Origin of the sequence: Rhodanobacter sp. FW102-FHT14D06, from assembly GCF_043950705.1 — a bacterium.
In the GTDB taxonomy this organism is placed as follows: Bacteria; Pseudomonadota; Gammaproteobacteria; order Xanthomonadales; family Rhodanobacteraceae; genus Rhodanobacter.
Genome location: NZ_CP170722.1, coordinates 443,276 through 668,489 on the forward strand (window position 1 = coordinate 443,276; position 225,214 = coordinate 668,489).

The window sequence follows — 225,214 nt, forward strand, 5'->3', positions numbered from 1 at the left end:
ATCGAACGAGCGCTGCGCCAGGGCCTGGCCAACGTCGCTTTCCAGGAACAGGACGTCGAACGCCTGCTGGGCCAGCTGCACGCCTACTATCGCCAGCAGCTGGGCGAAACGACCGCGTCGGAAACGCCGGACGTCGCCGCCGCAGCCGAGGAGGACGTCGCGATGCTGGCGATCCCGGACAGCATCCAGCCGGTCATCGACCGCCAGACGGCACCCGCGGACATCCTGGAAGAAGAGGAAGAGCTGGCCGAGGTGCCGCCGGACAGCCCGGAGTGGTACCAGGTGCAGGCGCTGCAACCGGGCAACTGGCTGGAGTTCACGCTCGACGACGAGGCTCCGGCACGCGCCAAGCTGTCGTGGATCAGCCCGATGAGCGGCCGCTACCTGTTCGTCAACCGCCGCGGCCTGAAGGTCGCCGATTACGCCCCGCGCGAGCTGGCTGGCCTGTTTGCGGACGGCAAGGCGCGCGTGCTGGCAGCCAACGCACTGTTCGATCGCGCGATGACCGCGATCGTCGGCAAGCTCAGCCAGGCCGGCGACGACACGCCCGCCAGCGGCACCGCTCCCACGGACACCGAATGACCGCCACGCCCCGTTTCGCACCGCCCGCTGCCGCCCAGATCGCCGCTGATGTCGAACGCGCCCTGACCGAGGATCTCGGCCAGGGCGATGCCACCGCCGCCCTGCTCCCTGCCGATGCGCGGGCACAGGCCCGGCTTACCTGCCGCGACGCCGCCGTGATTGCCGGCAGCGCCTGGTTCGACGCCTGCTTCCGGCGGCTGGACCCTTCGGTGCAGATCGACTGGCGGGTAAGCGACGGCGACCAGGTCGCCCCCGGCACGCTGCTCTGCAGCCTGTCCGGACACGCCCGCTCGCTGGTTACCGCCGAGCGTACGGCACTCAACTTCCTGCAACTGCTCTCGGCCACCGCCACTACCACCGCTCGCCATGTCGCCGCGGTAGCCGGCACCGCCGTGCGCGTGCTCGACACCCGCAAGACCGTGCCCGGCCTGCGCGTCGCGCAGAAATATGCCGTGCGCTGCGGCGGCGGCCACAACCAGCGCATGGGCCTGTACGACGCGATCCTGGTCAAGGAGAACCACATCATCGCCGCCGGCGGCATCGCCGCGGCGGTGTCGGCTGCGCGCCGGCTGCACCCCGACCTGCCGCTGGAGGTGGAAGTGGAGAACCTCGACGAGCTCGAACAGGCCCTGCAAGCCGGCGTGGACCGCATCATGCTCGACAACTTCGAGCTGGAGCAGATGCGCGAGGCCGTGGCGCACACGGCCGGCCGCGTGCCGCTGGAGATTTCCGGCAACGTCGACCTGCAGACCATCGGCGACTTTGCCCGCACCGGCGTGGATTTCATCTCGGTCGGCGCACTGACCAAACACGTGCACGCGATCGACCTCTCGCTGCGCCTGCAATTGCTCTGACCCTGGCTTGCGCGGGCGCCGGCGCGCCCACACACTGGGTGCATGTCCGATTTCTCCGCCCTCGTCCTGCTGCTGGTGCTCGGCGCCGCCGTGGGGCTGTGGCTGAAGCTCAGCGTGGCGCGCGAACGCGCGGTGCGGATCGCGCGACAACAGTGCCATTTGCACGGCCTGCAATTGCTGGACGAGACGGTGGGCATGCGTGCACTGCGCCTGCGCCGGGTCAACGGCCTGCGCCGGGTCGAGCGGGGTTACGGCTTCGAAGTCAGCATCGACGGGCACGATCGCGAGCCGGGCCGGCTGTGGATGATCGGCGACGCGCTGACCGGCCTGAGCCTGCCGGTGGTCGAGCCGCTGGCAGTCGCAAGCACGCCCGAAGACGGATTTGCAGCCTCGTCGGGGAAGGTCGTGGCATTGCGTCCGCGGCGGGCCGATCGACAGCCCTGAAACGGCAGCCGCCCGACGGGGCGGCAACGGGTTACTTCACCACGCGCAGATGCGGCGTCGCGCGCTTGGGCTTGTCGCCCCCCTCATCGGCTGCAGGGGCGGGGCCGTCCGGCGGCGGCTCGTTCGGCGGAGTGTCGCCGCCCTCGCCTTCGGCCGGAAACATCATGCCCTGGCCGTTCTCCTGCGCATACAGAGCCAGCACGGCCTGCACCGGAATCTGGATCGCCTGGCTGACCCCGGAGAAACGCGCCTGGAAGCTGATCCATTCGTTGCCGAGGTCGAGGTTGGCCACCGCGCGGGTAGCCAGGTTGAGCACTACCTGGCCGTTCTGGATCACCTGTGGCGGCACCCGCACGCCGGCCACGCCGGCATCGACCAGCACGTAAGGGGTCAGGTTGTTGTCGGAAATCCAGTCGTAGATCGCCCGCAGCAGGTACGGGCGATTCGAGCTCATGGCGATGGCGTCATGCTTGCTCATGGACCGGCCGCATGGCCTTTTCCTCGTCGGTCATGCTGCGTGCAAAACCCTGGCTGTGGAACAGGCGCTCGCCGTAATCGACGATCGACTTGCCCTCGCGGCCCAGATCCACGCCGAGCCAGGGCAGCCGCCAGATCACCGGCGCCACCAGGCAATCGGCCAGGCTCATCTCGGGGTTGAGGAAGAACCGCGAGGCCTTGAACAGCGGCACAGTGGAGAGCAGGTGTTCGCGCAACCGCTTGCGTGCCGCATCCGCCGGACGGCCGCCTGCGCGGATCTTGTCCACCTCGGGCAACCAGTCCTTCTCGATCCGCACGGCCGCCACGCGCAGGCGCGCGCGCGATTGCGGGTCGATCGGCATCAGCGGCGGGTGCGGGTAGCGCTCGTCGATGTATTCGCACACCACCGCGGTATCGAACAACGTCAGGTCGCGGTCGATCAGGGTCGGCGTGCTGCCGTACGGGTTGAGATCGAGCAGGTCCTGCGGTGGCCGGGCGTGGTCCACCAGCACCCGTTCGTAGCTGACCCCCTTGGCGGCCAGCACCAGTCGGGCACGATGGCACTGGATGTCATCGGCCGTGGTGTACAGCGTCAATGCGTTACGCAAGCGGGGGTTTTGAACCATGCGCGATTTCCCCATCGGTGAGACAGACGCGGCGGCCCGTGGCCGCCGCGTCCGCAGTGCCTTGCGGCTCAGTGGACGTCTTTCCAGTATTCCTTCTTGAGCAGCGCCGCCAGGAAGGTGAACAGGGCCAGGAACAGCAGCACCCAGATACCGTAATGGTGGCGTTGCAGCGCCGCCGGCTCGGAGACGTATTGCAGGAAGCTGGTCAGGTCACGGGTGGCCTGCTGGAACTGCGCCGGGGTCATCTTGCCCGGGTGCGACAGCACCAGCTTCTCCACGCCCGCGGCTTCGCCATCCTTCGCCGGCTTCATCTGCGCGGTCTGCATGCCCTGCAGCTCCCACAGCGGGAACGGCATGGCGGCATTGGGCAAGGTGGTGTTGTTCCAGCCGATCGGGCTCTTCGGGTCGAGGTAGAAGGTGTTGAGGTAGGTGTAGACCCAGTCGGCGCCCTTGGCATCCACTTCCAGCGAGAGATCCGGCGGAGCCTTGCCGAACCACGTGCCGGCCAGCGCTGCCGGCATGTGCGAGACCACCGGCTCCTGGAACTTGGCGCCGGTGAAGTTGAGGTTCTTCATCACCTCGTCTCCGGTCAGGCCCAGGTCCTCGGCCATGCGCGAATAGCGCACGTACTTCAGCGAGTGGCAGCCGACGCAATAGTTGAAGAACAGCCGCGCGCCGCGTTGCAGCGAAGCCTGGTCGCGCACGTCGGCGCCGGACTTCATCAACTCGACCTTGGCGCTCTCGGCTGCGTGCGCCGGCAGCGTGCCGACGAACAGGCCGAGTGCCAGCGCGATACCGGAAAGAAAATGCTTCATCGTCGTTGGCAGCTTAGTCATGCGTGGTCACCCGATCCGGAACCGGCTTGGTCGTCTCCCAGCCGAAATAGGTATAGGCCCAGAGGAAAACGAAGAAACCGAAATACAGCAGCGTCATCAGCCGTCCGAACAGGTTCTCCCAGAACGTGAGGTCGACATTGCCGAACCACGCCGGGATGACCTCCGCCGTGACGCCTGCACCGACCGCACCGAGCCCGAAGAACGACAGCACGAAGACCGTCAGCGCCACCTTGTAGCCGGTGCCGCGGTAACGGATCGACTTGACCTTGCCGCGATCGAGCCAAGGCATCGCGAACAGCACCGCGATCGCGCTGAACATCGCCAGCACGCCCCACACGGCCGAGCCGAGGAAGGACGGAATCATGCGCACGATCGCGTAGAACGGAGTGAAGTACCACACCGGCTTGATCTCCGGCGGAGTCAGCAGGTTGTTGGCCGGGATCGCGTTGTCATGCTCCAGGAACCAGCCGCCGAACGTCGGCGCGAAGAAGATGATGAACGCGGCGATCAGCAGGAAGAAGCCCACACCCACCAGATCCTTCACCGTGTAATACGGATGGAACGGGATGCCGTCGGCGGGCTTGAGCGCATCCCAGCGGTTGCCCTTGGGACCCTTCTTGATCTCCACGCCGTCCGGGTTGTTCGAGCCGACCTCGTGCAGCGCGGCGATGTGCAGCACCACCAGCAGCAGCAGCACCAGCGGCAGCGCGATCACGTGCAGCGCGAAGAAGCGGTTGAGCGTGGCATCGCCGGGCAGGAAGTCGCCCATGATCCACTGCTCCAGCCCCGAACCGATGTAGGGCAGCGTGCCGAACAGCGAGATGATCACCTTGGCGCCCCAGAACGACATGTTGCCCCACGGCAGCACGTAGCCCATGAAGGCCTCGGCCATCAGCACCAGGAAGATCAGCATGCCGAGCAGCCAGACCAGCTCGCGCGGCTTCTTGTACGAGCCGTACATCAGGCCGCGGAACATGTGCAGGAACACCACCACGAAGAACAGCGAGGCGCCGGTGGAGTGCATGTAGCGGATCAGCCAGCCCCACTCCACGTCACGCATGATGTACTGCACCGAGTCGAAGGCTCCCGCCGCGCTCGGGGTGTAGTTCATGGTGAGGAAGATGCCGGTGACGATCTGGTTGACCAGCACCAGCAGAGCCAGCGAACCGAAGTAGTACCAGAGGTTGAAGTTCTTCGGCGCGTAGTACTCGGTCATGTGGGCGCGGTACATCGGCATCATGCCGGGGGCGCGCTCGTTGACCCAGTCGCCGATGTTGCTGAATACGTTGGCCATCAGCCAGCCTCCTTCGGATCAACGCCAATCTGCACGGTGGTGTCGTCCACGAAGTGGTACGGCGGAACCTGCATGTTCTTCGGCGCCGGCACGTTCTTGTAGACCCGGCCCGCGATGTCGTAGCGCGAGTGGTGGCAGGGGCAGTAGTAGCCGCCTTTCCAGTTCGGGTCGAACGGCTCGGGCTTGATCTCGCCGTAGAAGTCCGGCACGCAGCCCAGGTGGGTGCAGATGCCGACCATCACCAGCCACTCGGGCTTGATCGAGCGCGTCTCGTTCTGCGCGTACTTGGGCTGCTGCTCGACCTCGGACTTGGGATCGACCAGCAGCGGGTCTTCTTTCGGCAACTGCGCCAGCTGGGCCGGCGTGCGGTTGACGATGAAGACCGGCAGGCTGCGCCAGGCCACGATCAGCTGCTGGCCCTTCTCGATCTTCTTGAGCGACTGGGTAACCGGAGCGCCGGCGGCCTTGGCCCGCGCGCTGGGCTCCCACGACTTGATGAAGGGCACTGCCGCCGAGACGACCCCGATGCCACCCACCACTGCGGTGGTTGCGGTCAGGAATCGGCGGCGGCCGTGGTCGACGACTTCGTTCGCCATCAGGCTCTCCGGTACTTGCAAGGTCATGCCAGGACGGGGTTTCAGGCCCCGCAAAAATCGCGTTAGTGTAGCGTCAGGGGCCGCGCCGTACAATAAACCGGATGCCTGCCGGACTCTGCCCGGTGCCTCCCCCGCCACGACTCGCCGGAACGTTCTCCCCGACATGAAACATGCCGCCGGCACCCTTCTGTTCATTGCCCGCTTCGTCATCCTTGGCCTGGCGCTGGCCTTCGTGATCGGCCTGTTCTGGCCCGGCAGCGGCGAGCGCCTGCGCGCGCGCCTGGGGCTCGCTCCGGCGGCGGTCGCGCCGACCCGGCACGAGCAGGCGGGCGCGGCGCCGGTATCGTACGCCGACGCCGTGGCCGCCGCGGCACCGTCGGTGGTGAACATCTATGCCAACAAGATCGTCACCGAGCAAGCGCTGCGCATGTACGACAACCCGGTGCTGCAGCAGTTGTTCGGCGGCCAGCCGACGACCTACCAGCATCGCGAGCAGACGCTGGGCTCGGGCGTGATCGTCAGCGCCCGCGGCAACGACTACGTGCTGACCAACAACCACGTGATCGCCAACGCTGCCGATATCCAGGTGCTGCTGTACGACGGCCGCATCGCCAAGGCGCGGCTGGTCGGTTCCGACCGCGAGACCGACCTGGCCGTGCTCAAGATCGACGCCAGCAACCTGCCGGTGATCCACATGGCCGACCCCAGCCAGTTGCGCCCCGGCGACGTGGTGCTGGCGATCGGCAACCCGTTCGGCCTCAACCAGACCGTGACGATGGGCATCGTCAGCGCGATCGGGCGGCAGTTGAACAGTTCCAGCGCCGAGGACTTCATCCAGACCGATGCGGCCATCAACCTGGGCAACTCCGGCGGCGCGCTGGTCAACACGCAGGGGCAGCTGGTCGGCATCAATACCCTGCTGATCGGCAAGGGTCAGGCCGCCAACGCGGAGGGCATCGGTTTCGCGATCCCGGTGGCCACCGCCACCAAGGTGCTCGATCAATTGATCACCACCGGCCACGTGGTGCGCGGCTGGCTCGGTGCCGACTACGCCTTCGTGCCGGTGGCGGCGGACAGCGGCCTGCCCGCTGCCGCGCGCGGCGCACAGGTCATCGCGGTGTACTCCGGCGGTCCGGCCGCGCAGGCGGGGATCAAGCCGCGCGACATCCTGCTGCGCATCGGCAACGACGACATCATGGGCCCGGCCGACCTGCGCCGCCGCGAGGCCACGCTCAAGCCCGGCAGCCAGGTGCAGATCTCCGGCCTGCGTGACGGCACGCCGTTCCAGGTCACGGTCACGCTGGCACAGCGCCCGCCGATGGACGGCAGTCTCTCCAGCCAGCCCTGAGCGGGTCGCCGCGGCGGGCGGGCCTCAGCCCGGCCCGCGCGAAGCCAGCGGCGGATGGATCGCCGCGCCGTAACGCTTGCGCAGGGTTTCCACCCGCTCCACGTAGACCTGGGTCTCCGCATACGGCGGCACGCCCTTGTAGCGCTGCACCGCCCCCGGCCCGGCGTTGTAGGCCGCTGCAGCCAGCCGCTCGCTGCCGTCGAAATCGCGCAGCAACAGGCTCAGGTAGCGGGCGCCGCCGCGGATGTTCTGGGCGGAATTGAAGGCATCGAGCACGCCCATGTCGCTGGCCGTGCCGGGCATCAGCTGCATCAGCCCCTGGGCGCCCTTGAGCGACAGCGCACGCGGGTTGAACGCACTCTCGGCATGGATGATCGCGCGCAGAAACGCCTCGTCGACGCCGTACTCGATGCTGGCCGCGCGGATCGTGTCGGCATACGCGTCGAGGTTCAGCGCCACGCGATCCCAGCGGATCGTCGAATGCAGGTTGCAGGCCACGCAGGTGGAGATGTAGCTGAACAGCATGGTCACCGCGCGGCCCTTGCCGCCGGCGGGACGCAGGTTGGTGTATTCCACGCTGCCGTCGGCGCGCACGATGCGATAGACCGCCCCGCGCAGCACGCGGTCGCCGGCGTCGGCCACCTTGGGCGCGACCGGCGCGGCGTCGGCATGGGCTTCGCGATACTGCCACTGGCCCGGCGTGCCGGCCGCCCTGGCCGCCAGCGGCAACTTCGCCGTGCTGACCGCCGAACTGCTCACCGCGGCCAGCGACTCGCGCTCTACCCGCGCCGTCTCGCGTGTCTGTGCGGTGCTCAGCGCGCCGCCTTGCACGCGCGCCAGCGACACCGGTCGGGCGCCATCGGCCGCAAGGCTCTGCGCCGTGGTGACCACCTGGCCGCTGACCCCGGTCAACGATGCGCGCGCGACCGGCGCGGCCCGGCGCGTCGCCTTCGGGTCGGCGTAGCTGCTGATTGCGCGGCAGCCGTGATACCCCGCCCGCTCGCTGCTGTACACGGTTTCGCCGCTGCTGCCGGTGCACTGGTACAAGGTGCCGGCGCGGGCCGCCGTGGCCAACAGGCAGGCAGCCAGCAGCGCGACCCCGACAAGGATCGAACGCAAGGGGAAACCGCGAACAGGCCGATCGACGCGTCCCCCGTGACTGGCGGCACCGGACATGGGCGCAGTGTGCCGCCACGCGCGGCCAGCGCCAAGTGCGCAAGTCTCATTCCACGACCGTGGCCAAGGCGGCGCCGCAAACTCCGTGGCGGCCGCAAGTGCTTGATCTGGCAGGCACACGGGCCGCGCAGTACACTGCGCGGTTCCGCGGATCGCGCATCCGCCCTGGAATCACGGTACCCACGCGATGAGCGGCAAGCTTTTCATCAAGACCCACGGCTGCCAGATGAACGAGTACGACTCGGCCAAGATGGCCGACGTGCTGAAGGCCTCGCACGGGCTGGAGCTGACCCAGGACGAGTCCGAGGCGGACGTGATCCTGATCAACACCTGCTCGATCCGCGAAAAGGCGCAGGAAAAGGTCTTCAGCCAGCTTGGTCGCTGGAAGCAGCACAAGCAGGACGGCCGCCAGGTGGTGATTGGCGTCGGCGGCTGCGTGGCAAGTCAGGAAGGCGCGGCGATCGTCAAGCGCGCGCCGTACGTGGATCTGGTGTTCGGCCCGCAGACCCTGCACCGCCTGCCCCAGCTGATCGAGGCGCAACGCGCCACCGGCAAGCCGCAGGTGGACATCAGCTTCCCCGAGATCGAGAAGTTCGACTGCCTGCCCGAGCCGCGCGCCGAAGGCCCGACCGCCTTCGTCTCGATCATGGAAGGCTGCTCGAAATACTGCAGCTACTGCGTGGTGCCGTACACCCGCGGCACCGAGATCAGCCGTCCGTTCGACGACGTGCTGGTGGAAGTGGCCAAGCTCGCCGCCCAGGGCGTGCGCGAGGTGAACCTGCTCGGCCAGAACGTCAATGCGTACCGCGGCCCCACCTTCGACGGCGGCGTCGCCGACCTCGCCGTGCTGATCCATGCGATCGCGCAGATCGACGGCATCGGTCGCATCCGCTTCACCACCTCGCATCCGCTGGAGTTCTCCGACTCGCTGATCGAGGCCTACGCCAACGTGCCGCAGCTGGCCAACTACCTGCACCTGCCGGTGCAGGCCGGTTCCGACCGCATCCTTTCGGCGATGAAGCGCGGCTACACCGCGCTGGAGTTCAAGCAGAAGATCCGCAAGCTGCGCGCGGTGCGACCGGACATCTGCGTGTCCACCGACATCATCGTCGGCTTCCCCGGCGAGAGCGACGAGGATTTCGAGAAGACCATGAAGCTGGTCGACGACGTCGGCTTCGACCAGAGCTTCACCTTCATCTTCTCCGCGCGTCCCGGCACGCCGGCGGCGAACCTCGCCGATGACACGCCGATGGCGGTCAAGCACGAGCGCCTCGCGCGCCTGCAGGCCGCGATCAACGCGAACGCCAGGAAGATCAACGAGGCGATGGTCGGCTCCGTGCAGCGCGTGCTGGTGGAAAAGCCCAGCACCCGCAATCCGGACGAACTCAGCGGCCGCACCGAGAACATGCGCTACGTGAACTTCGCCGGCGACGCCCGCATGATCGGCCAGTTCGTCGACGTGGTGATCACCGATGCGATGAGCAATTCGCTGCGGGGGCGGGTGAAAACGTCCGACGACGCGGCCGCACTGGCGTCGTGAGCGAGCTGGTGATCCGGGAAATCGGCGCGGACGAGTTCGCTCGCGTGTGGCCGTTCTTCCAGGCGATCGCCGCTGGCGGCGAGACCTATACCTACCCGCGCGACATCAGCCTCGAACAGGCCCGCTCCATGTGGACCACGCCGCCGGCACGCTGCTTCGTGGCCGAACGCGACGGCCAGGCGCTGGGCTGTTACCGGCTGGCGCCCAACCAGATGGGGCCGGGTGACCACGTGGCCAACGGCAGCTACATGGTGGCGCCGCAAGCGCGCCGCCAGGGCGTGGCGTCGGCCTTGTGCGAGCACTCGCTGGAACAGGCGCGCCGAGCCGGCTTCCGCGCCATGCAGTTCAATGCCGTCGTCGCCAGCAATACCACCGCCGTGCGGCTGTGGCAGCGCCACGGCTTCCGCATCGTCGGCCAGGTGCCCGGTGCGTTCCGCCACGCCCAGCTCGGCCCCACCGATCTGTACGTGATGCACCGCATGCTGTGAGCGCGAGGCGGCACGCGGAGCGGCGGGTCAGTCCAGTCGCTTGCGGAAGCGCAATATCGCCAGCGCCATCATCGCCAGCGTGAACACCGCCAGCGCCAGCACGTCGAGCCACATCTCCCACAAGCCCGCGCCGCGCAGCATCACGCCACGGATCAGGCGCAGGAAATGGGTCAGCGGCAAGACCTCCGCGAGCCACTGCACCAGCTTCGGCATGCCGGCGAACGGGAACATGAAGCCCGACAGCAGGATCGACGGCAGGAACACGAAGAACGTCATCTGCATCGCCTGGAACTGCGACTGCGCACGCGTCGAGATCAGCAGGCCCAATGCAAGGTTGGCGAGGATCAGCAGGCCCGACGCCAAGTACACGTCGAGCACGCTGCCCAGGATCGGCACCGCGAACAGCCACGTGCCGAGCGCCAGGATCACGCTGGTCTGCACCAGGCCGATCGCCACGTACGGCAGCACCTTGCCGATCATGAGCTCCGAGCTGGTCAGCGGCGTGGCGATCAGCAGCTCCATGTTGCCGCGCTCGCGTTCGCGCACGATCGCGATGGCGGTGAACAGCACCATCGTCATGGTCAGGATCACGCCGATGAGCCCGGGCACGATGTTGACCGCCGAGCGCCGCTGCGGGTTGTAGAAGGCGACCATGCTGATCCGCCCGCCGACCGGCGTGCTGGTGGCCGGCGCACGCATGTCGGGTGCGGCGCTGTCGATCGGCACCTGCATCAGTTGCGCGGCGGCGGCCTGCACCGCCGTATCGCTGCCGTCGACCAGGATCTGCGCCACCGCCCGGCCGTCGATGCGGCGGCGCTCGAAATCCGGCGGCACCACGATGCCGATGCCGACCTGCCCGCGGCGGATCATCGCCATCAGCTCCTGCGGCGTGTCCGCCCGCGCCACCGGCGCCACCACGCCGGTGGCGAGCATGTCCATCACCAATGCGCGCGAACCGGCGGTGTTCGCCTGGTCGACGATGCCCGCGTCGAGTCCGCGCAGGTTGGTGTTGATCGCGTAGCCGAACAGCACCAGCTGGATCACCGGGATGCCCACTACCATCGCCAGCGTGATGCGGTCGCGGCGCAGCTGGCGCAGCTCCTTGACCACGATCGCCCACAGCCGCCGCCCGTTCATGCGGCGCGCTCCGCGTCGCGGCGCGTGGCGGCGACGAACACGTCTTCGAGATTCGGCGGCGTCGCCGTCAGCGCGGCCTGGTGCCCCGTCGTCGCCAGCGCCTTGTCCATGTCCGGCGTGGCGCCGTCGGCGTCGGTCAGCACGCGCAGGATGTTGCCGACCTGGGCCACGCCGAGCACGCCCGCCACGCCGGCGAGCGCGCGCTGGGCGGCCCGCGGGTCGTCCGTTTCGACGGTGAAGGTGCGCCCTTCCAGTTGCGCGGTCAGCTCGCGCGGCGTGCCGTCGGCAACCAGTGCGCCGCGGTCGAGGATGGCCAACCGGTGGCAGCGTTCGGCCTCGTCCATCAGGTGGGTGGAGACCAGCAGCGTGGTGCCGGCATCGGCCAGCTCGAAGAGTTTTTCCCAGAAATCGCGGCGCGATTCCGGGTCGACCGCGCTGGTCGGCTCGTCGAGGAACAGCAATTGCGGCTCGTGCAGCACCGCACAGGCCAGCGCCAGGCGCTGCTTCTGGCCACCACTGAGGGTGCCGGCCAGTTGCCGCTGGCGATCGCCGAAGTGGTATTGCTCGATCAGCTCGTCGACGCGGCGTTTCGTCTTCGTCTTCGGCACGCCCTGGATGGCGGCGAGGAACTCCAGGTTCTCGCGCACGCCGAGGTCCTCGAACAGCGAGAACTTCTGTGTCATGTAGCCGATGTGCGAACGCAATTCGTCGGCCTGCGCCGGAATCTTCAGGCCGAGCACCTCGATCTCGCCCTCGCTTGGCGTGAGCAAGCCGCACAGCATGCGGATGGTGGTGGACTTGCCCGAGCCGTTCGGCCCGAGGAAGCCGTAGACGCGCCGCGCCGGCACGTCGAGGTCGACGTGATCGACCGCCACCAGCTTGCCGAAGCGCCGGGTCAAACCGCGGGCGCGGATCGCCACGCCTTCGGCGCCGGCATTCATTTCGCCGGTCCGCGGAACTCGACGCGCACCGGCAGGCCGGCGGGCAGTTCCGCCGCGTCCGCACCCAGCGCGACTTCGGCGAGATAGCTGAGCCGCGCCGCGTCGTCGCCGATCAGTGCGTAGTACGGGGTGAAGTCCGGTTCGCTGCGGATCATGCGCAGCTTGCCGGCATAAGGTTTTTCGCGGTCGGCCACGAACACGTCGATGGCGTCGCCGACGTGCATGCCTGCGCGCTGCTGCACCGGCACGTAGATGCGCGCGTACGGCGCGTCACCGGCCAGCAGGATCGCCAGCGGCGCGCCGACCGGTGCCTGGTCGCCCAGCCGGTACGGCAGAGCGTCGATGCGCCCGGCGCGCGGCGCCACGACGGCCAGCTTGCCCAGCAGCACCTGCTGCGCGCTCACTTGCGCCTCCGCCGCCGCGACCGCGGCTTGCGCCTGGGCGAGCTGCTCCGGACGCGTGCCGTGCAACAACTCGTCGAGCGCTGCGCGTGCGGCCGATGTCTGACCCTCGGCGTTGCCCGCCGCGGCGCGGGCGCGGTCGAGATCGGCCGCGGCCACGTAACCATTGCCTTTCAGGGACGCCAGCCGCGCGTAATAAGCCCGCGCCTCGCGTGCCTGCGCCTGCACCGCGGCCAGATTCGCGCGAGCCTTGGCGATGTCCTCGCGGCGCGGCCCGGCCTGGAGTTCGGCCAGGAGTTCGCGTTGCTGCTCCAGCTGGGCCTGGGCCGCTGCGAGCTGGGCGCGGGTATGCGCGGGGTCCAGTTGCAGCAGCGGCTGGCCCGCCCTGACCTGCTCGCCCTCGCGCACGTCGATCGCCACGATGCGCTCGGCGGCCGGCGCCGGCAGCGTGATGCGGTCGAACTCGAGCGTACCCAGCGCCTGCGGCACCCGCTTGCTGCAACCAGCGGGAACGACGAGCACCAGCGCCGCCAGCGACTGGCAGATCACGGTCGTGAACTTCATGCGGGTTCTCCACGTTTCGTCGTGCCGACGCCCTGCCCCAGCAAGGCCAGCGTGTGTTGGAGCATGGTCTCGGGGCCGAGTGACTCGGCATCGAATGCGCGTCGCCAGATCGGCGCACCGGCAGCAGGGAACAGGGTCAGGCCGACCAGCGAGACGACCAGCAGGCGTGGGTCCAGCGCCGGGTTCAGCCGTCCATTTGCCTGCGCCGCGGCGAAGCGTTGCGCCAGCAGCTGCGGCACGCCCGGCACGGCGCGGTCGAACAGTACCTCACGCAGCGCACCGCCCTCGCACAGCACTTCGCGCACCCACAGCGGCGGCAGCCAGGGATGGCTTGCCACGACGTCGCTGATCCCGCGCACGAATGCTTCGGTCAACGCAACCGGGTCACCGCCGGCGTGCTCCAGCTGCGCGCGCAGCGGCGCCAGCGCCGGCAGCAGGCGCTCGTCGATCACGGCATGCAGCAGCCGCGCCTTGTCGCCGAAGTAGTAATGCAGCATCGCCGGGGTGACGCCCGCCTCGGTGGCGATTGCCCGCAACGAGGTGGCGGCGATGCCTGTGCGCGCGAACTGCCCCAACGCCGCATCCAGCAGATGCCGGCGCAGATCCTGGTCGTCGCCGCTGGGACGTCCGGCGCGGCGCGGCGGTTTTGCGCGTTTGCCTGAAATAGTCATGAGCCTAAATTAATTCATCATTTAATTATTTGCAAACCCACCAGCGCCGACCGCCACCGGCATGGTCCTTCCGGCGCCTGCGCGCTACGCTCGCGCCCCTATGAGCGAACTCAACCAGCGCGACTTCACCCTCGATCCCGACGACAACGCCCGCCTCGCCAACCTGTGCGGGCCGTTCGACGAACACCTGCGCCAGATCGAGCTGCGCCTCGGCGTGGAGATCAACCACCGCGGCAGCATCTTCCAGGTGATCGGCGAGAACCCGCCGGCGCGCGCCGCCGAAAATGTGCTGCGCGCGCTGTACGCCAGCACCGCCGGCGAGGCGCTGACCGGCGCGAAGATCAACCTGCATCTGGCCGAATCGGGCATCGACGCGATCACCGAGTCGGCCGCCGAAGGCGCCCAGGAAGTGGTCATCAAGGTCAAGCGCGGCGTGATCAAGGGCCGCGGCCCGAACCAGGCGCGCTACCTGCACGCCATCGCCAGCCACGACATCAACTTCGGCGTGGGCCCGGCCGGCACCGGCAAGACCTATCTCGCCGTGGCCAGCGCGGTCGAGGCGCTGGAAGCGAACCGGGTGCAGCGGCTGATCCTGGTGCGCCCGGCGGTGGAGGCCGGCGAGAAGCTGGGCTTCCTGCCCGGCGACCTCAGCCAGAAGGTCGACCCCTACCTGCGCCCGCTGTACGACGCGCTGTACGAGATGCTCGGCTTCGAGAAGGTGGCCAAGCTGATCGAGCGCAACGTGATCGAGATCGCGCCGCTGGCGTACATGCGCGGGCGCACCTTGAACGATTCCTACGTGATCCTCGACGAGGCGCAGAACACCACGGTCGAGCAGATGAAGATGTTCCTCACCCGGATCGGCTTCGGCACGGTGGCGGTGATCACCGGCGACGTCACCCAGGTCGACCTGCCGCGCAACACGCGCTCCGGATTGCGCCAGGCGATCGAAGTGCTGCGCGGCGTGGCCGGCATCAGCTTCACCTTCTTCACCTCGCGCGACGTGGTGCGCCATCCGCTGGTGGCCAAGATCGTGCGCGCCTACGAGGCGTTCGAGGAGGCAGGGAGTGGAGGATCGGAAAGCGCGAATGGACGAGAACCAACCCCGTCGCCTTGAACCACATCGCCACAAAGACGCCAGCCATGCCTCGCCCTGCTCCACCGACGCCCGATTCCCGATTCCCGACTCCCGCACGCGTCCACCTCGGCTACGCCGTGCCGCGGGCCGGCCTGCCCGCACCGGCCAGCTTCCGCCGCTGGGTCGAGGCGGCCTTGCGCGGAGCCAAACGGCGCAAGCCGGCCGAGCTTTCCATCCGCATCGTCGATGCCGCAGAGGGCCGTACGCTCAACCGCGACTACCGCGGCAAGGACTACGCCACCAACGTGCTGTCGTTCCCCGCCGAGCTGCCGCCCGGCGTGGTGCTGCCGCTGATCGGGGATCTGGCGATCTGCGCGCCGGTGGTGCTGCGCGAGGCCGCCGAACAGGGCAAATTGCCGCGCGACCACTGGGCCCATCTCACGGTACACGGCGTGCTGCACCTGCTCGGCTACGACCACATCGTGGAGACCGAGGCCGAGGCCATGGAAGCGCTGGAGACACGCATCCTGGCCGGCCTCGGCATCGCCGACCCGTACACCTGAATGCTGCAGGGCGGACCCGGCCCGCCGCCATTTCGCCGTATGACGATGACGGGCCGTGCCCGCCCTGCGCGGCCCCCGGGCGATCGCGCATACCGTGCGCCCCTGCCGGGCCGGGATGGATTTTTCCGCTAGAATCAAGCTTCCGCCCGCGTCCGGGCTGATTTTCAACGAGTGATGAACGACGACCCTGGCAGTACCAGCGGCCCGGCCCACCGCACCTGGTGGGACCGACTGGGCCACCTGTTTTCCGGCGAGCCGCGCAACCGCAACGAGTTGCTTGAGGAGTTGCGCGCCGCGCAGAGCAACGGCCTGCTCTCCGTCGACACCCTCACCATGGTCGAGGGGGCGATCAAGGTCACCGAGCTGGATGTCGACGACGTCATGGTGCCGCGCGCGCAGATCGTGATGCTCGCGGCGGACTCTTCCCTGTCCGACCTGCTGGCCACCGTGGTCGAATCCGGCCACTCGCGCTTCCCCGTGCACGGCGAGGACAAGGACGAGATCCTCGGCATCCTGCTGGCCAAGGATCTGCTGAAGTACTTCGGCGCGACCGAACACTTCGACATCCGCTCGATCCTGCGCCCGGCCGTGCTGATCCCCGAGTCGATGCGGCTCAACGTGCTGCTGGAGGAGTTCCGCCTCAGCCGCAACCACATGGCGCTGGTGGTCAATGAATACGGCGGCGTCGCCGGCCTGGTGACCATCGAGGACGTGCTGGAGGAGATCGTCGGCGAGATCGACGACGAGCACGACGACGAGGAAGAACCCGAGCTGATGCACGAACAGCCCGGCGGCGACTGGCTGGTGAGCGCGCTGACCCCGATCGAGGATTTCAACGAGCAGACCGGCGCCGGCTTCCCCGACGAGGAATACGACACCGTCGGCGGCATGGTCACCGCCGAATTCGGCCACCTGCCCGAGGTCGGCGAAGAAGTCGCGATGGGCGACTACCTGTTCCACGTCACCGCGGCGGACGACCGCCGCGTGCAGCAGTTCCGCGTGGTCCGGCAACCCGGCCTGCTGGCCTCCTGATCCGGCGCATGGACCCGCTCCGCCGAATCGCCGTCATGTTCGCCCTGCTCGTGCTCGCCGCACTGGCACCGGCGCACGCCGGCATCGCCGAGGCGCCCGGCACCGACCTCGAGGTGTCGCTGGTGACCTACGGCCCCGGCGACATCTACTGGGAGCGCTTCGGCCACGACGCCATCGAGGTGCGCGATCGCGTCTCGGGCGAGTCGGTCAATTTCAACTACGGCGTGTTCGACTTCGAGGAAAAGAACTTTCTCCTCAACTTCGCGCGCGGCCGCATGCATTACATGATGGACGCCGAAGCCAGCGCGCCGGAGGAGGCCTACTACGCCGAAGTCGGCCGCTCGGTGACACGCCAACGGCTGGCGCTGGACGCCGACCAGGCCGCCCGCCTGCGCGACGACCTGCTGTGGAACCTGCGCCCGCAGAACGCCGTCTACGACTACGACTACTACGCCGACAACTGCACCACCCGCGTGCGCGACGCCTTCGATCGCGCACTCGACGGCGCCGTGAAAAGCCAGTTGCAGGCGCGTGCTGGCGAATTCACCTATCGCCAGCAGACGGTGCGGCTGATGAGCGCGCAACCCTGGCTGATGCTGATGCTGGACCTGGGCCTGGGGCCCTACGCCGACCAGCCGTTGACGGCGTGGCAGGAGAGTTTCCTGCCCGCCGTCCTGCAAACGCAGTTGCGCCACGTGCGGGTCACCGGGCCGGGCGGCGACAGCCGACCGCTGGTAAAGGACGAGCGCGTGGTGTCGCCCAACCGCCTCGTTCCGCCGCCGGCCTCGCCGCCCGACCTGCGCATGCCATTGGGCGCGGCGGGCCTGCTGTTGGGTGCGTTGCTGCTGGCCACGCGGCTGTGGTGGCCGCTCGGCCATGCCCTGCTCGGCACGCTGTTCCTGCTGCTGGCCGGTCTTGTCGGCGTGGTGTTGCTGGGCCTGTGGACGCTGACCACGCACCACTCCGCCTGGGCCAACGCCAACCTGCTGCTGTTCAATCCGTTGGCGTGGCTGCTGCTGCCCACGCTGTGGCGCACGCGTCGCGGCTTCGCCGCCTCGCGCTTCGTCGACGGCCTGATCGTGCTGCAGTTGCTGGCCATGCTCGCCGCGCTCGCGCTGCACCTGCTGCCCGGCACGGTGCAGCAGAACCAGCCGTGGCTGCTGTTCGCGCTGCCGTGCTGGCTGGCGCTGGCGTGGGGCCTGCGCCGCAACCGCTGACCCCGCGCGCGTTGCCCCGCCACGACGGGCACGGCATCATGGGGCATGCTCCCGACCTCGCCATCGCCTGCTGCACTTGCGCCCGTTGCCGAACCGATGGTGGTCAACTGCATCGCCTACCAACGCGACGGCACGCGCCTCGGCGAAATCAGCCTGGACGCCATCAGCGACGTGCTGGCAGCGCCGGACACCTTCGTCTGGGTCGGCCTGCACGAGCCGGACGAGCCGCTGCTGGAAAAACTGCAGGAGGAGTTCTGCCTGCATGACCTGGCGATCGAGGACGCGCACACCGCCCACCAGCGCACCAAGATCGAGACCTACGGCGACTCCCTGTTCCTGGTGGTGCAGACCGCGCAGCTGATCGAGGCCGAGCTGAAGTTCGGCGAGACGCAGATCTTCCTCGGCGCGCGCTACCTGGTCACCGTGCGCCACGGTGCCTCGCTGTCGTACGCCCCGGCGCGGCGTGCCTGCGAGAACGTGCCCGAGCTGCTCGCCAACGGACCCAGCTATGGTCTCTACGGCGTGCTCGACCTGATCGTCGACAACCTGCTGCCGATCGTGCGCGACTTCCGCGAAGAGCTGGGCCTGCTCGAGCAGGACATCTTCGCCGAGACCTTCAAGCGCAGCACGGTGCACCGGCTCTACGACATGCAGCGCGACCTGATGACGCTTCGTCTGGCCGTGGCCCCGCTGCAGGACATCACCAGCCAGCTGGTGCGGCTGCACCAGGGTCTGATCCCCGACGAGCTGCGGCCCTACTTCCGCGACGTCTACGACCACGTGTTCCGCGTCAACGAATCGATCAGCGCAATGCGCGAAATGCTCACCGCCGCGATCAACGTCAACCTCTCGCTGGTCACCTTCGGCCAGAACGAGGTGATGAAGAAACTCGCCGGCTGGGCCGCCATGCTGGCCGCGCCGACCCTGCTCACCAGCTGGTACGGCATGAACTTCCAGCACATGCCCGAGCTGGGTCAGCCGTGGGCATACCCGGCGATCATCGTGGTGATGGCCGGCGTGGTGGGCGGCATCTACGCGGCCCTGAAGCGCAACAAGTGGCTGTGACGCCCGTTCGACCCCGCTGACGACCTGATCCGCGCCCGCCCGCACTGCCGCGGCGCCCCCTGCCGGGCCCTGTCCCGCCGTCCCGCTCCGGCGGCGATGTGGCGCGGGGCTAAAGATTTTCCCGCGCCGGCCGAACACGGTAGTACTCACCACAAAACCCCAGGGGATGCATCGACCCATGAAAACTCTGCTCATGACCACCGCTTTGTTGCTGGCGCCGATGGCGGTCCACGCCGAGTGCACCGTCAAGGATTTCGCCATCACCGAGTTCACCCCGTCGGCCGCCAGCGGCCTGGCCGGCAAGCTGAGCCTGCGCGGCCAGCTGGTGAACAGCTGCGCCACGCCGTCGGCGGCGCAGATCCGCATCGAGCTGAAGGACGACGCGGGCAACGTCCTGCAGTCCAAGCAGGCCTGGCCGGCCGGCACCTCCAACATCACCCCGGGCCAGTCGGTGTCGTTCGACCTCGGCCGCCTGTTCCATTACGAGCGCAACATCGCCAGCTTCACCGCTAGCGTGGTGAAGGTGCGCTCCTGGTAAACCTGCCGGTTTCCATCAACAGCAAAAAAGGCTCCCTCGGGAGCCTTTTTACTGTGTGAGTCCCGCAGGAGCGCGCTCGCGGGCGATGCTCTCTTGTCCGGATTGGGGATCAGGGCGGGGACTCGCAAAGGATCGCCCGCGAGCGGGCTCCTGCGGGAAATGCCGCGGGGGACAGGGCTCTCTTGAAGCTGATCCCTCGCCCCTCAATGCAACACAAACAGCTTGTCGAACCCCGCCACGCGCAGGGTGCCGCGCAGTTCGGTGCCGGCGTTGACGATGCGGATGTCCGCGTGGTCCGCGCCGGCGTGTTCGCGCAGCAGCAACAGCATGCCCAGCGCGGAGCTGTCCATGTGGGTGACTTCGGCCAGATCGATCAGGTAGCTGCGTGCCACGCGGCCGGCGCCGAGGCAGGCGTCGTGGAACTCGCGGTGGATGCTGAAATCGAAGCGCTCGCCCAGTTGCAGGCTGAGGCAATCGCTTTCGCTGTCGTGGTGAACAATCATGGCCAATCCTCAGAAAAGTTCGATTTCGCCGGCGTCCATGCTGCTTTGCAGGGCCGGGCCGCGCGAGCGCAGGCGCGCCTTTTCGCGTTGTACCGCGAGGCGTGAACGCACGCGCCGAGCGCGCTCGTCCAGCGCCTCGGCGTCCATCGACGCGCAGGCCAGCTCTTCGATGTCGCGGGTGCAATCGGCGGTGATTTCCTGCAGTTCCACCAGCCGCGCGCGGGTCTGCGTGATCAGCTGGCTCAGGATGTCCTCGAACTGCAGCGAGCGGATCGTGGTGGAGACGTCGCTGCCCAGGCCGCGGTTGATCTCCACCACCTGGTCGGCCACCGCGCTGGTGCGCGCGTCGCTCTCGGTGACGTGGGCCATCATCGCGTCGATGCCGCCCTTGGCCGACAGCGCCACGTTGAGATCCTGCGAGGCCATCGTGCCGACCAGGCCGCGCAGCTGCTCCATCGCTGCGCGCGCCCGTTCGACGTGGCTGCCGATCTGTTCGTTGAACTGGTTGGAGTTGCTGGCCAGGTTGCGGATCTCCCCGGCCACCACGGCAAAGCCGCGGCCGGATTCGCCCGCGCGCGCCGCCTCGATCGCGGCGTTGAGCGCCAGCAGGTTGGTTTCCTCGGCGATCGTGTTGACGTTCTTCAGCAGGCCGAACACCGCATCCATCTCCTTGGCCATGCCGTCGATGCGGTAGACGATGCGCAGGCTCTCGCGCGACATCTGCACGATCATGCCGACGAAGTGCTCCAGCAGGTCGCCGGTGCGGCTGGCGAAATCCTGGATCGACACGCCGCCGTCCTGCACCTCGATGATCTGCTTGAGCAGCGACTGCTGCAGCGCGGTCTTGTTGGAGAGGCCGTCGAAGCCGCCGCCGAGTTCGGAGACGGCATCGCGCAGCAGGCCCAGGCCCTGGTGCAGTTCGCGGCTGGCGTGGCCGAGTTCGTCGACCAGCGCGCCGCGCACGTCTTCCAGCGCCTCGCGCACCGGCCCGGCATGGATGGCCGGTACCGGTTCGGCGGCCGGTTCGGCGCGGTGGCAGGTCTCCACGATCCACACCACGGTCAGCAGCACCACCAGCAGCGGCGCCAGCCAGGCCGGATGCCACAGCAGCGACAGCCCAAGCGCCAGCGCGCTGGCGGCGACGCCGGCAAGCGGGCGTCCGGCAAGAAGGGAGGGCGTGAAAGTCATGATCGAATCCCCGGATCAGGCGCGCATGGCGCCGGCTAGCGGTTGGCGCGCCAGCGCCAGCAGGCGCGGCGCGATGTGGTCCAGCGGCAGCATTTCGCCGGCGGCACCGAGTTTCCAGGCAGCACCGGGCATGCCCCACACCACCGAACTGGCCTCGTCCTGCACCAGCGTGGCGGCACCGGCCTGGCGCAGTTCCAGCAGGCCGCGGGCGCCGTCGTCGCCCATGCCGGTCAACAGCACGGCAAGCGTAGCCGCGCCCGCGCTGGCGGCCAGCGAACGGAACAGCACGTCCACGCTGGGCTTGTGCCGGTTCACCGGCGGGCCGTCGTGCAGGCGGCAGACGTATTTCGCGCCGTCCCACATCGCCAGCAGGTGGTGGCTGCCGGGGGCGATGTAGGCATGGCCGGACTGGATCGGCTGGCCATCCTGCGCCTCGCACACGCGCATCGCCGAGCAGCGATCCATGCGCGCGGCGAACGGGCCGCTGAACGCAGCCGGGATGTGCTGGGTGACCAGGATCGGCGGCGCATCCGGCGGCATCGCCTCCAGCACCACGCGCACCGCCTCGGTGCCGCCGGTGGAGGCGCCGATGGCGATGATCGGACTGCCGCCGCGGCTGCCGGCGGTCTGTGCCCGCGGCAGCACGGCGTCGGCAGACAGGCGCGGCGCCACGTCCAGCTTGCGCACCGTGGTCCGCGCGCGCGGGCGGGTGCGCGCGGCGAGCTTCACCTTGTCGCAGATCTCCTGCGCGCATTCGCCGAAGCGGCTGGCCAGGTCGTGGTCGGGCTTGGCGAAGAAATCCACCGCGCCCATTTCCAGCGCGCGCAAGGTGACGTCGGCGCCTTCCACGGTCAGCGACGACACCATCACCACCGGCATCGGCCGCAGCCGCATCAGGTTTTCCAGGAAGGTGATGCCGTCCATGCGCGGCATCTCCACGTCAAGGGTCAGCACGTCGGGGTTGAGCTGCTTGATCTTCTCGCGGGCGATCAGCGGGTCGGCGGCAGCGCCGACCACCTCGATCTCCGGATCGCAGGCAAGCATCGTCGACATCAGCTTGCGCACCAATGCGGAATCGTCGATCACCAGAACGCGCACCCTTGTCATTGCCTGCTTCTCTGCCTTGTCTTGTCGAGGGTGGTGCGAAACGAGCCGCGAGCGCGGAGGCGGAAGCAGTGCGGCCACTTCCGGCCCCCGCCGCCGCCACTAGAACAGCTCCACCTCACCCTTTATCGGATCGTTTGCCAAACGCTTGAGGTAACCGCTCTCGCCGGCCACCAGCGCCACGTCGTCGCTGCGCCGGAGCAGGCGCACGCGGGCGCGGCCGCTGTGCGGGAAGAACTGCACCTGGCGCGGGAACACGTCTCCGAGATCCGACGCCACCAGCTCCAGGTTCTCCGCCGCGATGTAGCGGCGCACGAACTCGATGTTGCGCTGGCCCACGTCGCTCATGCGCGCCAGCACGCGGCCGCCGCCGAATACCTTCACGCGCAGGTCGGCGCGCTGGCCGCCGGCCTTGAGGATCGCGTTGATCAGCTGCTCCATCGCGTCCGAGCCGTAGCGGGCCGCGCGGCCCACGGTGGAGGACCAGTTGTCGCGCTCGCCGACCGGTTCGGGCAGCATGAAATGGTTCATGCCGCCGATGCCGCGGCGCACGTCGTGGATGCAGGCGGAGACGCACGAGCCCAGCACGGTGCTCAGCATTTCTTCCTGGTCGCTGACGTAGAACTCGCCGGGCAGCACCTTGACCGTCATGCAGCCCTGCGCCGGGTCCCAGAAGCGCCGCAGGTGCTCGAAGCCCGGCGGTGCCGCCGAAATCGCGGGCGCCTTGCGTCGATCGGCCAGCTGCACGTCCATCAACCGCGTTTCCGGTAGACCGTGCGGCCGATCAGTTCGAAATCCTCGCTGATGCCGTGCAGCGACTCGCTGTGGCCCAGGAACAGGTAGCCGCCGACCGGCAACAGTTCCGCGTAGCGACGGAACAGGCGCTGCTTGGTCGGCTGGTCGAAATAGATCACCACGTTGCGGCAGAAGATCGCGTCGAACGGGCCCTTCATCGGCCATTCGTGCAGCAGGTTCAACGGCTGGATCGTGACCAGCTCGCGCAGCGTCGGATGCACGCTGGCGAGGCCTTCGTACTCGCCCGAGCCGCGCAGCATCCAGCGGCGGCGATGGGCGTCGCTGATGCCGCCGAGGCGGTCCAGCGGATAGACGCCGCGGCGCGCGGTTTCCAGTGCCTGCGGCGAGAGGTCGGTGGCGAGGATCTTCGCGTCCACGCCGCTGGCGCCGTGCTGCTCGATCGCCTCGGCCAGCACCATCGCCAGCGCGTAGGGCTCCTCGCCGGTAGAGCAGCCCGCCGACCAGATGCGCAGCCGCTCGCCGCTGCGACGCTTGTCTTCCAGCCAGCGCGGCAGCAGCTCGGCAACCAGCAGGTCGTAGTGGTGCACCTCGCGGAAGAACGAGGTCACATTGGTGCTGATGACGCTGGCCAGTTCGCCCAGTTCGCTTTGCGGATCGCGCTGCAGCAGCTCGCAATAGCTGCTGAACTGCTGCAGGCCCAGCGCGCGCAGGCGACGGAACAGCCGCCCCTGCACCAGTTGCCGCTTGTGCTCGCCCAGCGAGATGCCGCAATGGGTGTAGACGAACTTGCGCAGGAACTCGAACTCGCTGTCGCCCAGGCGCGGACCGCCGGCGACCTCGGCGACGGGCATGTCGACCGTCGCGTTCATGCTCAGAACTCCTTCCACGCACCAGCCGCGGCGGCGTCCGCCTCGGCCATCGCGCGTGCCGGCTGCGCCTTGCGCACGGCGGCCAATACCGCGGCAGTCTCCACCGCGGCGGCGGCCGCGACCGGCGCCTTGGCCGGCGCCGCCTGGCCGCTGTCGGCGACCTGGAAGAACGCCACCTGACGTGCCAGTTCGTCGGCCTGCTCGTGCATCGCGCGGGCAGCGGCCGAGGCTTCCTCGACCAGCGCGGCGTTCTGCTGGGTCATTTCGTCCATCTGCATCACGGCGTTGTTGACCTGGTCGATGCCGGCGGACTGCTCATGGCTGGCCGCGGCGATCTCGGCCACGATGTCGGTGACTTTCTTCACGCTGTCGACGATCTCGGCCAGCGCCTTGCCTGACTGGTTGACCAACTCGGAACCGGTACGCACCTTTTCCTCGCTGTCGCTGATCAGGCCCTTGATCTCCTTTGCCGCGCCGGCGCTGCGCTGGGCCAGGCTGCGCACCTCGGTGGCCACCACGGCGAAGCCGCGGCCCTGCTCGCCGGCGCGCGCCGCTTCCACCGCCGCGTTGAGCGCCAGCAGGTTGGTCTGGAAGGCGATCTCCTGGATCAGCCCCACGATGTCGCCGATCTTGCGGCTGGAGGCGTCGATCTCGGTCATCGCCGCGATCGCCTTGCCGGCCACTTCACCGCCGCGTTCGGCCTGTTCGCGCGCACCACGGGCGAGCTGGTTGGCGTGGCTGGCGTTCTCCGCGTTCTGCTTCACGGTGGAGGTCATCTCCTCCATCGACGAGGCGGTTTCCTCCAGGCTGGAGGCCTGTTCCTGCGTGCGCTGGCTGAGGTCGTCGTTGCCGCGGGCGATCTGCTGCGCGGCCGTGCTCACCGCATCCGAGCCAAGCCGCACTTCGCCCACGATCTCGCTGAGGTGCTGGTCCATGTTGCGGAAGGCGAGCAGCAGGCGACCGAACTCGTCCTTGCGGTTCACGCGGATGTCATGGCCCAGTTTGCCCTCGCCGATCTGGTCGGCGATCTTCACCGCATGGTGCAAGGCGCCGGTGATCGAGCGGATCAGCCGCACCGCGACGAACAGCGCCAGCAGCAGGCCGGCGATCAGTGCCGCCAGCGTGGTGGTCTGCACGAAGCGGTAGCGCTTGACCTGCGACTGGTAGATGTCACGCACTTCGTCGCTCTGCGCGGTGACCAGCTTGTCCAGTGCGTCCTGGCGCATCATCAGCAACGGGCGCAGCTGCATGTCCATCATGTCGGCGGTGCCGGTGTCGCTGGAATTGAGGCCGTCGTAGATCTCCTTCAGCGCATCGCTGTAATCCCCCGTGGTGTCGTTGTAGTCCTTGTATTTCTTGGCGACCTCCGGGCTCAGATGAATGGCGGCCAGTTGCTTGTTGACCGCCGCGATATCCTTCTGGATCTGCTCGGACTCGGCGACCTTCTGTTTCACCTGGTTGGGCTTGTCGATCGCGCCGGCGGCCTCGCCCAGCACGATGAAATTCAGCAGCGACTTGGCGCGCAGCTGGCCCATCAGGCTGGCCGGCACCATCGCCTCCTCGTAACTCGTGCGCATGCCCTCGTTCTGCCAGGACATCACGCCCAGGCCGATCGCCGCACCGGCCACCAGCATCGCGCCGAGCAGCGCGAACACGCCGATCAGGCGCGCCTTGACGGTTAGGGTGGGCACCTTGGCGAAACGTGCCAGCACTTTCTTGATCTTCATGAGCATTCCCCGATTCAGGCGGCAACTTCGACTTCGCGGACATGCGGCAGCGCCGCGTCCAGGGTTTCCACGTCTTCCGGACGCATCAGCTTGTCCACGTCCAGCAGCATCACCATGCGTTCGACATGGGTGGCCAGACCTTTCAGGTAGCGGGTGTCCACGACGGCGCCCATGTCGGGCACCGGCTTGATCGCGGACGGGTCGATGTCGACCACGTCGGAAACGGCATCCACCACGATGCCGAACAACCGCTCGGCGACCGCCACGATGATCACCACCGTGCTGTCGCCATAGCTCTCGCGCTCCAGGCCGAAGCGCAGGCGCAGGTCCATGATCGGCACGATCGCGCCGCGCAGGTTGAGCACGCCGAGCAGGTGGTCGGGCGTCTGCGGGATGCGCGTCACGCGCGACCAGCCGCGGATCTCGCGCACCGACAGGATGTCGACGCCGTACTCCTCGCCCGCCAGGTTGAACGTCAGCTGCTGCACCGTCGGTGCCGCGCCATCGGTGTTCTCGTGCATGAGCCTGCTACCTCGTGATGGGCGATTGCGGTCGCCGTGCCGCCATCACCTGTGTCGGCACGGCGACAGGAAACTTGAGCGGAAAGCGGACGCGGCCGCTGCTGCCGCGCCGTGCGGAAGACGGGCGCGGTCCCGCCATCGGGCGGCCGCTGGCAGGCAAGCGCCCGGGGGGGGACCGCGAAACGGAGAATCAGAACTCGGTCCAGGCGCCGGCGGCCGCCGCGCGCCGCGGCGCCGGCTCGGCAGCACGAGCCACCGCCTTGCGCGGCAGCTCCACCACGCGTGCCGATTCCGGCGCCGCGACGGGCGCTTGCGCATCGGACGGTGCGCCGCCGAGCTGGAAGAATCTCATCTGCCGCTGCAGTTCCAGCGCCTGTTCCTGCATCGCCCGCGCGGCGGCGGCGGCCTCCTCGACCAGCGCCGCGTTCTGCTGGGTGACCTCGTCCATCTGCATCACGGCGCGGTTGACCTGGTCGATGCCGGCGGACTGCTCGTGGCTGGCCGCGGCGATCTCGGCAACGATGTCGGTGACTTTCTTGACGCTCTCCACGATGCCGGTCAGCGCCGCGCCGGACTGGTCGACCAGCGCGCTGCCGGCCTGCACCCGCTGCACGCTTTCGTTGATCAGCCCCTTGATCTCCTTCGCCGCCGCCGCGCTGCGCTGGGACAGGCTGCGCACCTCGCTGGCCACCACGGCGAAGCCACGGCCCTGCTCGCCGGCACGCGCGGCTTCCACCGCGGCGTTGAGCGACAGCAGGTTGGTCTGGAACGCGATCTCGTCGATCAGCCCCACGATGTCGGCGATCTTGCGGCTGGAGGCATTGATCTCGTCCATCGCCGCCACCGCCTGCGCGGCCACCTCGCCGCCGCGCTCGGCCTGCTCGCGCGCGCCGCTGGCAAGCTGGTTGGCGTAGCTGGCGTTCTCGGCGTTCTGCTTCACGGTGGAGGTCATCTCCTCCATCGAGGCGGCGGTTTCCTCCAGGCTGGAGGCCTGCTCCTGCGTGCGCTGGCTGAGGTCGTCGTTGCCCTTGGCGATCTGCTGCGCTGCGCTGCTCACCGCCTCCGAGCCATGTTGCACTTCGCCCACGATGCCGGTCAGCCGGTCGCGCATGCGGGCCAATTCGGCCAGCAGGCTGCCGGCGGCAAACGTCTTGCCACCGTCGTCCTTGACCAGGTCGCCGTTGGCGATGCGCGTGGCCATGGCCACCGCGAAACCCGGCTCGCCGCCGATGCTGCGACGGATGCTGCGCATCGACAGCCACACCAGCCCGATCACCAGCAATGCCAGCAATCCCGCCTTGCCCAGGTTCAGTGCGAGGGTCTGGCGGAACTGCGCATCGATGTCGTCGAAATAGGCGCCGGCGCCGAAGTGCATGCCCCACGGCTGATAGCGCTCGGAGTAGGTCACCTTGCCCACGATCTTCTTGCTGCTGGGCTTGAGCCAGTCGTAGTAGGTCAGCCCGCCGCCGTCCTTCATGTCGATGGCATGCATCGCCTGGAAGATCGCCTTGCCATTCTGGTCGGTCATGTCGCGCACGCTGGTGCCAAGCTTGTCCAGCATCACCGGGTGCGAGGTCAACGTGTAATTGTCGTCGAATGCGAAGACGTAGCCGGCACCCTTGTTCCATTGCATGTCGTGGATCTGGGCGAGCGCGCGCTTCTGCGCCTCCGCCTCGCTGAACTCGCCCTTGCCCGCGCGCTCGTGGAACGCGGCAGCCACCGACACGGCCGACTCGATCTGGCTGCGCAACAGGCTCTGGAGCCCGTCCATCTGACCGGCGCGATTTTGCAGCGCATTCATCACGGTGAGGCCGAACAGCCCCAGCACGACCACCGACACGACCAGCACCAGCCGTGCGTTCAGGCTGAGCCGATCAAAGAAACCGCGTATCGCCGACAACATCTCGAACACCTCGAAGAGAAGGCCCGCCGGCCACCATGACCGCGCGGGGCGGCGCGCAGAGGCGCCGTAACACTCGCCGGCGAACGCATCCGGGTTCGTCGTCGCCATTCTTGAAGGACGCTTGCAGGTGCCGTCGCGGCATGCACGTTCAGGCCGCCGCCTTGCCGCGCTGCCCCAACCGCACCACGCCACACACATCCACGATCAGCGCCACCGAACCATCACTGAGGATGGTGGCGCCCGAAATGCCCTGCACGCGCTGGTAATGCGCCTCCAGCGACTTCACCACCGCCTGTTGCTGGCCGAGCAGGTCGTCCACCAGCAGGCCCACGCGGCGACCCTCTTCCTCCACCACCACCACGATGCCGCGCTCGATCTCGGTGATCGCCGCGCTGCAGCCGAACGCGCGGTGCAGGCGCATGATCGGCAGGTACTCGTTGCGGAAATGGAATACCTCGCCGCCGCCGGCGATCTTGCGCACCATCTCCGGGCGCAGCCGCAGCGACTCGACGATGGAGATCAGCGGCACGATGTAGCGCTCCTCGCCCACCGCGGTGACCAGGCCGTCGATGATGGCCAGCGTGAGCGGCAGGGCGATGGTGAACACGCTGCCCTTGCCGCTCTGGCTGCGCACGCCGACGCTGCCGCCGAGGTCGCGCACGTTGCGTCGCACGACATCCATGCCCACGCCGCGGCCGGACAGGTCGGTGGCCTGCGCGGCGGTGGAGAAGCCCGGCTGGAAGATCAGCTCGGCCACTTCGGCATCGTCCACTTCCTGGCCGGGGCGGATCAGGCCGCGCTGCTCGGCCTTGGCCACGATGGCGGCGCGGTTGAGGCCGGCGCCGTCGTCGCTGATCTGCACCACGATGTTGCCGCCTTCGTGGTAGGCGTCCAGCCGCAAGGTGCCGGTTTCGTTCTTGCCGGCGGCGCGGCGCTGCTCCGGCGATTCCAGGCCGTGGTCGATCGCATTGCGCACCAGATGCACCAGCGGATCGCCGATCTTTTCCAGCACCGTCTTGTCCAGCTCGGTGTGCTCGCCGTGCAGTTCCAGCTTCACCTGCTTGCCGAGCTTGCGCTCGAGGTCGCGCACCAGCCGCGGGAAGCGGTTGAACACCGAACCGATCGGCAGCATGCGGATGCGCATCACGCTCTCCTGCAGCTCGCGCGTGTTGCGCTCCAGCTGCAGCAGGCCCTCGCGCAGGCGTTCGAGCTGCGACAGGTGGAAATGTTCGCCGATGTCGCTGAGCATCGACTGGGTGATCACCAGCTCGCCCATCATGTTGATCAGCGCATCGACCTTGTCGATGCCGACGCGGATCGAGCTGCCCTCGCTGCTCGCGGCCGCCGTTTCGCGGACCGGGCGCGGCGCGCTGGCGGGCGCGGGGCTGGCGGCGGGGGCGGCGACCGGTGGCGCGACGAGGGTCGGCGCGGGCGCAACGGGCGCAACAGACGCGGCGGCGATCGGCTCGATCGTCAGCTCGCAGTCGCCCTCGACCCAGTCGAACACCGCGGCCACGTCGGCGCGCGCCACGGCACCATGCAGGCGCAATTCCCAGCCCAGCCAGCACTGGCCCGGATCGAGTTCGGCCAGTTGCGTCGGCGCCGCGTCGACCACGAAGGCGCGGCACACGTCGAGCTGCCCCAGTTGCTGCAGTTCGCGGAACAGGCGCAGCGGGTCGTTGCCGGTCTGCAACAGGTGCGGCAAGGCCACGAAGCGGATCGCCCAGCTGTCCACGCTCGCTGCCGCGGGGGTCGTCGCGGCCGGCGCGGGAGCCGCTTCGCCGCTGACCAGGCGCACCAGTTCGCCGCGCAGCGCCTCGCTGTCGGCGTCGGCCGCGGGCAGGCCGTGGCTGGTGTGGTCGAGCATCGCGCGCAGGCAATCCACCGAGCGCAGCAGCAGGTCGATCAGTTCGCCGTCCACGCCGCGACGTTCGCTGCGCACTTCCTCCAGCAACGATTCGGCCACGTGGGTAAACGCAGCCACCTCGGCAAAGCCGAACGTGGCCGCGCCGCCCTTGATCGAGTGCGCGGCACGGAAGATGGTGTGCACCAGCTCATGGTCGGTCGAGCCCGAATCCAGCGCGAGCAACGCCGCTTCCATGGCGTCCAGCCCTTCCAGGCTTTCCTCGAAGAAGGTCTTGTGGAACTGGGTCAGGTCGACGGCGCCCATCGGTATTCCTTCAGCCGAGCACGCGCTTGACGGTGGCCAGCAGCTGTTCCGGGTCGAACGGCTTGACCAGCCAGCCGGTGGCGCCGGCGGCCTTGCCTTCCATTTTTTTCTCGGTGTGCGACTCGGTGGTCAGCATCAGGATCGGCACGCCCTTGTACGCATCCAGCGCGCGCAGCTGGCGCACCATCGCGATGCCATCCATCACCGGCATGTTGACGTCCGCCAGCACCAGCTCGAACGCGTTGCCGCGGGCGGCGTCCAGCGCCAGCTGGCCGTTCTCCGCTTCGGTCACCTCGTGGCCGGCGCCACGCAGGGTGAAGGCCACCATGCCCCGCATCGAGGCCGAATCGTCTACCGCGAGAATCTTTGCCATGCTGCCACCTCGTGTCAGGCCGACGTTGCCGTCGGCAGGTTCAATGACTGTTCCAGCCCGAGCAGGGCCGCGGCCTCGTGCAGGACCTCGTTGGTGCCGCGCCAGGCCAGCGCGCCGCCGTTGTGTTCCAGCTCGCGCCGGAACAGCACCAGCAACTGCAACGCCGCGGTGTCGACGCGCTCGAGCGCCTGCGCGTCGATCACGATGTCGCCGTGTTGCAGCACCTGCTGCAGTTGTTCCTTCAGCGCCATCTGCGCGGCCAGCCGGCAGTCCGCCGGCAGGCAGACCACCGCGGCCCCGTCGGCCGCCGCCGGTGGCTGCTTGTTCTTCGCTGCCCGCTTGCCGCCCATTTCGATGACTCCGTTCGCGCCGTTGTGCGCCGACGCCTGCTCTATCGGCCGCCGGGCGGTTCGCTTTAGGGAGTCTCGAATAACTGCCCTCTTGCCGTCATTCCCGCGAAAGCGGGAATGACGGCAGCCCGGGTTCTCCCGGGTTTCCCTGCCGGCGCCGGCAGGCGTCGCGCGCCCAAACGGCACGCTCAAGTATTCCCGCAAGCGGCCGATGACCTTCGCGACCGCCGCCTTTCCCATCCGCGCCAGGCGCAGGAACTTACGCTTGAACATTCCACCGATCAGCCTCGCCGCGCTTACCTGGGCTGGCGCCGCCTCCGGCACCACTGCCCAGAGCTGGCGCATCGGCACGGTGCTGGCGGCGCGCCCGCTGGGCGTGAACCCGCAGGGCCTGCTGGTGTTGCAGATCGGCGCGCTCACGGTGGAGGCGGACGTGTCGCACAGCCAACTGCCGGCACAGTTCCAGGTGCGTGTGCTGAGCCTGGGCGCGCAGCCGCAACTGGAGGTGCTCAGCCAGGCGGCCGACCCCACTTTCCAGCGCATGCTGCGCGAACGCCTGCCGCAGCAGAACGGCTACACGCCGCTGCTTTCCACGCTCTCCGCGCTGGCCCAGCGGCCGGCGCTGCGCCAATTGCCGGCCGACGTGCGCACCGCGCTGGCGGTGCTGGAGCAGGCGCTGCGCACGCCGGCGGAAATCACCCGCGGCGACGGCCTGCGCGAAGCGATCCGGCGCAGCGGCCTGTTCTTCGAATCACGACTGCTGCAACCGCGCCCCGGCCAGCCGATGCCGCCCGCCGACGACTGGAAAGGCGCCCTGCTGCGCCTGGCCAGCCTGCTCGACCGGCGCGCGCCGGCGCCGCCGCCATCGGATCGCGGCGACGCCGCGCCACCCTTGCTGCAGCGCGCACTGCAGTCGCAGCCGCGCCTGCCGCTGCCGTTGCCGGCGCTGACCGGCGATGACGACGTGGCCCAGTTGCTGCGCCGCCTGCACGGCGACGTGAAGGCCGCGCTGGCACGCATCGAAGTGGCGCAGCTCGATGCCAGCGCCCATCCCGCCTCGGCCTGGATCATCGAGGTGCCGCTGCTGGGCAAGGACGGCCACGACGTGCTGCAGATCAAGCTGGAGTTCGGCACCGACGGCGCCGAGGGCAGCAAGGGCTGGACACTGGGTTTCGCGCTGGACCTGCCCCCGCTGGGCCCGGTGCAGGGCGAGCTGCAATTGAACGAGCCGCGGCTGTCGGTGCGGCTGTGGGCCGAGCGCATCGAGACTGCGCAGAAACTGGAGCGCCAGTTCACCCCGCTGCGCCAGCGCCTGGCCGCCTGCGGCGTGCTGCTCGACCAGCTGAGCTGCCAGGTCGGCATACCGCACCCGCCAGGCAGCAGTGCCCTGTTGCTGAAGGCCACCGCATGAACGATCAGCCGCCACCGAAGCGGGTCAGCCTGCGCCTGGCCGGTGCCAGCGAGGAAACCGCGCCGATGTCGCCGCAGTCGCTGGAACTGCTGCTGGCCCGCGCCCGCGAGATGGGCGTGCCGCTGCACCACGACGCCCAGATCGCCGCCCTGCTGGCCACGTTGCGCCTGCGCGACGACATCCCCGTGCAGCTCTACGCCGCCGCCGCCTCGGTGCTGGCGACGATCTACGACGCGGCGGAGGAGTAGGCGCGAGGCGCGCCGGCCGACCCGGAAACGGCAGGAGCCCGCTTGCGGGCGATGCCTTTGGCCGGGAATCGGGAATCGCGAAAACAAAAGCATCGCCCGCAAGCGGGCTCCTGCGGGAGCGCGACACCGGCGCGCTGATTCCAGCCGATGTCAGGAACCGGCCGGATGCATCTGCATTACCAGCCGCGCCTCGTCGCGCGACAAGCCGCAGCGGCTCACCAGCTGGTCGAGGTCGGCGCCTTCGCGGGCCAGTTGCTGGGCCAGCTCGTAGGACTGGCGGGTGGGCGGCGGTTGCTGCTCGGCGTGGCGGATCTGCCGCTCGACGCGGCCGAGCGCGGCGACCAGCATCGAGGTCGGCACGTCGGTGACGCCGTGGGCGGTGTCATGCACGACCTGTTCGACGCGTTGCTGCAGCTGCAACGAGTGTTGCCACAGCCGGTACAGCACGGCGCACTGGACCAGCGCCAGCCCCAGCAGCACCCCCATCCCGATCTCAAGCCACATGGCCCGCTTCTCCCCCCAGTCGACACAACCGACATACATCAAGCAGGGCCACGAATCCACCCTGCCATGACAGCACGCCGGTGACCGGATCGTCGCGGCGGCTGGCGCGGCCCGGCGGCGGGGGTTCGATCTCGATGCCGTCGCTGTGCAGCAGCTCGCCGATCGCGCCCACGCGCAGGCCGACCAGGTGTTCGGCGTGGGCCAGCATCACGATGCGCACGCTGGCCGGATCGAGCGGCGCGCTCGCCACGCCCATGCGGCGCTGGCCATCGAGCACCGGCACGATGCGTCCGCGCAGGTGGCGCACGCCGAGCACGTCGGCGGCGGCGCCGGGCACGGGGGTGATGTCGCCGTCGCGGATCACCTCGTTCACCGCCTCCAGGGGCGCGGCATAGAGCTGCGCGCCGATGCGGAACGACAGCCAGTGCCCGGCGGCAGCGGCGGGTGCGCGGGCGGGCGCGTTCATGGGCAGGGTCCGGCAAGGTTGAACAGAGGCATGGCGCTCACCGATCCGGGCTGAGGTTGCGCGCGACCGGATGCGGCGCATCGGCCGGCACGGCGGGCGTGACCGCGGCAGGCAGCGAGTCGGCGGGATGGACGGCGATCACCGCGGGCACGACCGGCAGCAGGCCTGCCCCGCTGGCCGCAGCGGGTGCAGGCGCGGGTGCGGCAGCATTCGCGACAGGCGCCGCGGCCGGGCCGGCCAGCTCGCTCCATCGCTGCGCATCGAGCTGCTCGCGCGGCTCGCCCGTGCGCTCGTTCATCACCACCACCAGCACGCGACGGTTCTGGTTGCGGCCTTCGGCGGTGTCGTTGGTGGCCAGCGGACGCACCTCGCCCCAGCCGATGATGCCCAGCCGGTCGGGTGCCACGCCCGTCATCGCGAACAAGCGCGCCACGCTGGCCGCGCGCGCGGCGGAGAGCTCCCAGTTGGACGGATATTGGGCGGTGCTGATCGGCACGTTGTCGGTGAAGCCTTCCACGCGCAACGCGTTGGGGAAGCGGGCCAGGATGCCGGCCAGGTTCTCCAGCACCGCGTTGGCCGAGCTGGAAAGCTGTGCCACGCCGCTGGGGAACAGGATGTCGGTGCGGATCTCGATCTCCAGCCAGTTCGGCGTGTGGCGCACCACCACCAGCTTGCGGTCGATCAGCGGCTGCAGCGCCTTGCGTACCTGGTTCTCGATGTCGTGCATGCTTTGCGCGCCGCCGCGTCCCGGCGCCGGCGGGCGCTGCAGCGGCAACGGCAGCGTCACCGGGTTGCTGCGGTTGACGGAATGGCGGATCGGCACGGCCGCGGCCGGCTGGCGCTGGCCTTCAGACGCGGGCGGCGGCGCGATGACCTGGCTGTTGCCGTTGAAGGCCTGCAGCAGCGATTCGGACATCACGCGGAACTTGCCCTCGTTGACCACCGACACCGCGTACATCACCACGAAGAAGGCCAGCAGCAGGGTCATCAGATCGGCATAGGGGATCGCCCACGCCTCGTGGTTCTGGTGCTCTTCGTGGCGATGCCGCCTCACGCGACGTAACCCTGCAGGCGCGCTTCGATCTGGCGCGGGTTGTCGCCCTGGGCGATCGAGACCAGGCCTTCGACCAGGATCTCGCGCATCTGCGACTGCTTGCCCACCAGGCTCTTCAGCCTTGCGGCCATCGGCAGCATGAACAGGTTGGCCAGCGCCACGCCGTAGATCGTCGCCACGAAGGCCGCGGCGATGCCGTGGCCGAGCTTGCTCGGATCTGCCAGGTTCTGCATCACCGCCATCAGGCCCATCACCGCGCCGATGATGCCCAGCGTGGGCGAGTAGATGCCGGCGTTCTCGTAGACCTTGGCGCCGGCCAGGTCGATCGCCTCGCGCGTGTCCATGTCCACTTCCAGCACGCTGCGGATGGTGTCCGGCTCGCCGCCGTCGACCAGCAGTTGCAGTCCCTTGCTGACAAACGGGTCGCTCTCGGACTCGATCTGCGGCTCCAGCCCGAGCAGGCCCTGGCGGCGCGATATTTCGCTCCAGCCCACGATGCGGCTGATCAGGTCGCGCGGCTCGTGCCGCGGCGGCCGGTAGATCAGTTTCATCATCTTGAGCGCGTGTTTCATCACCGCGCCCTGGTTCTGCACCAGCAGCGCGGCCAGCGTGCCGAAGAACACAATCACGAACGCGGCCGGGTTCCACAGCGCTTCCACGGTGGAGCCCTTGAGCACGGTGCCCATCACGATCACCACGAAGCCCAGGATGGTGCCGATGATGCTGATTCTGTCCATGCGGTCAGACTTCCTTCTGCAGCGAGGCGGAACAGCTGTCGGCCGCGGCGACCAGGCCCGCCAGGTCCATCACCAGCGCCAGCCGTCCGTCGCCGGTGACGGTGGCGCCGGCGATGCCCGAGGCGTCGGCGAACAGCGGGCCGAGCGGCTTGACGATGACGTCCTCGCGCCCGCGCACCTCGTGCACCAGGCAGCCGAGGCGCTGGTGGCCGATGTGCAGCACCACCACGTGGCGGCCGGCACCGGCATCGGTGCCCACCCAGCGCGCGAGATCGGTCAGCGGCAGCGCGCGGCCGCGGTGCTCGGCGACCAGGCGGCCATCCAGCTCGCGATCCTGGCCGTCGGCCAGTTCGAACACTTCCTGCACGTTGCCCAGCGGCAGCGCCAGCAGGCGGTCGGCCACGCGCACCATCAGCACGCGCAGCACGGCGAGGGTCAGCGGCACGGTCAGTTCCAGCTCGCTGCCGTGGCCCAGCCGCGACTGCACGCGCAAGGTGCCGCCCAGCTCGGCCACGCGGGTCTTGACCACGTCCATGCCGACGCCGCGGCCGGAGATGTCCGACACCGCCGCGGCGGTGCTGAAGCCGGGGCGGAAGATCAGTTCATAGCACTCGGCGTCGCTCAGGCGGGCAGCCTGGGCATTGTCCAGCAGGCCCTTCTCGACCGCCTTGCGGCGCAGGATGTCCGGGTCCATGCCGTGGCCGTCGTCGCTGACCGCGATCACGATGCGCTCGCCGCGCTGACTGGCGGAAAGCACGATGCGGCCCTTGCGCGGCTTGCCGTTGCGCTCGCGTTCGTCCGGCATTTCCACGCCGTGGTCGAGTGCGTTGCGCAGCAGGTGGATCAGCGGGTCGGCCAGCGCTTCGACCAGGCTGCGGTCGAGGTCGGTGCCCTCGCCTTCCAGCACCAGTTCGACCTCCTTGCCGAGCTGGCGCGCGAGGTCGCGCACGATTCGCGGGAAGCGCTGGAACAGGCGTCCGACCGGCTGCATGCGCATGCCCATCGCCGCGCCCTGCAACGCGTCGGTGACGCGATCGAGTTCGCCGGCGGTGGTGGCCAGCGATTCGTCGCCGAGGCGCGCGGCCAGGCTGAGCAGGCGGTTGCGCAGCAGCACCAGTTCGCCGGCGTGGTTGACCAGCAGGTCGAGTCGCGCGGTGTCCACCCGCACCGAGTGATCCGCCGCCGCGGCCGGACGCGCCGGGGCGGCGTTCGCCGACGGCGCGGTCGTTGCGGGCGACGGTGCAGGTGAAGGTGAAGGTGCGGCAGGCTGGCCCGGCTTGCCGTGCAGGCTGTCGAGCAGGGCCTCGAACTCGTCGTCGTCGATGCCGGCCGGCGGCGCGGCGGGAAGCGGGGCCGGCGCGACGGTGCCGGGGGCGGCGGTGCCGTACAAGGTGTCCAGCAGCGCCTCGAATTCGTTGTCGTCGATGGCGCCGGCTTCGGCAGGCGCCGCGGCCGGCGGCGGCGCGGCCACCGGTGCCGGCGCCGCGGCGTGCGGCGTGAGCGCCTGCAGCAGGGCCGGCGGCGGCATCGCCATCGCGCCGCCGTCGCTCACCGCGGCCATCATGTCGTTGAGCAGGTCCAGCGCCTGCAGCAGGCCGTCCATGTGGGCGGCGTCCAGCGCGACCTTGCCGTTGCGCGCCTCGTTGAGCAGATCCTCGGCGTGGTGGCACAGCACCACCATCGGCTCCAGCGCGAGGAAACCGGCGCCGCCCTTGACGGTGTGGAACGCGCGAAACACGGCGTTGAGCAGCTCGCTGTCGCGCGGCGACGTCTCCAGCGCCACCAGTTGCTCGCCGAGCCGCTGCAGCAACTCCCCGGCCTCGACCAGGAAATCCTGGCGCAGCTCGAGGTCGAATGCCGTGTCCATCGAGGCCATGTCCTCAGAATCCGAATTCGCTGAGCAGGCGGTCGGCCTCCTCCTGGCTGGAGACCTTGGCCGCGCTGGCCGGCAGGTCGCTGCCTGCCAGCGCGCCGGTCAGGCGCACCAGTTCCAGCAGGGTCGACTCGACCGAGCCGATGAAGTTGTCGACCTTCTTGATGCGTTGCCCGGTGAGGTCCTGCCACGACTGCGCCACCACCAGTTCGGCCAGCCCTTCGCGGCAGCCCTCGGCGAACATCACCGATTCGCGCGCGAGCACCGCGGAGGGCTCGTTGTCCTGCGACCACTTGAGCATTTCGGCGGCGTTGATGGTCAGCGCCTCGGCCTGCGGGCGCATGCGCTCGGCGAAGTCGATGGTGCGGTGCGCGGCGTTGGCGCTCATCTCCAGCGCGTCCTGCAGGTACTGGCGCGCGTCGGCGACGTTGCCGGGGAAACCGTCCTGCGCCAGGTCGGTGCCCAGCCGGCGCACGGCGTCGTGCAGGTCGCGCGCGAGCTGGCCCAGCGCGCGGAACATGTGCTGCTCGCGCTGGCGCACGATGGCGTCCAGCGCCTGCTCGAACTCGGCGCCGTTCGGGCTGTTCAGCAGTTCGCGCAGTTCGGTCGGCAGGTCCTTGTCCATCGCCAGGGCGGGAGCGGCGGCGTTCATGCGGCCACCCCGCCGGCGGCGATGCGCTCGAAGATCTTGGTGAGTTTTTCCTTCAGCGTGACCGCGGTGAACGGCTTGACGATGTAGCCGTTCACGCCGGCCTGGGCGGCGGCGATGATCTGGTCGCGGTTGTTCTCGGCGGTGACCATCAGCACCGGCAGGCCCTTCAGCGACGCTTCCGCGCGGATCGCCTTGAGCAAGTCGATGCCGGTCATGTTGGGCATGTTCCAGTCGGTGACCACCAGGTCGAACGGCTGGCTGCGCAGCATCGCGATCGCGTTCTCGCCGTCGTCGGCCTCCTGGATCAGCGGGTTGCTGAAACCCAGCTCCACCAGCAGGTTCCTGACGATGCGCCGCATGGTGGAGAAGTCGTCCACCACCAGGATTTTCATGTTCTTGTCCAACGCTTCTCTCCACATGGGCCGTCAGGCGGCCCCTTGGTTTTGGTCCGTCCGGCCGCGGTCAGCCGCGCCAGCCGGAAAGTCGTGCGCGCAACCGGAGCACCGCCTGCCCGTGGATCTGGCAGACGCGGGACTCGCTCACGCCGAGCACCGCGCCGATCTCCTTCAGGTTCAACTCCTGTTCGTAGTACAGCGACATCACCAGCTGCTCGCGTTCGGGCAGGCCGCTGATCGCCTCGGCCAGGTCCTCGCGCATGCCCTCGCGCTCGATGTTCTCCGACGGCCCGAGGCTGCCCTCGTCGGCCACGTCCATCACGCCGCCCTCGTCGCCGTCGTCCGACCCGGTGAGGCTGAGCAGCCGCACGCAGGCGGCATCGGCCAGCACCTGGTGGTATTCCTCGGCGCTGATGCCCAGCCGCCGCATCACCTCCTTCTCGTCCGCCTCCGCACCCGTCTCGACCTCGATCTGGCGGATCACCTCCGCCACCTCGCGGGTCTTGCGATGGACCGAGCGCGGCGCCCAGTCGGTGCGTCGCAGCTCGTCCAGCATCGCGCCACGGATGCGGATGCCCGCATACGTTTCGAAGCTCGCCCCGCGGTTCTGGGCGAAATTGCGCGACGCTTCCAGCAAACCGATCATTCCCGACTGGATCAGGTCGCCCACGTCCACGCTGGCCGGCAACCGCCCCATCAGGTGATAGGCGATCCGCCGCACCAACGGTGCATGCCGGCGTACCAGTTCGTCGGCACTTTCGCGGGAAACCTGCAGATACTCCGAAGCCACACTCATCTCGGCACCCCATCAGCCGTTGCGTTCCGGCCGCCAAAGAAGGCAATCCGGTCGAACACTGCGCGGTCCGTCTCCGCCCACTTATCGACCAGTTCCGCCAATTTCTTGAATGCCAGCGCCGAATGGCTCGACGGCCACACGTCGACGACGGCACATTGCCTGCGGATGGCCTGGCGCAGACGCTCGTCGTGCGGCACCCATCCACTGAAATCGATCACCACGTCCAGGAAGCGGTCGCTGACCCGCGCCAGCTTCTGGTGCAGCGCGCGCGCATCGCCCTCGTTGCGCACCATGTTGGCCACCATGCGGATGCGCCGCACGCCGAAATCGCGGCTGAGCACCTTGGTCAGGCCGTAGGCGTCGGTCAGCGAGGCGGGCTCGTCGCACACCACCAGGATCACGTCCGAGGCGGCGGCGGCAAACATGGTCACGTTGTCGGACAGGCCGGCAGCGGTGTCCACCAGCAGGAATTCGGGCGGGCGCGCCAGTTCGTCGAACGCGCGGATGATCGCCGCGTGCTCGCCGTTGTCGAGCTGCGCCAGCCGGCGCGCACCGGAGCCGGCCGGCACCACCTGCAGGCCGCGCGCGGCGGGCAGCAGCAGTTCCTCCAGCGTGCACTCGCCGTCGAGCAGGTGGCCGATGTGGCGCGAGGGGGTGAGCCCGAGCATCACGTCGACGTTGGCCAGGCCCATGTCGGCGTCCAGCAGCATCACCTCGCGGCCGGCGATGGACAGTGCCATCGCCAGGTTCACCGCGACCGTGCTCTTGCCCACGCCACCCTTGCCGCCGGCCACCGCGATGGTGCGGCACGGCGGGCGTGCGGGCGCGCCGTTGCCGAACAGGTTGCTGGCCTGGTGACCCGGCGGCAGCGCGGCCGGCGGGGTCGCCGGGCCGGCGGCCATGCCCAGTGTCTGTTGCAGCCCGAAGGCCTGGTCCATTGCAGGTACTCCGCTCATGCGCTGGCTACCGCCAGTCCGAACCGATCGGCCATCAGGCTGTCGTCGGGAATGCCGGTCTTCAGCGATTGCGCCGCGCGGCACACCAGCACGCGCGCGTCGGCCACGCTGATGTCCTCCGGCACGCGCTGGCCGTCGGTGGTGTAGTCCAGTGCCAGCCGGCGCCGGATCAGCACCGACAGCGCGCCGCCCAGGTTGGGCGCTTCGTCGAGCTTGGTCAGGATGCAGGCCTGCGGCTGCAGCGGCAGGTAGGCGCGCACGGCGTCGTCCAGCGACTGTGCATGCGTGTTCGCCGCCAGCACCAGGGTGGCGCGCAGTTCATTGGCCTGGGCCAGGGTGTCCAGCTGCTGGTTGAGCCGCGGATCGTGGCTGGCCACGCCGGCGGTGTCGATCAGCACGGTGTGGCGATCGCGCAGCAGCTCCAGCACCTTGCGCAGGCTGTCGCCGTCGTAGGCCGGGTAGACGCGCACGCCGAGCAGGCGGCCGTAGTGTTCCAGCTGCGCGGCCGCGCCGATGCGGTAGTGGTCGGTGCTGACCAGGGCGACCTGGTCGGCGCCGTGGCGCATCACCGCGCGGGCGGCGAGCTTGGCGATGGTGGTGGTCTTGCCCACGCCGGTGGGACCGACCAGGGCGGTGACCATCGGCGCATCGTCGGCCAGCGCGCGGCCGCTCACCGCCAGGCGGCGGCTGAGCATGCCCAGCGGCAGGTAGCGTGCCTGCTCGGCATTGATCTGCTCGGGCAGGTCGTCGACCAGCAAACGCGCCACGTCGGGCTCGATGCCGATGCGGGTCATCTCGCGCAGCACCCGCGCGCGCAGCGGCTGGCGCCGCTCCAGGTCGTTCCAAGCGAGGCTGGACAACTGCACTTCCAGCATCTCGCGCATGCTGCCCAGCTCGTTGCGCAGGCGCGCCGTGTCCTGCGCGGCACGTTCCATCAGCGGCGCGGCCGCGGCACCCGCGGCGACCGGCGCGGCAGGCGTCGGCTCGACGCGCGGACGACGCGGCGGCGGCGGTGCCACCGCGGCACGAGGCGCGGGCGCCTCAGCGACCGGCGGCTGGCTGTTCGCCGCCGGCAACGGCGGTGGCGGCTCGGCCGGCGCACGCGCGCCCCCCTGGCGCGAAGCCTCGCGCATCAGCGCTTCGTCGTAATCCAGCGCCGCGATGATCTCGATGCCCTCGGCAATCCGCCGCGTCGACAGGATCACCGCCTCGTCGCCCTGTTCCTCGCGCACCTCGCGCATCGCCTGGCGCATGTCGGGGGCTACGTAACGTTTGATTTTCATCTTTGCTCCGCAAACGGGAATGGGAAATCAGGGGATGGGGAATGGGGAACGGTCGGATGACCGCGAGGTGTGGGGTTGTGCAGCTCTTGCTTTTTCCATTCCCGATTCCCTGACGCCGGTTCCCGGCCCTTACCTTCCCAACGCCTGTACCAAACGCACCCGACGGTTGTCGGGCACCTCGTTGTAGGCCAGTACGTGCAGGTTCTGTGCCACATGGCGGGTGAAGCGCGCGAGCCATGGCCGCAGCGGTGGCGCAACCAGCAATACCGCGGGTTCGCCGCTCATTTCCTGGCGTCGCGCGGCATCGGCCACGCTCTGCTGCAGGCGGTCCGCCAGGCCCGGTTCCACCGCGGCTCCGGCCACGCCGCCGCCGCCGGAAAGCGAGCCGAGCAGGATCTGTTCGAGCTCCGGCGCCAGCGTGATCACCGGCACCTCGGTACCCAGCCCGGTGATCTCCTGCACGATCTGCCGGCCCAGCGCGACGCGCACGGCGGCGGTCAGAACGCCGGGATCCTGACTCTGCCCGGCGTGCTCCGCCAAGGATTCGACGATGCTGCGCATGTTGCGGATCGGCACCCGCTCGGCCAGCAAGTTCTGCAGCACCTTGACCACCACGCCCAGCGACAGCCGCTTGGGCACCAGGTCCTCGACCAGCTTCGGCGCGTTGGCGGCGAGCCGGTCCAGCAGTTGCTGCACGTCCTGGTGGCTGAGCAGTTCGTGCGCGTGGCCCTGCAGGATGTGCGACAGATGCGTGGCGATCACCGTGGCCGGGTCGACCACGGTATAGCCGTAGCTTTGCGCCAGCTCGCGCTGGCCGCTCTCGATCCACACCGCCTCCAGCCCGAATGCCGGGTCCTGCGTGGCGATGCCCTGCAAGGTGCCGTGCACCTGGCCCGGATTGATCGCCATCAGGCGGTCGTTGTGCACCTCGGCCTCGCCCATCGGCACGCCCATCAGGGTGATGCGGTAGGTGTTGGGGCCGAGGTCCAAGTTGTCGCGGATATGCACCGCCGGCACCAGGAAACCGAGTTCCTGCGACAGCTTGCGGCGCACCGACTTGATCCGCCCCATCAGCTCGCCGCCCTGGTGGGTGTCGACCAGCGGGATCAGCCGGTAGCCCACTTCCAGGCCCAGCGGATCGACGCTGGCCACGTCCTCCCAGCCCAGCTCCAGCCGCTCGGTCGGTGCGGCCGCCACCGGTGCCTCGGCTACCGACTCGGCCAGCCGCTCGCGCGTCTCGCGCTCGCGCTTGAACAGCAGCCAGGCGATGCCGCCGCAGATGCCGCCCAGCAGCAGGAAGGCCACGTTCGGCATGCCCGGGATCACGCCCATCACGCCCAGCACCACCGCGGCCACCGCCAGCGCGCGCGGCTGGCCGAACACCTGGCCGATCACCTGCTTGCCCATGTCCTGCGATTTGGACACGCGCGTGACGATCACCGCCGCGGCCACCGACAGCAGCAGCGCCGGCACCTGGGCCACCAGGCCATCGCCGATGGTGAGCAAGGTGTAGGTGCGCGCCGCCTCGCTGGCGGACAGGCCGTGCTGCATCACGCCGACGAAGAACCCGCCGACGATGTTGATGAACAGGATCAGGATGCCGGCGGTGGCGTCGCCGCGCACGAACTTCGAGGCGCCGTCCATCGAGCCGTAGAAGTCCGCCTCCTCGCGCACTTCCTGGCGCCGCTCGCGCGCCTGCTCCTGGGTCAGCAGGCCGGCGTTGAGGTCGGCGTCGATCGCCATCTGCTTGCCGGGCATGGCGTCCAGGGTGAACCGCGCGGTCACCTCCGATACGCGGGTGGCGCCCTTGGTGATCACCACGAAGTTGATCACCACGATGATGGCGAACACCACCAGGCCCACGGCGAAATTGCCGCCGATGACGAACTCGCCGAATGCCTCGATCACCTTGCCGGCGGCGCCGGGGCCGTCGTGGCCGTGCAGCAGCACCACGCGGGTGGAGGCGATGTTGAGCGCCAGCCGCAGCAAGGTGGCCATCAGCACCACGGTGGGGAACGCGGCGAACTCCAGCGGCCGCATCACGTAGACCACGGCCAGCAAAATCACCAGCGACAAGGCGATGTTGAAGCTGAACAGGATATCCAGCAAAAACGGCGGCATCGGCAGCATCAGCATGCCCAGCATCGCCAGCACGATCACCGGCGCGCCAACACCCCGTCGCGCGAGGTGTCTGAAATTGCCCAGTACGTCTGCACCCGTCATCGTTTTGACTCGTCACGCATCGCGGTAGGGGCCCATCAGGTCAGGATCGACCTCGGGGTTGGGTGCGGCCGGCGGGCTCTCGCCCTGCGCCGCGGCTTGCTTGAGCTGGTAGACCCAGGCGAGCACCTGGGCCACCGCGACAAACAGCGAAGCGGGGATTTCGCGGCCCAGTTCAGTCGTTGCATACAAGGCGCGTGCCAACGGCGGCGCTTCCACCACCGGGATGCGGTGGCTGGCCGCCACCAGGCGAATCTGCGCGGCCAGCACGTCGACGCCCTTGGCGATCACCCGCGGCGCGCCCATGCGGCCATCGTCGTAGCGCAGCGCCACCGCGAAGTGGGTGGGATTGACCACCAGCACGTCGGCGCGGGGCAGGTCCTCCATCATGCGGCGGCGCGCCTGCGCCTGCTGCACCTGGCGGATGCGCCCCTTCATCTCGGGGTTGCCCTCGCTCTCCTTCATCTCGTCCTTGATCTCCTGCTTGGTCATGCGCAGGTTCTTGGCGTGGTCGAACTTCTGGTACAGCGCATCGATCGCACCGATCAGCGCCAGGATCACGCCGAACCACAACGCGGCACGCCCGAGCAGCCCGATCGACTGCGCGATGCCGGCCGCCACCGAGCCGCGCCCGGTGGCCTGCAGTTCGCCCTGCCAGTGCTGCAGCACCAGCGCCAGCACGCCACCGATGAACAGCAGCTTGAGCAGCGCCTTGCCCAGTTCCACCAGGCCGCGCAGCGCGAAGATCTTGCCCAGCCCCTTGATCGGGTCGAGCCGCTCGAACTTCGGTTGCAGCGCCTCGGTGCTGAAGTTCAGCCCGCCCAGCAGCAGCGGCCCGGCCAGCGCGGCCAGCAAGGTGGCGATGGCCACCGGCGCGAACAGCAGCAGCGCCTCGTGCATCGCCGCGTGCAGCGCACTGCCGGCCAGCGCGTCGGTGAACAACGCATCGCGCGAGTAGCCCAGGCCCAACGCAAAGATGCGCCGCGCATGCTCCAGGCCGCTCTGCCCGCTGCCCATCAGCGCCGCCACGCCGGCCAGCACCACCAGCGCGCCGGACAGGTCGCGCGATCGCGGAACCTCGCCCTTCTCGCGCGATTCGCGAAGTTTCTTTTCTGTCGGTTGTTCGGTTTTTTCCTGGTCGCTGTCGTCGGACATGGCGTCAGCTCCCCATCAATTCGCGCATCAGCGACCAGGCATCACCCTGCAACGCCTGGAACGCGCCGGGCAGGCTGCGCAGCGACAACCACAAGGCGATGAAGCCCAGCGACACGGTGATCGGAAAGCCCACCGCAAACAGGTTCATCGACGGCGCCGCGCGGCTGATCGCGGCAAAGCCGATGTTCACCACCAGCAGCGACGTCATCGCCGGCAAGGCCACCCGCACCGCACCGGCAAACAGCTCCGTGCCGAACGCCACCACCGCGTGCAACGCGTTGGCGCTGACCGCCGGCGTACCCGGCGGCAGGGCATGGAAGCTGTCGGCCAGCAGCGCGATCAACTGCAAATGGCCGTCCATCACCAGGAACAGCAAGGTCACCAGCAACAGGTAGAACTGGCTCAGCACGGTGGACTGCCCGGCACCCGGGCTGACCACCTGGGCAAAACCAAGGCTCATGCTCTGTGCCACCAGCTCGCCGCCGAACGACACCGCCTCGAACACCAGCTTCAGCACGAAACCCACCATCGCACCGATCACCACCTGCCCCGCCAGCGTGGCCACGCCCGCGCCGCTCAATGGATCGATCGTGGTCGGCGCCAGCGGTGCCAGCACCAGCGAGAGCACCACCACCACGCCCACGCGGATGCGCGCCGGGATCACCGTGGAGCTGAACACCGGCGCTACCAGGCACAGCCCGCTGACCCGCCCCAGCGACCAGAACAGGCTGCCCAGCCACGCCGGGAGCTGCGCCAGATCCAGCGCAGTCATCTGATCGCGCCCGGCAGGCTCTCGATCAGCTGCGTGGTGAACTGCACCAGCAGGCGCAGCATCCACGGCCCCGCCACCAGCGCCACCAGCGCCATCGCGATCAGCTTGGGGATGAAGCTGAGCGTCATCTCGTTGATCTGCGTCGCCGCCTGGATCACGCCGATGAGCAGGCCCACCGCCAGCGCGGTGAGCAGCAGCGGCGCGGCCACCAGCATCGCGACATAGAGCGCGTGCTGGCCGAGTTCCATGATGGATTCGGGGGTCATCGGGGCGAGGAGGGAGTGGGGAGGAGTGAGGAGTGAGAGAGGAGCATCGCCCGCGAGCGAGCTCCTGCCACGGCGAAAACGAAAGCAACAGGCGCGACGTTTTTGACCTGGCTGTTCTGAAGAGTGCGGGCCAGGATGGTCCGCTGCTCTACCCGGGGCCCCTGTGCGGCGGTGAGGGGCGGACGACAGGCCGCGCAGCGGGCATCGACATGGATGTCGATGCCTTTTCGCCAGGGCAGGCGACGGCATGGATGCCGGAGTGGAGGCAACGCATGGAGCGGTTGCCCGATGCCCTGTCGAAAAGCCCGGCCGACCCTCACGGACTTGACGGGCAGGATGCCCGGCAAGCGCCAAGTGGGGTGGCCTTTCTCTTTGGTTACTTTCTCTTTGGCCACGCAAAGAGAAAGTGACTCGGCTGCCGCAGGCAGACGAACGCTCTTGCCTTGGAATGCAGCAAACGCATCGCGCACAGGGTGCGCTCCTACAAAGTAGCCAGAGCCCACGGCGGTCGGCGAACACGCGCTCACGTGTAGAAGCTCCCCGCCAGCGTGCCCAGCAGCAGTGTCCAGCCATCCACCAGCACGAACAGCATGATCTTGAATGGCAGCGAGATGATCATCGGAGAGACCATCATCATGCCCATCGACATCAGCACGCTGGCCACCACCAGGTCGATGATGAGGAACGGGATGAACAGCAGGAAGCCCATCTGGAACGCGGTCTTCAGCTCGCTGGTGAGGAACGCCGGCATCGCCACCTTGAACGGCACGTCGGCCTTGCTGGCGTAGGGCTTCTCCTTGGCCAGGCGGGTGAACAGCTGAAGGTCGGCGTCGCGGGTCTGCTCGAGCATGAAATGCTTGAACGGTGCGGAGGCCGCCGGCAGTGCCTGCTCGGCGGTGATCTGGCCGTCCATGTAGGGCTTGATGCCGTCGTCGTAGGCGCGGGTGAGCACGGGCGACATCACGAACAGGGTGAGGAACAGCGCCAGCCCCAGCAGCACCTGGTTGGGCGGCGTGGACTGCGTGCCAAGCGCCTGGCGCAGGAAGCCGAGCACGATGATGATGCGGGTGAACGAGGTCATCATCAGCGCGATCGCCGGCAGCAGCGTCAGCGCCGTCATCAGCGCCAGCATCTGCAGCGACAGCGTCCAGCTCTGGCTGCCGTCGGCGGCCGGTTGCACGTTCACCAGCGGAATGCCCGGCGTGGCCGCCAGGGTGGCCAGCGGCAACAGCAGCAGCGCGCCGCCGATGATCCAGTGCCGCGCGCTCACGAGCGCACCTTCAGTCGCGCCAGCAAATCGCCGAACACGGGTTTGAGCGGCTCGTTCGATGCCGCCGGAACGATGTCGCGCGGCGCCTCGCCGTCGTAGACATGCAGGGTGCGCATGCCACCGGGGCCGGTGCCGATCAACAGCCGCTTGCCGTCCGCGTCCAGCAGCAGCAGGCGCTCGCGCGCGCCCACGGCGAACGATTCCACGCAGCGGATGCGCCGCCCGCCGCCGCCCGGCCGACGCTGCAACCGACGCGTGACCCAACCGGCGACGAGAATCATCGCGATGATCGCCACCAGGCTGACGATCACCCGCAACAGTTCGCCGCCCACGTTGATGTCGGCGGCGGGCAACGCTGCCGGCGCCAGGGCCGCGACAATCCGATTCCCGATTGACTCGCCGCATCGGCGGCTCGCCCTGCGGGCCATCGGCTGCGCCGATGTTCGCTCCGGCATCCTGCCTGCGCGATCCGGTTTCACTGTCCTGAGCCTGTCGAAGGGCGAATTCACGGCGCTGTCACCGCAACTTGCGCACGCGCTCGGCGGGGCTGATCACGTCGGTCAGGCGGATGCCGAACTTCTCGTTGATCACCACCACCTCGCCGTGCGCCACCAGGGTGCCGTTGACGAACACGTCCAGCGGCTCGCCGGCGGCGCGGTCCAGTTCCACCACCGAGCCCTGGTTGAGCTGCAGCAGGTTGCGGATGCTGATGCGGGTGCGACCGACTTCCATCGCGAGGGTCACCGGCACGTCGAGGATCATGTCGAGGTTGACGTCGCCGCCATCGGCCGCGGCCCCGTGCAGGGCATCGAATTGAACGCGCTCGCCGGCATCGGCGAAGGCATCTGCAGACTGGTTCATGAGAGGTTCTTCCGGGTGGAGGGATCGGTGGCTGCCTGTCGCTCGCGACGACCGGCCGGGACATGGAAACGCACGGCGTTGCGGCCGTTGGACTGGCCGTAGCGGCCGCGGAAAACCGGCACGTCCTCGGCATACACGGTGGTCAGCTCGGGCAGCTGCACGGGGATCACGTCGCCGGGGCGCAAGTGCAGGAACTGGCCCAGGCTCAGCTGCGCCTCCAGCAGCAGCGAGCTCACGTCGACCTCGGCGTCGAGCACTTCCTCGCGCAGCATCTCGGCGAAGCGGTCGTCGCCATCCATGCGGTCGCTCTGCACGCCGGCGTCGAGCAGGGTGCGGATCGGTTCGACCATCGCGTAGGGCATGGTCAGGTGGACTTCGCCGCCGCCGCCGTCCAGTTCGACGTGGAAGCGCGACACCACCACCGTCTCGGTGGGACTGACGATGTTGGCGAACTGCGGGTTGATCTCCGAGTTGAGGTACTCGAAGTTGAGCGCCAGCACCGGCGCCCACGCCTCGGCCATCGCGCCGAACAGTTCGGCGAGCATGATCTGGATCACGCGATTCTCGGTCGCAGTGAAGTCGCGGCCCTCGATGCGCGCGTGGAAGCGGCCGTCGCCGCCGAAGAAATTGTCGATCACGGTGAACACCAGGCGCGGCTCGAACACCACCAGCGCGTTGCCGCGCAGCGGCTTGATGCGCACCATGTTCAAGTTGCTGGGCAGCGCCAGGCCGTGCACGTACTCGGCGAACTTCACCATCTTCACGCCCAGCACCGAGACCTCGCAGGTCTTGCGCAGCACGCCGAACAGCGCGGTGCGGAAGAACCGCGCGAAGCGGTCGTTGACCATCTCCAGCGTGGGCAGGCGGCCGCGCACGATGCGGTCCTGCTGGGTAAAGTCGTAGCTGATCACCGCATCCGGCGGCAGCGGTTCGTCGCTGCCGGTGGCCACCGTGCCGCCGGTGACGCCATCCATCAGCGCATCGATTTCGTCCTGGGAAAGCAGGTCGCTCATGGCCGTGGCTCCCGCCTACTGGATCACGAAGCTGGTGAAATACAGCGCGTCGATGCCCGGCCGGCCGAGCCGCTTGCCGACCACCTTGCGCACTTCGGCCAGCGCGTCGGCCTGCAGCTTCTCGCGGCCGGCGGTCTCGCTGACCGTCTCGAACTTCTGGCTGCTGAACAGCGAAACCAGCCCGTCACGCAGGATCGGGTCGACGTCCTTGGCCACCGTGATGGCCTGCTGGTCGTGCGCCATCAGGGTCACGCCCACCTGCAGGTAACGCAGCGCATCGCCATCGCGCAGGGTGACCACGAACGCCGGGTCCATCGCCAGGAAAATCTCCGGCTTGTTCGCCTCCGCCTTCGCCTGCTTGTCCGACCCGGCGCGATGCGATTGCCAGTAGTAGCCGCCGCCGGCCAGCGCGACGAGCAGCACCGCCACGATTCCGATCAGCAAGGGCGAACGCCGGCTCGGTACCAGCTCTTCGTCTTCCACTACCTCGGGTGCTTCGTCGTCGCTCATGGAGAATCTCGTGTGGGGATCGGGGCTGCCGTCGCCGGCTTGCGAGATGGAAAGCAATCCGCGTGCCATCACAAATACATGTTTTTATTCATGCATTTGCGTTGGTTTCAGGCGTGGGCGGCGCTTTCTTGACGCGTGCCGGAGCGGTGGCGCGGCGCCATCCCGACAGCGCGCCCGCGGCGGGCGAATGACGTTCCTGCAAGACGCCATTCCCCACAGGTCGGGTGCCGCCCGCCGGCTCTTCTTCGCGCCGGGACGAGGAAGCGGCGGGCAGTGCCCGCTCCAGGCAGCACGCCTGTTCGCGGATCGGGGTTCAGGCGAAGGCGTCGACGAGCCCGAGCTGGGTCAGCGGGACGGTCTGGCCGGGGCCGGTGACTTCGTCGATGGCGGCGATCTCGTCGCCCTGTCCGCGATGGCCGGCCTGGCCGCCGCGATCGTGCTGGCCCACGTCGGCGTGGCCGAGCGACAAGCCGTGGCGGGCGAGCATCTGGTCGAGCTGGGGCAGAGCCTGCTGCACGGCGGTGACGGCGCCGGGATGCTGGGCCTGCAACACCACGTCGACACGGTTGTGCTGCACGCTGATCTTCAGGTCGAGCGAACCCAGCTCTTCCGGATGCAGGCGGATGCGCGCCTGCTTGACGTCATGGCCGACGAACCAGGCCAGCTGCTGGCCCAGCTCCTGCGCGAAGGCGTGTGCAGGGGCCACCGGCACCGGCGCGGCAGTCGGCGCCACTGTCGCCGCGGTGTGGGTGATGACGGGCGCCGCGCCGGGGGCAGGGTCGAGTCGCACCGTTTCGCGGGTGGCGTCCGGGTCGAGCTTCAGCAGTTCGGCGGCAGGGACGGTGGTGGTCGCGGCCATGACGGCGGGGTCGACGGCAGGCGTGGCGGGCGCGGCGTTTGCTCCGGCCTGGCCGAGCGCGGCAAGCCCGGTCTGTGCGGCGGCCAGCCGTGCCGTCGTGGCGTCGACGATGCCGGCCGCGACGCTGCCGGCAGGTGCGGCGGGATGGACTGGCGCGGGAGCGATCAAGGCGAGCATCGCTTCGACCAGGGCAGCGGCGCCCGTATCGGTGTCGTCGTCCTTGCCACCGGCGGGTTCGACGGTGGCCACGTCGGCAATCGCCTTGGGTGGTGGCGGTGGCGGCGCCGCGACCGGCAGCGTGGGAGCGGTGGCGTCGGCAGCCGGCGGCGGCGTGACAGCGTCGCGCGATGTATCCAGGCGAGCGGCGGCGGACGACAGCTGCGCGTCCGGCCCCTTCGGCGAGGGATCGTCGCGACGGTCGCGCCCCGGGTCCGGGCCGCGCTGCGGGCGCGCATCGTGCGCATCGCGGGCGGGGGAACCGCCCTGCCCGCGCGCGTCCTGCAGGCGCTGGTGGAACGGTGGCGTGCCCGGCGACTCCGGCGTACCCGTGTTCGCGGCCGTCTTCGCGGCGACCGTGGAAGCGGACAACGATCCGACGTGGGTGGCAGTCATGGCATGAAGGCTCCTGGCGGGACAACACGGCCGCGCGGAGACGCAGGCACGTGGCCGAGGCGGGATCGGCGATCGCGACGCATCACGGCCGCCGGTGCTGGAAACGTTCGTCGAGCTCGGCCTGCTCGCGGCGTTCCTCGGCGCGGCGCTCGTTCTCGACGTGATGGGCGACCACGCTGTCCAGCGCGCTCTCGCGGGCGTGGCTGTGGGTCCAGTCCGCGCGCACCAGCTCCAGCTGGCGCTGCTGGCGGGCGACCTCGGCCACCTGCTGGGTGATCGCCTGGTCGATGCGCTGCACGAAGGCCTGCCGGTTGAGCATGGCGCTGACGCTGGAGGCGGCGTCGCCGCCGTTGGCGTATTCGTCGCGATAGCGATGCAGTTCGCTCAGCTGGTGTTCGGCGCGCGCCAGTTGCTGCTGCTGCGCGGCGAAACGGGCCAGCGCATCCTCGCTGCGCTGGCGGGCCTGGTCCACGGCCGGCTGCAATCGTTCGGCGCGGGAACTCATTCATGCACCTGTTCGGCCAGCGCGGCCAGGCGTTCGATGGCCTGGTCGAGGGTGATCGGTTCGTCCACTTCCTGCTGCAGGAACGCACGCAGTTGCGGCCACATCTCGATGGCCTGGTCCACCTGCGGGTCGGAGCCCTTCTGGTAGGCGCCCACCGCGATCAGGTCGCGTTGCTGGCGATAGGCGGAATAGACCTGGCGGAAGCGCTGCGCGCTGCGCATGTGCTCGCGCGTGGCGACCGCCGGCATCACGCGACTGATCGAGGCCTCGATGTCGATGGCCGGGTAATGGCCGGCTTCGGCGAGGTCGCGCGAGAGCACGATATGACCGTCCAGGATCGCGCGCGCCGCATCGGCGATCGGGTCGTGGCGATAGTCGTCGCCCTCGGTGAGCACGGTGTAGAACGCGGTGATCGAACCCTTGCCGTCGGCATCGTTGCCGGCACGCTCGACCAGCGCCGGCATCATCGCGAACACCGACGGCGGATAACCCTTGGTCGCCGGTGGCTCGCCGATCGCCAGCGCGATCTCGCGCTGCGCCTGGGCGTAGCGGGTGAGCGAATCCATCAGCAGCAGCACGCGCTGGCCGCGGTCGCGGAACCACTCGGCGATCGCGGTGGCGTACTGCGCGCCGCGCAGGCGCTTGAGCGGCGGCGCGTCGGCCGGCGCGGCGACGATCACCGCGCGGCGGCGGCCTTCCTCGCCCAGCGTGTGTTCGACGAACTCCTTCACCTCGCGGCCGCGTTCGCCGATCAGCCCCACCACCACCACGTCGGCGTTGGTGTATTTGGTCATCATGCCGAGCAGGGTGGACTTGCCCACGCCGGAGCCGGCGAACAGGCCCAGGCGCTGGCCACGGCCGACGGTAAGCAGCGCATTGATCGCGCGCACGCCGGTGTCCAGCGGGGTGTCGATCGGCTTGCGCGCCATCGGGTTGATCGGCTCGGCCTTGAGCGCAGCCTGCTCGTCCGATTCCAGCGGACCGTGCCCGTCCAGCGGCACGCCGTCGGCGCCGATCACGCGGCCGAGCAGGCCCGCGCCCACCGGCAGGCCGCCGCTGCGCGCGCACGGGCGTACCCGCGCATTCGGCAGCACGCCGTGCATGTCGCCCACCGGCATCAGCAGCAGGCGCTCGTCGGCAAAGCCGACCACCTCGGTATCCAGCGTGGCGCCGTCGGCAGTGTCGACCAGGCAACGCGCGCCGAGCGCGGCCTCGCAACCCTCGGCCTCCAGGGTGAGGCCGACCACCCGGCGCAGGCTGCCCTCGACCACCAGCGTGCGCGCGGTCTCGGCGAGACTGCGCCGCCTTGCCAGCTTCTGCTGCCACGTCTGGCGGCGTGCGGCGATGGCGGATTCAGGCGTCATGGACGGGAACGAGGAGTGAGGAGTGAGTGGTGGGAAGTGAGAGGGGGTTGTCGCCATCGGATGGCGTCGGTGATCCTGCCGTCATCCCGGCGAAATCCGGGACCCAGCGCCTTTCCGGTGCTTCGGAGACGCTGGGTTCCAGCTTTCGCTGGAACGACGAAAGGGAGTTTCCGGCGGGGTGCGGGGGGCGGTGACGGGAGACAGGACTCATGCATCGCCCTCCCCTGCTGCAACAACCTCGTCACCGGCGTCGTCGCCGAGCACGGCATCGACCACCGCGGCCAGGCGGGCATCCACCCGCGCATCCAGCCGCGAGCGCTCGCTTTCCAGGCGGCAGTCGCCGCGTGCCAGGGCGGGATCGGCGAGCAGTTGCCAATGGCTTTCGACCGCGCCGAGGTCATGCAGCAGGGCCAGGTCGTCCGGGTGCACGTGCACGCGCAGCTCGCGCGCGGCGGCGGGCAGCGCGGTCGCAGCCTGGCGCACGGCTTGCACGATCAGCTCGGGGGAGAGTTTCAATTCGCGCACGATGACCCGGCGCGCGATCACCGTGGCCAGCCGCGCCAGTTCCTTCTCGACCTGTTCGTCGAGCGACTGCAGCGGACGGGCGACGGCGTCGCACAGCGCGGCGAGTCGGGCCAGCTGGTCGCGCACCTGTTGCTGGCCGGCAGCCAGCCCTTCGGCGTGGCCGCTGGTGAAACCTTCCGCCCGCGCCTGCTGGTGCAGCGCCTCCAGCTCGCGCACGGTCGGTTGCGGGGCCGGCGGATCGGTCGCGCGGCGATGCGGGTGATCGTTGCCGACCTCGGGCAGTTCCCAGCGCCGGAAGTCCTGTGCCGCGTGGTGGAACACGGCGACCATCAGACGAACTCATCCCCGCCGCCGGCGAGGCTGAGCTGGCCGGCGTCGGACAGCTTGCGGGCGATGCCGAGCACTTCCTTCTGCGCCGCGTCGACTTCGCTCAGGCGCACCGGGCCCTTCACTTCGAGGTCATCGCGCATCATGTCGGCGGCGCGCTTGGACATGTTGGCGAAGATCTTTTCGCGGATCTCCGGCTCGGCGCCCTTCAGCGCGGTGACCAGGGTGGCCGAGGGCACTTCGCGCAGCAGCACCTGCATGCCGCGGTCGTCCAGCTCCACCAGATCCTCGAACACGAACATCAGGTCTTCGATCTTCTCGCCCAGCGTTTCGTCCTGGCTGCGGATGGCCGACATCAGCTCGGCCTCGCGGCTGCCTTCCATCGCGTTGAGGATGTCGGCGGCAGCCTTCAGCCCGCCGACGCTGGCGGACTTGAGTTTCTTGGAGCCGCCGGAGAACTGGCGCTCCATGATTTCGTCCAGCTCGTTCAGCGCATGCGGCTGCACGCCGTCGAGCGTGGCGATGCGCATCACCGCGTCGGAACGCACGCGCGGCGGCAGGTAGCCGATCACCTCGGCGGCCTGGTCCGGTTCCAGGTGCGCCAGCACCAGCGCGATGATCTGCGGGTGCTCCTGGTTGATCATCTCGGCGATGGCGCGGCTTTCCATCCACTTGAGCGATTCCAGGCCCTTGCTGGAACGCCCGAGCAGGATGCGGTCGATCAGGCCGCCGGCCTTGGTCTCGCCCAGCGCGTTGACCAGGATCTTGCGGATGTATTCCTCGGTGCCCACGCCGAGCGAGGTCTGCCGCCCGATGTCCTCGTCTAGCTTGTCCAGCGCCTTGGTCACGTGTTCGCGGCTGACACTGGTCAGCGCGGCCATCGCGGTGCCGATGGTCTGCACGTCGCGGGCGCTGAGGTGCTTGAGCACCTCGGCGGCGTCCTGCTCGCCCAGGGTCAGCAGCAGGATCGCCGCACGCTGGGCACCGGTGATCGGCGCGTCATGTTGGTTAGTTGCCATCTTCGCTTACCCAGTTCCTCACGACCTGCGCCACTTGCCTGGAGTTTTCGCCGACCAGGCGGCGAGCCTGGCCGATGCGTTGTTCGTACTCGAGCGCGGGCGTGGCACCGGCAAGCCGCGCCGGTTGGCCATCGGCCTCCGGCTCATCGGCCACGCGTACCGAAATCTGCGGCCTCGGCGCGGGCAGCGCCTTGGCATTGGACGTGCCGCGCGTCACGCCGCGCAGCAGCGGGCGCAGCAGGCCGAACGCCACCAGCAAGGCGATCAGCACGCCGATGCCCTGCTTGATCAGATCCATCGCGCCGGGGCGCTCCCACAGCGGCGGCTCGGGCAGCGCCTCGGGCGCCACCGGTCGCTGGAACGGCTGGTTCACCACGCTCACGCTGTCGCCGCGCGCGGCGTCGAAGCCCACCGCGTTCTTGGTCAGTTCGGTCAGCCGCTCCAGCTCCTGCGCGGTGAACGGCACGCCGGCGGGAGCCGCACCGGCGGCGCTGCCGGCGGTGGCCGGCCCCTTGTCGGCGAGCTTGTTGTCCAGCACCACGGCCACGGTGAGCCGGGCCAGTCGCCCCGCCGGGTCGCTGATGTGGCTGATGGTGCGATCGAGTTCGAAGTTGCGCGTGGCGCTGCTGGACACGTCGCCGCTGGCCACCGTGGCGCTGGATGCGGCGGCGGACGGGTTCGCCTTGCCGGCATCGGGGTTGGCCGCGGTGGGCTGCGCCACCAGACTGGGCGGCTGGTTGCTCAGTGCGCCGGGGATGCCGCCGCCCGCGGCACCGCCGCCGCGCCGCTCGCTGCTGGTCTGCTCGCTGCGCAGCGCCGGGTGATCGTGGCCGTAGGTTTCGGTGGCCTTTTCCGACTGGCTGAAATCGAGATCCGCATACACCTGCGCGCGCACGCGGCCGGGGCCGACCAGCGGGGTGAGCAACTCCTCGATGCGCTGCGCGTAGGTGTTCTCGATGCGCGTGGCCATGCGCAGGCGATCGTCGCCGACGGCGGCCGGGCTGCTCGGATCGGTGGTCAGCAACTGGCCCTGCTGATCGACCACCGACACCTCCCGCGCGTCGAGCCCGGGCACGCTGGAGGCGACCAGGTGCACGATCGCGGCGACCTGGCCGGCATCGAGCTGGCGGCCGGGATAGAGCGTGACCAGCACCGAGGCGCTGGCTTCGCGGTTGTCGCGGATGAACGCCGACGGCTTGGCCATCGCCAGGTGCACGCGCGCGGCGCGCACCGACTGCAGGCCGCCGATGGTGGCGCTGAGATCGCTCTCCAGCATCTGCTGGTAGCGGGTGCGTTCGGCCAGGTCGCTCATGCCGAACGGCGAATCGGACGCCGGCATCACGCTGCTGGTGGCGCTGCCGCGCGGCAGGCCCTTGCTGGCCAGCTTCAGGCGCAGGCCGGCCAGGTCGGCGGCCGGTGCCATGATCGAGGAGCCGTCCGCACTCAACTGGAACGGCGTGTTGCCCGCCTGCAGCTCCTGCGCCACCGCGGCGGCGTCCTTCTGGTCGAGCCCGGCATACAGCAGGCCGTAGTTCGGCCCGCGCGACCACAGCACCACCGCCACGCCCAGCGCCACCGCCGCAGCGATCGCCACCAGCAGCAGCATCTGGCGCGCGGCCGGGCTGCGGGCGATCTGCTTGAAGGGGTCCGGTCGCGCCGCGTCGTTGTCGCGGGCTGCGATGGCGTTGTCGGCCATGGTGTTGCTCGTGTGGGGTAAGCGGGGTCAGCGAGGCGCCGGGATCAGACCGGCATGTTCATGATTTCCTTGTACGCATCGACCATCTTGTTGCGCACCTCGACCATCGTGCGCAGCGAGAGATCGGCCTTCTGCACCGCGATCATGGTGCGGCCCAGGTCCGCGCCCGGATCGCCGCGCTCGAAACTGGCGGCCATGCGACCGGCCTCCATCTGGCTGCGCCCCACCGCTGACACCGACTCCTTCAACACCGACGAAAAGTCCGGCTGTCCCGCCACCGGCACGACCTTGGCCACTGCCGCCGGCGCGCGCACCTGCGCCGTCATCTGGCGCATCTGTGAAAGCAGGTTGTTGACGTCGATCGTGCTCATCGCGGTGCGTCCTCATGACGTATTCCCGACGCGTGGCGGGTTTCTTGGGGGTGGTTGCAGGAGGCGTGCCAGTTGGTGCCGGGAATCGGGAATGGAGAATGGGGAGTCGACAAAGCGGAACGCAGCGGCCTTTGCACTTGCGATTCCCCGTTCCCCATTCGCGATTCCCGGCCGCCCTAGGCGGCCAGGCTGCTCTGCAGCCCGTACTTGCGCAGTTTTTCGACCAGGGTGGTGCGTTGCATGTGAAGCAGGCGGGCGGCGTGGGCGACGACGCCGCCAGTGGCGTCCAGTGCCTGGCGGATCAGGCCGACTTCGATGTCGGCCAGGTGATCCTTCAGGTCGAGGCCTTCTTCCGGCAGCAGGCGTTCGGATTCGCTGGCCGGTTGCAGCGCAATGCCGGCGATCGCGTGCTCTTCGCTCATCATCGCCAGCGCCGTGGCGCCGTGTTCGTCGCCGGCCAGCGAGGCGCCGCGGTATTTCGCCGGCAGGTCGCTGCTGCGCACTTCGCCGTGCGGGAACAGGATCGCCATGCGCTCGACCAGGTTGGACAGCTCGCGCACGTTGCCCGGCCAGGCGTAGGCACGCAGCGACTGCATCGCGCCGGTGCTGAAGCGCACCACGCCCAGGCCCCGGCGCGCGCCGCGCAGGTTGAACTCGGCGATCAGGGTGGTCAGGTCGTCCAGCCGCTCGCGCAGGGAGGGCAGCTCCAGCGGGAACACGCTGAGGCGGTAATAGAGATCCTCGCGGAAACGATCCTCGGCGATCGCCTGCTCCAGGTTGCGATGGGTGGCGGCGATGATCCGCACGTCGCAGTGCAGCGTCTTGTTGCCGCCGACGCGCTCGTAGGCGCGCTCCTGCAGCACGCGCAGCAACTTCACCTGCATCGGCAGGCTCATGTCGCCGATCTCGTCGAGGAACAGGGTGCCGCCCTCGGCCATCTCGAAGCGGCCCTTGCGCGCACTGATCGCGCCGGTGAAGGCGCCCTTCTCGTGGCCGAACAGCTCGCTTTCCAGCAGCTCGGGCGGGATCGCGCCGCAGTTGATCGCCACGAACGGCTTGCCGCGGCGCGGGGAATGTTCATGGATCGCGCGGGCGACCATCTCCTTGCCGGTGCCCGATTCGCCCAGCACCAGCACGTTGGAGTCGAACGGCGCCACCTGGCGGATCAGCCCGTTGACCCGCACCATCGGCGCGGAGTCGCCGACGAAGCGCAGCCCGCCGGAACGCCCGCCGAGCAGACGCGCATAGACATTGCGCAGCGCCTCGGTGAGCTTCTCGTAGCTGAGCGGGAAAGCCAGCGTGGCGGTGCGGCCGGCGAACGGGGATTTCGCCGCGCCCAGCCGCTGCGCCCAGGGCGAATCCTCGGCCAGCAACACCGGAATGTGCGCGGCGCTGGCGCCGAGCAGCGCGAACTGCCGCTCGGCTTCGGCCGTATCGTCGATGCCGCCGACGTAGACCGCGCGCCAGTCAGGGGTGGACTCGCTGGTGTCGGTGCACTGCGCGCCGTGCTGGGGGTGGTAGCCCAGGAAGTGGAGCGCCGACATCACGGCATTGACTCGCGCCGCATCGGATTCAATCACCAGGAAATCGAATTGCTGCATCTCTACTCTCCGTCTTGCATCGTTGGCGTACCCAACTTCCGGCATGGCCATTTTTTGTCACCGTCGGCAAGTCGTCGCCGGGCTGATGGACCGGTTGCAACAAGGAGGCCAGTTTCTGGCGCACGGGGCGCCGACAAAATGACGCAGATCGGCCACCCGCTCCGTGAAAATTTCCAGAGCCGGTTCGAGCTGTCGCATGTAAACGTTTGATGCCGCACGTTTGTGCCGGCATTCGTCTGCGATCGTGCGGGGTCGGCGGAGCTCGGCGGGGCGCGAAAACGCTGACGGCGCGTGAGGGTTTTCCTGCACGCGAGTTCTCAATAGTGTGAACTGGGTCTCGCGACGCCGACGGCGCATCCGCGCCCGCGGCGGCGGGGGTCGGCGAACTCAACCCGGAAGCTGGCGCGCTTCTGCCACTTTGCGTCGGTGATGACGAAAAACGAGGCGCTCAATTGCGTCACTTTGCGCGTCGCTCAGCGAGGTGAAAGCGACGAAGGTTCGACCATCGTCGAATTGCTTTTCGCGCAGCGCCGGCAACTCCAGCGGAAGGCTGCGGCAATGCTCGAAACGCAGGCCCAGCAGCACTGCGTCGCCCGGCAACGCGACGTCCGCAGCGAGCACCGCGCCACGTGCGTTGAAGCGCACCAGGCGCTGTGCCGGCAGCGTGCCGGGCGGCACCAGCAGGCGGTTGACGATGTCCACCAGCGCGGTGAGCTTGGCATCCATGCGGCGCATTTCCTGCACCAGCGGATTGTCGTCGTCGGGCGTCTCGACACGGCGTTCTTCCAGCGCCGCGATCGCCGCCAGCGCATTGCCGTTGCGCTCGGCCAGCGCCAGCGCCAGCGCCTGCGGCATCGGCCAGGCCAGCGGCTCGATCGCCACGTGCAGCAGTTCCTCGACGCTGACCCGCTGCTCGAACTCGTTCCAGCTGGCGTTGTTCATCGTGCGGCTCCCGGATATCGGCTGTCGGCCTTGGCGGCAAGGCCTGCATGGCGCGGGCCATCTGCCGTGCATGATGACATCGCCGGGCGATTCAGGCCTGCGCGTAGGCCGCGATGGCCTGGGCCCGGTCACGCTCGCGCTGCCACTGGTGGGCGAGCGCATCGCGTGCCGTCACCAGCAGGGCCTGCAGTTGGCGATCGCAGGCGAGGATCTGGCCGAGCTGGGCGTGGGTGGCCGCGTCGGGGTGGTGCTGGCGATGCACCAGCGGGGCGCGCGCTTCTTCCAGCTGCAGCAGTTGCTGCCAATCTTCCGCGCGCGCGGCGGCGAGCATCGCGCGGGTAATCACCAACGCGCTGGTCAACGCCGAGTTGTCCTCGAAAGTTGACGGCGACATGGTTCAGGCGCCTGCCACGCGACCGACGGGGGCGGTTGCCGGCGACGGGCCGATCTGCACCCAGCTGTCGCGCACCTGCTGCAACAGCCGGCTGACCTCGTCGATGATGCCGGCGTCGTCGCGCAGGTTGGCCTGCAGCAGGCGCCGGCTCATGTATTCGTAGAGCGAATCGAGGCGGTCGACCAGGGTCGGGTCGGCCTTGCGGTCGAGCGCATCGCGCAAGCCGCCGAGGATCTCGATGCAGCGGCTGATGGTTTCGCCCTTGGGCCCCGTCTCGCCGCGCATCATGTGCGCGCGGGCCTTGACCAGGCGCTCCAGTGCGCCATCCATCAACAACGTGATCAGGCCGTGCTTGTCGGCCGACTCCACGCCGCCGTGCGAACGAACCTGTTGGTAGGCGCCTGCGCCGTAACCGAATCCCATGATCGTCTCCTGCCCTTACTTCTTGTTGATGTTGTTCAACGCGTCGAACTGCTGCTGCAGGTAGCTGCTGGTGCTGTTGAGCTTGCTCATCAGCGTGTCCAGCGCGGTGAACTGCGCCTGGTAGCGCGCGGTGAGGTCGGCCATGCGGCTGTCCAGCGTGGCTTGCTGGTCCTTCAACGCGCTCAGCTGCTGGCTGATGCTGCTGGTGCGGCCGGCCAGCGTGCCGTTCGGACCGACCCACTGGTCGAGCTGGCCGTTCAACTGTGCGGCCAGGCCGGTATCGCCGCCGAACAGCTGGCTGGCGAGCTTGCCGCCGTCGCTCATCGCCTGGGTCAGCTTGCCGTTGTCCAGCTTCAGCGTGCCGTCCACCTGCAGCGAGATGCCCAGCGCGGCCAGCGAGGTGCCGTTGGCCACGCCGCCCACCAGCCGCGAGAGCGTGCTGTTGATGCCGTTGATGGTGGCGTCGCCGATCATGGCGCCGGCCGTGCCACTGGTAGCGTCGTACTTGGTGAGGTTCTGGTAGATCCCCACGAAACTGTTGTAGGTATTGACCAGGTTGCTCAGCGCGCTGCTGCCCTTGCTGGGGTCGTTGGCCACGGTCAGCGTGGTCTGGCCCGAAGCGACCAGGTTGAGGGTCAGGCCGTCGATGGCGCCGCTGACGCTGTTGCCGGCGCCGTGGCCGGCTACGCCGTCGATGCTGTACTGGGCATCCTGTGCGGCGGTGATGACGGTCAGCGCGTTGCCGCTGCCGGCGGCCGCGTCGTAGTCGAGTGCGGCCAGGCCGCCGTCGCCGCCGCTGCTGCTCACCACGAAACCGTTGGCCGCGCCGGTGCGGGTACCGCTGAGCACCAGGTGCGCGCCGTCGGTGCCGGTGACGATGGTGGCGCTGATGCCGGGGTTGTCGCTGGCCTTGTTGATGGCGTCGCGAACCTGGGCCAGCGAGTTGTTGCTGTCGGTGAGGTCCAGGCTCATCGACTGGCCATCCACCGCGAGGGTGAGCGTGCCGGTGCCCACCTTGGCGCTGCTGTCGGCGAACGCGCCGGAGGAGGCCTTGAGTGCGGTGGCCAGCTGGGTGACGTCGATCTTGTAGCTGCCGCTGACCGGGGAGCCGGAGGCCGTGGCACCGAGGACGTCGGTGTCGGCGGAGGTCACCGTGCGCGCGTTGAAGGCGCTGCCGTCGGTGATCGAGGCCATGGCCGATTGCAGCGCGGAGAGCGCGGCGCCGACCTGGCCCAGGCCGGACAACTGGGTGTTGGCCAGGGCGGCCTGGTTGGTGATCTGGTTCTGCTGCGGCGCCTTCTTGGCGGCCACCAGCTTGTCCACCAACGTGGCGACATCCAGGCCGGAACCCACGCCCATGGAGGTCAGCAAACCCGTGGTGGGTGTGGTCGAACCTACCGTGATAGCCATGGACGTCGATTCCTGTAATGAGGGAAACGGCCGCGGGCTGTCCGCGGCCGTTTCGGGTCAAGCAGTTACTGCAGGAGCTTCAACACGCTCTGCGTGGTGGCATTGGCCTGCGCCAGCACCGAGACGCCGGCCTGTTGCAGGATGTTGGCGCTGGACATGTTCGCGGTCTCCGCGGCGAAGTCGGCATCCTGGATCTGGCTGCGCGACGCGCTCAGGTTCTGCGAAATGGTCTGCAGGTTGGCGATGGTGGAGGTGAAGCGGTTCTGCACCGCGCCCAGGTCGCTGCGCATGGAGCTGATGGTGCCCAGCGCCGAGTCGATGCGGCTGATGGTGTCGTTGGCACCGGCCACCGACTTCACGTTGGCACTGGCCAGGTCGCCGCCAATGGCGTTCGTGGCGCTGAACCCGAGGACGCCGGTACCCTTGGCGCCGCCGACCGTGAGCGCTTCCTGCGAGGCCAGGTGCAGGACACCCGTCGTGGCATCGGCGTAGGCCGAAACACCGGCGATGCCCTTGGCGTTGATCGCGGCCGCCAGCGAAGCGGCGTCGTTGAACGTGCCGCTGAACGTCGTCACGGCACCCGAGCCCGCTTGCAGCGAGAAGTCGCTGCCGTCGGCGGCCAGCACCAGCGGGGTTGCGTCGCCGACGGCCACGCCGGTGACACCGGCGGTGACGGCGCCAACGGCCGCATTGGTGCCGGCAGTCACGGTCATTGCATCGGTGGTGGCCGTGTTCTGGGTGATCACCAGACCACCGGCAGAATCGGTGACCGTGTACTTGCCCGCCGCGTTGGAGTCTGCGTCCAACTGGCCCTGCACATCGGCGGCCATGGTCGCATAGGTGCCGCTGGCGTTGGCAGCTACGTTGACGGACACGCCCGCAAAGGTGAAGTCCGTGGCCGCCGTGGCTGAAGCAACGGTCACCGCAGCCGTACCGACAACGGCCGTCGTGGCCGAAGTGGCGACGAACACGCCCGTGGCGCTCGTGGCCGAGGCGATCTTGCCCACCTGCGACGCGCCCGCGCCCTGGCTCAGGTTGACCGAAATGGTCTCGCCGACGTTGGCACCGATCTGGAACGCGGCCGAACCGAAGCTGCCGTCCAGCACGTGGCGGCCGTTGAAGGTGGTCTGCTGCGAGATACGGGTGATCTCGGCGAGGCGCTGCTGCACTTCGGCGTCGAGCGCGGCGCGGTCGGAGTCGGAGTTGGTGGCGTTGGCGGACTGCACGGCCAGCGTGCGGATGCGCTGCATGTTGTTGGTCACCTCGTTCAGCGCCGACTCGGTGGTCTGCGCCAGCGAGATGCCGTCGTTGGCATTGCTGACGGCCTGGTTCAGGCCGTTGATCTGGGTGGTGAAACGGGTCGAGATGGCGAGGCCGGCGGCATCGTCCTTCGCGCTGTTGATGCGCATGCCCGAGGACAGGCGCTCGATCGCGGTGGCAAGTTTGCTCTGCGAGGCAGCCAGATTTTTCTGGGCATTCAGCGAGCTGATGTTGGTGTTGACGCTCATGACCATGGGAATTCTCCGAATCGAGTTGGTATGCCGACATTGGTCGGCTCAGACAATCCGGCGGGGATTCACCATTGAATGCATCCGCCTTGTGTGCTGTTTCGACCCGTCACACCAAAACTTGAGCCTTGTCAACGCAAATAATCGAAAAGTTTTGAGCCCTGGATCTTGGTGAACGTCTGCTGCGCGGCTTGCAGCGCGGTGGTCTGTGCACCGAGCTGGCTGATCGCGTCGTAGTAGTTCAGATCCTGCACGTCGGAGAGCGACGTCTTGTACTGCAAGGTGAGGTCGTCATTGAGCGCGCCCTGCTGATCCAGCGCGTTCATGCGCGCGCCGACCAGGCCGCGCGTGCGCGTGATGGAGTCGAGCGCCTGGTCGAGATTGGCGAACTCGGTATTGAGCGCGTTCTGCATGGGCGCGTCGCCGCCGTTGGGCGTGCGCAGCGTCTTGATGATGTTGTCCAGCGTGGTGAACACGTCCTGCTTGCCCGAGGCGCCGAGCGCGAAGCTGTCGCCGGCATCAGGCGTACCGCTGAAAGCGACCTGCGCACCGCGGAAGCTGACGCTGCCGCCCTTGGCCGGGTCGTAGCTGCCGCTGTCGAGCACGGCGCCGCCGGCATCGAGCACTTCGTACGCGTCGGCGGCGGTGAACACGATGCTGTAGGCACCGCCGTCCCATGCCGACGGACTGGCCGACGGATCGCTGACGCTGCTGGCGCCGGCCACCATCGAGCCGGTGTTGGCCGCCGCGGCGCTCACCGCGAAGGTGCCGTTGCCGGTGGGGATGTCCATGAACACCGCGCTGCCCGCGTCGCCGGTGGCCACCTGCAGGCCGGGACCGGCCGCGACCATGCGCTGGCCGTCATCGCCGAGGTAGCTGACCGAGTCGCCCGAGACGAACGGCTGCGTGCCGGTGCGGTTGCCGGCGAAGATGTATTCGCCCTGGCCGTCGGTGCTGTTGGCCTGGCCCAGCATCTGCCCGCGCAGTTGCGACAGTTCGGCGGCGATGTCGCCACGGCTGCCGTCGGTCTGGCTGCCGTTGGCCGCCTGCAGCAGCAGAGTGCGCACGCGCTGCAGCACGTTGCCGGTGTTGGACAGGGTCTGGTCTTCCAGGCCCAGCCGCGCGTTGGCCGAGGTGATGTTGCGCTGGTATTGCGCCGAGTCGGCGATCAGGTGCGACATGTCCAGCGCGCGCGCCGCGCCGACCGGATCGTCGGACGGCTGGTTGATCCGCTTGCCGGTGCTGAGCTGCGTGTTGAGATCGGACAGGTCGCTCTGCCGGTTCATCATGCTGCCGACGGACTGCTGCTGGATCCAGCTGGTGGAGACGCGCATGGTTAACTCCGCACCGCGCCGAGCAGCGCGTTGAAAATGCTGTTGGCCGTGCTGATGACCTGGGCCGAGGCCTGGTACGCCTGCTGGTAACGCACCAGGTTGGCGGCCTCCTCGTCCAGGTTCACGCCGGAGACGCTCTGCTGCGCGCCCATCGCCTGGTTGTAGACCGCGGTCTGCGTGGTCAGCTCGTCCTTGGCCAGCGCGCCGGCGCTGCCGACCTGACCGACCAGCTGGCTGTAGGCGCGACCGGTGCTGGTGACGCCGCCGTCGAGCACGCCGAGATTGGCGACCTTGCCCAGCATCAGCGCGTTGGCGTTGTCGCCCTGCGCGTTGCTGTTGGCCTTGAGGCTGAAGCTGTCGCCGGCCTGCGGCGCGCCATCGAGCTGCATGCTCCAGCCGTTGTGCACGATCGGCTGGCCGGCGGTGAAGGTCTGCGCCGGGCCGCCGTCGATGCTGTAGCTGGTGGCCGAGCTGAACACGATCGAGGAGGCGTTGAACAGCGCCGGGTCGCTGCCGTCGGCGATGCTGGCGCGTGCCGTGGCGGAGCCGGTGTTGCCGGCGCCGGCGGCGACCACGAACGGCGCGGCGGCGGCGATCCGGTCGGGCTGATCGACGGTCACGGCGAAGCTGGCCGCGGCATCGCGGCTGGGCTGCACGCGGAAGCTGTCACCCGCGCTGGCGCCGCCACCGACCACCAGGCTGAGGCCCGCGGCGGTGAACGGGTCCGCACTGGTGCCGCTGCCGCCGAGCGCCACGGCATTGCCGCTGGTATCGCGCATGCTCCAGGCCGTGCCGTCGAAACTCAGCACGTATTCCTTGGCGGGCAGGGCCCCGATGTCGGTGATGCTGGCGGCGACCGTGCCGCTGCCGGTGTTGGTCGAGGCGCCCTGCACCGTCGGCCCGGCGGCGGCGAAGAACTGGCCGCCGACGTCGCCGTGCAGATCCACGCCCTGCGCATGCTGCGCGTTGAACGCGCTGGCCATCGCCTGCGCCGCGCGGCCGAGCTGGATCTGCGCCGGGTCCAGCACATTGCTGCGGAAATCCAGCAGCGCGCCCAGCGCACCGCCGCCGATGCGCCCGCTGATCACGTTGCCGCTGCCGGCGCCCACCACTTCCACGCGGGTGGCGTCGTAGACGTTGGCGGCCGTACCCAGCGCATGCGCCTCGGTGCCGGTGACCAGCGCCTGGCCGTTGCCGGCGAACACGCTGATGGTGTTGTCGTTCTGCGGCACCACGCTGATGCCCACCTCGCCGGCCAGTTTCTTGACCAACGCATCGCGCTGGTCGAGCAGGTCGGCCGGAGGCATGCCTTCGGTGGAGGAGAACGAGCGGATCTTCTCGTTGAACTTGGCGATCGACTGCGTGTCGACATTGATCGCGTCGACGGTGTCGCCGATCTGCTGCTGGATCTGCCCGGACAGCTGGCTGAACTGCCCCGACAACGCACGGAACGTGGTCGCCAGGCCGCCGGCACGGGCCAGCAACACCTGGCGCGAGGCGGCATCCGACGGCGCATTGGCCATGTCCTGCACCGCGCCGTAGAAACCGTCCAGCGACGTCTGCAAGTTGCTGCTGCCGGCCAGCTGGTTGTTGAGCTGGGCGGTCAGGCCCGCCATCGTGCTGGCACGACCCTGGCCCGAGCTGGCCGACCACAGCGAGGCGTTGAGGAATTCGCTGTAGGCACGCTGCACCGCCACCGTATTGACGCCGGTGCCGACGTAGTAGCCCGCCTGGCCCTCGGGCAGGCGCGCGCCGAACGACACCACCTGGCGGCTGTAGCCGTCGGTGTTCACGTTGGCCACGTTGTGGCTGACCGTGCTGAGCCCGATCTGCGAGGCGAGCAGCCCGGACACGCCGGTCGAAAGCATGTCAGCCATGGAACATCCTCGACGCATGGCACACCGCCCGGATCGCGCGGTGCGTGGAAACGTTAACGGCCGGAGGAGGGATCACTTGAATGCCTCCGGCTGCTGCAGCGCCGCCAGCGCCTCGCGCATCTGCGCGCTGTTGGCGATCGCCGTGATCTTGGCCACGTATGCAGGGTCCGTCGCATACCCGCCATGCACCAACCCGCGCGCGAACGCGGCGATGTTCTCGCCCTGCCCCAGCGCCTGCTGGTAACGCGGGCTGTCGGCAATCAACTGCGCGTAGTCGGCGAACGAATCGGCCGGCGAATCGTAGGCGCGGAACGCGTCGCGCCGGCGCACCGCCACGCCGTTCTCGTACTCCAGCGTGGGCACGCTGACCTTGTCGCCATCCCAGCTGCTGCCGGCCTTGATGCCGAACAGGTTGAAACTGCTGCTGCCGTCGCTGCCCTTGGGCAGGTGCTTGCCCCAGCCGGTTTCCAGCGCGGCCTGCGCCAGCAGCGCGCGCACGGAAACGCCCAGCTTCTTCGCCGCCTCGGCGGCATGCGGCGCCAGGGCGCGCACGAAGTTCACCGGGTCGCCGCCGGGAAGCCAGTGGGCGGCGGTGTCGGCCACGTCCATCGCGCCGCGGGTCATGCGGTCGACCACGTGCTGCCACGGTGAGTCGTTGTCGGCGGTCGACGGCATGCCGATCGCGCTGGCTGCGTCGTCGCCGGCAACGGGCTCGTTGCCCAGCTGCAGCAACGCGCGCACGTGCGCGTTGCGCACATCGGCGACCGGCACCGCAAAAGGCTGCCGGGGCGCCGCGGCCGCAGCCGCCTCGCCCTTGCCGCCAAGCTGGCGCACCAGCATCTTCGCGATGCCCAGGCCGTTCTTGCCGTTGGCCAGGCTCAGCGAGAGCTGCTGGTCGAACAACTGGCGATAGGAGTCGACCTGCTCGCTGCCGGCGAGGTCGCTGCCCATGCCGGCGTTCGCCTCGCGCATGGACTTGAGCATCATCTGGGTGAAGATCGCCTCGAACTGCTTCGCCACCGCCGGCAGCGCGCTCTTGCCGCCGTCGCTGCGCGCCTGCGCACGCAGTTGCTGGAAGCCGGACAGTTCGGTCCAGGTGTCCAGCGCGGGGGAAGCGGGATTCAGCGGCGTCATGGCATCACCTCGCTCAGATCACCACCAGGTCGGCATGCAGCGCGCCGGCCTGCTTCAGCGCCTGCAGGATCGAGATCAGGTCGCTGGGCGTGGCGCCGACCTGGTTCACCGCGCGCACGATGGCGTCCAGGCTCACGCCCGGGCCGAACTTGAACATGTGCGCGCCTTCCTCGCTGACCTGCACGCTGCTGGACGGCACGATCGCCGTCTGGCCCTGGCTGAAGGGCGCCGGCTGGCTGACCTGCGGTTGTTCGCCGATGGTCACCTGGATCGCGCCGTGCGCCACCGCCGCGGCGGTGACGCGCACGTCCGAGCCGATGACCACGGTGCCGGTGCGCGAGTTGACGATGATCCGCGCCGGCGCATCGCCCGGCTGCACGTCGAGATTCTGGATCGCGCCCAGCCAGGCCACTTTCTGCGCCGGGTCCTGCGGGCCGCGCACCGAGACGGTGCCGCCGTCCACCGGCTGCGCGGTGCCGGCGCCATACGCGTGGTTGATCGCGGTGGCGATGCGCGTGGCGGTGGTGAAATCCGCCGTGTTGAGGTTGAGCATCAGGTCGCCGCCGCCGGCGAACGAGGAGGCCACCACGCGTTCCACCGAGGCGCCGTTGGGGATGCGTCCGCTGGCGGAAATGTTCACCTGCACGCTGGAGCCGCTCTTGCCCTGCGCGCTGATGCCGCCGACCACCACGCTGCCCTGCGCCACCGCGTAGACGTTGCCGTCGGCGCCGCGCAACGGCGCCATCAGCAACTGGCCGCCGCGGATGCTCTTGGCGTTGCCGATCGAGGCGACGGTGACGTCGATGGTCTGGCCCGGCTTGGCGAACGGCGGCAGGTCGGCCGTCACCATCACCGCCGCGGCGTTCTTCAACTGCGGCCGCGCATTGGCCGGCACGGTGATGCCGAACTGTTGCAGCATGTTCTCCAGGCTCTGCGTGGTGAACGGCGCCTGCGTAGTCTGGTCGCCCGAGCCGTCCAGGCCCACGACCAGGCCGTAGCCGATCAGCTGGTTGCTGCGCACGCCCTGCACCTGCACCAGGTCGCGGATCTTGTCGGCGTGGGCCGGGGCGATGAGCAGCAGGCACAGCGCGATGCCAGACACGAACCGCACACTGGCTCCCTCTCCCCTGCGGCGACCGAAGGGAGTCCCCTTGCGGGTGGAGGAGGGTTGGGGTGAGAGGACACGCTTGCGAAAGAGGTGGGCGAGGCGACACATGAAAGCAAAGGCGTTGCGTACGTGCGTGGATTTGCTCGCGACAATCCGCCCCTCATCCCAACCTTCTCCCCGAGGGGGAGAAGGGGCAAAGGTGCCGTGCGGGTTCGCACCCTCGTGCCTCCGCGCACCCGTCAAGCCAATGGACAAATGGGCGTTCATTCAAAAGGGCATCCACTTGGAATTGAAGAAGCGCGACAGCCAGCCGCGCGTGTTCGCGTCGGCGAGGGTGCCGCGACCGGTGTAGCTGATCCGTGCGTCGGCGACGCGGGTGGACGGCACCACGTTGTCCTGGCCGATGTCCTGCGGACGCACGATGCCGGCGATGCGCACCAGCTCCTGGCCCTGGTTGATGGTCAGCCACTTCTCGCCGCGCACGATCAGGTTGCCGTTGGACAGGCGCTGCGCCACGGTGACGGTGATCTGCCCGGTGAGCTGGTTGCTCTGGCTGCTCGAGCCGGCGCCGTCGAAGCTGCGCTCGCCGTCCAGGCCGATGTCGGCGACCTTGCCGCCGATCGCCAGCGCATGCCCGAGCACGGTGGGCGAGGCGAGCTTGGCCTTGTCGGTCTTGCTGGTGGTGGTGGTGGCCTTCTTGCTGGCCTGGGTGCTCTCCACCAGCGCGACGGTGAGGATGTCGCCCACGCGATGCGCGCGCGGATCGGCGAACAGCTCCATGTTCTGCTGGTCGTGGTAGATCGAGCCGTCGGCGGGCGTCGCAGCCATCTGCGGGGCGGGCGGCGAGGTCGGCGCCCACTGCGCGTCGTCGCGCGCGCCGGGGCCGCTGGCGCAGCCGGCCAGCAGGGCCAGCGCGCACAGGGCAAGGGGGAAACGGCAGGCAAGCATCACGTCGCGCCTCAGGTCTTGTTGGTGAGGAACTGCAGCATCGAGTCGGCGGCCGACACCGCCTTGGAATTCATCTCGTAGGTGCGCTGGGTCTCGATCATGTTGACCATCTGCTCCACCACGTTGACGTTGGAGGACTCCAGTGCGCCCTGCGCCAGCGTGCCCAGGCCGTTCAGGCCGGGCTGGCCGATCTGCGGGGAACCGCTGGAGGCGGTCTCGAGATAGAGGTTGTCCCCGTTCGGCTGCAGACCGGCGGGGTTGATGAAATCGGCCAGTTGCACGGTGCCGATCTGCTGGGTGGCGGCCTGGCCGGGCAGGCTCACGCTGACCGTGCCGTCGCTGCCGATGGTGATGCTCTGCGCATTGGGCGGAACGCTCAGCGCCGGATCCAGCGCGTAGCCGTTGGCGGTGACGATCTGCCCGTTCTGGTCCATGTGCAGCGAACCGTCACGGGTGTAGGCGATGCTGCCGTCGGGCATCGTCACCTGCAGGAAACCGCGGCCCTGGATCGCCAGATCCAGCGAGTTGCCGGTCTGTTCGATGTTGCCCTGGGTGAAAAGCTTCTCGCTGCCGACCACGCGCACGCCGGTACCCAGCATCAGGCCGGACGGCGCCTGGGTCTGCTCGGTGGTCTGCCCGCCGGGCTGACGCAGGTTCTGGTAGACCAGGTCCTGGAACGCGGCGCGCGCGCTCTTGTAGCCGGTGGTGTTGGCATTGGCGAGGTTGTTCGAGATGACGTCCATGCGCGTCTGCTGCGCATCGAGGCCGGTCTTGGCTACCCACAAGGATGAAAACATGTCGTTGGACTCCGTCTGGACGTCTGGATGTCTGTTTTGGCGAGGCCGGTCAGGTCATCTGCAGCAGGCGCGAAGCAGCCTGCGCGTTCTCGTCGGCGCTCTTGATCGAGCGGATCTGCAGCTCGTACTGGCGCGACAGCTGGATCATCTGCACCAGCGTCTGCGAAGGGTCGACGTTGCTCGACTCCAGCACGCCGGATTTCAGCGCCACCGCCGGGTCCGCCTGCGCGGTAGTGCCGTCGGCGAGGTGCATCAGGCCGTCGCTGCCCAGCGCGAGCTGGTCGACCGGCGGGTTGACCAGCTTGATCCGGCCTACCGCGGCGATGGTTTCCGGCGACTGGCCCATCGGCACCACCGACACGGTGCCGTCGGCGCCGATGTTCATCTGGCTGCTCTGCGGCACGCTGATCGGGCCGCCCTCGCCCAGCACCAGGTTGCCGCGCGCGTCGGTGAGCAGGCCGTCCGGCGTCAGCCGCAGTTCGCCGGCGCGGGTGTAGCCCTCGCTGCCGTCGGCGCCCTGCACCGCGATCCAGCCGGTGCCCTGCACGGCGACGTCCAGCGTGCGGCCGGTCTCGATCTGGCCGCCCTCGCGCAGATCCACACCCAGCCCGTGCGCCACGCCGTTGACCCGCGTGGCCAGCCCCGGCCCCTGGATCACCAGCGGCTGGAACGCCGACAGCTGCGCCTTGAAACCGACCGTGTCGGCATTGGCCAGGTTGTGCGCCACCTCGGACTGCGCCCGCATCATCTGCGTGGCGCCGGTCATGGCTACGTAAAGCGAACGATCCATGGGGACTTCCTTCAGGAGTGAGTGGAGAGGAGTGAGAAGAGAGAGAAAGCCGCCTTCTCTCACTCCTCACTCCTTGTTCCTCACTCCTCAGTTGCGGATGTTGATGATGGTCTGGGTCAGCTGGTTGTCGGTGGAGATCACCTGCGCATTCGCCTGGTAGTTGCGCTGCGCCTTGATCATGTTGACCAGCTGCGCGGTGAGGTCGGCGGTGTTGGAGGCCTCCAGCGCGCCGGCCTGCACGCTGCCGAAGGTGCCGTTGCCGGCCGCGCCCATCACCGGCGTGCCGGAGTCGTACGAGGCCGCCCAGTTGGTGTTGTCGAGCTGGCGCAGGCCTTGTTCGTTGCTGAACTGGGCGATCGCCAGCTGGCCCAGCGCGGTGCTCTGGCCGTTGGAATACTTCGCCTGCACCACGCCTTCGCGCGACACGTCGATGCTGGACAGGATGCCGGTGGGATAGCCGTCCTGGTTGATCGCGCTGGCGGCGTAGGCGTTGCCGAACTGGGTGGCCTTGGTCATGTCCAGGGTCAGCTGCATCGGGTCGGCACCCGGGCTCACCGCCGCGGCGGGGAACGCGAGCTGGCCGTTGGCAGGGGCAACCAGGCTGCCGTTGCTGCCGAAGGTCAGCGTCTGCGGCGTGCCGACCGCGGTGCCGTCGATGTAGAGGTTGGCGTTCCACACGTTGGCCGCCGCGTCCTTGACGAAATACACCACGCCGTTGTGGGTGGCGCCGAGCGAGTCGTAGGCGGTGAACGGCGTGGCCTGGTTGTAGCTGGACGGATCGTTCAGCGGGTCGAAGGCGGTGGCCGGTGGCGTGGCGTCGGAAGGCAGGTTCAAGGCCATCTGCACCGAGCTGGTGGCCTTGGCCGCGTTCTGCGCGGTGAACAGCTGCAGGTCGGTCATGGTGCTGGTGTCGAAGCCGCCGCCGGCCACCGGCGGGAACACCTGCAGGCGCTGGCCGTTGGCGTTCATCACGTAGCCGTTCTGGTCTTTCTGGAAGGCGCCGGCGCGGGTGTAGGAGTAGCCCTTGCCGTCGCGGATGGTGAAGAAGCCCTCGCCGCTCAGGGCGAAATCCAGGCTGTTGTTGGTGGTCTCCACGCTGCCGGCGGTGAACTGCTGCGCCACGTTGGTCAGCCGCACGCCGCTGCCGACCTGGCTGGAGCTCAAGTTGGGGCCGGCCGCGCTGAACAGCTCGGCGAACTGCGCGCGCGAGCCCTTGAAACCGGTGGTGCCGGTGTTGGCGATGTTGTTGGCCGTGACCTCGAGATCTTTCGAGGCGGCGTTCAGACCGCTCAGTGCAATGTTGAATGCCATCGGAGCATTTCCTCGTTCGGTTGCGACCCTTGAGGTCGTCAGTTGATCTGTGCGACCTGACTCAGCAGGACCCCGCCAAAACCATCCACGTCCAGATAGGTGCCGTCGGCGCCGGTCATGCCCACGCCGGTGACCTTGCCGCTGACGTAAGTCGCCACGGCGGTATTGCCCGCCTGCGCGGCCAGCCCGTAGGTGCCCGGCGCCAGCGCCTCGCCGTTGTCGCCGATGCCGTCCCAGTGGAAGCGCACCAGCCCGGCCGCGGGCTTGCCCAGGTCGATCGTGCGCAGCACGGTGCCGCTGGCGTCGGTGATCTTGACGAACACCTGGCCGCCGCCGTCGGGCACGTTGACCGCGCCGTCCATGCCGCTCGCGGCCAGCGTGCCGGCCTCGGCCGGCACCACCACATCGCGGCCGATCATCCCGCTCGCCTGCAGGATCTGGTTGCCCTGCAGCGACTTGCCGAGATCGTCGAACGAGGCCTGCAACGCCTGCGTCGCCGAGACCTGGCTGATCTGCGCGAGCTGGCTGACCATCTGCGATGAATCCATCGGCTTGGTCGGGTCCTGGTTGCGCATCTGCTGCACCAGCAGGCTCAGGAAGTCGGCCTGGCCCAGGGTTTTCTCCTTGCCCAGGCTGGCTGCCTTCGCCGCGCTGGCGGCATTGCCGATCGCCATGTCGCTCATGCGTGGTTCCTCGTGGCGGAGTGAAGGTGATTCATGTGCTGGCGCCTCACTTGCCCAGGTCCAGGGTCTTCTGCAGCAGCTGGCGCGCCGAGTTCATCACCTCGACGTTGTTCTGGTAGGAGCGCGAAGCGGAAATCATGTTGACCAGCTCGTCGACCGGATTGACGTTGCTCGCATAGACGTAGCCGTCGGCATCGGCCAGCGGGTTGCCCGGTTCGTAGCGGCGGGGAATCGCCGCCTGGCTCTCGGTGACGCCGAGCACCTGCACGCCGTCGCCGGGCGCGTTCGGATCGCTTGCGCCCTGCTGGTTGCGGACAGTCGCGAACAGCGGCTCGCGCGAGCGGTAGGCCGCTTCGGGCGAACTGGCCACGCTGTCGGCATTGGCCAGGTTGCTGGCCACCGTGTTGAGGCGGGTCGATTGCGCGGCCATGCCGGAGCCGGCCACGCTGAAGATGGAGAACATCGACATCAGCCCTGGCCTCCGTTGATCGCCATCCGCAACATGCGGATCTGCGCGGTGATGAACGACAGGCTGGCCTGGTAATGCACGCCGTTGGCGGCGAACGCGGCCTGCTCCACCTGCGCATCGACGGTGTTGCCGTCCATGCTGGGCTGGGTCGGCACGCGGTAGGCGAGCGCCTCGGCGCTGCGCCCGGCACCGGCGATCTGGCCCGGCGCATCGGTTTCCAGCGCCACGCCGTTCGCCGCGTCGCTGGCCGTGGCCAGCACCTTGCGGAAATCCACGTCGCGCGCCAGGTATCCGGGCGTGTCGGCGTTGGCCAGGTTGTTGGCCAGCACTTCGGTACGGCGCTGCCACAGGTCGAGCGCCTGGGTATGGATGCCGAACAGATTGGGGGTGGACGGGTTCATTGTTTCGCTCCGCATGCACTGCTGCACGGAAGCGAAAGGCAAATTGCATGCCACGGGCCGGGAAGCCTTGCGGCAGCTCGAATTCCGCGCATGTCGCGCGGCGCCGTCAGACAGATGCCGCGGCGAAAGACGGTTTGTTGACGCGGCCCCGGCGCCGCGCGCCCGGCGTCAGCCGGTTGCCGCCTGCGGCGCGGCGACGGGTTCGGGCAGCAACTCCATCACCGCCTGCGCCAGCTGGTCGGGGTGGAACTTCGCCACGAAGCGGTCGGCCTTGACCTCCTTCACCATGCCCTCGTTGAACATGCCGCTGAGCGAGCTGTGCAACAGCACCTTGATCCGGCGCAGCGTCGGGGCCTCGCGGATCGCGCGGGTCAGCGCATAGCCGTCCAGCCGCGGCATCTCGATGTCCGATACCACCAGTTCGATCGCCTGCGCCGGGTCGCCCGCGGCCAGCTCCAGCAGCCGCTCCAGCGCCTCGCGCCCGTCCTTGGCCACCACGCAATCGGTGCCCAGTTGCTTGAACAGGTTGACCAGCCGCCGCCGCGCGATGCCCGAATCGTCCACCACCATCACCCGCCGCGACGCCAGCGAACGATGGCTGGCCTCGCGCTGCAGCCCCGCCGACAGCTCGGCCGGCGGTGCGTCGATGCTGGCCAGCACGTGCTCCACGTCGACCACCGCCAGCAGCGCGCCATCGACCCGGGTCACCGCGTTCACCCGCGAACCGAACCCCAGCGCACTGGCCGGCGCTGCCATCGCGTCGCCCGCGCAATGCACCATGCGCTGCAGGTCGGCCACCAGGAAACCCTGCACCGAGCGGTTGAACTCGGTCACCATCAGGTGCGCCGATTCCACCTCGCGCAGCGGCGCGTAACCCAGCGCGGCAGCCAGATCGATCACCGGAATGGTCTGCCCGCGGTAATCGCAGCTGCCCGCGATCAACTCGTGCACGCCGTGCAGGCGCTCCATCGGCGGTCGGCGCAGCACCTCGCGCACCTTGAACACGTTGATGCCGAACAACTGCTGGTCGCCCAGCCGGAACAACAGCATCGCCACCCGGTTGTGCCCGGCCAGCCGCGTGTGCTGCTCCACTTTCTCCAGCAATGTGCCGGCCATGCGGCCTCCCTCGGCAAGCGCGGCCGCCACGCGACCGTCTGCTGCGCTATCGGCCGGGCATGCCCCGCCTTTAGCCGGCAAAGCCCGCCCCCAGTGGTGGGGTGATCACATCGCCGCACCCACTGGCATGCGGATTGCTTGCTCAAGCTTCGACACCTGTGGCCGATGCAGCAGCCATTCCATTCCTTTGCGAGTCGACGCCAGCACCATGAGCTTTCTTCTCAAACAGCACATTGCCGCCCTGGTGAAAGCCGCCGCCCAAGGGGACGACGCCGAGCTCGCCGTGCTGCGACACCGCCACCCGCGCACCGCCGCGGTACTGGCGCCGCTGCTGGCGCGCGCCGCCAGCCGGCCGCCGTCGGCGGTGGCGCTGCAGACCATGGAACAGCAAGGCCTCGTGCTCGGCGCCGCACAACAACTGGCGCGCGAGCAGACCGCACTGGACCAGGCCGCCGCCGAAAGCCGCGCCAGCGTCGATCGCTTGACGGATGGCAGCGCCGGGATCTCGACGGCCCTGCAGCAGTTGGGCGCCGACCTGGAGCAGGCCAGCCACGCCGGCAGCGTCGGCGCCGACGGCGTCAGCGAGCTGGACGGCCAGCTGCGCCTGCTGCGCAGCGCGCTCAGCGCAATGAACCGCAACCAGAGCAAGCTGGCCGAACAGGTCGCGCAGATACGCAAGCTGACCGGCGCCGTGCAGGAGATCGCCCATCAGACCAACCTGGTGGCGCTGAACGCCGCCATCGAGGCGGCCCGCGCCGGCGAGGCCGGGCGCGGCTTCGCGGTGGTGGCCGACGAGGTCAAGCAGCTGGCCGAGAAAACCGCGCTGACCACCACTGAAATCGAGACCGTCACCGTCTCCATCGGCGATTTCTCGCTGCAGCTCGATGGCGACGTCAACCACGGCCTGCAGCAGCTCAAGCGCGCCCAGGTCGGCGTGAGCCAGTGCAGCAACCAGCTGGGCGAAGGCAGCGCCACCCTGCGTACCGCCAGCGAACGCATCCGCAAGCTGCAACAGGGTCACGACGCGCAACACGCGCGCGCCACCACCGCGCAGGCGGCACTGGGCGCTTCGCAGCGACGCAGCAGCGAGGCGCGGCGCCAATCCGAATCGCTCCATCGCGCCGCCCTGCTGGCGCATCGCCTTGGCCTGGACTGGCTGGAAGGCGAAAGCGGCAACGACCCGGCCAGCCTCAGCCTGACCGTGCGCGAAGCGGCCATGAACCTGCGCCAGGCGATGAGCCTGGCCCTGCTCGAACCGGCCGCGCTGGACCGGCGCTGGTTCGACACCCACGCCCTGGTCAGCGGCGTGCAGCGGCTCGCCCGGCTGCGTCGCGGCGGCGACAACGGCGCCGCGCTCGGCGATGCCGGCACCCAACTGGGCGAACAGGGCCAGCGCTTCATCACCTTGCTCGGCGCCGGGCAACTCGACCAGGCCGGCGCCGTGGCACGCGAACTCGAAGCGGGCCAGGACGCCCTGCTCGCCCAGCTCGACGCCCTGCTGGCCGACGCATGACCCTGCGCGCCGCCCTCGCCGCCGTCGGGTTGGTCGCGTTGCTGGGCAGCGCCACCGCGCATGCCGCTGCCACGCAGTCGCTCGACAGCGTGCGCGCGGCAGCCGAACAGGCGATGCAAGATCGTTACAGCCGACCCGGCAGCCGCGTCGTGGTCAGCACCGAACCGCTGGACACGCGCCTGCAACTGGACGCATGCAGCGAGCCGCTGCGCGCGCTCGTTTCCGAACAGGCACAGCCGCGCTCGCGCATGACCGTGCCGGTGCAGTGCCCGCAGCCCGGCGGCTGGATCGTGCGCGTGCCGATCCAGTTGCAGGTGTTTCGCCAGGTGCTGGTAAGCAGCCGCGCGCTGCTGCGCGGCGACGGCATCGGCGCCGCCGACGTGCACGTCGAGCAACGCGACGTGACCCGCCTCGGCTACGGCTACCTGGACAACCTCGACCAGATCGCCGGCCGCACGCTTTCGCGCGCACTGGCGCGCGGCAGCGTGCTCAGTCCCGGCAGCCTGGGCGGGCGACGCATGGTGCGCGCGGGCGACCACGTGCAGGTGCTGGCGCAGCTCGAAGGCATCTCGGTGCGCGCCGAAGGCGTGGCGCTGGGCAGCGGCGACAACGGCGCCCGCCTGCGCGTGCGCAACGCGGCATCGGGGCGGGTGATCGACGCCATGGTCAGCGCGCCGGGCGTGGTGGTGGCCCTGCCATGAAACCGACACCCCTCATTCGAACCATGAAAATCAGTCACTTGCGCCACGGCGCGAGCGACGGTCGCGGCCCGGTCGATTTTTCGACGGGCTGCTAAAGTTTTCCGGACAGCGGCCGATTATCCAGTCACAGGGCACACTCCAGCGGGACGGGTTCAATGAACACGACGATTACCAACAACGGTTTGCCGAAGCTGCCGCAGGCCGGCAGCGGCACGGGCAGCGGCACCTCGGCCAATGCAGCCGCCGCGCCGGAGGCTTCGGTCGCGGCGCCACGCAACGCCGATCAGCTCAAGCTGACCGATTCGGCGCGGGCACTGCAGGAGGTCGCCCGGCTGGGCGACGCCTCGCCGATCGACGCCAAACGCGTCGAACAGGTGCGCCAGGCCATCGCCGACGGCAGCTACAAGATCGACGCCGGCAAGATCGCCGAACGCCTGCTGGCGATGGATCAGCAACTCGGCGGCACGGACAAGGCATGAGGCAGCCGCTGCAGTACGAACTGAACGATGCGCTCGCGTCCGTTCTGGACGAGATGCAGCAGCGTGCCGAGCAGTTGCAGACCACGCTGGAAGCCGAGCGTGCCGCGCTGGACATCGCCGACGCGGCAGCGCTGGACGCGGCGGGCAACCGCAAGCAGGCGCTGATGCAGCAACTGGAGCAACTCGACGCCGACCGTCGGCTGCTGCAGCGCCAGCAGCCGGTCAGCGACGCATCGCGCGAATCGCGCTGGGCGCAGATCCTGCAGGTGCTGCGCCACTGCCACGCGCTGAACCTGCGCAACGGCAGCCTGGTCAACCAGCGGCTGGCCCAGTTGCGCCAGGCGCTGGCCATCCTCACCGGCCACGCCGGCGAAGGCGAACTCTATGGCAGCGGCGGCGAACTGCACGGCAGCCTGCGCTCCAAATCGCTGGCCGCCGCATGAACGCGACATCCCACCCCTTCGCTGCCACCTGTCCCCGCAGGCGACACCCCCACTGACCACACGGCCGGCGCCGGCTGGCCCCGCACCGATGCGATGACCGACCATGAGCAATCTCCACGCCTCCCCCGTCGCCTCCCCGAACCACGCCAGCGCCGCCGAACAGCCCCCCGCCTCGGCACTCGTTCCGCTGGCCACGCCGCTGCCGGTGCTGCGCACGCCGATGCTCGACCGCGAGCGCAACCTGTTCGCCTATGAAATCGTCTTCCACTGCGAGCCGGGTGACGAGCAGAACCTGCTGCGCAGCGTGCTCTCCACCATCACCGACGGCGCGCTGACGCGGCTGGTGCGCGGCAACCGCGCCTTCCTCAACCTGCCCGCCGAACTGCTGCCCGAAGACTCCGACGTGCTGCTGCACCAGCCGCGCCTTGGCGTGGTGCTGCAACCTTCGGTGGCCGACGACGCGGCGCTGATGAAGCGCCTGCAGCAGATGGCCGAACGCGGCTGCCAGCTGCTGCTGGAAGCCGGCGACATCGACCCGGAAAGCAGCCGCCAGCTGCAGGCGCTGCTGCAGATCGTGCAACTGGTGCGGCTGGACGCCAGCCGGCTGACGCCGGAGACGCTGAAGGAGCGCACCGAGTACCTGTTCGCCCGCGGCATCCGCGTGGTCATCGGCCAGGTCAACGACCACCCCACCTACGAGCGCTGCCTGGAGCTGCAGGTGCAGGCGATCCAGGGACGGTTCCTGCTGATCCCGCAGCCCGTCGCCGTACCGGTGCTCACCGCCAACCGCATGAGCATCCTGCGGCTGATGGGCGCGCTGCAGGAAAAGAACCCCGGGCCGGTGGAACTGGGCAACATCATCCGCGACGACGCCGTGCTGAGCTACAAGCTGCTCAGCTGCGTGAACTCCGCCTATTTCGCCCTGCCGCGCCAGTTGAAGTCGGTGCAGCAGGCGGCGATCTTCTTCGGCGTCACGCGCATGCGCAACTGGATCGAGACGATGTCCCTGTGCGGCATGGACGACCACCCGCCCGAGCTGCTGCGCGCGGCGCTGATCCGTGCGCACATGTGCGAGAAATTCGCCGCCGGCAACTCGGCCATCTCGCCTGAAACCGCCTTCACCGTGGGCCTGTTCTCGCTGCTGGACACGCTGATGTGCGCACCGATGGATTTCCTGCTCAGCCATTTGCGGCTGGTGCCGGAAGTCAGCGACGCGCTGACCGACCGCAGCGGTCCGTACGGCACCCTGCTCAAGCAGATCATCGCCTGGGAAGCCGGCGAAATGACCAGCGGCATGGCCACGCCCCAGCGCATCATGAGCATGGCCTCGATCTACCTGGGCGCCACGCAGTGGGCCGACCAGGTGTTCGCCTCCGCCAACGGCAAGCAGGCCGCCTGACCGCACACCGGGCCACCGCCGGGGGCTTGTCACACACCCCCGCGCGACAAGCCCGCGCCCATCGCCGATAATGCGCACTCGTCGCGAATGCGCCGCGTCGGCCACTCCGCTTGCCGCAGATCAGCGACCCGACCCCGCGCGCATCGCACACTCCCCCGCCGTACCCGCGCGCTTTTCGCGCGGGCGCACAGGAATGAACCGATGAGCCGCACCATCCACTGCAGCAAGCTCCACGTCGACGCCGAAGGCCTCGACTTCGCACCCTGGCCCGGCCCCCTCGGCCAGCGCATCTATGCCGAGATCTCCAAGCCCGCGTGGCAGCAATGGCTGGCCCACCAGACCACCCTGATCAACGAATACCGGCTCAACCCGCTCGACGCGAAATCGCGCCAGTACCTGGGCGAGCAGATGGAGAAATTCCTGTTCGGCGGCGACGTCGACCATGCCGCCGGCTTCACCCCGCCGCCCTCCGCATCTTGACGATTCCGCACACTTTCGGTCTAATGCACGGCTCCACGCATCAACGGCAACCCACCCGGTTGTGCTTGATCGCCAGGTTCCCGGCCGGGTAGCTCAGTTGGTAGAGCAGGGGATTGAAAATCCCCGTGTCGGCGGTTCGATTCCGTCCCCGGCCACCATTAGAATCAACGACTTAGCCCGCTTTTCAGCGGGCTATTTTGTTTTGTGGCTCCGCCGTGACTCCCGCGGCTGGCCATGCCCACAAAGGGTCTCCCCGGCTCGGCCTTGATCGCCGTGCGCGTGGCTCCTTATCCTGCGGACATGATCAAACGCTCCGTCAAAGAGCTCAGCAGCGATCCCTTCCTGATCGATCTTGAACGCTACGGCGATCACAAGATTGCGTCACAAGGCCAAGCAGCGGGCTATCTCAACAAAAGCATCAGCACGCTCAGCGATTGGCGAAAGAAGGGGAAGCGTCCACCGGGCTGGATCGATGACGATGGCATCGGCTACCCAGTTGGCGAGTTGAAGCGCTACGTGCAGGAGCAACTTGCACGAACAGCATCTCCCGATGCCTCGACATCCGCAGCGACGCCGTCCCCACCCACGACTTCTACTGCTGCGGATGCCGATGGCGTCCCGCTGTCTGGCGAAGCGCTTGAGGCTTATGGGATGGACGAGCCGATGATGCGCGGAGGACGGCGCAAGAAGGTTGCTCACGCTACTTTCGCCGGCTTCCTGAGCACTGGGCTTCCGGACGATGAGTGGGTCTTCGTGGTGGTTCCCGAGCGTAGGCTTGGGAATATCCATCGACCTGTCGATCTGATCGCGTCCATGGACCTGCCCTGGGAGCAGGTTCGAGACGCGACTTGCGAGCAACTCACGCTCAGCCACTACCTTGACCGCATGGCGGAATTTTCGAGGCTGGCTGCCGATTACCTGGCGGGGCAAGCCCAAGCCAGCGAGCGAGCCGCACTGCTCGATCAAATCGCCCCGACGAGCAATGGGAAGGGGCGGGGTCGGGGATGATCTCTCGTCCGTGAAGTCTCCGTTCAACTCTATTCGGCTATGCGCGAACAGCGTTGGACGCAGCTCCCCTCAACTCACGGTTCTCTGCTTGCTCCAGCGGGTGGTGTAGCAGGGGCTGAGAATCCATTGCTGGATCGTCCAGCCCCTCTCACAATCGCTCACCAGTATCTGATCGGACGGAAATACTGGTTGGCTACAACGACGCCAACCAACCCGCCATGATGGCGTCCGCTTCCGCTCTAACCTTCTCCACAAGAGTGCTTCGCTTGTCGGCATCGTGCTCCCCATGCGCCTTCTCGACCGATCGAGCGAGCGCCAGGTGATCAGGGTTCTTAGGCTTGAACACGGGCAACCGCATGTGCTTGAAAATGTCACCCACTTGGATCGCCACATTGTGGCTTTCCACGAACTCCGCGACCGTCGCCGAGTTTAGAATGCCGCAGAGGTAGTGGGCCTCTTTCTTGTCGTCCAGGGCCACGAAGAAGATTTTGTGATCCGGCACGTAGGGGCGCTTTCCGACGAGCGGAACGTCTGCACTGCCCGCCACGGCAGCGCTGAACTTCCCTGACATTTCTGCCCAGATGACCTTCCAAGGCTTGAAGGTGAAGTCGCCCACATTGTAGATGGCGTAATACGGCGCTCCCATCGGCTCCATCCGACCCCGATAGGTGGAACGCATTTCGAGCAGTCGATCGGCTCCTTGATTGAAGCCGTTGAAGTAGGCTTTGGTGCGATTCAGCTCCGCGTATTCACGCCCTGCTTGCTGGAAGTCGCCCTTCTTGATGCCCTTGTTCGGAACGATGGCGAATAGCTCTTCCACGGGTTTTAGGTAGCAGGGCTTGAAGTCGGCCGCCCCCTTGATGAGCGGGTAAAGCCAATTGGGCTCGATCCACTGCTTGCGTGCTGGACCGATATCTTTCTTCCCGGCTTCGGGCCGAGACTGGATCCGAACTTGTTGTTTGGCTTCGCTGATTTCCAGCACCCTCACGAAATAGACCCCATTGAGGTCCACCGTGATCCCCTTGCGCCCCTCCACCCAAGGGTCTTCCCCCACCATGGACATCGGTTGAAGAACCTGGAACCGCCCCGGGGCAAGGATGGCCCAAGGCGAGCCCGTGTCCGACTCGGACACCGGGTTTGCCTCCATGCCGGTTCGCTTGACCTTGGCCGCGACATCGGTCCAGCTGATGGTGGGATCAATGGAACGGCTTTCCCCTGGAACTGCATCCCATACCTTGTAAGGCACAGGGTAGACCGGCGCCTTCTTGGTCTTGACGAACACGGCCACTGCCGTCTTGTTCGCCGCATCTGGGAACGGCTTCAACGCTTTCAAATCGTCCACACTGACGGGAACGAGGTTGCCGGTCTCATTGATGCGGAAGTTACGAAACCCTGCCGAGGACGGGTTCTGGAACACGGCCTGGGTGATAACGAAGGCCAACTTCCCGCCTTGTTTGAGCCACTTGTCGCCCGTGGTGTAGGTGATCATGGCGGAAATGTCTAACTCGTTCCCGCCGTGATGCTTGGTCTTCGAGAAGATGTCGTAGCCTTCGCAAACCTTCTTGACCCGGTTGCGGTAGGCCTCGGGGAGGCTGGACCAACGCACCCATGGCGGGTTGCCGACGATGGCATCGAACTTCCCAGCAGTGGCCGACCAGAAAAAGTTGCGGACGATCCGGAACCAAATGCCGTTCCAGTTCTTGCGGTGAAGCGCAAGCACCTGGCTGTAGGTTTCTTGGAGCGGTGCCGACCATTCCTTGTCCTCCTTAGGGGTGACGAGCCCCGAGGACAACAGGAGTCTTTGGACCTTACGAAACTCCTGATCCTTCTCGACCTGTTCTCCCATGACCTGAAGCACGGCATCGAGCCGATCCCGATTGAAAGCCAGCGGAGCAGGCAGCTTGATTTTCAGGTTGGCTTCGCTGCTGCCGATTTCGTAAAGCACGACCTTCTCACCGTCAATCGGATCAGGCGCAGGCGAATAGATCGCGTCAGCGAGTAGCACTGGGATCTCGATCGCGGTTCCTGGCTCTTGTTTGAGCAGGTCCGCAATCTCCATCAGGAAGTTGACGCGGGCGGTCTGGACGGCCAGCGGGTTAAGGTCAAACCCCCACACCTCGTCGCAAAGTGCCGCAATGGTTGGACCAGCCTCCCATCCGTTGTCTTTGGCCTCCTTCTTCTTGCGCCTCAACACTGAAATCAGGAAAGCGCCGGACCCGCAGGTGGGATCCAGCATGCGCTTACCCAGCCAGTTCCCTTTCTTGACCTGGTCAACCGTGAAATCCACCAGCCAATCCGGCGTGTAGAACTCGCCCAGGCTCTTTCGCAGCGTCTCCGGCACCAGGCCCTGGTAGAAGTCGCGCAGGGCGTCACGCTGGCGTTCCAGGTGATCCGTCCGATACAACGCCAACTTGCCCAACAGCGTTTTCAACGCTTGGACCAGCGGTGCTTGGAAGCGAGCGTCCCGACCGGCTTCCAGATACCAACTGAAGATCGCCTCTTCGACAAACCCATTGATGTTGGCGGCGCTGAAAAGTCGTCCGCCTTCAATGTCTCTGTCGAGTTTCTGGATCAGCGCAGCAGGACCGAGCAGTGCACACATCGTTTCCGCTGGTGCCTTCTCCGCTGTCAGGTCGTGGGCGGAAACAATCTCGGCCGCCAGCAACTTGATCAACAGCGAGTTGTAGGTATGGATGACGAACAATCGTCCGGACAGGCTTTGTGCGGCCGGCCCGCGCCAGGTGAAGTTCAACACCTGGTCGATGGCGGCTTTCTGATCCACGGTCAGGTCCGCCACTTGGCCGTAGAGGCTCTTCCATTCCTCGTAGAGCATTTTGATCTTGGAGGGCGCGTGGTCCTTCAACGCCGTCGATAGCGCATCGGCGAACACCTGCATCACGCCGGTCGCGACGGGTGAGCCATGCCCGAAATCCCGGATAAGGTTGTCCGAGTCCACCGCCGGGCGAACGCTGCTCAAACAAGCGTCAACCACCAGAGCAAACGACTGGATCGAGAACGGCAGGAGGTGGCCGGCATGAATAGCCCCGTTTCGCACCTGAGTGAAACAGACGTGCTCCCCGTCGATAGCGATCCCGATGTAATCGGCCTCCGGGAGTCCCTGCTTCTTCGCCAATTTCTGGATGTAGGGCAAGAGCCTTTTGTCCGTCGCTTCAACGAACTTCGCACTCTTGGTGGCACCCTTGAAAAGGCCAGGCCCCTTGAACTCGATGACCACATTGTTGTAGCTGCTGTCCCGGTTTTGCCGCTCGGCATCGAAATCGAAGCCCGTTGCCTTCTCCAAAGCGGCGATCCACCCCAGACGGACTTCCTCTTCACCTTGCCACGGCTTGCGGCGCTTCCGATCAATATCTTTGAAGGCCTGCACGACCTCGGTGTAGTCGGCCGTAACGGCAGCAACGCTGGTCTTTCTTGCCATGAGGGGCCTCTGTGAGAATCAACTCACCTTTGTCTACCGAACACCTGCATATTGTCAACGACTGACAGCTGGCTCAGACCATTTTTCGGCAGTGCGATCCACGGCAGCGAGGGGAGATTGGCCCTCCTCCGGCATAGGGCCCTCAGCTTCTACATGGAGCAAGTTGCAGCTGCGGTCGCTGGCGATAGCTGTTCCCACCCCTCCCGGTATGGATCCAGCCATCCAGCCCCGCACCCGATCGAGAGCCCCTTCCGATCGTAGTCGGGCAGGAACCGCCGGAGCACGCCGTCCTGGTGCGCCTGTCCGCCTTTCCCGGGTGCCGCCAGCCACGCGGCGTGGGAGCGCCTGATCACGTCGGCTACTACGGCGCTTGGGACCACCCAGCAGATTGGGGGCTCGTGTCCTTCGGGGTCCCCGAAATCGACGAAGACGTAAAACAGTGAGGCACCGACGATCTCTTCATGCTTCGCTTTCATGTGCCAACCGCCGTCGCTGCCCTTGGCGACGCGCGACTTCACCTGGATCGCTGAGAGGCGGTGGCCCAGGTCGTCGGACACGATGATGTCGGCGTTCGGCACCCCGGCCGGGGCGAGCGCGGCGATGAAGTCACGGCGTAGGAGCTGGCACATGACGAAGTGCTCGCCTGCGGCGCCGAGAAGTGAGGATTTGGAGACCATGTGAGCCTGTCCAGGTTGGCGTCCCCACATGGTATGGGCAAACGGATATCCCCTGCCGCGCCAATCCGACAGCCGAAGGCGTGGTCCGCCTACATCGCTCTGACGCTCAGCAGTTCATGCTGACCTCGCCCCGCAAGTCCGGCCCGATCCGACCGCGGCGTCCGGCGAACGCCTGCCGACACCATCGTCCGGTGGAACCGACGAACGGGGCGCCTACACAGCAGAGCGCCGGCCTAGCCGGCGCTTTCGTTTGAGGGGTGAAGCGCGGGCTACATCAGCCCGCGTGCCGCAAAGCTCGTCACTGGCCCGGCGGTCACCACCAGGTGATCGAGGACCCGCACCCCGACGATTTTCAGGGCGTTGACCAACTCGGTGGTCAGCGCGCGATCTGCTGCACTGGGTTCCGAGACACCGCTTGGGTGATTGTGAGCCAGGATGGCGGCTGCGGCGTTGATGTCGAGTGCTGCTCGGATGACTTCGCGGCAGTGCACGCTGGCGCCATCGATCGTGCCGTTGAAGAGCCGTTGGCAATCCAGGATCCGGTGGCGATTGTCGAGCCACAGGATGTGGAATTCCTCGTGCGGCAGACTGCCGAGGCGCATCCGAAGGTAGTCGCTTGCATCAGAGGGGTTGCTGATGCTGCCTTGCCGTTCCAGCTTCGCTCGCAGAAGCGCCTCGGCGGTGCTCAGGATGTCTTGCTCGGTGATGTCGCCCTTGCGGCGGTAGTTGCCTTGGCTGTCGCGGATGAGGCTCATGATCTTCTCCCGCGGCGCGGGATTGCGCCGTGGGCCTCGATGAGCGACGCGAGAAGAGGCCTGCAGCACCGGAACTCCGCCGCACAGCGGCGGATGGAGGCGGGAACATCGTGGACGAGGGCTTGCCCCTTGCGCGGGACGATCGCTAGCCATCCTGGCTCACGAATAGGTGCAAGCCAGTGTTGCGGAGAGCGGTGGGCGGTCCCTTAGCCGCACCGCCTCACTTCCCAGGGAAGGCGACCTTGACCCTCTCGTCGAATTTTTCCAGCCAAGTCTTCACCTGCGTCACATCATCCTTGAGCACCTCAGCCGACGGGACTTTTGTAGGTGCCTCCTGAGCCTGCGAGTGCACGAAGCCGGAATACTTCGACATCATTTCATCAATCAGCTGGCAGTCCTCCGGTGTCACCAGCGCCAACTTGGCAATCTTGTTCTTCGTCTGAACGTCCCTTCGATAGCGGGCTATAACATCCGCGCACAGGTGGTATTCCACGATCTTCTCCAGGAAGAGACGGAAGGTGCTGCAAAGACCAGCTCGTGCGTATGGCTCGACGTTCGCAGGCACCTTGGCCAGACTGCTGATCCCCTGAAGCAGGCTGTTGAGACCCGCCTTCGGCTTCTGGGAAAAGATGTCGAATTCTGAGGGCACGCCCGCGCCATCAGCCGTTCGGGCGATCACCTGGACCGCCACGGAAACTTGCTGACCGAATTCGACTATCTTGCTTGCAGCAGCCTGAAGCAACGTCATCATCGACAAGCGGTGCGTGAATACGATGACCTGCCGAGTCCGGCTCAATTCAACCAACCGAGTGGCGACCGCTTCCTCGAAGTCTTGATCGAGCGATGAGATCGGATCGTCAAAGATTACCGGCGCCGCGCGGGCACCACCGGTGACATCTGCGAGAAAGGACGCCAACGCGACCGCCCGTTGCTCGCCTTCGCTCAGGACCATCCTCGGAGCGACCTTGGTCTTCGCTTCTTTCAGATCGAGACTGAAGCTGAAGCGGCCCTTGCCTTCGGACTTGGTGTTCAACTTCACACGGACCTGGCTCCCACCCAGCCCCGCAAGTTCTTTATTGAAGCGCTCGACATAACCGCTGACAAGATAGTCATTGGCGACCTCACCGACCTTCTTCGTCAGTGCAGTCGTGACGGTCAGCGCCACTGCATCATCGAGCGACTTGAGCGTTGCCTGCCTCTCGCATTCTTCAAGCAAGGAGGGCCGGATACTCGCCAGCCACTTCTGTGCTTTCAACACCCCTAGGCGAGCCGTCTTCTCTGCCCGCCCTTGTGCCCCGGCCACCGCAATCAGTGCCTCGCGTTCACGCTGAAGTCCGGCATCCTTGTTGCTCAAGGCATCAAGCAGGCGAGAGAAGTCAAGAGGCGGGAGTCCCGCTGGGTCCTCGGATTTCTCGGCCGCACGGAAACGGTCCGACAGAACGTCCTGAAGGGGCTTGAGGGCGTCTTCGGTGAGACCGGTTGCCGCCTCTACCAGCGGCCAAAAGGTCGCCTCAGGAGCGTTGACGAAGTCGGTCACGGCATCGGCCAGCAGCTGCTCGGCGGCCTTGGCCGTGGTCTCCAGCGCGCCCTCCAGATACTCGGAGAAGCTGCGCATGCGACCCTTCGCTTCGTCTCCGAGTTCCTGCTGGCACAGCACACACCGAGCCTGGCCGCCAAGCACGGGATAGTCACTCCCGACGTAGGCAACCGCTTCCGAGTAGTTCTTTGCGTGGTTCCAGAGCTCACGCCAGACCGCCTCACCCACACCCGCCAGCGGAATGCCCTCGAAGAGTTCCTTGGCGAAAGCGGTGGCTGCCGATCGCTTCGTGGTCGCGTCCTTCCGCGCGGCCACCACCGTCCGGATGGCTTCATCGGCTAGCCCTTTCGCCAGCTCCTCGCATGTCGTGCGGATATCCGTGTTGCGCTGGAGGCTGGCCGACAGGGCCGCAATCTTTCCGGCGGGATCCTCAGCCGCGAGCGCCCCTTCCAATTCGACAATTTCTTCGTCGATATTCTTCGGAAGTGCGCAGGCCTCATTGACCTCATGAGGTTTGGCCTGTGACGCCTTGGCGAAGAACTGCGCTGCCGGCGTGTTCGCATGTTCATTTGGTAGGGCTGGCAACTTCGATACTGTGAGGTCTCTTCGGCGGCGAAGCTCGGCCGCCACACCGTCGGAAGCCGCAATCAGCCCAGAAAGGAACCGCATTGCTCGGGGCTCGTGGGTTGCCGCATTCGACTTGTCCGTGAACAGCGTTGCAGCTGTCGTGTCGAACACCTGGACTGTAGATACCAAGTTCCGAATGGGCCCCGTGGCCAGCTTCCACTGCTGCGGCGGTTGATCCTTAGCGTCGATTGCGAGCACCACGACCGCTTCCGGCGGCGTGTTATCCCCGTCAAACACGTTTCCGAAGAGGCGGTCGTCCTTGGTCTTGGATCCGCAGATTTCCTTGATCAAGCGCGCATAGCCGGTCTTTCCGCTTCCGTTCGTTCCGTAGATGACCGTGAGGTTTCCTTGATCCGAGTTGAGAACGGCATCAGCACGTAATGCGTTCACTCCCTTGATCTGGCTCACCGACTTCAATCGAATCTCAGGCCCGGTGGGGACAGCCTCGATAGACCCGTTCTCAAGTGGCGCGAACTTCTGCTTCAGTTCCTGCCGGGCTTCTGCCAGGCAGTGATCAGCCAGCGCGGCGATCTCCTCTTGGTCGGGATGACGACGCCTGGCGAGAAATTCAGAAGCCGCCCGCCGCAACCAGTCACTGCGCTCATTGAGCCACGCCTCAATGGTCTGTGCTGCTTTCTTGCCCCCTGTCGCTGCCATGGTTCAATCCCTGTTCCGAGTGGTCTAAGTCCATAGATTACTCCCGGGCCGAAAATGCATTGGAGGGGGGACTTCCGACTCGGCGAAATATGGCTAGCTTGAATTGGGACCCGGGCATTTCGCCCGCGACAACAGGTCCCAATCATGCGCCCCAACAAATATCTCCGAGCGATCCCCATCGCGCTCGCCTTACTCGCCCAATCGGCATTCGCCTCAACCTGCCCTTACACGTATATCTGCGTCGGCGACACGACGAACGCACTGCTTCCGAACGCGACTCCCGCTACGCAAGCGCTCGGCGCTCAATCCGTGGCTTTCGGCGGGCGAGCGCTGACCAACGGCTCGACGGCGATCGGGAATGGCTCGCTCGCTGGATATAACGGCGGGTTCGACCCCGCGACCACGAACGCGAACGCATACGCCACGGCGATCGGCTACTCCTCGCAAGCTTGGGGAGCGGAGACCTTCGCCGGTGGCTACTCAAGCACTGCAATCGGCACCGGCGATATCGCGATCGGCTCTCACGCGACGACGGACACACAGATCACGGGAAGCACGAAGTATTCGACGGCGATCGGTGCTTACACGCAGGTCGATGGCTTCAACGCCACCGGAATCGGCTCAAATGTCGTCGTGAAGGGCAACGGCGCGTTCGCCGCGGGTGCAAGCGCGCAAGCGATCGGCCTGAGCAACATCGCTATTCTCGGCTCCGCCACGGGCTCAGATCACTCGATCGCGATCGGCGGCATTTCGAGCGCGCCTTACGCCAACGCTTGGGGCTTCAACGCTCAGGCCACAGCACAGAACAGCGACGCGATCGGTGCGGGCAGCCGCGCGACTGAGAGCGACACGGTGAGCTTCGGCGACCCGAACGCCACCTCGATCGGCAGTCCGACCGTCGGCTACTACCGGCGCCTCGTCAACGTCGCCGACGGCACGGCTCCGCAGGACGTCACGACGCTGAACCAGCTCATGCAGAGCACCGCGGCACTCGGCGGTGGCGCATCGTTCAACGGCGGCACCTTCACCGCTCCGACCTACAGCCTCGGTGGCAACACGTATCACGATGTCGGCTCTGCGCTCTCGTATTTGAATAGCCAGATCGGCACCGGGACTGGCAGCGCTGCTCCTGTGTGGCTCGCCTCCACGGACACCACCACGACCGCCAGCGCCCAGGGCACCGATGGCACGACCGTCGGCGCCGGGGCACAAGCGGGCAACAGCAACACCGCTTTCAACGTCGCCATCGGCGCTCGCGCTCAGGCCGGCACGCTCGGTGCCGCCGCCAATGGCACCGGTGGCCAGGACACCGCCGTCGGCGTGGATAGCGCCGCGACCGGTGTAGGTGCGGAAGCATTCGGTTATGGATCGCAAGCCACTGCCGCTTTCAGCACTGCCATCGGCAACGGTTCTCTCGCTGATCAGTCGAGCACGGTGAGCTTCGGCAACGGTCAGTCAGGGATCTATCGCCGCCTCGTAAACCTGGCCGATGGCACCGCACCGCACGACGCGATGACGGTCGGCCAAGGTGATCTCGTCACCTCGATTTTCGGCGGCGGCGCGAGCTTGCTGTCGAACACGGCTCCGACTTATGTCTTCACTTCGCCTGTCGCGGCGGGTAGCTACTACGACGTTGGGTCTGCCTTGTCAGCCCTCGACAACGGGCTGACTGCCGTCAATACGCGGATCGACAACTTGCCGGCTTCGGGCACTGGACCGGCTGGCCCTCAGGGACCGGCCGGCCCACAGGGTCCGCAAGGGCCGAAGGGCGACACGGGTGCAACTGGCCCGCAAGGCCCACAGGGTCCGCAAGGGCCGAAGGGCGACACGGGTGCAACTGGCCCGCAAGGCCCACAGGGTCCGCAAGGGCCAGCCGGGACCGGGAATGGTTCCGATGCATTGGCCGTGCACTACGACAGCACGGACAAGTCGAGCGTGACGCTGGCTGGCGCTGACGGCACGACGATTCACAACGTGGCCGCTGGTTCCGCCCCGACTGACGCAGCAAATGTCTCGCAAGTCCAAGCCGCCGAGACTTCGGCCGTCACGACCTCGGAGACCTACACCGACGGCCAGGTGTCGAACGTCAAATCGTGGGCGCAGAGCTACACCGACCAGCAAGCGGCCGCCGCCGTGCAGCAAGCCAATTCATACACCGACTGGAAATTCCGTCAGCTCGATGACCGGTTTTCGCGAGTGACCGCCGTTGGCTCAGCCGCCACGGCCATGGCCGCAAACTTCCGCGGTGACAACTCGCTCGCGGCAGGCGTCGGCTTCGCGGGCGGGCACAACGCCCTGGCTGTCGGCTACCGCCACGTGATGTCCGGTGGGCACGTCTCAGTCAGCTTCCACGGCGCGATCTCGGGTTCCGAGCGGACCTTGGGCGCTGGCATTGGTTATAGCTGGTAATCGGGAGCACACGACATGAAATCCATCCTTTCTACCCTCGTCCTTGCTGCCTTGGTCGCCACTTCGGCGGCCCGGGCCCAAGGCAACCTCCGCTCGGCAGCTGAGACCGCGGTCTCGGCCGCTGCCGAGGTTCGCGCTTCGCATGATGGGAGTTATTCCGACTTGGCAGATCCCCGATCAGTAGCGTCCCTGCCTTGGGGTGCACTGATCGCCTTCTCCGGCCAACACTTCGGAGACGTGGCCACGTTCCAGCGCTTCGGCCTCCACCTGGACGGCCTGCCCCGGCATGACTGCGTGCCGTTCATCACCCAAGTCGCCGCGCACTTCGATGACATCTGGATCGCCGACGCCGCGCCCACCGCGATCGGCGACTCGGTCTACACCAGTGGCCATCTCGATCACTCGAAGCTCGTGAGCGCGTGTCGTGCGCACGCGTCGCTCGGCTTCGATCTCATCACTCACTAACTTGAAGGATTTCCCATGACTACTCTCGCTCTCCACCTGCCCCAATACCGGCGTCGGCAAGGCTTCGGCTTGCTCGAAGTCATCCTAGTGTTCGCCCTCGTCATCGGTGCGGCTGCTGTCGTCTTCGCGGTGTTCCAGTCGGCTAACGCGTCCTCCGAAGGGTCCACAGTCAATGACGAGATCAGCACGGTCGTAGCTAGCCTCCGCACCAGCCCATGGGGCATGGCTCACAATTACGCTTCGATGCCCACCGACGCCCTGGTCACGGCTCACCTCGCTCCTCCATCCATGATCCAGAACGGCGAGGCGGTCACCCCTTACGGTCCGATCCTGGTGGCGCCCTGGTATAACGACGCGCGACAGTTCGACATCAACTTCAACCACATCCCGGATATGGGCGGCGAGTGTTCCAAGGTCGTCGCGTCGTTTGGTGCCATGGGCTTCGACGACATCCTCGTCGCGGGTAGCGGCCCGTCAGACACCGGTGGCTCCGTCTACACGAACGGAAAGCTGGACATGTCGAAAGTCGCGCACTGGTGCTCCGGGTTGAACACGTCCGATGCGAGCGTCGGCATGGATCTCGTAGGTCACTGACATGACTCACGACGACTTGCCGCTGCACGCCGCAGTGATCACCGAGGACCTCGCCTCACTCGATCGGCTCCTCGCCCTGCGCCACACTCATCCCGATATCCGCCTCGACGCGGTGGATGAGCTGGGGCGCACGGCCCTCCACTACGCGAGCCTGTATCGGATTGAAGGCGCCGCCGAGCGCCTGATCCGTGCTGGCGCGTCGCTTCAGATCCGGGATCGGTGCGGCGCCACACCGATCGACCTTTTCTTCGATGGCGAAGACGATCGTCAGCTCGCAGACCTGTCGATGTGACATCGACAATGCGATGGCGTTAGGGCATAGACAGCCGGCGGATTTCTGCGAAAACAGATGAGAGGGGTGCACATTTCGGCGCCCCAATAACCATCCATTTCGAGATCTACGCCCATGAAAAACTCTGCCCTCTTCGCCCTCTTCCTGGCCACCTCTCTCGGTGTTCACGCTCAGTCGATGACCGCCGCCAATCCCTACCATGTCCCCATGTTTGCTGGACACGTAGAAAGCAGTCAATGCGATGCTTGTGGCTCTATTGTCGTGGGAAGCGAAACTGGGTTTGCATCGCCTGACTGGACCCCGAGCGCGAGCGATGAGGGGAGCCAGACGGGCGTCGGCGACTCAGTCGCCGCTCAGCCCGTATGCGATGAATGTAACACTGTCGCAGATGGCCCTGTCGCCGATGGCCCTAGTAGCTTCTATCGCAGGTTGATCGAAATGTCGGGTAACGAGATCAACCCCGTCACACAGCCAAAACTGGATTTTTCTGATAGCCGGCATGCCGTTCAAATTAGCGGCGTCGTGACGACCAATGGCAAGCCCGTGCCTGATGCCACGGTTATGGTCGAAGTCGACCTCGACGGCGGCTTCGTCAACTTCCAAGCCAAGGTGCAGGTGTTGATTATCGCTGACAAGCAGGGGTTCTACGCCACCGCAGTTCGCGCGCCAGCGGCAATCACAGCGGTCCAAGTGACGTCGCCGAGCTTCTGCTCAGTCAAAAACGACTGCGTCTATTGGTATGAATCTAGCGATGGCGCGGGCGCGATCGCTCAATGACGCAAGTGATATCCGCGATGTGACTTGGGGACAGCGACATGGCATTGAACCAACAAGATATTGAGAACCTCGTAGCAGCCATGAAGCAATCTGGCCTTGCTAGAACCCGACGACTGCTAACGCTTTGGGGCGCGGTTGCATTGTGTTCGATTGGCTGGGTGACTTGGTGCACGACGGGATTGGATCGGGTCGAACGTAAGCCGGACGCGGGTGTGACGATCCTAGATTCACACCTAGATGCCCACTTGGAAAACATTGATCAAATGCTCGAACGCCAAGGTCAGATCTTGGCCCGGCTCGATGAGGAATCCCGATGGAAAGCAGTAGACAGTCGGCGGCTAGCTGACCCATGGATGAAGATCGACGACTTCTCATCGACACCTCACCCGTCATCGACGGTAGCGTCTGCTCACCAGTCAATGGGACACGATAGGGACTAGACCGATGTTCTCTTTTTTTGACAGCTGGCAGCGTCAGCACGATCGCATCATGTCGATTTTTAATCAGATGACGCTCGATGCGGCTGATCGGATGCAGCAAGAGGCCGATCGCCGCAATCGCCGCGCGGAAGAAACGAGGGAAGAGATGCGCGAGGAGACCCACGACAACCTGATGCAGCAGTATGGAAAAGTCCAGTTTCTCGAAGGCGAGTGCTACCGTTTGAATGAGGAGCTGGCTGCTCACAAGGATCTGGCGAATTACTGGGCGAACTGCTACGAAGTGTATGCGCGGATGCTCGATCACATAGTCCAGCATTGGCACGCAAGCGATGCACCAGACGAAGACTTCGAGGCGCGGCGGGCACGGAAAAGCGCAATCTTCGAGCAGATGCGCGATGTAGTGATGGCAGACGAGACCTGGCCGAAGCGGCGCGAAGAGCGCCACTTGGCTCGCATCAAGTCACGCCGCCGTTAGAGAACCGCTCCGCGCCGCTGCTGTTGCTGCTTCTGACGCGGCGTCGGCGCGGGGTTGTGCACCCGCTGCCATGCTTCCTTAAACGCCGTGGCGACCCTCTGAAACAGGGGATCCGGCGTCTCCCGCTTGGGCGCCTCGGCGACCTGGGGCCGCTTCGTCGTCCGGCCCGTCAGCCCTTCTTCCAGGGCGTTCATCTGCAACCGGTCGGTCACTACGTTCGCGTCGAGTGCGGGGCCGTAGATGCCATCGACAGTGCCATACAAGCCATAACTCTGCTTCATGCGAGTGAAAGCGACGAGCGACAGCTGGCGGTCAGACACGCCTCCCGCGTTCTCACCCGCGTAGTGATAGACCTCAGTCTTGCTCTGGCCCTGACTCTTGTGCACGGTTGAAGCGTAGCCATGCGCGAGCGCGCTGAAATCGCGCGTCTCGAACGCGACCTTGCGCCCGTCATCCTTCTTGATGTCGCTGATCAACGTCGCTTCAATCCGATGCCCTCCGCCTTCCAGCGCCTCGATCGCGTCGATGCGTGCCCGGCTCCCGTTCACCAGCCCCAGCTTCTTTTCCTTCGCGTTGAACCGAACGTGGTCACCGACTGCGAGCGGCATCGGACGGGTCTTCCCTTCGGTGCCATACGCCACCTGGATCACGTGGTCAGGCCCCAGCCGTCCGCGCGCGTGCAGGCCTTCCCGGACCGCGGCGTTGAGCGCAGTAACGTCGGCGCGCTTGCCGGCGATGATCAGCTTTTCGTTCGCTACCGTGGGGCTGCCGAGATAGTCGGCCACAAGGTTCCGCATCGCCTCGGCGTCGTCATCGAACGCGCGGATCTGCCCCCGCTTCTCCATTCTGGCGAGGATCTCTCGTCCAGCCTGTGCGTTCTCACCGCGGCTCCGCAGTTCGTCGCCACCAGCTGCGTAGAACAGCCCCGCAGTCTTGACGTCCTCGGTGTTCTTCTGTCGCCGGATATCTGAGAGCGTCGCGCCGCCCACAGCCTTCGTAATCGCGCGCATCGCGCCACCACGCTCGACGCTCTGCAATTGGAGAGGGTCGCCCTGAAGGATCACCTTCGATTTGGCTTGCTCGGCATGGCGCAGCAGCGCTGACATGCTTGGCGTGCCCACCATGCCCGCTTCGTCCACGATGACGAGCGTCTTCGCTGTGAGCTTTGTCTTGCCGTCGTCGAGCCCTTTCAGAAGGGCTGCGATCGAGTGAGATGGGATGCCCGCCTCTGCTTCGAGTTTCTTCGCCGCATCCCAGCCTGTAGCGCAGCCGATCACGTCATAGCCGGCGGCTCGGTGGCTGGCAACAACGGCATCGCTGACCGTGGTTTTTCCGGTCCCTGCTCGCCCAACCAGGCTCTGCACCGCCCCTGGGGACTGGGTGAGGTGCTCGACCGCCTGGCGTTGTTCTGGTGAGACCCGGAAGCCTCGGGATGTCTCCATTTGCGTGATCGCCTGGTTGACCTTGTCGGGCGAAACGCGGTGGTCTTCGGCCGCCCTAGACTTCACGCTCTCAATCATGGAGCGCTCCTCCTCGACAACAGCCTGCGACGCGTAGCGCACCTGGCGGTGGCGTCGTGCCAGATGTTCACCGCGTTCGTCCGCGTGAATTTTCTCCGGCTGAATAACGTGCAAGTCGTTTCGCTGGACGAACGCATTGCAGGCTTTCGCCACGCCGGCTGCGTCAAGCGTGCCGGCATTTCGTTCGGCAATCTGCTGTAGGAGGTCGTGCCGGGTCCAGACCGTTTTCGTTTCATGGAGCTTGGCCAGTATTTCAGCATCCTCCCTCGCTTGGTCTCGCTCTACCGGCTTGCGCTCCCGCTGCCGCAACGCTTCCGCGTCCGCGGGCATGTTCAGCTCGGGGTGCCGCATCCTGAAACTGTCGAGGTGGGCCCGCCATTGTTGGGTCAGCTCTTCAAACGGCGGCTCGTCCTTCTGCAGCCGCGTTTTCAGGTTGGCGGCTTGTGGCGAGAGCGACGGATCCGCTTTCATCGCTTGCTCGATCTGCCCACGCCGCCCGCTCATCTCTTCTGCTAACGCATCGGGGATCCCCGCAATCTTGAACGCGCGGAATTTTTCCTTCCCCTGGTCATCGAAGTGGATCTCGTCTTCGATGCCGAAGCCCAGTCGAGCCATCCCGGCTGCCAGCTCTGCGCGATACAACGCCCCGAGAGAGAGCTTCTGGCGATAGATCTCGGCTGTTTCCAAGGCGCCCCACTTCCCGTTCGCATCTAGGGCCACGTTGTAGGCCAGACAGTGAGAATGGAGATCTGGATCGCACTGGCTCTCGCTGCCATCGAACGTCTGGTCATGGGGACGTGCGGCGAAGTGGGTGTGGCGTGAGATAACCATCGCCGCGTCATGCACGTCCACCCCAGCCTTTCCGCGCCGCGTTTCCGCGGCCTGCTTCTCAATCCAGTCGAGGCTCTTGGCGACGGCCTGGTGATGGGCTTCGAGGATCTGATCGCGCAGCTCGCCGTCTGCTGCCGCAAACGCCACAGACACCGTCTTCGGCGCGCTGAAGGTCATGTCCCACCCGATACGTTGCTGAACCTCGCGTGTGATGGGGTTGCCTTCTTCATCGAGCCGAGGTTTCCCCTGGCGATCCTTCAGCTCGACCACCGCGGGCTTTTCACCCGCGTTGCGACGCAACTTCGTGCCGTCCGGTGCAAGCCCTTGGGCGAGCTTCGCCATGTCTTCGACAGTCACGCTCTGGCGATGCAGGCCGAGAGCCTTGGCGCCGGTGCCAAACCACTCGGACGCGACCACCTCTCTTCCATCGGCGTTCTGGTAGTAGTGAGTAGCCGTCAGATACTCAGGGATCCCGCTACCGCCTTTGCTCCCGCTTTGGGTTTTGAGTGCGCGGATCGTCAACATGATGAAAGCCTCCGATGAGTTGTGATCACCCGCTCTAGGTGCTCCTTCGTAGACCCAGGTTGCGTGAGAAATTCGATCAGCCGGTGACCGCTCACGATCAACACACGGCCACCTGCGTCTGTAATCGCGCCGCGGGAAGCTTCGCCAGTCCGACCTGTGTGCACGAACAACCCCACGGCGTCTTCCAACGCACAGAGCGACGCGAAAACGGCCACATGAGCGCGCTGGATATGTGCCCCGTAGCGTTTCGCTTGGATAAGCACGCGAGCACCGCGATACGTGACCTCCCCGTCAAGCCCACCGTCGCCCGTGTAGCGGAGATTTCGCTGGATGCGAAGGTTGTCGTCTTCAACCGCCGTCAAGATCAGCTCTTCGAATACGAGCGGGTCGATCTTGCGGAGATAGCCGAGAGCGCGGGCGAAGCCGTTCTCTGTCGCAGCGATCTCAGTGATCTTCTGTCGAAGCTTGTGGCTGCGCGCGACCTTGTTCACGTGCCGACGGCGACCGATAAGCCGAACGCGGTTGACAAAGCGAGACCACCAGGTGGTCCAGCGAATTGAAACGTGGGTGTCGATAGTGTTCATTTATCGACGTTACTGAAACAACGCCGGCTGTCTACCCGCTATCGACCAGGCATTTGCATCGGCAGTGGTGGCAACTGTAGACCCGCCTCGACGCCGGCAAGCGGGCTTGCCTCCCCTTCTTCTCGAATGCTCGCGGCGAAGTCGCTCAGCGGATGCGCGGTCTGCGCTTCCAGTGCAGCCCTTGCCCACGCTTCCGCAAGCGCCAGGCTTGGTGACGGCGACGGTTGCGGCTGCTCTGGATCAGGGGTTGCACCACCCGCCTTCGCTTTTCCGGCAACGTTCTGAGTCCACTTCGCCGGCCGGTGAGGTTTCCGACGCTTCTTCGGGCTCGTCCCGTCGAAATCCAGTTCGAGCAGATCAGGGCCTAGGCCCGCGACGATGGCTCGGATGCCCCAGCCCAACGGAAAACGCTTGCCCCTCTGCGGACCCAAGCGATCCGTCAACTCGTGAGGCGCGATGACTGGGCGCTGTTCTTCGTGCACCGAGACATTCGTGTTCGTGGCGCTGCCGCCGCCGCTTGTGCTGACGTTCGCGATCGACCAGCGCGCTTTCCCAAACTGTTCTGAGATAGCGTCCCGGCTGAGCGACGGCTGCACGCGAAAGACGAGATGCGTGCCGATCATTGAGCCGAGGCTTCGCATGGTTTCCTCGCCCCAGACTTGCTTGACCTGGTCGAGAGACTGCACTGACGCGATGAATACGACACCCTTCGAACGGCCGCGCTCGATCAACCCAGCGAAGTCGATCTTGCCGACCGAGGGCAGCTCGTCGATCACGACCGCGATCGTCCGACCGTCTTCGTTGTCAGGCAGCGCTGCCGAGAGGAGCCGGGGCGTGAGGAGATTGAGCATCGCTGAGGCGAGCGCGGTCGTCATCGAGCGATCGGGGCCAGCCTGAAAAATCAGCTGGCGGATCTCGCCGGCATAACCATCTGCTGACCATTCGCGGAGGGAGATCGACGCCCGCATGTCACCCGTTCCAGGGTCTTGTCCGTCGCCCCACGCGAGGGCCAGGTCGTCGACGAGCTTCGTGTAACTCGACAGCGTGGCGAGGACGCTAGAAGTCGCGCTGCTGGCTGGATCAGCGACGAGAGCGAGCGCCTTCGGGAAGTCAGCGGCCATACGCTCGGCCATAGCCTTGGCGTCAACTGCGAGGCGATCCGCCAGGCTCTTCCAGCCCCAGTTCGTGCCGTGGTCGTTTTGAAGCGATCGGAGCACACCTTCGAGCAGTTGCCGGGCGGCGATCGACCAAAATCGCCCGTTTCCTTCGTCTTCTTTGATGAGCGCTGCGGCAAAAACCTGCGCATCGCTGGGCGTGCGGCAATCTTGCCCGATGTCCCAGACCAGACTCCGCCGGTCCCACGGGCAAATGAGCCCCACGGAACCGCCCAAGAAATAGCTGGTGAAGTCGCCCTTGACGTCGTAGACGAACGCTCGGTGACCAGCATTGATGAGCTGCTGGATCGCCGGGATCAGCACGACCGTTTTCCCGGACCCGGGCGAGCCGTATAGCAAGATGCCTCGCGTTGCTCGGCGCTTGTCGAGGGCCAGGGGCCCGAGTTGAAGGAATGGCTCACCCTTGGCTTCGTGCTTGCACGCTTGCTTTGCAGCCTGGACAGCCTCTCGCCCGCGGAGGAGCTGAGGCCCGGCTAGGTGGCGCATCCGCCGGGTCGGCTGTAGGCCCGCTTTCAGCACCCAGCCACCGATCGCGGTTGCAGCAGCCAGCGCCGGCGCGAAGCAGCGATGAACCAACGAGAGGTCCGGCGCCGCAGGGTTATCGACCAGCGCATGGGGGTTTAGCCACCCTGCCGACAGCATGTGCAAGACGATGCCGGGGTAATCGAGCAACTGCGGGACGTAGCCACCGGCCGCTGGATGGGGAAGTGTGTGCCAGATGGCCGCGCTCAGCCCTGTGTAAACCATCGCGCCGACACCAAGGCCAGCGCCCAGGGCATGATCTACCCGCCGGACCCAGCGCGAGGGTTCGAGACCGGCGGGCTCCGACTGCAGGAACAGGTTGAGCACCTTCTCGCTCATCAGCGCCCCAACGTTGGTTCCAGGCCGCGAGCCACGCGCTGCGCGTTGTGCTCGATCAGGTTATTGAGGGCCTTGCCGTAGTCGAGTGTCATCGCCAATGCCTCGGGCGTGCGCCCATCGCGATCCCGTGGCCCGTGCGGATCCGCGCCGTGGGCGATCAGGGTCTCCCACGTCTGTGGCGACTTGCTTCTAACGAAAGCAGCTTCGTGGAGCGGCGTGCGGCCAAACCCATCCTGCACGTTCGGATCCGCGCCGCCAGCGAGCAAGAACTCAGCGACGTGGCTGTGTCCTTGAGCTGCCGCGATGTGCAGTGCTGTGGCGCCGCCAGGGCCGATGGCTGAGGGGCGGGCCCCGGCGGCGCAAGCGGTCTTGGCCATGGAAACGCTGCCTGTCGCTGCCGCTTGAAACAAGGTCTGCTCAGCGTTCATTGGATGCCTCCCGACCGAGTGAAGACGCGGGTCAGGCGCGCACGGCGCCATGCCCGATCAATTGCGCGATCCATGGCGTCGAGCGTGTCCCAGTAGCCGGTGCTGGTGCCAGGCGGGACGGATTGCTTCCCGGTGATCCGCAAGCGCGCCAGCGTCTGAGCGTCAAGCACGATGCCAAGAAGGGCTTGGACCGTTGGCAGCGGGATCAGGCGCTCCCGTTGGGCTTGATAGATGGCGCGCTCGACGCGGGCAACGGCGCGAGCGTGCGTGCGGCGACAGACGGGGTTGTCGGGTGTCCAGGCGAGGGCCCGCTCTGCGTCGAACGCATTGCGCGCGGCCTTTTTGATTGCGCTGCGGAGGATATGTGGGCGCTTCATAGACTCATCCCCCGTGCCTTGGCGGGCATCACTGGCTTGATCCGGGGAGCACGCGCGACAACGGGCTCCTGGCGCTCACGCTGCGGCTGAGCCTCAATCGCCTTCTGTCCCTCCTGCTTCTGCTCCTGGACATGGTGCAGATCGAACTGCCGCACGTGCGTCACGATTTTTTCGGCGTCAGCACATGCACGGAAGATCTCGCGTGGGTCTTGCCGAAGCGCCGCCAGCCAGCTCCCAAGGTATGCGTCATGCTGCCTCGGGTCATGAGAGAGCCCCATCTCCTGACAGCTTAGAAAACTTCCGATTTCAGCGCGTAGCTCTTCTCGGGCGTAGTCGGGCGATCCGAATGCGTGCGCCATTGAGCGGTTGAGACGTGATGGGTGTCCCGTCCAGTGCGCCAGCTCATGCAGAGCGGTTGCGGCGTAGCGGCCGGCGTCGAGAAATTGCCCGCGTTCGGGCATCACGATCCGGTCTTTCGTCAGCGAGTAGTGAGGCGTCGCGCCAGGCTCGTGCCGGATGTCCGCGCGGCTCTCTTTCAGTAGGGCCTCGACGCGTTCGATGGGGTCCCATGCGTGCTGCCGAATTTCGAGCGGCGGCATCCCGTCGATCTGCGACGCGTGGAAGACGGCGGCGTAGAAAGCGCGCGGCCGTTCGAGCTGCACGGTCCGCTTCTCACCCGTGGCTTTGTCGGTCTCCTCTTTTTCGAACTGCCAGAACTCCACGCTGCGAGACTTCTCGCCGCGCCGGACTTGCCAGCCTTGGGCTTCCGCTTGCTTGTATGTAACCCATCGCGGATCTTGATTGGGTTGCGACATAAGCAGCGAGATCGCGTTGATGCCGCGGTAGCGCTTCCCAGTTGTGGGATTCATGGGCAGCCCGCCGAACTGACTCTCCTCGTAAGGCCGTTGCCATGGGGCCGTGCCGGCTTCGAGGCGAGCGATGATGTCCGCGGCAACACGCTCGGCGAACGGGATCTTGGATTGATCAGTGGTTGCCATGGTTCACCCCCGATCCCCAGGCGAACGTTTCGGGAGTGCGCGCAGTCAGCGCGTCATCGAGTGACAGCGCGTCTTCTTGGAAGACGCCTGCATCGTCGAATTGGGTGCGGACGGCGCGTTCGACTTCGCGCATACGTGCGCGACGAAAAAGATCAGCAAGTTGAAGCATGAGTGGGGCCTCGGCAGTGGGTCTCTCTTGACCGTAGGCCGAATCTGCCGGATCGGAAGTCCCCCCTCTGCTATGACGCCCGCGCGTAGCGCCGTGCTTTTCACCCCATCGCCTGGCAGAGCTTTTTTGCTCTTCCTGCTCTTGTTCTTGAACTACGGAGCGCAGCGAATGCCGCACAACGCGAAGAGCTGGAGAAGCAGAAAAGCCCATCTGCCCGGCCCTGCCGGGCCAGTCGGGGGAAGAACGGACAAAACCCCACTGCCTGCCGAACTGCTTGGCTCACCAACGCGGCCGAGGCCGCGGACGAGGCGGATCAGGCACCCGTTGCGGTGCAGGTGAGGCGATGGACTGAGGCTGCGACGCCATAAAAGCGGCGCGCATGAAGCGCGACATCGGGACCGCCGTCTTGATCCACACACCCTTGATTTCGCCAGGCGCGAAATGAGCGCCGCTGGATCGCCATTGGCCGATGGCGTTCGCCACCTGCATGGCTGAGATGGGCGGGCGCAGGGCGTCCTGAAACTCGCCCCAGCGCTCCACCCCTTCCAACAAGTGGCCAAGGTGTTCGAGGCCGAAGCCGCCGAGAATGATGCCCGCGAGTGCGCCGCCGAACGCTTCTGCGAAGCCGCCCTCACTATCGAGTTCGTTGCTTTCGGGGTCGATGGGGACGAACACCCAGACATCCTGCATGTCGTCGAGGGCGTGGTTAGGCGTCATGTCGGTCTCCAGGCGAGCAGGCTGGCAGCGGCTTGGGGCCCCAGATCGCGGTGGATTGGGCGATGGCCTGGGCGGCTTGGACGGTCCACGCCGATGCGGCGGCACAGGATGGGACAGGGGTTGCAGCACCTGCGTCGATCCAGAGGAGCGAGCCTTCCAGGTCGCCTGCGCGATCGAGCTGCGTGAAGACTGCGGGGTTCAATGCGGGGCAGCCCAGCGACCGGCCGACCAGCCCGGTCTGGCTCACGTAGTCAGCTGGATGAAGGACGACCCCGCGCTCGCGGGCGTGAGCGTCTGTCGGGCTCAGGCCATCGAGGCGATACGCTTTCCCATGCTTCGCCATGTTGTAAGGCTCAGCGACACGGTATAGGCCCAGGCTCGTCGTGCCGCTATTGGGCGTATCGCTGAAGCGAATGGGCAAGCCCGTCTTCTGCGGATCTGATCCGGCTCCGTGCGCCACACGTGTCGCTGCTTCAACCAGGGGATGCTTCGGGTCTGAGAGATCCAGAACCCAGAACCGCCTCCGCGTGCTGGGCAGGGTCATATCCGCGAGCAGCAGACGCTTGGGCGCGTGGCCGGTGGTGCAGATGGAAGCCGTGACAGCCCGGCCAATGGCGCTATGCGGGGGAAGTGGTGGTGTGTTGGTGATCATCGCTGGTGGTCTCTAACGGGGTGGTGCCACCCCTCTACCTCCACCGTAGACGAAGCCTGGGATTTGTCGAGTCGATGTCGATCATGACTTTCAAAATGAAGAAGCCGTGGTTCTCAAGCCACGGCTTCTTGGTGGGTGGATGGTCACGGCGGGTTACATGCTCATGCCGCGTTTCTGCGCTTTCTTCGGCGGGGCAATCTCGCCCGTCGAAATGGGGTTGTAGAAGCTCGGATGGGTCGGCTTCGAGAGCTGGCCCTGGCCGCCGCTGCCCTGCCCTGATCCCTGGGCTTGCTTCTGTGGTGCCGCACCGATCGCCGTAGCAAGCGTCATGCGCGGTCGCTGCTGAGCCTGCTGCTGAGCAGCGGACGCCTCCTTTTGCGGTGCCGACTGAGGCAGCGGGCGCTGCCAGGCGGCGGGTGCCTGTTGTTGAGCGGATTGCGCTTCCTTGCGCGCCGCCGACTGTCGGCGAATAGCGTCAACGGTCATCATCATCATTTCTCCTCTTGGATTTCAGTGGCTTCGGGATTGCGAATGGCGTCCAGCAGCGCCGCCAATGGCTGGTTGTTCTCCTCGTCGTGTGTGATGGAAAGCTGTTCCTCTGCGGTGACTCGCTCCGCTTCAGAGGCGAGTGCGGCCTCCATGGCGGCCTTCCGAGTGATCGCGTCTTCGGCGTCGAGATCCCGCACCACATAGTTCGGGTCGAGCAGGTCTTCGGGAATCGAGAACATGGGTGCGACGACGCGCACATAGTCCCGGCGTGGCACGCCTCCGCGGCGGATATCAACTAGGGCGACACCAGTTTCTGCGGTGAGCGTCGCGAATTGGCTGAGCTCCAAAATCGGCTCTTCCTTCATCTCGCGCACGAGCACCAGGTCGTTCGCTAGACGGTCTCCGAAAACGCCCTTGCCACCACCTTCAATCCGGTGATCTTTGAAGTGCGTGCCCCCCAGCTTGCGTCGGAACGAGGCCAGCATACGAGCCATGGGGTGGCCTTCATCCCAGATCGGAGCGCTGTAAGCCTTGGCCACCGACCGCACGAAATCGACCATGGTGGAGTCAGATTCGCGATGGGGCACGCGCCCCATGCCGATACCTTCTTGCATCCACTTCGCAGTCTTGGGCGATGTGCGCAGAGCCACCCGAGAGAGGAACGAAGCGAGCATGGCATTCGTCGAGTTTTCATTCTTCGAAGCCTGAAGAAGGCTCTCAATCGTTTGCGTTGCCACGATGTAAACCCCCCCGAGCGACCTCGCTTTAGGGACGAGATCGATATCCGCTTGCGTCACGATGTCCTGAAATTCGTCCAAGCACAGGTAGCAATGCGAAGCCGTCGGATCCACCTTCTCCCAGTCTCCACCGGCACACCCGGCACGCCGCTGCATCTCACTGGTGACCCGCGCCTTAAGAAATTTCACGACCAGGTTGGCTGAGTGCTGGCCATACAGCGAGCCACTGATATCCAAGCCAACGGCAGATCCATGAAGGCACGCTTCGACGCTTTCGCCCGTGTCTGCGGCAGCCCACCGCATCAAGTCCGGATGCGACAAATACGGAGCAAACCAGAGCGTCCAATTTGCCAGGATCGACCCCCGCGTTTCCGGAGCCAACGCCTGCACAGTTTGTGTCGAGTAAAGGTAGGCCTCCTCCAAAAGGCCATCAATGACGCCGCCCTCAAGCTGCGCGATCTGTTCCCAGTAATGCTTGATCTCGTCTAGCCGATCCTCGCCCGCCAAAAAAAGCTTCCCGAGGCGGTCATGACACAGCAATGACCACTTCCAAGGCTCTCCGTTCGAATCGTGCAGGCCGTGCTTCACGAGCGCTTCGAGCATGTAGATCGCAGGTCGACAGCATGCCGCTGTCATGCCATTCCACGTCTTCTCAGATCCGCTAGAACTACCGGCAGCAGGCATGTTGTTCTCTTCATGCTGCCTGGCGATATCGCTCGAACTCAGCCCCTGATATAACGAAACGACCTGGCGTTTCGGATTGAGATTTTTAAAGTCGATCATGCCAGCGTGCTCGCCCGCGAGAGCGCCCTTACCATCGGCGATCAGCAGACCGATGACATAGCCAAGCTTCCGCAGCCTCATCAGCTGAGCGATTTTGGGGCGCAGCTGCGTGCTCGTCTTGCCCGATCCAGTCTCGCCAAAAATGATCATGTGCGTGGACAAGTCTTTCAGACTGATCGAAATCGGCAGACCGCCATCCGCCGCAAATCCGTCACCGCGATGCGTCAACTCACCCATCGACGTGCCCATCGGCAGCAGCGGGCTGTCGTCTTTCGCTGCTGCAATCGCCTGGGCTTTCCTTGCGGCGACGTGCGACGTCAACGCGCTGCCGTCCTCACCGCCCGCTTTCCGCCCCTGGATCGCCAATCGCTTCGCCCGCTTCCGCTGCTCGCTCCATGCATACATGAGAGGCATGAGACAGCTCGGCAGAAAGCAGATGAGTGAGATGAGCGCTGAGCGGCTGGACGAAGCAGCGAGAACGGGCAAGAGCAGGCCGAAGAGTGCTGCGGTGAAGGTCCAACCCTTGCGCGGGGCCGTCGCTGTGCGGATGAGCAGCAGAGTCGCCAGCGCCAAGGCACCGGTGATGACGCCCAGCCCACGGGGCAGAACGGTCGTCAACATCGCGAACACGCCCAGGACGCCGAAGAGCAACGGCGTGGCGACGCTGGTCGAGCCGCTGCCCAGGTCCTCAGCGAGCATGCGGCCAGCTACGCGATACTGCCGCCCGCGTGAATCGGGGGACGTCAAAATATATCGCGACTGACGATCCTGGAGATCCTTGCTGAGCGGCAGCATCTGGCCGTTGCCAGCGTCGAACAGGCCCTCACGGTTCGCCTGCGGCACGTCCCAACGCGTAGCCAAAACACGCGCTTCTTCAATGCTCGAAGCGAGCATCGACTTGATTGGCATCAGCGTGCCGACGATCGACTTGATTTTCATCAGTGGCTCCCGGGGAAGTTCAGAGTGGGGGTCATGCCGCCGATCTGGGTCGGAGACACGTGTGAGCGGATCTCGTGAGACGCGCCGACGATCAGCGTGAGCGCCAGCGCGAAGCTGGCGAGGCCGACGCTCGTCCACGCAGCCACGTGGCCGAGCATTCGGCGGCGCATCGCGTCAACGATGAGCGTCCGGCGCTGCGTGTCCGGGTCGCCGATCCCGCCGGTCGGCTCGGGGCGATCGCCCGGCACGTAATAGAAAGATGGGGGGATCGGAGGCGCGATGCTTTCAGGAGTGCCGATCGCAAGGCACCCGAGAAAGCTGAGCACGCGAGAAGTGATAGAGGGGGACATGGTGGGGACCTGTGTGTTGAGTTGATGTGGGGATACAGATGACCGTAGGCCGAATTCGCCGGCTGGGAAGTGGGTGGGAAGATACCTGGGCTACTTTGTGGTGCCTGACACCGCGGTCTAGCCCTCGGCCAGGTCCCACCGGTTCGACCAGGCCAAGATGACCCACAGGCGCTGAGCCCACCCGGACAGGGTCGGGGCCAAGCCACGGACCGGGGGGAGCTGCTGATCCAACCAGGCCACATCGTCGGGGGCATTGGTCTTGAACTGTGCCCCGTGGCTTTTGATCAGCCGCTTCTGGACAACCGGAACCTGGCTGGGTTTGACCACCTCGAACCCCAAGAGCCGGCGGTCCAGGTCATGGCTCACCGCCGCCACGATGGTTCCGTGTTGTTCGGGTCGAATCACCAGGCCATACCCGGCCGAGTTCTGGGGCTGAGGGTGCCCCATCGCTGCCCGCGCCAGTTGGTCGATGTGCCGGCGGATGTCCACTGGCTGACACCCCAGTTCTTGGGCCAGTTGGTAGGACGTCTTCCGGGCCGCCACCCCCACGAACACCCGGAACACGCGGTCGGGGCGATGAAGGCCACCCAATGGGGCGTTTTGGCGCACGGACTTCCAGGCGCTACATTTCCGACACTGAAACCGTTGAACGGGCGGCGTTCCCCGGCTTCCTCGCTTGACCCAAACATGCTCAACGCAGCGCCTTTGAATAGGGCGCTTTTTGGCGTTCGTGGTCGATTTCACTGAGGATGGCATGAGGTGAGTTTTGGTTCGTTTCTGTCAAAAATAGGCTTTCTACACCCTATACCATCGCACAACGATAGGGTGAGATGCAAATGTGATGCCATCGACATAAATAGGGCGTTTAATGGCTTTTTTGAGCTTGACGGTTGCCAGTAATCTGTCAATTTGAATGGAGAGCAGCCACCGACGAACGCAATGTTTGTCCATTCCCTGGGGCTGCCACCCATCGTCTGGCAGGTCCCCCATGGCAACGAAAAAGTCCCGCAATGAGCGCAATGCTGAGAGCATCGTTCGTGATTTCTTGCAGAAGAACGAGTATCCGGCCACAGGTCTGGAATCCGACGACGGGTTGATGGTCGAAGAACAGAAGAGCACCCACGGCCGGATCCGAAAACTGTTGGACACAGCCAGCAAGCGCGGCGGAACAGGTCGAGGCTGCCCCGAGTTCATCATCCGCCACAAAAAAGTGCCGGACTTCCTCATCGTGGTGGAATGCAAGGCAGACAACGCCGACCACGAAAGCCACCTCGTTCCGGCATGGGTGGCCGGTGAAGAGAACAAGGATGACGACGCCTACTTCGCTCGCGCGGCTCGCTATGCGGCTGATGGCGCCCTTCATTACGCCAAGGCGCTCTCCAAGGAGTTCAATGTCATCGCCATCGCCATGAGCGGTGAAACCAAGAAGGAAGCCCAAATATCCACTTACCTTTGGGTCAAGGGCGACAAGCACCCCGATTTGTTACTCAACCGGAAGAACCAACAGCCGCTGAGAACCATCATTCCTTGGGCGGATTTCATCCGGTGCGCCACGCACAATCCGGCCGTGAACCAAGCGCGCGAAGCGGATCTGATGCAGTTTGCCCGCGACCTTCATGACACCATGAGGGAATACAAACTGACGGAACAAGAGAAACCCTTGCTGGTCAGTGGCACGTTGCTGGCCTTGAAAAACAAGCCGTTCCATGCGGCGGCCATGGACGAAACAGGACCTCAACTGGACTCAGATGAACTCCCTGGCGAATGGTTGGAAGCCATCGTCAAGGAACTGAACAAGGCGTTCCACAACAAACAAAAACAGGACGACATGATGTTCACGTATCGTGCTCTGTCCGAGCACCCGGAGTTGCGCAAGACGACGGATGAGCGCCCCAACGGGGTTCTGTTTGATTTCATCAAGCAAATCAATGACCACGTTGCCCCCTACATCAATGCCCACGATGGGCTCGACATCCTGGGCAAGTTCTATGGCGAATTCCTGAAATACACCGGCGGCGACAAGAAAGCGCTGGGTATTGTGCTCACCCCACGCCATATCACCGATCTGTTCGCAGGCATCGCCCGGGTTAACAAAACCTCTACGGTGATGGATTTGTGCGCTGGAACAGGCGGCTTCTTGATTTCGGCCATGGCACGTATGTTGGCGGATACCACCAAGCCATCCGAAGAAGAGCGCATCAAAGAGGAGGGGCTAACCGGGGTGGAACAATCGCCTCACATGTTTGCCTTGTCGGCGTCCAACATGATTCTGCGGGGCGATGGCAAGACGCATCTTCATCATGGCTCCTGTTTTGATGCAGGGCTGGTCAAGAAAGTGAGGGCGTTGAAGCCCAACGTCGGGATGCTCAATCCTCCCTACGCCCAGCGGGACATTTCGGAACTTCGTTTCATTGAACACATGCTGGATGTGCTGGAACCCAATGGCGTTGGCATTGCCATCGTTCCGATGTCATGCGCCCTGCGCAACGCGCCGGAAAAGACTTCCATTCTGGCCAGCCATACCTTGGAAGCCGTCATGTCGATGCCGGATGATCTCTTCTACCCGGTGGGCGTGGTCTCCTGCATCATGGTTTTTAAGGCTCACGTTCCTCATGAATACAGTGGTCGGGACACCTGGTTCGGCTACTGGAAAGAAGACGGCTTCGTCAAAACCAAACACATGGGCCGTGTGGACAAGAACGAAACCTGGGAGACCACTCGGGCTAAATGGCTGGACGCTTTCCACAACCGCCGTGCGGTTGCTGGTGAAAGCGTGTTGAAGAAGGTAGGTCCCACAGACGAGTGGTGCGCAGAGGCCTACATGGAAACGGATTACAGCAAGTTGACCCAGGCTGATTTCGAGCGAACGGTTCGCAACTACGCCGTCTTCAAGATGTTGTGTGACCAATCCTCTGCCTCAGCATCGGGGGCCAGCCGTGCCTAAGGTCAGCGAACTGTTTGATATTTCAGCGGGCAGCAACTTGGAGTTGAATGCCATGTCCTTGGCTGAACCGGGCCAGGGGGTTGCCTTTGTATCCAGGACCGCCAAGAACAACGGCGTTTCGGCAGTGGTCGAACCGCCAGCAGACATCGTGGCGCACCCAGCAGGAAGCATTTCAGTAGCTTTGAGTGGTTCAGTGCTCGAAACATTCCTTCAACCCGCACCTTTTTATACGGGCTTTCACGTTGCCGTGTTGACACCGAAGGTTGACATGTCGGAGGAGGTAAAACTTTTCTATTGCGCATGCCTTCGAGCCAATCAATACCGCTACAACTACGGCCGCCAGGCAAATCGTTCTCTCAAAGACATTGTCTTACCGGATCCCACCCAGACACCAGCGTTTATATCGGACATGGGCGTGGGCATGGATGGGCTTGCCAGCCCTCAATCCAAGGATGGGGCTATCCCTCTCAATGAGGGGCAGTGGGCACCATTTCGGCTTTCCGATTTGTTCGACATCAAGAAAGGCAAACGACTGACCAAAGGAGACCAACAGGAGGGCTCTACGCCCTTCATTGGCGCCATTGAAAGCAACAATGGGTATTCTTCTCGGATTTCGGCGAGTGCCATCCACGAGGAGAACACGCTGACGGTCAGTTATAACGGGAGCGTAGCGGAGGCCTTCTTTCAGCCAGAGGCCTACTGGTGTTCCGATGACGTCAACGCGCTCTACCTCAAAGACCAAGTGCTGACCGTGGAGATTGGGTTGTTCTTGGCCACGGTCATCCGGAAAGAAAAATACAGGTTCAACTATGGCCGCAAGTGGTCGCTCGAAAAGATGCAAGCCTCGATCATTCGCCTGCCGGCAAAAAACTTTGAGGGTGTGGTTGCTCCTGACTTTGAGTTCATGACGCGCTATATCCAGACGCTACCGTTCAGCAGCCAGCTGGCCCCTATTACCGAAGCGGATACCCATTCCGCCACGCCACCCATAACCATAGGTGGTTTTCCAGGCCCTTGATGCTCTTGGTCGTGGTCCAGGTCTTCCGTCCGAGCCTGGCCAGATCGTTGCGCATCTTGGCAAAGGTCAAGTTGATGGCGAACAGTGGGTCGCGTTCGTCCTGCTTTTGGGCCAGTTTCGACACCAGGGCTTTCACTTTCTGATGCTGGACCCCGGGCAGCGATCGTTGGAGCCACTTGGGATAACTGGGGTGGGCATCAGAAGCGATCACCGCCCCTGGCTTCAACAGCGGACGCATGGACGCCAGCAAAGCCGGGATGTTCGTGGGCGTGTCGTCGTGCTGCCAGTCGTATTTATCGAAGCCCTGAACTTGGGTGGGGATCCGCGAGATGGTGAAGCCCAGCACCTCCCCGGTTTTCACCCGCACCACGACAGCCACGGACAGGTGCTTGGGTCGGGCATGAAGGTAGGTGATCAGTTCGTCCAGCATGATGTAGGACGTGCGCAGGGTCGCCAGCCGTTCCTGGTGGATGCGCCGGGCTTCATCCGCCAGGTGCTGGATCTTCCGGTCCACCGTTCGCTTGGAACAACCCAGCAGCAGGACCATCCGCCGCATCGAGGTGCCCGACACGGCCATCTCGAAGATCCGGCGGTTGAGATCCGGGCGATGGTGCTGCCGGATAGCCTTGGATTGTGTGGATGAAAAGGTGGCCCCGCAGGCCTTGCACTGATACCGCCGCACCGGTTGATGGTTGTGTTTGGCGGGGCGGGATCCCTTCCTCCGGTAGAACCCCCTGGGTGGTTCCACATGGTTCGGGCAGGCCATGTTGGGGCATACCGGGCGGGGGTTCTTCATGCCCGAAACGGTATCAAATCGGTCTCGTTTATCAAATCTTTGGACGGGAATGGGCTAAACCCAAGGCCAGTTCTAGGGTTTGGACGGTGCAAGGCACCATAAAGTAGCCCAGGTATGGTGGGAAGTGGGTCAATGCTTCTTCTTGAAGAATGCATCGAGACGAGCGGACTGATCCTTCGCCCATGCGTCGTCTTTCTTCTGATCGGTGTGCATCGACTTCTGGATGTCTGCGGCGTGCGCGACCTTCCATGGATCCTTCTTCGATGACGCGACCACAGGAAGAGGAGCGGGACGTTCTACCGCGGGCGGTGGCGGTGTGGTCGGCGAGATAGCGGGAGCAGCCGGCACCGGCATGGTTGCCGCGATGACCGGAGCGGTCGGCTTCTGAGGCGCCGTCGTGGTGACGACGGGCGGCGTTGCGACTACAGCGGTGCTCGTCACCGGGGCGGCAGACGCCTCGGCTTTCGCCGCAGCTGCTGCCGGGCTGGCTGGCCGGTGCATCCACCAGCGCACGCCGAAGGTCACACCCACCGCTAGCACCAGCACGCCCAGTCCGGTTGCCCACTGCTTCGGTGACACAGCCGCGATGGCCTGACCCAGCCGACGCGCGCCGGCTTGGCTTGCACGTGTGGCCGATCCCAGGGCCGCGCCGGTTTTCGCTTTCATCGCCTGCGCCGTCGCCCTGGCCGCGTCCGCGGCTTCGGGTGACAGAAAGCCGGCATCCGGTTGAGCCGAGCCAACGCTGCCCCCGAACCCGTCGAAGTCATCAGCTATGGCCGGCGGGGACGGCGATGCCGCCCCCTGGACCGATTTCACCGGAGCCGGCGCAGGTGCCGGACCGGCCAGGAAGTCATCATCGAAGCCGCTCATCGCTCAGCCCTCCCCGCCGGTCTTGGGGATCGGGCTGATCACGAGACGCGGCGACTTCCCGGCGACTTCGATCACGCGAACCGTCGAGCCCGGGCGCAGGTGCGAGCGGATCCGCGAAGCGATCCACTCACGCTGAGCCGTGGTGCCGTGCACCTCGATCGTCGTCGGGTCAGAAGCCTGGTCGGCGAGCGTTGCGGCTTTATCGAGGACTGAGGCGACATCGGCGGCATGGGACTTCACGCCAGCGGCCGGCAAGTCGATGGTCAGACGATCGAGGGCATCAACTTGCGTGATCTTGCCCTGGTCATCCTTAGCCTCGACCGGCTTCGTGACCACAGTCGCCTTCACGCCCTTGACCGCTTCGGCCTGGGCGGCAAGCACGCGGGCTTGCTCGACTTCGTGCTTGTGGATCTGGACAGCGCTGATCGCGCCGACCGCGGCGCCGGCAGCGCAGCCCTTCAGCATGTCCGAACCGTTGCCGATGATCTTGCCGAGGACGGCGCCAGCGCCGCAGCCCAGGATGGCACCGCCCGTGGCGGATCGGGTGGTGTCGGATTTGGAGCCGAAGACCCCGCCAACCTTCTGGGTGGCGGTGTCGATCGTGGCGCAGCCCTGCAGCGAAAGAGCGGCGGCAAAAGTCGCGATGAGCGTCGCGTGAGAAAGGACGCGAGCGACGGATTGAGAAGTGGTGCGCATGTGGGGATACCTCTGTTAGTGGGGTGGGTGGGGAAAAGGAATGGGTTAGACGAGACGCGGGAGAGGCGGCAGTGGGCCTCTACGCTTCAAACGGCGGCGGTTGCTACCGAGCGGGAAGACGTTGCCCTCGAGCGATTCCGCTACACGCATCCGTCGAACCGCGTAATCGAGCTTGTGGGGTTGACCCTCCAGCTGCTGCCAAACGATCCAGCCGAGGGGTTCGCCACTCTCTTGACTCGCGCGGATCGCTCGACGCGCGCTGTTGTAGTGATCGACGATGTCGGCAGGCATCATCAAGTAGCCCCTGTTCGCCAGAGCGAGCGAGACGAGCGTGTCGTGCAGCTGCTGTTTCATCGCTGCGCTACAGAGGGCTTCGACAGTCTTGAGGGAGGGCATGTGTGGATCTCCTGGTGTGTTGGTTAGCGTTTGGCGGGGGTCACGATCTGACTGAGTGCTTCGATGAAGCGCGCGATCAGATCTCGGTTCGTCTTGTCTGCCGCGCGGCTCGCTTCGATTTGTTGAGCGAGCACCGCCTTCGCTTCTGCGCGAAAACGATCGGTTGCTTCACTGATCGCGGCGTGTGCCGACTGCTGGATGAGCTGCGTCGTCTCGTGCGTGTGCAGCAGTGATGCGACTGCTTCGCGCAACAGCTCAGGCCGGCTCTTCCCAACGCGCTCTGCCAGCTTGTCGAGTGCCGGCACTTGGTCGTTTGGAATTCGGATCGTGATGGCGGTCTGCGTGCGCATCGTGCGGTTTCTCAGTCAGCGCGACATGCGCTTCTCTAAAAACCACCGTAGGCCGAATCTGCCGGATCGGAAGCCCCTCAGACGCTGCAGTCGATCACTGCGTGGCAACGCCGAGAAATGGCGTTCTGACGCGGTTCTTCTGCGAATAGAGAGCGCGCACGGCAACGCGCCCCCGTTGCGAAGGCAACGCGCGGAAGCGTTTGTGGTGCTTGATTTAGATGGCTATGCAACGCTCTGACGCGCTGCCGTTTTGCACACCAGCGGTGCGTCTGGTGTGTATGTATCCCTTCGCTCTAGGGATTAACGCGAGCACAGAAGCCGAAGCATCCCGAAGCCGCCCCAGTTTTCCGGCTAGAAGATGCACGCTTCCCTGTGCGTCCCCTGCCCCCGTCTACCCCAGTGAGACGCCCCTCAGGCATCCTCACGCGCATGGCCTCCGATGACTCCACCCGCGCTAATGAACGTGCGCGCAGACTTTTGATTGTGAGGACGTGTGCTTCTCTGGCTCGTCTTCAATCGCGCGTGATTGATGAGCGCTTCTCATACTCCCTGCCCGGCCAATCGCTGCCAGGTCAGACTCGGACGACGTGGCCGGTTAGCTCACTTTCGCCACCGTCCGCCTGGCTCGCTGGTGTTCGAGACACGCTATCGCTCGACTACATCCTCTCAGCGCTTTCCGTCGCGCAGGCCCGACTTCTGGATGCCGTCGCTTCCCCGAAACCCATGGACCCGCTCTGGGTCTGTGGTGTGCTTCAGAGCATCGCTATCGAAGCAAAGCAGTGGACGCCACCTGTCCGAAAGCTCGCTCAACGGTGGGGCGTTGAGCTGCCGCCTTCGCCTCCAGCGCGGGTCCGGTAGTTAGCCCCCCTCTTCCGACTCGGCGTTAATTCGCTAACGTGAATTGAGAGCCTATTCGGAGTGTCGCTATGTCTACTTTGTCTCGCCAGCGCATCTGGCAAACGTCGCATCTCGGCGTGGATCGTCGAGCTCTTCGCATCACTCTGCCCGCTTCTGTGGTGAGTGACGCGGAAGCCTTCGCGCGTCAACACGCCGTCTCGGTGCCCGGTCTTGTCGCTGCCGCGCTGACGTATGCCCAACAACATCCCGATGCAGTGTTGTCACTCTTGCCGGTGATCGAGCGGACCCAAGGCATTCGCTTCCGGCCTAATGTGCAAGCCAAGGGGCGAAGCCGTGATTGAGGTATCCCCTGCTGACCTGCTCCCGTTTTTGGAGCGCGTTGAAGCCGTGCGTGGATTGCCGGCTCCGGTGCCGAAATGGCTCCGGTCCCGCGTTCTGAAGGATGGGGAAGCTCGCTGCTGGCACTGCGAGGCGGCGCCAGCCAACCGTGTCGTCTACCTTTTTTCGCCAGCACTGGGAGGCGACGCCTCGGGTGCGAATGTGGTCCCATCTTGTGAGCGCTGTGCGGTGATCTATCGCCATCGGGACCCCTGGGAGCCGGTATGGGCCGAAGGCAATTCATGGCCAGAGGCGAAGGCCGCCCGACGGCTGGAAGCACTGGCGTGCTGTGCCCAGGCACCGGTGCCGAAAGCGCGGTCGCGTTCGAGAGCGGAAGCAAGGGCGTGGCTGGAAGCGACAAGATGGACGGTGGCGCCTCGGGTTGGCGTAGTCGCTGAACCGCTGGGCGAGGGCTGGCTGGTTGGCCCAGTAGTGGCGCGAGCCAGCCCGGCTTGGGTGGCCCTCGTTAGTGGACTATCTGGCTCGGGCGCGCAAACGGTGGGGCTCGCTCCCGCGCTTCGCTGGCTGCCTGGCGAAGCCTGGGCGGACGTGCAACGGCGCTGGATCGAGCGCGGCGCGCACGTGCACGACGCGCTCAACCCGAGCGCGTGACCAGGTTCTGCCCGGTCGCGCGCAGGTAGGTCAGCCCCCATGCTGCCAGCGCAGCCATGCTCGGTCCCAATTCCGCACCGGCGCCGGCGATACGATTCAGGAGTTCATCGGGGGTCCAAACGGAAACCCTTCGATCAAGGCGCCCGTCCCGCTTTGGATAGATCAGTGACCCCGCAAACTCGATCGTCAGAGGGCCCTTCCGGCGCCCATGCTCGAACGTGCAGCCCAGGCCACCCTGGTCTTCGGGAACCGGGATCACCGTCAGCGTCCCGCCCTTCTTCTCCAACTCGTTCAGAGCGAAGTCGGCCAACGCGCAGATCGTCGGCGCCAGTCGCTCACCCGCGCCAGTGAGCCCTTCGCGCAGCCCAGCGGGGAGGCTCACTTTCAGCTTGTAGTCGTCGAGCGACAGTTTCATTTGCCCGCAGATCACTCGCCCTTGCCCTGCACCAGGTTCCAACGTGTGATGGAAAGCGGGGCCGGCGATCGGCTGCACGTCTGCTCGCTTTTTGACGGGCTTCCGCGCAACAGACGCCACCCTCGCACGTGCCGGCTCCGCGGTGGCCTGGGTCACCCAGTCAATTTTCGGTGGCTTGTTCATGCTGCTTCCTTCTTCGTCTGGCACGCGCTCATGTGCGCAAGAACACGCGCCACCGTCTCTTCAAACTCGTCTCGGGCCGCCATCAGACCAATGATGCCGGTTCCGTCGCTATATAGGTTCGCGCCTTGCCCGAAGAGGGAACCGTAGGCGGCGCGGTCGCGGACAACTGGCACAGCCAAGACACCGGCAAGACGCCTCTGCTCCGCCCGTTCGAGACGCACCCGCGACGGCAGCAGCAGAGGAGCCAGGGGGCGATGGCGAAGGCTATCGACCACGCGCGTTGCGGAGAAGAAGCTGCCAGGGTCGAGGGGCGTCGGCACGATAACCAATCCCTCGGGCAGCTGGTGTGCAGCCCGGCCACCGGGCGGGTGGTCGTAGACGACGTAGTCATACGCTTTCGCTGCGCTGCTGGTGATCGCTTTCAGAACGGGAAATGGCGTCGGACGCCCCGCGGCTTGCGCTTGCGCCAGCCAGCGGGTGGCGCCGCCTTGCGCGCCGTTCGGGTCGGCGTCTACGAGCGCGACGCGGTTGCCGCGGTGAGCGAGCGCTGCGGCGAGCGAGAGCGCGGCGGTCGTCTTGCCGCTGCCTCCCTTGCTGCTGAAGATGTGGATGGCTTGCATATCAGAAGCTCCGCGGAACGAAGGCGAGATGGGGCATCACGTGCAGCACCGACGCCGTGTTGTCGTAGCCTTCCCGATGAGTCTTCCCGTTACAGCTCGACCCAAGGTGCTCGAAGGTCCCGAACCCGGTGACGGGGATGCGGCCCGCTTCCGCGATCTGCCGCATCCGCTCCCGCAACCGCGGCGGGTTGCCCCAGCTCGCCGGCAGCTGAGACATCGCGTCCCTGGCTTCAGGATCGGCACCCGCATCGAGCAAGAGGTTCACGATCTGCTCCGCTCGATCGAGCCGCGACTTCGGTCCGTGCTGGGCGAGCGCGTAGCACCGGCAAGCAAGGTGAAGCGGCGTCAGCTTCGCGAGCAGTCGGACCCCGTTGATGTTCGGGCACGCGGCCAAGAGCTGCTGGACGGCTTCGACATCAGCGCGCTGGATTGCGTCCGCGAACGGTGCCGCGTCTGCTGTCGGCTTGGGCGAGTCTGTCACCTTGCGGCGGCTGATTTCGATTTGTGCAGTGCTGAGCATTGGGGAACCTCTTTGATTGGGTTGGTAAGATTGAGGGTTTGTGCAACCCCCTCATATGTTCACGCTAGTCGAAATCGAGCAGTCGTCAATCACCTGTCGATCATGACCAGTGGTATGTCGATCATGAATTTGATCCCCCAGCGCGTTCGAGCGCTACGCGAAGCGGAGACACAAAAGAAAGCGGGACGCGGAGCGAAAAACCGGAGCGGAAGTCGTGCTCTGCCGGATGCCGATGCATCGCGGTCAGCAAGCCGTCCTCGCTAATCGTGATTTCGCCCGGGGCATAGCGGTTCGTATCCCCGTGGGTGAAATTGCCCATGGTCGGGCGATCGGGCCACATCTGGATATCGACGCTGATCCACAGATAGCCCTCCTCCGTCCTTCCGATGCGGACCCGCAGGGTGTCGTCGAGGACACCCCACAAATTGGGTTCCTGCCAGGTGTAGAGGCTCATGATCAGTCTTCACCGGGGAGCATGACGGTGCCGACGGGCTCAGCGTTGTCACCGGGTCCGATCTGCATCTTGAGCTGCACCACATCGACGCCGCCGTCCTCTCGCTCTGCGTCGTATGCAAAGAAAAGGCAGTCGCCCACCGGCTCAGCCAAGCCCAACTTCGCCCGATGCTCGCTCTGTCGGTATTCCAGCATCGCCGCCGCGAGCACCGCGGTTGCTTTGGCGAGAAGCTCCGCGAGGTCAGTTCCAAACCCCATCGTTGCGCCCCAGGCGCTCGCCGTCATGGCCAAGGGCACTTTGAAGCCAGCGGCGCGGCTGGCGCTCTCGGGCACCTCAACCAGCACGCCATCGTCGATCGCCTCAGCCCGGCTATAGCTGTGGATCACGGGACCGAACATCGATTCATCGCTCATCTCTCTCTCCTTGGTCATTGCTGGCCCCAACAAGGGGCAGCGGGTGCGAACACGCTGCCGATGGCAGCCGCCCTGCCCGGAGAGAGGCGCGGTCAAGAGCAGAAGAGCGGGGGTTGGTGCGGGATGGAGGCCGCATGGCGCGGGAACGCAGTGACACGGGCGGCCGACTGACACGGCCCCTAAACGACTCTTGACCGGAGAAGCCGAGCGTGAGGGCCGCTCTTGCTCTTGCTTGTCGCTGTTCGGAAGCCCCGGACTTGCGGGGTCCGGGGCTGTGGTGGCGTCGTTGATATTCAGTGCGCGAAGTGTGGTCAGGCGCGTGGGCGATGCGGTGGTCAGCGTGCTGTCCACGGCTCGTCCGTCGGCTGTCCATGCGGTGCCCGCAGGGCATCGTGCACCGCGGCCCGATCATCGTGGCCGGGGAACCGCCGTTAGGCGGTCACCTCGACTCCGATCTCTTCGGCCAGGTCCCGGATAGCTTCCATCAGGTCCGCCACCTGGCCTTTTGTGGTGGACAGCGAGCCGACCTCCACTCCAATCATCGGACCCTCGAAGCCACGGCTGTCGGTGTAGCGGTTAGGAGCTTTGCCGGTCACCACTTTCAAGCGCAGGCGAGCGTAGTGACCGTTGCGACCGCTCGATTTGAAGACGCGGAACCGATTCCCCTTTTCCTTGCACGCGTCAGCGAAGGCGATCGCCAGCCGCGCGAACTCCGGGCGATCAGCGGCCAGGCTGCGGCTGCGAGCGGGGCCGAAACCAATGAATTCAAGGCGATCGGCGTTGGCAATGGCGGTATCAGTAGCGGTATCAGTAGTCATGGCTTTGTCCTGTTTTGGTTGGTTGTATAGACGTGGGTTGTGCAACCCCTCTACTTCTTCCAACGTAGGCCGAAATTAAGATCTGTCAACGGCTTAAATCTGCATGTCGATCATGACTTTGATACGAAGCGATGAAGCAAGACAAAGCTAAAAAGGGCAGCCGTCAGGAAGTAAACGCCGCCCAGTGATGGGCGGCGTTATTCGTTGGTCGTCACTTGGCTGGGTAAGCGTAAGCGACGGCGCGACTGTAATCGCGGAGCAGCTCTGGGCGATACCAGCACGCGGCGTCGCGGCGCCGGCCCTCGGCAAGCACCTTTTTCAGCGAGCGCCCCTTGAGCACTTCTTCGTCTACGTGGCGGCCAACGGCAATCAAACTGCCGCGCGTTGCAAAATCGATGTTGTTAGCATTCATGATCAAATTCCTCCGAAAGGCCAGGTAAGTAGGTCACACAACGATCTGAGCCAGCTCGTCTTGATAGCTGCGCGAGACAAGCTTGAAAACTTCCAAGCGCTCAGCCGGGCTGGCAGCAGCGAACCGATTCAATGCCTCGCAAATCGCGTCACTGTGCAAGTAGTGATCGCTATCCTCAGGGTCTTCCATCTCGGCTTCGACGGCATACAGACCATTTGGATCCATCACGCGATCTCGAATGCTGAAATCTTGAAAGTAGGAGGCCCGCTCGGTTTCCATCACGGGGATCAAAACCAGCGCGGCTTCGTAAAGACTGTTAAAATGACTCATCGCTTCATTCCTCTATTAATTGGCGGTTTTACAGGACATCATCTTTATGAAATCCCTTGATTAAACTCTAGATATAAAAAGATATTCGTCAATCGCGTATCAGACGCCAGATCCAATAAATGCGAAGCAGATCACAATTATTGAATCATTATTTTCGTGATTTCTCGCTCGCGCTCTTGCCAATACCTTGCCCGGATTACCGGGGCCGTCACGCGCTCCCGCTCTTCCTCGATCCCGCGCCGAAACCGCTCGATCACGCTCTCAATCCGCTCCGCAGGGATCCAGTCAATCCAGAAACCTTCCGTGTTCGCGGCGTAACCCATTCGATAGCCGCCGTCGTGAGGTTCGAGCCTCAGGCCGACTTCCTTGCCGGCCTGGATGATGTCGGTGTGATTCGTGATCATGAGTGGCTGTCTGAGCAGAGGTCGGGGCGGACGGTGCCGATGGTGCCCTCCTCGCGAAGCTGAACGCACAGCGGCGCGTCGGGAGTCAAAATGGGCCCGATCGCATAACCGGGACGACGCCCGCCGTAGCTCTGAGCCAGGAAAGTGTGGCTGCCACCCGCTGTGCAGAGCGTCGTCGCGTCAGCGTTGTCAGCGACTTCGTGACCATCCACGTAGACATGGGTCCAGATGCCAACTTCGGCCCCAGCGATCCGCTGGCAGACATCAGCTGGCAGCATTGTCAGCTCGACTTGCCAACCATCGCCCGGAAGCCCGGCCATGTTCGTCGGCGTCAGCGACAAGTCGCCCCAGGCCGTTGAATGCCAGTTGCCCGAGCCATCTTGCAGCCAGCCGTTTTGAGAGGCGGTGTAGGCGACCAGGCTGTTGAAATCGCGGCTGCTGGCGTAAGCGCTGGTCACAGCGGCGTGCAAGTGGTCGAGGCGGCTGATCTCTTGCTCAGTGCTCACAGCGCCGCTAGCGGGCGAGAAGATGGCGAGGGAGGCTGTGGTGAGAGCGAGACCGAGGCCGATGGCCAGGACTGTTTCGAGAAGACCAAAGCCGGAAGAATTGGATGCGCTGATTTTCATAACTCATTCTCTCTGTATTGGGTTGATTTAAAGGGTCTGTGCAACCCCTCTGATTACCAACTTAGCCTCAATTGCAGACTTGTCAATCTCCAGTCGATCACTGTCGATCACCCGTTTTCGTTTAAATGAAAAGCGGCAGTCGCAGCATCATGTCGATCATGAGATGCGCTATTAAATGCAATAACCCGAAAATTATTGGCGCGCTGCGCCATTCCTTTTTATCCCCAAAAAATGAGCGGTTTTGCTCTGGGGCTTTTCCGAGCTTTTGCTCCTAGCCCTTCCCCAAAAATGAAAGAGCGGGAAAATCGCAAAAACCTGCTGCCCGGCTCCGCCGGGCCGGACGGGGATAATCGGTGGAACCAGGGCGTGCCGCGCGATCCCGGGCCTCAGGCACTTCTGCTGCCTGAGGCCTGCCTGAGGCCCTGCCTGAGGCCCCTGCAAACCCAGGCCCAGCCTCATTCTTACCCTATTTTTCTCCTAGGGCCTCAGGGCCTCAGGTAGTTTTCCGTTTTATAAAGAGTGGCGAAGAGAGAGCCCGGGAAAATGGGCGTGTCAGATCGGTCAGGGTGAAAAATCGGAAACACGGCGAGACGATAGAAAGTGCCTGAGGCCCCGCGCCTGCCCGAGGCCCCAACTGTATCCATATGATTTACATAGCTTTTATCCTGCGCATCGGGGCCTCAGGCAGGCCTCAGGCACTTCCACTGCCTGAGGCCCAGGCAAAAAAAAGGCCCCGAAAGGGGCCTCATTGCCTCTAGCCAAGAGAGGCTAGTTGCGAGGGCCAAACTCATAGTCCCATCCCTCGGCGTTCGAGTTCCGGACTTCCTCAGCCATCTCTGCTTCTGGCGTCCAACAGTGCTTCGCGCCGTCACAGGAGTGCTGCTGCACCATGCCGGCGACACTCATGTAGATGTTGGTCGTCCGCGGCAGCTTCCTGCCGCCAGCCTTCGGCTGCCGCTCGCGCCGTTCGCCCTGCCCCCGCTCCGCGAGGATCCCATCGAGCGCTGGCCAGAATTTGCTGGCTGCAACCGGGTGGTGCCCCTGTGCCCGGAGCGTCTCGACATAGTGCTCGTAGACCGCTTCCTTTCTCGTCTCGTGATCGTTACGGATACAGAGATCCGTCTCACAAACCCAGGCATAGAGCGGGTTGGTGGTCTTTCTGACTTCATCTGCATAGTCAGACATGTCTGCTGCAGCGCTGAACCCATTCTGCCGTTCGACCTGTGCTGCCCCTTCCAACGCCCAATCGAGCACCTGGGCCATCTCTTCCGGCACTTCAGTGATCTGCCGGTGGTAGTCGAGCACGACCTCCGAACTACCGCGCACGACTTTCTCGAAGAACGGCACGATCCCGATCTTCGATGACATACCGTATGTCTGGTCTGACCAGCTGATCGGACTGTTGACGGCGAAGAAGATCGTGCAGATCGGCGTCGCTGTGATGAAGTCTTTGCCGATGCCCGCGCGAGTCTGGATGGGGTCGCGGCTGATAATCGCCTTGAGCTTCTGTTCCGCCTGCGCGCCGAGGTTGGGCGTGCTTTCCGTCGAGATGACGCACGTCGCGTCGATGATCTTCGCCAGAGCAAACTTGTCTTCCGCAAGCTGGCTCAGGTCCATGGCTTCGGTCTTGGGATGGAGCGCCCGCAGGATGTGCAGCAGCGTCGACTTGCCGTTGGAACCGCTGCCAACGAGCTGCCAGGCTCGCTCCCGGCACCCGGCCATCAGGCTCGCGCCGACGGCTTCTTGCAGCAGCCGCCTCGCGCTGGGGTTCGGGAAGAAGCGATCGAGATAGCCGCCGAAGTGGCTCCGCGGATCGACGGCGCGGGGGTGGTAGACCCCCTCCTCGTCGACCCGGCCTTCGTCGAACCGGGCCGGGACCGTGTAAGTCATCCCTTCCGCTGGATCTGGCTTCTTGGCCCGGATGACGCCTGTGCCCGGCTCGATCGTCAGGTAAGCGCCCAAGATGGGGATGACGGGCTTTCGGCTGTTCGCCGCTGGCATCACATGCCCCTCTTTCTGCAGGTGCAAGACCGTGGCCTTGACGCACGAGGCGGCGCGCTGGGGGTTCGCACGGTCTGGCGACTCCATTTCAAGCCACTGAAACGCGTCAGCTTCAGGTGTGGGCATCACACGCCAGTGGGCACCTTTCTCATCATTCAAAAAGGCCCACAGCCGGACGTCTGAACCGGTTCCACTCGGGTCGACGCTTCCCACCCGAATGGTGGGCGAGCGCATATGCCTTGCGTATTGAAGTTCGAGCGAGACGTCTCGCTTTTTCGAAGCCGGATCAGCCGGCTTTTCCGGTGCCTTTCGTTTCGGTGCGGGGGCGGGTGCTGTCGCTTTTTTCTTTTCAAATGGAACAACCGTCGCTCGCCCCCAAAATTCCTCAAAATCCAGTTTATCCAGCCCGTCATCAAACGGATCTGGAGATGGGGGATTGACAGCGACGGTGTCGCTTGTAGACTTACTTTCCATGGGCTGTTTCCTCGTCAGAGCAGTTCTGTGATTGATCCAAAAGCCCCGCCCGGCAAGGCGGGGTTTTTCTTTTGGGGTTTGGTGTTAGGCGTGCTGAATGGCGTGCAGCATCAACTTTCGAGTCATCTCGCTTACGGTCGTCCCCTGGCGTTGCGCCAGCGCGGAGATCGCGGTTCGCGTTTGAGGATCCACCCGCACCAGAAGCGCTTTTGACTTCTTCTCCGATTGGTGAAGTTTTGGCCGCCCCGGTTTTGCTGAGATCTTCATAACGCTCGCCTTTTTTTGTATCAACATAAATTGTTGTAGCGAAAAAAAGCGATCGCGCAAGCCCCCCTTAGCCAACTCTCTCCGTCATCACTCGGATCGTTTCACAACGAAACGGATCGACAGCCGTGAACTGGCTCGCTGCGACATTTGTGAGCAGAATGCTCTCGTGCGACGAACGAAGCCGGATCATTCCATTGCCGATGAGCGGCAGGCTATCGACGAGCGCAATAACGTCGTCGAGGTTGTGTCCATCGCGCACGACATCGACACTCACGTAGCGCTGGAAGAGCGCAGTGAGGGCCTTTTTATGAAGTCGTTTGATGCGGATCGTGCTCGGACTGATAAAAGCGGGAAGGTTCGACATGGGTTTTCTCCTTGATATGAGTGGAAGGCTGATAACAAACGGACAGACTTTTAGTCGTCGTAGCCCTGGCAGTCGATAAAATACTCGGCGACCCGCATACCTTCGATCGTGGTGCGGTTGATGCAAATTGACAGTGAAGCGTTGGGCATAACAACTTGAAGGTGTGCAGCGGCGGACCAGTCGCCCTTTTTCTTGTCACGAAGCTGGCCGCGATCCAGCTCCGCCACCATTTCATAAAAACTCGGCTTTGCGAAATAATCAGCGAGACCCTCACTGATTTCCTCCGGTTCATCGTGATTCACAATCCAAACTTGAGTCTCATAGACACCCATAGCGTGCGCAATGGCGTGTTTCTGAATCGTTTCTGGCGTCCAGTGATCGGGGAAGATCGAGATGGGGTTGCGATGAACTACGCTTTTCAGCAATCCAAGATCGCCAGACGGCAGTTCGAAGAGCGACGACATAGGTTTTCTCCTTGATTTTGGACATGACTTCCCCGTCACCGCGGCCTGCGGCGTTTGGGGTGGTCTTGGGTTAATGGGACTTGCGGATCCTCAGCGCCCTAGGCGCGCTGGGATGGGCCCGGTCGGACCGTGTGGATACAGTGCGCCGATCCGAGGCTTGAAACAAGCCTAAGTGATTGTTCTATTTATCTTTATGACACTTCGGACCGGGACCACACGCCACCAGCGATGCCCGCAGGGGACCGCAGAGGACCGAGGAGCATCAGACCCCGAATCGCAGTTCGTTCAGGAAGTGAAGGCGCTTTCGAGCACGCGCCGCCGGAATTCGGGGTCTTCTTTCATCCGGGCGATCATTTCGTCCGCGTCCGTCTGCAGCCGTTGCGGCCCAGAAAGGACGGGTAGACCGAGGATCTGACGCAACCGATCCTCGCGCTGCTGATAGAGCGGCCGGAGGATGTCAGCGCGCTGCCCCAGGTAGCGCTCTGTGACCGCTTGGGTGCGGCTTCCGCCTTTGCCGGCACCATGGTTGAGCGCTGCTCCGGTGATGAGCAGCTTGGCCGCATGAGCCAGGTCGTTCTCGTCACCGAGCTCCCGCGCCAGCGCCCGACGCAGGTCATGCGCCGTGATCATGAGGCCGGTCTCTTTGGCGAGCGCAACCAGCACGCTCCTTGGGCTGCTGATCGGGCGGCCATGCTCGCGGGAGGGGAACACGTAGGAGCCGGGCTGATCGGGGCGCCACCGTTCGTTCAAATCCTTTCGCTGCTTCAGGATCTCGATCGCCCAAGCGGTCAGCGGAACGACGCCCGCCACCCCGCTCTTGGTCGTATCGCCCGCCAGCCACACCAACCGGCGTTCCAAGTCGATGTTTCGCCACTCCAACAGCATGGTTTCTGTGGCGCGGGTGCCCCAGAGCACCAGGAGCAGGTAGAAGTCCGTGAAGCTGGACATGTGGGGCTTCAAGCCGGGTTTCCGGGGATCCGGGCGTTCCGCGAAGAGGGCCGTATTGTGCGTTCGGGCCCGAAGCTCCCAGAGTGCTCGTAACCATGCGGCGCCCTCAGGCGTCCCGGTTTCGAGTGCTTTCTCGACTCGACGATCGGCGGGCCAATCATCGCGCCGCTCACTGCGCCAAAGGTAGAGCGGACCTTCTTCGCGCGTCAGGCCGAGCTTCAACTGACGCTGTGCACGCATCCACGCCGCGCCCAGGTGAGCGTAGATCTTGTCCATGGTGCCCTTCGACACGGACGCTGGACCCCACTTGACCGCTTCCTTCCGCCCGACGGCTCGCCGCAACAGGGGGTCGAGACTTTGGGCGACATGATCCGCGGTGAGGTCCTTAAGCGGCACATGCCACATGGGTGAGCCTTCCATCCAGCGCTGGACGGTCTTGCGGTCCTTGGTGCTCTCGTCGCGCAGCTTCGGATCGGCCGTCCGCCGCTTACCGACGCCGATCTCTAGGGTCTCTTCGCCGAGCTTGGCCTTGTGCTTGCGCTTGGCCTCGATCAGCTCTTCCATCGCCACGGCCATCGTCATCCGCCGCTGCTCGCTGGCGAGCCGGGACTGACGCAGGTTCTCTGCTTTCTTATGCAGCGGGTCGATGTTGCGCTCCATGTCAGCCAACCACAGCCGAGCCCGTTTGCGCGCCTCGTCGACCGTCAACACCCTCCCGATGTAGTTAGGTGCAGGCTGGGCACGTCCCATAGCGAGGCGCTTGGGCACGCCCCCCATCTTCTTCTGAACGCACCAGGTCACCGCCCCTGGGGTCACTCGGAGAAGGAGTCCCGGCTGCCCCGCGTTCCCACCGTCTCGGACGATCCAGTCATGCTTACCTGGCGGGGTGTCTTCCACGATCGGCCGCCCGGCATTCGTGGTGCCCACGATCATCCGATCGAAGCGGAGACCTTCCACGAGCTTCTGCGTCAGTTCGAGTTTGGCGACCATCCCCATCCCCTGCTCTACGGATCGTTGGAGGTCGATGTTACCCGCAATTGTGGCTCCTCAGTGGCTCCCTCTTCTGCGGTATTTCCTGGTCCTTCATGGTCCCACGCTCACGGAAGCCAGTGGCTGAAACGCCGATATAGAGCCATTCTCGACCACGCCACTCCGGCACTGTTCGCCAAGACGGCGATTGAAAATCCCCGTGTCGGCGGTTCGATTCCGTCCCCGGCCACCATGATCCAAGGGCTTGCAGCGATGCAGGCCCTTTTCGTTTTTGTCGGCACGCCGGTTGTTGTTCGCCCGCGGGTGCACAGCACGCCGCACGGCGGTGAGCCGCGCCCGGCCACACCGTCCCGCATCCCCTCTCTCCGGCACCGGGGCAATCGGGCAATGCCTGCCCATGTCCGGCAGATATCCGGTCGATCCGCCTCGTGTCATCGACGCGCCGCCGTTGCCCGCGAGTGCGACCCGTCCCGTGGCCTCTGCCGGGTGGCGGGAGGACTTCATCCGGCGACGCTCGACTTGTGACGCAGTTCTCATTTGGCACGGTTTCTGCTGCTGGCATCAGTGAACCACCCCGGTTCCGTCATCGAGAAGCAGCCATGGACGAAGTCATCGATCGCACCGCGCCGAACTCGCCGGAAGAGCTGGCGATCCATTTCCTGCTGCGCCACGCTGCGTGCCGCATGGCATTGACCGAGCAGGCCGGCGAGGAAGCGCTGCTGCAGGCTTTGCGGGATGCCCGCCCCGGCCAGCCGCAGCCGACGCCCGGCGGCGAACCCGTGCCTGGCGTCGTCGCAGCCGCGGCCGAGGTGACGAAGGACGACAGCTGCGCCGCCCGTTTTTCCCGGGCATATGCCGCGGCACGTCACCGAAGCCTGTCCGCCGGCACGAGCCGGGGCACGCGCAGCGCCGCCTGAAGGCGCGAGCCGCCGGCGCGGTGGCCATGCGAAAATGCACGGACCACGCCCCGACAAGTGTCCCGATGACCTCCTCGAAATACGACTTCCGCCAGTTCCAGGAAGAACTCGCCCAACTCGAACGCAAGACCCCCTCCCCCGCACCCGCCCCCACACCGGCCAAACCGCTGGGCAAGAAAGCCGCCGCCGCGCAGCGCCTGTCGGTGGCGCGCGAGGAGTTCCTGGCCCTGCGCAAACGCCACGGGCTCAGCGTGGCCGACGTGGTGGCCTTTTTCCCCGAGGAAGAAGGCATTGCCTACCTGCAGGAACTGATCGTCGCCGCGCAAGCCAAGCCGCGCCGCCGGAGCAAGCCGAAGCCGTAAGGCAAGCAACATGGATCAGGGTTCGGCGGCAGGACAGCCGGCGGGCGATGCCCGCCCTGCGCCGTCGGCTCTGCCGACACCGTTCACCCTGAGCGTAGCCGCGCAGCGGCGGAGTCGAAGGGTGGGGCTGGTGCGCGGCTTCGACTTCGCGCCTGCGGCGCTACGCCCAGCCTGAACGGTGCAGGTGCGGTAGTGCTTCAAACCGCAGGGCGCGCACTGCCCGCCTTGCACGATCGAGTCGACACTGCAAAAACTACCTGGCCGCGGGCGGTGGTGCGGCAGGCGTGAGCGTCACGTCGCCGAACCACGCCTGCGCGTGACCGCCGGTGTTGTCGGTGTCGGCGGAGAGTGCGATGCCGGTGATGCGCGGCGCGGGGCGGCCGAATGCGGCGAGGTAATCGGCGGCGAGATTGCGATCTTGCGCTTGCCACTGGCCGGCGCGCGTGTTGCCGCTTTGCAGGACGATGGTGCGTATCTGCGGCGAGTACGGGCTGGGGGCGATGGTGCCGATCGGGTGGCGGTTGTCCCACACGTAGCAAAGCGCTGCGGTGGGCATCGCGTGGCCCAGGGTGCGGCGGGCCAGTTTCAATTTCATGCGCTGCAGCCAGGACAGGCTGGACAGCGGCACGTCGAAGAACACGTAAACGCGCGCGGCGAAATCGTCACCCTTCTTCTTCGACATGTCCGCCGCCGCCACGCTGTGGTCGATCTTCCAGCGCCAGTTGAGCGTGGTGGCGGCCGGCAGATCCAGCGCATGCGCGATGGCGCCGGCGGCGTGATCGGCGTCGATGCGAAACACGCTGTCGGCGCCGTCGCGCACGATCGCCATCGGCGCCATCGGACGGTGCCGCGACATGGCGTACGCCTTCCAGCCGCCGGGCAGCGCGTTGCCCGGCACGGCGCCGGAGAAGCGCAGCGTGACCGGCGTCGCCGCCCACGCGACGGGCACAAGTACAAGCACAAGCAGCATCGCCCATCGTGACCTGCGCAGGCCATGTGCGCGACGACGCGTGAGGCGTCCAGCCAGCCAGCGCGTCGCGGAGCGTTTCGTCATGGCCAAGCACCGGTGGGAAGTGTGCGGGGAGCATACCGATGCGGCGTGCCGTGGGCGTGAATGAGGGAGCGCGCAAGCCCGCCGATATGCATCGTGCGCTGCCACATCCGCAGCGCCGCGAAAAAAAAATATCGCGCGCGAGGCGCGACAGTTGCGTCAAACCCCTAAAATTTCGCTACATTGTGCGGGCCGCAAGGCCTCCGAGCCCAGAAAGCCGGGGTTTCCTACTATCGAGATCAACTAATGGCTACCAAAACCACTGCCAAGAAAGCTCCCGCCAAGGCTGCCAAGCCTGCCGCCGCCAAGTCCGCCGCGCCGGTCAAGCCGCTGGGCGAGAGCCTGTCGAAGTCCGGGCTGATTGCCCACATCGCCGCGCAGGCCAACGTCGAGGCGAAGGCGGTCAAGGCCGTGCTCGCCGGCCTGGAGTCGGCCGTGCTCGCCTCGGTGCACAAGAAGGGCGTGGGCCAGTTCACCCTGCCCGGCCTGTTCAAGATCAACGCCGTGAAGGTTGCCGCCAAGCCGAAGCGCAAGGGCAAGAACCCCTTCACCGGCGAAGAGCAGGTGTTTGCCGCCAAGCCCGCCACGGTGAAGGTGAAGGTGCGCCCGCTGAAGAAGCTGAAGGACGCCGCGCTCTGATGTGCGCACGTTGATCAACCCTGCGTTGATCAATACCGTCTGATCCACCCGCGCGCCGCCGTCCGGCACTCCACCGGGCGGCGGCGTCGCGTTTGCGGTGCGGCGCCTCACGTTGCTGAACCGTTGGCGGGGATTCACGCCCGCATTCACCGCATGTTTTCGTCGGGCACCCAAGACTCGGAGCTTTCCGCAAGCAACGAGGTGCGCCATGAAACCGACGATCCCCTCCCTGGCCCTGGCCCTGAGCATCGGCGCGCTGTCGCTCGGCGTTTTCCAGAGCGCACTCGCGCAGCAGGCGCTGACCGAAGCGCAGGTGCGCGCCCGGCTCACCGCCCAGGGCTACACCGACGTGCACGACCTCAAGTTCAAGGACGGCATGTGGAAGGCCGAGGCGGACAGCGCCGACGGCAACGACCTGGACGTGCGCGTCGACGCCAGCACCGGCCAGATCTACCCGGATGCGCAAGTCTCCACGCTGAACAAGCACGACGTGGAAGCGGCGCTGTCGACCCAGGGCTACACCCACGTGCACGACGTGGATTACGACGACGGCATCTGGAAGGCCAAGGCCGACAACCCCGCCGGCAAGAAGGTCAAGCTGCGCATCGACGCGCACAGCGGCAAGGTGATCGGCATCGACTGAGCACAGCCGGCGCCGCGGGCATCCGCCGGGACATGGACCGGTACCGGCTTGTTGACTAGTATCGGGCTTCCCTCCCCCACGTGATGGATTGCCCGTGAAGCGATTGATTCTCTCTGCGCTCATCATCGGCGCCTGTGCCGGCGCACAGGCTGCCGATGTCCCCACCTTCAGCACGCAGCGACTTTCCGACGAGGTCAAGACGCTGAGCTCCGATGCCTTCGAGGGCCGCGGTCCGGCCACGCCGGCGGAGACGCGCACGATCGACTACGTGGTCGAGCAGATGAAGGCCGCCGGCCTGCAGCCGGGCGGCGACCTCAAGGACGGCAAGCGGCTGTGGACGCAGGCCGTGCCGCTGCTGCGCAGCGAGATCATCGGCAAGCCCTCGCTCAGCCTGACCCTGGGCGACAAGAGCGAGCCGCTCACCCAGGGCGAACAGATCGCCATCCGCGCGCCGATGAACGGCGCCAGCGCGATCGACATCAGCCACGCGCCGCTGGTCTTCGTCGGCTACGGCGTGAAGGCGCCGGAGCGCAACTGGGACGACTTCAAGGGCGTCGACCTGCACGGCAAGATCGCCGTGGTGCTGGTCAACGATCCGGATTTCGAAACCGGCAAGGGCGACTTCGGCGGCAAGGCCATGACCTACTACGGCCGCTGGACCTACAAGTACGAGGAAGCCGCGCGGCAAGGCGCGCTGGGCCTGCTGGTGATCCACGAGACCGCACCGGCCTCCTACGGCTGGGCCACGGTGAAGAACTCCAACACCAACACCATGTTCGACATCGTGCGCGACAAGCCGGGCGACTCGCACGTGCCGCTGGAAGGCTGGATTCAGCGCGACCTGGCGGTGCAGCTGTTCAAGCACGCGGGGCTGGATTTCGACAACGCCAAGAAGCTCGCGCAGACGCGCGCGTTCAAGCCGATCGCGCTGAAGGGCGAAAGCCTGTCGGCCAGCTTCAAGGTCGACAAGAGCGTGATCACCTCGCACAACATCGTCGGCCGCGTGATCGGCTCCAGGCACCCCGACCAGACCGTGATCTACAGCGCGCACTGGGATCACCTGGGCATCGGCCAGCCCGATGCCACCGGCGACCGCATCTACAACGGCGCGGTGGACAACGCCACCGGCACCGCGGCGCTGATCGAGATGGGCCGCGCCTTCGCGCACGCGCCGCAACCGGAGCGCAGCGTGGTGTTCCTCAACGTCACCGCCGAGGAAAAGGGCCTGCTCGGCTCGGAGTACTACGCCAGCCACCCGCTGTACCCGCTGGCCACCACCGCCGGCGTGATCAACATGGACGCGCTCGACCCGCACGGCCCCACCCGCAACTTCACCATCTCCGGCAATGCCAAGCTCGGCCTGCTGGACGACCTGATCGCCGACGCGAAACAGTTCCACATGGTCTACACCCCGGACTCGCATCCGGAAGCGGGCTACTTCTTCCGTTCCGATCACTTCTCCTTCGCCAAGCGCGGCGTGCCGGCGGTGTCGTTCGGCTCGGGCAATGACCGCATCGACGGCGGCGTGAAAGCCGGCGAGGCCGCGGGCAGGGAGTACACCGCGAAGCATTACCACCAGCCGTCCGACGAATGGCAGGCGAGCTGGCCGTTCACCGGCATGGCGCGCGACCTGCAACTGCTCTACACCGTCGGCAGCCAGCTGGCGAACTCGGACCAGTGGCCGGGCTGGAGCAAGGACTCGGAGTTCCGCGCCGCACGCGAGGCCACGGCGGATCAGCGCAAGTAAGCGCCTTTACCCAACGCCGCGCCGGTCGCCGGCGCGGCGTTGTCGTGTCCGCCACCGCAGGAGCCCGCTCGCGCGCCATGCTCTCGCGGCGAGATTCGGCATGTGAAAGGCATCGCCCGCGAGCGGGCCCCTGCGCGGGGCGTGCGGCCGGTCAGGAAAGCCGCGCGAACCACGCCCCATGGCCGGGCAGGTGCAGGGCGCCACCGTGCATCGTGCCGGCTTGCAGGCCATGGCCGTCGATCGCTGACGGCTTGCCGGGCAGCGGCGGCAATGTCACCTCGCACGCCGACGCGCCAAGGTTGAACACCACCAGCACCGTGTCGCCCTGCAGCCGGCGCAGGAAGGCCAGCACCGGTTCGGGCGCATCGAGGAATTCGATGTCGCCCCAGCGCAGCGCCGGGTGTGCCTGGCGCCAGCGCATGAAGGTGCGGAAGCCGTTGAGCACGGACTGCGGGTTGCCCTGCTGTTGCGCCACGGCGCGGGCGCGATGTTCCTCGGGCACGGGCAGCCACGGCATGCCATGGCTGAAACCGGCTTGCGCGTCCTCGTCGCTCCACGGCATCGGCGTGCGGCAGCCGTCGCGGCCCTTGAACTGCGGCCAGAACGCGATGCCGTACGGATCGCGCAACGATTCGTAGGGCACGTCCGCCTCGGTAAGGCCCAGTTCCTCGCCCTGGTAGATGCACACCGAGCCGCGCAGCGAGCAGACCATTGCGGTGAACAGGTTGGCCAGCTGCGCCGAGGCATCGCCGTTGCCCCAGCGGCTGAGCACGCGCTCCACGTCGTGGTTGGAGATCGCCCAGCACGGCCAGCCCTCGGTCATCTGCGCCTCCAGCTGGCGCACCGTGCCGCGGATGTGCGCCGCGCTGAAATCCTCGGTGAGCAACTCGAAGCTGTAGCCCATGTGCAGCCGGCCGTGCATGGTGTACTCGGCCATCGTCGCCAGCGAATCCTCCGAGGAGATCTCGCCCAGCGCCGCCACGTCGGCATAGCCGTCCATCAGCGCACGCAGCTCGGCGAGGAAGCCCAGGTTCTCCGGCTGCGTGTTGTTGTAGTAGTGGTACTGGAACGCGTACGGATTGGCCGGGCTGAAGCCGCGGCCCACACGCTGCTCGCTTGGCTTGGGCGGGTTGTCGCGCAGCTGGCGGTCGTGGAAGCAGAAGTTGATCGCGTCCAGGCGGATGCCGTCCACGCCCTTGTCCAGCCAGAAACGCACATTGTCCAGCGTGGCCGCGCGCACGTCGGGGTGGTGGAAGTTCAGGTCCGGCTGCGAGGCGAGGAAGTTGTGCAGGTAGTACTGCCCGCGGCGCGGCTCCCACTGCCATGCACTGCCGCCGAACAGCGACAGCCAGTTGTTCGGCGGCGTGCCGTCGGGCCGGGCGTCGGCCCACACGTACCAGTCGGCCTTCGGGTTGTCGCGGCTCTGCCGGCTTTCGCGGAACCATGCGTGCTCGGCCGAGGTATGGCTGAGCACCTGGTCGATCATCACCTTCAACCCCAGCCCGTGCGCCTTGTGCAGCAGGCGGTCGAAATCCTCCAGCGTGCCGAACAGCGGATCGACCTCGCGGTAATCGGCGATGTCGTAGCCGAAATCCGCCATCGGCGACTTGAAGAACGGCGCCACCCAGATCGCGTCCACGCCAAGCTCGGCCACGTAGTCGAGCCGCTCGACGATGCCGGGCAGATCTCCCACCCCGTCCCCGTCGGTGTCGAGAAAGCTGCGCGGGTAGATCTGGTAGATGATGGCGCCACGCCACCACGGGGCATTGCTCATTCGCCTGTCCATGCCGTTGCCACCCGGGGCTGCAGGACACGCCGCGTGGCGAACCTGTCGGGGTTGGCGAGCAGCTTAGCGGCTGCAGACAGGCCCGCCGCGATCGTGCATACGTATTCATGGATCGCCGCTGCCGCTACGCAGCATCGGTGGCTACCACGGCGTTTGGACGTCCAAACGAACAGCGGCCGGAACCGGCGCACGCCGCGCCGCGCCTGCATTCGCGCCGCTCCGGCATCGACGCGCAGCGGCCGGCGCAGACATGCCGCTTCGACAGGCCGCGACGCCCCGGGCGAGGCCTTGCGACGCGGCGCAGCAGAATGAATACGTATGCATGAACGGCTCGCTCCGACGCAGCCGTCCTAACATCGGCCTCACGGAGTCGACCGCCGCATGTTCGACGGCAGCGGCCCGCGAGTTCCGAACAGACCATCACGATCGTCACAAGACCTGCAGTACTTACCCTGGGAGGGGACAACGGTGATACTCAAACACAACGTGCTTGCCTTGGCGCTGGCATCGGTCGGTTTCTGCGCATTCATTCCTGCCCACGCTGCCGCCCCGCGGGCCAGCAGCGCGACCGCTGCGCAGGACACCCAGGCCCAGGACGCCCAGACCCAGGATGCGACCACGACGGATACCAAGGCCGACAAGGATCGCCGCCGCTCCGCCAAGGACAACGCCAAGCAGCTGCAGGCGGTCGAGGTGAAGGGCTTCATCAGCAGTATCGAGAACTCCACCGCGCTCAAGCGCAACGCCAGCACCATCGTCGAGGCGGTGTCCGCCGAGCAGGTCGGCAAGTTGCCGGGCGTGTCCATCGCCGATGCGCTGGGTCGCCTGCCCGGCCTCGCCGTGCAGACCGTCAGCGGCCGTCCGCAGGTGCTGACCATCCACGGCCTGGGCCCGGACTTCTCCACCGCGCTGATCAACGGCGGCCAGCAGGTGTCCACCTCCAACAACCGCGACGTGCAGTTCGACCAGTACCCGTCGAGCTGGTTCGACAACGTGGTGGTGCACCTGTCGCCGTCGGCAAACCTGATCGGCCAGGGTCTCACCGGCACGGTGGACATGCATACCATCCGCCCGCTGGACAAGAACGGCCCGGAGGCGGCGATCAACGCGCGCTACATCTGGAACGGCATGTCGCAGCTGGCCGACGGCCCGGGCGTGAGCAACAAGGGTCACAACGTCAACGGCGTGTGGGTGCACCAGTTCGCCAACAACACGCTGGGCGTGACGCTGGGCGTGGACCTGGAAGACAGCCCGTCGCAGATCGAGCATCAGCAGCCGTGGGGCTACCCCACCGACGCCAACGGCAACTACGTCATCGGCGGCTCGAAGAACTACGGCATCACCGATTCGATGAAGCGCAGCGGCCTGCTCGCCACCGTGCAGTGGCGGCCGAACGAGCACTACACCGGCACCGTCGACCTCACCTTCGACGATTTCAAGGAAGTGCAGCAGGCCAAGGGCATGGAGTTCCCGCTGTTCTGGAGCTCCGCGCAGCTGCAGCCGGGCGGCACGGTGCAGGACGGTTTCATCACCAGCGCTGCGTACACCAACGTCAAGCCGGTGATCCGCAACGACTACAACCGCACCAAGGCGCGGGTCTACAACTTCAACTGGGACAACCAGTTCACCATCAACGAGAACTGGTCGATCGACGCCGACGTCAACTACTCGCGCGCCACCCGCGACGACATCAACCTGGAGAGCTACTCCGGCACCGGCTTCACGGCGGCCAACGGCGCACTCGACACGATCGGCTTCAACCAGATCGACAGCGGCCTGTTCTATTTCTTCCCGACGCTCGACTACACCCAGGGCGTCGTGCTGACCGATCCGCAAGGCTGGGGCGGCGGCAACGACGTGGTGCAGGCCGGCTTCATCAACGCGCCGCACACCGTCGACTACCTCGCCAACCTGCGCCTCGCCGCGCAGCGCAGCTTCGCCAGCGGCCCGATCGCCAGCGTGGAATTCGGCGTGGCGCACAGCACGCGCAACAAGACCTACCACATCGACCAGAGCTTCCTGACCCTGGGCGGCGGCACCATCAGCGGCGGCACCGCGGTCACCACCGCGCCGTTCAGCGGCACACCGTGCAGCCCGCTGGCGTGGATGGGCGTGGCCTCGCAGCTCTGCTACAACCCGTTCAACCTGCTCGACAGCGGCACGCTGCAGAGCGTGCCGACCTTCGGCTCCTCGCTGAACCTGCCGCCGAACTGGGAAGTGCGCGAGAAGACCTTCACCCCGTTCGTGCAGTTCAACCTGGACACCTACCTCGGCGACGTCGGGCTGCGCGGCAACTTCGGCGTGCAGGCCTCGCACACCTCGCAGCGCGCCACCGGCGAGCGCGTGGCGCCGGGCAGCGCAGTCACCGGCAATGCGATCACGCTGATCCCGGTGGTGGGCAGCACCAGCTTCAACAAGTTCCTGCCCAGCGCCAACCTGATCTTCGGCCTCACCGCCAGCGATGATCTGCGCGTCAGCGCCGCGCGCACCATGGCCCGCCCGCGCATGGACCAGATGAACGCCAGCATGGCGGTGAGCGGCAACATCACGCACCTGACCAGCACCGACCCGAACCAGGCCTATTTCAGCTCGTCCGGCGGCAACGCCAAGCTCAAGCCGACCATGGCCGACAACTACAACGTCAGCTACGAGCACTACTTCTCCGGCGGCAACAGCTACGAGTGCAGCTCCGCCGACCAGAAGAACTCCGACCTGTGCCGCGGCAGCGGCGGCTACGTCGCGTTGTCGGGCTACTTCATCAAGCTGAAGGATTACATCAACCCGAACGCGGCCTACCTGTACGACTTCAGCTCGTTCCTGCCGTTCGGCCTGACGCCGGATCAGCTGAGCCAGCTGGGCACCACGCTGGGCACCGTCTCCGGCCCGACCAACGACGGCCGCGGCTACGTGAAGGGCGCGCAGCTCACGCTGAACCTGCCGTTCAACCTGATCGCCCAGCCGCTGAACGGCTTCGGCGTGATCGTCACCGGCAACCGCACCAAGAGCTCGCTGGTGTACCCGGGCAACTCCGACCCGATCACCGTGCCGGGCCTGTCCAAGTGGGTCGCCAACGGCACCTTGTACTACCAGCACGAGGGCTTCGAGGCGCGCATCAGCGACAGCTACCGCTCCAGCTTCCTGGGCCGCGTGTCGGGCATCAGCGCCAGCCGCATCGAGCAGACCATCCAGGGCGGCAGCACCTACGACGCCCAGGTCAGCTACAGCTTCGACTCCGGCTCGCTGAAGGGGCTGACCCTGATCGCGCAGGGTTCCAACCTGTCCAACAAGACCTTCACCACGTTCCAGAACAACGACCCGCGCCAGGTGCTGACCTGGGAACGCTACGGCCGCATGTACGAACTGGGGGTCTCCTACAAGTTCCAGTAAGACCGAGCAGCACACCTGCTCCCCTGCGGGCCCCGTTGTGCAAGATCAACGGGGCCTTTTTTTTGACAGGCGCGGCGGCGCGGGTTACTTCAGGGCCGGACGCAAGCGGGGAAACGGCAACGGCATGAACGCAGCACCCATCCAACGCGTGGTGATCGTCGGCGGCGGCACGGCCGGCTGGATGACGGCCGCCCTGCTCGCCCGGGCGCTGGGCAAGGCGGTGCAGATCCGCCTGATCGAGTCGGACGAGATCGGCATCGTCGGCGTGGGCGAGGCCACCATCCCGCAGATCCGCCACATCAATGCGTTCCTCGGCATCGACGAGGACGACATGCTCAAGGCCACCCACGGCACGTTCAAGCTGGGTGTGCAGTTGAACAACTTCGGACGGCTCGGCGACTCCTACCTGCACGCCTTCAGCGACATCGGCCTGCCGCTGGGGCTGATCGGCTTCCATCACTACTGGTTGCGGAACCGCCGGCGCGATCCCGACAGCGACCTGTGGGCCTACTCGCTCAACACGCAGGCGGCGAACGAGCACCGCTTCGCGCGCATGGAGAAAGTCGGCGACACGCCGCTGGGCGGCATCAAGTACGCCTACCACTTCGACGCCGGCCTGTACGGCCAGTACCTGCGCAAGCGCTGCGATCCGGCCGTGGTCACGCGCAACGAAGGCAAGGTGGTGGAGGTGAAGCTGCGCGAGGGCGACGGCTTCATCGAATCGGTGCGACTGGCCAGCGGCGAGCGCATCGAAGGCGATCTGTTCATCGACTGCTCGGGCTTCCGCGGCCTGCTGATCGAAGGCGCGCTGCACACCGGCTACGAAAGCTGGCAGCACTGGCTGCCGTGCGACCGCGCGATGGCCGTGGCCTGCGCGCGCAGCGAACCGCTGTGGCCGTACACCCGCGCCACCGCGCGCAACGTCGGCTGGCAATGGCGCGTGCCGTTGCAACACCGCACCGGCAACGGCCTGGTCTACGCCAGTGCGCACCTGAGCGACGACGAGGCCGCCGCGACGCTGCTGGCGAACCTCGACGGCGAGGCGATCGGCGAGCCGCGCCCGCTGCGCTTCACCACCGGCATGCGGCGCAATGCCTGGCAACGCAACTGCGTGGCGCTGGGCCTCGCCGCCGGTTTCATGGAGCCGCTGGAATCGACCAGCATCCACCTGATCCAGTCCGGCATCAGCCGGCTGCTGGCAATGTTCCCCGACCGCCGATGCGATCCGGTGCTGGTCGACGAGTACAACCGCCAGACCCGCTTCGAATACGAAAGCATCCGCGATTTCCTGATCCTGCATTACAAGGCCACCGAGCGCGACGACACGCCGTTCTGGCGCCAGTGCGCGGCCATGGAGATTCCGCCCGGACTGGCCCGCAAGCTGGCGCTGTTCCGCGGCCACGGACAGATTTTCCGCGAGCGCGAGGAACTGTTCACCGAAGTCGCCTGGCTGCAGGTGATGATCGGCCAGCGCATCGAGCCGCAGGCGTATCACCCGCTCGCCGACGCACTGGATGCGACGCAACTGGATGGCTTCCTCGGCGACATCCGCACCCTGGTCGGCCGCGCCGCCGCCAGCATGCCCGACCACGCCCGCTTCGTCGCCGACCACTGCCGCGTCGACCCCTAGAAGGAGACCTCGCCATGCCTCGATCACGCCTCGCCCTGCTCGCCTTGCTCGCCCTGCTCATCGCCGGCCCGGCAATCGCCGCCACCAGGCCGGCACCCGCGGACACGAAGCCGGCCGCCTCCGGCGTGTGGTACGAAATCTTCGTGCGCAGCTGGGTCGACACCAATGGCGACGGCATCGGCGACTTGAACGGCGTCACCGCGAAACTCGATTACCTGCAATCGCTGGGCGTCAGCGGCATCTGGCTGATGCCGATCAATCCCTCGCCCAGCTACCACGGCTACGACGTCACCGACTACCGCGGCATCAACCCCGAGTACGGCACCCTGGCCGACTTCGACCGCCTGCTGGCCGAGGCGCACAAGCGCGGCATCAGGATCATCATGGACCTGGTCATCAACCACAGCAGCAGCGAGCACCCGTGGTTCAAGGCCGCGCGCGATCCGGCCAGCCCGTACCACGACTGGTACCAGTGGTCGAACAGGCACACCGATCTCGATGCGGTGAGCGCCACCGGCTCGCCTGCGTGGCACGCGCTGGGCAAGCAGCACTACCTCGGCATCTTCGTCGACCAGATGCCGGACCTGAACTTCGACCACCCGGCCGTGCGCAAGGAGATGATCGACATCGGCCGGTTCTGGTTGAAGCGCGGCGTCGACGGCTTCCGCCTCGACGCGGCCCAGCACGTCTATTACGACTTCGAGAACCAGCGCCACGACCCGAAGATCCTGGCGAAGAATCTCGCCTGGTGGAGCGAGTTCCGCCACGGCATCGACAGCGTCGATCCGCAGGCTTATGTCGTCGGCGAAGTCACCCGCGACACCGAGGCCGAGTTGGCGCCGTGGTTCAAGCCGCTCAGCGGCGTGTTCAACTTCCCGCTGGCCGTGCAGCTGATCGAAAGCGCCCGCAGCGGCCACGCCGGCAAGCTGCCCGTCCTGCTCGACGGCACCACCCGGGCCTATCACGCGGTCACCGGCAAGTACGGCGTGGACGTGCCGTTCCTGTCCAACCACGACCAGGAACGGGTGATGAGCCAGCTGCACGACAACCCGCAGCAGATGCGCATCGCCGCCGCGATGCTGCTCACGCTGCCCGGCGAGCCGTTCATCTACTACGGCGAAGAACTCGGCATGCGCGGCAAGAAACCCGACCCCGACCTGCGCGAGCCGATGCGCTGGTATCGCGACCCGCAAGGCACCGACCAGACGCACTGGAAGGCCTTCAGCGCCGGCGACGGCCCGGACATCACCGTGCAAGCGCAGCAGGATGATCCGCACTCCCTGCTGGCGCGCTACCGTGAACTGATCGGCTGGCGCCGTCACATCGGCGCCTTGCGTGATGGCGCGCTGACCACGCGCGACTTGGGCAACCCGCAATTAATCGCGTGGGAGCTGCGCGATGCGCACGGTGCGGTGCTGGTGGTGCACAACCTGTCCGGCAGCGCGCAAGCCATCCGGCTCGCTGCGCACGACCTGCAACGCTATGCCGGCGTGCGCGCCCGTACCGAGGACGCGACTACGCTGGCGCAAGGTGTGCTGCACCTGCCGGCGTACGGCTCGGCGGTGCTGCAACCGGCATCGGCCAGCACCAAGTGAATCGCGAGAACCGCCACCACGGCAGGAGCCCGCTCGCGGGCGAGGCTCTGGCTTTGCCGGATCCCGAACCCGCCATCCTGAGCTTGTCGAAGGACCGAATCCCGAATTCCGGCCCAAGAGCATCGCGCGCGAGCGGGCTCCTGCGGGAGGGACATGGCTCCCACGCGAACGCAAGCCTGCACCGACCCCACTGCGGAGCCCACTCATGATCCGATCGTCCGCCCTGCTCGCCGGCATCTTCGCCACGATGCTCGCGCTCGCCCCAGCCGTCCCGGCCATGGCCAAGGCACCCACCACCTCCTCGACAACGAGTGAGCGCATCGACATCCCCACCGACACCGGCAGTGTGCGCATCACCCTGCCCGCCGCCAACGTCGTGCACCTGAGCGCGCTCGTCGACGGCAAGTCGCCGGCACGTTCGATGGTGATCGACCCCGCGCTCGCATCCGCGCCGACCGGCGCCGGCGAAGCGACCACGGCGCTCACGCTCGACTCGCCGCAAGTGCACGTGCGCTACGACCGCGCCGCGCACAGCCTGTCCATCGCCGACGCGCAGGACCACGTGCTGCTGCACATCGCCGACGTCAGCGCGCTGGCGCACGGCAAGCTCAGCCTCGGCCACGCGGCCGGCGATCCGATGTATGGCGTCAGCGGCTACGACGCCTTCACCAGCGATGTCGGCGCCGGCATGCTGCGCCAGGGCAAGCTGGAGGCCAAGGCCGGCGAGCAGGGCTGGGCCGGCGCGCCGCTGGCGTGGAGCACCGCCGGCTACGCCGTGCTGGCCGACATCGACGGCGGCCACTTCACGCTGGCGCCCGCCAGCATCGACATCGCCGCACCCGAGGCGACGCCGCTGGATGTCTACGTGATCGTCGGCGCGCCCAAGGCGATCTTCGCCGCGGTCGCCGACTTGAGCGGCCACACGCCGCTGTTCCCGAAATGGGCGATGGGCTTCACCAACAGCCAGTGGGGCATCGACCAGAAGGAACTCCTGCAGATCGTCGACACCTACCGCGCCAGGCACATCCCGATCGACAACTTCACCCTCGATTTCGACTGGAAGGCCTGGGGCGAGGACAACTACGGCGAGTTCCGCTGGAACCCCGCCAAGTTCCCCGACGGCCCCGGCGGCGCGCTGGCGAAACAGCTGCACGCGCGCGGCATCCAGCTCACCGGCATCATGAAGCCGCGCCTCCATGTCGACACGGTGGAGGGACGTTACGCGACGGAGCACGATTTCTGGGTGCCGGGCGAGAAAGTCAGCGACGACTACTTCTCGCACAAACCGGTGAAGAACATCGACTTCGACATCCCCGCCGCGCGCACCTGGTTCGCCGAGCTGGCGATGAAGTACGGCTTCGATCAGGGCATCGTCGGCTGGTGGAACGACGAGGCCGACACCACCGGCAGCGACACCGAGTTCATGAACATGCAGCGTGCCTTGTATGTGGCACAGCGCGCGCAGAGCAAGCTGCGCGTGTGGTCGGTCAACCGCAACTTCTGGCTTGGCTCGCAGCGCTACGCCTACGGCCTCTGGTCGGGCGACATCGACACCGGCTTCGCCAGCATGGCCGGCCAGCGCGCGCGCATGCTCAGTGCGATCAACGTCGGCGCCATGCAATGGGGCATGGACGGCGGCGGCTTCAAGGGCCACCCGTCGAACGAGAACTACGCACGCTGGATCCAGTTCGGCGCGTTCACCCCGATCTTCCGCGTACACGGCGCGTTCGACGAAAAACGCCAGCCCTGGGTCTACGGCCCCGTCGCCGAGAAAGCCGCCACCGCGGCGATCCGCCTGCGCTACGCGCTGATCCCCTACATCTACAGCTACGAGTACGCCCGCCACGTCGACGGCGTCGGCCTGGTGCGTCCGCTGCCGTTCGACTGGCCGCACGATCCGAAGGTCGCCAACGACGTCGACAGCTGGCTGTTCGGCGATTACCTGCTGGTCTCGCCGGTAGTGCAGCAAGGCCAGACCGAAAAACACATCTACCTGCCCGCCGGCACCTGGCTCGACTGGTTCACCGGCAAGTCCTACGCCGGCGGCCAGACCATTACCCTGGCAGTGGACGCCACCCACTGGAGCGACATCCCGCTGTTCGTGCGTGAAGGCGCCATCGTCCCGACCCAGGCGGTGCAGGACTACGTCGGCCAGAAACCCGTCACCGAAATCTCGCTCGACGCCTTCCCCGGCGACCAGCGCACCAGCTTCGACTACTACGACGACGACGGCAGCACCTACGCCTACGAACACGGCGCGTACTTCCGCCAGTCGCTTTCCCTGCAGCAACATGGCGACACCGTGACCTTCCGGACCGGCAAACCCGAAGGCAGTTTCCACCCCGCCCTGCGCACCTGGCTGCTGAAGATCCACGGCCACACCGCACAAGCCGTGCAAGTCGACGGCAAGCCGCTGGCTGCAGAAGCCGACGCCGCAACCTTGCACCGCACCGACACCGCAGGCTGGGCCACCGGAAAGGATCGCTACGGTCCGGTGACGTGGGTGCGCCTGCCCGCCGGCAAGACAACGACAGTCACGCTGCACGACCGGCGATAAGCGCACAACTTCTCCGGCCACGCCCACGAAGCACGCCCCCGAACGGCCGAAGGACCGGCCAGGCGGGCACCCCGGAACACGACCCATCGAGCTTTGCTTCCGCGGGGACGGCGGCATCTTCGGACCGCCTCGGAACATCCCGGCCCCGTCGCGGCCGCGAACCGACGCGCCGGAACGAAAGGCATACAGTTTCCGCCAGACCAAGCGCAGACTCTGCGCCGCCGTTACACCGTCATGCGTGCTCCGGCAATTCATGCCGGCCCGAAAGTCGCTGACAACAACGGGAGATGCCCACACCCTGCCCCGCCTGCCATGCACGCAAACCCCTGTTCCAACGCGAGAATCGTCTGCTTGTGCGAGCAGGGGCACCGCCGCATACTCTGAGCAACACCCACTTTGTTGGGTCTACTTGGCGGTTAGGCCTCATGGGGAGCATCTCGGTGGGTACCGCATTCTGGATCAAGCGCTTTTTTACCGTTCTCGTTGGCGCGTTTGTCATCATCGGCGCAGCGCAAATGCTCAAAGGCCATGATTTGTCTTACTCCGTGACTCAAGCTGCAATATGGGGCGCCATCACGGCAATCGTGTTCACGCTGGGCAGACTTTATCAATCTCGTAGAGGTCAGCACTGCGCAATCTGCAAGGACACACCAGAAATGCAGCGGGCTGATCGCGGCAGCGATGCCTGACCGTTCGTTCAAGGCGGACGGTTTCGCCGCCTCTCAACTCCAGCGTTAGGCATAGGGATGCTGTCTGATGAGTACTGAGGTCATATTGGGCATTGGCGTCGCCTTGGTAATCGTGGTCGGCTTCATCGGCAAACTCATTCCAAAGCGCATGCCGCCCTCCAAGTCCTTCAAGTGTGGTCGCTGCGGTGTACAGGCACTTCACACCAACCGCACTGCAGAGGCGTGGCGCAATGGCAAGACAAAATTCTTCTGTCAGTCTTGCCACCACAAGTGGCTCCAGTCGCATCCGCCGCAAGAGCGCGAGTCTTATGGTGTACGTGGTTCGTCAGGGCGGGGCTCTGGATGTCTGGGCGTCGTGGTGCTGTTTGCGCTAGTTCCAATAGGCACGTGGGCTGTCTGGGCCTATGTCTGACAGCTCGTTCAAGACGGACGGCTTCGCCGCCGCTTATTCCAGCGTTAGACGTAGAGAGGCAGGAGTAACCACATGCACTGTCCACTCTGCAGGCACTTCATTGAGCTTCGATATTTTGAGCTGTGCCGCGTAACCATGCGGGGCTCCAAGGTCTGGTCGATGCAGTGTCCTTGCTGTAAGCAGAAAGTAACCGTGCCAAAGGTGTGTGACTTTGGTGCTTGCGTTTTGCCTTGCCTTTTTATGACCCTTGTCGCCGGATGCCTAATTCCATACCGCCCCAATCCAGCTATATCTCTTGTTATAGCGACTACATTTCTGTTTTTTTCCAGCGGTGTACTTCCTCACTGGATTGAGCCGGATGATATTTTTTCCCAAAACTGGCGTCAAGGCGAGTGAGGGCTAAACAGGCCGCCCAAGCACAGCAATCGCAACCGTCTGACACTCCCTTCAAGGCGCACGGCTTCGCCACCGCCTAGTTCAAGCGCCAGTTTTGCCTATGGAGATCAAAACGCATGAAAGCTTCACGTAGTACTCATCTGTCATTATTGGCAGCATTTTTCGTGTGCGTCAGCGCAGAAGCTGTCGCAGCGTCACCAAGCGCACTCCACGCAGACGTACTACTCGGGTGTTACGCGCAAGAACCAAATGGACCGATCACCATGCGCGTAAACAGAGAAGATGGGCATTACTCTCTTGTTGCCATCCATAATGATGGGAGCACAGAAAAATCATTCCCGTTGTATAGTCGCGAGGTGAAGGAAGGCAAAGCACAGGATGCGGAAAAGATTGACGCGCTGATCTCGGATAAGCTAGGCGTCATCGCAATACTCAAGTCAAAAAACGGTGTGCCGATAAACACCACGAGTCCGGGTAGTGACGTCTATTTCTATGCTCCCCAAGTCGGTGGCCCGCTGTTCAAGAGAACGTGTCCAAAAGTGGGGGATCACGACCGGACAAGTCGTCCAAGCGGGCCGCGCTCCGCGACCGGTTGACTCGAGCGTTGTGCTTGCAGATCCACCGGCAACAGCTGCGGGCTCATGTCAATGTGTAGGTAGCGCGCCATGTCGGCCCCACTTGTTCGTGTGGGGCTATTGAAGCAAGATCGGCAGAGGTTTTTCTACAACCTCGTTAGGCACGGAGACAGGCATGTCCCTATTTGCCGGTGTTGCACTCGTGGCTTTTGCGGCCATCTGGCTCACGGCGGCCCTCACTTTGCTGGCGTGTGCCGTCTACGCGTTCAAGGCTGTTCGCCAAGCTCGCCCAGGTATCAATCTCCGGGGTCGCGACACGCTCTGGAACCCGCTCAACGTGCTCCTTAGCTCCAAGATGCTCACAGACGCGGGCCTGCACTATCGTCACAAGTTTCTTGTGTCGCTCGCAATCTTCGTCGCATGCGTAGGTGGTACTTTGCTGTTTGCAACAATCACAGGGCACCTCGGGTGAAGTGCGGGCTGCCCAACCAGTCGCTCAAGGCGGACGGCTTCGCCGCGGCTTGACTCAAGCGTTGGTACTCACACCCATTTCTCTCGCATGTGAAAGCGGAGGTCGCAATGAAACGGCTATTCGCGTTAGCGCTGTCAATCATTCTTCCCGGCCTGGCCTGTGCGAAAGAAGCACCAAAATTTTCAGGCCCACTAGCCGAGACGATGGCCGGCAAGCGAGTCCTTTTGGTTTCCGCTCATCCGGACGACGAGAGTCTGTTTGCCCCTCTCCTAGCTGAAGTTTGCCGCTTCAATGGAGCAACTTGCCACCTGGTTGTTGCAGCTGAGGCAAATAGTCCGGGGTGCATCATCCCGCTTAAACTGCATGATCTTGAAAAGTGCAGCTCGATGCGGCGCTACGAGACTGCCGCTTCTGCTTCAAACTTGAATGCGAGCCATGAGTTCTATGGCTGGCGCGACGTACTTTCACCCTGGAATGACGCAGGTCTTGACAGGAATATTGACGAGTGGGCAAAAGACGTAGGCGGACGCACCAAGCTCGTGCATCGCATCTACCACACTCTTTCGCAATTCAAGCCAGACTTCCTGCTTGGCTTTGACCCTCGCCATGGCACAACCTGCAACCCAAATCACCGCGCAATCGTGCTTTTGGCACTGGAGGCGGTGAAACAACTTCCACCCGAGCAACGTCCACACGTTTGGCTGGAGTCCGACTTTGCGGTTCCAACAACGGCGCCGCCCGACTTGGCCGCGATCATTGATGAATTCGGTATTGTCCGATGGCCGAACGATGACGTCGCAACAACGTGGTACGACAGCAATTTCAAACTGCCTAACGGCAGAACCACATGGGACTACCTCGTGGATGCGCTCAGACTCAATTCCACTCAGTTTCCTGATATTGCAACAGGCAAGAGGACGCCTAACCCTTCCACGCAGTATCGTCGAGTCCCATTTGTAAAGCTTGCCGATATCAATCCAACGCAGAGAGGCATGTGTGAACCTTACACTCCGGAGTTTTCGCTCTCCCTATAGTCGGTGAGTGCCAAAAATTCATTCAAGCCGAAGCCGCTTCGCGGCTCGGCTCAACTCAGGCGTTGGCCGGCAGCTCGTGCCGGTTTGCCGTATCGCGTGCTTCGCCCGGCTTCGCGCCGGGTTCAACTCACGTGCAAGTCATCAGCCCGAGACTGCAATGACGTCGAGACCGTCCGCTGCCACCGACTGCTTCATCGTCCTGTATCGCTGGCGTCTGCATGCCGGCGCCGAGGACGACTTCGTGCAAGGCTGGTCCCGCATCACCGAGTTGCTTCGGTTGCGCGGTTCGCTCGGTTCTCGCCTGCATCGCGGTTCCGACGGCCTGTGGTACAGCTATGCGCAGTGGCCCAGCGCGCAGGTGCGCCGCGACATCTTTGCGCTCGGTCCTCTCGACGAGGAAGCCAGCCGCCGGATGAAGGCAGCCATCGCGGAGAGCCTTCCGGAGATCACGCTCGACACAAGGGCCGACTACCTCGATGCACTGCATCGCGAGGGCATCTGAAATGACGCGGCAGCCATGGACGGCCTGCACGCCAGCGGGATTCCTGCGGGCCTGATTCTTGCTGCACTTTGCGCGGCACGTTCGCGAAGCGCGGCGCCGGTGCCGCCTTTCGCGTGTCAACTGGATGCATCGCGCACTCTTTCTCACCCCTGCGACGATCCTCGTCCGCTGCTTCCTGCCCGCCTGCCTTCTCGCCATCCCGGCGCGGGCCGCGATGAAGGCGGGGAGCGAACCGCGGCCTGCGGCGAACCCGGGACAGGGTTCGCGGCAGGCCGCGGAAGTTGCACTACGGACTCAGTGCTGCGCATCCGCGCTGGTACCGGCGTCGCCGTTGGCTTGTGCCGAGGCGGAGAGGCTGCCGCGGGCCGAGCCGTGGGCGTTGGCGTGGCCGCCGGCGTTGGCCGAGCCGTTGCTTTGGGCGGCCGGGCCGGCGTTGGCGTCGGTGGTGCCGTGGGCGGCGCCGGAGCCGGAGACGTCGAGCGATGCATTGCCGGTGCGGCGTGCGGCATCCGCTGCTTGGGGCAGCAGGCCCGACGACGGAGGCGTCGAATCATTCGACGGCTGTTGCGCGGCGTTCGTGGTCACCGGGCTGGTCCGTGCCGCGTTGCCGGCGGCAGCCGCGCCGAGCGAGCCGCCCGCGCTGACCGACTGGGCGCCACTGGCGATCGCCTGGCCGGCGGTGCCCAGGCCCGCGCTGGCCGCGGCTTCGGTGTTCGCCGGGGCGCTCTGCACGCGATCCAATGCGTTGCGGGTTCCGCGTTTGGCCGTCGAGACGGCTGAACGCGTCGCGCCGGCGACCTGACCGGCGGCGTTGGCGGCGGCCCGGCGCGGGCCGCTGGCGTCGATGGCGCCATTCGCGGAAGAGCCCAGTTCGCCTGCACCATTCAATGCCGCGTTGCCGTTGCCGACGGGGTTGGCCGCGGCCGAGCCGGCGAGGCTGCCGGCCGCACCCGCGACCGCCTGGCCGTTCACCTGACGAGTGGCCTGCGCGGCGGCACCGGTGGCCGCATCGGCGGCTGCCGCGGCACGCGCACGCGGACGCGGCGCACGACGTTCGGCGGCACGGGGGGTCACGTCGGGAGCATGGAGCTTGCCCATGCCGCGGGCGGCACCGTCGATGCGACCTCCGATCTGGCCCATGCTGGTCGGCATGGAACCGCGCAGACCACCGCCGATGCCACCACCGAGCGCACCGCCCAGCACCTGGGCGTGCACCGGTATCGCCGTGGCGAGCGCAAGCGTGCCGGCGAGCAGGCCGATGGTGACAGTCTTGTTGATGAGAGTCGTGTTGCGCATGGTGGGACCTCCTGCCAGCGGACGATCCGCGGCTTCCAAGGTCCTGTACGTCGCTGCCGGGGGAATCCTTCCGTACCGGCCAGTGACGCTTGGGTGACGTTCAGTTTCAGGGCGACAGCAGGCCGTAACCGTAACGCGGGTCGCGACCGCGGGCGCCGAGCGGGCGCGCTTCGCCGATCAGCTGCTGCTGCACCTGGGCCGCGGCGCCGGTGCGCGGGGCTTCCAGCAGTCGCGCCGCTTTTCGCGCCACGATCGGCGCCGCGAACGAGGTGCCGCGCAGTGCGTTGCGGCCGCTGCCGACCACACCGGACGCACAGAAATCCACCTGCTCGCCGCTGCCGGCTTCGGGCAGCACACGGTCGTGCGCGTCGACGCCGCTGACGCCGATCACGTCCGGGTACGCCGCCGGATACAGCGGTGGCGCCGCGGGGCCGTCGTTGCCCACGGCGCTGACCAGCACGTGGCCGTGGGCGATCATCGCCTGCACTGCACGCGCGAGCACCGGGTTGTCCGGACCGACCAGGCTGATGTTGATCACCGCCACGTGCTCGCGCGCCATCCACGCCAGCGCCTCCACCAGTTTCGAGGTGGCGCCGCCGACCGCATCGCCGCACCACAGGTCGGCGGCATACAGCGTGTCCGCGTCGCCGGCGACGAGGCGCGCGGCGACCGCCGTGCCGTGCCGCGACGGATTCGCCGTGGTGCAGCCGTGCCGCTCGATGCGCGCGTGCGCCAGCGCGGGATCGCCGGGATCGACGCCGCCGTCGATCAGCCCCACGCGTTGCGATGGCGCAACGGACGACGGCGCCGCTGCCGTTGCGACGCGGGCCGCGTCGCCCTCGCCGGCGGGCAGGTACAGGTGCTGGTAGGTGAACGCTGCGCCCGGCGCGGCTCGCTGCAGGGCGCGCAGGGCGCGGGACGTGCGGCGGTTGCGGGTGTCGTGCAGCACCACGAAGTCCAGCCCCAGCGTGGCATCCGCCGACGTTTCGCGATCCACCACGAAACCTGCTGCCTGCACGGCATCGCGTTGCGCCGTCGACAGGCCGGTGGCGAGGAATTCGCCGCGCAGGACCGGCGCGCCGTGCGGGTCGATGTCGACGCGCCGAGGCTCCCTGCGCCGCAGCGTCTCGATCTGCACTTTTCGCGTGAGGGCGAGCGGGCCGCGCAGCAGGTCGTCGACGCTGTGCAAGGGCGCAACGGGATCCAAGCCGGGCAGACGCGCGCCGGGCAGTTGCACGTTCGGCAATCCTTGCACCGGGCCGAGCACCTGCGCCTGCGCAGGCGCCACGCCGATCGAGGCGATGGCCAGCAGCAAAACGAACACGGCGGACGGACGGCGCATGGGCATGGCCAACGGCCTCGGGAGCAACGGGGCCGGATGCTAGCATGGCCCCGCTTTACGCCCTCGAACCGCGCCGACGCGCACGAGGGAAGGAATCCACCCCTCCAGACGTAATGGAAGGTGATGCGTGAATTCGAGCGACGCCGTGCGCGAAGGACTGATCCCGCTGTTGCCGCGCCTGCGCCGGCTGGCGCGGGCGCTGGCCGGCCAGGCCGCCGACGCCGACGACCTGGTGCAGATCGTGCTGGAGCGCGCGCTCGCTCGTGCCGCGCAGTGGCGGCCGGATGCCGCGCTGGATCGGTGGGTGTTCGCGATCGCACGCAATGCCTGGCGCGACGAACTGCGCGCGCGCGGCCGTTCGCAGCATCTGTTCGCGCCGGAGGAAGCCGGCGAGATGGCGGCCGACCGCGCCAGTGCGCAGCCGGCGCAGCAACTGGAACTGGCGATGGCGCTGGCGGCGCTGCCGCCGGACCATCGCGAAGTGGTGGCCCTGGTGCTGGTCGAGGGCATGTCCTACGGCGAGGCCGCCGAGCTGCTGGAGGTGCCGGTGGGCACCGTCACCAGTCGCCTGGCTCGCGCCCGCGCCACCTTGCAGGCCCACCTTGGGAAAGAAGCATGAACGCGATCGACGACGACACCTTGCAGGCTTACGTGGATGGCGAACTCGACGCCGACGCGGCCGCGCGCGTCGACGCCGCGCTGGCGCACGACGCCGTGCTCGCCCACCGCGTGCAGCAGGCGCGTGCCGTGCGCGCGCAACTGCATGCCGCGTTCGACCCGGTGCTCGACGAGCCGGTGCCGGCGCGGCTGTCCGCCTTGCTGCAGCCGCCCGCCGCGCCGGCGCTCGCCGGTGGACGTCATGCGCACGCCATGCATCGCCGCGCACCACGGCGCTGGTATGTGGGCGCCGCGCTGGCCGCGTCGGTGGCACTGCTGGCCGTGGCCCTGTGGTGGCCGCACGCCGGCGGCGACATGCTGCGCATGCACGGCGGCCAGTCGTTTGCCGCCGGTCCGCTGGAGCAAGCGCTGAATCATGCGCTGGCAAGCGAACCGGAAGCAGATGCGCAGGTGGCGATCGGCCTGAGTTTCCGCAGCAACGACGGGCACATCTGCCGCAGCTTCGTGCTGCATCGTGCACCGGCGCGCGCCGGGCTCGCCTGCCATGGCGACGGCGGCTGGAGCGTGCCCGTGCTAACCGCGGCGCCCTCGCCCGGGGACGACGGCGAACTGCGCCAGGCGGCCAGCGACTTGCCGAGCGCGGTGCGCGCCGCGATCGACGCCCGCTTGCGCGGCGAAGTCTTCGATGCGAAACAGGAGCGCGCAGCGCGCGACGCCGGCTGGCAGTAACCGTGCAGCCCATCACGCGGACTGCGCGACTGCGGCCGTCGACGGTCTTGCATCGCCGGTCCGCTGCCGTGCAGGCTAGGCAGCGCCCGACCGTCGGCCGGTCGCCACCTTCCAATGCGGAGACATACGCCATGTTCAGTCACGTGATGGTCGGCTCGAACGACATCGAACGAGCAAAGCGCTTCTATGACGCCGTGCTGGGTACGCTGGGAGCGGGCCAACCGCACCGCGACCGGACCGCCACCGGCCACGACCGCCTGTTCTATCGGCACGACGGCAACACCTTCTGCGTGAGCGAGCCGATCGACGGCGGCGCGGCAACGTTCGCCAACGGCGGCACGATCGGCTTCAAGTGCAACTCGCCCGAACAGGTGCGCGCGTTCCACGACACCGCCGTGGCCCACGGCGGCACCTCGATCGAACAGCCGCCCGGGCTGCGCGAAAGCGGCTTTGGCGCGCTGTACCTGGCCTACGTGCGCGACCCCGACGGCAACAAGCTGTGCGCGAGCCATCGCGTCAGGCGGGAGGAGTGAGGGCGGGCGAGAAGATGTCTTGTGCCGAGCCGCGCGGAGAGCCCGGAAGGCCCAGTGACGTCATCCAAGCGAATGCGGGAATCCCTGGTGCGCCCCGCAAGATCAAGACGAATTCCCGCGTTCGAACTTCCTTTCGTTGAAACGCAGGAGCACGCATGAACCAGACCGCGAACGCCCCCGACCGCCACACTTCGCGCATCGCCCAGCCACGCTGGGTAGCCACGGTGATCCGCCATCCCTCGGCGATCCTCCTGCTGGTGCAGCTGGCCGGCTTGCTGCTGTATCCGTTCATCGAGCAGACGCATTCGGCGCGCGCGTTGTTCGGCGCGTTCGGTGTGGTGGTGTTGCTGCTGACGATCGCGATGGTGCAACGCACGCGCGGACGCGGCTGGGTGAGCCTGGCGATCGCGGTGCCGGCGGTGGTATTGAACGTGATGGGCCTGACGCTGGAGCTGCCGGCGCTGCGGCCCTGGTGGGCGGCGCTGGAGGCGCTGTTCTACTTCTACGCGGCCGGCTGCCTGATCGCGTACATGCTGGCCGACCGGCGCGCCACCACCGACGAGCTGTTCGCCGCCGGGGCCACCTTCACCCTGCTGGTGTGGGCGTTCACCTATGTGTTCGTGTTGTGCCAGACCCTGCAGCCGGGCTGTTTTTCCGCGGCGGTCGACCCGCAGGCGCCGCGCACGTGGACCGAGCTGCTGTTTCTGAGTTTCGCGCTGATGTCGAGCACCGGCATCGGCGACGTCATCCCGATCACCGTCCACGCGCGGGCGGTGGCAAGCCTGGAGATGTTCGTCGGCGTGATGTACCTCGCGCTGGTGGTGTCGCGGCTGATCGGGCTCACCATCGCTCCGTCGGCAGCGGGCGGCAAGCGCGGAGAATCGTGATTTTTCGACCGGATGAGGAGGTTCGCATGAACGCGCCAGACGCCACCCGCAAGCCGCTGATCACGCGACCGGCGCAGGGCCGCCGCTACGACATGGGCCGCATGCGCGCGGTATTCCATGCCGATGGCGCGCAGACTGCCGAGCGCTACTCGCTGTCGGAGTGGTGGCTGCAGCCGCGCACCGGCGGGCCGGGCAGCCATGCCCATGACGACGACCACATCTATTACGTCCTCGCCGGCACGCTCAGCGTCTGCATCGACGGCGAGTGGGCGCCGGCGCCGCGCGGCAGCTGGGTGCTGATCCCCGGTGGCACGCCGCACGATTTCGAGAATCGCGACGCGGCCGAATGCGGTTTCCTGTGCATCAACACGCCCGCCGGCTTCGAACGGAAGATGCCCGAACTGGTGGCCTGGTTTGCCGACAACCCGCTGGGCGACGCCCGGTCCGATTGACTCGCGCCGGCCGGGCGGACGGGGCTCACTGGACGTCGCACGCCGACTGCAAGATACTGCGGCAGTCGGCACGTAAACGTTTACATCGCGCGCGCCCGACCCCACCGATCCAAGCTCCGCTGACGACGAGGAATCCCCCGATGCGCCTCCCGGCCGCCTTCCGCCATTTCCTGCTCGGCCTGTGCGCCAGCGCCTTGCTGGTTGGCTCCGCCCTCGCGGCCACGCCGGCCACCGTGCAGATCCGCGTCGACGCGCAGGCCGCCGGCACGCCGTTCCCGCACTTCTGGGAAACCATGTTCGGCTCCGGCCGCGCCTCGCTGTCGCTGCGCGACGATTACCGCAAGGACCTGGACGCCGTGCGCGAGGCCACCGGCCTCAGCTACATCCGCTTCCACGGCATCTTCGACCACGACGTGGGCATGGTGAACCGCGACCCGGACGGCTCGATCCGCTACAACTTCTCCTACATCGACCAGATCTACGACGGCCTGCTCGAGCACGGTGTGAAGCCCTTCATCGAGCTGGGCTTCATGCCGCCGGAGCTCACCTCCGACCCGAACGAGCTGCAGGAGTTCTGGTATCACCCCAACCGCGCGCCGCCGAAGAACTACGCCGAGTGGGACGCGATGATCACCGCCTTCGCCCGCCACCTGGTCGCGCGTTACGGCATCGACGAGGTAGCCAGCTGGTACTTCGAGGTGTGGAACGAGCCGAACATCGGCTTCTGGGCCGGCGAGCCGAAGCAGTCCACCTACTACACGCTGTACGACCACACCGCCCGCGCGCTGAAGGCGGTGAGCCCGCGCCTGCGCGTCGGCGGGCCGGCCACCGCACAGGGCGCGTGGGCCACGGATTTCCTGGCGCACACGAAAAAGAACAACGTGCCGGTCGATTTCCTCAGCACCCACGTCTACGGCGACGACACCGCGCAGAACGTGTTCCACAGCGACGAGCACATCCCGCGCCGCGACATGGTCTGCCGCACGGTGGACAAGGTGCACAAGGAGATCCTCGCCTCGCCCTACCCGCAGATGCCGCTGGTGTTCAGCGAGTACAACGCCAGCTATGCCAACCTGCCCAACGTCACCGACACCGTGTTCATGGGGCCGTGGATGGCCAACACGATCCGCGAGTGCGCCGGCAAGATCCAGATCATGAGCTACTGGTCGTTCTCCGACGTGTTCGAGGAACAGGGCATCGTGCGCAATCCGTTCTACGGCGGCTTCGGCCTGATCGCCGCGCGACGCATCCCCAAGCCCGCATTCAACGCCTTCGCGATGCTGCACAAGCTGGGCGATCGCCAGCTGAAATCGGGCTCCGACTCGGCCCTGGTGACCAGGCGCGACGACGGCACCGTGGTGCTGGCACTGTGGAACTACGCCCCGCCGGTGGGCGACACCGCCAGCTACACGCCCGGCAAGCCTAGGGGCACGAACAGGCATTTCAGCGTCGACGTGCGCAACCTCGCCGCCGGCGCCCATGCCACCGTGTGGCGGCTGGACGAAAACCACGGCAACGCGGTAGCCGCGTTCGACCAGATGGGTCGCCCGGACTTCCCCAGCCGCGCGCAGATCGCCGCCTTGCGCAAGGCCGGCGAGATGGCGCCGCCGCAGCGCGTCGAACTGCAGGACGGCAAGCTGCAGCTCGACATTCCGCCGCAGGGGCTGGTGGTGGTCGAGTTGCGCTGAGGTCGGAGCCCGGCGCGCATCGCGCGCGCCGGAGGCGTCAACCGCCGACTGCCACCGGTTCGCCTGTGCGAACCGGATTTCGCTGCGCATGTTGCCGGCACAACTGCTCCACCAGCGCCCGGTGATCCGGCAGATCCTGCAGCGCGCGCCCCGCCACCTGCTGGATCATCGCGAACTCGCGCCGCGCCTCGTCCATCTGCGGGTAGGCGCTGCGGGCGTGCTCCAGGTCGGTCCTGAACTCCATGCCATAGAGCACGTACTGCCAGCTCGCCGGCATGAACATTTCCAGGTCGGTGACGAAGTCCAGCCGGTGCGGCGGGCGACGCCGCCACAATTGCAGGCGATCGCGCAGCGTCTGCGGAATGCTGGCCGGGTTGGCGTTGTCGATCCAGAACGCCGAGTCGCGCCGCTGCGACAGGCAGTAATGCATCTTGATGAAGTCGATGATGCGCTCGTAGCGCGCCACCATCATTTCGTTGAAGCGCCGTGCCGCGCGCTCCATGTCGTCGTGATCGGCCGGGAACAGGTGGGTCAGCATGCACACCGCCAGCTCGACCAGCGCGATGCCGGTGGATTCCAGCGGTTCCACGAACCCGCCGGCCAGACCGACCGCCACGCAGTTCCCGCGCCAGTGTTCCGGGCGATAGCCGGTCTCGAACTGCAGGTGCTGGGCTTCGAGCGCATCGGCCGCCGCACCGACGTAACGACGCGCGATCTCCTCGGCCTGCGTGGCATCCATGTGCCGGGACGAATAGACGTGGCCGATGCCGCGGCGCTTCTGCAGGCCGATGTCCCAGACCCAGCCCGCCGGCTGCGCCGTGGCCCGGGTATACGGCAGGATCGGCGTGTCCGGTGCCGGATACGGCACTTGCAAGGCCACCGCGCGATCGACGAACAGCACGTCGCGGCGACTGCGGAACGCCGATCGCATGGCGCCGCCGATCAGGCTGCCGCGCAGGCCGGTGCAATCCACGTAGAGGTCGGCCGAGAGCGCACCGAGCTCGGTGGTGACCACCCGCGCGATATTGCCCCGCTCGTCCAGCTCCGTGCGTTCGACCGTCGCCAGATGGCGCTTCACGCCCAGGCCCTGGCCGTGCTCGGCCAGGGTGGCGGCGAAGGCGGCCGCGTCGAAATGGTAGGCATGGTTCATCGGTGCCTGGTAATCGGCATCGGAGGCGTGCTTGGGCGCCCGCCCGTGATCGACCAGCCGGCTCTGCATGGTCACCGCTTCGGCGAACGGCGTGCCTTCGGGCGCCGCGCCCAGCAACCAGTACGGCAACAGCTCGGGACTGCCCGGCCGACGGCTGGGCGTGTTGAACGGATGGAAGAAACGATCCGCGCCCGGCATGCCCGGCGGCCGCACCCAGTTGACGTACTGGATGCCCTGCTTGAACGTCGCCGTGGCGCCGACCAGGAACCGGCGTTCGTCCAGGCCGATCGCCGCCAGCGTGCCCCGGATCGAGGGAAAGGTCGCCTCGCCCACGCCGAGCAGGCGGATGTTCGGCGACTCGACCAGCTCCACCTGGACGCTCTCCGGCGCCGTGCTGTTCATCGCCTTGGCCAGGTAGCAGGCGGCCAGCCAGCCGGCCGTGCCACCCCCGACGACCAGCACCTTCTTGAGACTTGGCATGGATTTTCTCCCCTGCTGCCATGCAGCAAGCAAATTCGCGATATTCGCAGTAGCATCCGAATTGACAGCGCTGTCATATTGAAGTTGACAGCGCTATCAATCAGCCTACCGCAAGCTCACGATATTGGGGAGAGGGAGACCATGAAACTTCGCTATTCCGCGCTGTACATCGCCGTGACCGCTGTATTTGCATCGGCCGCGGTCCACGCGGCGGGCCAGCAGGCAAGCCAGCCGACGGAGAAAGCTCCCTCCGCCAGCAAGGTCAAGAACCTGGATGCCGTCCAGGTCACCGCGACCAAGCGCGAGACGCCGCTGCAGAAAACCCCGATCGCCATCACCGCGATCGGCGGCGACACGCTCGACAAGGAGCGCGTCATGACGGTGCAGGACCTGACCAAACTGGTGCCCGGCCTGCAAGGCACTTCGCAGGGCGACCACGGCGTGGTCACGCTGACCTTGCGCGGCATCGGCAACGACAGCGCCAAGACCGAGTATGCCGATCCGGAGGTCGCCACCTTCGTCGACGGCGTGTACACCCCGCGTGCCGAGGCCGCCGCGAGCCTGCTGCTGGACATGGACAGCGTGGAAGTACTGCGCGGCCCGCAAGGCACGTTGTGGGGCCGCAACTCCACCGCCGGCGCGATCAGCTTCAACACCGTCAAGCCCGACATCGATGGCGGTTTCTACGGCAACGGCAGCATCGGGCTGGGCAACTACAACCAGAGCGGCGTGCGCGCGGCGGTGAACCTGCCGATCAGCAGCACCTTCGCGATGCGCGTGGCCGCCGTGCACGAACAGCACGATGGCTACGTCGACTACCAGAACCCGGTGGGGCAGATCCCGACGCTGGCGCAGCAGCAGGCCAGCTATCTCGCCTCCGGCGGCGATCCGGCCAATTTCCAGCCGATCGACACCAACCTGTTCGTGCAGAAGGGCCCGAAGTACAACTCCCAGGACCAGTCCGCCGCGCGCGTGAGCGCCCGCTGGCGGCCCAGCGACAGCTTCCTCTGGGATCTGTCGTACGAGTACTTCAAGGATCGCGGCACGCCGGGCATGAACCTGATGCAGCATCCGCGTGCGGGGCAGGATTTCTGGTCCGCGCTGATCGACGTGGCGCCGTACCTGGACCGCAGCTCCCACTCGGTACGCAGCCGGATGGACTGGGTCATCAACGACAACCTCGAACTGACCTACGTGGCGGGCTTCAACCGCTACTCGGGCAAGAGCGACTTCGACCAGGACGGCGGCGTCAACGTGCCGACCAGTTTCACCACCAACGGCGTGTACCAGGAAGACCGCACCAACCATTCCAACTATCTCAGCTCCAGCCACGAGTTCAACCTCAAGTCCCGCGGCGACAACACGCTGGACTGGATTCTCGGCGCGTACTACGAGCACGAGAACAACAACATCCGCTTCGACATCCCGATCATGAACGGCACCCAGCAGGGCACCGTCAGCTGGCAGGGTTCCTTCATCCAGCCGGAGGAACGGGTCACCGCCACCGCCGCCTTCGCCCAGGCCACCTGGAACATGAGCGACAGCTGGCACCTCACCGGCGGCGCGCGCTGGTCGCACGACAAGCGCGAGAACCGCGGCGGCGTCAACTGGGGCTGGGCCTACGACCCGGCCTACCCGCAGCAGCCCATCTCGCCCGGCCAGCAGCCCGGCGATGTCGGCTTCGCCATCAGCCAGCACAACGACGCCACCTACAGCAAGAGCAAGCCCACCTGGCTGCTGCGCATCAACCATGACGTCGGCGCCAACAGCATGATCTACGCGAGCGTATCGACCGGCTACAAATCCGGCGGCACCCAGGACGGCGGTGCCCTGTACCAGCCCGAGACGCTGACCAACTACGAGATCGGCGCCAAGCTCGCGTTCCTCGACGGCCACCTGACCTGGAACAGCGCCGCGTATTACGAAGTGTTCAAGAACTACCAGTTGTCGGCACCGGTCACCTATCCCGATGGTTCGCACGGGCTCGGCTTCTCCAACGTCGGCGGCAAGACCAAGGTGGCCGGCTTCGAATCGGAGCTGGCCTGGCAGTCGACCAACGACCGCGCCAACCTCGTGTTGTCCTTGATCCCCGAGAAGAAGCTGGGCACGGAGAAGTACGCCGCCAGCAACGACTACTACGTGCCGACGATCTGCCCGCCGGAGTCGACCATCAGCAACAACTGCATGGACATTTCCGGCAACGACCTGCCGCACGCCCCCAACGTGTCGCTCACCGCCATCTACGAGCACGACTTCGTGCTGGGCAGCGGCGGCCGCCTGACGCCGCGGATCAGCGCGCAGTACCAGAGCGCCCAGTGGCTCAGCTGGTTCAACTTCGGCGCAGGCGACAAGCAGAAGGCCTACGCGCGCGGCGATCTCTCGCTGCGTTACACCGAGCCCGGCGACAAGTGGTACATCAACGCCTACGTGCAGAATGTCGCCGACGGCAAGGTGAAGAGCAACGCGGCAGGCAGCACCCTGCTCGCCGACGGCAGCGTGGCGTTCACCTCCCAGTACCTGCCGCCGCGCACCTACGGCGTGCAGTTCGGGTTCTGGTTCTAAGGAGCCATTCGTTTCACCGGCGACAGGCCCCTCCCCTGCGGTCGCCACCGGATGCCCCGGCAACGGGGCATCCTTTTTTGCCGGCTGCAAACGCGAAGTGATCCAGCCTGAGCGACCTCATGCGAGTGCATGGAAGCCAGCGTAGCTCTACTGCCTCCTCTGACCGTGGCCGATGTGGATGCGGCCCGCTTCTTGCCCGAGCGCACGATTGAGCGCGTCGGCCGGCCCTATCGACAGCACGCCGGGCGCGGTCCTGGAACTGTCGCAAGCGATCGCCCGCTACATGTTGCAAGGTGATCGCGGCTTCCAATGCCGCGATACTTGCTGGTCGGCCCAACTTTCATCGTCGACAAGCAAGGGCTATCGTGATTCATGGAATGCAATCAACAGGGCGCACGGGTGGCTGGACCAGGTGTCGGATGCCACAACTTTGCCAGCGCTTGCGAACGCTCTCATCAAGGGGGTCCCGATGCGAGTCCCTGTTCGCGCCGTAGCGTCAGAAGTACCAATCTCACGTGCCGGATGAAAGATATGCGCTGGCCCCTGTGCCGCCCGCGAGGCCATCTTGCCCGCCCTGTCGCGGCTGCTGGGCGATTCCGCCTTGGAGCGGTCTGCGGATACCGTGAGAAGCGAAAACATGACATACCGCAATAACAAATGCGCGACGCATCGAGACGGAGTGCTGGCACTCGCAAGAGCGATTTATGCGACAGCTTTCCTGTGTGTAGCCAGTTTTGGCGCTGCCGCAGCCCCTCCTCCCTTCCAGAGATTCAATGACTCATTGAAGGCCTTCACTCGCGGGGCCGCCGACAATTTCGAGACGTATATGGCTCTGCGCCATCTATATGCAGAGATCGATCCTCCGCACCGCAATTACGCCGCTCAGATGCTATCGATGTACGATGCAATGAACGGCCGTTATGAGGATGCAGATATCCACTTCCGGGAATCCTTCCCCGGGGCAACGAAACCGCGTAGTTGCCCAATTGACGGGTACCGGTCTGTTCCGTTGAAGGAGGCTATCACCAGCGTCGCGCTCGATTCCCGGGTGCTCATGATCAACGAATCGCACTCGGAGATTGGGACGCGCGCACTCATCCTCCGAATGCTTCCAATACTGCGCAAGGCGGGCTTCCGGAACGTCGCTTTCGAGGCTTTGGCGGGCCCGAAAGACATGCCGGGGTGGGTCGCAGGAGCTTCAGTTTTACCCCTCGATGACAGAGATCTGGTTACGCGGGGTTATCCGCTCGACTCCAATCAGGCCGGGTTCTATCTGCGCGAACCGGTTTTTGGCGAACTCATCCGGGATTCGATCCAACTTGGATTCAATTTGGTTGCGTACGATCCAAGGAACTTCTCGTCGCGGGACGATCGCGAAGAGAAGGAGGCTCGAAACCTGAAGGCTTTCTTGGACGAACATCCACATGAGCGACTGCTCGTCATAGCTGGTTATTCCCACATCTGGAAGACCGGTGGCTGGATGGCGGACAGATTGAGAACCATGGGAAATTACAAAATTACCTCCGTTGACCAGATAGATGGTTGGGGTGGATGTGAAGGCACCACGTGGTCGAAATCATATCCATTTGTTTTCATGAGCAGATCGTCAAATTCGGAGTATTGGGCCTATAAAAAAGGCACGGACGTGACGGTTCTCAATCTGATGAACAATCAGCGCGGCGCAAGGACGAGCTGGCTATCACTGAACGGATTCCGGCGGAAGGTCACGCTGCCTGGCTCGGTGTGTAATGGGCTAGCGCCATGCCTGGTATCGGCCACCTACATTTTGGAATCGGCGGACGCCGTTCCGGCTGATCGTCTTTTTGTATTGGAAGGCGAGAAACCCATTTTGTATCTCCGACCGAACACCTATCGCCTGACTTCACAAACTGGCACAGGCAAATTGGTGTGGCGTCTACAAGTAGACCAAGAAGGAGAGACGCTGGAGCCAGTAGAGACTCAAGCACGCAGCCATAGGAACCCACTCAAAAATTCGCGGTGAGGTTCCCGCTGTTGTTCTCAAAGTCAATATTTTTCGAATCAACGCAAGCGTTCGCCCGCCACGGCCTCTCTCGCATCCTTCGGACGGTTTGGATGCATCCTGGTTAAGGGGCACCGTGCCCGATCCGGGTGCGGCCATCGGTCAAGTGTTTCGGGCATTGCCTCGGTTCGGGCGTCGGGCCACCGCTCCTGCGTTGCCTCAATTCGGGCGTCCCTGCCCTCGCGCTGCCTTCGCCATGTTGTCGTGTTGGCAGGGCTTTCGACGTCGAGAGTCGCGCCTCTCAATGCGCCTTGCAGGCCAGCGTCCTGTCTGCCACGGTGCCCAGCGACACTTCGGTGAGGACAATGCTTTCGCCACGGCTGCTGGTCCACTCGAATGGCCGATCCAGCTTGCTCATGTCGGCGCCCGCATCGCGGAAGCACTTCAGCGGAATGCCCACACGCAGCCACTGCCCGCGCGGCAGCGCCGCGAGTTGGGAGCCGATCGAAACCCCGGCGCCGCAGCCCTTGCCGCAGGCGACGCCGAGGGTCGTGCCGCGGGGCGACAGCGCATCGATGCTCAGGGTGGCCACCAGCATCACGTCGCCGTTGGTCTGGCGATCCAGGTCCAGCGGCGAGCTGCTCGCCAACGCGGCGGTCGCCGTGCCGGCAGCGGACCAGCTCAAGCGTCGCGCGTCTTCCTGCGCCTTGTAGTCGAGGGCGGCCACTTGCAGGCTGCCGTCGCCGGTGGCGGCAGGCGCCGACGATACGGTGTCGCTTTCGCCGTTGGCCGCCGTCAGTTGCAAGGCGAAACCGTGCGCCGCCTGGCCGCGCACGAAGTACACCCCGGCGCGCTCGTCATCCAGCGCCACGCCGGCCTGCTCCGGCAAGGTGCCCAGCTCGCGGTGATCGGCATAGCTCAGGCCATAGCCATAGGGGAATTGCGGGTGGTAATCCGGCTGCCCCACGTTGAGCGGTGTCTGGATCGCCGTGCGCGGCCACGAATAGGGCAGCTTGCCGTGGAAGTCGTAGTCGATCGAGCCGTCGCGCTTGCGCAGCAGCACGTCGGCGATGCCCTCGCCCTCGCTGCCGGGCAGCCATGCCACCACGAAAGCATCGGAGGCGTTGATCTCGCGATTCATCCACAACGGCCGGCCGGTGATGAACAGGGCCACCACCGGAACGCCCCGATCATGCAGGCGGCGCAGCAGGTCGAGGTCATGATCGTTTCCGGGCTTGTAGGCAAGGTTGGGCAGGTCGCCCTGGAACTCGGCATAGGGATCCTCGCCGAACACCACGATGGCGGCGTCGGGCTTCTGCCTGTAACTGCCGTCGACCGACAGCACCGCCGTGCCGCCCGCGGCACGCACCTGCGCATCGATGCCGGCCCAGATCGAGGTCGCGCCAGGGAAGTTCGCGTTGGTGAGGCCGGTGCCTTGCCAGGTCAGGGTCCAGCCACCGTTCTGCTTGGAGATGTTGTCCGCGCCATCGCCGGCGACCAGGATGCGCTTGCGCGGGTCCAGCGGCAGCAGGCCGTGGTTGTTCTTCAGCAGCACCAGCGACTCGCGCACGGCGCGCCGCGCCACGGCCCGATGCGCGGCGCTGCCGATCACGTGCGCCGATGAGCGGGCCAGCGGATTTTGGCTGGGCAAGCCTTGCTTGAACATGCCCAGGCGCATCTTCACCCGCAGGATGCGGCTGACCGCGTCGTCCACGCGGCTCATCGGGATCGCGCCGGACTTCACCTCGGCCAGCGTGTTGCGGTACAGCCCCTTCCAGGAATCGGGCGCCTCCAGCATGTCCAGGCCGGCGTTGTAGGCGGCGGCGCAATCCTCGTTGGTGCAGCCGGGCACCTGGCCATGCGCGTTCCAGTCGCCCAGCACGATGCCGTCGAAACCCATGCGCTTTTTCAGCACGTCGGTGATCAGCGCCTTGTTGCCGGCCATCTTCACCCCGTTCCAGCTGGAGAAGGACACCATCACCACCTGCACGCCGGCGCGGATGGCCGGCGGATAGCCCGCGCCATGCACGTCGCGCAGCACCGCCTCGCTGACTTCCGCGTCGCCCTGGTCCTTGCCGTCCCTGGTGCCGCCGTCGCCAATGAAATGCTTGGCGGTGGCGATCACGTGATCCGCATCGAGGAACTGCGGCGTGCCGACCGCGCCCTCCAGCCCGGTCACGATCTGCGAGGCGTATGCCGCCACCAGTGCCGGGTTTTCCGAATAGCCCTCGTAGGCGCGGCCCCAGCGACTGTCGCGCGGCACGGTCAGGGTGGGGGCGAAGGTCCAGTTGATGCCGCTGGCGCGCAGCTCCCGCGCGGTGACCTTGCCGATGTCGCGCAGCAGTTCGGGATCGCGCGTGGCGCCCAGGCCCACGTTCTGGGGAAACAGCGTGCTGCCGACCAGGTTGTTGTGACCGTGCACGGCGTCGATGCCGAACAGCACCGGGATCGCGGGGCGCCCGTCGGAGCGCTCCAGCGAGGCGCGATGGAACGCGTCGGCCAGCTTCTTCCACTGCGCTGCGGTGCCGTACTCGCCACCGTCGGGGCCGGAATTGCCGCCGGCCAGGATCGAGCCGAGGCGGTACTGGCGCACGTCCTCCGGCGTCACGTACTTGATGTCGGCCTGGATCATCTGGCCGACCTTGTCCTCCACCGACATGCGATCCAGCAACGCCTTCACCCGTGCGTCCAGCGCGGGGTCGGCCGGCAACGGCGAGCTCACCCTGGGCCACAGCTGCGGATGCACGGTGGTCGAGGGGTTGACGGCATGGGCCGGCACGGCAAGGAGCAAGGTGCCAGCGATCGAAACGACCACAAGACGGCAGGACAGGCCCCGGATCGGGCGAAAGGACTGTGGCACGTGAGGCTCCAGGCTGGCTCGCGCGCAAGGCGCGGAAACCGCAGCGTGACACAATTGACAGCGCTGTCAATTTGCAGGGCAACATCGCCGCGGAGCGGGCTCGCGGCGGCCAATTCAGGCGGGGCTGGCGGTCGAGTCGCGGACTTCCAGCGAGAACGGCATCTCCACCAGCCGCCCTGGTCCGCGACCGCGCAATACTTCCAGCAATTGCAGGGCGGCGACCTTGCCCATCTCGCGGCTGGGCTGGCGAATCGTGGTCAGTGCCGGCCACAGCTGGCTGGCCAGCGGGATGTCGTCGAAGCCGCACACGGAAATGTCCTGCGGCACCTTCATGCCCCGCTCGTTGGCCACCCACATCACGCCGCTGGCCATGTCGTCATTGGCCGCGAACACCGCGGTCGGACGTTTCTTCAGCGCGAACAACTGCCGCGCCGCGGCCACCCCCGAGGCGAAGGTGAAGGCACCCTGCACCACCAGTGCCGGGTCCTCGACCAGGCCGGCGGCGGCCATCGCCTCGCGGTAGCCGGCCAGCCGCCACCTGCTGGCGCCGTGGTCGGCAATACCCGAGACGTGCGCGATCCGCCGGTGTCCAAGCGACAGCAGGTGCTCGACCATCGTGCGCGCGGCGAGTTGCTCGTCCATCGCCACGCCGATGTTGTTCTCACGCGACACCGGCGACACGCTGGCGAACGGCACCTGGCGTTCGCGCAGGCGCTTGAGCAGCGGTGCGTAGTCGGTGATCGGCGGGGTCAGCACGATGCCGTCGGGATGATGGTCGGAGATCACCGCATCGAGCCGGCGCACGAAATCCTCGCCGCGCATGCGCAGCGGCCGCACCATCATGTTGTAGCGGTGCGCGTCGCAGGCCTCGAGCACGCCATCCTGGATCTCGGCCAGGTAGGTCGAGGCGGGATTGTCGTTGTTGTCGTACAGCATCGCCACCAGGAACGAACGATTGCCGGCCAGGCTGCGTGCCGACGACAGCGGCCGGTAATCCATCGCCTCCATCGCCTCGGTCACGCGCTTGCGCGTGGCGTCGCTGACGTTGGCCTCGTCGTTGAGCACGCGCGACACCGTCTTGGGCGAAACGCCCGCGCGGCGTGCAACGTCTTCCAGCCTTACCCGCATGCCTTGATCCAAGTGTTGCCGCGCCTGCGCTCAACTATGCGGTCAGCGCCGGCCCGTTTACAAGAACCGCCGCGACCGGCGGTCGGCAGCCGCCCGGACCCGGCGCGGCCAGGGCATGAATACGTATGCATCGGGTAGTCGTCGGCGCGCGCGGCTGCCTACCATGCCGGATGGCCGGGCCGGTTGGGTGCCGTGGATGCTGCACTCGCAACGTGCAGGCCGGGCGCGGCCGTGACATAACAGCTGTCGGAGAATCCAGCACATGAGCCGCATGACCCCTCGCCACACTTCCAGGCTCTCGCCATGCTGGGCCTGATGCTGGCTGCCGCCATGGCCAGCGCGCCGCTGGAAGCGCCCGCATGGCATGACGGGCTGGACTGGCACGGCGTGCACGTGGGCATCCGGCGTGACGCGCAGGACGCCTACACCCTGGACTGGCCGTTCGGGCAGCGGGTGATTGCGCCGCAACCGTTCAAGGCCGATACCGCCAGTGCGCTGTTCGACGGCTTGTACGCGATGGCGCAGGACGATCTGCGCCAGGATTCGGTGAGCGCGATCCGCGACGGTGCGTTCGACCACGGCGCGCCGATTCCCTGCCACTGTTTCGAGACCGGGTTGAAGTGGCCATACGTGTGGACGCGCGACCTGTCGTACGCGATCGACCTCGGCCTGTGGCGGTTCGACCGCGCCCGCGCGCGCAACGGGCTGGAGTTCAAGCTGTCCGGCGTGCGCGAACCATCCGCGCCGCAGGGCCTGTACGTGATGCAGGACACCGGCTCGGGCGGCAGCTGGCCGATCAGCACGGATCGCGTGGTGTGGTTCCTCGCCGCGCGGCACCTGCAGGACGATGCCGCGTTCGCCGACAAGATGCGCACGGCCCTGCGCGACACCCTGGCGCAGGACCGGCAATACGCGTTCGACGCCAATTTCGGCTTGTACCGCGGCGAGACCTCGTTCCTGGACTGGCGCGAACAGACCTACCCGGCGTGGACCGCCAACGAGGTGACCTTCATCGGGCAATCGTTCGCGCTGTCGACCAACGTGCTGCACTACGAGGCGTTGCAACTGGCCGCCGCGCAGGCCGGCGCCGATCACCAGGCTACCGCCAGGAACACCTACCGCACCCAGGCCGCGGCGCTGAAGCAGGCGATCAACCTGCACTTCTGGCGCGCCGACCGCGGCATGTACATGAGCTACATCGGTGGCGACGGCACGCCGGTGGACAGCTACGACCTGCTCGGCATCTCGCTGGCGATCGCCAGCGGAGTGGCCGACGGCGAGCGCGCGCGCCAGACCCTGGAGAACTATCCGAGCTGGCCGGCCGGCAGCCCGGTGATCTGGCCCGAACGCAGCGACCAGCCGATCTATCACAACCGCGCGATCTGGCCGTTCGTCAGCGCCTACGCGCTGCGCGCCGCACGCACGGTCAACGACCCGGCGCGCATCGCCCACGAGATCACCTCGGTGATGCGCGGCGCGGCACTGGTCGGCTCCAACATGGAAAACTACGAGCTGCTGACCCAGGGCCAGCACGTGGACGAGGGCAAGCTCAGCGGCCCGGTGGTCAATTCGCCGCGCCAGCTGTGGTCGGTGGCGGCGTACCTGGACGTGGTGACCGAGGGCGTTTTCGGCGTGGAGGAGGACGGCCGCGTGCAACCGAAGCTGCCTGTCTCGCTGGTGCCGATGCTGTTCGGCGCGCGCAACGCCATCAGCCTGGACCTGCCCGGTCGCCGGATCACGCTGCAATTGCCGGTCAAGCGTGACGGCAACCTGCTGGTCGCCGATCGCATCCGCACGCAAGGCACGCATGCCACCGTGACGTTGAAGGCGATCCGGGCCGACGCACCGCCGCTGCGCATGGACGCCCCGCTGTACGCGCCGATCGCCCCGGCCGCGCCGACGCTGGCCGCCGACGGCGATCGCTGGATCGTCAACGGCGACGGGAAGCTGCAGCTCTACGTCAACGGGCAGCGCGCCGGTGCCATCGACGGCCACGGCACGCTCACCCGCACCGAGGATCTCGCCTGCGTGCGCGCCACCCGCGTCGATGCGCATGGCCTGGAATCCCTGCCCAGCCCGGCGACCTGCGTCGGCCCGGTCGATCAGGCCGGCGGCGACTGGCCGCGCCACTGGACCGCGCCCGCCACCGGCAGCTATCGCGTGTGGGCGGATTACCGCAACGCCAATGGCCCGATCAACACCGGCGTCACCGCCGCGGTGAAATGGCTGCTCATCAACTGCGATGGCAGCGACACGCAGCGCGTGCCGCTGGTGATGCCGCACAGCGTGGCCACCCAGCCATCCACCCATGACCGCTTCAGCGCCACCGGCAAGGCGCGCTGCACGTTCGCGCTGGAGGACGGTTTCAACATGAGCTACCTGCAGCACTTCGCGCACTACACGGGCGGTACCGGCGGCATCGACGGGCCGTTGAACCAGGCCGAGGTCGACGACCTGCACATTGCGCCGCTGGCGGACGGAACCCGTACCCCATGAGCAGGAAACCCGAACTGTCGTTCTGGCAGATCTGGAACATGTGTTTCGGCTTCCTGGGCATCCAGTTCGGCTTCGCATTGCAGAACGCCAACGTCAGCCGGATCTTCCAGACGCTCGGCGCCGAGGTGAACGACATCCCGATCCTGTGGGTGGCCGCACCGCTCACCGGGCTGATCGTGCAGCCGATCATCGGCCACTACTCCGACCGCACCTGGAACCGGCTCGGCCGTCGCCGGCCGTATTTCCTGGCCGGCGCGATCCTCGCCACGCTGGCCCTGCTGGCGATGCCGAACTCACCCACGCTGTGGGTGGCTGCAGGGCTGCTGTGGATCATGGACGCCTCGTTCAACGTGTCGATGGAGCCGTTCCGCGCCTTCGTCGGCGACCAGTTGCCGGAGCACCAGCGCCCGCGCGGCTTCTCCATGCAAAGCGTGTTCATCGGCGTGGGTGCGGTAGTGGCGTCGCTGATGCCGTGGCTGCTGACCAAGGTCGGCGTCAGCAACGTCGCCCCGGACGGCGCGATTCCGGACACGGTCAAATATGCCTTCTACGCCGGCGGCGCCCTGCTGATGGGCACGGTGCTGTGGACCGTGCTCTCCACGCGGGAGTACCCGCCCGAGCAGTTGCGCGAATTCGACGATGACGCCAGGCCCATGCCCGTGGACGCCTCGCGCGCGTGGCGGCCCGGCCTGCTGCTGATCGTCGGCGGCCTGCTGGTATGGCTGGCCATCCGGCACTTCTCGCTCGAAAAGGAACTCTACGTGCTGGCCGGCGGCCTGCTGGTGTTCGGCGCGCTGTTCGCCTGGCTTGCCTTCAGCCGCAGCCAGGGCATGCTGCGCGAGGTGATGGGCGATCTCTACAGCATGCCGGATGCGATGCGGCGGCTCGCCATCGTGCAGTTCTTCTCGTGGTTCGCGCTGTTCGCGATGTGGATCTTCACCACCCCGGCGGTAACCGCCGTGCAGTTCGGCAGCAGCGACCCGCATTCGGTGGCCTACAACACCGGCGCCAACTGGGTCGGCGTGCTGATGGGTGCGTACAACGGCTTCGCCGCGCTGGCGGCGATCGCGATCCCGCTGCTGGTGCGCCGCATCGGCCTGCGCTGGAGCCACCTGGTCAACCTGTGGCTGGGCGGCGCGGGGCTGCTCTCGTTCCTGTTCATTCGCGATCCCGACTGGCTGCTGCTGTCGATGGTCGGGGTGGGCGTGGCGTGGGCGTCGATCCTGTCGCTGCCCTACGCGATGCTGTCGGACAACCTGCCCGCGCAGAAGATGGGCGTGTACATGGGCATCTTCAATTTCTTCATCGTGATCCCGCAGCTGATGGCGGCCAGCGTGCTCGGCCTGCTGCTGCGGTTGTGCTTCCACGACGAGCCGATCTACGCGCTGGCGCTGGGCGGTGCCAGCCTGTTCGTGGCCGGTCTGTTCACCCTGCGCGTGCGCGAGCCCGCCATCGATGACGGAAAGCCTTCGCCCGCCGCGTAGGAGCCCGCTCGCGGGCGATGCTCTTGAAGTCGGGATCTGCAAGAGCAAGAGCTATCGCCCGCGAGCGGGCTCCTGCACGGAGAGTCGGAAGGGTCAGACGTACTCGACCACCTCAAGCCCGAAGCCGCCCAGTCCCACCAGTTTGCGCGGCGTACCCAGCACGCGCAGGCGGTGCACGCCGAGGTCGGCCAGCATCTGCGCGCCGAGGCCAAGCTGGCGCCACTCCTGCTGCTGCGCATCCTCCGGTGCCTGCGCGGCCGGCTTGCCCTGCAACCGCGCCAGCAGGGCCTCCGGCGTGTCCTCGCCGGAGAGCACCAGCAGCACGCCGCGACCCTCGTCGGCGATGCGGCGCAAGGCCGAAGTGACGGTGAGGCCGAGGTCGTCGCGCTTGAGATGCAGCACGTCGGACAAGGTATTGCGCACGTGCACGCGCGAGAGCACCGGCGCGCCGTCGTCCACGGTGCCGCGCACCAGCGCGTAGTGCAGGCCGCGACGGATCACGTCGCGGTACGCCACCAGCCGGAACGGGCCGAACTCGGTCTCCACCGATTCCTCGTGTACACGCTGCACGGTCTTTTCGGTTTCCAGCCGGTAACGGATCAGGTCGGCGATCGAGCCGATCTTCAAGCCGTGCCTGGCCGCAAAGACTTCCAATTCGGGACGACGCGCCATCGAGCCGTCTTCATGCAGCACTTCGATCAGCACCGCCGACGGCTCCAACCCGGCCAGCGCGGCCAGGTCGCAGCCGGCCTCCGTGTGGCCGGCGCGGGTCAGCACGCCGCCCGGTTGCGCGGTGAGCGGAAAGACGTGGCCGGGCTGGGCCAGGTCCTGTGGCTTCGCATCGGACTTCACCGCCACCTGGATGGTGCGCGCGCGGTCGTGCGCCGAAATGCCGGTGGTGACGCCCTCGGCCGCCTCGATCGAGACGGTGAAATTGGTGTGGTAGACTGAGGTGTTGTCGCTCACCATCGGCCGCAGCCCGAGCTGGCGCGTGCGCTGCTCGGTGAGCGTGAGGCACAGCAGGCCGCGCGCCTCGCGCACCATGAAGTTCACGTCTTCCGGCCGCACCATCTGCGCGGCCATGATCAGGTCACCCTCGTTCTCGCGGTCCTCGTCGTCGAGGATCACGACCATGCGGCCGGCGCGGATGTCTTCGAGGATTTCGGGGATGGTGTTGAAGGGCATGGGGACGTCCTGGGGAATTTTGATTTGATCGCAGAGACAGGGAGTGAGTGGAGAGGAGTGAGAAGTGAGAGAAGGCATCTCGATGCTGCGGCTCTCTCACTTCTCACTCCTCCCCACTCACTTCTCGCCTTCAGGCAAAGCCGTGCTGTTTCAAGAACGCCTCGTCGAGCTTCGGCGCCTCGCCGCTGGCCAGCAGGCGCTCGACATAGCGTGCAATCACGTCCACCTCGATGTTCACCGCATCACCCGCGCGGCGCGCGTGGAACGCCGTGTGCTCGACCGTGTGCGGGATCAGGTTGACGCCGAAGCGATGGCCGGCGACTTCGTTGACGGTGAGGCTGGTGCCGTCGATGCAGATCGAGCCTTTCGCGGCGATGTAGCGCGACAGGGCGGCGGGCACTTCGAACGTCCAGCGCTGCGAGCGGCCATCGGGCGTGATCGAGACCACCCTGCCCAGCCCGTCGACATGGCCGGAGACCAGATGCCCACCGAGCCGGTCGGCCAGGCGCAGCGCCTTTTCGAGATTCACCGGATCGCCGGGCTTCAACTGGCCCAGCGACGTCAGCGACAGCGTCTCGTTGGAAACGTCGGCGCTGAAGCCGCGCGCGTCCAGCATGATCGCGGTGAGACATACGCCGGAGACGGCGATCGAGTCGCCGAGCTGCACGTCGGTGAGGTCGAGGTCGGCGGTATCGACGTGCAGGCGCACGTCACCGCCGCGCGGTTCGAGTCGCGCAACGCGTCCCACGGTCTGGATGATGCCGGTGAACATCAGCACACCTCCCGGGGGGAGATGGCAAGCGAGACTGAAACGATGACAGGCATGAAACGTTCTCCGCGTCGGAAAGCGAGAACGCCCCAAGGCATGAGGCAGACGCATGGCATCGCTGCCATCCGCCTGGCCGTCTTCTTTCATCCGGACTGTGGGCCGCACCGGCGAACCGGAACAACCTGGACCGTCGGCTCCGGCATCGGACCGGATCTGCTGACCTCCCGATGCTGCCGGGAGCGCTCGCGGGCTCGTTCCGAGGAACCTACCGCCGGTGGGGAATTTCGCCCCGCCCTGAAGACGTTTGCCGATGAACCGGCCGCCGGATTCTAACACGCCCGCCATGCGCCACTCGCGCGCCAGCCGTTTGCCCGCCCGCTGCGGCATCATGTCCGTCCCTGCCAAGGAGGTTTCCATGCGCAAGCATCGACGCGGCTGGTCGACGTGGCTCGCCATCCTGCCGGCCATGTTCTGGCTGGCCCACGCGCGCGCCGGCGAGGCGCCGGCCGACGTCTACACCGGCACGCTGGGCCGGCAGGCCATCGTGCTGCAACTCACCCCCGGCGACGACGCCGCCACGGCCGGCCGCTACTTCTACGTGCGCCACCATCGCGACATCGCCTTGTCGGGCGCGCCGGCCAGCAACGGTCACCTGCAACTGCGCGAAGGCTGGGACGCCGACGCCAACGGCCCGCGCATCACGCTGGACCGGCAAGCCGACGGTGGCTGGCGCGGCCAATGGCAGGACGACAAGGGAACGACCCTGCCGGTCGCCCTGCACCCGGCCACGGTGGCGCCGCCCTCCGCCGATACGCCGCCCTGGCTGAAGCAGCTCCATGCGAGCGACCGCTACGACTACCTGCGCCTGGCCGGCCTCAAGCCACAGGCCGGCAAGCGCGAAACCTTCATGGGCCATGCCCTGCAGTGGTGGCGCGTGCCCGACGCCGGCATCGCGTTCTTCGAGATCCTGGACGGGTACCCGCCCGCCGAGCTTGCGCGCATCAACCAGGTGCTGATGGACCGGATGTGGCGGGAAACCGGCAGCTACTACGACTGCATGTTCAACCACTTCAACGAAGGCGATTACGAGCAGACGGTGACGCCGCGCCTGCTCACGGCGAACCTCGTCAGCGTCAGCGTGTTCACCAATTACTACTGCGGCGGCGCCCATCCGGACTTCGGCGATGCGGCGATCAACCTCGACGCGCACACCGCCCGGCCGCTGACCCTGGAAGACCTGCTGTGGTTGGGCAAGGGTGAGCCGTTGCACTATGCCACGGATGCCGACGGCAACCCCGCACCCGGCTCGGCCAGCTTCGAGGCGTGGTCGGATTACCGCGAGCAGCACCTGGCGCCCTGGCTGGCGCGGCAATGGCGGCAACTCTATCCGCAGGAGACGACGGCCACCGGCGGCGAAGACGATTGCGGCTACGACGACCCCGGCGTGTGGCAGTTCGTGAGCTGGCACATGACACCGAAGGGCTTGTTCATCGGCCCCTCCTACGCTCGCGCCGCGCGCGTGTGCGAAGCCAACGACGACTGGTCGGTGCTGCCGTGGGAGACGGTGCGCCGGCATCCGGGGCGGCTCCGGCCCGGCTTGCCCTGAGTGACGCTGTGCGCGTGTTGGCGAGCGGGCGACGTGCGTGTGCGCGTCAGGCCGGCGGGCGCAGGCGCAAGCGGATATCCGGACCGAGCATGCGCTGGTCGACCACCTGCAACTGCCAGCGCGATGCCATGTCGGCCAGCGACGGCAACTGCAGCAGCGGCCGCGCGCTGTCGCCCAGCAGCAAGGGCGCGACATAGAGCAGCAGTTCGTCGACCAGGCCGGCCGCGAACAGCGCGCCGCACAGGGTCGGGCCGGCTTCGACGTGGACCTCGTTGCAGCCGCGTCCGGCCAGCAAGGCGAGCACGGCGGGCAGGTCGAGTCCGTGGTCTCGTGTCGCCACCGCAAGGCGTTCCGCCCGGGCAAAGCGATCGTCTGCGCACGTTGCCGCAGCGCCATGCAGGACCAGCGTCGGCGCCGCGCCGTCCAGCACATGGCTGCCGGCGGGCGTGCGCAGTTGGCGATCCAGCAGCACGCGCAGCGGCGGCATGAACTCCTCGTCCTGCGGCAACCGGACGGTGAATCGCGGATCGTCCGCCAGCACCGTGCCACTGCCGGTGAGGATTGCCGAGCTGCGCGCGCGCCAGCGCTGCACGTCCAGGCGCGCCGCATCGCCGGTGATCCACTTCGACTCGCCATTGGCCAGTGCGGTGCGCCCGTCCAGGCTCATCGCCAGCTTCACCCGCACGAACGGGCGGCCGCGTTCGAGACGGCCGAGGAAGCCGCAGTTCAACTCGCGCGCCGGCCCGCGCAGCAGGCCGGTTTCGACCGCAACGCCGGCGGCGCGCAACTTGTCGATGCCGCGACCGGCCACCTGCGGAAACGGATCTTCCGCGGCAATCACCACCCGCGCCACACCGGCGGCCACCAGCGCATCGGCGCATGGCGGCGTACGTCCATGGTGTGCGCACGGCTCCAGGGTCACGTAGGCGGTGGCGCCCCGCGCCCGCGCGCCCGCCTCGCGTAACGCATATACCTCCGCGTGCGGCTCGCCGGCGCGCTGATGAAAGCCGGTACCGATCACCTCGTCGCCATGCGCGATCACGCAGCCCACGCGCGGATTCGGCTGGGTGGTATACAGGCCGCGCTCGGCCAGGCGCAGCGCGTGCGCCATGTGGAGGTGGTCAGTGCCTGAAAATGCCATGCGTCGATTGTACGGGCCCGCTGACGGGCGATGCTCTTGGCCGGGAATCGGCCTCTCGACAAGCTCGGGACGATGAATTGGGGAATCGCAGAAACGGGAACATCGCCCGCCAGCGGGCTCCTACGGTTTGCGCGTACCGCCACCGAGCAGGGGAAGCTGCAGATCGGACAGGCCCGGCAGGTCGCGTTCCAGCTTCTCGATCTCCTCGCGGAACGCGTGCACGTCCTCGAACTTGCGGTAGACCGAGGCGAAACGCACGTAGGCGACCTGGTCGAGGTTCTTCAGCTCGCGCATCACCAGCTCGCCGACCTGGCGCGAAGGCACCTCGCGTTCGCCGCTGCGGCGCAGGTCGTTGACGATCGCCCGCACCGCCGCGTCCACCGCATCACTGGCCACCGGCCGCTTCTGCAACGCCCGCTCGAAACTCACCCGCAACTTGCGCTCGTCGAAGGTCTCGCGCCGCTCGCCGCTCTTCACGATCGCCGGCAACTTCAGCTCGGCCGTCTCGAACGTGTTGAAGCGCTCGCCGCACTGCGGACACTCGCGCCGCCGCCGCACGGTCGAACCGTCCTCGGTCAGGCGCGAGTCGATCACGCGCGTGTCTTCGTGCTGGCAGAAGGGGCAATGCATGGGTCAGGAATGAGGGTAGAGAAGTGAGTAACGAGAGAAAAGCATCAACGCCGACTATCTCTCACCTCTCACTCCTCTTCACCCACTTCTCGCTCAGCCGTAGACCGGGAATTTGTGGCACTGCGCCGTCACCGCGTCGCGTACGCGGGCGATCACGGCGGCGTCGTTCGGGGCGTCGAGCACGTCGCAGATCCAGCCGGCCAGGGCCACGCAGTCGGCTTCCTTGTAACCGCGGGTGGTGGCGGCGGGGGTGCCTACGCGCAGGCCGGAGGTGACGAAGGGCTTTTGCGGGTCGTTCGGCACGGCGTTCTTGTTGACCGTGATGTGCGCCTTGCCCAGCGCGGCCTCGGCGTCCTTGCCGGTGATCGGCTTGCCGATCATGTCGACCAGCATCAGGTGGTTCTCGGTGCCGCCGGAGACGATCTTGTAGCCGCGTTCGATGAAGGTCCTGGCCATTGCCTTGGCGTTCTTCACCACCTGCGTCTGGTACTCCTTGAACGCCGGTTCCAGCGCTTCCTTGAACGCCACCGCCTTGGCCGCGATCACGTGCATCAGCGGGCCGCCCTGGATGCCGGGGAACACGATCGACTGCAGCTTCTTCTCAATCTCCTCGCCCGCGCCCCTGCTCACGATGATGCCGCCGCGCGGGCCGCGCAGGGTCTTGTGGGTGGTCGAGGTGACCACGTGCGCGTGCGGCAGCGGGCTCGGGTAGACGCCGGCGGCGACCAGGCCGGCGACGTGGGCCATGTCGACGAAGAACAGCGCGCCGACCGAATCGGCGATCCGGCGCATGCGCGCCCAGTCGACCACCTGCGAGTAGGCGCTGAAACCGCCGACCAGCATCTTCGGCTGGTGTTCGGTGGCCAGGCGCTGCAGCTCGTCGTAGTCGATCAGGCCGTTCTCGTCGACGCCGTACTGCACCGCGTTGAACAGCTTGCCGGAGATGTTGACCTTGGCGCCGTGGGTGAGATGGCCGCCATGCGCGAGACTCATGCCCAGGATGGTGTCGCCCGGCTGCAGCAGCGCCAGGTACACCGCCTGGTTCGCCTGCGAACCGGAGTGCGGCTGCACGTTGGCGTAGTCGCAGTCGAACAGCTGCTTGAGCCGCTCGATCGCCAGCTTCTCGGCCACGTCCACGTACTCGCAGCCGCCGTAGTAGCGCTTGCCGGGATAGCCCTCGGCATACTTGTTGGTGAGCTTGGAGCCCTGCGCTTCCATCACCCGCGGGCTGGCGTAGTTTTCCGAGGCGATCAGCTCGACGTGATCTTCCTGGCGCTGGCCCTCGTGGGCGATGGCCTGGGCCAGTTCGTCGTCGTAACCGGCAATCGTGCAGTCCTTGGGGAACATTCTGGCCTCGGCTGGTGTTTGGCGGGATTAGCCGGAAAGTGTAGCGCCGCCGGGCGTTTGCAGCCACCGCCGGGCGTATCCGGGCGGCCGCATCGGCGCAACGCCACAACCCGCTATAATGTCCGGTTTGACGAATTCCCTTTCCGTGCCGAACCCGCGGCGCGGCGCACGCCTTCGGAGGTTGCATGAGCTCGCAGTACATCTACACCATGAACGGGGTCAGCAAGATCGTCCCGCCGAAGCGCCAGATCATCAAGGACATCTCGCTCAGCTTCTTCCCCGGCGCGAAGATCGGCCTGCTCGGCGTCAACGGCGCGGGCAAGTCCACCGTGCTGCGCATCATGGCCGGCGTGGACACCGACTTCCAGGGCGAGGCGCGCGCGCAGCCCGGCACCAAGGTCGGCTATCTGGCGCAGGAGCCGGATCTGAACCCGGAAAAGACCGTGCGCGAAGTGGTCGAGGAAGGCGTGGCCGAAATCCTCGATGCGCAGACACGGCTCGAAGAGGTCTACGCCGCCTATGCCGAAGACGGTGCCGATTTCGACGCGCTGGCCAAGGAGCAGGAGAAGCTGGAAAACCTGCTGGCCGCCAACGACGCCCACGCGCTGGAGCGCCAGCTCGAGGTGGCCGCCGACGCGCTGCGACTGCCGCCGTGGGACGCGAAGATCGGCCCGCTCTCCGGCGGCGAGAAGCGCCGCGTGGCGCTGTGCCGCCTGCTGCTGTCCAAGCCGGACATGCTGCTGCTGGACGAGCCGACCAACCACCTGGACGCCGAGTCGGTGGACTGGCTGGAGAAGTTCCTGCACGACTATCCCGGCACCGTGGTGGCAGTCACCCATGACCGCTACTTCCTCGACAACGCCGCCGAGTGGATCCTCGAACTCGACCGCGGCCGCGGCATTCCGTGGAAGGGCAACTACACCGAATGGCTGGAGCAGAAGGACGCCCGCCTGAAGCAGGAAGCGAACCAGGAGAAGTCGCGCCAGAAGGCGATCGCGAAGGAGCTGGAGTGGGTGCGTTCGGCCGCCAAGGGCCGCCAGTCCAAGGGCAAGGCCCGCCTGGCCCGCTTCGAGGAACTGAACTCGGTCGACTACCAGCGCCGCAACGAGACGAATGAAATCTTCATCCCGCCGGGCGAGCGCCTGGGCCAGGAGGTGATCGAGTTCAAGAACGTGACCAAGTCTTTCGGCGACCGCGTGCTGATCGAGGACCTGTCGTTCAAGGTGCCGCCGGGCGCGATCATCGGCGTGATCGGCCCGAACGGCGCCGGCAAGTCCACCATGATGAAGATGATCATGGGCAAGGAGACGCCGGACTCGGGCGAGGTGAAGCTGGGCCACACCACCAAGCTCGCCTACGTCGACCAGTCGCGCGACGCGCTCGACCCGAAGAACAACGTGTGGCAGGAGGTGTCCGGCGGCTCGGACATCCTCACCATCGGCAACTTCGAGATCCAGTCGCGCGCCTACATCGGCCGCTTCAACTTCAAGGGCACCGACCAGCAAAAGATCGTCGGCAGCCTGTCCGGTGGTGAACGCGGTCGCCTGCACATGGCCAAGACCCTGCTGCAGGGCGGCAACGTGCTGCTGCTCGACGAGCCGTCCAACGACCTGGACGTGGAAACCCTGCGCGCGCTGGAAGATGCGCTGCTGGAATTCCCCGGCTCGGCCATCGTGATCTCGCATGACCGCTGGTTCCTCGACCGCATCGCCACCCACATCATCGCGTTCGAGGGCGACTCGCACGTGGAGTTCTTCCCCGGCAACTACAACGAGTACGAAGCCGACAAGAAGCGCCGCCTCGGCGAGGAAGGCGCGCGGCCGCACCGCGTGAAGTACAAGAAGCTGGCCTGAGAGCAGGAGTGAGTGGAGAGGAGTGAGAAAAGAGAGATAAAGCGTCGACGAACCCGCCTTCTCTCGTTTCTCACTCTTCTTCACTCGTTTCTCGAACGGAGATCCCGATGCACTTCATGCAGTCACTGCAGCAAGCCTGGACCCGCAACGACTCGCTGGTCTGCGTCGGCCTCGACCCCGAGCCGGCGAAATTCCCCGCGCATCTGCGTGACACGCCCGACGCGGTGTTCGATTTCTGCCGCGCCATCGTCGACGCCACCGCCGACCTGGTCTGCGCGTTCAAGCCGCAGATCGCGCATTTCGCCGCGCTGCGTGCGGAGGAAACGCTGGAACGACTGATCGCGCACATCCACGATCGTCATCCCGGCGTGCCGGTGATCCTCGACGCCAAGCGCGGCGACATCGGTTCCACCGCGCAGCACTACGCCACCGAAGCATTCGAGCGCTATCGCGCCGACGCGGTGACCTTGAACCCCTATCTGGGCCGCGATTCGATCCAGCCGTTCCTCGATCGTGCCGACAAGGGCGTGATCCTGCTCTGTCGCACATCCAACCCCGGGGGGGCGGATTTCCAGGCACTGGATTGCGGCGGCCAGCCGCTGTATCTGCGCGTGGCCGAGACGGTCGCCCGCGAGTGGAACGCCAACGGCAACTGCGCGCTGGTGACCGGCGCCACCTGGCCCGAGGAAATCCGCCAGGTACGTGCACTGGTCGGCGACATGCCATTGCTGGTGCCGGGTATCGGCGCGCAGGGCGGCGACATCGAGGCGGTGATGCACGCGGGCCGCACCCGCGAGGGCCTCGGCCTGATGATCAACTCCTCGCGCGGCATCATCTACGCCGGCTCCGGCGAGGACTTCGCCGCCACCGCGCGCGCCGCCGCCAGCGAGCTGCGCGGGGCGATCAACCGCTGCCGCTGAGCGGCGTCACTCTCGCATCGGGACGCGAAGCGACCGGCAACCAGCGAAGAAAAGCGCCGGGACGCCGGTCAGCCGGTCGCCATCTTCGCCGCCTGCAGCGCCTTCGCCTTCAGGTCGAGCGTATCGGCCGCATCCAGCAACGCCCGCGCAAAGCTGCGCACCTCGGCCGGACGCAGGGCGTACCAGCTGCCGCCCGTGCTGGCCTCGCCCACGTTGCGTCCCGCGCGCGACACACAATGCGGCCGGAAAATCACCATGCCGGTTAGCGGCTCCGAACTGATGTCCGCAGACACGATCTGAAGGTGTGTGTCGTCTTCTTTCTTCACCGAAGCTCTCCCGGACGGACAGCCGTCTTCCGGACACCTTACGCCGCCGGGCATTCAGGGATTGTTGGCCGCCCCGCCAGCGAACCGAACCGACGGGAACCGGCGTCGACAGGCGCTGCCATATCCCGCGCGGCGTGGGCGCGCGCCGGTCGGACCGGCGCATGTGCCATGGGCGCTCCCGCAACCGATTGCCGAGCTGGCCGCACTGGCGGCCATGAGCGAACGCAGCTTCTTGCGCCACTTCAAGCAGGCCACCGGCACGAGTCCGGCGCATTGGCTGATCTGTGCGCGGGTGGATCGTGCGCGCGAATTGCTGGAAAGCTCGACGCTCTCCATCGACGCGATTGCCTTGCATTGCGGCCTCGGCAGCGCGATCACTTGCGCCATCATTTCCGGCGCAGGCTGGCGATCAGTCCGACGGCTTGTCGATCGCGCTTCGCGCAGACTCGCCGCGGCTGATCGGTTACAGGTACCGCCCCCGCACGTTTCAGCGCACGTGCACCCAGTACACGCGGGTGCCGTTGGCACGATCCTCCGCACGGTGACCTTCGCGACCTTCCACCACGGTGCCCCAGTTTGAGCGCAGCGAACCCAGCACGATGCGGTCGATGCGCAGCTTCTCGCCGGCCTGGATGAGGAAGTTCGCCTCGATCACCATCACGCCCTCGCGCTCGAACACCAGGGTGGCGCCGCGCACCGCGCCCGCGCCCCAGCCGATGTGCAGTTCGCACGGTACCGGCGAGAACACACCGCGGTTGTCGAGGCTCCAACCTTCGGTCTTGCCCAGCAGCGATTGCAGCTCCGGGTGGCTCCAATCGACGTTGTTGCCCGATGGGGGCTTGGCGTGATGGTTCATGAGCATGGCTCCTCGCACGCGTGGGCAGCCACCGGGAAGGCGAGGCTTCCCGGCCGGTCAGTTCCGCCATGCAGATGGCCAAAGCGTGGGCTCATGGCCTCGGTAACGGCAGGCCCGCCCGCCACTTGAGCGGCGCGTTCAGGCATCTGCTGGCGGCTGACCCGGAAACAGCACGTCGGTGTAGCCGAACTTGCTGAAATCGGTGATGCGCGAGGGGTAGAGGCGACCGATCAGGTGGTCGCATTCGTGCTGCACCACGCGCGCGTGGAAACCCTCGGCGGTGCGTTCGATGCGCTGGCCGCGCGGGTCGAGGCCCTGGTAGCGGATCAGCGAAAAACGGCTCACCGCGCCGTTCAGCCCGGGCACGGACAGGCAGCCCTCCCAGCCCACCTCCATGTCCTGCGACAGCGGGGTGATCACCGGATTGAGCAGGATCGTCTGCGGCACCTCGGGGGCGTCGGGATAGCGCTCGGAATGCTCGAAGCCGAAGATCACCAGCTGCAGGTCCACGCCGATCTGCGGCGCGGCCAGGCCCACGCCGTCGGCAGCGCGCATGGTCTCGAACATGTCCTTGATCAGCATGTCGAGCTCCGCGCTGCCGAGCATCGCCGGGGGCACCGGCGGCGCGATGCGCAGCAGCCGGGGGTCACCCATCTTGAGGATCTCGTGGATCATGCCTGCCTCGCTTTCGCCATGCCGACCATCCTGCCCGCGTCCACGTGAACGCGGCATGTGTTGCCGCGGTCGCGGCTGCCGTCAGCGGCCGAACACTTTCTTCAGCAGGTCAGTGGTGCGCGCGCCGGGGTTGGTCCGGATGGATTGCTCCTGCGCGCCGATCTCGGTGAACAGGCCGTCGAGGGTCTTCGCGGTGACGTAATCGTCCAGGTCCAGCGCCGTGCCGCCGTGCGTCGACTTGTCATGGTCGAGGGCACCCAGCAGGCCGCCCAGCGCACCGCTGCTGCTGCCGGACATGAATGCCTTGTATTTCTGGGTGACGCCGACGCTGTCGGTGGCCTTGGCGACGATCGGATGGATGCGCGCCGTCAGCGCCTCGCCGGCGACGCGGCGGAAGTAATCGGTGGCTGCGTGGTCGCCGCCAGTGAGGATGCCGCGCGCGTCGTCGAGCGTCATCTTGCGGATGGCGTCGCCGAAGATCTCGGCCACCTGCGGCACCGCCTTTTCCGCCGCGCGGTTCATGCTCAGCTCGAACGCGTCCACCTTGGCGCCCTGGCCGAGCTGGCGCGCCAGCTTGCCGGCCTGCTCCAGCTTGCCCGGGAGCGGGATGCGCACCTTGGCGTTGTTCCAGAAACCGCCGTCGCGGCCGAGGTTGTTGATCGCGCTGGTGGTGCCCTTGGCCAGCGCCTCCTTGAGGCCGGCGGCGATGTCGCTGCTCGGCAGGTTGCTGCCCTTCGCCGGCGTGGCGTGGGTGGATTGCCTGGCCTTGTTCAACAAGTCCTTGAACTGGCTGGCGTTGGCTGCGGGGGTGCCCGCGGCGAGGAGGAATACGGCCAGGAAACTGCAATGTGCCAGGACGCGCATGACGAACTCCTCGCAATCGACAGGGCGGCCAGTGTAGCGCCGCCATGCCTCCCGCAACGAAGCCGGGCGCGCCTGCCATTCGACCAATGGCTAATGCCGGCGCGCGGCTTCCGGGATTGACCCCCGCCGCCGGCAGGACGATTCTTGCGGCATTGCCGAGGAGAACCGCCATGCAAGTCGCCGTGCGCAGATCCGGTGTCGCCAGCAAGCTGGTATGGACCGTCGTCGCCATCATCGGTGCAACCTGCCTCGGCGTGGTGGCGCTCAGGCGCGGCGAACCGGTCAACGCGATCTGGCTGGTGGCCGCGGCCATCGCGGTGTTCTCGATCGGCTTTCGCTTCTACGGCAAGTTCGTCGAGCACTCGGTGCTGCGGCTGGACCCGACGCGCGCGCCGCCCTCGGTACTGCGCAATGACGGGCTCGACTACGTGCCCACCGACAAGTGGGTGGTGTTCGGCCATCACTTCGCCGCGATCGCCGGCGCCGGCCCGCTGGTCGGCCCGGTGCTGGCCGCGCAGATGGGCTATCTGCCCGGCACCTTGTGGATCCTGTTCGGCGTGGTGTTCGCCGGCGCGGTGCAGGACTTCATGATCCTCGGCCTCTCGCTGCGCCGGGACGCCCGCTCGCTCGGCCACATGCTGCGCGAGGAACTCGGCCCGTTGCCCGGCCTGGTGGCGATGATCGGCGTGCTGGTGCTGATGATGATCGTGCTGGCGGTGCTGGCTCTGGTGGTGGTCAAGGCGCTCACGCACAGCCCGTGGGGCACCTTCACCGTGGCCTGCACCATCCCGATCGCCTTCCTGATGGGCGGCTACATGCGCTGGTTCCGGCCGGGACGCATTCTCGAAGTGTCGATCATCGGCCTGATCCTGCTGCTGCTCTCGATCTGGGCCGGCAAGTTCGTGGCGGACTCGGCCACGCTGGCACCGCTGTTCGACATGGATGCCAAGGCGCTGGCCTGGTGGCTGATCGGCTACGGCTTCGTCGCCTCGGTGCTGCCGGTGTGGCTGCTGCTGGCACCGCGCGATTACCTTTCCACCTTCCTCAAGATCGGCACCATCGCGCTGCTGGCGCTGGCCATCCTGATCACCGCACCGGACCTGCAGATGCCGGCGGTGACGCGTTTCATCGACGGCACCGGCCCGGTGTTCGCCGGCGACCTGTTCCCGTTCCTGTTCATCACCATCGCCTGCGGTGCGGTGTCGGGCTGGCACTCGATCATCGCCTCGGGCACCACGCCCAAGCTGCTCGCCAACGAGGGCCAGGCGCGCATGGTCGGCTACGGCGGCATGCTGATGGAGGCGTTCGTGGCGATCATGGCGCTGATCGCCGCCACCTACCTGCACCCGGGCGTGTACTTCGCGATGAACTCGCCGAGCGCGATCATCGGCAGCACGGTGCAGGACGCGGCCACCACGATCAGCCAGTGGGGCTTCGTGGTGACGCCGGAGCAGTTGCTGCAGACCGCGAAAGACATCGGCGAAAACAGCATCCTCAGCCGCGCCGGCGGCGCCCCCACGCTGGCGGTGGGCATGGCGCAGCTGCTGCACAACATCATGCCCTCCGGCGGCCTGATGGCGTTCTGGTACCACTACGCGATCCTGTTCGAGGCGCTGTTCATCCTCACCACGGTGGACGCCGGCACGCGCGTGGGCCGCTTCATGATCCAGGAGATCGCCGGCCTGATCCACAAGCCGCTGCAGGAAACCGATTCGTGGGCCGGCAACCTGCTGGCCACCGCGATCTGCGTGCTCATCTGGGGCTACTTCCTGTACCAGGGTGCGGTCGACCCGCTGGGCGGCATCAACACCTTGTGGCCGCTGTTCGGCATCGCCAACCAGATGCTCGCCGCGATCGCGCTGATGCTGGCCACCGTGGTGGTGGTGAAACTCAAGCGCGAGCGCTACGTGTGGGTGCCCGGCATCCCCGCGCTGTGGCTGATCGTCTGCACGCTCACCGCCGGCTACCAGAAACTGGTCGGCCCGATCAGCTTCACCGCGGCGGCCAACAAGTACGCCGACGCCATGCAGCAGGGCCAGTTGCTGGCGCCGGCCAAGACCACCGCCGCCATGCAGCAGATCGTCACCAACAACTACGTCGACATGGTGCTCACCGGCCTGTTCATGGCGCTGGTCGTGGTGATGGTGCTGTTCTCCCTGCGCTCGCTGGTCAAGGCCTGGCGCACCAACCACCCGACCGCGCACGAGGAACCCTACGTGGCGCTGAGCAGCGTGGCCGGCTGAGATGAACGCGACGTTCCGGTCCGTGCGCAAGTGGGCGGTGCAAACCGCCCGCCTGTGCTGCGGCATCCCCGACTACGACGGCTACGTCAAGCACCTGCGCGAACACCATCCCGAGCGCAAGGTGCCGAGCTACGGCGAGTTCTTCCGCGAGCGCCAGGAAGCGCGCTACAAGGGTGGCGGCGGGCGCTGTTGCTGAGCGTCCGCGCGGCACGGCGTGCCGGCTTCAGGGTTTGCGCGCCACGACGATCTGGCTGATCGGCATGAACTCGTCCAGCTGCTGCTTGAGCTGCGCGCCCTGCGGCATGTCCAGCAGCGCCTGCCAGGCCGCGGTCCAGTGATCGAGTACCGGATGCGCGGGGTCATGCAGCTCCACCCGGCAACCCCAGAACAGCGCCCACCAGATCGACCAGAAAAAGCCGTGCTGGGTGTGCTCCACCACCACCAGGCCAGCCTCGCCGATCCATTGCGCGAACTCGTCGCGTCCGATCACCCGCAGTGCGCCACCGGGCAGCTCGCGGGACTCCGGCGGCAACACCTTTTCCTGCAGCGTCTCCTGCAGCGCACCGGGCACGCTGAGCAGGTAGATGGCGCCGGATGCGCCGACACGGAACAGCTCGGCCAGCACCTGACGCGGGTCGTCGACGTGCTGCAACACCTCGGTGCAGATCACCCGCGTGGCGATGCCGTCGTCCAGCGGCAGCGGGTTTGCGTCGCTGACCAGCGCGGTCTGCGTGCCGCGGCCCTCGACGCTCAGCCGGGCGCGCACCTCGCGGATCACCTGCGGCTCGCGGTCGATGGCGTAGACGCGGGCACCGTGGCGCGCGCAGAACACGCTGTTGACGCCGGCGCCGCAGCCGACGTCCACCACCACGTCACCGGCGCCGATCGGCACGCCGCGGAACAGCTCGCCGCTGTCCTCGCGATACCAGCCGCCGAGTTTCGCGTCGCGCAGGCCGACCGCCGACGGGCCATGCGGCGCGGGCTCGTCCACGGCGGTGGAATGCTCGACGGGATGGGGCATGGCTGGCCTCCGGAACGGGTAAACGAAGAGTGGAGCGCGCGCGCACATCCTCCACGAACGAACCCGGTGCGCCACCCGGTCCGCGCAGTGTGGCACTGCGAAGCGTGCAAGGCATGCCGCCGGCACGCGCCGGACCGGCGACAATTCCGGCCGCTCCCCCCGCTGCCACCCGATCTCCGCCTGGCCACGGCGAGTTCTTCCGCGAGCGCAAGAAAGCGCGCTGCCAGGGCGACGGCGGGCGCTGTTGCTGGAGGAAGAACCCAGTCGGGTCCCTTGTGCCGGAAACCCCGGCAGACCCGGCACCTATTCCGACTCGCGTCAGCGGAACAGGACTCCGGGCGTATCGAACGATGCCGCCCTGCGCTGGATCAACTCCGTCTTGATGACCCGCTCCAGGTCATCCGCAAACCCGCGCATGGCACTCTCGCTGCCGAAGGAGGCGGTCATGGCGTTTCTACGGGTGCCGGGCCCGCCGGCCAGCGCTTTCGCCACCACGACGCTTCCGACATACGCGTTGAACTCCTGCTCAAGCCAGCGGCACACGATCGCCGTTTCCTTGGCCTGGATATAGTCATTGGCGACGTCAATACGCGCCGATGATCGCCCCGACCATTTCGGCGACGGCGGATACAGCCCCTCGACCGCGGCGCTCCCCGGGCGCGCCATGCTCCTCGCAGTTCGTTGGTCGCGCCCGGCTTGCCGGTTGACCCAGGCTGCGGGTGCAGTGTCGTTGGCCGTGTTGGTCTCCCCACTCCAGGCAGGGTCGCCCAGACGGGACGGATGGACGAACGCACGCTGGAAAGTGAAGTGCTTGCCATGTGCCGTTGGAGTCGGTGCCTGGTACTCCGTCCCCATCAGGTCGAGCATCATCAGTCCCATCATCCAGGCACGGGCATTGCGCATCGGCTCGGCTATGAACATGACGGCAGACAGCAGCGGCAAGGCCGAGATGGTGTCAGCCGCACCAGCTGTCTGCGGGGCCGAGGCCTTCTGCGGAGCCTTGCGTTTCAACTCGTCGGGGTTCATGTCGACTGTCCAGCGCGTACCCTTCGCCTGGAGTCCGCCGCCGGTTCTGGGGGCGGTTCCCTTGAGCACGCCGCGCAAGGACGCCGCGATACGCTGCGACCAGACGACGCCTTCCATGCCGGAGACCGTATTGCCTTCGTGCATGAACTTGCCGAACTCGCGATAGCTCGCACCATCGGCCCGATTCCAGATGGTGCCGGCGCGGGCGTCGGTGCCCGAATAGCCGACATCACACATGTAACACCCATCGGCGAAGCCGCCACTGCGCCCATCCTTGATCTTGTGGATCAGGCGACCGGCGATGGAAAAGTACAGGTCCTGCGACCGACGGCTTGCCGCGGCCTGCCAAGCACCGGCGTAACTGCCGTACCCGCCAAGGACGTAGGGATCAGCCTGGGAGCCGCTCCCCGGAGGCGCGCTGGCACCGGCCTGCACGGCACGGGCAGCGGCATCCACCCACTCCAGCAGCGTCGAACCGGGAATGTACAGGCTGTGCTGTTGTCGGCGTCCGGTGCTCCAGTCGGCCAGGTAGTCCACGTCGATAGCGAGATGGTCGAACATCCGTTTGTCTCCCTTTTGTCGTTCCAACAGGTGCCGGCAAGCATGCTCCGGAACTCGCATGGACTGCTCGAGTCAGAGCGGCTCCGGTCCGGGGTTGCCGGGCGCTTGTCCGTTCGTACCGGGCTGAGTCGGCGCCGCCATGCTTCCCCCGAAGCGGCAGCCAGCGACGACCGTAGCCAATCACGACCAGCACCGACATCCGCCCGCTCAATGCAACACATCCCAAGCTCGACCGGAAAAAAGACAGGCCGACCCGAGGCGCCACGTGACCTCGGCAAGCGACCGCCCCATCGGGGGTGAGCAAGTGCTACAGGGTTGGATGATCCTCGTCGGCTGTCAAGATCGCACACAGCTCCATTTCCGCGAACTCGTGCCATCACGCACAGGCGGCACCACGCCTGATCGGCGAGAATGTCTGCTGCCCATGTCTTCCCCGCCCATGCCCAACTCCGAATCCGTCGACGCAGCCACCCCCGCGGCGACCGCACGCGGCCAGCACCACGCCGGCCTGCGCGTCATCGCGATCTACGAGATCATCAAGACCGCGTGCCTGCTGCTGGTGGCGCTGGCGGCGTTCCACTTCTATCGGCAGCAGAACTTCGAGCAACTGGTGCACTGGCTGGAGCACCTGTCGTTGGCCGACAGCAACGGCCTGCGCTGGAAACTGGTGGAACTGCTGCACCAGCTCGGCCCCGGCAAGTTCGAGGCGGTGGGGCTGGTGGCGCTCGGCTACGCGGTGCTGTTCGGCATCGAGGGCGTGGGCCTGTGGCTGGGCAAGCACTGGGCCGAGTGGTTCACCGTGATCGCCACCGGCTCGCTGATCCCGCTGGAACTGTACGAGACGCTGTACCACTTCGGCTGGATCAAGCTGGCCACCCTGGTCGGCAACGTGGCGATCATCGTCTACCTGGTACGCATCGCGCTGCAGCCGGGTGTCGTCCCGCCCGCAGGGGAACGCCCTCACACCTCGTGATGCACCGCCTCGGCCGGCAGCTCGTCGCGCCGCGGCATCAGCTCCACCAGGTACATCGCTGCCAGCACCAGGCCGCCGCCGGCAAGCATGCGCCAGGTCAGCGCATCGACGCCGAGCAGTACGGCGAAGGCGGCGGCGAACACCGGCTCGGTGGTCATCACGATGGCGGCACGTGCCGCCGGCAGATGCGATTGCGCCCAGGTCTGCATCACCATCGCGCCGGCGCCGGCGATCAGCGCCATGTACAGCACGACGAACCAGGCGCCGGGGTCCGGCGGCAACATCGGACCGTGCGGCAAGGTGGCCAGCGAGCAGACCCCGGCGATCGCCACCATCTGCACGGCCGACAGGCCGAACGCCTCGCCGCGGCGGGACCACTGCCCAAGCAGCACGATGTGCAGCGCGTAGCACGCCGCCGACGCCAGGGTCAGCCACACGCCCAGGTTGATCTCGAAACCGTCGAGCGTGAGCAAGGCCAGGCCCGCGGTGGCCACGGCGATGGCCAGCCACACGCTGGCCGCGACGCGCTGGCGCAGCACCAGCAGCGCAAGGATCGGGGTGAACACCACGTACATGCCGGTGGCGAAGCCGCTGACGCTGGGCGAGATCAGCGCCAGTCCCCAGGTCTGCACCAGCTGGCCGACACCGTAGATCACGCCGAGCAGCAGGCCGCGCCGGATCTGCAAAGCGCCGAGCCGCCACGCCTGCCGCCCGAACAGGAGCACCATCGCCAGCGCCGCCATGACGAAACGCACGGCCAGGAAATCGGCCACCGGCATGCGCCCGAGCACGTCCTTGATCAGCACGAAGGTCGAGCCCCACACCGCCGTCATCGCGATCAGGCCGAGAGTGGCGAGGATGGTCAGGGTGCGTGGGGTCATCGGCGAGAAGTGCGTGGAGAGGAGTGAGGAGTGAGAGAACGACAGCGGCGCGACGAGGCGATGTTGCCTCTGGCTTTCCTCACTTGCTTCTCGTTTTCAGCCGCCACCACTGGCCGGGGACCTGCAGCACGAAGTGCGTCCAGATGCCCAGCCACACCACCGCCGACACGAACGGGTTGCGCGCGGCCGGATCATGCTGGCGGAACCAGCGCCACATGCCGCGGTGCTTGTGCCGGCTGACGAACACCGGGCGATGGCGGCTGGAGCTGCCCTTGCCATGGGCCACGCGCACGTCGCCGGCAAGCAGCACCTGGTAGCCGATGTCGCGCACGCGGCGGCACAGATCCAGATCTTCGCAATGCAGGAAGTATTTCTCGTCGAAGCCGCCGAGGCGCTCGAACATCTGGCGAGTCAGCAGCATCAGCGCACCGGAAACCGCCTCGCACTCGATCAGCTCGGCGGGAATCTCGCCGCCGACTTCCACCGTCTCGCCGGGCCGGCCGAGCAGTGTGTTGAGCGACCGGCGCAACAGCGGATCGCGCCGCCGCGAAGCCGGGTCGGGCCGACCCTCCGCGTCGCACACCACCGCGCCGATCAGGCCGGCCTTCGGATGCGCGGCCTGCACCGCCAGCAACCGCCTGAGGTCGTCCTCGCCGATCAGGCAATCGGGGTTGAGGATCAGCAGCGCGCGGCCGCCGGCCTGCTTCGCGCCCAGGTTCACCGCCGGGCCGAAGCCGATGTTGCGATGGCTGTAGATCAGCTTGAGCCGCTCGTCGTGCTCGTACGCCCGCGCGATCGCGGGCGGCACGCCATCGTGCGAAGCGTTGTCGACCAGGATCAGTTCCAGCGGCAGCCGGCAGGCCAGCACCTGGCGCACGCAATCGCGCAGATCCGGGCCGCTGTCGGCCGCCACCACGATCACGCTGAGCGCCGGCGAGGACGAGGACGAGGACGGAGGAATGGCAGGCATGTTCACCGCGCGAAGTATGCGCGGAGACGCGCAGCACGTGAACCTCCGGTTTCCCGCGCGCAGGAGCCCGCTTGCGGGCGATGCCCTTGGGCCGGGAATGGGGAATGGGGAATCGCAGAAGCAAAAGGGAAAGCATCGCCCGCGAGCGGGCTCCTACGGGTTGTGGGGAGGGTCTGGTGGTTCGTCGGCGTCGTGGCCCAGCACGGCGGCCAGCGCCAGCGGCATGGTGCCTTCGCGGCGGCTGAACCAGGGTTGCTCGCGGTACCAGCCGCACAGTTGCCAGCCGCGCAGGCGGTGCCGTCGATCGCGCTGGCGATCCCACAGCAGCACGCCGCGCTTGCCGCCGCAGGCGACAAACCAGCGACCGGCGGGACTGAAGGCGATGCGGGTGACGCCGTCCCGCATTTCGACGCGGGTGCCATCGTCGAAACGACAGCCACCGGGCTCGCCATGCACCGCCCCGCCGAGGGGGTCGGGCAGCTCGCCACGCGCTTCATGCCATTGCGGCGGCGACAGCTCGATGATCTCGGCCGGCGGTCCGATCGGTGCGTGGGCGAGTTCGGGCCATTCCGCGGCGGGCGGCCCGGCGGGCGCACGGCGCAAGTCCCGATCAAGCCAGGCTTCCAGCCCGGCCAGCAAGGTGTAACCGACCAGCGCGCCGAGCAGGGCCGCGCCCCAGGCGAAGGCATCGCCACCCAGGATGCGTTGCAGGGCAAACAACCAGCCCGGCAGGCCCCAGCGCAAGGCGCTCCGGATCAGCGCGGCATGCGCAGTTGCCAGCCGATGCTGCAGCAGCAAGACCGCCGCGGCGAGCGCCAGCAGGATCGGCAACCCCAACCACCACGGCAGCAACGCCAGCAGCACCACCCACAGCGCGGTGCAGCCGGCGAACATCCACGCGGGGCGACGCCGAGTCATCGCTGACGCCAGCGCCACATGCCGTCGATCAGCCGCACCACACGCGTGCGTTGCGGAACATCCGCATCCACGGCGAATCCTCGCCCCACGACTCCGGGTGCCAGCTCATCTGCACGCTGCGGAACACCCGCTCCGGGTGCGGCATCATGATCGTCACGCGGCCGGCGGCGGCGGTGAAGCCCGCCAGGCCGCCGGGCGAACCGTTGGTGTTGAGCGGGAAGTTCTCGGTCGGCTTGCCGCGGTTGTCGACGAAGCGCACCGCGCCATGCGATTTCGACGGGCTGCACGCCTGCGGAAAACTCACCCGCCCCTCGCCGTGCGCCACCGCCACCGGGATGCGCGAGCCGGCCATGCCCTGGAAGAAGATGCTGGGCGAATCGAGCACCTCCAGCGTGGCCACGCGCGACTCGTACTGCTCCGACGCATTGCGCAGGAACTTCGGCCAGTGCTGCGCGCCGGGGATGATCTCCTTCAGTTGCGACAGCATCTGGCAACCGTTGCACACGCCCAGCGCGAACTTCGTCTCGTCGGCGAAGAACGCCTCGAACTGCGCACGCAGCATGTCGTTGTAGAGGATCGACGTGGCCCAGCCGCGACCGGCGCCGAGCACGTCGCCGTAGGAGAATCCGCCGCAGGCGGCGAAGCCGCGGAAGTCGGCCAGCTTCACTCGGCCGCTGGCGAGATCGGACATGTGCACGTCGACCGCCTCGAAACCGGCACGCGTGAACGCGGCGGCCATCTCGACCTGGCCGTTGACGCCCTGCTCGCGCAGGATCGCCACGCGCGGCCGCGGGCCCTTGGCGATGAACGCGGCGGCCACGTCCTCGGCCGGGTCGAACGCCAGCCTGGGGCTGATGCCGGGATCGGCGTCATCCATCCGCCACTCCAGCTCGGCATCGGCGCTCTGCGGGTTGTCGCGCAGGCGCTGCATGGCGTGGCTGGTTTCGTTCCACGCCTTGTACAACTTGCTCCAGTTCCACTTGACGAAGACTTCGTCGCCGAGGAACAGCTTGATGCCTAGCTTCTCCTTCGGCCGGCCGACGCGATGGCTGATGCCGGCCAGGCCGAACTTCACCAGCAGCGACTCGAATGCCTCGCGGTTGGCCTCGGCCACCTGCACCACGGCGCCCAGTTCCTCGCTGAACAGCGCGCGCAAGGTGGCTTCGGCCCAGCCGTCGAGATGCAGCTCCAGGCCGCAGTGGCCGGCGAAGGCCATCTCCAGCAAGGTGGTGATCACGCCGCCGTCGGAGCGGTCGTGGTAGGCCAGCAGCAGGCCATTCGCATTGGCCTGCTGAACCAGTTCGAACAGCGCCTTGAGGCGCTTGGCATCGTCCAGGTTGGGCGGGATGCCGCCGGAGCGATTGAACACCTGGGTCAGCGCCGAGCAACCGAGGCGATCGCGCCCGGCACCCAGATCGATCAGCCACAGGTCGGTAGCGCCGCGGTCGAGCTTGAGTTGCGGCGTCAGCGTGCGGCGCGCGTCGCCGACGCGGGCGAAGCCGGTGATCACCAGCGACACCGGCGACACCGTGCGCTGCTCCTGCGCGCCGTCCTTCCACACCGCCTGCATCGACAGCGAATCCTTGCCGACCGGGATCGAGATCTGCAATTGCGGACACAGTTCCATGCCCACCGCCTTCACCGCGTCGAACAACGCGGCGTCCTCGCCCGGATGATTCACCGCGGCCATCCAGTTGGCCGACAGGCGCACCTCGCCGAGGCTGGCAATCGGTGCGGCAGCCAGGTTGGTGATCGCCTCGCCCACCGCCAGGCGCGCCGCGTCGGCGCTGTCGAGCACGGCCACCGGCGCGCGCTCGGCCATCGCCATCGCCTCGCCGGCATAGCCCTCGAAATCGGCGAGCGTCACCGCGCAATCGGCTACCGGCACCTGCCACGGACCGACCATCGGGTCGCGGTGGTTGAGCCCGCCGACGGTGCGGTCGCCGATCGTGATCAGGAAGCTCTTGCTGCCCACGGTGGGCAGGCGCAGCACGCGCAGCAGCGCCTCGTCCAGGTCGATGCCGGTGAGGTCAGGCAGCAGGTCCACCCGCGGCGTTACCCGCACGGCGTCGCGATGCATGCGTGGCGGCTTGCCGAACAGCACGTCCATCGGCAGGTCGATGACGGTCAGCTCGCGGCGCGGATCGGTCAGCAGCAGGCGGCGCTCGCGCGTGGCCTCGCCCACCACGGCGTACGGGCAGCGTTCGCGGATGCACATGGCCTCGAATTCGGCGAGGTTCTCCTGCGCGATGGCGAGGACGTAACGCTCCTGCGATTCGTTGCTCCACACTTGCATCGGCGACAGCGAGGGGTCGTCGCAGGGGATTTTCGACAGGTCGATCACGCCGCCGACGCCGGCGTCGTTGAGCAGCTCGGGGATCGCGTTGGAGAGGCCGCCGGCGCCGACGTCGTGCACGCTGACGATCGGGTTGTGCTCGCCGCGCGCCCAGCAGGCGTCGATCACTTCCTGGCAGCGCCGCTCCATCTCGGCGTTGTCGCGCTGCACCGAGGCGAAGTCCAGCTCCGCGCTCGACGCGCCGCCGGCCACCGACGAGGCGGCGCCGCCGCCCAGCCCGATCAGCATCGCCGGCCCGCCCAGCACGATCACCGCGTGGCCGGGCTGCACCGCGCGCTTCAGCACATGGTCGGGACGCAGGTTGGCGAGGCCGCCGGCGAGCATGATCGGCTTGTCGTAGCCGCGGCGGACACCGGCCTGGCCCGGCACTTCGCTTTCCCAGGCGCGGAAATAGCCGCCCAGGCAGGGCCGGCCGAACTCGTTGTTGAACGCGGCCGCGCCCAGCGGGCCGTCGCGCATGATCTCGAACGCGCTGGCCATGCGCGGCGGCAGCGGGCGGTCCACTTCCCACGGCTGCGGCGCGCCCGGGATGCGCAGGTCGGACACCGAGAAGCCGGTGAGCCCGGCCTTGGGCTTGCCGCCGCGGCCGGTGGCGCCCTCGTCGCGGATCTCGCCGCCGGCGCCGGTGGCCGCGCCGGGCCAGGGCGCGATCGCGGTGGGATGGTTGTGCGTCTCCACCTTGATCGCGTAGTCGATGCGCTCCTCGTGCCCGCGCCACACGCGGTCGGCGGGGTCGGCGAAGAAGCGCTTGCCCGTGCTGCCCTCGATCACCGCGGCGTTGTCGCTGTAGGCAGACAGGGTATGTGCGGGCGACTGCTGGTGGGTGTGCTTGATCATGCCGAACAGGGTCTTGTCCTGTTCCTCGCCGTCCACCGTCCAGCTGGCGTTGAACACCTTGTGCCGGCAATGCTCGGAGTTGGCCTGGGCGAACATGAAGAGTTCGGCGTCGGTGGGGTCGCGACCCAGCTCGGCGTAGCGTTCGACCAGGTATTCGATCTCGTCCTCGGCCAGCGCCAGGCCCAGGCGCCGGTTCGCCGCGGCGAGCGCCGCCTGCGGATCGGCGCCCAGCGCCACGTGCACCAGGTCGCCCGGCGTGCCGGCCAGGAACAGGCCTTGCGCATCGTCCAGGCGGGCCAGCACCGATTGCGTCATCGCGTCATGCAGCACACCCATGATCGCCGCATGATCCGGCGCGCCGGGTTCGGGCAGACCGCTGAGCTGCCACGCCAGCCCGCGCTCGACGCGGCGCACGTCGAAACCCGCGCCATGCAGGATGTCCGTGGCCTTGCTCGACCACGGCGAGATCGTGCCCAGCCGCGGCACCACCCACAACGTGGCCGGCTGCGGCGCGGCGTCCTTCGCCTCCAGCACGGCCAGCAGGCGTTCGCGCAGTGTGCCCTCTGGCGCCGCGTCCATGTCGAGCACGAACACATGCCAGGCGGATTGCACGCGCACGCCCCGGTGCACGGCGTCGAGTCGTGCATTGAGTCGTTCGAGGCGGAACGGCGAGAGGGCGCTTTGCCCGTCGAATGCGATCATGCGGGAAGGGGGCGCTGTGCGGAGGAAACGCCCATTCTACCCCAATGCTGCAATACGGCATAAGGCAATGCCAAGCCGCTGCCGGAAGGCCGGTTCACGGCGATGCATGTGCACGAACGCACCGCCTCCGGTCTCGGGTCGAGGCGCGGACAAGTCGTTTCGCCGCGGCGCGGCTGCCCGGCAACCCCCACGCCATGCGGATTGTTCCTGGCACCGCTATCGTTCCTTTTTGTTGCATTCTTGCAGGGCAATTGACGCAACCGCCGCCGTCCCTCGACATGCCGCAGCCATGACCGACCAGCCCACCCTCGAGCACCTGACCGCCCTGTTCAATCAGCGTGCATGGCCGCAAGCGCTGGCCCTGGCCAGGACACTGAAGGCCGACTTGCCGCCGCACCCGATGCTGTACTACATCGCAGGCATCGCCAGCCTCGAGATGCAACAGCTTCCCGAAGCCATCGACAGCCTTGGCCGGGCCGCGACGATGGCGCCTGACAATGCCGAATTCGCGGTACACCACGCCAAGGCATTGGTCTTGGCGCGCCGCACGCGGGACGCGCGGCAGGAAGCCGATCGCGCGCTCGCGCTCGCGCCCGGGCGCGCCCAGACGCTGGATACGCTGGGCGTGGTCTATACGCAGATCGCAGCCCATGATCAGGCCGTCGAGGTATTCCGGCAGGCCGCATCCAGCGCGCCCGGTCACGCGGTCTACCACTACAACCTGGCCACCGCGATGGTTGCCGTCGGCGACATCGATGGCGCCGAGCGCGAGATTGAAGCCTGCCTTGCACTGGAACCGCGCTACTGGCGGGCGCATCTGACGCTGGCCCAACTGCGGCGCCAGACCCCCATGGCCAACCACGTGGCGCGCTTGGAAGCGGTGCTGGGCGAGGTTGGCCCCGACGCCGGGCAAACGCAGGCCCAGGTGTGCCTGAACATGGCGCTGGCCAAGGAGCTGGAAGATCTGGGCGAGTACGCCAGGGCGCTCGACCACATGGCCAGGGGCAAGGCTGCCGCAGGCAAGGGCCGCGATTACCGGATCGCGCGCGATGAACAGCTTTTCTCCGCGCTGCAGGCACGGTTTCCGGAACCGCCCCCGCCGAGCCGAGGGTGCGCCAGCGAGGAGCCCATTTTCGTCGTGGGGATGCCCCGCACCGGCACCACCCTGGTCGAGCGCATCATATCCAGCCATCCGGACGTCCATTCGGCGGGCGAGATGCTGAACTTCGGCATGGCGCTGAAGTTCATGTCCGGCACCCACACCCGCTCGCTGCTGGATATCGAGACCGTCGCCGGTACCCGTCACGTTGATTTCCGCACGCTGGGGCAGACCTACCTGGACAGCACCCGGCCGGCCACGGGCAGAACGCCGCACTTCGTGGACAAGCTGCCGCACAACTTTCTCTACGTGGGCTATATCGCCCAGGCATTGCCCAACGCGAAGATCGTGTGCCTGCGCCGCAACCCGATGGACACCTGCCTGAGCAATTTTCGGCAGTTGTTCGCGCCCAATTCGCCGTATTTCGATTACTCCTTCGACCTGCTCGATACGGGCCGCTACTACATCCTTTTCGACGCGATGATGCGCCACTGGCAGCGCGTGTTTCCCGGGCGGGTGCTCGAGGTGGATTACGAGGCCCTGGTGGACGACCAGGAGCGCATGTCCCGTCGCATCATCGAGTTCTGCGCTCTGCCGTGGCACGAGGACTGCCTGCGATTCGAGGCCAATCCGTCGCCGGTGGCCACCGCCAGTGCCGTGCAGGTGCGTGCTCCGATCTATCGCAGCGCGCTGCAGCGCTGGCGGAAGTACGGCGAGGCGCTGGCGCCGCTGCGCGAGTTGCTGGTCGGCGCGGGCATCGAGGTCTAGCGCCCCCCCGCTGCCCGAAAAAAAACGGCCCCGCCAGGGCGGGGCCGTCGCGTTTTGCATCCGGGTGCGGCTATCGGCCGAACTTGTAGCTCGCCTCGACGTAGATCGCGCGCCCGAACACGTTGTAGTTGAAGATGTTGTACGGCTCGGCGGTGAGACCGCTGTAGCTGGTGTCCCTGGGCGGCATCTTGTTAAACAGGTTGTTCACCATCAGGGACAGGCCAAGCGCCTTGGTCGGGTTGAATGTGACGCTCGCGTTGTACAGCGTCCACGGTCCCAACCGGCCGGTGCCCGGGGAGGTGTAGTTGTCGAGCGAACTGGCCAGGTAGTTCGGCGTGCTTCCGAACCGGTTCGCGTACAGCGTGGTGCTCCACTTCGCGTTCGACCAGGTGATCGAGCCGTTGGCCTTGGACTTGAAATCCGTGCTCCAGTTGGGGTGGCGCAGCAGATCCACCGGCTCGTCGGTCGGGTAGTCCTGGTAGGTGTGCTTGAACATGTCCGAGTAGGACAGGTTCAGTGCCAGCTGGCCGAAGCGGCCGATGTCCTGCACGTAGTTCACGCCGGCGGTGAGTGCGTTGACCTTCTCGTTCGCCACGTTCTGTTTCGGCGTGGCGATCGAAATGATGTGGCCCAGCAGATTGCCCTGGCCCGGGCCGCGGGTAACCAGGCTGAATGCCATGCTGCAGGTGGTCGAGTTCATGTCCAGCGTGCCGATATCACACAGGTACTGGGTGTTCGACAGCTGGTCCGCACTGACTTGGGCGACCTCGTTGCTGATGTCCCAATGCAGATAGTCGACGTTGAAGGACAGCTTTGGAGTGGGAGCCCACACGAAGCCGTAGGTCCACACCTTGGCGGTGATCGGCTTCAGCGCCGGGTTGCCGGAGGTGTGGCCGTTGAACTGCTCGTTGTCGTAGGGCGTCGGGCATTGGTCGATGTTTGCCCCGGAGAAGCCGAGGCGACCACAGTTGAGATAGTCGGTGACGCTGCTGTAGTAGCCGCTGAGGCCCTGGAATTCGTCGCTCAGGGTGGGCACCTTGAAGGCGGTGCCATAGCGGCCGCGCAGCAGCAGGGTTTCGAACGGCCGGTATTCGATGCCGAAGTTGTAGGTCTTGTGGCTCACGCGGCTGGACGCCACCTTGTAGCTGTCGTAGCGACCCGAAACATCGAGCGTGAGCTGGCTCAGCACCGGCAGGCGAAGCTCGGTGGTGGCCGCGTAGCGCGAGCGGTGGCCGGCACCCGGCGTGGCGCTCCAACCCCAGACATACGGAACCTGGTTGCCGTTGTAGTCGATGTCCTGCAGCAGCCGGGGGTCCGGGGTGCTGTCCCAGCCTTCGTTGCCACCCTCGAGCACCATGGCAATGCCTGCGTCGCCGCCGGGGAGGGAGAACAACGACCCGTTGGTCAGCTGGGCGCGCAGCAGGTTGTCCCAGGTCTTCGCGTTGTCTTCGGTGTAGCCGGTGAAGGCGCGGAAGTCGGCATTGGAGACGGGATGGTAGAGCGCCTCGTAGTCCGGCTGGAACACGGGATAGCCGTAGTAGGTACCCATCTGCGGCCCCATCACGTGGGAGGCGAAGTAATCCTCTATCGGCTTGGTGAAGCGCTGGAATACGCGACTCTGCAGCTTGTCGTCCGAATGCATGAAGGACAGTTCGTAGTCCCAGGCGGACTGGCCGAGCGTGCCCTTGGCGCCGAGCGTGAGCATGTAGGAATTTTCGGTGTCCTTGCTCATGATGTTCTTGTAGCCGCCAACTTCTTCCGGAGAGAAGTTGCGCTGCACCAGCATGTAGTCACCGATACGCGGATCCCAGAAGTAGCCGCCACCCGCAGCGGCGGTCACCACGTTGGTACCCCACCAGGTGTAGTCGGCGCCGTTGGTGTATTTCTGCTCTTGGTAGTTGTAGAGCAGGTCGCCGTACAACTGCAGGTTGTCGTTCACGTCGAACGTCGCATGCGTGTAGAAGTTCGCCTGCTTGTTGTCGGTGGTCAGCGTCGCGTAGCCGGGGCTGGTGAAGGAGCCGCAGTAATCGCCCTTGCCGGCGCGGTGCCGCTTGCCCTCGTTGCCGTACCACTGGTCGGTCAGGCCGCTGCAGTTGTCGGGGTCGAAAAAATGGTAGCCGGTGAAGTAGCCCAGTACCAGGTAGTCGCGTGACGCCACCGCGGGACTGGTGCCGTGGGTGTAGTAGTGGGCGGTCAGGTCGCGATCGCGGCGCCAGATCGGCTGGGTGCTCTCGAACTGGCCGCCGACCAGCAGGTTGAAACGGCCTGCGCTGAAGTTGTCCGCCACGCTGATGCGACGGCTAGCCCCGCCGCCGTCGCTGTGCCAGCCGTAGCGCGCATCGACGACCGGCCCGCCATCCAGGTGCTTCTTGAGGATGATGTTGACCACGCCGGCGATCGCGTCCGAGCCGTACAGCGAGGATTGTCCGCCCGGCAGGATCTCGATGCGATCGACCATCTCGGTCGGGATGCCGCTGAGGTTGTTGAAGACATCGCTGCCGTTGTAGAGGCCCGGGAAGTTGCCCATCGGGCGCCCGTCGATGAGGTACTTCACGAAGCCTACCGGCATGCCGAACATGCTCAGGGTCTGCGCCGTCGGCGTAAAACCCGCCGAGAACTGCGAACCCTGCACCGAGCCGGTCGCGAACGAGGACTGCTGCAGGGCTTCCGCCACCGTGGTGAAACCACGAGCCTTGATGTCTGCGGCCGTGATGGTGGTGATCGGTGTGGCGGTCTCGATCTCGGTCTGCGGGATCAGCGAACCGGTCACCGTGACTGCTTCGAGCTTCTTGGCCTTGGTGCTGTCCGGCGTTGGATGATTGCCGTCATCGGCGGACTGCATGTTGTCCTGCTGCACGCCGGACGTGCCTGCCTGTCCCGTCGCATCATGCGCGTCGCGCCCATGTGCGAACGCTGCGCACGGCCCGAAGCTCAACGCGACCAGCACGGCGGCCGCGAGTTTGGTCTTAAGCATGGATTTTCCTCCCCGTGTCATTTTCGAAAGACGACCGCCCGGTACCACCGGGCTTCCCCTGCGGCCAAGGCTTGCCTGGCCGGGTACGGCTGCGCGCTCCGGCAGGTACCTCGCCGGACGTGGAGGTTCATTGGCGGCTTTCTTTACGTCTCGAACCGTTGGCGCGGACACGTGCCAACAATGGGCGGGCGGATCAAATCCACTCATTCCTCGCGCCACGCCACGCTCTGTGGTCGTGGAGCGCCCCCGGGAACAGCCAACGGACCCCTCTGTCACCGCCATGATGGGCGGGAATTTCCGCGACGGTCTTGTCTTTTGACGACGCGAGGGGTGCGGATTCAAGCACAATCACGCAAACGCCGGTCGATCACTCGATCCGGCGCCACGGCCCCGCACACCATCGGCTATCGACTGCCGCCTATTTGAAGGATCGGAAGCCGTCTGCGGGAGACTGTTTCAGCGTTGCCCCAGGCCGCCGCGGGGGATCAACCGCCCGCTTGCAGCGCCTGCAGCAGTTGCTCCGGCGTCACGTAGCCGCCCAGCACGCTGCCGTCCGGCCCGATGATCGTGGGCGTGCCGCTCACGCCCAGCTTCACGCCCAGGTCGAATTGCTGCTTCACCGGGTTGGTACAGGTCGCCGCCGGGGGCGCGTGGCCCTTGGTGGCGGCAGTGAGCGCGGCCTTGGGGTCCTTCGCGCACCATACCGAGACCATTTCCTTGTAGGTCGGGGTGAGGTTTCCGGCGGTGGTGGTCACGCCCTCGCGCGGCCAGGCCAGGTATTCCACCGCGATGCCCGCCTTGTTGAACGCGGCGATGTGCTCGTGCAGCGCGCGGCAGAAGCCGCAGTTGACGTCGGTGAACACGGTCACCGTGTACTTCGGCTGCGCCGGCGCGAACACCAGCCGCTGCGACGCCGGCACCTTGGCCAGCGCGGCCACGCGGAACTTCGCCCAGGCATCGTCGCTGAGGTTCTCGCGGCGACTCAAGTCGACCACGTCGCCGTGCATCAGGTACTTGCCGTCGGTGCTGATGTAGACCATCTGACCCGACGCGATCACCTGGTAGAAACCCGGCAGCGGTGCCGGCTGGATCGAGTCGACCACCACCTTCGACGACAGCTTGGCGATGGCCTGCTGCACCATCTGCACCGCCGCCGGCGTGATCGTGGGGCCGACCACCGGCGCGTTCGCCGGCGCGGTGGCGGCCAGCACCTGGCCGGCCCAGGCCAGCCCACCCAACAACAACAGCTTCTTCAACATCCGACGGCCTCGGCACGTTCAGCATCGCCCGCAGGACGCGTGCGACAACGCGGCATTCTCGCACGGCGCATGGGCCGCCTTGCCCAACTGCGGCGAAACGGCGCGTACGATGGTTCAGTAGCGCAGCAAACTGTGCAGCGGGCCACGTTCCGCCCAGCGTGCGCGTCCCGCCAGGGCGTCAAGCTCGATCACCACGCCGGCGCCGACCAGCGTCGCGCCGGCCCGCTCGATCAACTCCGCCGCCGCGCACAGCGTGCCGCCGGTGGCCAGCACGTCGTCCACCAGCAGCACGCGCTGCGCCGGCTGCAACAAGCCATCGCGGATCTCCAGCCGATCCTCGCCGTACTCCAGCCGGTAATCCACCGCCTGCACCGGCGGCGGCAACTTGCCCGGCTTGCGCAGGGGCACAAAGCCGGCCTCGAGCCGCAGCGCCAGTGCCGCACCGAAGATGAAACCGCGTGCCTCCACGCCGCCCACCACCTGCACGCCGCTGTCCCGCCACGGTGCGGCCAGCGCCTCGATGCAGCGCGCGAAACCGTCGGCGTTGGCCAGCAGCGGGCTGACGTCGCGAAACATCACCCCGGCTCGGGGGAAATCGGGCACGTCGCGAATCAGCTCGGCCAGGTCTTGCATGCACGCCTCCGGGAATCGCCATCGAGGCACCCACAGTAGCAAGCGCACCGCCGGCTCGCGCTTGACCGCAGCGCAACGGGCGCGCAAGGCTGACCGCCCTGCCGCCCGCGAAGGAGAACCCCATGCACCGCAGCCGCCTGTGCAGCCTCATGATCGACTGCCACGCCGACGACCTCGACGAAGCCGCCCGCTTCTGGTCGCAGGCACTGGGCCGCCCCATCAAGGAAGGCGCCGATCCCGCGCAGGAGAAATACGTCGGCCTGGTCACCCATGACGACGAGCCCGTCATCGAACTGCAGAAAGTCACCCACCCCAGCCGCGTGCATCTGGACATCGAGAGCGACGACATCGAGGCCGAAGTGCACCGGCTGGAAGTCCTCGGCGCGAGGAAGGTCGAAGCGATCCGCACCTGGGTGGTGATGGAAGCCCCCACCGGTCACCGCTTCTGCGTGGTGCGGCCGCAGCGCGGGGAGATGGGGGCGCATGCGAACGAGTGGCCGTGAGCGGCCGATGGCTCAGCGCAAGCTGGACTTGCGCACCATCAGCTTCACCGGCAGCACCTCGCTTTCCACCGATTCGCCGCGGATCAGGCCGAGCAGGCTGTCGACCAGGACCGCGCCGGCCTGGCCGGTGTCCTGCAGCACGGTGGTCAACGGCGGGTTGACGAAGCTGGCGGTGGCGATGTCGTCGAAGCCGGCCAGGGCGACGTCCTGCGGCACGCGCAGCCCGTGGTCGCTGAGCGCGCGCATGGCGCCGATCGCGATGAGGTCGCTGGCGGCGAACACGGCATCGAAGCCGGCTTCCTGCAGGATCAGCCGGCGCATGGCCTCGTAGCCGGAGTGTTCGGTGCTCTCGGCGTTCTCCTGCAGCGCGGGGTCGACCTCGACGCCGGCGGCGGTGAGTGCGTCGACGTAGCCGTTGTAACGGCCGAAGAACTCCGGGTAATGGCTGGAGGCGTCGCCGAGGAAGGCGATGCGCCGGCAGCCGCGTTCGAGCAGGTGCTCGGCCACCTGCCGCCCGCCGTAGACGTTGTCGCTGCCGAACGACACCCCGGGCTGGTCCGGCAGCACCGCGCCCCAGCGCACGAAGCGGGTGCCCTGCGCGACGAGCTTTTCCAGCTTGTCGCGGTAGGCGAGGTAGTCGCCGTAGCCGAGCAGGATCAGCCCATCGGCCTTCTTGCTGTCGGCGAAGTCGGCGTGCCAGTCGTCGGACAGCTGCTGGAACGAGATCAGCAGGTCGTGGCCCTGCAGGGCGCAGGCGCGGGTGATCGAGCCGAGCATCGACAGGAAGAACGGGTTGATGTGCGACTCGTCGGCAGTCGGGTCCTCGAAGAACAGCAGCGCCAGCGTGCCGGTATGCATCCGGCGCAGGTTCGAGGCGTTCTTGTCGAGCTTGTAGTTGAGCTGCTCGGCGGCGGCCTGCACGCGCCGCCGGGTTTCCTCATTGACCAGCGGGCTGCCGCACAGGGCGCGCGAGACCGTGGCCTGGGACACTCCGGCCAGGTGTGCAATGTCGATCGATGTGGCCTTGCCCTTCATCCGCGACCCGATCCGTCAGCATCTCGTTCAATCGCGCGCGATGAACCGTGGCCGGGCCATCGCCGTTGCCGCATCGTAGCTGCTTTGCGCGCCGCGCGTCGTAGACCGCCCGGCGCGCTTCCACGCCGAGGCAGGCGCTGGCCGGCGGCCGCGCGCCGGTACCGCCGCTGAAGCCGTGCTCCATGATCCTCATGCCTGCATGTCCTCCAGTTCCACGCCCTTGGTCTCGCGCACCGCGCGCAACACGAACACCAGCGACAGCACGGCGAACGCCGCGTACAGGCCGTAGGCAAAGGTCAGGCCCAGTTCGGCCAGTGCCGGGAAAGTGCTGGTGATGGCGAAATTGGCCAGCCACTGCGCGGAGGCGGCCACTGCCAGCGCGGTGGCACGGATGCGGTTGGGGAACATTTCGCCGAGCAACACCCACACCACCGGCCCCCAGCTCACGCCGAAGAACACCACGTAGGCGTTCGCCGCGACCAGCGCCACCATGCCGACCGCGCCGGGCAGGCTCAGTTCCGCGCCGCTGCCGACCGCCTGCGAGAAGCACCACGCCATCACGCCCAGGGTGATCGCCATGCCGGCCGAGCCGACCACCAGCAGCGGCTTGCGCCCGATCTTGTCGACCAGCGCGATCGCCACCAGCGTGACCAGCACGTTGACGATCGAGGTGACCACGGTGATGGTGAACGAGTCGGCCTCGCTGAAGCCCACCGAGTGCCACAGGGTGGCCGAGTAGTAGAAGATCACGTTGATGCCGACGAACTGCTGGAACACCGACAACGCGATGCCGATCCAGACCACCGGCAGCAAAGCCGTGCCCTTGCTGCACAGGTCGCGCAGGCGCGGCTTGTGTTCCGAGCGCAGGCTGGCCTCGATGTCGCCGAGTTTCTTGTCCAGCGCCGCGGTGCTGTGCATCGACAGCACCTTCTGCAGCACCACCCGCGCGTCGGCCAGGCGGCCCTTGGCCACCAGGTGGCGCGGCGACTCGGGCACGCCCAGCACCAGCAGGCCGTAGATCAGCGCGGGGGTGACCGCGGCGAGGAACATCCAGCGCCACGCAGGCATGCCCAGCCACAGCACCTCCGCCGCACCGCCGGCCGCACCGGCCAGCCATGCATCGCTCAGCAGCGCGGCGAAGATGCCCAGCACGATCGCCAATTGCTGCATCGAGCCGAGCCGCCCACGAATCCGCGCCGGCGCCACCTCGGCGATGTAGGTCGGCGCGATCACCGAAGCCACGCCCACGCCGATGCCGCCGACCAGCCGCCACAGGACCAGGTCCCACACCGCCATCGCCAGGCCCGAACCGGCGGCGGCAGCCACCAGCAGCACCGCGGCCACCTGCATCGTGCGCACGCGGCCGAAGCGGTTGGCCAGCATGCCGGCGTACCACGCCCCCAACGCCGAACCGAGCAGCGCGCAGGACACGGTGATGCCGATCTCGCCCGCATTCAGCCCGAAATGGGCGCGGATCGCGTCGACCGCGCCGTTGATCACCGCCGTGTCGAAACCGAACAGGAAGCCGCCCAGGGCGGCGGCAGCCGAGATCAGGATCACCCGCAGCGTGGCGTGCTGGCCCAGCCCATCTGTCGCGCTCGTCGAACTCATTGCCTTCCCCAGGTCATGACAGGTCGCCGTGCCCCCGATTCTGCGGTGCACGCATCGTGCTGTCCGGTTGAATACGTATGCAGCGCCGTCAGCCCGCCATCGCCTTGCCCCACGGGCCGGTAAACGATTACGGTCGTCCCGTGGTTGCAGTATGACAGCGCTGTCAAACACGTCCAGCATAACCCGCCCGTTTCACCCTGGGAACCACCCGGGATGACCGTCGGCGCGCGTACCGGACGCACGCCCGCATCCAGGCGCCGAATCACTGGGGAGTATTGATCACCGCGAGGAAATCGCGCCCATAGCGTTTGAGCTTGGACTCACCGACGCCGCTGATGGTGGCCAGTTCGTCCTCGTTGGCGGGCATCGCGCGCAGCATCGCCAGCAAGGTGGCGTCGTGGAACACCACGTAGGGCGGCACGCCCTGCTGCTTCGCCAGTTGCGTGCGCAGGGCACGCAGCGCGTCCCAGGTGGATTGCTCGTAGGCCTCGATGCCCAGGCTGCCGCTGGCCACCCGCCTGGCTTCACGCTTGCGCCGGCTGGCACGTTCGGGGCGGGCGTCCTCGCGCAGTTTCACCAGCCGCTCGCCGCCGAGCACGGCACGGCTGGCGGTGGTCAGGCGCAAGGTGCCGTAGCCCTCGGCGTCGGCCTCCAGCAGGCCGGCGGCGAGCAACTGGCGGAACACCGAGCGCCACTGTTTCTCGTCCATGTCGGCGCCAACGCCGAAGGTGCTCAGACGATGATGATCGAGACCGAGCACGCGCTCGGTCTCCTCGCCGCGCAGCACGTCGATGACGTGGCCGGAGCCGAAGCGCTGGCCGGTGCGGTACACCGCCGACAGGGCCTTCTGCGCCACCACGGTGGCGTCCCAGGTCTTCGGCGGCGCCACGCAGTTGTCGCAATGGCCGCAGGGGCCGGGATAGATTTCGCCGAACGCGCCCAGCAGCAGCTGGCGGCGGCAGTCGGTGGCCTCGGCGTAGGCGAGGAGCGATTCCAGCTTTTGCCGCTCGACGCGCTTGCGGTCGTCGGCCGATTCGGACTGCGCGATCATCTGGCTCATCGTCACCACGTCGGACAGGCCGTAGATCATCCACGCCTCGGCCGGCAAGCCATCGCGGCCGGCGCGGCCGGTTTCCTGGTAGTAGCCCTCGATGCTGCGCGGCAGGTCCAGGTGCGCCACGAAGCGCACGTCGGGCTTGTCGATGCCCATGCCGAACGCCACCGTGGCCACCATCACCACGCCGTCCTCGCGCAGGAAGCGCTGCTGATTCTTCGAGCGCGTGGCCGCGTCGAGGCCGGCGTGATACGGCAGCGCCTCGATGCCCGATTCGGCCAGCCATTGCGCGGTGTCGTCCACCTTGCGCCGACTGAGGCAGTAGACGATGCCGGACTCGCCCTCGTGCCCGAGCAGGAATTCCCCCAGCTGGCGCTTCGCGTTGTGGCGCAAGCCCACGCGATAGCCGATGTTCGGGCGATCGAAGCTGGAGATGAACTGACGGGCGTCCTGAAGCGCCAGCCGCTCGACGATCTCCTCGCGCGTGCGCGGGTCGGCGGTGGCGGTGAGCGCGATGCGCGGCACGGCGGGAAAGCGCTGCGGCAGGATCGCCAGCTCGCGATATTCGGGGCGGAAATCGTGGCCCCACTGCGACACGCAGTGCGCCTCGTCGATGGCGAACAACGCCACCTCGGTGCGTTCGAGCAGGTCGAGGAAGCGCGCCGTCAGCAGCCGCTCCGGCGCCACGTAGAGCAGGTTCAGTTGGCCGGCCAGCAGTTGCTTCTCCACCTCGCGCTGCGCGTCCGCGGCCAGGCTGGAGTTGAGATACGCCGCCGCCACGTCCGCCTCGCGCAAGGCGTCGACCTGGTCCTGCATCAGCGCGATCAGCGGCGACACCACGATCGCCGTGCCCTGCCGCAGCAGCGCGGGAATCTGGTAGCACAGCGACTTGCCGCCGCCGGTCGGCATCAGCACCAGCGCGTCGCCGCCCTCGCCCAGGTGCTCGACGATGGCTTGTTGCTGGCCCCGGAAACTGGGGTAGCCGAAGATGTTGCGCAGGATGTCGAGGGCGGCGGAATGCATTGGCCGAATGCTAGCAAATGGGGACGGCGGGGTCGGGCGCCGTCGGTGTAGGCCCGCAGCGCGCGCGGATGCCGGAAAGATCAAGCTGCGTTCGTGCGCCGTGGGTGTCGGCGTTTGCCGCACGGCCTGCGTCGCGAAGCTCACTCCATACCGCAGCCAACCCCGACGCAACTGACCGTGTTGAAGTCATACAGGGTCGAGTGACCGAGTTTGCCGGTGGGCCGCGGTACGCCCTTGGGCACGAAGAAGGTGGCCGAATTCGCGCCGTACAATCCGGCCGGCAAGGTGTACGCCTTCAGCACCACGTAGGCGCGGAACATCGAGGGCATGCGCGGTGCCGGGGCGCCGCCGGCAATCGGCGGGGCATCGACCGGAGCGTGCTGCCGGGCGCGCCGGGCAGCGATCCACGCCGCACCGTCGGAAGCGTCCGCTTCGCGCAGAAAACCGTCGCGCACGCCCTGCTCCAGCCCCGCCGGCCCGGCCAGCGAGCTGTTCGGCAAGCGGAACGCGGAGGCCGGCCTGGCGCTTCCATCGGTGACCAGCGCGCTGCCTGCCGGCAGCGGTGATCCGACCACCACCTCGCCGCCCTGGGCGGGATACAGCATGTCGACCGGACGGCCAAACATGCGGCGTGCGATCGGGTTGAGCTTGCCGGCATTTTTTGGCGCCACGTAGAAATATTCGCAGCCGCTCCTGTTGTCGTACGTACTTGTCCGCACCGGCACGTCGGCGGGCAGGCCGGTGATCTCCTGCCGGTGATAGCCGCTCACCAGCACCGCCAGAATGCGCGTGCCCGGCGTCCAGCCGACGCTCCACACGGTGGGTTCGTAGGCACCCAGCATCAGTACCACCGGCGCATCCGGCTGGTTGACCGCCACTCGCATGGCGGTGGCCTCGTGCCCACTCTGGTCGATCTGGAAATCCTGCCGACTGCCGCCGTAGGCACCGGCGGCGTAGACCCTGGTCGACGGCGGCAACTGCAGGCCGGTGAACGCGCAGCCCGCAGTGGCCGACGCGGCATCGGCAGCAAATGCGAATGGCTTGGTCGGCGCCGACACCGGCGCGGCAGGCTGCGGTGCCGGACCGCTCGCCACGATCGGCGTCCGCGCCGCAACGGAAGCGGTCGCCGCGGGCGCCTGCGCGAGGCCGGTCGAGGGGGCCTCGGGGAGACAACCGGTCATCGCCAGACAGGCCAGCGCGAGCAGCAGGGAATGCGTGTTGGTCACCGGAGAAATCCTTGTCGTGGTTGCGCGCGGACCGCTGGCGTTCAATGTGATTTGAAGAATGCCGCAAACGCCGCCGCCGTGCGCTCGATGCCGTCGTCGTCGACGTCCAGATGCGTCACCAGCCGCAAGGTCGGCAGGTAGCCGATGCTGATGCGGATGCCGGCCTCGCGCAGATGGACGTCCAGTTCGCGCAGGCGCGTGGCCGGCACGTCGACGAAGACCATGTTGGTGTGCTGACCGAGCAAGTCGATGCCGGCGATCTCGCGCAGGCGACCGGCGAGGTAGGCCGCGCGCCGGTGGTCGTCGGCCAGCCGCGCCACGTGATGATCCAGCGCGTGCATCCCCGCCGCGGCCAGCATGCCCGCCTGGCGCCAGCCGCCGCCACAGACCTTGCGCCAGCGGCGCGCCTTGTCGATCAGCGCATGCGAGCCGAGCAGCACCGAGCCCACCGGCGCGCCCAGACCCTTGGACAGGCAGATCGAGACGGTGTCGAAATGCCGCGCGAGATCGCGCGCCGGCACGCCGCAGGCCACCGCGGCGTTGAACAGCCGCGCGCCGTCCAGGTGCAGGCCGAGCCCGTGCGCGCGCGCCGTGTCGTGCGCGGCGCGCAGGTAATCCAGCGGCAGCGGCCGGCCATGCCAGGTGTTCTCCAGCGCCAGCAGGCGGGTGCGTGCGAAGTGCGGGTCGACCGGCTTGATCGCCGCCTCGATCCGCGCCAGCGGCAGGCTGCCGTCCTCGTCCTGCACGATCGGCTGCGGCTGGATCGAGCCCAGCACCGCCGCGCCGCCGCCCTCGAACTTGTAGGTGTGCGCATCCATGCCGACCAGGTACTCGTCGCCGCGCTCGCAGTGCGCCAGCAAGGCCAGCAGGTTGGACTGGGTGCCGCTGGGCACGAACAGTCCGGCATCGAAGCCGAGGTCGTCGGCCAGCCGCTGCTGCAGCGCGTTGACCATCGGGTCCTCGCCATAGACGTCGTCACCCACCGCCGCCGCCAGCATCGCCTCGCGCATCGCCGCCGTCGGCCGCGTCACCGTATCGCTGCGAAGATCAACGTCTTTCATTCCTCACCCCGAAGCATCACAGCCGCTCTCCCGAATCCCGAATCCCGAATGTACCGTCCCGAACTTGTCGAAGAACCGGATCCCGGCCCCTCACACCCTGCGCCTGAAATACAGCCAGGCAATGCACGCCAACAGCATCGCCGGCAGCAGGTTGGCGAGGAATGGCGGCAGGCCGTAGACGGTGCCGAAATTCACCATCGCCTGCTGCATGAAATACCAGCCGATCGCCAGCAACATGCCGATGAACAAGCGCTTGCCCAGGCCGCCGGAACGCAGCGTGCCGAACGCGAACGGCATCGCGCACAGCACCAGCACCAGCACGTTGAGCGGATACAGCGCGCGGCCCCAGAACGCCACCGCGTAGCTGCCCGGGCTCTCGCCGTTGCTCTCCAGGTAACTCATGTTGCGGCGCAGGTCGCGCATCGACAGGTATTGCGGTTGCACCACGGATTGCGCCAGCACCTGCGGATTGAGGCTCGACGGCCACGACTCGTTGGCGGTGGTGGTGGAATGCGTACCCTGCGCATCCAGCGTGGTGCTGCGCACGCCGTGCAGGATCCATTGGTGGCCGTCGTGCGTGGCGCTCTGCGCCAGGCGGAAGCGCTTGAGCTGACCGTCGGGCGTGAAGGTGAACACGCGCACGTCGCTCAGTTGCACCTCGCTGACCCCGTCGTGCTCCTTGAGCGAGGTGCCGCGTGCGTTGATGATGTCGTTGCCGTCGCGCGCCCACAACCCGCTGCCGTCGCCCAGGCCCAGGTTGCCCGAGCGCACGCGCAACTGCATCGCCTGCGCCTGCTGGTCGCCCCACGGCGCGACGGTTTCGCCCAGGATCACCACCCCCACGATCAGCACCGCCACCACGCCTGCCGCCGAGCCGGCGATGCGCAATCGCGACAGGCCGGCCGCGCGCAAGGCGGTGAGTTCGCCACTGCCGGCCAGGCCGCCGAGGCCGAGCAGGCCGCCGATCAGCGCGGCGTTGCCGAACATCTCGTAGGCGCGGCGCGGGAACGTCACCAGCACGTAGACCGTCGCATCGGTCACCGTGTAGCCGTGCTTGCCCACGTTGCCCAGCTGGCGCAGGAACTGGGTCACCGCATCGAAGCCGGTGAGCACCAGCCACACCGTCAGCAGCGAGCCGAGCACGCTGAGCGCCACCAGTCGATCCACCCGCTTGATGCTGAACATGCCCATCACGCGGCACTCGCCGCCGTGCGCACGCGCCGCGGGGAATACTGTTTCCACAGCAACCAGCCGGCCAGCCCCAGCGCGAGCAGGTGCAGGCCCCACAGCGGCGCCTGGCTGTGCCAGTGATCCTTGCCGATCTGCGCGCGCCCCAGCGCCAGCAGCAGGTAGTAGAGATAGAACGCCAGCATCGCCAGCAGCAGCCGGCCGTACTTCGGCTCGCGCGGACTCTGCCGCGCCAGCGGCAACGCCAGCAGCACCAGCACCAGGGTCAGCGGCGCCGCATTGCTGCGCCAGGCGAACTCGGCGCGATCCTCCGGATTGTCGGACTGGAACAGCGCCCAGCTGGTCTTGGAGTGCGCGGGATCCTCATCCTCGTCGGCCTGCACGCTGGACAGCGACGTGTCGTTCTGCCGGTACTGCATCTGGCGCCAATTGTCGGCACCCAGCGGGATGTCGTATTGCCAGCCATCCTTGAAGGCGATGAAACGGCCCTCGCCGTCGCTCTCCTGGTACAGCTGGCCGCTGGCCGCGCTGACCACTTTCAGGTGGGCCCCGCCTTCCTTGCTGTTGCGCTGGGTCGCGACGAAGGTGCGGCCCAGTCGCGTGCCGTCACGGCTCAGGCTGTCGACGAAGATGATGCCGCCCTGGGCGGGCAGGCTGGTGAAGCGCCCGGCGTCGAGGCCGGCGGCGATCACCGAACGGTTGGCCGCGGCCACCAGCGCATCGCTGGTGCGTACCGCCCACGGACCCAGCCACAACGCCACCACCAGGGTGATCGCCACCAGCACCGCGGCCAGCACCGCGACCGGACGCAGCAGGCCCGCCGGACCCATGCCGGAGGACGACAGCACGTGCATCTCGCTCTCGCGGTACATGCGGCCCAGCCCCATCAGCACGCCGATGAAACTCGCCAGCGGCATCAGGTTGGTCAGGCCGTCGAGCGTGCGCAGCCCCAGCACCTGAAACATCACGCTGGCCGGAAAGCTGCCGCTGGCCACCTGCTGCAACACCTTGGCGAACGCGCTGCCGGCCACGATCACCAGCAGGACCACCACGGTGGCGGCGACGGTCTGCGCCAGCTCACGCAGGAAGTAGCGGTCGAGGATGCTCAGCATGCGATAAACTTGATGGCTTGTGCGGTGACACCCCGGGAGCGTGGGCGGCAGAAACTTCCGAGGCGAAAAATGTGGATGCGCGAGGACGGGTTTTCGACGGTTCGCCGGCCCATGGTGGTTCCATGGGTCAAGAATCGGCGGAAATACGGACCGCGCAGCCGCTTTTGCAGCCCGGAAGATTTCTGCCGCCCACGCTCCCAGGGGCGGCGAACCGCAAGTCTAGCCTGTCCGGCCACGACCGGGCCCAAACGGGAACGCATCCGATGACTCTCCAGTTCAGCCTGACCAACACTGCCGCCACTGCCGTCGACAGCCCGTGCATCGTGGTCGGCGTGTACGAGCAGGCGGTGCTGGGCAACGCCACCGAAGCGGTGGATCGCGCCACCGGCGGGTTGATCCGCCAGCAACTCGAAAGCGGCGACATCAGCGGCAAGGCCGGCAGCACCAGCGTGCTGTTCGCCCCGCCCGGCATCGCCGCCAAACGCGTGATGGTGGTCGGCCTGGGTGCGCAGAAATCGTTCGACGGCGCGCGCTTCCAGAAGATCCACATCGAAGCCGCGCGTGCGCTCGGCCGGTTGCCGTTGAACGCGGCGGTGTCCTATCTCACCGACGTGGACGTACCCGGCCGCGACGCCGCCTGGCGCGTGCGCGTGGCGGCGCTGGCCAGCGATTTCGCCGCCTACCGCTACACCGCCACCTTCAAGCCGCGCGACAAGGCCAAGCCGGCGGAACTGGCCACGCTCGCCTTCGCCGCGGGCGACGAGGCACACGCCGCGCTGGAGCAGGCCACCGCCATTGCCGAAGGCGTGCGCTTCGCACGCGAGCTGGCCAACCTGCCGCCGAACATCTGCAACCCCGCCTACATCGCTGCCCAGGCCCAGGCCTTCGCCGACCTGCACGACAAGGTCAACTGCCAGGTGCTGGACGAAGCGCAGATGGCCGAGCTGGGTTTCGGCTCGCTGCTCGCCGTGGCGCGCGGCTCGGCCAACAAGCCGCGGCTGATCGCTCTGGAATACAAGGGCGGCGATCCGGACGACAAGCCGTATGCCCTGGTCGGCAAGGGCGTCACCTTCGACTCCGGCGGCCTCAGCCTCAAGCCCGGCCCCGGCATGGAGGACATGAAGTTCGACATGGGCGGCGCCGCCGGCGTGATGGGCGCGTTCGTGGCCGCGGTGAAGATGGGCCTGAAGCGCAACCTCGTGTGCGTGGTGCCGAGCGTGGAGAACATGCCCGGCGGCGACAGCTACCGCCCCAGCGACGTGCTCACCAGCCTCTCCGGCCTCACCATCGAGGTGCTCAATACCGACGCCGAAGGCCGGCTGATCCTGTGCGATGCGCTGACCTGGACGGCGAAGACCTACCAGCCGCACACCATCGTCGACGCCGCCACCCTCACCGGCGCCTGCGTGGTCGCCCTGGGCAAGCATGCCAGCGGCCTGATGAGCAAGCACGACGACCTCGCCGCCGAGCTGCTCGCCGCCGGCGAGGAAACCCTCGATCGCGCCTGGCGCCTGCCGCTGTGGGACGACTACCAGGTGCAACTGGAATCGGGTTTCGCCGACGTCGCCAACATCGGCGGCAAGACCGCCGGCGCGATCACCGCCGGCTGTTTCCTCTCGCGCTTCACCGACGGCCAGCGCTGGGCCCACCTCGACATCGCCGGCACCGCCTGGGAAGACGGCCGCAAGGGCCTCGCCACCGGCCGCCCGGTGGCGTTGCTGGCGCAGTGGCTGTTGAGCCAGAGCGAGAAGTGAGTGAAGAGAAGTGAGGAGTGAGAGGTGGCGGTTTGAGGCATCATGCCCTTGTCTTTCTCTCGTTTCTCACTCCTCTCCACTCACTCCTGCCTTATGCGCGCCGACTTCTACCTGATCGCCAACAAGCCACGCTTCATCGAGCAGCCGCTGCTGCTGGTGTGCGAGCTGGCGAAGAAGGCCTACGCGGCGCAGCAGCCGACGCTGATCCTGGCGCGCGACCACGAGCAGGCGCACGAAATCGACGAACTGCTGTGGGCGTTCGACGACGACGCGATGATCCCGCACCAGCTGGCCGGCGACGACGACGACGAATTCACCGCCGTGCTGATCGTGCCGCCCGGCGTCGACACTCCCGACCGCCCGCTGCTGATCAACCTGCGCGACCGCTGCCCCGACCAGCCGTGCGAACGGGTGCTCGAAGTGGTACCCGCCGACCCCGATGCCCGCGACGGCTCGCGCGAACGCTGGCGCGAGTACCAGCGGCGCGGTTTCGAACTACACAAGAGCGACCAGTAGGAGCCCGCTCGTCGTCAGGCCGGGGGCGCCTCGGCCGGCGTCGCCAGTGCACGCGCCAGTGCCGCCGCCAATTGCTCGCCGCTGACCGGCTTGCGCAGGAAGCCGTCCATGCCCGCTTCGCGGGCGCGCGCCTCGTCGCGGCCGCCGGAGCGGGCGGTGACCGCGATGATCGGCACGTGGCGGGCGTCACGTTCGCGCTGGCGGATCAGCCGTGCGATCTGGAAGCCGTCGACGCCGGGCAGGTCCAGGTCCAGCAGCACCGCGTCGAAACTCACGTGCGCCAGTTCGGACAGTGCGGCCAGCCCGTTGACCACGTGCACCACCGCGTGGCCCTCGCGCTCCAGCAGGCCCCGGATCACCACCGCCACGATGGTGTCGTCCTCCACCAGCAGCAAGCGGTAGCTGCGGGCGGCGCGGGTCGGCGTCGGCGCTTCGACCGGCGGCTCGGCCAGCGGCAGGCGCACGCGGAAGGTGCTGCCGTGGCCCACGCGCGATTCCAGCTCGATGCTGCCGCCCATCATGTCCACCAGCTCCCGGCAGATCGCCAGGCCCAGGCCGCTGCCCGCCGCACGCTGCGGGCCGTCGGCCTGCTCGAAGCGCTGGAACAAGCGCGCCTGGCTCGCCTCGGGAATGCCCGGCCCGGTGTCGCTGATGCCGAACTGCAAACCGTCGGCGGTGCGCTGCGCGCTCAGCGCGACGCTGCCGTGCTCGGTGAACTTCAAGGCATTGTTGGCCAGATTCAGCAGGATCTGCTTGATCCGCACCGCGTCGCCGAGCAGTTGTGCCGGCAGATCGTCGGCCAGTGCCAGCTCGAAGCGGATGCCCTTGGCGTGGGCCAGGCCCTGCTCCAGCTGCGCCACGTCCTCCAGCAACTGGCGCGGGCTGAACGGCGCCGGCTCCAGCTCCAGCCGGCCGGCCTCGATGCGGGCCAGGTCGAGCGCGTCGTTGAGCAGCTTCAGCAGCATGCCGCCGGAGCGTTGCATTGCCTGCGTGTAGTCGTGCTGCTGCCGGTTCAGCGGCGTGCTCAACAGCAGCTCGGCCATGCCCATCACGCCGGTCATCGGCGTGCGTATCTCATGGCTCAGGGTGGCCAGGAACTGCGTCTTCGCCGCGCTGGCCGCCTCGGCCATCTGCCGCTGCTGCTCGGCCAGCTGGATCTTGTGGCGCTGCGCCAGGCGACGGCGCCAGGCATGCAGGATCAGAGCCACCAGCGCCGCCACCAGCAGCACGTAGATGGCCCACGCCCACCAGCGCAGCCACGGCGGCGCCTCGACCTGGATGCGCAGCGGCGTGGCCAGGTGCACCCATCGGCCATTCGCGCCCGCGGCCATCACGTCGAGCGTGTAGTCGCCTGCGCCGAGGCCGCTGAAATCGCGCTCGCCGCGGCTGCCGGTGTCCACCCAGTCGCTGTCGAAGCCGTACAGCCGGAAACGGTAGCGGTTGGCAGCCGGCGCGACATAGGAGAACACCCGCGCCTCGATCGCAAGCTGGCTGTCGTGCCAGTCCATGTGCAGCGGCTGCGTGCCGATCGGCAGTACCTGGGTGGCGCCGCGGTGGCGCACCCTGGCCTGGGTGAGCGCCATCTGCGGCACGCTGGTCTGCCGGTTGCTCCGGTCCGGGTTGAACGCCACCACGCCGCCCAGGGTGGCGGCGTAGATGTAGCCGCTGGGCATCCGCGCGTAGCCGCGGAAGAACTCGCCGTTGGTCAGGCCATCCTGCAGGCCGAACGAACGGAACGTGCCGGTGTCCGGCTCGAACCGCCACAGGCCGTCGTGGCCGAAAACCCAGACCCGGCCGGCCGCATCGACGCGCAGGTCGGTGACGTTGACCGACGGCCAGCCATGCACCGCGTCGATCCGGCGATCGGCCACGATGCCGTCGCCGCCGCGGCGGTAGTGGACCAGCCCGTCGGCATTGGCCATCCACAGTCCGTCGGCGGTGAAATCGAAGGCGTCGACGGACTGCCCTGCCGGCCCGCCAGGCACCATCACGAAGCGGCCCCGGGTCGTGTCCAGCCACATCATGCCGCCGTCGCTGGCGTACCAGAAAATGCCGTCGTGCAGCGTCATCTGGCTGCCCCAGCGCACCTTGTCGCTGGAGCCGTCCATCGGCACCGGCTGGACCGCCAGCGTCTCCGGATCGATGCGGAACAGGCCCTGGCCGAAGGTGCGCGCATACATCTGGCCGTCCGGCCCGGACTCGACCTCCAGCGGCCGCTGCAGTATCGCGCCCGCCGGGTCGACCCGGTCGAGCCGCCCGTCGGTGTCGCGGTACAGCGCGCCCTGCACCACCACCCACAAGCGGTTGCTCGCGTCCTCGGTCATGCCGACCACGTCGCCGCGCAGTCCCGATATCGCGTGCTCGACCGCGCCGGTCACCGGATCGAGCCGGTCGACCCGGCCGCCGCGCTGGCCCACCCACACGTGGCGACCGTCCTTGCCGCGCGCCATGGTGGTGGCGATCGCGTCGCGCAGACTGGACGGATCGTCCGGCGTGTGGGTGAAGCGGCTGAAGCGGTTCCAGCCCGGCCCCAGGTACGCCACGCCGCCGTCGTACAGCGCCGCCCACATGCCGCCTTCGCGGTCGACCATCAGCTGCCATACCCAGGTACCGGGCAGGTTGCCGTAGAGCACCGGCTGGTCGGCCACCGCGGTCACCGGCCCGCCCGGGCGCGCCTGCAGGAACAGGCCCTTCTGCGTGCCGACCCACAGGCGGCCGGCAGCGTCGCGCACGCTGCTCATCACGTTGGTGGCGGGAATCACGCCGGCGCCGAAGCGGCGCGCCACGCCGTCGGCGCCGACGATCCACAGGCCGTCGGTGGCGGCAAGCCGCACCTCGTCGCCGCTGCCGTCGATCCGCCACGCGTCGATGGTCCGCTGCGGCTCGGCCGACGGTATGCGGCGGATCGCGCCGTCCGTCTCGCGCACGAATACGCCGTGGCTGCTGCCGATCCACAATCGGCCGCGCCCGTCCACATACAGTGCGGCAACGGTGCCGACCGCGGCTGGCGTGGCACCAAGCTGCGGATCGACCACGTGCTCGAAGCCGCGCTCGTCCGGGTGCATGCGGTCGAGCCCGCCGGCGCTACCTATCCACAAGCTGCCGTCCGGTGTTTGCGCGATGGCCCAGACCCGGTCGCTGGACAGGCTGGCCGGGTCGGCCTGATCGTGCCCCCAGTGGCGGAAGCTGCCGCTGGCCTCGTCGTAGCGGTTCAGGCCGGCGTTGAGGCCGGCGGCCCACAGGCGTCCGCGGCGATCGACCGTCAGCGTGGCAATGCCGTTGGCGTACAGCGAGCCCGGGTCGTTCTCCGCATGCCGGAACACCTTGAAGCCGACGCCGTCGAAACGCGCCAGGCCACCCTTGGTGCCGAACCAGATCGCGCCCTTGCGATCCTGCGCCACGGCGTAGACATTGGTGCTGGGCAAGCCGTCCGAGGTGTCGTAGCGGCGAAACTGCGGCGTCGGCAGCGGATCGGCCCGACTCGCGGCCGTCGGGATGGCCGGCATGCCCGCGACGGGCAGGGCCAGCCCGAGGGCCAGGGTCAGCAAGGCTGCCGAAAACATTCAGGTCGTCCCCTTCGGGCTTCCATGCCGGCCAGCACCGCGTTGCATGCGAGCGACGCGCCATGGCGGCAGCCTGTCCCGTAGCGGCCATGATGCCAAAGCCTTCCTGCCAGCGCGAGCACAGGCGCCCGTCCGCGGCTCAGGCCGTGGCATCGCTCGCCGAGGCGATGACCCGGGCCAGCGCACCAGCCAGTTGTTCGCCGCTGACCGGCTTGCGCAGGAAGCCGTCCATGCCCGCTTCGCGGGCGCGCGCCTCGTCGCGGCCGCCGGAGCGGGCGGTGACCGCGATGATCGGCACGTGGCGGGCGTCGGGTTCGCGCTGGCGGATCAGCCGCGCGATCTGGAAGCCGTCGACGCCGGGCAGGTCCAGGTCCAGCAGCACCGCGTCGAAGCTGGCGTGGGCCAGCTCGGCCAGCGCGGCCAGCCCGTTGATCACGTGCACCACGTGATGGCCTTCGCGTTCGAGCAGGCCGCGGATGACCGCCGCCACGATGGTGTCGTCTTCCACCAGCAGCAGGTGATGGCTGCCGCCGGCGGCGAGCGGTGCCGCCAGTGGCGCCGGCTCGGCCGGTTCGGCCAGCGGCAGGCGCACGCGGAAGGTGCTGCCGTGGCCCACGCGCGATTCCAGCTCGATGCTGCCGCCCATCATGTCCACCAGCTCGCGGCAGATCGCCAGGCCCAGGCCGCTGCCCGCCGCACGCTGCGGGCCGTCGGCCTGCTCGAAGCGCTGGAACAAGCGCGCCTGGCTCGCCTCGGGAATGCCCGGCCCGGTGTCGCTGACGCCGAACTGCAGACCGTCGGTGGTGCGTTCGCCGCGCAAGGTCACGTGGCCGCGTTCGGTGAACTTGAGCGCGTTGTTGGCCAGGTTCAGCAGCACCTGCTTGATCCGCACCGCGTCGCCGACAACCTGCGCGGGAAGATCGTCGGCCACCTCCAGCACGAAGCGGATGCCGCGCGCGTGCGCCAGGCCCTGCTCCAGTTGCGTCACGTCCTCCAGCAACTGGCGCGGGCTGAACGGCGCCGGCTCCAGCTCCAGCCGGCCGGCCTCGATGCGGGCCAGGTCGAGCGCGTCGTTGAGCAGTTTCAGCAGCATGTCGCCGGAACGTTGCATCGCCCGGGTGTAGTCATGCTGCAGCGGATCGAGCGACGTGCTCAACAGCAATTCGGCCATGCCCATCACGCCGGTCATCGGCGTGCGTATCTCGTGGCTCAGGGTGGCCAGGAACTGGGTCTTGGCGGCGCTGGCCGCCTCGGCCATCTGCCGCTGCTGCTCGGCCAACTGGATCTGGTGGCGCTGCGCGAGCCGTCGGCGCCAGCCGCGCAACGCCAGCGCGACCACGGCTGCCACCAGCAACAGGTAACCCAGCCATGCCCACCAGCGCAGCCACGGCGGCGCCTGCACCGTGACCAGCAGCGGCCGCGCCTTGCCCCACTGGCCGTCGGCACCATGGCCGTGCACTTCCAGCGTATAACTGCCGGCGCCGAGCCCGACGAACTCGCGCTGGCCCTGGTTGCCGGTGCTCACCCAGCCGCTGTCGAAACCGCCCATGTGGAAGAAGTAGCGGTTCGCTGCCGGGTCCACGTAGGACGACATGCGCGCCTCCACGCGCAAGTCGCGATCGCGCCAGCCCAGGTGCACCGGCTGCTCCGGCGACAGCGCGACGGTCTTGCCGTCGCGGCGCACGCTGACCTGGGTGAGCGACAACAGCGGCAGCGGGCCGGGCCGTTCCAGCCGCGCCAGTTCGGCCGGCTGGAACGCGGTGACGCCGCCGCTGCTGGCGGCAAGCATGGTGCCGTCGGCAGCGATCACCGCCGAGCCGTTGGTGAACTCTTCATTGCTCAGGCCCTGCGCCGCACCGAACTGGGTAAACGTGTGGGTCAGCGGGTTGAAGCGGCGCAGGCCCGGGCTGCTGAACAACCACAGTTGCCCTTGCCGGTCGACCAGCATGGTGCGCAGGTCCGCGATCAGCCCCATCCGGCTGATGTCGACGCTGTCGTCGCGCGTGGCGCGCCCGTCCGCCAGGCGGTAATGCTCCAGCGCGGTTTCGGTGGCGATCCAGAAACCGTCGTCATCGAACGCGAAACTGTAGATCTCCCGCCGCGACACGCCCGGCACGAACGCCAGCGGCTGTCCGGGCCCTCCGCTGCGCATCAGCCCGGCCATGCTGGCGTACCAGACCGCCCCGTCGTGCGCCCGCAACTGGTCGAAGAAGCGCGCGCCGTCGGGCGCATCGGCCGGCAGCAGCGGCGTCGACACCAGCGTGTCGGGGTCGATCGCGAACACGCCCTCGCCCCACGACGCCCCGTAGATATGGCCGTCCATGCCGGCGACCAGCGCGAGCGGCCGTTTCATGTGCGTCTGCTCGGCGCCCAGCGTCAGCAGCTTGCCGTGGTCGTAGCGGTAGATGCGCCCGGGCCCGGTGATCCACAGGCGGCCGCGCGCATCCTCCGCCAGCGAGGTGAGGTTGCCGTGCAGGCCGCGCAGCACGTGGCTGACCTCGCCGGTCGCCGTATCCAGCTTGTCGACCCAGCCGTTGTAGCCGCCCACCCACAGCTCGTGGTCGCGCCCGGTCAGCACCGACAGCGCGGCGGTGTTGGACAGGCTGTCGGCATTGTCCGGGATATGCGTGAAACGCGCGAAACCATTCCAGCTCGGCGGCAGGTACGCGATGCTGGACTGGTCGAAGGTGAACCACAGGCCGCCTTCGCGATCGCGGAAAATCTGCCACAGGCGATCGCTGGGCAGGCCGCCGGGCAACAGCGGCGCGCCGGTGATGTGCTGCAGCGGGCCCTGTTCCGATTCGAGCCAGACGCCGTCGAGGCTGCCCAGCCACAACCGCCCCTGGCTGTCGCGCACGCTGCTCAGGATGCGCGTGTTGGCCAGTTGCCGATTTGCGAGCGGCCGCGCCACGCCGTCGGCACCGACGACCAGCAGGCCACCGCTGACCGCCACGCGGATCTCGTCGCCATCGCCCTCGATGCGCCACACCGCGCCGACGTCGCCGCCGAACGCGGGGTCGACCGCCACGCGGCGCACCTTGCCGTCGGTCGAGCGCACGTAGAGACCATGCTCACTGCCGATCCACAACCGCCCCTCGTGGTCGGCCAGCAAGGCGCGGATGGCGCCGAACGGGGCCGCCTGCCCGCTGTCGGCATCGAGCCGCACGGGTTCGAAACCGCTCTCGTCGCGGCGCATGCGGTCGAGGCCGCCCTGGGTGCCCACCCAGATCTGGCCATCGGGGGTCTGCGCGATGCTCCACACTTCGTCGTTGCTGAGGCTGTGCGGATCGTCCGCTGCGTGCACCCAGTGGCGAAAGCGCCCGCCGTCCTGGTCGTAGACGGTCAGTCCCGCCGAGACGCCGCCGGCCCAGATGCGGTCCGCCTTGTCCACGAACAGGGTGTAGATCTGGTTGCTCGGCAGCGACAGCGGATCGCCGCTGGCATGCCGGAACACCTTGAACGTGACGCCGTCGAAGCGCACCAGGCCGCCATCGGCACCGAACCACATCATGCCGCGATGATCCTGCGCCACCGCGTAGATCGAACCACTGGGCACGCCGTCGGCCACGCCATAACGACGGAACTGCGGCGTCGCCGGCATGCTCGCGCCGGCGGCCGGCATTGTCGTGCTGGCACCGCCGGCGGCCGCGGACCCCGGCGTGGCCACCGCCAGAACCGCACCCAACATGAGCGATGCAAGCATGCGCAGATTCCCCTGATCCGCCCCATCATGCCAAATCGGGTCCGTGGCGGCGAGCATCGCGCCGGCCCGGAGCGATGCGTTTCACGCGTCGTGCGTCATTCCGCCGCGTCGGGCGCCGCCAACGCCTTGCTGTAGAAACCCGACGGATCGAAACAGCACACGCGCCGCTTGCCGGCGGCGAGCATGTCGCAGGCGGCGGCGACGCGCTGCGTGCGGGTCTTTGCCTGCTTGGCCGAGACGATCCAGTGGATCCAGTCCACGCGCGCGATCGTGGTGGTGGCGTCCCAGCCGGCGCGGGCGGCGGCGGGCGCATCGTCCAGCGCCTGGCGCAGGTCGGCCGGCAGCGCGGGTTCGGGCTCATGCTTCACCGGCGCGATCTCCAGCGCCACGGTGTCGCCCGCTTGCGCACGGACGGTCTTGAGCAGGCGGCTGTCCAGTTTCAGCCAGTGGCTCAACTGGCCATCCGGCTCCAGCGTCGCCTGGAAGCGGTGGCCGTTGATGCTGGCGTCGACCGTGGTGCGCCCACGGCGCGGCAGCTTCTCGCTCACCGGTCGCGGCAACAGCACGAAAGCCCATGCGGCATCGTCGGGCATCGCCGGGCGCAGCACTTTCGCCGTGAAGCGGGAGGTGGTGTCGGCCTTGCTCATGTCGCATCGTCCTCGGGGAAGGGGCTTGCCGCACGCCTGGGGCAAGGCAACGCGGGGATCGTACCGCGCATGCCGTGGCGCGGCGAAAGGGCCATCGGCCATGGGCGTGCCCGGTGCGCGAGCCCCTACAATCGCCGGATGTCCCGACGCCTGCGCCTGCTGTTCGCCGCCCTGGCCATCGCCGCACTGCTGTGGCTGCTGTTTGCCGCGGCGGAACGTTTCCTCGCGCTGGCCCAGCGCTTCCTCGCCTTGCCGGCGCCGTTGCAGTGGACGCTGGGCCTGGTGCTGGCGATCTTCGCCGCCGCCGGCCTGGCCGTGCTGTGGTGGCTGCTGCGTCCGCGCCGCCGGCGCCGACCCCTGCCGGTGCCCGACCGCGCCAGCCTGGAGCAGCGCATCGACAAGTTGCGCGAACACGGCGCCGACACCGGCGCGCTCGCCACCGAGCTGGGCGAACTCGACCAGCGCCGGCTCGGCGCGCGCCTGTATGTCGCGCTGTTCGGCGAGATCTCCACCGGCAAGTCCAGCCTGATCCGTGCGCTGGCGCCGCAGGCCACACTGGCCAGCGAGGCGCGCGGCGGCACTACGCGCGCGGTCGGTCACTACGACAGCACCTTGCCCGACGGCCGCAACCTGGTACTCGCCGACGTACCCGGCAGCCGCGAGAGTGGCGGCGAAGCGCGCGAACGCGAGGCGCGCGAAGAAGCCCTGCGCGCCCACGCGGTGATCTACCTGTGTGCCGGCGACCTCACCCGCGGCCAGGTCGACGAACTGCGCTGGCTCGCCGATTTCGGCAAGCCGCTGCTGCTGGTGCTGAACAAGGCCGACCAGTGGGGCGAGCCGGAGCTGGCGCAACTGCTGGACAAGCTGCGCGCGCAATCGCGCGGCATCGCCAGCGCGGTGGTGGCGATCAGCGCCGGCGGCAGCGAGCGATACCAGCGCCGGCTCGCCGACGGCAGCACCGAATCGGTCGAACGCCAGCGCAAGCCGGCGATCGAACCGCTGCTGCGCGCACTCACCCGCCTCATCGCTCCCGGTGCCGAGGGACTGGAGCCGCGTCGCGAGCAGGCCGTGCTCGCCGGCCTGCACCAGCGCACCGGCACGCTGGAGGCGCAGACCCGCGCCGAAACCGCCGAGCGCATCGTGCGCCAGTACGCCCGCCGCGCGATCGTCGGTGCGATGGCGGCGGTGGCGCCAGGCAGCGACCTGGTGATCCAGGGCGTGCTCGCCACCGGGCTCACGCGGGCGCTGGCCGAGCTGTACGGCGTCGGGCTCAGCGACGTGCAGATCGAGGATTTCGTGCGCCAGGCCAGGCTGACCCTGCGCACCGGCAGCTCGATCGTGCTGGCGGTTGCCGGCAATGCACTGAAGGCGTTCCCCGGCCTGGGCACGCTGGGCGGCGGCGTGCTGCACGCGTTCGCCTACGCGCTGATCTTCGACTCGATGGGCCGCGCCCTGGCCGCCTCGCTGGCCGAGCGGCAGACGCTGGACCAGGACGATGCCGACGCGCGGCTGAAGACCCTGCTCGCCGATGCCGGCGGCGCCCGCCTGCGGCAACTGGCGACCCTGACGATGGACACGCTGCGCGAACCGCGCGGGGAGTGAGCACCGCTCACGTGATCCGCGCAGGACTTTCCCGTCATTCCCGCCTTCAATGAAACTGGTCGGCCGCCGGCACCCACGAGCTGGAGGCAGCGGCGGGCGCGTGAATCGGCGTGGCGGGCGGCAGGTCTGATGCGCAGCCCGGCGGCAACGGGCCGCCGGCGACGCGGGCGGCAGCGCATTCGGCGGCGTTGTCGAACTTCACCATCGGCGTGGAGGTCGCCGGTGCCGGCGTGCTGGCGGCCGCGGGCGGCGCCAGCGGGGCGGCAGGCGCCAGGTGCAATGGCGCATACGCGCTGGCGGCAACCGGTGCCGGCGGCGGGTCGGGGTTGCGGCAGCCGAACAGCGCGATCGGCAGCAGTGGTTTCACCGCGCACTCCACCCGCACGCCACGCGGCAGGTGGAAGGTGTGCTTGACCGTGGTCTTTTCCACCGCGCGGCGCAGCGCGGTGTCGACCGAGCTTTCGTCCTCGGGCGTCCAGTCCTGCTCGAAGCGGGTGGGCCGGTAGCCGACGTCAGGCGTGCGGTGACGCATGATTTCGGTATCGCCGCTCGGCTTCAGCTGCACGTAGTCGCCCACCGCGCCGTGCTCCCCGCCTTGCGCTGCGCCGGGTCGATCGCCGCCGAGCTTGCCCGCGGCCAGCGAGGGCGCGTGCTGGCTGCCGGTACTGGCGGCGGCACGAACCGCCGGCGCAGGTGCCGAAGGCGGCGCGACGCTGGTGGCGCCGGCCGGCTCGCCGACCGTGGCGGTGTCGCTGCCTTGCGGCGAGGCCTCCGGCGCGCGGCTGACCTCGGCGGTGGCCGGCAGCGGCAGTGCGGAGGCGGCGGGCGCAGGCGTGATCGCGGCCACGGCGGTCGGTGCCTGCAACACCGGGCGCAGGGTCGCTGGCGTCATCACCGGCGCCGGTGCGGAGCGCTGCAGGTCCAGCTGGGTCGGTGCCAGCGCACGCGGGGGCGCGACAACCTCGGCCGGCACGGCTTCGGCCAGTTGCGCGGGTTGGGTCAGCTGCGGCACCAGGCGCGGGGCGGGCGGCGCGATCGGCGTGGGGGGCACCAGCGTTTGCGGCTGCGGACGCGGCAGTTGCGGTGGCGCTGGCGCGGGTTCCGGCGCTTCGCTGAGCGGGGCCAGCGTGGTCGGCGCCGCGACTTGCAGCGTGATCGCGGGCGGTGCGGCGACCGCAGGCACGCTCGCCTGGGGCAAGGCCAGCGCGGTCGGCGGCAGGATCGGGCGATTGCCTTCGGCCTGCGGCGGACGTTGCGGCTCGGGCTGGGGCGCCGGCAGCGCGGGAGCCACCGGCGCCGGCAGGGTCAGCGCCAAGGGAGGCGCCGGCACCGCCGGTGCCGCCGGTTTGGGTAGCGGCAGCGGCGTCGGCGCCGGCAGGCTCACTGGCGGCTGCGGCGCGGCGACCGGCGCGGCTTTCGCCGGCTTCGCGGGGGTGGCGGCGGCCGTCAGCGCGACGGCATTGGCGCTCGGTTCGACGCGCGGTGCGGGATGCTGCCGACCCTGCTGGCGCGGCCCGCGCTGCTTCGGTGGCGTGCCATGCACCGGCGGCGGTGGCGGCGGTTCGGGTGGCTCGATCAGGCGCACCTGCAGCAGCGGTTCGCGCGAATGGTCCGGCAGCACGGTGGGTTCGTAGGCCGGGCCGAGCACGAACGCGAACAGGCACAGCAGATGCACCAGCAAGGTGCCGAGGAAGGCCAGCGCGCGACGACCCCGCGACGGCGGCGGCGCGTGCCGACGCAGATGATAGACGCGGCCGCGCGTGGCCGCCGCCAGCGGCGAGTCCAGCAAGACTCGCGCGGGGTTGGCGGCACGACGGGGTGGGACGGAATCCGGGGACGGCGCGGGCATGCGGCCAGTGTAGCGGGGGCCATCAGCGGCCGGCGCCGCGCGCGGCCTTGCGCTCGCGCAACTCCTCGTCCACTGCGCGGTCGGGCGTATCCACCGGGCAGCCTTGCGCCAGCGGCTTGCCGGCGCGATACATCGCGATGCAGGCCTCCACGCCGGGCGGGGTGAAACCGTGCGTGCGACCGTCGGGCGTGCTGGCCGGCGCCATGTTGAGGCGCATGTCGCCGCTTTTCGCCGACGGTGGCGGCGGCGGGTCGCCACCGCAACCACCGGCGAGCATCGCCAGCGACACGGCACAGTGGATGCGGATGCCGCCGGGCAGGTGGATCGTCGTTTTCTTCGTGGTCTTGTCCACCAGCTTCTGCAGCGCGCTGTCGACGGAGCTGCCGCCCTTGTCCCAGTCGTCCGCGAAGCGGGTGGGCTTGTACTTGACCGGGCTGTCGTGACGCATGACCTGCGTATCGCCCTGCGGCATGCGTTGCACGTAGCCGGGCACGGGCGCACTGGAAACAGGCGCCGGCGGCAGCAGTGGCTGGCCATGCTCGTCGTACAACCGCAGCGGCGGGGCCTGCACCACCATGGCGCCCTTGGCCGGCGGCTCCGGCCGTGCCCGTGTCGGCGGCGGTGCGGCGGGCGGTGCGGGCGGCAAGGCCAGCGTCGGCGGCGCGTGGCTTGCCGGCGTGTCCTCGATCAGGCGGATCTGCAGGAACTGCTCGGGTGGCGCCTCCTCGTGAAGTACCGGCGGGCGCGTGCCGTACCACGCCACCAGCGCGAACAACGCATGCAACAGCAGTACCGCGGCGAGCGTCCAGCGATGCGTGGCCCGCTCGACCGGCGGCTCGTGCCAGCGATGCCGCTGCCGCGTGGCCCGCGCACGCCAGTCGCCAGCCGCGGGCACGAGCTCGCGCCGCTCGGGTTCGGGCGGCTCGGGCGTGGCTGGCTGGGGCTGCGGCGCAACGGCGATGGCGGTGCCTCGTGGAATTCGGTGGGCGGTCGCAGCATGGCCGAAGGCGATTGAACCCCGCTAGACCGGCGTGACGATCGCGTCGCCGGGGCGCGCGACACCTGGGACAGACAGCCGCCGGCGCCGCGCGGTTCCCCGCAGTGCAGCTTGACCCCACTTGCGCATGGCACAAGGCTAGGCCGATCGACGCCCCGCGCCGATCCCCCGCCATGACCGCCCTCGCCGCCGCATCGCGCAGGACGACCATGACGGCCCGCTTTTCCAGCCGCCCCGCGCGGCCTCGGGCGGTGCCGTTCATGCCACGAGGCTGCGCCCCCGCATGAGGAGGGTCGCATCGTGTCCGAACTCGTCACGGAACATATCCGCAACATCGCGCTCGCCGGTCACGCCGGCGCCGGCAAGACCACGCTGTTCGAGGCCTTGCTGCATGCCGGCGGGGCGATCCAGTCCATCGGCACCGTCGAGCGCGGCAATACCGTGTCGGACACCGACGCGCAGGAACAATCGCGCGCCCATTCCATCGACAGCAGCATCGCCCAGGTCGAGCACGGCGACTGCCGCATCAACCTGATCGACACCGCCGGCTACGCCGATTTCCGCGGCGGCACGCTGTCCGCGCTGGCTGCGGTGGAGAGCGTGGCGATCGTGGTCAACGCGATCAACGGCATCGAGCACGGCACGCGCCGCATGATGATGCACGCCCACGAGCGCGGCCTGGCGCGCATGCTGGTGATCAACAAGATCGACTTCGACGGCGCCGACCTCGCCGCCCTGGTCGACGCGCTGCGCGAGGAATTCGGCAGCCAGTGCCTGCCAGTCAACCTGCCGGCGCAACGCGGCAACCGCGTGCTGGATTGCTTCTTCCACGACGACGGCGCCACCGATTTCTCCTCGCTGGCCGCGGCGCACCAGCAGATCATCGACCAGGTGGTGGAGGTCAACGAGGCACTGATGGGCCGCTACCTGGACGAGGGCGAGCAGGCGCTGGGCGCGCAGCAATTGCACGACGCCTTCGAGCAATGCCTGCGCGAAGGCCACCTGGTGCCGATCTGCTTCACCAGCGCGCGCACCGGTGCCGGGGTGAAGGAACTGCTCGACATCGCCGCGCGACTGCTGCCGAATCCGGCCGAGGGCAACCCGCCCCCGTTCGTGCGCGGCGACGGCATGCCGCTGCGCGTGACCGGCGATGCGCGGGCGCCGGTGATCGCCGACGTGTTCAAGATCATCAACGACCCGTTCGTGGGCAAGCTGGGCGTGTTCCGCGTGTGGCAGGGCACCGTGCGGCGCGACAGCCAGTTGCTGGTCGACGACGGCCGCAAGCCGTTCAAGGTCGGCCACCTGTTCCGCCTGCAGGGCAAGAACCACGTGGAGATCGAGGCGGCGATCCCCGGCGACATCGCCGCGGTGGCCAAGGTCGAGGAAATCCATTATGACGCGGTGCTGCACGATTCGCACGACGACGATCGCATCGCGCTGGCGCCACCGCGGTTCCCCACGCCGATGGTCGGCCTGGCG

Annotated in this window: 207 protein-coding genes, 1 tRNA gene and 1 riboswitch (2 of these 209 cut by a window edge); of the genes, 69 read left to right on the forward strand and 139 right to left on the reverse strand. The window is 66.9% G+C overall.

The features are described from left to right. The 3 genes in view from ACFCQI_RS02310 to ACFCQI_RS02320 are tightly spaced (at most 42 nt apart) and all read left to right on the forward strand, a layout consistent with a single transcriptional unit that may run on beyond the window. On the forward strand, positions 1-582 hold the 3' end of the coding sequence (locus tag ACFCQI_RS02310; RefSeq protein WP_395119766.1) for a DUF1631 domain-containing protein. 1,740 nt of this gene lie to the left of the window's left edge; 582 of the gene's 2,322 nt are visible here — the last part of the coding sequence; its start codon lies off the left edge, out of view; its stop codon occupies positions 580-582. Beyond that, positions 579-1,436, forward strand: coding sequence for a carboxylating nicotinate-nucleotide diphosphorylase (gene nadC, locus ACFCQI_RS02315; protein ID WP_395119767.1), 858 nt, complete (start codon positions 579-581; stop codon positions 1,434-1,436). The genes ACFCQI_RS02310 and nadC overlap by 4 nt, the downstream gene beginning before the upstream one ends. A gap of 42 nt (positions 1,437-1,478) precedes the next feature. Continuing rightward, the gene (locus ACFCQI_RS02320) at positions 1,479-1,880 is read left to right on the forward strand and encodes a DUF3301 domain-containing protein (RefSeq protein ID WP_395119768.1); all 402 of its coding nucleotides are present in this window, start codon (positions 1,479-1,481) and stop codon (positions 1,878-1,880) included. A gap of 31 nt (positions 1,881-1,911) precedes the next feature. Here ACFCQI_RS02320 and ACFCQI_RS02325 read toward each other — a convergent pair whose 3' ends face one another. From ACFCQI_RS02325 to petA, 5 genes are all read right to left on the reverse strand, one after another. Further along, positions 1,912-2,358 (reverse strand): ClpXP protease specificity-enhancing factor, encoded by a 447-nt coding sequence (locus ACFCQI_RS02325; protein ID WP_395119769.1) that lies wholly within the window; start codon positions 2,356-2,358, stop codon positions 1,912-1,914. Next, positions 2,345-2,983, reverse strand: coding sequence for a glutathione S-transferase N-terminal domain-containing protein (locus ACFCQI_RS02330; RefSeq protein ID WP_395119770.1), 639 nt, complete (start codon positions 2,981-2,983; stop codon positions 2,345-2,347). Before ACFCQI_RS02330 ends, ACFCQI_RS02325 begins: the two co-directional genes overlap by 14 nt. A 68-nt stretch (positions 2,984-3,051) precedes the next feature. Beyond that, entirely contained in the window at positions 3,052-3,819 is a 768-nt protein-coding gene (locus ACFCQI_RS02335) for a cytochrome c1 (protein WP_395119771.1), read from the reverse strand. Continuing rightward, on the reverse strand, positions 3,812-5,113 hold the full coding sequence (locus ACFCQI_RS02340) for a cytochrome bc complex cytochrome b subunit (protein ID WP_395119772.1): 1,302 nt from the start codon (positions 5,111-5,113) through the stop codon (positions 3,812-3,814). Before ACFCQI_RS02340 ends, ACFCQI_RS02335 begins: the two co-directional genes overlap by 8 nt. Continuing rightward, a complete protein-coding gene (gene petA, locus ACFCQI_RS02345) occupies positions 5,113-5,709 on the reverse strand; it encodes a ubiquinol-cytochrome c reductase iron-sulfur subunit (protein WP_136257406.1) in 597 nt (198 codons plus the stop codon). The genes ACFCQI_RS02340 and petA overlap by 1 nt, the downstream gene beginning before the upstream one ends. Before the next feature lie 163 nt (positions 5,710-5,872). Between petA and ACFCQI_RS02350 the strand changes: the two genes are divergently transcribed. After that, positions 5,873-7,057 carry a S1C family serine protease gene (locus ACFCQI_RS02350; RefSeq protein WP_395119773.1) on the forward strand — a complete coding sequence of 395 codons (1,185 nt, stop codon included), beginning with the start codon at positions 5,873-5,875 and terminating at the stop codon, positions 7,055-7,057. Positions 7,058-7,081: 24 nt separating this feature from the next. Here the strand turns inward: ACFCQI_RS02350 and ACFCQI_RS02355 are convergent, their stop codons facing one another. Then, a complete protein-coding gene (locus ACFCQI_RS02355) occupies positions 7,082-8,176 on the reverse strand; it encodes a transglycosylase SLT domain-containing protein (protein ID WP_395119774.1) in 1,095 nt (364 codons plus the stop codon). A gap of 244 nt (positions 8,177-8,420) precedes the next feature. On the opposite strand from ACFCQI_RS02355, the gene miaB reads away from it, so the two are divergent. Both miaB and ACFCQI_RS02365 read left to right on the forward strand, forming a co-directional pair. Then, positions 8,421-9,773: a tRNA (N6-isopentenyl adenosine(37)-C2)-methylthiotransferase MiaB gene (gene miaB, locus ACFCQI_RS02360; protein ID WP_395119775.1), complete on the forward strand. Its 1,353-nt coding sequence runs from the start codon at positions 8,421-8,423 to the stop codon at positions 9,771-9,773. Continuing rightward, a complete protein-coding gene (locus tag ACFCQI_RS02365) occupies positions 9,770-10,261 on the forward strand; it encodes a GNAT family N-acetyltransferase (protein WP_395119776.1) in 492 nt (163 codons plus the stop codon). The genes miaB and ACFCQI_RS02365 overlap by 4 nt, the downstream gene beginning before the upstream one ends. Positions 10,262-10,288: 27 nt before the next feature. Here ACFCQI_RS02365 and ACFCQI_RS02370 read toward each other — a convergent pair whose 3' ends face one another. Genes ACFCQI_RS02370 through ACFCQI_RS02385 form a run of 4 tightly spaced genes read right to left on the reverse strand, consistent with a single transcriptional unit; the run spans position 10,289 to position 13,975 of the window. Further along, on the reverse strand, positions 10,289-11,398 hold the full coding sequence (locus tag ACFCQI_RS02370) for an ABC transporter permease (protein WP_395119777.1): 1,110 nt from the start codon (positions 11,396-11,398) through the stop codon (positions 10,289-10,291). Next, complete coding sequence (locus tag ACFCQI_RS02375) at positions 11,395-12,339, reverse strand: ATP-binding cassette domain-containing protein (protein ID WP_395119778.1); 945 nt, start codon at positions 12,337-12,339, stop codon at positions 11,395-11,397. Before ACFCQI_RS02375 ends, ACFCQI_RS02370 begins: the two co-directional genes overlap by 4 nt. Beyond that, positions 12,336-13,304 (reverse strand): HlyD family secretion protein, encoded by a 969-nt coding sequence (locus tag ACFCQI_RS02380; protein ID WP_395119779.1) that lies wholly within the window; start codon positions 13,302-13,304, stop codon positions 12,336-12,338. The genes ACFCQI_RS02375 and ACFCQI_RS02380 overlap by 4 nt, the downstream gene beginning before the upstream one ends. Continuing rightward, on the reverse strand, positions 13,301-13,975 hold the full coding sequence (locus ACFCQI_RS02385; RefSeq protein ID WP_395119780.1) for a TetR/AcrR family transcriptional regulator: 675 nt from the start codon (positions 13,973-13,975) through the stop codon (positions 13,301-13,303). The genes ACFCQI_RS02380 and ACFCQI_RS02385 overlap by 4 nt, the downstream gene beginning before the upstream one ends. 100 nt (positions 13,976-14,075) lie before the next feature. Here ACFCQI_RS02385 and ACFCQI_RS02390 point away from each other — a divergent pair, with 100 nt between their 5' ends. The 6 genes from ACFCQI_RS02390 (at position 14,076) to ACFCQI_RS02415 (ending at position 19,468) form a co-directional block, all read left to right on the forward strand. Next, positions 14,076-15,092: a PhoH family protein gene (locus ACFCQI_RS02390; RefSeq protein ID WP_395119781.1), complete on the forward strand. Its 1,017-nt coding sequence runs from the start codon at positions 14,076-14,078 to the stop codon at positions 15,090-15,092. Positions 15,093-15,118: 26 nt separating this feature from the next. Next, entirely contained in the window at positions 15,119-15,616 is a 498-nt protein-coding gene (gene ybeY, locus ACFCQI_RS02395; protein WP_395119782.1) for an rRNA maturation RNase YbeY, read from the forward strand. Positions 15,617-15,790: 174 nt separating this feature from the next. After that, entirely contained in the window at positions 15,791-16,648 is an 858-nt protein-coding gene (locus tag ACFCQI_RS02400; protein ID WP_395119783.1) for an HlyC/CorC family transporter, read from the forward strand. A gap of 35 nt (positions 16,649-16,683) precedes the next feature. Next, entirely contained in the window at positions 16,684-17,865 is a 1,182-nt protein-coding gene (locus tag ACFCQI_RS02405; protein ID WP_395119784.1) for a DUF4105 domain-containing protein, read from the forward strand. 45 nt (positions 17,866-17,910) lie between these two features. Then, positions 17,911-18,930, forward strand: a complete 1,020-nt coding sequence (locus ACFCQI_RS02410; RefSeq protein WP_395119785.1) for a magnesium and cobalt transport protein CorA — start codon at positions 17,911-17,913, stop codon at positions 18,928-18,930. A gap of 178 nt (positions 18,931-19,108) precedes the next feature. After that, complete coding sequence (locus tag ACFCQI_RS02415) at positions 19,109-19,468, forward strand: hypothetical protein (RefSeq protein WP_395119786.1); 360 nt, start codon at positions 19,109-19,111, stop codon at positions 19,466-19,468. Between the two features lie 203 nt (positions 19,469-19,671). Here the strand turns inward: ACFCQI_RS02415 and ACFCQI_RS02420 are convergent, their stop codons facing one another. The 11 genes from ACFCQI_RS02420 to ACFCQI_RS02470 all read right to left on the reverse strand — a co-directional run bounded on the left by ACFCQI_RS02420 (position 19,672) and on the right by ACFCQI_RS02470 (position 31,205). After that, entirely contained in the window at positions 19,672-19,971 is a 300-nt protein-coding gene (locus ACFCQI_RS02420) for an STAS domain-containing protein (protein ID WP_395119787.1), read from the reverse strand. A 9-nt stretch (positions 19,972-19,980) separates the two neighbouring features. Beyond that, entirely contained in the window at positions 19,981-21,159 is a 1,179-nt protein-coding gene (locus tag ACFCQI_RS02425) for a methyl-accepting chemotaxis protein (protein WP_395119788.1), read from the reverse strand. A gap of 15 nt (positions 21,160-21,174) precedes the next feature. Further along, on the reverse strand, positions 21,175-22,266 hold the full coding sequence (locus ACFCQI_RS02430) for a chemotaxis response regulator protein-glutamate methylesterase (protein ID WP_395119789.1): 1,092 nt from the start codon (positions 22,264-22,266) through the stop codon (positions 21,175-21,177). 99 nt (positions 22,267-22,365) lie between these two features. Further along, positions 22,366-23,016, reverse strand: a complete 651-nt coding sequence (cheD, locus tag ACFCQI_RS02435; RefSeq protein ID WP_395119790.1) for a chemoreceptor glutamine deamidase CheD — start codon at positions 23,014-23,016, stop codon at positions 22,366-22,368. Further along, positions 23,016-23,888 (reverse strand): CheR family methyltransferase, encoded by an 873-nt coding sequence (locus tag ACFCQI_RS02440; RefSeq protein ID WP_395119791.1) that lies wholly within the window; start codon positions 23,886-23,888, stop codon positions 23,016-23,018. The genes cheD and ACFCQI_RS02440 overlap by 1 nt, the downstream gene beginning before the upstream one ends. A 2-nt stretch (positions 23,889-23,890) precedes the next feature. Next, on the reverse strand, positions 23,891-25,615 hold the full coding sequence (locus tag ACFCQI_RS02445) for a methyl-accepting chemotaxis protein (protein WP_395119792.1): 1,725 nt from the start codon (positions 25,613-25,615) through the stop codon (positions 23,891-23,893). 14 nt (positions 25,616-25,629) lie between these two features. After that, positions 25,630-26,136, reverse strand: coding sequence for a chemotaxis protein CheW (locus tag ACFCQI_RS02450; protein WP_136257424.1), 507 nt, complete (start codon positions 26,134-26,136; stop codon positions 25,630-25,632). 190 nt (positions 26,137-26,326) lie between these two features. Continuing rightward, complete coding sequence (locus ACFCQI_RS02455; protein ID WP_395119793.1) at positions 26,327-28,039, reverse strand: methyl-accepting chemotaxis protein; 1,713 nt, start codon at positions 28,037-28,039, stop codon at positions 26,327-26,329. Between the two features lie 148 nt (positions 28,040-28,187). Next, complete coding sequence (locus ACFCQI_RS02460) at positions 28,188-30,209, reverse strand: chemotaxis protein CheA (protein WP_395119794.1); 2,022 nt, start codon at positions 30,207-30,209, stop codon at positions 28,188-28,190. Positions 30,210-30,219: 10 nt separating this feature from the next. Beyond that, positions 30,220-30,582, reverse strand: a complete 363-nt coding sequence (locus ACFCQI_RS02465; protein ID WP_136257427.1) for a response regulator — start codon at positions 30,580-30,582, stop codon at positions 30,220-30,222. Between the two features lie 14 nt (positions 30,583-30,596). Next, positions 30,597-31,205, reverse strand: a complete 609-nt coding sequence (locus ACFCQI_RS02470) for a lipid asymmetry maintenance protein MlaB (RefSeq protein WP_395119795.1) — start codon at positions 31,203-31,205, stop codon at positions 30,597-30,599. Between ACFCQI_RS02470 and ACFCQI_RS02475 the strand changes: the two genes are divergently transcribed. Next, on the forward strand, positions 31,198-32,343 hold the full coding sequence (locus ACFCQI_RS02475) for a flagellar hook-length control protein FliK (protein WP_395119796.1): 1,146 nt from the start codon (positions 31,198-31,200) through the stop codon (positions 32,341-32,343). The genes ACFCQI_RS02470 and ACFCQI_RS02475 overlap by 8 nt on opposite strands. Next, positions 32,340-32,591: an EscU/YscU/HrcU family type III secretion system export apparatus switch protein gene (locus ACFCQI_RS02480; RefSeq protein WP_395119797.1), complete on the forward strand. Its 252-nt coding sequence runs from the start codon at positions 32,340-32,342 to the stop codon at positions 32,589-32,591. Before ACFCQI_RS02475 ends, ACFCQI_RS02480 begins: the two co-directional genes overlap by 4 nt. 150 nt (positions 32,592-32,741) lie before the next feature. Here the strand turns inward: ACFCQI_RS02480 and ACFCQI_RS02485 are convergent, their stop codons facing one another. The 44 genes from ACFCQI_RS02485 to ACFCQI_RS02700 all read right to left on the reverse strand — a co-directional run bounded on the left by ACFCQI_RS02485 (position 32,742) and on the right by ACFCQI_RS02700 (position 74,898). After that, positions 32,742-33,095: a DUF2802 domain-containing protein gene (locus ACFCQI_RS02485; RefSeq protein WP_395119798.1), complete on the reverse strand. Its 354-nt coding sequence runs from the start codon at positions 33,093-33,095 to the stop codon at positions 32,742-32,744. After that, entirely contained in the window at positions 33,085-33,561 is a 477-nt protein-coding gene (locus tag ACFCQI_RS02490) for a chemotaxis protein CheW (RefSeq protein ID WP_395119799.1), read from the reverse strand. The genes ACFCQI_RS02485 and ACFCQI_RS02490 overlap by 11 nt, the downstream gene beginning before the upstream one ends. A gap of 37 nt (positions 33,562-33,598) precedes the next feature. Beyond that, a complete protein-coding gene (gene motD, locus ACFCQI_RS02495) occupies positions 33,599-34,615 on the reverse strand; it encodes a flagellar motor protein MotD (RefSeq protein WP_395119800.1) in 1,017 nt (338 codons plus the stop codon). After that, positions 34,612-35,352, reverse strand: a complete 741-nt coding sequence (locus tag ACFCQI_RS02500) for a flagellar motor protein (RefSeq protein ID WP_395119801.1) — start codon at positions 35,350-35,352, stop codon at positions 34,612-34,614. Before ACFCQI_RS02500 ends, motD begins: the two co-directional genes overlap by 4 nt. Before the next feature lie 4 nt (positions 35,353-35,356). Then, positions 35,357-37,219: a chemotaxis protein CheA gene (locus ACFCQI_RS02505; RefSeq protein WP_395121225.1), complete on the reverse strand. Its 1,863-nt coding sequence runs from the start codon at positions 37,217-37,219 to the stop codon at positions 35,357-35,359. Positions 37,220-37,232: 13 nt separating this feature from the next. Next, positions 37,233-37,877 (reverse strand): protein phosphatase CheZ, encoded by a 645-nt coding sequence (locus ACFCQI_RS02510; RefSeq protein ID WP_395119802.1) that lies wholly within the window; start codon positions 37,875-37,877, stop codon positions 37,233-37,235. Further along, positions 37,874-38,281: a chemotaxis response regulator CheY gene (gene cheY / locus ACFCQI_RS02515; protein ID WP_395119803.1), complete on the reverse strand. Its 408-nt coding sequence runs from the start codon at positions 38,279-38,281 to the stop codon at positions 37,874-37,876. Before cheY ends, ACFCQI_RS02510 begins: the two co-directional genes overlap by 4 nt. A 58-nt stretch (positions 38,282-38,339) precedes the next feature. Then, the gene (locus ACFCQI_RS02520) at positions 38,340-39,068 is read right to left on the reverse strand and encodes an RNA polymerase sigma factor FliA (protein WP_395119804.1); all 729 of its coding nucleotides are present in this window, start codon (positions 39,066-39,068) and stop codon (positions 38,340-38,342) included. After that, a complete protein-coding gene (locus ACFCQI_RS02525) occupies positions 39,065-40,006 on the reverse strand; it encodes a MinD/ParA family protein (RefSeq protein ID WP_395119805.1) in 942 nt (313 codons plus the stop codon). The genes ACFCQI_RS02520 and ACFCQI_RS02525 overlap by 4 nt, the downstream gene beginning before the upstream one ends. Before the next feature lie 14 nt (positions 40,007-40,020). Then, the gene (gene flhF / locus ACFCQI_RS02530; RefSeq protein WP_395119806.1) at positions 40,021-41,307 is read right to left on the reverse strand and encodes a flagellar biosynthesis protein FlhF; all 1,287 of its coding nucleotides are present in this window, start codon (positions 41,305-41,307) and stop codon (positions 40,021-40,023) included. A 129-nt stretch (positions 41,308-41,436) separates the two neighbouring features. Then, on the reverse strand, positions 41,437-43,530 hold the full coding sequence (gene flhA, locus ACFCQI_RS02535; protein ID WP_395119807.1) for a flagellar biosynthesis protein FlhA: 2,094 nt from the start codon (positions 43,528-43,530) through the stop codon (positions 41,437-41,439). 12 nt (positions 43,531-43,542) lie between these two features. After that, positions 43,543-44,682, reverse strand: a complete 1,140-nt coding sequence (gene flhB, locus ACFCQI_RS02540; RefSeq protein ID WP_395119808.1) for a flagellar biosynthesis protein FlhB — start codon at positions 44,680-44,682, stop codon at positions 43,543-43,545. Between the two features lie 4 nt (positions 44,683-44,686). Next, entirely contained in the window at positions 44,687-45,454 is a 768-nt protein-coding gene (gene fliR, locus ACFCQI_RS02545) for a flagellar biosynthetic protein FliR (RefSeq protein WP_395119809.1), read from the reverse strand. Then, a complete protein-coding gene (fliQ, locus tag ACFCQI_RS02550; RefSeq protein ID WP_395119810.1) occupies positions 45,451-45,720 on the reverse strand; it encodes a flagellar biosynthesis protein FliQ in 270 nt (89 codons plus the stop codon). Before fliQ ends, fliR begins: the two co-directional genes overlap by 4 nt. A 523-nt stretch (positions 45,721-46,243) precedes the next feature. Next, complete coding sequence (gene fliP / locus ACFCQI_RS02555) at positions 46,244-46,972, reverse strand: flagellar type III secretion system pore protein FliP (protein WP_395121227.1); 729 nt, start codon at positions 46,970-46,972, stop codon at positions 46,244-46,246. Between the two features lie 14 nt (positions 46,973-46,986). Beyond that, complete coding sequence (locus ACFCQI_RS02560; protein ID WP_395119811.1) at positions 46,987-47,343, reverse strand: FliO/MopB family protein; 357 nt, start codon at positions 47,341-47,343, stop codon at positions 46,987-46,989. A gap of 163 nt (positions 47,344-47,506) precedes the next feature. Beyond that, on the reverse strand, positions 47,507-47,851 hold the full coding sequence (gene fliN, locus ACFCQI_RS02565; RefSeq protein WP_395119812.1) for a flagellar motor switch protein FliN: 345 nt from the start codon (positions 47,849-47,851) through the stop codon (positions 47,507-47,509). Continuing rightward, positions 47,848-48,864, reverse strand: coding sequence for a flagellar motor switch protein FliM (gene fliM, locus ACFCQI_RS02570; RefSeq protein WP_395119813.1), 1,017 nt, complete (start codon positions 48,862-48,864; stop codon positions 47,848-47,850). Before fliM ends, fliN begins: the two co-directional genes overlap by 4 nt. Before the next feature lie 15 nt (positions 48,865-48,879). Beyond that, positions 48,880-49,374, reverse strand: coding sequence for a flagellar basal body-associated protein FliL (gene fliL, locus ACFCQI_RS02575; protein WP_395119814.1), 495 nt, complete (start codon positions 49,372-49,374; stop codon positions 48,880-48,882). A gap of 313 nt (positions 49,375-49,687) precedes the next feature. Next, the gene (locus ACFCQI_RS02580) at positions 49,688-50,845 is read right to left on the reverse strand and encodes a flagellar hook-length control protein FliK (RefSeq protein WP_395119815.1); all 1,158 of its coding nucleotides are present in this window, start codon (positions 50,843-50,845) and stop codon (positions 49,688-49,690) included. Between the two features lie 82 nt (positions 50,846-50,927). Next, positions 50,928-51,350: a flagellar export protein FliJ gene (fliJ, locus tag ACFCQI_RS02585; protein ID WP_395119816.1), complete on the reverse strand. Its 423-nt coding sequence runs from the start codon at positions 51,348-51,350 to the stop codon at positions 50,928-50,930. After that, a complete protein-coding gene (gene fliI / locus ACFCQI_RS02590) occupies positions 51,347-52,714 on the reverse strand; it encodes a flagellar protein export ATPase FliI (protein ID WP_395119817.1) in 1,368 nt (455 codons plus the stop codon). The genes fliJ and fliI overlap by 4 nt, the downstream gene beginning before the upstream one ends. Positions 52,715-52,921: 207 nt before the next feature. Continuing rightward, on the reverse strand, positions 52,922-53,569 hold the full coding sequence (locus tag ACFCQI_RS02595) for a flagellar assembly protein FliH (protein WP_395119818.1): 648 nt from the start codon (positions 53,567-53,569) through the stop codon (positions 52,922-52,924). Next, complete coding sequence (gene fliG / locus ACFCQI_RS02600) at positions 53,569-54,558, reverse strand: flagellar motor switch protein FliG (protein ID WP_395121229.1); 990 nt, start codon at positions 54,556-54,558, stop codon at positions 53,569-53,571. Before fliG ends, ACFCQI_RS02595 begins: the two co-directional genes overlap by 1 nt. A 16-nt stretch (positions 54,559-54,574) precedes the next feature. After that, positions 54,575-56,281, reverse strand: coding sequence for a flagellar basal-body MS-ring/collar protein FliF (gene fliF / locus ACFCQI_RS02605; RefSeq protein ID WP_395119819.1), 1,707 nt, complete (start codon positions 56,279-56,281; stop codon positions 54,575-54,577). A gap of 44 nt (positions 56,282-56,325) precedes the next feature. Further along, positions 56,326-56,652, reverse strand: coding sequence for a flagellar hook-basal body complex protein FliE (gene fliE, locus ACFCQI_RS02610; RefSeq protein ID WP_395119820.1), 327 nt, complete (start codon positions 56,650-56,652; stop codon positions 56,326-56,328). 176 nt (positions 56,653-56,828) lie between these two features. Beyond that, complete coding sequence (locus tag ACFCQI_RS02615; protein WP_395119821.1) at positions 56,829-58,253, reverse strand: sigma-54 dependent transcriptional regulator; 1,425 nt, start codon at positions 58,251-58,253, stop codon at positions 56,829-56,831. Between the two features lie 387 nt (positions 58,254-58,640). Beyond that, on the reverse strand, positions 58,641-59,195 hold the full coding sequence (locus tag ACFCQI_RS02620) for a PilZ domain-containing protein (RefSeq protein WP_395119822.1): 555 nt from the start codon (positions 59,193-59,195) through the stop codon (positions 58,641-58,643). Positions 59,196-59,286: 91 nt separating this feature from the next. Continuing rightward, positions 59,287-59,589 carry a flagellar protein FliT gene (locus ACFCQI_RS02625; protein WP_395119823.1) on the reverse strand — a complete coding sequence of 101 codons (303 nt, stop codon included), beginning with the start codon at positions 59,587-59,589 and terminating at the stop codon, positions 59,287-59,289. 3 nt (positions 59,590-59,592) lie between these two features. After that, a complete protein-coding gene (gene fliS, locus ACFCQI_RS02630; RefSeq protein ID WP_395119824.1) occupies positions 59,593-60,012 on the reverse strand; it encodes a flagellar export chaperone FliS in 420 nt (139 codons plus the stop codon). A 15-nt stretch (positions 60,013-60,027) separates the two neighbouring features. Next, entirely contained in the window at positions 60,028-61,422 is a 1,395-nt protein-coding gene (gene fliD, locus ACFCQI_RS02635) for a flagellar filament capping protein FliD (RefSeq protein ID WP_395119825.1), read from the reverse strand. Positions 61,423-61,487: 65 nt separating this feature from the next. Beyond that, complete coding sequence (locus tag ACFCQI_RS02640; RefSeq protein WP_395119826.1) at positions 61,488-62,936, reverse strand: flagellin; 1,449 nt, start codon at positions 62,934-62,936, stop codon at positions 61,488-61,490. A 125-nt stretch (positions 62,937-63,061) separates the two neighbouring features. Beyond that, positions 63,062-64,264, reverse strand: coding sequence for a flagellar hook-associated protein FlgL (gene flgL / locus ACFCQI_RS02645; protein WP_395119827.1), 1,203 nt, complete (start codon positions 64,262-64,264; stop codon positions 63,062-63,064). Between the two features lie 2 nt (positions 64,265-64,266). Next, complete coding sequence (gene flgK / locus ACFCQI_RS02650) at positions 64,267-66,141, reverse strand: flagellar hook-associated protein FlgK (RefSeq protein WP_395119828.1); 1,875 nt, start codon at positions 66,139-66,141, stop codon at positions 64,267-64,269. Between the two features lie 72 nt (positions 66,142-66,213). Then, complete coding sequence (flgJ, locus tag ACFCQI_RS02655; protein WP_395119829.1) at positions 66,214-67,275, reverse strand: flagellar assembly peptidoglycan hydrolase FlgJ; 1,062 nt, start codon at positions 67,273-67,275, stop codon at positions 66,214-66,216. A gap of 13 nt (positions 67,276-67,288) precedes the next feature. Beyond that, entirely contained in the window at positions 67,289-68,386 is a 1,098-nt protein-coding gene (locus ACFCQI_RS02660) for a flagellar basal body P-ring protein FlgI (protein WP_395119830.1), read from the reverse strand. Between the two features lie 264 nt (positions 68,387-68,650). Further along, entirely contained in the window at positions 68,651-69,331 is a 681-nt protein-coding gene (flgH, locus tag ACFCQI_RS02665; protein WP_395119831.1) for a flagellar basal body L-ring protein FlgH, read from the reverse strand. Positions 69,332-69,342: 11 nt separating this feature from the next. Next, a complete protein-coding gene (gene flgG, locus ACFCQI_RS02670; RefSeq protein ID WP_395119832.1) occupies positions 69,343-70,128 on the reverse strand; it encodes a flagellar basal-body rod protein FlgG in 786 nt (261 codons plus the stop codon). A 49-nt stretch (positions 70,129-70,177) separates the two neighbouring features. Then, a complete protein-coding gene (flgF, locus tag ACFCQI_RS02675; protein ID WP_395119833.1) occupies positions 70,178-70,918 on the reverse strand; it encodes a flagellar basal-body rod protein FlgF in 741 nt (246 codons plus the stop codon). A gap of 87 nt (positions 70,919-71,005) precedes the next feature. Beyond that, positions 71,006-72,229 (reverse strand): flagellar hook protein FlgE, encoded by a 1,224-nt coding sequence (gene flgE / locus ACFCQI_RS02680; protein WP_395119834.1) that lies wholly within the window; start codon positions 72,227-72,229, stop codon positions 71,006-71,008. Between the two features lie 38 nt (positions 72,230-72,267). Then, positions 72,268-72,912, reverse strand: coding sequence for a flagellar hook assembly protein FlgD (locus ACFCQI_RS02685; protein WP_395119835.1), 645 nt, complete (start codon positions 72,910-72,912; stop codon positions 72,268-72,270). Between the two features lie 46 nt (positions 72,913-72,958). Continuing rightward, positions 72,959-73,381 carry a flagellar basal body rod protein FlgC gene (flgC, locus tag ACFCQI_RS02690; protein ID WP_395119836.1) on the reverse strand — a complete coding sequence of 141 codons (423 nt, stop codon included), beginning with the start codon at positions 73,379-73,381 and terminating at the stop codon, positions 72,959-72,961. Then, positions 73,381-73,782 (reverse strand): flagellar basal body rod protein FlgB, encoded by a 402-nt coding sequence (gene flgB / locus ACFCQI_RS02695; RefSeq protein WP_395119837.1) that lies wholly within the window; start codon positions 73,780-73,782, stop codon positions 73,381-73,383. Before flgB ends, flgC begins: the two co-directional genes overlap by 1 nt. A 168-nt stretch (positions 73,783-73,950) precedes the next feature. Next, positions 73,951-74,898 carry a chemotaxis protein gene (locus ACFCQI_RS02700; protein WP_395119838.1) on the reverse strand — a complete coding sequence of 316 codons (948 nt, stop codon included), beginning with the start codon at positions 74,896-74,898 and terminating at the stop codon, positions 73,951-73,953. Positions 74,899-75,106: 208 nt separating this feature from the next. Here ACFCQI_RS02700 and ACFCQI_RS02705 point away from each other — a divergent pair, with 208 nt between their 5' ends. From ACFCQI_RS02705 to ACFCQI_RS02740, 8 genes are all read left to right on the forward strand, one after another. Then, on the forward strand, positions 75,107-76,411 hold the full coding sequence (locus ACFCQI_RS02705; protein WP_395119839.1) for a methyl-accepting chemotaxis protein: 1,305 nt from the start codon (positions 75,107-75,109) through the stop codon (positions 76,409-76,411). Beyond that, entirely contained in the window at positions 76,408-77,112 is a 705-nt protein-coding gene (gene flgA, locus ACFCQI_RS02710) for a flagellar basal body P-ring formation chaperone FlgA (RefSeq protein ID WP_395119840.1), read from the forward strand. Before ACFCQI_RS02705 ends, flgA begins: the two co-directional genes overlap by 4 nt. Positions 77,113-77,267: 155 nt before the next feature. Next, positions 77,268-77,591, forward strand: coding sequence for a flagellar biosynthesis anti-sigma factor FlgM (gene flgM, locus ACFCQI_RS02715; RefSeq protein ID WP_395119841.1), 324 nt, complete (start codon positions 77,268-77,270; stop codon positions 77,589-77,591). Beyond that, the gene (locus ACFCQI_RS02720; RefSeq protein ID WP_395119842.1) at positions 77,588-78,034 is read left to right on the forward strand and encodes a flagella synthesis protein FlgN; all 447 of its coding nucleotides are present in this window, start codon (positions 77,588-77,590) and stop codon (positions 78,032-78,034) included. Before flgM ends, ACFCQI_RS02720 begins: the two co-directional genes overlap by 4 nt. A 103-nt stretch (positions 78,035-78,137) precedes the next feature. Next, the gene (locus ACFCQI_RS02725; RefSeq protein WP_395119843.1) at positions 78,138-79,433 is read left to right on the forward strand and encodes an EAL and HDOD domain-containing protein; all 1,296 of its coding nucleotides are present in this window, start codon (positions 78,138-78,140) and stop codon (positions 79,431-79,433) included. A 201-nt stretch (positions 79,434-79,634) separates the two neighbouring features. Next, a complete protein-coding gene (locus tag ACFCQI_RS02730) occupies positions 79,635-79,913 on the forward strand; it encodes an oxidative damage protection protein (protein ID WP_395119844.1) in 279 nt (92 codons plus the stop codon). Positions 79,914-79,995: 82 nt separating this feature from the next. After that, a tRNA-Phe gene (locus ACFCQI_RS02735) sits at positions 79,996-80,071 on the forward strand. Between the two features lie 106 nt (positions 80,072-80,177). After that, a complete protein-coding gene (locus tag ACFCQI_RS02740; protein ID WP_395119845.1) occupies positions 80,178-80,921 on the forward strand; it encodes a hypothetical protein in 744 nt (247 codons plus the stop codon). 193 nt (positions 80,922-81,114) lie between these two features. Here the strand turns inward: ACFCQI_RS02740 and ACFCQI_RS02745 are convergent, their stop codons facing one another. From ACFCQI_RS02745 to ACFCQI_RS02760, 4 genes are all read right to left on the reverse strand, one after another. Beyond that, a complete protein-coding gene (locus ACFCQI_RS02745) occupies positions 81,115-84,357 on the reverse strand; it encodes an Eco57I restriction-modification methylase domain-containing protein (RefSeq protein WP_395119846.1) in 3,243 nt (1,080 codons plus the stop codon). Positions 84,358-84,506: 149 nt separating this feature from the next. Beyond that, on the reverse strand, positions 84,507-85,034 hold the full coding sequence (locus tag ACFCQI_RS02750) for a hypothetical protein (protein ID WP_395119847.1): 528 nt from the start codon (positions 85,032-85,034) through the stop codon (positions 84,507-84,509). A 269-nt stretch (positions 85,035-85,303) separates the two neighbouring features. After that, positions 85,304-85,789 (reverse strand): RadC family protein, encoded by a 486-nt coding sequence (locus ACFCQI_RS02755; protein ID WP_395119848.1) that lies wholly within the window; start codon positions 85,787-85,789, stop codon positions 85,304-85,306. A gap of 220 nt (positions 85,790-86,009) precedes the next feature. Beyond that, positions 86,010-88,610 carry an AAA family ATPase gene (locus tag ACFCQI_RS02760; protein ID WP_395119849.1) on the reverse strand — a complete coding sequence of 867 codons (2,601 nt, stop codon included), beginning with the start codon at positions 88,608-88,610 and terminating at the stop codon, positions 86,010-86,012. A 144-nt stretch (positions 88,611-88,754) separates the two neighbouring features. On the opposite strand from ACFCQI_RS02760, the gene ACFCQI_RS02765 reads away from it, so the two are divergent. The 6 genes from ACFCQI_RS02765 to ACFCQI_RS02790 all read left to right on the forward strand — a co-directional run bounded on the left by ACFCQI_RS02765 (position 88,755) and on the right by ACFCQI_RS02790 (position 94,062). Then, on the forward strand, positions 88,755-91,019 hold the full coding sequence (locus ACFCQI_RS02765; RefSeq protein ID WP_395119850.1) for a YadA-like family protein: 2,265 nt from the start codon (positions 88,755-88,757) through the stop codon (positions 91,017-91,019). Positions 91,020-91,034: 15 nt separating this feature from the next. Next, positions 91,035-91,484 (forward strand): hypothetical protein, encoded by a 450-nt coding sequence (locus tag ACFCQI_RS02770; protein WP_395119851.1) that lies wholly within the window; start codon positions 91,035-91,037, stop codon positions 91,482-91,484. A 15-nt stretch (positions 91,485-91,499) separates the two neighbouring features. Next, entirely contained in the window at positions 91,500-92,078 is a 579-nt protein-coding gene (locus tag ACFCQI_RS02775) for a type II secretion system protein (protein ID WP_395119852.1), read from the forward strand. Between the two features lies 1 nt (position 92,079). Then, complete coding sequence (locus tag ACFCQI_RS02780; RefSeq protein WP_395119853.1) at positions 92,080-92,370, forward strand: hypothetical protein; 291 nt, start codon at positions 92,080-92,082, stop codon at positions 92,368-92,370. 114 nt (positions 92,371-92,484) lie between these two features. Continuing rightward, complete coding sequence (locus ACFCQI_RS02785; protein ID WP_395119854.1) at positions 92,485-93,147, forward strand: hypothetical protein; 663 nt, start codon at positions 92,485-92,487, stop codon at positions 93,145-93,147. A 444-nt stretch (positions 93,148-93,591) separates the two neighbouring features. Further along, positions 93,592-94,062, forward strand: coding sequence for a hypothetical protein (locus tag ACFCQI_RS02790; protein ID WP_395119855.1), 471 nt, complete (start codon positions 93,592-93,594; stop codon positions 94,060-94,062). On the opposite strand, the gene mobF is transcribed toward ACFCQI_RS02790, so the two are convergent. The 13 genes from mobF to ACFCQI_RS02855 form a co-directional block, all read right to left on the reverse strand. Further along, entirely contained in the window at positions 94,059-96,938 is a 2,880-nt protein-coding gene (gene mobF, locus ACFCQI_RS02795) for a MobF family relaxase (RefSeq protein ID WP_395119856.1), read from the reverse strand. The genes ACFCQI_RS02790 and mobF overlap by 4 nt on opposite strands. After that, positions 96,932-97,522 (reverse strand): restriction endonuclease, encoded by a 591-nt coding sequence (locus ACFCQI_RS02800; protein ID WP_395119857.1) that lies wholly within the window; start codon positions 97,520-97,522, stop codon positions 96,932-96,934. Before ACFCQI_RS02800 ends, mobF begins: the two co-directional genes overlap by 7 nt. A gap of 38 nt (positions 97,523-97,560) precedes the next feature. Further along, on the reverse strand, positions 97,561-99,558 hold the full coding sequence (locus ACFCQI_RS02805) for a type IV secretion system DNA-binding domain-containing protein (protein ID WP_395119858.1): 1,998 nt from the start codon (positions 99,556-99,558) through the stop codon (positions 97,561-97,563). After that, positions 99,558-99,986: an ankyrin repeat domain-containing protein gene (locus ACFCQI_RS02810; protein WP_395119859.1), complete on the reverse strand. Its 429-nt coding sequence runs from the start codon at positions 99,984-99,986 to the stop codon at positions 99,558-99,560. The genes ACFCQI_RS02805 and ACFCQI_RS02810 overlap by 1 nt, the downstream gene beginning before the upstream one ends. Further along, the gene (locus ACFCQI_RS02815) at positions 99,983-100,363 is read right to left on the reverse strand and encodes a hypothetical protein (RefSeq protein ID WP_395119860.1); all 381 of its coding nucleotides are present in this window, start codon (positions 100,361-100,363) and stop codon (positions 99,983-99,985) included. Before ACFCQI_RS02815 ends, ACFCQI_RS02810 begins: the two co-directional genes overlap by 4 nt. Beyond that, complete coding sequence (locus ACFCQI_RS02820) at positions 100,360-101,361, reverse strand: ArdC family protein (RefSeq protein ID WP_395119861.1); 1,002 nt, start codon at positions 101,359-101,361, stop codon at positions 100,360-100,362. The genes ACFCQI_RS02815 and ACFCQI_RS02820 overlap by 4 nt, the downstream gene beginning before the upstream one ends. After that, a complete protein-coding gene (locus ACFCQI_RS02825) occupies positions 101,348-101,530 on the reverse strand; it encodes a hypothetical protein (protein ID WP_395119862.1) in 183 nt (60 codons plus the stop codon). The genes ACFCQI_RS02820 and ACFCQI_RS02825 overlap by 14 nt, the downstream gene beginning before the upstream one ends. A gap of 279 nt (positions 101,531-101,809) precedes the next feature. Beyond that, on the reverse strand, positions 101,810-102,247 hold the full coding sequence (locus ACFCQI_RS02830; RefSeq protein ID WP_395119863.1) for a hypothetical protein: 438 nt from the start codon (positions 102,245-102,247) through the stop codon (positions 101,810-101,812). Continuing rightward, positions 102,237-102,899 (reverse strand): murein L,D-transpeptidase catalytic domain-containing protein, encoded by a 663-nt coding sequence (locus ACFCQI_RS02835; RefSeq protein ID WP_395119864.1) that lies wholly within the window; start codon positions 102,897-102,899, stop codon positions 102,237-102,239. The genes ACFCQI_RS02830 and ACFCQI_RS02835 overlap by 11 nt, the downstream gene beginning before the upstream one ends. 153 nt (positions 102,900-103,052) lie before the next feature. Beyond that, entirely contained in the window at positions 103,053-103,394 is a 342-nt protein-coding gene (locus ACFCQI_RS02840) for a hypothetical protein (RefSeq protein WP_395119865.1), read from the reverse strand. Next, positions 103,391-105,847, reverse strand: a complete 2,457-nt coding sequence (locus tag ACFCQI_RS02845) for a type IV secretion system DNA-binding domain-containing protein (RefSeq protein WP_395119866.1) — start codon at positions 105,845-105,847, stop codon at positions 103,391-103,393. Before ACFCQI_RS02845 ends, ACFCQI_RS02840 begins: the two co-directional genes overlap by 4 nt. Further along, positions 105,847-106,197: a hypothetical protein gene (locus tag ACFCQI_RS02850; protein WP_395119867.1), complete on the reverse strand. Its 351-nt coding sequence runs from the start codon at positions 106,195-106,197 to the stop codon at positions 105,847-105,849. The genes ACFCQI_RS02845 and ACFCQI_RS02850 overlap by 1 nt, the downstream gene beginning before the upstream one ends. 117 nt (positions 106,198-106,314) lie before the next feature. Then, positions 106,315-106,806 (reverse strand): hypothetical protein, encoded by a 492-nt coding sequence (locus tag ACFCQI_RS02855; protein ID WP_395119868.1) that lies wholly within the window; start codon positions 106,804-106,806, stop codon positions 106,315-106,317. A gap of 379 nt (positions 106,807-107,185) precedes the next feature. Between ACFCQI_RS02855 and ACFCQI_RS02860 the strand changes: the two genes are divergently transcribed. After that, on the forward strand, positions 107,186-109,141 hold the full coding sequence (locus ACFCQI_RS02860; RefSeq protein WP_395119869.1) for a class I SAM-dependent DNA methyltransferase: 1,956 nt from the start codon (positions 107,186-107,188) through the stop codon (positions 109,139-109,141). Next, entirely contained in the window at positions 109,134-110,159 is a 1,026-nt protein-coding gene (locus ACFCQI_RS02865; RefSeq protein ID WP_395119870.1) for a restriction endonuclease subunit S, read from the forward strand. Before ACFCQI_RS02860 ends, ACFCQI_RS02865 begins: the two co-directional genes overlap by 8 nt. On the opposite strand, the gene ACFCQI_RS02870 is transcribed toward ACFCQI_RS02865, so the two are convergent. The 5 genes from ACFCQI_RS02870 to ACFCQI_RS02890 all read right to left on the reverse strand — a co-directional run bounded on the left by ACFCQI_RS02870 (position 110,095) and on the right by ACFCQI_RS02890 (position 113,267). Further along, on the reverse strand, positions 110,095-110,955 hold the full coding sequence (locus ACFCQI_RS02870; RefSeq protein ID WP_395119871.1) for a hypothetical protein: 861 nt from the start codon (positions 110,953-110,955) through the stop codon (positions 110,095-110,097). The two genes, ACFCQI_RS02865 and ACFCQI_RS02870, sit on opposite strands and share 65 nt — an antisense overlap. 129 nt (positions 110,956-111,084) lie before the next feature. Then, positions 111,085-111,825, reverse strand: a complete 741-nt coding sequence (locus ACFCQI_RS02875) for a hypothetical protein (RefSeq protein WP_395119872.1) — start codon at positions 111,823-111,825, stop codon at positions 111,085-111,087. Between the two features lie 3 nt (positions 111,826-111,828). Beyond that, positions 111,829-112,521: a hypothetical protein gene (locus ACFCQI_RS02880; RefSeq protein ID WP_395119873.1), complete on the reverse strand. Its 693-nt coding sequence runs from the start codon at positions 112,519-112,521 to the stop codon at positions 111,829-111,831. 45 nt (positions 112,522-112,566) lie between these two features. Next, positions 112,567-112,917, reverse strand: coding sequence for a hypothetical protein (locus ACFCQI_RS02885; protein ID WP_395119874.1), 351 nt, complete (start codon positions 112,915-112,917; stop codon positions 112,567-112,569). Positions 112,918-112,940: 23 nt separating this feature from the next. Next, positions 112,941-113,267 carry a ribbon-helix-helix protein, CopG family gene (locus tag ACFCQI_RS02890; protein ID WP_395119875.1) on the reverse strand — a complete coding sequence of 109 codons (327 nt, stop codon included), beginning with the start codon at positions 113,265-113,267 and terminating at the stop codon, positions 112,941-112,943. A 926-nt stretch (positions 113,268-114,193) separates the two neighbouring features. On the opposite strand from ACFCQI_RS02890, the gene ACFCQI_RS02895 reads away from it, so the two are divergent. After that, positions 114,194-114,466 carry a hypothetical protein gene (locus ACFCQI_RS02895; protein ID WP_395119876.1) on the forward strand — a complete coding sequence of 91 codons (273 nt, stop codon included), beginning with the start codon at positions 114,194-114,196 and terminating at the stop codon, positions 114,464-114,466. 632 nt (positions 114,467-115,098) lie between these two features. Here ACFCQI_RS02895 and ACFCQI_RS02900 read toward each other — a convergent pair. From ACFCQI_RS02900 to ACFCQI_RS02970, 15 genes are all read right to left on the reverse strand, one after another. Continuing rightward, on the reverse strand, positions 115,099-115,713 hold the full coding sequence (locus ACFCQI_RS02900; RefSeq protein ID WP_395119877.1) for a hypothetical protein: 615 nt from the start codon (positions 115,711-115,713) through the stop codon (positions 115,099-115,101). Further along, positions 115,710-116,333, reverse strand: a complete 624-nt coding sequence (locus ACFCQI_RS02905) for a ParA family protein (RefSeq protein ID WP_395119878.1) — start codon at positions 116,331-116,333, stop codon at positions 115,710-115,712. The genes ACFCQI_RS02900 and ACFCQI_RS02905 overlap by 4 nt, the downstream gene beginning before the upstream one ends. 1 nt (position 116,334) lies before the next feature. Then, positions 116,335-116,853, reverse strand: a complete 519-nt coding sequence (locus tag ACFCQI_RS02910; protein WP_395119879.1) for a hypothetical protein — start codon at positions 116,851-116,853, stop codon at positions 116,335-116,337. A 121-nt stretch (positions 116,854-116,974) separates the two neighbouring features. Further along, positions 116,975-117,307, reverse strand: a complete 333-nt coding sequence (locus tag ACFCQI_RS02915) for a hypothetical protein (RefSeq protein ID WP_395119880.1) — start codon at positions 117,305-117,307, stop codon at positions 116,975-116,977. A gap of 2 nt (positions 117,308-117,309) precedes the next feature. Then, positions 117,310-117,720 (reverse strand): DUF6573 family protein, encoded by a 411-nt coding sequence (locus tag ACFCQI_RS02920; protein ID WP_017462050.1) that lies wholly within the window; start codon positions 117,718-117,720, stop codon positions 117,310-117,312. Positions 117,721-118,151: 431 nt separating this feature from the next. Beyond that, the gene (locus tag ACFCQI_RS02925; RefSeq protein ID WP_395119881.1) at positions 118,152-118,538 is read right to left on the reverse strand and encodes a hypothetical protein; all 387 of its coding nucleotides are present in this window, start codon (positions 118,536-118,538) and stop codon (positions 118,152-118,154) included. Positions 118,539-118,749: 211 nt separating this feature from the next. Then, complete coding sequence (locus ACFCQI_RS02930; protein ID WP_395119882.1) at positions 118,750-118,950, reverse strand: hypothetical protein; 201 nt, start codon at positions 118,948-118,950, stop codon at positions 118,750-118,752. 33 nt (positions 118,951-118,983) lie between these two features. Next, positions 118,984-119,280 carry a hypothetical protein gene (locus tag ACFCQI_RS02935; RefSeq protein WP_395119883.1) on the reverse strand — a complete coding sequence of 99 codons (297 nt, stop codon included), beginning with the start codon at positions 119,278-119,280 and terminating at the stop codon, positions 118,984-118,986. Between the two features lie 137 nt (positions 119,281-119,417). After that, complete coding sequence (locus ACFCQI_RS02940) at positions 119,418-119,684, reverse strand: hypothetical protein (protein ID WP_395119884.1); 267 nt, start codon at positions 119,682-119,684, stop codon at positions 119,418-119,420. After that, positions 119,681-120,310, reverse strand: a complete 630-nt coding sequence (locus tag ACFCQI_RS02945) for a hypothetical protein (protein ID WP_395119885.1) — start codon at positions 120,308-120,310, stop codon at positions 119,681-119,683. Before ACFCQI_RS02945 ends, ACFCQI_RS02940 begins: the two co-directional genes overlap by 4 nt. 768 nt (positions 120,311-121,078) lie before the next feature. Next, positions 121,079-122,785, reverse strand: a complete 1,707-nt coding sequence (locus tag ACFCQI_RS02950; protein WP_395119886.1) for a DUF5906 domain-containing protein — start codon at positions 122,783-122,785, stop codon at positions 121,079-121,081. 84 nt (positions 122,786-122,869) lie between these two features. Beyond that, on the reverse strand, positions 122,870-123,052 hold the full coding sequence (locus tag ACFCQI_RS02955) for a hypothetical protein (protein ID WP_395119887.1): 183 nt from the start codon (positions 123,050-123,052) through the stop codon (positions 122,870-122,872). A gap of 67 nt (positions 123,053-123,119) precedes the next feature. After that, entirely contained in the window at positions 123,120-123,416 is a 297-nt protein-coding gene (locus tag ACFCQI_RS02960; protein ID WP_395119888.1) for a hypothetical protein, read from the reverse strand. A gap of 50 nt (positions 123,417-123,466) precedes the next feature. Further along, positions 123,467-123,880 (reverse strand): hypothetical protein, encoded by a 414-nt coding sequence (locus ACFCQI_RS02965; RefSeq protein WP_395119889.1) that lies wholly within the window; start codon positions 123,878-123,880, stop codon positions 123,467-123,469. Positions 123,881-124,165: 285 nt separating this feature from the next. Further along, positions 124,166-125,818 carry a tyrosine-type recombinase/integrase gene (locus ACFCQI_RS02970; RefSeq protein ID WP_395119890.1) on the reverse strand — a complete coding sequence of 551 codons (1,653 nt, stop codon included), beginning with the start codon at positions 125,816-125,818 and terminating at the stop codon, positions 124,166-124,168. A 599-nt stretch (positions 125,819-126,417) separates the two neighbouring features. On the opposite strand from ACFCQI_RS02970, the gene ACFCQI_RS02975 reads away from it, so the two are divergent. Then, positions 126,418-126,735: a hypothetical protein gene (locus ACFCQI_RS02975; protein ID WP_395119891.1), complete on the forward strand. Its 318-nt coding sequence runs from the start codon at positions 126,418-126,420 to the stop codon at positions 126,733-126,735. A 65-nt stretch (positions 126,736-126,800) separates the two neighbouring features. After that, positions 126,801-127,097, forward strand: a complete 297-nt coding sequence (locus ACFCQI_RS02980) for a 2-hydroxyacyl-CoA dehydratase (RefSeq protein ID WP_395119892.1) — start codon at positions 126,801-126,803, stop codon at positions 127,095-127,097. Between the two features lie 253 nt (positions 127,098-127,350). Here ACFCQI_RS02980 and ACFCQI_RS02985 read toward each other — a convergent pair whose 3' ends face one another. Further along, a complete protein-coding gene (locus tag ACFCQI_RS02985; protein ID WP_395119893.1) occupies positions 127,351-128,067 on the reverse strand; it encodes a DUF3047 domain-containing protein in 717 nt (238 codons plus the stop codon). A 327-nt stretch (positions 128,068-128,394) separates the two neighbouring features. Here ACFCQI_RS02985 and ACFCQI_RS02990 point away from each other — a divergent pair, with 327 nt between their 5' ends. From ACFCQI_RS02990 to ACFCQI_RS03000, 3 genes are all read left to right on the forward strand, one after another. Then, positions 128,395-128,787, forward strand: coding sequence for an HU family DNA-binding protein (locus tag ACFCQI_RS02990; protein ID WP_395119894.1), 393 nt, complete (start codon positions 128,395-128,397; stop codon positions 128,785-128,787). Positions 128,788-128,995: 208 nt separating this feature from the next. Next, complete coding sequence (locus ACFCQI_RS02995) at positions 128,996-129,430, forward strand: PepSY domain-containing protein (protein WP_395119895.1); 435 nt, start codon at positions 128,996-128,998, stop codon at positions 129,428-129,430. Between the two features lie 94 nt (positions 129,431-129,524). Continuing rightward, a complete protein-coding gene (locus tag ACFCQI_RS03000; protein ID WP_395119896.1) occupies positions 129,525-131,177 on the forward strand; it encodes a M28 family metallopeptidase in 1,653 nt (550 codons plus the stop codon). Between the two features lie 151 nt (positions 131,178-131,328). Here ACFCQI_RS03000 and ACFCQI_RS03005 read toward each other — a convergent pair whose 3' ends face one another. Continuing rightward, positions 131,329-132,951 (reverse strand): alpha-glucosidase family protein, encoded by a 1,623-nt coding sequence (locus ACFCQI_RS03005; RefSeq protein WP_395119898.1) that lies wholly within the window; start codon positions 132,949-132,951, stop codon positions 131,329-131,331. A 480-nt stretch (positions 132,952-133,431) separates the two neighbouring features. Between ACFCQI_RS03005 and ACFCQI_RS03010 the strand changes: the two genes are divergently transcribed. From ACFCQI_RS03010 to ACFCQI_RS03055, 10 genes are all read left to right on the forward strand, one after another. Continuing rightward, on the forward strand, positions 133,432-136,350 hold the full coding sequence (locus ACFCQI_RS03010; protein ID WP_395119899.1) for a TonB-dependent receptor: 2,919 nt from the start codon (positions 133,432-133,434) through the stop codon (positions 136,348-136,350). Between the two features lie 124 nt (positions 136,351-136,474). After that, the gene (locus tag ACFCQI_RS03015) at positions 136,475-137,980 is read left to right on the forward strand and encodes a tryptophan halogenase family protein (RefSeq protein WP_395119900.1); all 1,506 of its coding nucleotides are present in this window, start codon (positions 136,475-136,477) and stop codon (positions 137,978-137,980) included. Positions 137,981-137,994: 14 nt separating this feature from the next. Next, the gene (locus tag ACFCQI_RS03020; RefSeq protein WP_395119901.1) at positions 137,995-139,575 is read left to right on the forward strand and encodes an alpha-amylase family glycosyl hydrolase; all 1,581 of its coding nucleotides are present in this window, start codon (positions 137,995-137,997) and stop codon (positions 139,573-139,575) included. 205 nt (positions 139,576-139,780) lie between these two features. Then, positions 139,781-142,132, forward strand: coding sequence for a TIM-barrel domain-containing protein (locus ACFCQI_RS03025; RefSeq protein ID WP_395119902.1), 2,352 nt, complete (start codon positions 139,781-139,783; stop codon positions 142,130-142,132). 440 nt (positions 142,133-142,572) lie between these two features. Then, entirely contained in the window at positions 142,573-142,821 is a 249-nt protein-coding gene (locus ACFCQI_RS03030; RefSeq protein WP_395119903.1) for a hypothetical protein, read from the forward strand. A gap of 67 nt (positions 142,822-142,888) precedes the next feature. Further along, on the forward strand, positions 142,889-143,233 hold the full coding sequence (locus tag ACFCQI_RS03035; protein ID WP_395119904.1) for a hypothetical protein: 345 nt from the start codon (positions 142,889-142,891) through the stop codon (positions 143,231-143,233). A gap of 512 nt (positions 143,234-143,745) precedes the next feature. Continuing rightward, positions 143,746-144,225, forward strand: coding sequence for a hypothetical protein (locus tag ACFCQI_RS03040; RefSeq protein ID WP_395119905.1), 480 nt, complete (start codon positions 143,746-143,748; stop codon positions 144,223-144,225). Between the two features lie 154 nt (positions 144,226-144,379). Further along, positions 144,380-144,676, forward strand: coding sequence for a hypothetical protein (locus ACFCQI_RS03045; protein WP_395119906.1), 297 nt, complete (start codon positions 144,380-144,382; stop codon positions 144,674-144,676). A gap of 107 nt (positions 144,677-144,783) precedes the next feature. After that, complete coding sequence (locus tag ACFCQI_RS03050) at positions 144,784-145,710, forward strand: PIG-L deacetylase family protein (RefSeq protein ID WP_395119907.1); 927 nt, start codon at positions 144,784-144,786, stop codon at positions 145,708-145,710. Between the two features lie 157 nt (positions 145,711-145,867). Further along, positions 145,868-146,212, forward strand: a complete 345-nt coding sequence (locus ACFCQI_RS03055) for an antibiotic biosynthesis monooxygenase (RefSeq protein WP_395119908.1) — start codon at positions 145,868-145,870, stop codon at positions 146,210-146,212. 294 nt (positions 146,213-146,506) lie between these two features. Here ACFCQI_RS03055 and ACFCQI_RS03060 read toward each other — a convergent pair whose 3' ends face one another. Both ACFCQI_RS03060 and ACFCQI_RS03065 read right to left on the reverse strand, forming a co-directional pair. Then, positions 146,507-147,508, reverse strand: coding sequence for a hypothetical protein (locus ACFCQI_RS03060; RefSeq protein WP_395119909.1), 1,002 nt, complete (start codon positions 147,506-147,508; stop codon positions 146,507-146,509). Positions 147,509-147,614: 106 nt separating this feature from the next. Further along, on the reverse strand, positions 147,615-148,856 hold the full coding sequence (locus tag ACFCQI_RS03065; protein WP_395119910.1) for a S8 family serine peptidase: 1,242 nt from the start codon (positions 148,854-148,856) through the stop codon (positions 147,615-147,617). A 121-nt stretch (positions 148,857-148,977) separates the two neighbouring features. Here ACFCQI_RS03065 and ACFCQI_RS03070 point away from each other — a divergent pair, with 121 nt between their 5' ends. The 6 genes from ACFCQI_RS03070 to ACFCQI_RS03095 all read left to right on the forward strand — a co-directional run bounded on the left by ACFCQI_RS03070 (position 148,978) and on the right by ACFCQI_RS03095 (position 153,757). Next, positions 148,978-149,469: an RNA polymerase sigma factor gene (locus ACFCQI_RS03070; RefSeq protein ID WP_136257897.1), complete on the forward strand. Its 492-nt coding sequence runs from the start codon at positions 148,978-148,980 to the stop codon at positions 149,467-149,469. After that, a complete protein-coding gene (locus ACFCQI_RS03075; RefSeq protein WP_395119911.1) occupies positions 149,466-150,197 on the forward strand; it encodes a hypothetical protein in 732 nt (243 codons plus the stop codon). Before ACFCQI_RS03070 ends, ACFCQI_RS03075 begins: the two co-directional genes overlap by 4 nt. A gap of 131 nt (positions 150,198-150,328) precedes the next feature. Next, on the forward strand, positions 150,329-150,730 hold the full coding sequence (locus ACFCQI_RS03080) for a VOC family protein (protein ID WP_136257895.1): 402 nt from the start codon (positions 150,329-150,331) through the stop codon (positions 150,728-150,730). 155 nt (positions 150,731-150,885) lie between these two features. Continuing rightward, entirely contained in the window at positions 150,886-151,617 is a 732-nt protein-coding gene (locus ACFCQI_RS03085) for an ion channel (protein ID WP_395119912.1), read from the forward strand. A 26-nt stretch (positions 151,618-151,643) separates the two neighbouring features. Beyond that, positions 151,644-152,069: a cupin domain-containing protein gene (locus tag ACFCQI_RS03090; protein ID WP_395119913.1), complete on the forward strand. Its 426-nt coding sequence runs from the start codon at positions 151,644-151,646 to the stop codon at positions 152,067-152,069. Between the two features lie 140 nt (positions 152,070-152,209). Beyond that, entirely contained in the window at positions 152,210-153,757 is a 1,548-nt protein-coding gene (locus ACFCQI_RS03095) for a glycosyl hydrolase family 39 (RefSeq protein ID WP_395119914.1), read from the forward strand. 37 nt (positions 153,758-153,794) lie between these two features. Here ACFCQI_RS03095 and ACFCQI_RS03100 read toward each other — a convergent pair whose 3' ends face one another. Beyond that, positions 153,795-155,387: a tryptophan halogenase family protein gene (locus ACFCQI_RS03100; protein WP_395119915.1), complete on the reverse strand. Its 1,593-nt coding sequence runs from the start codon at positions 155,385-155,387 to the stop codon at positions 153,795-153,797. Between the two features lie 141 nt (positions 155,388-155,528). Between ACFCQI_RS03100 and ACFCQI_RS03105 the strand changes: the two genes are divergently transcribed. Both ACFCQI_RS03105 and ACFCQI_RS03110 read left to right on the forward strand, forming a co-directional pair. Continuing rightward, a complete protein-coding gene (locus ACFCQI_RS03105) occupies positions 155,529-157,949 on the forward strand; it encodes a TonB-dependent receptor (protein ID WP_395119916.1) in 2,421 nt (806 codons plus the stop codon). A gap of 637 nt (positions 157,950-158,586) precedes the next feature. Then, complete coding sequence (locus tag ACFCQI_RS03110; RefSeq protein ID WP_395119917.1) at positions 158,587-159,951, forward strand: hypothetical protein; 1,365 nt, start codon at positions 158,587-158,589, stop codon at positions 159,949-159,951. Positions 159,952-160,231: 280 nt separating this feature from the next. On the opposite strand, the gene ACFCQI_RS03115 is transcribed toward ACFCQI_RS03110, so the two are convergent. Next, positions 160,232-162,790, reverse strand: a complete 2,559-nt coding sequence (locus ACFCQI_RS03115) for a glycoside hydrolase family 3 N-terminal domain-containing protein (protein ID WP_395119918.1) — start codon at positions 162,788-162,790, stop codon at positions 160,232-160,234. Positions 162,791-162,904: 114 nt separating this feature from the next. Continuing rightward, entirely contained in the window at positions 162,905-163,918 is a 1,014-nt protein-coding gene (locus tag ACFCQI_RS03120) for a LacI family DNA-binding transcriptional regulator (RefSeq protein WP_395119919.1), read from the reverse strand. A 303-nt stretch (positions 163,919-164,221) separates the two neighbouring features. Between ACFCQI_RS03120 and ACFCQI_RS03125 the strand changes: the two genes are divergently transcribed. Continuing rightward, positions 164,222-166,414: a Six-hairpin glycosidase-like protein gene (locus ACFCQI_RS03125; RefSeq protein ID WP_395119920.1), complete on the forward strand. Its 2,193-nt coding sequence runs from the start codon at positions 164,222-164,224 to the stop codon at positions 166,412-166,414. Further along, entirely contained in the window at positions 166,411-167,898 is a 1,488-nt protein-coding gene (locus ACFCQI_RS03130; protein ID WP_395119921.1) for an MFS transporter, read from the forward strand. The genes ACFCQI_RS03125 and ACFCQI_RS03130 overlap by 4 nt, the downstream gene beginning before the upstream one ends. 93 nt (positions 167,899-167,991) lie before the next feature. Here the strand turns inward: ACFCQI_RS03130 and ribB are convergent, their stop codons facing one another. Both ribB and ACFCQI_RS03140 read right to left on the reverse strand, forming a co-directional pair. Further along, entirely contained in the window at positions 167,992-169,083 is a 1,092-nt protein-coding gene (gene ribB, locus ACFCQI_RS03135; RefSeq protein ID WP_395119922.1) for a 3,4-dihydroxy-2-butanone-4-phosphate synthase, read from the reverse strand. Between the two features lie 130 nt (positions 169,084-169,213). After that, positions 169,214-169,855 (reverse strand): riboflavin synthase, encoded by a 642-nt coding sequence (locus ACFCQI_RS03140; RefSeq protein ID WP_395119924.1) that lies wholly within the window; start codon positions 169,853-169,855, stop codon positions 169,214-169,216. A gap of 128 nt (positions 169,856-169,983) precedes the next feature. Further along, positions 169,984-170,158, reverse strand: a riboswitch (FMN riboswitch). Positions 170,159-170,267: 109 nt separating this feature from the next. Here ACFCQI_RS03140 and ACFCQI_RS03145 point away from each other — a divergent pair. Then, positions 170,268-171,458 (forward strand): hypothetical protein, encoded by a 1,191-nt coding sequence (locus tag ACFCQI_RS03145; protein WP_395119925.1) that lies wholly within the window; start codon positions 170,268-170,270, stop codon positions 171,456-171,458. 46 nt (positions 171,459-171,504) lie between these two features. Here the strand turns inward: ACFCQI_RS03145 and ribD are convergent, their stop codons facing one another. The 3 genes from ribD to glyA form a co-directional block, all read right to left on the reverse strand. Beyond that, entirely contained in the window at positions 171,505-172,599 is a 1,095-nt protein-coding gene (ribD, locus tag ACFCQI_RS03150; protein WP_395119927.1) for a bifunctional diaminohydroxyphosphoribosylaminopyrimidine deaminase/5-amino-6-(5-phosphoribosylamino)uracil reductase RibD, read from the reverse strand. A 120-nt stretch (positions 172,600-172,719) separates the two neighbouring features. Continuing rightward, positions 172,720-173,229, reverse strand: a complete 510-nt coding sequence (nrdR, locus tag ACFCQI_RS03155; RefSeq protein WP_395119928.1) for a transcriptional regulator NrdR — start codon at positions 173,227-173,229, stop codon at positions 172,720-172,722. 93 nt (positions 173,230-173,322) lie between these two features. After that, positions 173,323-174,576, reverse strand: a complete 1,254-nt coding sequence (gene glyA, locus ACFCQI_RS03160; RefSeq protein ID WP_395119929.1) for a serine hydroxymethyltransferase — start codon at positions 174,574-174,576, stop codon at positions 173,323-173,325. 185 nt (positions 174,577-174,761) lie between these two features. Here glyA and ettA point away from each other — a divergent pair, with 185 nt between their 5' ends. Both ettA and pyrF read left to right on the forward strand, forming a co-directional pair. Continuing rightward, complete coding sequence (ettA, locus tag ACFCQI_RS03165) at positions 174,762-176,429, forward strand: energy-dependent translational throttle protein EttA (protein WP_395119930.1); 1,668 nt, start codon at positions 174,762-174,764, stop codon at positions 176,427-176,429. 107 nt (positions 176,430-176,536) lie between these two features. Further along, entirely contained in the window at positions 176,537-177,349 is an 813-nt protein-coding gene (gene pyrF, locus ACFCQI_RS03170; RefSeq protein ID WP_395119931.1) for an orotidine-5'-phosphate decarboxylase, read from the forward strand. A gap of 68 nt (positions 177,350-177,417) precedes the next feature. Here the strand turns inward: pyrF and ACFCQI_RS03175 are convergent, their stop codons facing one another. Further along, positions 177,418-177,675: a hypothetical protein gene (locus ACFCQI_RS03175; protein WP_395119932.1), complete on the reverse strand. Its 258-nt coding sequence runs from the start codon at positions 177,673-177,675 to the stop codon at positions 177,418-177,420. Positions 177,676-177,889: 214 nt separating this feature from the next. Between ACFCQI_RS03175 and ACFCQI_RS03180 the strand changes: the two genes are divergently transcribed. Further along, positions 177,890-178,255, forward strand: a complete 366-nt coding sequence (locus ACFCQI_RS03180) for a helix-turn-helix domain-containing protein (protein ID WP_395119933.1) — start codon at positions 177,890-177,892, stop codon at positions 178,253-178,255. Here ACFCQI_RS03180 and ACFCQI_RS03185 read toward each other — a convergent pair. From ACFCQI_RS03185 to ACFCQI_RS03195, 3 genes are all read right to left on the reverse strand, one after another. After that, entirely contained in the window at positions 178,163-178,531 is a 369-nt protein-coding gene (locus ACFCQI_RS03185) for a hypothetical protein (protein ID WP_395119934.1), read from the reverse strand. The genes ACFCQI_RS03180 and ACFCQI_RS03185 overlap by 93 nt on opposite strands. 138 nt (positions 178,532-178,669) lie before the next feature. Then, on the reverse strand, positions 178,670-179,206 hold the full coding sequence (gene def, locus ACFCQI_RS03190; protein WP_395119935.1) for a peptide deformylase: 537 nt from the start codon (positions 179,204-179,206) through the stop codon (positions 178,670-178,672). An 81-nt stretch (positions 179,207-179,287) separates the two neighbouring features. Further along, positions 179,288-180,070 carry a DUF4197 domain-containing protein gene (locus ACFCQI_RS03195; RefSeq protein ID WP_395119936.1) on the reverse strand — a complete coding sequence of 261 codons (783 nt, stop codon included), beginning with the start codon at positions 180,068-180,070 and terminating at the stop codon, positions 179,288-179,290. Positions 180,071-180,252: 182 nt separating this feature from the next. Between ACFCQI_RS03195 and ACFCQI_RS03200 the strand changes: the two genes are divergently transcribed. Continuing rightward, positions 180,253-182,313, forward strand: a complete 2,061-nt coding sequence (locus ACFCQI_RS03200) for a carbon starvation CstA family protein (protein ID WP_395119937.1) — start codon at positions 180,253-180,255, stop codon at positions 182,311-182,313. Position 182,314: 1 nt separating this feature from the next. Continuing rightward, positions 182,315-182,509: a YbdD/YjiX family protein gene (locus ACFCQI_RS03205; RefSeq protein WP_395119938.1), complete on the forward strand. Its 195-nt coding sequence runs from the start codon at positions 182,315-182,317 to the stop codon at positions 182,507-182,509. 27 nt (positions 182,510-182,536) lie between these two features. On the opposite strand, the gene ACFCQI_RS03210 is transcribed toward ACFCQI_RS03205, so the two are convergent. Together ACFCQI_RS03210 and ACFCQI_RS03215 are read right to left on the reverse strand one after the other, a co-directional pair. Continuing rightward, complete coding sequence (locus tag ACFCQI_RS03210) at positions 182,537-183,334, reverse strand: class I SAM-dependent methyltransferase (RefSeq protein ID WP_395119939.1); 798 nt, start codon at positions 183,332-183,334, stop codon at positions 182,537-182,539. A gap of 318 nt (positions 183,335-183,652) precedes the next feature. Beyond that, positions 183,653-184,921 (reverse strand): hypothetical protein, encoded by a 1,269-nt coding sequence (locus tag ACFCQI_RS03215; RefSeq protein ID WP_395119940.1) that lies wholly within the window; start codon positions 184,919-184,921, stop codon positions 183,653-183,655. A gap of 439 nt (positions 184,922-185,360) precedes the next feature. Here ACFCQI_RS03215 and ACFCQI_RS03220 point away from each other — a divergent pair, with 439 nt between their 5' ends. Then, positions 185,361-185,894, forward strand: coding sequence for a DUF2127 domain-containing protein (locus ACFCQI_RS03220; RefSeq protein WP_395121231.1), 534 nt, complete (start codon positions 185,361-185,363; stop codon positions 185,892-185,894). On the opposite strand, the gene ACFCQI_RS03225 is transcribed toward ACFCQI_RS03220, so the two are convergent. From ACFCQI_RS03225 to purL, 4 genes are all read right to left on the reverse strand, one after another. Then, on the reverse strand, positions 185,882-186,775 hold the full coding sequence (locus ACFCQI_RS03225; protein ID WP_395119941.1) for a DMT family transporter: 894 nt from the start codon (positions 186,773-186,775) through the stop codon (positions 185,882-185,884). The two genes, ACFCQI_RS03220 and ACFCQI_RS03225, sit on opposite strands and share 13 nt — an antisense overlap. 79 nt (positions 186,776-186,854) lie before the next feature. Further along, positions 186,855-187,745, reverse strand: coding sequence for a glycosyltransferase family 2 protein (locus ACFCQI_RS03230; protein ID WP_395119942.1), 891 nt, complete (start codon positions 187,743-187,745; stop codon positions 186,855-186,857). A gap of 153 nt (positions 187,746-187,898) precedes the next feature. Further along, positions 187,899-188,663 (reverse strand): WD40 repeat domain-containing protein, encoded by a 765-nt coding sequence (locus tag ACFCQI_RS03235; protein ID WP_395119943.1) that lies wholly within the window; start codon positions 188,661-188,663, stop codon positions 187,899-187,901. A gap of 28 nt (positions 188,664-188,691) precedes the next feature. Further along, positions 188,692-192,558, reverse strand: a complete 3,867-nt coding sequence (gene purL / locus ACFCQI_RS03240; protein WP_395119944.1) for a phosphoribosylformylglycinamidine synthase — start codon at positions 192,556-192,558, stop codon at positions 188,692-188,694. Between the two features lie 289 nt (positions 192,559-192,847). Between purL and ACFCQI_RS03245 the strand changes: the two genes are divergently transcribed. Next, positions 192,848-194,425, forward strand: a complete 1,578-nt coding sequence (locus tag ACFCQI_RS03245; RefSeq protein WP_395119945.1) for a sulfotransferase — start codon at positions 192,848-192,850, stop codon at positions 194,423-194,425. Between the two features lie 70 nt (positions 194,426-194,495). Here the strand turns inward: ACFCQI_RS03245 and ACFCQI_RS03250 are convergent, their stop codons facing one another. From ACFCQI_RS03250 to ACFCQI_RS03260, 3 genes are all read right to left on the reverse strand, one after another. Continuing rightward, entirely contained in the window at positions 194,496-197,399 is a 2,904-nt protein-coding gene (locus ACFCQI_RS03250) for a TonB-dependent receptor domain-containing protein (RefSeq protein WP_395119946.1), read from the reverse strand. Positions 197,400-197,884: 485 nt separating this feature from the next. Next, positions 197,885-198,658, reverse strand: coding sequence for a thioredoxin fold domain-containing protein (locus ACFCQI_RS03255; RefSeq protein WP_395119947.1), 774 nt, complete (start codon positions 198,656-198,658; stop codon positions 197,885-197,887). 114 nt (positions 198,659-198,772) lie between these two features. Beyond that, positions 198,773-199,291, reverse strand: coding sequence for an adenine phosphoribosyltransferase (locus ACFCQI_RS03260; protein WP_395119948.1), 519 nt, complete (start codon positions 199,289-199,291; stop codon positions 198,773-198,775). A gap of 122 nt (positions 199,292-199,413) precedes the next feature. Between ACFCQI_RS03260 and ACFCQI_RS03265 the strand changes: the two genes are divergently transcribed. Next, the gene (locus ACFCQI_RS03265) at positions 199,414-199,794 is read left to right on the forward strand and encodes a VOC family protein (RefSeq protein ID WP_395119949.1); all 381 of its coding nucleotides are present in this window, start codon (positions 199,414-199,416) and stop codon (positions 199,792-199,794) included. A gap of 12 nt (positions 199,795-199,806) precedes the next feature. Here ACFCQI_RS03265 and ACFCQI_RS03270 read toward each other — a convergent pair whose 3' ends face one another. The 7 genes from ACFCQI_RS03270 to lptF form a co-directional block, all read right to left on the reverse strand. Next, positions 199,807-200,829, reverse strand: coding sequence for a LacI family DNA-binding transcriptional regulator (locus ACFCQI_RS03270; RefSeq protein WP_395119950.1), 1,023 nt, complete (start codon positions 200,827-200,829; stop codon positions 199,807-199,809). 189 nt (positions 200,830-201,018) lie between these two features. Continuing rightward, a complete protein-coding gene (locus ACFCQI_RS03275; RefSeq protein ID WP_395119951.1) occupies positions 201,019-202,440 on the reverse strand; it encodes a sugar porter family MFS transporter in 1,422 nt (473 codons plus the stop codon). Between the two features lie 262 nt (positions 202,441-202,702). Further along, complete coding sequence (recQ, locus tag ACFCQI_RS03280; protein WP_395119953.1) at positions 202,703-204,517, reverse strand: DNA helicase RecQ; 1,815 nt, start codon at positions 204,515-204,517, stop codon at positions 202,703-202,705. A gap of 140 nt (positions 204,518-204,657) precedes the next feature. Next, complete coding sequence (locus tag ACFCQI_RS03285; RefSeq protein ID WP_395119954.1) at positions 204,658-205,743, reverse strand: hypothetical protein; 1,086 nt, start codon at positions 205,741-205,743, stop codon at positions 204,658-204,660. Between the two features lie 41 nt (positions 205,744-205,784). Continuing rightward, positions 205,785-206,804, reverse strand: a complete 1,020-nt coding sequence (gene ltaE, locus ACFCQI_RS03290; RefSeq protein WP_395119955.1) for a low-specificity L-threonine aldolase — start codon at positions 206,802-206,804, stop codon at positions 205,785-205,787. 90 nt (positions 206,805-206,894) lie between these two features. Further along, positions 206,895-207,995, reverse strand: a complete 1,101-nt coding sequence (gene lptG, locus ACFCQI_RS03295) for an LPS export ABC transporter permease LptG (protein WP_395119956.1) — start codon at positions 207,993-207,995, stop codon at positions 206,895-206,897. Then, positions 207,995-209,104, reverse strand: a complete 1,110-nt coding sequence (gene lptF, locus ACFCQI_RS03300) for an LPS export ABC transporter permease LptF (protein WP_395119957.1) — start codon at positions 209,102-209,104, stop codon at positions 207,995-207,997. Before lptF ends, lptG begins: the two co-directional genes overlap by 1 nt. 263 nt (positions 209,105-209,367) lie before the next feature. Between lptF and ACFCQI_RS03305 the strand changes: the two genes are divergently transcribed. Both ACFCQI_RS03305 and ACFCQI_RS03310 read left to right on the forward strand, forming a co-directional pair. After that, positions 209,368-210,858 carry a leucyl aminopeptidase gene (locus tag ACFCQI_RS03305; RefSeq protein WP_395119958.1) on the forward strand — a complete coding sequence of 497 codons (1,491 nt, stop codon included), beginning with the start codon at positions 209,368-209,370 and terminating at the stop codon, positions 210,856-210,858. 93 nt (positions 210,859-210,951) lie between these two features. Further along, the gene (locus ACFCQI_RS03310) at positions 210,952-211,374 is read left to right on the forward strand and encodes a DNA polymerase III subunit chi (RefSeq protein ID WP_395119959.1); all 423 of its coding nucleotides are present in this window, start codon (positions 210,952-210,954) and stop codon (positions 211,372-211,374) included. 14 nt (positions 211,375-211,388) lie between these two features. Here ACFCQI_RS03310 and ACFCQI_RS03315 read toward each other — a convergent pair whose 3' ends face one another. The 3 genes from ACFCQI_RS03315 to ACFCQI_RS03325 all read right to left on the reverse strand — a co-directional run bounded on the left by ACFCQI_RS03315 (position 211,389) and on the right by ACFCQI_RS03325 (position 219,287). Then, the gene (locus ACFCQI_RS03315) at positions 211,389-214,937 is read right to left on the reverse strand and encodes an ATP-binding protein (RefSeq protein WP_395119960.1); all 3,549 of its coding nucleotides are present in this window, start codon (positions 214,935-214,937) and stop codon (positions 211,389-211,391) included. Positions 214,938-215,076: 139 nt separating this feature from the next. Then, positions 215,077-218,640 (reverse strand): two-component regulator propeller domain-containing protein, encoded by a 3,564-nt coding sequence (locus tag ACFCQI_RS03320; RefSeq protein ID WP_395119961.1) that lies wholly within the window; start codon positions 218,638-218,640, stop codon positions 215,077-215,079. 95 nt (positions 218,641-218,735) lie between these two features. Next, on the reverse strand, positions 218,736-219,287 hold the full coding sequence (locus ACFCQI_RS03325) for a YdeI/OmpD-associated family protein (RefSeq protein ID WP_395119962.1): 552 nt from the start codon (positions 219,285-219,287) through the stop codon (positions 218,736-218,738). Positions 219,288-219,425: 138 nt separating this feature from the next. On the opposite strand from ACFCQI_RS03325, the gene ACFCQI_RS03330 reads away from it, so the two are divergent. After that, positions 219,426-220,889, forward strand: coding sequence for a GTPase (locus tag ACFCQI_RS03330; RefSeq protein WP_395119963.1), 1,464 nt, complete (start codon positions 219,426-219,428; stop codon positions 220,887-220,889). 46 nt (positions 220,890-220,935) lie between these two features. On the opposite strand, the gene ACFCQI_RS03335 is transcribed toward ACFCQI_RS03330, so the two are convergent. Both ACFCQI_RS03335 and ACFCQI_RS03340 read right to left on the reverse strand, forming a co-directional pair. Next, complete coding sequence (locus tag ACFCQI_RS03335) at positions 220,936-222,678, reverse strand: hypothetical protein (protein WP_395119964.1); 1,743 nt, start codon at positions 222,676-222,678, stop codon at positions 220,936-220,938. An 82-nt stretch (positions 222,679-222,760) separates the two neighbouring features. Then, positions 222,761-223,633, reverse strand: coding sequence for a hypothetical protein (locus ACFCQI_RS03340; RefSeq protein ID WP_395119965.1), 873 nt, complete (start codon positions 223,631-223,633; stop codon positions 222,761-222,763). 402 nt (positions 223,634-224,035) lie between these two features. Between ACFCQI_RS03340 and fusA the strand changes: the two genes are divergently transcribed. Beyond that, positions 224,036-225,214: the 5' portion of an elongation factor G gene (gene fusA, locus ACFCQI_RS03345; RefSeq protein ID WP_395119966.1), read on the forward strand. 864 nt of this gene lie beyond the right edge of the window; only the first 1,179 of its 2,043 coding nucleotides appear in the window; its start codon is at positions 224,036-224,038; its stop codon lies off the right edge, out of view.

Excerpts from the sequence above, each read along its gene's own strand:
- nadC (WP_395119767.1), top strand. The coding sequence starts at position 579 with ATGACCGCCACGCCCCGTTTCGCACCGCCCGCTGCCGCCCAGATCGCC.
- ACFCQI_RS02320 (WP_395119768.1), top strand. The coding sequence starts at position 1,479 with ATGTCCGATTTCTCCGCCCTCGTCCTGCTGCTGGTGCTCGGCGCCGCC.
- ACFCQI_RS02325 (WP_395119769.1), bottom strand. The coding sequence starts at position 2,358 with ATGAGCAAGCATGACGCCATCGCCATGAGCTCGAATCGCCCGTACCTG.
- ACFCQI_RS02330 (WP_395119770.1), bottom strand. The coding sequence starts at position 2,983 with ATGGTTCAAAACCCCCGCTTGCGTAACGCATTGACGCTGTACACCACG.
- ACFCQI_RS02335 (WP_395119771.1), bottom strand. The coding sequence starts at position 3,819 with ATGACTAAGCTGCCAACGACGATGAAGCATTTTCTTTCCGGTATCGCG.
- ACFCQI_RS02340 (WP_395119772.1), bottom strand. The coding sequence starts at position 5,113 with ATGGCCAACGTATTCAGCAACATCGGCGACTGGGTCAACGAGCGCGCC.
- petA (WP_136257406.1), bottom strand. The coding sequence starts at position 5,709 with ATGGCGAACGAAGTCGTCGACCACGGCCGCCGCCGATTCCTGACCGCA.
- ACFCQI_RS02350 (WP_395119773.1), top strand. The coding sequence starts at position 5,873 with ATGAAACATGCCGCCGGCACCCTTCTGTTCATTGCCCGCTTCGTCATC.
- miaB (WP_395119775.1), top strand. The coding sequence starts at position 8,421 with ATGAGCGGCAAGCTTTTCATCAAGACCCACGGCTGCCAGATGAACGAG.
- ACFCQI_RS02370 (WP_395119777.1), bottom strand. The coding sequence starts at position 11,398 with ATGAACGGGCGGCGGCTGTGGGCGATCGTGGTCAAGGAGCTGCGCCAG.
- ACFCQI_RS02375 (WP_395119778.1), bottom strand. The coding sequence starts at position 12,339 with ATGAATGCCGGCGCCGAAGGCGTGGCGATCCGCGCCCGCGGTTTGACC.
- ACFCQI_RS02380 (WP_395119779.1), bottom strand. The coding sequence starts at position 13,304 with ATGAAGTTCACGACCGTGATCTGCCAGTCGCTGGCGGCGCTGGTGCTC.
- ACFCQI_RS02385 (WP_395119780.1), bottom strand. The coding sequence starts at position 13,975 with ATGACTATTTCAGGCAAACGCGCAAAACCGCCGCGCCGCGCCGGACGT.
- ACFCQI_RS02390 (WP_395119781.1), top strand. The coding sequence starts at position 14,076 with ATGAGCGAACTCAACCAGCGCGACTTCACCCTCGATCCCGACGACAAC.
- ybeY (WP_395119782.1), top strand. The coding sequence starts at position 15,119 with ATGCCTCGCCCTGCTCCACCGACGCCCGATTCCCGATTCCCGACTCCC.
- ACFCQI_RS02400 (WP_395119783.1), top strand. The coding sequence starts at position 15,791 with ATGAACGACGACCCTGGCAGTACCAGCGGCCCGGCCCACCGCACCTGG.
- ACFCQI_RS02405 (WP_395119784.1), top strand. The coding sequence starts at position 16,684 with ATGTTCGCCCTGCTCGTGCTCGCCGCACTGGCACCGGCGCACGCCGGC.
- ACFCQI_RS02410 (WP_395119785.1), top strand. The coding sequence starts at position 17,911 with ATGCTCCCGACCTCGCCATCGCCTGCTGCACTTGCGCCCGTTGCCGAA.
- ACFCQI_RS02415 (WP_395119786.1), top strand. The coding sequence starts at position 19,109 with ATGAAAACTCTGCTCATGACCACCGCTTTGTTGCTGGCGCCGATGGCG.
- ACFCQI_RS02420 (WP_395119787.1), bottom strand. The coding sequence starts at position 19,971 with ATGATTGTTCACCACGACAGCGAAAGCGATTGCCTCAGCCTGCAACTG.
- ACFCQI_RS02425 (WP_395119788.1), bottom strand. The coding sequence starts at position 21,159 with ATGACTTTCACGCCCTCCCTTCTTGCCGGACGCCCGCTTGCCGGCGTC.
- ACFCQI_RS02430 (WP_395119789.1), bottom strand. The coding sequence starts at position 22,266 with ATGACAAGGGTGCGCGTTCTGGTGATCGACGATTCCGCATTGGTGCGC.
- cheD (WP_395119790.1), bottom strand. The coding sequence starts at position 23,016 with ATGGACGTGCAGCTGGCCGATCGACGCAAGGCGCCCGCGATTTCGGCG.
- ACFCQI_RS02440 (WP_395119791.1), bottom strand. The coding sequence starts at position 23,888 with ATGAACGCGACGGTCGACATGCCCGTCGCCGAGGTCGCCGGCGGTCCG.
- ACFCQI_RS02445 (WP_395119792.1), bottom strand. The coding sequence starts at position 25,615 with ATGAAGATCAAGAAAGTGCTGGCACGTTTCGCCAAGGTGCCCACCCTA.
- ACFCQI_RS02450 (WP_136257424.1), bottom strand. The coding sequence starts at position 26,136 with ATGCACGAGAACACCGATGGCGCGGCACCGACGGTGCAGCAGCTGACG.
- ACFCQI_RS02455 (WP_395119793.1), bottom strand. The coding sequence starts at position 28,039 with ATGTTGTCGGCGATACGCGGTTTCTTTGATCGGCTCAGCCTGAACGCA.
- ACFCQI_RS02460 (WP_395119794.1), bottom strand. The coding sequence starts at position 30,209 with ATGGGCGCCGTCGACCTGACCCAGTTCCACAAGACCTTCTTCGAGGAA.
- ACFCQI_RS02465 (WP_136257427.1), bottom strand. The coding sequence starts at position 30,582 with ATGGCAAAGATTCTCGCGGTAGACGATTCGGCCTCGATGCGGGGCATG.
- ACFCQI_RS02470 (WP_395119795.1), bottom strand. The coding sequence starts at position 31,205 with ATGTTCAAGCGTAAGTTCCTGCGCCTGGCGCGGATGGGAAAGGCGGCG.
- ACFCQI_RS02480 (WP_395119797.1), top strand. The coding sequence starts at position 32,340 with ATGAACGATCAGCCGCCACCGAAGCGGGTCAGCCTGCGCCTGGCCGGT.
- ACFCQI_RS02485 (WP_395119798.1), bottom strand. The coding sequence starts at position 33,095 with ATGTGGCTTGAGATCGGGATGGGGGTGCTGCTGGGGCTGGCGCTGGTC.
- ACFCQI_RS02490 (WP_395119799.1), bottom strand. The coding sequence starts at position 33,561 with ATGAACGCGCCCGCCCGCGCACCCGCCGCTGCCGCCGGGCACTGGCTG.
- ACFCQI_RS02500 (WP_395119801.1), bottom strand. The coding sequence starts at position 35,352 with ATGGACAGAATCAGCATCATCGGCACCATCCTGGGCTTCGTGGTGATC.
- ACFCQI_RS02505 (WP_395121225.1), bottom strand. The coding sequence starts at position 37,219 with ATGGACACGGCATTCGACCTCGAGCTGCGCCAGGATTTCCTGGTCGAG.
- ACFCQI_RS02510 (WP_395119802.1), bottom strand. The coding sequence starts at position 37,877 with ATGAACGCCGCCGCTCCCGCCCTGGCGATGGACAAGGACCTGCCGACC.
- ACFCQI_RS02520 (WP_395119804.1), bottom strand. The coding sequence starts at position 39,068 with ATGAGTGTGGCTTCGGAGTATCTGCAGGTTTCCCGCGAAAGTGCCGAC.
- ACFCQI_RS02525 (WP_395119805.1), bottom strand. The coding sequence starts at position 40,006 with ATGGACCAGGCCTTCGGGCTGCAACAGACACTGGGCATGGCCGCCGGC.
- flhF (WP_395119806.1), bottom strand. The coding sequence starts at position 41,307 with ATGAAAATCAAACGTTACGTAGCCCCCGACATGCGCCAGGCGATGCGC.
- flhA (WP_395119807.1), bottom strand. The coding sequence starts at position 43,530 with ATGACGGGTGCAGACGTACTGGGCAATTTCAGACACCTCGCGCGACGG.
- flhB (WP_395119808.1), bottom strand. The coding sequence starts at position 44,682 with ATGTCCGACGACAGCGACCAGGAAAAAACCGAACAACCGACAGAAAAG.
- fliR (WP_395119809.1), bottom strand. The coding sequence starts at position 45,454 with ATGACTGCGCTGGATCTGGCGCAGCTCCCGGCGTGGCTGGGCAGCCTG.
- fliQ (WP_395119810.1), bottom strand. The coding sequence starts at position 45,720 with ATGACCCCCGAATCCATCATGGAACTCGGCCAGCACGCGCTCTATGTC.
- fliN (WP_395119812.1), bottom strand. The coding sequence starts at position 47,851 with ATGAACCAGTCTGCAGATGCCTTCGCCGATGCCGGCGAGCGCGTTCAA.
- fliM (WP_395119813.1), bottom strand. The coding sequence starts at position 48,864 with ATGAGCGACCTGCTTTCCCAGGACGAAATCGATGCGCTGATGGATGGC.
- fliL (WP_395119814.1), bottom strand. The coding sequence starts at position 49,374 with ATGAGCGACGACGAAGCACCCGAGGTAGTGGAAGACGAAGAGCTGGTA.
- ACFCQI_RS02580 (WP_395119815.1), bottom strand. The coding sequence starts at position 50,845 with ATGACTGCCACCCACGTCGGATCGTTGTCCGCTTCCACGGTCGCCGCG.
- fliJ (WP_395119816.1), bottom strand. The coding sequence starts at position 51,350 with ATGAGTTCCCGCGCCGAACGATTGCAGCCGGCCGTGGACCAGGCCCGC.
- fliI (WP_395119817.1), bottom strand. The coding sequence starts at position 52,714 with ATGACGCCTGAATCCGCCATCGCCGCACGCCGCCAGACGTGGCAGCAG.
- ACFCQI_RS02595 (WP_395119818.1), bottom strand. The coding sequence starts at position 53,569 with ATGGTCGCCGTGTTCCACCACGCGGCACAGGACTTCCGGCGCTGGGAA.
- fliF (WP_395119819.1), bottom strand. The coding sequence starts at position 56,281 with ATGGCCGACAACGCCATCGCAGCCCGCGACAACGACGCGGCGCGACCG.
- fliE (WP_395119820.1), bottom strand. The coding sequence starts at position 56,652 with ATGAGCACGATCGACGTCAACAACCTGCTTTCACAGATGCGCCAGATG.
- ACFCQI_RS02615 (WP_395119821.1), bottom strand. The coding sequence starts at position 58,253 with ATGCAGCAATTCGATTTCCTGGTGATTGAATCCGATGCGGCGCGAGTC.
- ACFCQI_RS02620 (WP_395119822.1), bottom strand. The coding sequence starts at position 59,195 with ATGAACAACGCCAGCTGGAACGAGTTCGAGCAGCGGGTCAGCGTCGAG.
- ACFCQI_RS02625 (WP_395119823.1), bottom strand. The coding sequence starts at position 59,589 with ATGTCGCCGTCAACTTTCGAGGACAACTCGGCGTTGACCAGCGCGTTG.
- fliS (WP_395119824.1), bottom strand. The coding sequence starts at position 60,012 with ATGGGATTCGGTTACGGCGCAGGCGCCTACCAACAGGTTCGTTCGCAC.
- fliD (WP_395119825.1), bottom strand. The coding sequence starts at position 61,422 with ATGGCTATCACGGTAGGTTCGACCACACCCACCACGGGTTTGCTGACC.
- ACFCQI_RS02640 (WP_395119826.1), bottom strand. The coding sequence starts at position 62,936 with ATGGTCATGAGCGTCAACACCAACATCAGCTCGCTGAATGCCCAGAAA.
- flgL (WP_395119827.1), bottom strand. The coding sequence starts at position 64,264 with ATGCGCGTCTCCACCAGCTGGATCCAGCAGCAGTCCGTCGGCAGCATG.
- flgK (WP_395119828.1), bottom strand. The coding sequence starts at position 66,141 with ATGGCTGACATGCTTTCGACCGGCGTGTCCGGGCTGCTCGCCTCGCAG.
- flgJ (WP_395119829.1), bottom strand. The coding sequence starts at position 67,275 with ATGACGCCGCTGAATCCCGCTTCCCCCGCGCTGGACACCTGGACCGAA.
- flgH (WP_395119831.1), bottom strand. The coding sequence starts at position 69,331 with ATGCTTGCCTGCCGTTTCCCCCTTGCCCTGTGCGCGCTGGCCCTGCTG.
- flgG (WP_395119832.1), bottom strand. The coding sequence starts at position 70,128 with ATGTTTTCATCCTTGTGGGTAGCCAAGACCGGCCTCGATGCGCAGCAG.
- flgF (WP_395119833.1), bottom strand. The coding sequence starts at position 70,918 with ATGGATCGTTCGCTTTACGTAGCCATGACCGGCGCCACGCAGATGATG.
- flgE (WP_395119834.1), bottom strand. The coding sequence starts at position 72,229 with ATGGCATTCAACATTGCACTGAGCGGTCTGAACGCCGCCTCGAAAGAT.
- ACFCQI_RS02685 (WP_395119835.1), bottom strand. The coding sequence starts at position 72,912 with ATGAGCGACATGGCGATCGGCAATGCCGCCAGCGCGGCGAAGGCAGCC.
- flgC (WP_395119836.1), bottom strand. The coding sequence starts at position 73,381 with ATGTCGATGTTCTCCATCTTCAGCGTGGCCGGCTCCGGCATGGCCGCG.
- flgB (WP_395119837.1), bottom strand. The coding sequence starts at position 73,782 with ATGAACCCGTCCACCCCCAATCTGTTCGGCATCCATACCCAGGCGCTC.
- ACFCQI_RS02700 (WP_395119838.1), bottom strand. The coding sequence starts at position 74,898 with ATGGCCGGCACATTGCTGGAGAAAGTGGAGCAGCACACGCGGCTGGCC.
- ACFCQI_RS02705 (WP_395119839.1), top strand. The coding sequence starts at position 75,107 with ATGAGCTTTCTTCTCAAACAGCACATTGCCGCCCTGGTGAAAGCCGCC.
- flgA (WP_395119840.1), top strand. The coding sequence starts at position 76,408 with ATGACCCTGCGCGCCGCCCTCGCCGCCGTCGGGTTGGTCGCGTTGCTG.
- flgM (WP_395119841.1), top strand. The coding sequence starts at position 77,268 with ATGAACACGACGATTACCAACAACGGTTTGCCGAAGCTGCCGCAGGCC.
- ACFCQI_RS02720 (WP_395119842.1), top strand. The coding sequence starts at position 77,588 with ATGAGGCAGCCGCTGCAGTACGAACTGAACGATGCGCTCGCGTCCGTT.
- ACFCQI_RS02725 (WP_395119843.1), top strand. The coding sequence starts at position 78,138 with ATGAGCAATCTCCACGCCTCCCCCGTCGCCTCCCCGAACCACGCCAGC.
- ACFCQI_RS02730 (WP_395119844.1), top strand. The coding sequence starts at position 79,635 with ATGAGCCGCACCATCCACTGCAGCAAGCTCCACGTCGACGCCGAAGGC.
- ACFCQI_RS02745 (WP_395119846.1), bottom strand. The coding sequence starts at position 84,357 with ATGGCAAGAAAGACCAGCGTTGCTGCCGTTACGGCCGACTACACCGAG.
- ACFCQI_RS02750 (WP_395119847.1), bottom strand. The coding sequence starts at position 85,034 with ATGGTCTCCAAATCCTCACTTCTCGGCGCCGCAGGCGAGCACTTCGTC.
- ACFCQI_RS02755 (WP_395119848.1), bottom strand. The coding sequence starts at position 85,789 with ATGAGCCTCATCCGCGACAGCCAAGGCAACTACCGCCGCAAGGGCGAC.
- ACFCQI_RS02760 (WP_395119849.1), bottom strand. The coding sequence starts at position 88,610 with ATGGCAGCGACAGGGGGCAAGAAAGCAGCACAGACCATTGAGGCGTGG.
- ACFCQI_RS02765 (WP_395119850.1), top strand. The coding sequence starts at position 88,755 with ATGCGCCCCAACAAATATCTCCGAGCGATCCCCATCGCGCTCGCCTTA.
- ACFCQI_RS02770 (WP_395119851.1), top strand. The coding sequence starts at position 91,035 with ATGAAATCCATCCTTTCTACCCTCGTCCTTGCTGCCTTGGTCGCCACT.
- ACFCQI_RS02775 (WP_395119852.1), top strand. The coding sequence starts at position 91,500 with ATGACTACTCTCGCTCTCCACCTGCCCCAATACCGGCGTCGGCAAGGC.
- ACFCQI_RS02780 (WP_395119853.1), top strand. The coding sequence starts at position 92,080 with ATGACTCACGACGACTTGCCGCTGCACGCCGCAGTGATCACCGAGGAC.
- ACFCQI_RS02785 (WP_395119854.1), top strand. The coding sequence starts at position 92,485 with ATGAAAAACTCTGCCCTCTTCGCCCTCTTCCTGGCCACCTCTCTCGGT.
- ACFCQI_RS02790 (WP_395119855.1), top strand. The coding sequence starts at position 93,592 with ATGTTCTCTTTTTTTGACAGCTGGCAGCGTCAGCACGATCGCATCATG.
- mobF (WP_395119856.1), bottom strand. The coding sequence starts at position 96,938 with ATGTTGACGATCCGCGCACTCAAAACCCAAAGCGGGAGCAAAGGCGGT.
- ACFCQI_RS02800 (WP_395119857.1), bottom strand. The coding sequence starts at position 97,522 with ATGAACACTATCGACACCCACGTTTCAATTCGCTGGACCACCTGGTGG.
- ACFCQI_RS02805 (WP_395119858.1), bottom strand. The coding sequence starts at position 99,558 with ATGAGCGAGAAGGTGCTCAACCTGTTCCTGCAGTCGGAGCCCGCCGGT.
- ACFCQI_RS02810 (WP_395119859.1), bottom strand. The coding sequence starts at position 99,986 with ATGAACGCTGAGCAGACCTTGTTTCAAGCGGCAGCGACAGGCAGCGTT.
- ACFCQI_RS02815 (WP_395119860.1), bottom strand. The coding sequence starts at position 100,363 with ATGAAGCGCCCACATATCCTCCGCAGCGCAATCAAAAAGGCCGCGCGC.
- ACFCQI_RS02820 (WP_395119861.1), bottom strand. The coding sequence starts at position 101,361 with ATGGCAACCACTGATCAATCCAAGATCCCGTTCGCCGAGCGTGTTGCC.
- ACFCQI_RS02825 (WP_395119862.1), bottom strand. The coding sequence starts at position 101,530 with ATGCTTCAACTTGCTGATCTTTTTCGTCGCGCACGTATGCGCGAAGTC.
- ACFCQI_RS02830 (WP_395119863.1), bottom strand. The coding sequence starts at position 102,247 with ATGACGCCTAACCACGCCCTCGACGACATGCAGGATGTCTGGGTGTTC.
- ACFCQI_RS02835 (WP_395119864.1), bottom strand. The coding sequence starts at position 102,899 with ATGATCACCAACACACCACCACTTCCCCCGCATAGCGCCATTGGCCGG.
- ACFCQI_RS02840 (WP_395119865.1), bottom strand. The coding sequence starts at position 103,394 with ATGATGATGATGACCGTTGACGCTATTCGCCGACAGTCGGCGGCGCGC.
- ACFCQI_RS02845 (WP_395119866.1), bottom strand. The coding sequence starts at position 105,847 with ATGAAAATCAAGTCGATCGTCGGCACGCTGATGCCAATCAAGTCGATG.
- ACFCQI_RS02850 (WP_395119867.1), bottom strand. The coding sequence starts at position 106,197 with ATGTCCCCCTCTATCACTTCTCGCGTGCTCAGCTTTCTCGGGTGCCTT.
- ACFCQI_RS02860 (WP_395119869.1), top strand. The coding sequence starts at position 107,186 with ATGGCAACGAAAAAGTCCCGCAATGAGCGCAATGCTGAGAGCATCGTT.
- ACFCQI_RS02870 (WP_395119871.1), bottom strand. The coding sequence starts at position 110,955 with ATGAAGAACCCCCGCCCGGTATGCCCCAACATGGCCTGCCCGAACCAT.
- ACFCQI_RS02875 (WP_395119872.1), bottom strand. The coding sequence starts at position 111,825 with ATGAGCGGCTTCGATGATGACTTCCTGGCCGGTCCGGCACCTGCGCCG.
- ACFCQI_RS02880 (WP_395119873.1), bottom strand. The coding sequence starts at position 112,521 with ATGCGCACCACTTCTCAATCCGTCGCTCGCGTCCTTTCTCACGCGACG.
- ACFCQI_RS02885 (WP_395119874.1), bottom strand. The coding sequence starts at position 112,917 with ATGCCCTCCCTCAAGACTGTCGAAGCCCTCTGTAGCGCAGCGATGAAA.
- ACFCQI_RS02890 (WP_395119875.1), bottom strand. The coding sequence starts at position 113,267 with ATGCGCACGCAGACCGCCATCACGATCCGAATTCCAAACGACCAAGTG.
- ACFCQI_RS02895 (WP_395119876.1), top strand. The coding sequence starts at position 114,194 with ATGTCTACTTTGTCTCGCCAGCGCATCTGGCAAACGTCGCATCTCGGC.
- ACFCQI_RS02900 (WP_395119877.1), bottom strand. The coding sequence starts at position 115,713 with ATGAACAAGCCACCGAAAATTGACTGGGTGACCCAGGCCACCGCGGAG.
- ACFCQI_RS02905 (WP_395119878.1), bottom strand. The coding sequence starts at position 116,333 with ATGCAAGCCATCCACATCTTCAGCAGCAAGGGAGGCAGCGGCAAGACG.
- ACFCQI_RS02910 (WP_395119879.1), bottom strand. The coding sequence starts at position 116,853 with ATGCTCAGCACTGCACAAATCGAAATCAGCCGCCGCAAGGTGACAGAC.
- ACFCQI_RS02915 (WP_395119880.1), bottom strand. The coding sequence starts at position 117,307 with ATGAGCCTCTACACCTGGCAGGAACCCAATTTGTGGGGTGTCCTCGAC.
- ACFCQI_RS02920 (WP_017462050.1), bottom strand. The coding sequence starts at position 117,720 with ATGAGCGATGAATCGATGTTCGGTCCCGTGATCCACAGCTATAGCCGG.
- ACFCQI_RS02925 (WP_395119881.1), bottom strand. The coding sequence starts at position 118,538 with ATGACTACTGATACCGCTACTGATACCGCCATTGCCAACGCCGATCGC.
- ACFCQI_RS02930 (WP_395119882.1), bottom strand. The coding sequence starts at position 118,950 with ATGAATGCTAACAACATCGATTTTGCAACGCGCGGCAGTTTGATTGCC.
- ACFCQI_RS02935 (WP_395119883.1), bottom strand. The coding sequence starts at position 119,280 with ATGAGTCATTTTAACAGTCTTTACGAAGCCGCGCTGGTTTTGATCCCC.
- ACFCQI_RS02940 (WP_395119884.1), bottom strand. The coding sequence starts at position 119,684 with ATGATCACGAATCACACCGACATCATCCAGGCCGGCAAGGAAGTCGGC.
- ACFCQI_RS02945 (WP_395119885.1), bottom strand. The coding sequence starts at position 120,310 with ATGAAAATCAGCGCATCCAATTCTTCCGGCTTTGGTCTTCTCGAAACA.
- ACFCQI_RS02950 (WP_395119886.1), bottom strand. The coding sequence starts at position 122,785 with ATGGAAAGTAAGTCTACAAGCGACACCGTCGCTGTCAATCCCCCATCT.
- ACFCQI_RS02955 (WP_395119887.1), bottom strand. The coding sequence starts at position 123,052 with ATGAAGATCTCAGCAAAACCGGGGCGGCCAAAACTTCACCAATCGGAG.
- ACFCQI_RS02960 (WP_395119888.1), bottom strand. The coding sequence starts at position 123,416 with ATGTCGAACCTTCCCGCTTTTATCAGTCCGAGCACGATCCGCATCAAA.
- ACFCQI_RS02965 (WP_395119889.1), bottom strand. The coding sequence starts at position 123,880 with ATGTCGTCGCTCTTCGAACTGCCGTCTGGCGATCTTGGATTGCTGAAA.
- ACFCQI_RS02970 (WP_395119890.1), bottom strand. The coding sequence starts at position 125,818 with ATGGTCGCCAAACTCGAACTGACGCAGAAGCTCGTGGAAGGTCTCCGC.
- ACFCQI_RS02975 (WP_395119891.1), top strand. The coding sequence starts at position 126,418 with ATGGACGAAGTCATCGATCGCACCGCGCCGAACTCGCCGGAAGAGCTG.
- ACFCQI_RS02980 (WP_395119892.1), top strand. The coding sequence starts at position 126,801 with ATGACCTCCTCGAAATACGACTTCCGCCAGTTCCAGGAAGAACTCGCC.
- ACFCQI_RS02985 (WP_395119893.1), bottom strand. The coding sequence starts at position 128,067 with ATGCTGCTTGTGCTTGTACTTGTGCCCGTCGCGTGGGCGGCGACGCCG.
- ACFCQI_RS02990 (WP_395119894.1), top strand. The coding sequence starts at position 128,395 with ATGGCTACCAAAACCACTGCCAAGAAAGCTCCCGCCAAGGCTGCCAAG.
- ACFCQI_RS02995 (WP_395119895.1), top strand. The coding sequence starts at position 128,996 with ATGAAACCGACGATCCCCTCCCTGGCCCTGGCCCTGAGCATCGGCGCG.
- ACFCQI_RS03005 (WP_395119898.1), bottom strand. The coding sequence starts at position 132,951 with ATGAGCAATGCCCCGTGGTGGCGTGGCGCCATCATCTACCAGATCTAC.
- ACFCQI_RS03015 (WP_395119900.1), top strand. The coding sequence starts at position 136,475 with ATGAACGCAGCACCCATCCAACGCGTGGTGATCGTCGGCGGCGGCACG.
- ACFCQI_RS03020 (WP_395119901.1), top strand. The coding sequence starts at position 137,995 with ATGCCTCGATCACGCCTCGCCCTGCTCGCCTTGCTCGCCCTGCTCATC.
- ACFCQI_RS03025 (WP_395119902.1), top strand. The coding sequence starts at position 139,781 with ATGATCCGATCGTCCGCCCTGCTCGCCGGCATCTTCGCCACGATGCTC.
- ACFCQI_RS03035 (WP_395119904.1), top strand. The coding sequence starts at position 142,889 with ATGAGTACTGAGGTCATATTGGGCATTGGCGTCGCCTTGGTAATCGTG.
- ACFCQI_RS03040 (WP_395119905.1), top strand. The coding sequence starts at position 143,746 with ATGAAAGCTTCACGTAGTACTCATCTGTCATTATTGGCAGCATTTTTC.
- ACFCQI_RS03045 (WP_395119906.1), top strand. The coding sequence starts at position 144,380 with ATGTCCCTATTTGCCGGTGTTGCACTCGTGGCTTTTGCGGCCATCTGG.
- ACFCQI_RS03050 (WP_395119907.1), top strand. The coding sequence starts at position 144,784 with ATGAAACGGCTATTCGCGTTAGCGCTGTCAATCATTCTTCCCGGCCTG.
- ACFCQI_RS03055 (WP_395119908.1), top strand. The coding sequence starts at position 145,868 with ATGACGTCGAGACCGTCCGCTGCCACCGACTGCTTCATCGTCCTGTAT.
- ACFCQI_RS03060 (WP_395119909.1), bottom strand. The coding sequence starts at position 147,508 with ATGCGCAACACGACTCTCATCAACAAGACTGTCACCATCGGCCTGCTC.
- ACFCQI_RS03065 (WP_395119910.1), bottom strand. The coding sequence starts at position 148,856 with ATGCCCATGCGCCGTCCGTCCGCCGTGTTCGTTTTGCTGCTGGCCATC.
- ACFCQI_RS03075 (WP_395119911.1), top strand. The coding sequence starts at position 149,466 with ATGAACGCGATCGACGACGACACCTTGCAGGCTTACGTGGATGGCGAA.
- ACFCQI_RS03080 (WP_136257895.1), top strand. The coding sequence starts at position 150,329 with ATGTTCAGTCACGTGATGGTCGGCTCGAACGACATCGAACGAGCAAAG.
- ACFCQI_RS03085 (WP_395119912.1), top strand. The coding sequence starts at position 150,886 with ATGAACCAGACCGCGAACGCCCCCGACCGCCACACTTCGCGCATCGCC.
- ACFCQI_RS03090 (WP_395119913.1), top strand. The coding sequence starts at position 151,644 with ATGAACGCGCCAGACGCCACCCGCAAGCCGCTGATCACGCGACCGGCG.
- ACFCQI_RS03095 (WP_395119914.1), top strand. The coding sequence starts at position 152,210 with ATGCGCCTCCCGGCCGCCTTCCGCCATTTCCTGCTCGGCCTGTGCGCC.
- ACFCQI_RS03100 (WP_395119915.1), bottom strand. The coding sequence starts at position 155,387 with ATGCCAAGTCTCAAGAAGGTGCTGGTCGTCGGGGGTGGCACGGCCGGC.
- ACFCQI_RS03105 (WP_395119916.1), top strand. The coding sequence starts at position 155,529 with ATGAAACTTCGCTATTCCGCGCTGTACATCGCCGTGACCGCTGTATTT.
- ACFCQI_RS03110 (WP_395119917.1), top strand. The coding sequence starts at position 158,587 with ATGACATACCGCAATAACAAATGCGCGACGCATCGAGACGGAGTGCTG.
- ACFCQI_RS03120 (WP_395119919.1), bottom strand. The coding sequence starts at position 163,918 with ATGCGGGTAAGGCTGGAAGACGTTGCACGCCGCGCGGGCGTTTCGCCC.
- ACFCQI_RS03125 (WP_395119920.1), top strand. The coding sequence starts at position 164,222 with ATGCTGGGCCTGATGCTGGCTGCCGCCATGGCCAGCGCGCCGCTGGAA.
- ACFCQI_RS03130 (WP_395119921.1), top strand. The coding sequence starts at position 166,411 with ATGAGCAGGAAACCCGAACTGTCGTTCTGGCAGATCTGGAACATGTGT.
- ribB (WP_395119922.1), bottom strand. The coding sequence starts at position 169,083 with ATGCCCTTCAACACCATCCCCGAAATCCTCGAAGACATCCGCGCCGGC.
- ACFCQI_RS03140 (WP_395119924.1), bottom strand. The coding sequence starts at position 169,855 with ATGTTCACCGGCATCATCCAGACCGTGGGACGCGTTGCGCGACTCGAA.
- ACFCQI_RS03145 (WP_395119925.1), top strand. The coding sequence starts at position 170,268 with ATGCGCAAGCATCGACGCGGCTGGTCGACGTGGCTCGCCATCCTGCCG.
- ribD (WP_395119927.1), bottom strand. The coding sequence starts at position 172,599 with ATGGCATTTTCAGGCACTGACCACCTCCACATGGCGCACGCGCTGCGC.
- nrdR (WP_395119928.1), bottom strand. The coding sequence starts at position 173,229 with ATGCATTGCCCCTTCTGCCAGCACGAAGACACGCGCGTGATCGACTCG.
- glyA (WP_395119929.1), bottom strand. The coding sequence starts at position 174,576 with ATGTTCCCCAAGGACTGCACGATTGCCGGTTACGACGACGAACTGGCC.
- ettA (WP_395119930.1), top strand. The coding sequence starts at position 174,762 with ATGAGCTCGCAGTACATCTACACCATGAACGGGGTCAGCAAGATCGTC.
- pyrF (WP_395119931.1), top strand. The coding sequence starts at position 176,537 with ATGCACTTCATGCAGTCACTGCAGCAAGCCTGGACCCGCAACGACTCG.
- ACFCQI_RS03180 (WP_395119933.1), top strand. The coding sequence starts at position 177,890 with ATGAGCGAACGCAGCTTCTTGCGCCACTTCAAGCAGGCCACCGGCACG.
- ACFCQI_RS03185 (WP_395119934.1), bottom strand. The coding sequence starts at position 178,531 with ATGAACCATCACGCCAAGCCCCCATCGGGCAACAACGTCGATTGGAGC.
- def (WP_395119935.1), bottom strand. The coding sequence starts at position 179,206 with ATGATCCACGAGATCCTCAAGATGGGTGACCCCCGGCTGCTGCGCATC.
- ACFCQI_RS03195 (WP_395119936.1), bottom strand. The coding sequence starts at position 180,070 with ATGCGCGTCCTGGCACATTGCAGTTTCCTGGCCGTATTCCTCCTCGCC.
- ACFCQI_RS03205 (WP_395119938.1), top strand. The coding sequence starts at position 182,315 with ATGAACGCGACGTTCCGGTCCGTGCGCAAGTGGGCGGTGCAAACCGCC.
- ACFCQI_RS03210 (WP_395119939.1), bottom strand. The coding sequence starts at position 183,334 with ATGCCCCATCCCGTCGAGCATTCCACCGCCGTGGACGAGCCCGCGCCG.
- ACFCQI_RS03215 (WP_395119940.1), bottom strand. The coding sequence starts at position 184,921 with ATGTTCGACCATCTCGCTATCGACGTGGACTACCTGGCCGACTGGAGC.
- ACFCQI_RS03220 (WP_395121231.1), top strand. The coding sequence starts at position 185,361 with ATGCCCAACTCCGAATCCGTCGACGCAGCCACCCCCGCGGCGACCGCA.
- ACFCQI_RS03225 (WP_395119941.1), bottom strand. The coding sequence starts at position 186,775 with ATGACCCCACGCACCCTGACCATCCTCGCCACTCTCGGCCTGATCGCG.
- ACFCQI_RS03230 (WP_395119942.1), bottom strand. The coding sequence starts at position 187,745 with ATGCCTGCCATTCCTCCGTCCTCGTCCTCGTCCTCGCCGGCGCTCAGC.
- ACFCQI_RS03235 (WP_395119943.1), bottom strand. The coding sequence starts at position 188,663 with ATGACTCGGCGTCGCCCCGCGTGGATGTTCGCCGGCTGCACCGCGCTG.
- purL (WP_395119944.1), bottom strand. The coding sequence starts at position 192,558 with ATGATCGCATTCGACGGGCAAAGCGCCCTCTCGCCGTTCCGCCTCGAA.
- ACFCQI_RS03245 (WP_395119945.1), top strand. The coding sequence starts at position 192,848 with ATGACCGACCAGCCCACCCTCGAGCACCTGACCGCCCTGTTCAATCAG.
- ACFCQI_RS03250 (WP_395119946.1), bottom strand. The coding sequence starts at position 197,399 with ATGCTTAAGACCAAACTCGCGGCCGCCGTGCTGGTCGCGTTGAGCTTC.
- ACFCQI_RS03255 (WP_395119947.1), bottom strand. The coding sequence starts at position 198,658 with ATGTTGAAGAAGCTGTTGTTGTTGGGTGGGCTGGCCTGGGCCGGCCAG.
- ACFCQI_RS03260 (WP_395119948.1), bottom strand. The coding sequence starts at position 199,291 with ATGCAAGACCTGGCCGAGCTGATTCGCGACGTGCCCGATTTCCCCCGA.
- ACFCQI_RS03265 (WP_395119949.1), top strand. The coding sequence starts at position 199,414 with ATGCACCGCAGCCGCCTGTGCAGCCTCATGATCGACTGCCACGCCGAC.
- ACFCQI_RS03270 (WP_395119950.1), bottom strand. The coding sequence starts at position 200,829 with ATGAAGGGCAAGGCCACATCGATCGACATTGCACACCTGGCCGGAGTG.
- ACFCQI_RS03275 (WP_395119951.1), bottom strand. The coding sequence starts at position 202,440 with ATGAGTTCGACGAGCGCGACAGATGGGCTGGGCCAGCACGCCACGCTG.
- recQ (WP_395119953.1), bottom strand. The coding sequence starts at position 204,517 with ATGCATTCCGCCGCCCTCGACATCCTGCGCAACATCTTCGGCTACCCC.
- ltaE (WP_395119955.1), bottom strand. The coding sequence starts at position 206,804 with ATGAAAGACGTTGATCTTCGCAGCGATACGGTGACGCGGCCGACGGCG.
- lptG (WP_395119956.1), bottom strand. The coding sequence starts at position 207,995 with ATGGGCATGTTCAGCATCAAGCGGGTGGATCGACTGGTGGCGCTCAGC.
- lptF (WP_395119957.1), bottom strand. The coding sequence starts at position 209,104 with ATGCTGAGCATCCTCGACCGCTACTTCCTGCGTGAGCTGGCGCAGACC.
- ACFCQI_RS03305 (WP_395119958.1), top strand. The coding sequence starts at position 209,368 with ATGACTCTCCAGTTCAGCCTGACCAACACTGCCGCCACTGCCGTCGAC.
- ACFCQI_RS03310 (WP_395119959.1), top strand. The coding sequence starts at position 210,952 with ATGCGCGCCGACTTCTACCTGATCGCCAACAAGCCACGCTTCATCGAG.
- ACFCQI_RS03315 (WP_395119960.1), bottom strand. The coding sequence starts at position 214,937 with ATGTTTTCGGCAGCCTTGCTGACCCTGGCCCTCGGGCTGGCCCTGCCC.
- ACFCQI_RS03320 (WP_395119961.1), bottom strand. The coding sequence starts at position 218,640 with ATGCTTGCATCGCTCATGTTGGGTGCGGTTCTGGCGGTGGCCACGCCG.
- ACFCQI_RS03325 (WP_395119962.1), bottom strand. The coding sequence starts at position 219,287 with ATGAGCAAGGCCGACACCACCTCCCGCTTCACGGCGAAAGTGCTGCGC.
- ACFCQI_RS03330 (WP_395119963.1), top strand. The coding sequence starts at position 219,426 with ATGTCCCGACGCCTGCGCCTGCTGTTCGCCGCCCTGGCCATCGCCGCA.